The organism is Burkholderia sp. M6-3, from assembly GCF_050858985.1.
Taxonomy (GTDB): Bacteria; Pseudomonadota; Gammaproteobacteria; order Burkholderiales; family Burkholderiaceae; genus Paraburkholderia; species Paraburkholderia caledonica.
The window spans coordinates 1,553,709-1,784,394 of record NZ_CP110090.1 but is presented as its reverse complement, the minus strand read 5'-3'; the positions used below and the strand labels follow the sequence as shown (position 1 = coordinate 1,784,394).

The following is a 230,686-nucleotide window of genomic DNA, read 5'->3' as shown; positions in this document are numbered from 1 at the left end:
ACCGCGCCCGCCGTCGAGCAGACCGAAGAAGCGGCCTTGCTCGTTCGTACCGGCAATCATTGTGACGCGCTTGATGACTGCCGCCCAGAACGTGAGGCCGGTCGACAGGCCCCAGCCGCCGAAGATCAACATCAGCATGGGGAACGACGGTGCGCTCGAATACCACAGCCCGAGCACACCCGTTGCGATCAGCGAGAAACAGATCAGCATGCGTGGCGCGATGCGATCCGCGAGCCAGCCGCTCGGCAGATAGCTCAGCAAGAAGATGGTACCGAGCGACGAGTACAGATAGCCGAGCTGGCTATCGGTGATATGGAACACTTCCAGCATGGTCGGCTGATAGACCTGCCGCAGATACAGAATCGGATAGATCGCGCCGGCGGCGAGCACCAGCAACATCAGCTGCGTATAGCGGCGCCCCTTTGTTTGTTGCAACGCGGCTTGCGCGTCGGCTTTCATGCCGGCTTCCATCTCGCCTAATGCGAGCGCAGCCGGGGTCGAAGACGATTGAACGGGTTGAGATGACACGTGAGCCTCCTGACAGGCACAGCGCCGACTGAGCGGCCTGTGCGTCTCCAATATGTTTTGTTATGAGAGGCAGCGCTTCGCTGTCTCTGGACGAAGCAAGGCAAACGCACGCCGTGCCTTGCGGACTGCAATGCGCGGCGCGGCGCGCGCCGGTTCGGCCTTAGTACTTCATGACGACGAGACGGGTCTGCGTGAATTCGAGCATGCCGTGCTTGCCGTCGTCGCCGCCGAGCCCCGAGCGTTTCCAGCCAGCATGAAAGCCCTGATACGGATCGGCCGGCGTGCGGTTCACATAGAGTTCGCCGGCCTCGATACCGTTGGCGACTTTCATCGCGTTGCGGTAGTTCTCCGTGTAGAGCACTGAGGACAAGCCGAACTGGTGGTCGTTGGCCATGTCGAGCGCTTCATCGAGAGTCCGGTATTTGACGACCGGCATGACCGGACCGAAGGTCTCTTCCTGCACGATCTCCATGTCCTGACGGCAGTTCGACAGCAGCGTGGCCGGGTAGAAAAAGCCTTTGCGCCCGGCCGACGCAGGAAGCTTGCCGCCCGTCTCCAGCGTGGCGCCCGCCGCAACCGCCCGCTCGACCATCGCGTGGATCGACTGGCGCGACGCTTCATTGACGAGCGGACCCATCAGCGAAGGCTGCTCGCTGCGGTCGCCGAATTCGACGGCGCTCATGTGGCGCTTGAGCAGCGCGACGAAGCGGTCGTGCACGCTTTCGTGCACGTAGACGCGTTCGATCGCCGTGCAAAGCTGCCCGCAATGCGTGGTCTTCGAGGCGACCAGTTCACGCGCGGCCCTTTCGAGATCGGCGTCGGCCTCGATGATGGCGGGCGTCTTGCCGCCCAGTTCGAGCGACGGCTTGGCGATGTTCTCCTTGCAGTACTCGAGCACCTTGCGGCCCGCGCCGACGCTGCCCGTCAGCGTGATCATGCCGATCCTCGGATGCGTGCAAAGCGCCTCGGCAGTCGCGTGGTTCATGGCCAGGATATTGACGACGCCCGCGGGCAGGCCGGCCTTCTCGACTGCCTTCGCGATTTCGAATGCGGAGATCGGCGTGTTGTTGCTCGGGCGAACGACCACCGTGTTGCCAGCGATCAGCGCAGGCGCCACCTTGCGCATGAACGTATAGACCGGATAGTTGAACGGAATCAGGCACGCGACCACGCCGATCGGCTCCCGGTGCAGCACGAGGTTTTCATCGGGCGAATCGCTTGGAATCACCTCGCCTTCGATGCGGCGTGCCCACTCCGCGTGGTAACGCGTGATCTGACCGGCATAGACGGCTTCGCTGGTCGCATCGGCGACGCTCTTGCCCGACTCCAGCGCAAGCGCGGCGCCAATGTCCGGCGCGCATTCGGTCAACGCGTCGGCGAGCTTGTGCAGATATGCGCCCCGCTCCGTGGAAGGCAGCTTGCGCCACGCTTTCTGGGCGACCGCCGCGGCGTCGACTGCTGCAATGACGTCGGCGTGGCTCGCGGCCGTGACGTGCGCAATCAGCGCTTCGGTGGCGGGGTTGTAGACGGCGATCAATTCGTGATCGGCAGAACCGGCTGCTGCGGCGGGTTCGAGGAAACGGCCATTGGCAAAGTTTCGGTCGAGTCGCATGTTCGTCTCCTTCTTCTTGCTGTGCGGGAAGCGCATGGCCAGTCGTATCCGGCTACATGCGAAAGTGCATGGACGGAATTTTTGTCTGGGTCATGACCTGCCACAAGCGAATAATTCGCGGGACAAACATTCGAAAAAATCACGTTTATCCAGGGATGTGCCTCATTCGAGAACCGGCGCACGAATCGCAGAATCCGGGCTTCGCCAAAAAGCAGCGGCCGTGCCGAGCCTCGGCCACACGCCGCTCATTACCAACGTGGAGTTCTCGATGATAAAAATGACCTTGTCCGCCACCGCTACCCTCGGTGCGCTCGCAGCCCTTGCGTCACTGGCCGCTCCGTGCGCGTTCGCACAAAGCAGCGTGACGCTCTACGGCGTGCTCGACGAAGGGCTCGACTACACGAACAACGCCGGGCACGGCGCGGTGTGGGAGATGGCAAGCGGCTACGCGCAGGGCAGCCGTTGGGGCCTGAAGGGTTCGGAGGATCTGGGCGGCGGCATGAAAGCCGTGTTTCAGCTGGAAAACGGCTTCGACGTGAACTCCGGGCGGCTCGGCCAGGGTGGCCGCATGTTTGGCCGGCAGGCATATGTGGGATTGAGCGACAGCCGCTTCGGCACGCTCACGTTCGGCCGCCAGTACGATTCGGTGGTGGATTACCTCGCGCAAACCACGGCTAACGGCAACTGGGCCGGCTACCTGTTCGCACATCCGTACGACAACGACAACACCGACAACTCGTTCCGACTCGGCAACAGCGTGAAGTACACGAGCCCCGAAATAGCGGGCCTGCAGTTCGGGGGCGTCTACAGTTTCAGCAACGACACCAACTTCGCCAATAACCGCGCGTACAGCTTTGGCGCCCAGTATGCAACCGGTGGTCTGCTGATCGCGGCGGCCTATTTGCAGGCAAACAATCCCGGCATGGGCGCGGCAGGCGCGATCACCGCGAACGACGCGAGCTTTATCGCCGCACGCATGCGCGTTTTCGGCGGCGGCATCAACTACACGTTCGGCCCGGCTACCGTCGGCTTCGCTTATACGAACTCCACGTATAAGAGCCCGACCGGCAATGGCTATATCGGCATTCCGCTCGCCGCGCCGGGCGTCGAATTGAACACGCTCAAGTATCAGAACTTCGAAGTGAACGGGAAATATCAGTTCACGCCGGCATTCTTCGTCGGTGCTCAGTACGTGTACACCATCGAGAACTACGATGCATCGTCAGGCAGTGTGAAGCCGAAAATCCACTCGGTCGGACTGATGGCGGACTACAACGTCTCCAAACGCACCGACGTATATGTGCAGGGCGAGTACCAGAAGGTCACGGGAGAGTCGACCCATTCGATTCTCGACAATGCGTTTATTCCCGGTGTGCAGGCGCCTTCGTCGACGAGCACGCAGGTCGCCGTGCGCGTTGCGCTGAGGCACAAGTTCTAACGCACACATCGCTATTTGCCGCCGGGCATGTTGCCTTTTACGAGGCGCGCGCTCGACAGGATCAGCAACGCAATCACCACGCTGAGGATCGCCGTGGCCTCGCGTCCGAGGCCCGCGGCCACACCGACGCCGGCGCTGAGCCAGAGGCTTGCCGCCGTCGTCAGGCCGCGCACCTCGCGCTGCGCACTGAGCTTCATGATGGCGCCCGCGCCGAGAAAGCCGATGCCGGACACGAGCCCTTGCAGCACGCGGCTCATGTTGTCTTGTGAGAAGCCGGCTTGCAGCGGCACGACGACGAACAGGGCCGCGCCCACCGCCACCATCATGTGCGTTCGCATACCGGCGTCGCGCTGCGATATTTCCCGCTCGAAACCGAGCACGCCGCCCAGTATCAACGCGAGCCCGAGACGCATCAGCACCTGCGTTACATCGGATGGGTCTCCGAGATCGGAGAATTCTGCCTTGGCCGTTGCCCACACAGCCTGCCATCCGCTGTTCATGTAATTGCCCCGACGTTTGCGAAAACGCCAAGCATAGCCGGGATGAGCACGCGTGGGCAGGTGGGCCGAGGTCCGCGATCAGTGTTGAAGCGCTGCGCGTTGGGCGAACTACGTGTCACGCATGACGTATCAGGCGCCCGAGACTTTCTTCACGAATGCGCTGACCACTGCTTCAAGTTCCTTCGTGATGGAAGTCATGACGCCGGCCACGACTGCGAACTCGCGACCGGTCACGTTCGTGCGGCTTGCCACGATCTGACCGTTGAAGGACACGATATGCGCTTCTTTCGCGATCGCCTTGATGCGATCGATCAACTGCTGCTGCTCTTTCTTCTGGGCACGCGCGATACGGCGGCTTTCCTGTTCGTAGACCGCTGTGACGGCATGTAAGTCGCCGAGCAACGGGTCCGCCGACGCGATCAGGACTTCTAGCGCATTTTCGGCGTTCGAAGCCTCGCGCGCTATGGCGTCGAGCGCCGCGTGCGCCAGGGCAATGAAGTTCGTGATCCTCTTCTCCACGTGTCCGCTGCTGCTATCGCTGGCGTTCCCATGAAAAGCCTCCCGCAAAGCGGGCGAAAAGAGCCCCGGCAGACCATCGCGGCCTTGCACCAGTGCCGCGTGACTGTCCGCGAAAGTGCGCAACGTCTCCCGTGCGATGGCGAGCGCGCCGTCGCTACGACGCAGCGCGAGCATGGCCTTGAAGACGATGCGCTGCGAAAGCATTCGTTGACGCCCTGCCATGTTGATCAACGAGCTCAACACTTCGCTGGAGACGTCCACTTGCGCCGGGAGTCGTTCTATTGTTGAGAGCATATTTACTTCGGAAGATCCAGATCGGCGGGTTGCGTCGGCGCTGTTGGTTGCACGTCGACGCGCCCGTTGATGCGCTGAGTGAATGCTTTCCGTCAGCCAGTTGCGTTACTCGGTTGCATGAGCGTGCATCACGCCCGATTGCATCGACCACGCCATCCACGGCCGGCGCAGCGCGACGATTGCGACAAACGCACACGCGGCCAGCGCGCCGAAGGTGGCAAAGCCCATCTGATATGAACCGGTGCTTTCCTTCGCCATGCCCATCACGACAGGCAGATAGAAACCGCCGATGCCGCCCGCCGCGCCGACGATGCCCGACATCAGGCCGGTACGGCCGGCCCAGCGATGCGGCACGAGCTGGAACGTCGCGCCATTGCCGAGGCCAAAGGCCAGATACAGGCAGAGCAGCAGCGCAATGCCGCCCGCGAGCGTGGGCATGACCGCGGCAAACACGAAGTCGCACACCGAGATGATGGCGAGCAGCACGGTCAGTGCGCGCACGCCGGAGACCTTGTCGGCGATCAGGCCGCCAAGCGGACGCACGAGCGCGCCGGTCGCGGCGAGAAGCGCCATGAAAAGGCCCGCGTCGATCTTCGATAGTTGATAGAGATTGGTGAGCAGCAGCGACACATACGAGGACATACCCACGAAACCCCCGAACGTGATGCTATAGACGAGCATGATGACCCACGTGTCGCGCTCCGCCAGCACCGCACGATAGCGCTTGGGCAGCACTGCAATGGCAAGCAGCGCGCCGATCACCGGCAACAGCAGCACACCCGTTTTGCCCGAACCGAAGATGCCCGCTTCGACCAGCAGCACGAGCACGATCAGGCCGACAAGCGTCACCACGAAGCTGCCAAATGCGCGCAGCACGCTGCCGGTCTTCACGCCGGAGTCGTTTGCCCAGAAATACAGCGTGATGCCTGCGATAGCGAGCAGAGGCAACGCACCGCCCGTTGCTGTCTGCCAGCCGTAGTGAGTGGCGAGTTGCGGGAACAGGAAACCGTCGAGCACCGCGCCGATGTTGCCCGCGGCGGCGAGTCCCAGTACGAGACCCTGTACCTTCGGCGGATAGTTGCTGCCTGCCATCGGCAATGCAACAGCAAAGCTCGCACCGCCCACGCCGAGGAACACGCCTAGCACCAGCAGCAGCGTGTACGACGGAACGGACGGCAGCAACGGCAACACGATGGTCGGCACCGCCGACAGCAGCACGCCGAGCAACGCAATGCGCTTGCCATGCGCCGATTGATAGAGGTTGCCGAGCGTCACCCGCAAGATCGCTGCGGACAGCACGGGCACCGCGACGAGAAGACCTTGCTGCGCCGGGGTCATCGCAATGCTCTTGCTGATGAACGGCGCGAGCGGGCCATACAGAACCCAGACCGTGAAGCCGGTATCGAAATAGAGAAAACACGCTACCAGCGCGCGCCAGTCTCCACTCTTAAGGGAGCTCATCACGTTTTTCATCAGACATCCTCACTAAACTGATTTTCGACCTTCCGGCTGACTGCATGCTTCGCCACGCACCGGAATGATCACCATGTTGAAACCCGCGTTGTTCATGCAACGTCTATGCCATGCGGGCCTGCTTTTCGATGCAGAACTACGTGCTCCTTGAAGCTTGAATCTGATACGCGCCAGCCAGTACGCGAGCCATGACGCCAATGAATCAAACGGTTTCCACTACGACCGGAATGGCGGCAAGCTTCGATTGACGTTCATCGTGTGTCGCCGGGCGGATCTGCCCGCGTTCCTCGACGAAGCTCACTGTGCTGTCGGACTGGTCGCTATTGACGAAATGGCGGAAGCGCTTGCGCGTTTCGGGATCGGTCACCGCCTTCTTCCACTCGCATTCATAGGTGTCGATCACCCGCTGCATGTCCGCTTCGAGTTCTTCGGCCACGCCCAGGTGGTCGTCGACAACCACGTCGATCAGATACTGGAGCCCGCCTTCGAGGTTCTCGCGCCACACGCTGGTGCGTTGCAGACGGTCGGCGGTGCGCACGTAGAACATCAGAAAGCGGTCGATGTAGCGCACGAGCGTTTCGCGGTCGAGGTCGGAGGCAAGCAGTTCCGCGTGACGCGGCTTCATGCCGCCGTTGCCGCACACGTACAGGTTCCAGCCCTTGTCCGTCGCAATGATGCCGACGTCCTTGCCCTGCGCTTCCGCGCACTCGCGTGTGCAGCCCGAGACGCCGAACTTGATCTTGTGCGGGGTGCGCAGGCCCTTATAGCGGTTCTCGAGTTCGACCGCGAGGCCTACCGAATCGCCCACGCCATAACGGCACCATGTCGAGCCGACGCACGACTTCACGGTGCGCAGCGATTTGCCGTACGCATGGCCCGACTCGAAGCCCGCTGCGATAAGTTCTTCCCAGATGAACGGCAGTTGTTCGACGCGCGCGCCGAACAGGTCGACGCGCTGGCCGCCTGTGATCTTCGTATAGAGGCCGTATTTCTTCGCGACCTGCGCAACGGCGATCAGACCGTCGGGCGTGACTTCGCCGCCCGCCATGCGCGGCACGACCGAATATGTACCGTCGCGCTGAATGTTGGCGAGGTAGTAGTCGTTGGTGTCCTGCAACGACGCGTGCTCTTTCTTTAGCACGAATTCGTTCCAGCACGACGCAAGAATGCTGGCGACCACCGGCTTGCAGATATCGCAGCCGAGACCATGGCCATGTTTCGCGATCAGTTCGCCGAAGCTGCGAACGCCTTCCACGCGCACGATGTGATACAGCTCCTGGCGCGAATACGCGAAGTGCTCGCACACATGGTTGTTCACCGCGAGGCCCTGCTTCTTCATCTCGGCCTTCATCACCTGCGTGACGAGCGGCACACAACCGCCGCAGGAAGTGCCCGCGCTAGTCGCGCATTTGAGCGCGCCGATGTCAGTCGCGCCCGCGCAAACCGCGGCGCACAGGTCGCCTTTCGACACGTTGTTGCACGAGCAGATCTGCGCGGCGTCCGGCAGCGCGTCGACGCCGAGTCCCGGCTTCGCCTTGCCGTCGCTTTGCGGCAGGATCAAAAACTCGGGCGACTCCGGAAGCTCGATGCGGTTGAGCATCATCTGCAGCAGCGTGCCGTACTCGCTTGCGTCGCCAACCATCACGCCGCCCAGCAGATACTTGCCGCATTCCGAGATCACGAGCTTCTTGTAGATCTGCTTGCGTTCGTCGCTGAACTGATACGCGCGGCTGCCCGGCGTATTGCCATGCGCATCGCCGATGCTCGCGACGTCCACGCCCATCAGTTTGAGTTTGGTGCTCATGTCGGCGCCCGCGAATTCGGCGGGCTCGCCCAGCAGTTGCCTGGCGACCGTGCGCGCCATGTCGTAGCCGGGCGCGACGAGGCCGAACAACTGGCCGTTCCACAGCGCGCACTCGCCGATTGCATAGATGTGCGGATCGCTCGTGCGGCATGCGTTGTCAATCACGATGCCCCCGCGCGCGCCGAGCGTCAGGCCGGTGTCGCGCGCAAGGTCGTCGCGCGGACGAATGCCCGCGGAGAACACGATCATGTCGGTGTCGAGATAAGTGCCGTCCGCGAATTGCATGCGGTGCGTGCCCGCTTCGCCGTCGACGATCGCCGTGGTGTTCTTCTGCGTGTGCACCGTCACGCCGAGTTCTTCGATCTTCGTGCGCAGCACGCGGCCGCCGCCTTCATCGACCTGGACCGCCATCAGGCGCGGCGCGAATTCGACCACATGCGTTTGCAGACCCATGTCGCGCAGCGCCTTCGCGCATTCGAGACCCAGCAGTCCGCCTCCGACCACCGTGCCGGTCTTCGAGCGCGCGCCGCATTCCTGCATCGCCTCCAGATCGTCGATGGTTCGATAGACGAAGCAGTCGCTGCGCTCGCGTCCCTGCACCGGCGGCACGAACGGATAGGAGCCGGTCGCGAACACGAGCTTGTCGTACGGCAACGTCTCGCCAGTCGAGACAGTCACGGTGCGCGCGGCGCGGTCGATCGAGACAGCCTTCGCGTTGAGCTTGAGCAACACGTTCTGGCGTTCGAAGAAGCCCGGTTCCACGAGCGAGAGGTCGTCCGCAGTCTTGCCGGAGAAGAATTCGGAGAGGTGCACGCGGTCATACGCCGGACGCGATTCTTCGCACAGCACCGTGATGTCGAGGCCGTGCGCGGCGTCTTGCGCCAGACACTCGACCAGTTTGTGACCGACCATCCCGTGACCGATAACGATGATTTTCATGACCGCGGCTTCCTCAATGTGCTGGGCATCGGTCGCCGCCATGCCGTCATCGGCAATGCGGCGCCGGAAATAAAAACGGCGTCCCGCGAACCCAGTCGATGACTGAATTCGGGGGACGCCGTTGTCCTGACCTGGTACTGCGGCAAGTGCCTCGTGTGGCTCTCGCGGCGGATCCACGTTGATCCGATGGCGGGACTAAATGCAAGGGCTGTGCCAATTGCATGCGATGTGCGCGTGCGCCCCACCGCGCGGGGCTTCGCACGGCATTGCGTGAGTCGTCGACGAACTGCGTGCGCGACGCATTTCGATGCAGGCCAGCACAGCGATGGTGCGACGCAGCACTTTGCGCGTGCCAAAAGCGGGCGCATGACTGGTGCGAAACGGTCCCGCACGAGGAGCGCCATGACGGCGTCGCGCTCTTTTAATCAACGGCTGGCAGGGCGTAGAGGACGTGTTTTAACGCGCACCGCCGAAGCTTCGAATCGACCGAATGCTCCCCGCCACCGTCGCGTCTTCGCACGTTGGCCTGCTACTTGCATGGGCATTGGGCGTATGAATGCCGCTCCGGCGACGCAGCCGGCGCACATCGACCGCATCACCTGGCAAGACACAACGCAGTGCCTCGCCAGATTGCGAAGCTAGGAGCGGCAAATCAGCATCACCGGACAACGGCGTCCCCTCGTGATCATCACGGGCGGACGCCGTTTTTTGTTTGGCGCCGGCGGCACCCTACCCGCCGGCCACAGAGAGAAGCTAAGGACATCACGATGAACACGAACTCCGGCAAGGTCACGTTACTGAGCGCGGGTCCGGGAGAACTGGATCTACTCACCGTGCGAGCCGCGAAAGCCCTCGCCGCTGCGGACGTCGTCTTGCTCGACGACCTGGCGAATCCCGAGATCGTCACGCTCGCGCCGCAAGCGCGCGTGATCCGGGTCGGCAAGCGCGGTGGCTGCCGTTCGACGCCACAAGCGTTTATCGAGCGCCTGATGCGGCGTTATGCGCAAAAGGGGCTGCACGTGGTCCGCGTGAAAGGTGGCGAAGCGCTGCTATTCGGCCGCGCCGGTGAAGAGCTCGCGACCTTGCGCGACGCGGGGATTCCCGTCGAGATCGTCAATGGCATCTCGTCGGGCTTCGCTGCCGCGGCGGGGCTCGGCATTTCGCTCACGCATCGCCGTCATTGTCACGGCGTCACGTTCGTCACCGCGCACACGGAAGATCACGGCGAACCGGATTGGGCCGCGCTCGCGGCAACGCGAACGACGCTCGCGATCTATATGGGAATGCGGCGTATTGGCAGCCTCGCCAACGCGTTGCTCACGAGCCTGCCTGCCCAGACGCCGGCTGCGGTCGTTCAATGGGCTGGCGGCGCTAATGAGCGGCGCTTGCTGACGCGCCTCGATCGCCTCGCGGCCGACGCCACAGATGCGGGCTTCGGCAGTCCTGCGGTGATTCTGATCGGCAACGCGATCGGTGAGAGTATGGAGGCAGACTGGGCGCAACATGCGTCATCGCGCAGTGACGCGGCGCATACTCGCGCCGCGTGAATGTGATGCAAGCGGCCGCACGACTCACTAGTCGCCAAAGCCCAGCTCTGCCTCGACTGCCTGGCCGACACGCAGCCACGCGCCCGCCCCGCTCGCCACTAGCGCGTTGTTGCCGAACGTGACCGCGCCGTTTCGCTGCGGGTTTGCACGGTAAACGCTCATCGTGTCGGTCGGTTCGTTCGGCCAGTTGGGATCGCGCTCGCCCTTTGCCTGGTCGATGGTCGGCATCGGGCAACGTGCACACAGTTTGACGAGGCGCAGTTCGACGCCTTGCGCGCTATCCGAATTCGTGTCGTCCACCCTCAGCGCTTCCACATAGTCTTCCTCGTAAGCATCGAGCCCGCTTAACACCACGTTCGGACGGAATCGATCGATCGGGATGGACGGCGCGCCCTTCGCATTGAGGCGCATGTTCAGGTCGTCGAGCGACGCCTGGCCGATCACGAGAACCGGAAAGCCGTCGGCGAAATGCGTGGTAGCGCGACCCACACTCTCCGTATAAGCCGGATCGACAATGCGCTCGCGCTCGGGATCAAAACGTAACAGCCGCACCGGCATGCCGAGAAATTCGGAGAACCACTTCGCGCATTCCTCGCCAGTGTCGAGTCCATAAGCTGCGTCGCGCCATACCGTGGTCTCGACGCTCGCCGCCGTACCGAGTCGCGCGGCGTCGAGCGGCGTACGCAATTCGCTCATGCCGGGCGCGCGAATCACCAGGTCTTGCGCGGCGATCTCGACCCTGATCAGCGCCATGCGTGGATACGCGCGCTGCGTGAGCATTGCACCATTTGAATCGACGGCCATCCAGCCGCGATCGTATTCGAGACCCGTGGACAACACCCGCGCTTCGTTCAGCGCGATGCCCGCGCAGGATTTGATCGGATAGACAAAGAGCTCACTGATGGTCGGCATGATGTGGGGCGTGGACGTTGGATGCGCGAGCGCCGGATCACGCACTCGCTCGTTTTTTATGGCAACTCTTGTATCAAGGCTCGATTGTAAATCGGTTCGGCACTGTGACCGTGTTGCGACGGCGCTGCCGTGCGTCGGAATTGGGCCGTTTTGCGTCGGGTAATCCCGCATGGCGCTCTGCCGATGCGCTGCTCGACGCCGGCCATGAAAGGTGATCACCGCAGACGCCGCCAATGGCGCCGCTGAACGATGGCGTTTCTTCGCATCGCGCTTGGACGTAGAATCCCCAATCAAGCTGATTCGCGAGGGACCCGCCGCGAACGATCGCCTTTCACGGTCCCTGCACGTCGCACCCTACAATGAACGAGACAGGAAACTGATTATGCTGAGCAAATCCGTGTTGACCGTAGCCGAAACGACCCGAATCCTCGAAGCCGCGCGCGCGGAAGCGGAGAAAAACAAGTGGGCCGTCGCAATTGTCGTGGTCGACGACGGCGGCCACCCGCTCGGCATGCTGCGCCTCGACGGCAGCGCGCCCGCGAGCTCGTATATCGCCACTGAAAAAGCCCGCACTGCGGCGATTGGACGTCGCGAAACCAAGGTGTACGAGGACATGATCAACAACGGCCGCACCGCGTTTCTCAGCGCGCCGCTGCTCGGCACACTCGAAGGCGGCGTGCCGGTGATCGTCGAAGGCCAGGTGGTCGGCGCGGTCGGCGTATCGGGCGTGAAGTCCGACCAGGATGCGCAGATCGCCAAGGCCGGTATTCAGGCGCTCGGCGTCTGAGTCAGGCATGGCGATGGCTTCGCCCATCGCGAGCGCCAGCGCCGTCACGAATGCCGCCGTGATGGCTTGCCCTTTTTCCCTGAAGCGCAACAATCCGAAAGCAGGATCGTCCCAGCAGTAGCCCCAACGCGGGCCGATGTCCCCACGTCGGCCCCACTCAGACAGATGGAGCAGTCGATGACTCAGATGAACCCGCGCGGCGGATTGCAGGTCGCCGCCAATCTCGACCAGTTCGTCGAAACCGAAGCCCTGCCCGGCACCGGAATTGACAGCGCCGCATTCTGGTCAGGTTTCGACGCACTCGTGCACGAGTTGGCGCCTAAAAACCATGCGCTGCTCGCCGAGCGCGACCGCCTGCAAACGGAACTGGACAACTGGCATCGCGCCAATCCCGGGCCGGTGCGCGACTTACGAGCCTATCGTGCGTTTCTCGAAGGCATCGGCTATATCGTGCCGGCGCCTGCGAGCGTGAAAGCAACGACCGACCAGGTCGACACCGAAATCGCCGAGCAGGCGGGCCCGCAACTCGTGGTGCCTCTGTCGAATCAGCGCTATGCGCTGAATGCGGCGAACGCGCGCTGGGGCAGTCTGTACGACGCGCTCTACGGCACCGACGCGATTCCCGAGACCAACGGCGCCGACAGACAGAAGACTTTCAACCCGGTGCGCGGCGCTGCGGTGATCGCCTATGCCCGCAAGTTTCTCGACGAAGCGGCACCGCTCGCGAACGGCTCGCATGCCGATGCGACTCGCTACAGTGTGGAAGGCGGCAAGCTGGTCGTCGCGCTGAAAAACGGAACGAGCGAACTCAAAACGCCCGCGCAATTCATCGGCTATCAGGGCGACGCAAGCGCGCCGTCGGCGGTGCTGCTCAAACATCATGGGCTGCACTTCGAGATTCAGATCGACGCGAACGACTCGATCGGCAAGACCGACGCCGCGCATGTGAAGGACGTGGTGGTCGAAGCGGCGGTGAGCACGATCATCGACTGCGAAGACTCCGTTGCGGCCGTCGATGCAGATGACAAGGTTCAGCTCTATCGCAACTGGCTCGGTCTGATGAACGGCGATCTGACCGAAGAGGTCACGAAGAACGGCAAGACCTTCACGCGCAGGCTGAACGACGACCGCGTGTACGTCGCCGCGAACGGCACGGCGCCCGTCGTACTGCATGGTCGCTCGCTGCTGTTCATCCGCAACGTCGGTCATTTGATGACCAATCCGGCTGTGCTGACGAAGGACGGTGCCGAGATTCCCGAAGGCATACTCGACGCCGTGATGACGACGCTGTGCGCGCTGCACGACCGCAAACACAAGTTGAATTCGCGCACCGGCTCCATCTACATCGTGAAGCCGAAAATGCACGGCCCCGCCGAAGTCGCGTTTGCGAGCGAACTGTTCGCTCGCGTCGAAGATCTGCTCAAGCTGCCGCGTAACACGATCAAGATGGGCATTATGGACGAGGAGCGCCGCACCAGCGTGAATCTGCTCGCATGTATCGCCGAGGCGTCGGAACGCGTGGCGTTCATCAACACGGGCTTTCTCGACCGGACGGGCGACGAAATGCACAGTGCGATGGAAGCCGGCCCGATGATGCGCAAGGGCGACATGAAGTCGAGCACATGGATCGCCGCATACGAACGTAGCAACGTGCTCGTCGGTTTGCACGCGGGCCTGCGCGGCCGCTCGCAGATCGGCAAGGGCATGTGGGCCATGCCCGATCTGATGCACGCCATGCTCGAACAGAAGATCGCGCATCCGAAGGCGGGCGCAAACACCGCATGGGTGCCCTCGCCGACCGCGGCAACGCTGCATGCGCTGCACTATCACCAGATCGACGTGCAGGCGGTTCAGCAGCAACTGGAGCGCACCGACTATGCGAGCGTCCGCGACGAACTGCTGGACGGCCTGCTGACGATTCCCGTCGTCGAAACGGCCAGTTGGAGCGCCGACGAAATCCGCGCTGAACTCGACAACAACGCGCAAGGCATTCTGGGCTACGTGGTGCGCTGGATCGATCAGGGCGTGGGCTGTTCGAAAGTGCCCGATATTCACGACATCGGCCTGATGGAAGACCGCGCGACGCTGCGTATCTCGAGCCAGCACATTGCGAACTGGCTGTATCACGGCGTGGTGACGCGCGAACAGGTCGAGGAGACCTTCAAGCGCATGGCGCAAGTGGTCGATCAGCAGAACGCCGGCGATCCGAATTACAGGCCCATGGCGCCCTCGTTCGACACCATTGCATTCAAGGCCGCGCAAGCACTCGTGTTCGAAGGACGCCAGCAGCCGAGCGGCTACACGGAACCGTTGCTGCACAAGTTCCGTCTGCAAGTGAAGAACGGCTGAGCCTGATATCGCGCCGCGGCTCGAAGAAGTTTTAATTTCGAGAGCGGCAAAAAAGGACGGGCGCCCGCGTGGTTCGGGGCGCCCGTTTTCAATGCGCGCGATGTTTCGCGCGCTTCTGCGTGATGCTTCGACGTGATGCCTGAATGCGATCTCGCGCTAGATGCGCCGATGACACCGATCACACGAATTGCGCGATCAGGATGTCCCGGCCTGGATCAAGCCGCTTCGGCCGTGTACTGAGGCTCCAGGCTTTCCGGATTCGCCTGTCCATTTGCGCGCATGTATGCGTGCAGATACGCTTCGAATTCCTCTTTCACCTCCGGATGACGCAGCGCGAACTCCACCGTCGCCTTCAGGTAGCCGAGCTTGCTGCCGCAATCGAACCGTGTGCCGAAGTAGCGATATGCAAGCACCTGCTCCTCAGTGAGCAGCGACTGCACTGCGTCGGTCAATTGCAGTTCACCGCCCGCACCCGGCTTGAGCGCGCGAATATGCTTGAAGATGGTCGGCATCAGCACGTAGCGGCCTACTACGCCGAGGTTCGACGGCGCATTGTCCGGCGCCGGCTTTTCCACGATACCCGAGAGCTTGATCACGTTGTCTTCCCACTCACGGCCGTCCACGACACCGTACGAGCGGCTGTCTTCGCGCGCGATGGTTTCGACGCCGATCACCGAACTGTGATAGTGATTGAACGTATCGACCAACTGGCTCATGACGGGCTTCGAGCTGTGCAGCAGGTCGTCGGCGAGAATGACCGCGAACGGACTTTCGCCCACCAGCTTTTCGGCGCACAAGACCGCGTGGCCCAGGCCGAGTGCTTCGGCCTGGCGCACATAAAAGCAGTCGACGTTGGCGGGTTTGATGCTGCGCACGAGGTCGAGCAGCTTCTGCTTGTTGCGGGCCTCGAGTTCGGCTTCGATCTCATACGACTTGTCGAAATGATCTTCAATAGCGCGCTTGCTACGCCCCGTCACGAAGATCATTTCGGTGATGCCGGCGGCAATCGCTTCTTCAACCGCGTACTGAATCAGCGGCTTGTCGACGATAGGCAGCATTTCCTTTGGACTTGCCTTGGTAGCCGGCAGGAATCGTGTCCCGAGGCCCGCTACGGGAAACACGGCTTTAGTGACTTTCAGCATGGTAGGCATTCCCAGATCGGTTAGAAATTGGTGTTCGCGGGCCGCTTGGCCCATCGACGTCGCCAGAAAGGCTAACAAAAAATCTGCGCTAGATCACGCGTGAATTTCACACATAATGCTTAATGCGCCCGACTCACGACTATTTGCGCCATTTGTCAAAGGCATAGGCAACATTTACTTTCTGAAATCGAACTATTTGTGGACGATTCCGAAAAAATTACTCACGCCGCAGCCCTCCGCGCGCGCGCCATTAGCAAGCGCGCTGGCGTCTACTGGCGAGCTTCCTCGTTTTCGTCGAGTTGCGGTAGCTTGCCTGGACTGATGCGGAAACGTCGGATGGGCTCATTGCGCAGCGCCTCGCGATAAGCTGAAGCGGCGACGAGGATCAGTAGCACGGCAATGCCGGCAAGCAAATGCAGGTTCATGATTTCACCTCCATCAGGAGAATCCGTGCTGTAAATTAGCACGACAAAATCGATAAATAATTGATCGTCCGCATCTGCTTATGCGCAATTACATTTAGTCACAAAGGCCGCTCAAATAGACATTGGCTGTCATTTTTTATTCATTTTTTTATAGACGCGGTGAACTAGCATGTGATGCACCGCGTGCGGAAGTCGCGCGCGGATCCGCATTGCATTACTTCAAATAAAGGACCGCGCATGAGCGACCCAGCACTGGATGCCGCCGGCTCATCCCTGCCCCTCTCTCCACCTTTGAAGGCTGCCGCGCCGCGCGTGCAAAGCGACGCGCGTTCCGACAGTGCCGGCAAAGAACATGTGATCGACGCAATGCGAGGTTTTGCCGCGCTGCTCGTCGCGTATTTCCATTGCCGTCAGATCGAATGGGTCGGCATGCAGGCATTTCATCAGAGTGCCGGGCATTCATTGAGTTTGAAAACAATTGCGGCTTATCTGACTTTCCCGATTGCATGGGGATCGGCGGGCGTGCCGATTTTTTTCGTAATCAGCGGCTACTGCATTCACCGCAGCGGCGCCTTACGCCTTGCTAACAACCCGGCTTACCGGCTCGACGCAGGCAATTTCTGGGTGCGCCGCTTTACGCGCATCTATCCGGTGCTGCTCGCCGCGTTGCTGGTGACGCTCGCGCTCGACTGGTTCAGTCTTCAATTACCGCCTGTTAGCCACAAGATTCGCGAGATCGGCGTACAGGCGTTTCTCGTCAATCTGTTCTCGCTGCAAGGCGTGGCCGGCAAGACGTATGGATCGAACGGCGCGCTGTGGACCCTTTCGCTGGAAGTGCAGTTCTACGCGATCTATCCGTTGCTATTCGCGCTGCGTCGACGCATCGGCATGACCTCCGTGCTCGCAATCGTCGCCGTGGTCAACGTCGTTTCCGCGTATGTGCTCGAACGGCATGACATCCAGTTCTTCACGTCGTACTGGTTTTCGTGGACCCTCGGCGCATGGATTGCCGACGCGAAAGCCCGTACCTCCACGCAGACCGGTTCGCCGCGGTGGCTCTATGCGCTCGCCGCTGCATTCATCGCGCTTGGTTGCGCGGCGTTTCACTACGGTCAATACGGCGCGTTCCAGCTCTGGGCAATCGGCTTCGCGTTCTATCTGTATAAAGCGCTGGAGCGCGGCAATGTCAAGCAACGCGACGGTTGGGGCTTGCGGCTTCTGTCGCGCTTTGGCGACTTCAGCTTTTCGTTGTATCTGATTCATCTGCCGATCTTCGTGCTGCTTTCGTCGGTCCTCTTCCGCTCTTCGTTGCAGATGTCGATCTGGCCGTCGTTCGGCTACATGCTGGTCGCCGTGCCGGCCGCATACGTGTTCTACCGGCTGGTCGAATTACCGGCGATGAACTGGTCCGCCAGTTTCAAGCCGAAATCCGCTAAAGGCGCGTTCCTGAAGTCGTGATAAAAGAAGCGGGGCGAATGTCAGTGACGTTCGCCCCGTTGCGCCAAATGACAGGAACCGGCCAAGTCCCTGCCTACCCCGCGTCAATCGTTCCCGTAAGAGATGTTCCCGGCAGTGCTTCTGACTGCGTTGTCCGTCGCACGGCGGCGGTCTCGGGCGCGATTCATCGAGCCACGCCCTTTACCGCCTTCGTGCTTCATACAGATCGTGCGGGTGGTGCAGATCATGCGCCGGCAGCCCTACCCGGCTGTGCCACACGCCTCAGGATCCGCTCCACACTTTCGACATAGCTCGACGTACCAAAGCGGTTCAGCGCCGTCATGTAGCCGTTTTTGACGAGCTTGTCGCGCAGTTCGTCGTTCGCGCGCAGTTCTGCCAGCACGTCGGCCAATGCATGAGCATCGCCCGGTGTGCACAGCACGCCGTTCTCGTAGTCGTCGATAATTTCGAGTACCCCACCCGCACGCGCGGCCACGACCGGCCGTTGTGCGAGCATTCCTTCTACGATCACCCGGCCGAACGGCTCGGGCGTGATGGACGTGTGCACCACCGCATCCACCGCGCACATGCAGCCAGGAATATCGTGCTGGAAGCCGAGAAAATGCACGCGGCCGCCAAGATCGTGTGCGGCGACGAACGCACGCAATTCGATCTCGTACTGATCTTCGCCGAATAGCGGCGCGCCGACCAGCACCGCGTGCATGTGCGGATTGAGCACCAGTGCCTGGAGCAGTACATGCTGCCCTTTCCAGCGTGCAAGGCGGCTGAACGAACCCACCAGAAAGGCATCTTCCGGCAGGTTCAACTTCTCGCGCAGCGTGGCTTGGGGCACGTTGCGCAATGCGTCGAACGGTGCCGCAGAAATGCCGTTGAATACAACGTCGATGCGTTTGTCGTCGAAATGCGTGAGGTCGGCGAACGCGCGCGCCGACGCCGCCGAATTGGCGATCACATGCGTGAGGCCGAGGCGTGCGCACCATTTGATGATGGCGAGCTGCTTGGACCCGAAATGCTCCGGGCTCACGATGTCGCGCAGATGCCAGACCACCGGCCGCCTCGCGAGCTTGCCGGCGACCGCGCCGATCACCATCGCGCGCTGCGTATTCGCATAGATCACCTGTGCGCTGCGCGCGCGTTTGGCCGTCGCGCGAACGAGGGACATCAGGCCCATCAGCGCCTGCCCCTTCGGCAACGAGCCGCCCTGCTTGCGCACGTTGCGCAACGCGCCCGCATCGAGCACCTCGACACTGGCGCCCGCTTTATCGAGCGCGGTACGGAATGGGCCGTCGTCGAACAGCACCACTTGCATGCGCGAGCGCAGCGCCTTGACGATTTCGAGCAGCGACAACTCGGCGCCGCCGAGTACGCCGCTTTGATCGACCGCGAGAATACGCGGCGCGTTCGCGGCCGGCTCCGCGTGATACGGCACACACGGTGGCAGCGTCGCGTTGCGTAGCGCCGGCACGGAAGATCGCACGTGGGTGAAAAAGCGTTCGCGGAAGTTGGCTGCGGAGAAACGCTCGGCATTCGCGCGGCAGTCGGTTGGCGAGAAGCGCTTCACGTGTCCATCAAAACGCTCGACCGCGGCGATGATCGACTCCGCGCTCTGCTCGTCGAAGAACATGCCGGTCGGACGCGGCTCCGACAGATCGCGCACCGTTTCGAGCGCACCGCCCTTGCCATACGCGATGACAGGCGTGCCGCACGCCTGCGCCTCCACCACCGAAATGCCGAAGTCTTCCTCGGCAGCAAAGACGAAAGCCTTGGCGCGGCTCATCCGATCCTTCAGCACCTTGAACGGCTGGTAACCCATGATCTCGACATTGGGCCCCGCCTTCGCGCGGATCTTCTGCATGTCGGGACCGTCGCCGATGACGACGAGTTTTCTCTCTGGCATGCGCGCAAACGCCTCGACAATCAGGTCGATTTTCTTGTACGGCACCATCCGCGAGGCGGTCAGATAAAAGTCTTCCTTCTGCGTGCACAGCGTAAACGCTTCGACGTCGACAGGCGGAAAGATCACCTGCGCATCGCGCTGATAAACCTTTTTAATGCGCCGCGCGATGAAATCGGAGTTCGCAATAAAGCCGTCCACCGAGTTCGACGTGCGGATGTCCCAGTTGCGGATGTAATGCAAAATGAGCCGCGCCATTGCCGACTTCGGTCCGCTCGTCAGTTTCGACTGCTGCAGGTACTGGTGCTGCAAGTCCCACGCATAACGGATCGGCGAATGCACGTAGCTGATATGCACCTGATCCGGACCGGTCAGAATGCCCTTGGCCACCGCGTGACTGCTCGATATCACCACGTCGTAGGCGGATACATCGAGTTGCTCGATCGCGAGCGGCATCAACGGCAGATACGTGCGGTACTTGCTGCGCGCGAGCGGGAGCTTCTGAATAAACGATGTGGTAACCGGCTTGCCGCGCAAAAAGCTGCGGTCGTCGAGAAAGTCGACGAGGCTGAACAGGTCCGCATCCGGAAAGCACGCCACTATCTGCTCGAGCACCTTCTCCGCACCCGCATACGTAACGAGCCAGTCGTGCACGATCGCCACGCGCACGGCTTTATCGCCGCGCAATGTGGCACGCCGCGGCGGCGCGTCAGCCGTAGGAACGGTAGTGAGTTCGGCCAGCGCACTGCGCGTCGGAGCTTGCAGCACGGCTTCTTCAAGGACTTCGTGATTCATGCGCTTTTCCTCGGATTCAGTCGCAACAGCAGTGAACGCGCTAGATCGCGCAAGGCGGGTGTCATCGTGATGGACCAGGCGATGTTCGCGCCCACCATCAACAGGCCAGCGACGATCGCCATGGCGAGGCCCGGCAGGAAGCTGGAAAGCCAGAGGCTGGCCAGCAGGAAAGCGAGATGAGCAAGCATGTCGAGCGCGATTTGCCGCGCGCGGATCGCCGAAAGGCGCAACAGCACCGCGTAATCGAACAGCGCGCGGCCGGCCACCGCGATCGCCGCGCCAGTCAATCCGAAATGCGTGATGCCGAACCACAAAGCCCCTGCAAACAAGGGCAATTCGAACAGACCGACGCGCGCGGCCGTAGCCGGATTAACCTGCGACTGGATCAGGATCCGCGTCACGTTCGCCTGGCCCACGAGCCATACCGCAACGATCATGATGCGTCCCACGGGCGCCGCGACGCTTGCAATTTCATTGCCGACCCAAAGGTGCAGGAACGGTTCGAGCACCAGCATCGCGATCAAAGCGACAGGCGTGAACACGCCGTTGAGAAATTCGAGCGACTGCTGCGTGATGGTGTCGGCATCGGCGCGGCCCACCGCGGAAAGCCGTGGAAAGAGCGTGCGCACCATCGCGGTGGGCACGATGTTCAAGCGCGTCACGAGGTTTTGCGGCACCGTGTAATACGTGACGAAGCGCGCGCCGAGGCTCGTACCGAGCATCACGCGGTCGAGCGACTCGGCGATCATGTTGGTGACGCTCGCAATCAGCATCCAGCCGCCAAAGTTGAAAAGCCCCTTTGCCACACCAAGCTGCGGCGGCAGAACACTGCGTATTTCAAGCACTTTTAACGCGGACCGGCCGAGCAGGATCGCGGCGAGAATGCGTGCAAACACGGCGGCGGCGAGCACGTTCTGCAAGCTCGCACCGAGCCACAGCGCCGCGCCGAGCGGCAGCAACTGAAACAGGAACGTGCCAATGGTCTGATTCGTGTTGTAGATGCCGAAGCGTTCGGCGCCGTTGATCGCGCCGGCGAACACCCACGACACGTTCGCAATCGGAATCGCCACCGCGAGCCAGGGTAGCGCCATATACACCTCGTGCTGCAGTTCCGGCGACACCTTCGTGAAATACGCGGTGTAGAGGAACGCACCGAAATAGATGATCAACCCGCCGATCACGCCCGTCGCGAGATTGAGCCACGTCGCGCTCCAGAACACGCGCGCGCTCTCGTCCTTGTTGCCCGACGCGCGCGCCTTCGAAATGTGATTCTGCGCGGCCATGCTCATGCCCAGATCGAGAATCCCGAAGTAGCCGATCAGCGTCCACACGAGGCTGATTACGCCGTAGCGTTCGACGCCGAGCAGCCTGATATACGACGGCACGGTGACGAGCGAGACGAAAGTCGGCAGCACGAGACCGAAGAAATTGATCGCTACGTTCTTGAGAATGCCTTTGTCCATCGGGTGCCCTGGGGTTCGACTACGATTGCCTGTTTCTTTAGTCATGCGTGGGGTTGCGGACGCGTCGTCAAGGTTTCCATCGGTACATCAGCACCTTGCCGCGTGCGTCTTCCTCGACGAATACGAGGTACTCGCCGTCCGCTCGCTTCGCCGCGCTGATGCCGTTGGGTACGTCGACCCAGCCGGACGCCCGGCCCACTTCGGGGCCGGGCCGGATTACGCCGAGTTCACGGCCGCTGTCCTTGTCCCACACATGCACCGCACCCACCGGTTCGACGCCGAAGAGGTATTGCCCCTCGACCGTGAGGCCGATGATCGTCGCGATGGGCTTGCTTTGTGTCTGCCACGGCAGCGCGATCGAATAGCGTTGCACCGGCTTGCCGCTCGACCATTTGTCGTAGCGCACCAGCACGCGGCCCACCTCCTTCCAGAAACCGCGATCCACCGGCGTGTCGGGCGTATAGCCGCTCACGTACATCGTGTCGGTGTCGGGCTCGTAGATCGCGCGATGCAATTCCGTGAATGGTTGCGGCACCGGGTACTGCGTGAGGTCCGAATACGAATAGACGGGGTTGCCCTTCCCATCCAGACCGCCGAACCGAAAGCGATAAATGCCCTTCGTGTCACGCGTGCGCCAGATGTCGCCCGCGGTATCCACCCACCAGCCCCAACCGCCCGCGAGCTTCGTGCCGCTCGTGTTCGGGGCGAATTCGTCGCTGTTGAACTTGCCGTCGCCGTTCGCGTCGCGCCAGATCCAGTCGCCGCCCGGAGGCGCGTTCGGCACCTTGGCGACCGGGCGCTCGCGGCCAGCGATAAAGCCGGACGGAATCGCCGTTTCGCCATCGCGTTGCGGATCGAAGCGATAGATCTTCAGATGGTCCGCATACATGTCGGTCAGGTATAGAAAGGTGTGGCCCTTCAGCTTGCGGGCAATCGGCAGGCCCGGATATTGATCGGTGTGAAAGACCGGATCGTCCGGGTATTTGAATCTGTTAGACAGGAATCCAACATATTTCCAGTCTTGCCCAGCGGGCTTCGACAAATCGAGCTCGAAACGCTTGTTGCCCGTGTACACGCTATCTGGCCGCGACGGATCGATCCATGCACCATCGACAAAAAGCAGTCCCTGCACGAGCCAGTTCTGCTTGCCGTCAGGCGCGTAGCTTTCGAGGGTCGCGCCGAGGCCCGCGCCGATCGGCTCATAACGCGGGCCGATGCCGTTGGTCGATACATAGACGTTTCCGCTCGCATCCACGCCTACGCCTGTTAGTCCGTTGAAACGTCGGGGTCCTGGTCTTCCCGCGACGCCGCTAAAAATTCCGCCGCGCTCGCCTAGTAAGTCCGACTGCGTGTATTGGCCATTGCTCTTGCTGAAGAACAGCACCTGCTGTCGCGGGCCGTTGTCGGCGATCAGAACGCGGCCTTTCGCATCGACGGCGATATCGACGGCGAGCGTATCGGCGGGTAGTTCGAACGTCTCATCGATCCGCTTGCCGCCCGGCGTGTAATGCTCGACATGCGGCGCTCGATCGTTGCGCGTACCGCTCAGCACCCACAGCGTGCCGTCCGGCGCAAGCGCGATCCGGCCGGGCTCGTGGACGCTCCACGTGGTCTTCTGCTGCATCGACTCGGCGTCGTACACCTCGATGCGGTCTCGCGCCGTGTTAGCCGCATAGAGCGTAGTGTCGCTAGCCGCGAGTCCGCCGATCTCAGCGCTCGTGCCCGTCGGCACTTCGTTCATCATCAAAAAGCCCGCCGCGAGTTGCGCATGCGGGTCAGCGGCTTTCGCCGCAGGCTGAAACGGCGCGGCACGTTTTGGATCGGCAATCTGCCGGCGCGAAATGCCGAACCACTGCTTGCCTTTTCCCGGCCACACGCCCTGTTCGACCAACCGGCCTTTTTCGTTGCCGACCGCAATGGCGACAAATGCGTATTTGCGGTTGATCGCGATCGCGTTGCCACCGCTGTTACCCCACCCATGCGTTCCGCCCGCGAAGCCGAGCATCTTGCCGTTCTGATAGACGCTCGCTTCTGCGCCGCTTTCGTCCCATGGCGCATTTGTATAGACCTTGCCGTCGGGCGCAACCGCGATCGCCGTGATGTTGATCTGCGCCCATGTGCCATCGCCGAAACCAAATGTGTTGCCGATCCATGACGTCTTCGCGTTCAACGCAGTTTCCGCGCGAACCGTCGAAGTGGCCGATACAGCAGCCAGTCCGACAGCGCACGCAAATACCGCGAGCCAGCTTTTGAACGTGAAACGGGGCAAGGTATGTCCTCCAGTCGATGCAAACCGATGCTTTGACAGAACTGTGATCCGGGTACGCAATCAGGCGAGCGTGCCAACGCGAGCGCCATTGGCAACAGCGTTGCAGGAGTGATGGCAAGCGCCATTCATGAACGCGTGCGGCTATCGGCACATAGACGACTCAGTGAAAGATGAAGGCGCAGCGCGCAGCTTGCTGTCGCGCGCGGCGTCAGCACACGCACGCGCTCTTCGGCTTCGAAGATGCAGGCCGCGCCACGCTGCAGTACGCCACATCGAACTAACGCGGTGCGCGGTGCACGCGCAGTCCCAGGACGCCCAATGCGCAAGGCTCACATTACGCGTAAAAAACTCCGCGACGAAAATCGAAAATAATTCAAAAATATTCGCCACTTTAAAACGATGCGAAAGAAATCATTTTAAATATCGATTAAAAGAAAATATGTCCGTGCAGCGTGTGAATGAGGCATGCGCGCACCGCTGCTGTTCCTCTTTTGTTCCTCCTTTCGCCTAACAGGGCAGTGCGGACGGTCACTTCATCCCGCGATTTGCACCCAGCGTCATGAGCGCGACACAAGCATGGAAACGCCGCGCAAATGCTTAACGAAACAACCTGTTTCAATCTGGCTCATTTATCTATTTCATTCCCGTTTTTTCACGATTTTCTTTTGCCTAGAATCAATTGCACTGACATCGCGGCCGCAGCGGGCGCGACTGACTTTCTGCCTCGGCTCGCGGCTACTCGCGGCTCATCGGCCCCACACCATGGACGGTTCATGACTGTTAGCGCACTGCCCACAGCGCCTTCCCATTCACGCCGCATCGTGCAACTCGACGGCTTGCGCGCGATCGCCGTGCTCGCCGTGTTCGCGCAGCACGCGCTGAAAGCGCCGCTGTGGATGGGCGTCGATCTGTTCTTTGTTTTGAGCGGCTTTCTGATTACCGGCATCCTGCTCGAACGCAAGGCACGTGAGCAGTCGTACTTCGGCTACTTCTATGCACGCCGTGCGCGGCGCATTCTGCCGCCCTATCTACTGCTGATGGTGGTCTCCTCGATCCTGTTCGGCTTCGGCTGGGCGCAGCACTGGCAGTGGTACGCATTGTTCGCAACGAACATTGGCGATGCGCTGAACCAGAGCGGACACGACAGCTTGAATGTGTTGTGGTCGCTTGCGGTCGAAGAGCAGTTTTATATCGTCTGGCCGTTCGTGATTCTGCTGGTGCCCGAGCGTGCGCTCGCGTGGGTGGCCGCCGCGCTGGTCCTGCTCGTGCCGGTGCTTCGCGCGGTGGCCACGCCATGGTTCGATTCGTTCTGGCCGATCTATTACCTGACGCCCTTTCGCATGGATCTGCTCGCGGCCGGCGCGCTCCTCGCCGTCGCTGTGCGGCGCGATCGTCACGCACTCGAACCGTTCAAGGGCGTTGCGGTGCTGGGCGTGATCGCTGCCCTCGCCGCGCTCGCCTGGCTGCATCTGCACTTTCCGCGTTTTCGCGCGGCGAATACACCACTGTCCAACGCGGGCCTTTACAGCATTTCGTTGGTGCTTTGCACGTCCGTCGTGGTCATCGCCCTGCAAAGCAAGGGCATCGTCAAACGGCTGCTGTGCAATCCGGTGCTCGTGTATATCGGCACGATCAGCTACACGATCTATCTGATTCATCTGAGCGTGCTGTATGCGCTCTGGCCGCTGCAGATGAACCGCTATGTGGCCGCCGCGCTCGCGCTCGTCATCACGATTGCATATGCAAGTCTCACGTGGTTCGGGTTTGAGAAGCGCCTGATCTTCGGTTCTCGCGGCAACTCGCATGCGGCGGCGGGCACCAGTGCGGGCGTGGCGAACGCTGCGCCGCAAGTACCGCAAAGCCGCGCATGAGATGCCCGTCACGGCTTCGGGCCGCCGCGCTATGCGCGTCGCTTGCGGCACTGTCTCTGTGTTCGCCGGGCGCGAGTGCTCAAGCCGCGCAAGTGGAGCGCATGCAAGCGCACGCACAGGTCGTGATCGACGCATACGGCGATTCCACGACGCTCGGTATTTCATGCAGCGAAGGCCATTGTGCGCCGCAAGCGCAGAACGCCGTGGCTTATCTGCAGGACGAATTGCAGACGCATCACGGCGACCGCGTGCGCGTAGCCAACTACGGCGTGGGCGGCACGATGGCCATGCAATTGCTCGACGGCACGGGAAATCGGCGCGCCGGGCCGACCGCCGGTTTGCCATGGCGCGAGCGGCTCGCGGCGTCGCCCGCGCGAATCGTGTTGATCAACTACGGCATCAACGAAGTGATGCAGAACCAGACGCCCGAGCAGTTCTACACGGCGCAAACCGCGCTCGTCAAAACCGCTCGCGCGCTCGGCAAGGAGCCGGTGCTGGAGACAGCGAATCCGATGCCCGATAACCGGCTCAATGCGCGGCTCGCCTCGATGGTCGCGATAACGCGCCGTGTAGCCGACGAACAGCATGTGCCGCTAGTCGATCAGTTCGCGTACATCAGCAGTCTGCCGGACTGGAAGACGTTGATGTCCGACGGCGCGCATCCGAAGCCGGGTTTGTACAGGCTCAAGGCCGAGCAGGATTTTCAGGTCGTCGAACCGCTGGTGCGGCGGCTTCTCGATGGCACGCTCTGAGGTGCTCTTTTTTCTTTTACCAATATTGAAGGCAAGCTATGAGCCAACCACGCAAAGCGATCATCACCGGTGTGTCGGGACAAGACGGCGCCTACCTGACCCGATTGTTACTCGACAAGGGCTATCAGGTCACCGGCACCTATCGGCGCACGAGTTCCGTGAATTTCTGGCGCATGCGCGAGTTGGGCGTCCTCGACCATCCGAATCTGCGTCTCGTCGAACACGATCTGACCGACCTCGGCTCGACGCTGCGTCTGCTCGAAGGCGCGCAGGCCGACGAGTTGTATAACCTCGCCGCGCAGAGTTTCGTGGGCGTATCGTTCGACCAGCCGGTGACGACCGCCGAGGTAACCGGCATCGGCGCGCTGAATCTGCTCGAAGGCATCCGCATTCTCAACCCGAAGATGCGCTACTACCAGGCATCGACATCGGAAATGTTCGGGCTCGTGCAGGCGGTGCCGCAACGCGAGGACACGCCCTTCTATCCGCGCAGTCCGTATGGTGTCGCGAAACTGTTCGCGCATTGGTCGACGATCAACTATCGCGAGTCGTATGGTCTCTTTGCGAGCAGCGGCATTCTGTTCAATCACGAATCGCCGCTTCGTGGCCGCGAATTCGTGACGCGCAAGATCACCGACACGGTCGCAAAGATCAAGCTCGGCAAGCAGGATGTGCTGGAACTCGGCAACCTTGGCGCGAAACGCGACTGGGGTTTCGCGCTCGAATACGTGGAAGGCATGTGGCGCATGCTGCAAGCCGACGAGCCGGACACCTTCGTGCTCGCGACCGGCCGCACTGAGACGGTTCGCGACTTCGTGCGCATGGCGTTCGCCGCGGCGGATTATCAGATCGAGTGGTCAGGCAAGGAAGAGCGCGAAACGGGCATCGACGTGGCGACTGGCAAGACGCTCGTGCGCGTGAATCCGAAGTTCTACCGGCCGGCTGAAGTCGATCTGCTGATCGGCTGCGCGGACAAGGCGCGCGAGAAACTCGGCTGGCAGGCGCAGACCACGCTCGAACAACTGTGCCACATGATGGTTCATGCGGACATTGGGCGCAATCAGCAACACGAGACGTTTTAATCAGCGACCGCCGCATTGCGGCAATGCAGCGGCGGCCGCACAAAAGAATGCTGATGAAAAAGGCGCCGGCTCTCTTCTACAGGAGCCGGCGCCTTCTTTATTTCGTCCCGCGAATTTCAACGCTTGATCAATGCACCTCGCCCGAGGCAATAGCCTCGCTATACACCGACGCCACCCGTTTCGCGATCACCGAGTTATCGAAGTTTTCACGCGCATAGCGCCGGCACGCATCGGCATCGGGCAACTTCAGCGAGCCGCTTAGCGCGCCGGCAAGTCCCGCCGCAATCGCCTTCGCGCCGGTCTCCGGCAGCACCAGATCGGGCGAGAGCCCCGCCACCGCCTCGGGCAAGCCGCCAACCGGCGTGACCAGCACCGGCGTACCCGACGCGAGCGATTCGACCGTGATGAGACCGAAACCCTCGAGCGCGACTGTCGGCACGACACTGATATTCGCGGCGCGATACAGCGCCGCCAGATGCTGATCCGGCACGAAGCCAAGAAGCTTCACGTTGTCCTGCAAGCCGGCCTCGTCGATGCGCGCTTGCAATTCGTCCGCGAGACGCCCCTTGCCCGCGATCAGAAGCAGCACATCGGGGTGGCTCGGCTTGAGCAGCCTGATCGCATCGATCAGATCTTCGAGACCCATGCGCCGCACGAGACGCCGCACCGCGAGCACGATCGGTCTGTCCTGCGGCAATTGCAGCTTCAGACGCGCCTCGGCGGGCGTGATGGGCAGATTGAATTGTTCGACGTCGACGCAACCCGGCACCACGCGCACACGCTCCGGCGAGATGCGATAACGCGAAGTGAGAATCTTGCCGAACGCCTCGGACAACACGATGAGACGCGACGAGCGCGTATAGACCGATTGTTCGAGATAACGCTTCGCGCGTTGTCCGAGCGAATCCGCGCCTTCGACATGGCTTTCGTCGGCCCACGGCCCCTGAAAATGCGAGACCTGCGGGATACCGCGCGTTACATCGAGGCCCGGAAACGTATAAAGCGCGAAGTGCGAGGAGATCACATCGGGACGCGACGTACTGATTTCCTGGCGCAGCGCGCGACGCGCGGCCATCAGCCGCAAAGGCAGCGACTGGCCGGCGGAGCCGAAACCGTTGATCGCACCGCCTGTGTCGGCAGCAACCTTCGGCGAGCCTGCTACGACGCCGCGCACCGCGACGCCCGCGCCCGGCAGCGCGCCGACCAGCGAGTAATACATGCGGTCGAGGCCGCCCGCGCGCTCCGGGAACCAGTGCATGCCGATCTGCAGCGATTTGATTGAGCTTGTCGTCATTGTCGTTGCCTTTTGAGCCTTTTTGTATCCGGTGAGTAGTGTTGAACGCTAGCGCGTCGCGTCATTCGACGCGCTTGTGTCCGGCCAGCGTGTTCAGCGTGAGCGCGTCGGTCTTCGCGACCACCGCCGCCTCGGCTTCCTTGCGCCGGCGATTCTTCTGCTGCCCCTCGATCTGCCGATACAGCGCGATATATTGCGCGGCCATGCGCGCCCAGCCGAAACCGGTGGCAAGTTCGTTGGCAGCGATGCCCATCTTGCGACGCGCGTCGTCATCGGCGGCGAGGCGTGCGACCGCCCCTGCGAGCGCCTTCGGATCGTCCGGATCGTCGAGCACGATTCCGCATTCAGGCGTGATGATTTCAGCGCCGCCCGCGGTGCGCGCGGTCACGACCGGCAGGCCGGCGGCCATCGCTTCGAGCAGCGACAGGCTCATGGCCTCGTAACGCGACGGAAACACGAACGCATCGACCGAATGCATCAACACCGGCATCTCTTTGACGAGCCCGAGAAAATGCACACGATGCGCGATGCCGAGCGCCTTCGCCTCGTCCGGATACGGACTGCCCGGCAGAAAACCCGCCACCGCGATATGCACGTGTTCAGGCAAATGCTTGAGCGCGGCTAGCACCGTGCCGAGGTTCTTGCGCGGCGTACGCAGATCGCCGACGAACAGCAGCAAGAATGCGTCTTGCGGCAAGCCGAACTTCGCGCGATCGCCGGTGGCCGCAGCAAAGCCCTGCGTATCGACGCCGTTGTAGATCACGTCCACACGGTTATCCGGCGTGAGGCCGATCGCGCGGATTTCATCGGCGACCTTTTGCGAAACCGCCGTAATGACTTTCGAGCGCCGGTAGGCCCAGCGCTCGAGCAACGCATTGCAGCGCGTATACACCGACTGATACGCGGACCACGCTCCTTTCGTGAGACCGAACGGGTAGTACTTGCTGCCGAGCCACCCGCTATGCACGAAGTGCGACGTGTTGACGTCGGCAGGCATCCACGTGATGAAGCCGTTCACGTGGAGCACGTCGTATTCGCGGCGATGCGAGCGCAGCCACATTGCGCTCTTGAACGCGAACACCTGCTGGCGCAGCAGATTGGTCGGCCACCAGCGGCCGATTTTCATCGGCACCCAGCGGACGTTCGGATGAACGAGCAGATCGGGCGCGACGTGCGAGGCAATCAGCGTGACGCCGATATTCTCGTCGAGCGCCGCGCGCGCGATCTCGTGGTTGACGCGCCCCTGGCCGTCGTTATGGCGCACAACGTGCGTGACAATGGCGACTCTCAATCAGTGCCTCCGTGGAAAAGTTGCGTGCGGAATAACGTGCCGGCGCGGTTGATTTTTTCGTAATGCACCGCGGAAAGAATCGAAAAAACGCTCATGAAAAGCAGCAGCCCGCCAGTGCCGACCAGCGAATTGGTGAACACCAGCATCGCGAAAGTCGCAAGGCACAAGCTCAGACATGCGGACACGTACTTGTCGTTGCGCAGCCTGAACGACGCAAGCACGGCGCGCGTCAATAGCCACACGATGCCGGACATGTAAAGTAGCGTGCCGGGCCAGCCAAGCACGAACGGGATGTTCATCACGCCGCTGTCGAAGTTGCCGTACTGGCCGAGTTGGCCGCCGTCGTTCGAGAGCTTGGTCGAGGTGCCGGTCGCGCCCATGCCTTCGCCGGAGACATCGGTAAAAGCGGTTTTGGCGAAGGTTGCATAGAATTCGTTGCGGGCCGCGTAGCTCTGGTCGTCGTTAAGATTGACGATGGTGGACAAGCGCGCCTGCATCCGCTCGGCCACCGGGCCGACCGCGAGGAGCGGCACGCACAATCCCGCGAGCAACACCGCGCTCGCGACGATGCGCACCCGCACCTTGTTGTTGGACTTGATCAGCTGGATCAGCAACGCGATGATCCAGCCGCCCCATGTGGAGCGCACGAGGCTCAACGCGAACGAAAAGAAACCGAGCGCGGCGGCGACCCAGCGCACGCGATGCGTGGCCGCCATTACGTACACCATTGCACCCATCATTGCGAACGCGAACGGCCCTGACGAATTCATCGTGCTGAAGACGCGCACGCCCATCGGCACAGGGTCGCCTTGCGAGTTCATCTGCGAGCCGAGCATCCACAGCGCGTCCCACTGCGGCATGATGAAAAACTGGATCAGTCCGTAGCCGCCCATCACGAGCATGCCCCAGATGAACGTGTTCACGATGGTGTCGCGGTACTGCGGATACTGGCGCGTGTTCGCCATGATGTGAAGGCCGATCAGAATCGGATACAGCCAGTTCGCGAGGTCGTAAGTGGCCGCGAGCGGGCCGCTCGACACCACGCCGACAAGGTAGGCGTAGACGAGTCCGAGCAGAATCAGCAGCACCGGAAGGCCGCGCCGTTGTCCGAGCAGCCTGTAGTAGCGCACGAGCGACAACGCGCTGATCATCGTGACGGCGAGCGGCGCGACCTGGATCAGGCTCGTCGGCGTGAACGAGCCTTTGGACCAGTCGGCGAGGCGGCGCACTTCAGGGCTCAGGAACCATAACCACCACATGAAGCCGATATAGCGCGCCGGGCTCTTGAAGTAGAGCCAAAGGCCCGTCGCGATTGCGAGGACGGGAAACGCGAGCGTGAGCACCGTGCCCTGACGCGCGACGATCAGTACGGCCGTGACGAGCCACAGCATGGCTGCGGGCAGCCACTCGCGGCGTTTGCGCGACGCGGCGCGCGACGCACCAACGCTGCCCGGCAAGCCCGGCATGCCGGGTGTCGGCGGAAGTTCGGCTCGCGGAAGCGTCGACATCGCTTAAAGGCCTCCGCGCGATTCTTGCGCGGTGCTGCGTTGACCGGGAGCGCCCACCGCCTTGTCCGCGTCGGCAGAAGGCGCGGCGCGGCCGCGTGCCGCGGCGCCGCGCGCGCGCAGCATTTCCTGCGTGATCCGCACATGCTGCATCGCGTAGTGTTGCGTGGTCAGATCGCGTGACAGCAGGCCGGCAGCCGCTGCCTGCGCCTGGCGCAATGCTTCCACGGGCGCGGCGGCGAGCCCGTCGACCGCATCGCGCAATGCAGACGGATCGAATGGCGGAATGTACGCAGCCTCGCCGGCCGGAAAATAATCCTGCAAGGCGCCGACGTCGGTCACGACCATCGGCTTGCCGACTGCCGCCGCCTCCAGCATCACGGTGATACCCGACGCGTGCGTGTTCGGCCGCAACGGCACGACGATCACATCGGCCCAGTCATACAGTTCGTGCTGTTTTCGGATGCCGGAGAACAGCGCGATTTCCAAATTCGGCGCGCGCAGCGACGCGGGAATGCGACGGCGCGTGGCGAGCTTCACCGTGTAGCGCGGGTCGTTGCCCAACGCCCTGATGAGCGTATCCCAGTCGCGGTCGCGGTCGTTGCCGATCGCGGCGATGCGGATTGGCGAATGCGGCGTCCATTCGGTCGGCGCTTTAACCGGAAAGTCGCGCGTGTTCAGACCGTAGAGAAGCGGCTTCGCGTCGCGATTGAAATAGCGCTTGCACAACGCCGCGTTTTCGCTCGCGAGCGTGGTCAGCTGATCGGCGCGAGTCATCAGCTTGCGATACAGCCACTTACGCACGATTCCATACGAAGGCCATTTGTCGAGCAGCCACACGCTTTGCGCGAGCAGAAGCGGCGAGGAGTCCGCGCCGGCCTTGCGGCCGCTCAGCAGGAGCATCAACGCGGCTGACAGCCATTCCTGTTCGGTGTGCGTCCAGATCACATCGGAGCGCAACATCTCCGCGCGATTGCGCCACGTATGGATGAAGTCGAATCCAAGCACTGCCTTCAGCGCGCGTCGAACGAGCCGCATCGGCTTGCCTTCGCGAGCGTCCTGTGAATAGGTCAGCGCGAACGCGTTTGATTCGGCGTGGTGATAGCCGTACAGGCAACCGATGTTGTCGCCCGGTCGATAGAAACGCGGATCGGCGCCGTAAAACAGATGAACGTGGACCTTCGTACTCATGCAGACACTCCCTTTGCCGATGCTGCAGCGTGTGAGGCGCCGCTTGCTGCTCGCGCCCGTTGCATTGGCCGCCCCGCTCAGGCGGTGCGCGACAGCGCGCGCCGGGCTTCGTGCGCGCCGGTTCGCACCGCGCGCCAGCGCGACAGCTTCAGGCGCGCCTGTTTCGACACGAGCGCGAGCGCCGCATGCGTGAGCCCCGGATAGACGCGTGTGCCGACGAGCGTCCACCACCACCACGCGGTTTCGCGGCGCAACGGTGGCAACTGGTCGCGCAGGATCAGATGGAAATTGAACGCGGCATTGCGCAACGCGGCCATGGTTTGCGCGTCGCGGCGGTCGTCGTCGAAACGTTCGGCGGGGAAATGATCGACCGCGACGCGCGGGTCGTACATCAGCTTCCAGCCGGCGTTCTTCACCGCGAGGCTGAACGCCATGTCGTTGTGAACCTGCGCGCCCGCGCCGCGCAGCCGTGCGTCGAAGCGGATGTTGCGCACCGCGTCGCGCCGGTAGCTCATGTTGGCGCCCTTCAGAATGTCGACTTCGCGCGCGCTGCCCACGCCGAGGTGATGGTTGCCGATGATCTTGCCGTGCGCGGTGACCTTGCCGACCAATGGCCGCTCGCCGTCCAGCACGCGGCCTTTTTCGTGCACCCAGTCGCGCCCGCCGAGCGCGCCAAGCCGGGCGTCGCTTTCGAATGCGGCTGCAATGCGGTGCACCCAGTCGGGATGAGGCGCGGCGTCGTCGTCGGTGATCGCGATTACGTCGCCGTTGGCGGCGTCGAGTCCGCGATTGAGCGCCGCGACCTGGCCGGGTGCTTCGACGAGCGCGACCGAGAGCGGCAGCATGCCGGTCACCGCCGGATCGCGCAGACATAGATGGGTCGCCTCGTCGTCGGCGCGCGCCACCACCACGACTTCATCGGGCGCGCGCGACTGCCGTTGGAGCGCCGCGAGGCAGCGCGCGAGGTCGGCCGGGCGGCGGTAAGTCGGAACCAGTACCGTCACTTTCATTGCGATGTCCTTGTTGCGATGTCCTGTGTGATTCATCGTCGGTGTGCTCCTGCCCGGTCAGGTGCTCAGATATTCCTGAACGGCCGCGTAGCTGCGGTCGTAGCCGCCGCGAGCCCGCGCCGGCATGCCGTTGAAGATACCGCCCTGCACGTGCACGCCCGCTGCACGCAGACGCTTCAACGCGTCGGTGATCTCGCCCTCGCTATGCATGCCTGAACGCATCACGAAGAAGGTCGAACCGGCATACGCGCCAATGATCGACGCGTCGGTCACCGCGAGCACCGGCGGCGTGTCGACCAGGATCACGTCGTAGCGTTTCGCGAGACCGTCGAGGTATTGCGGCAGACGCGGCGACATCAGCAGCTCGGACGGATTGGGCGGACGGCGCCCGCACGAAATGAAGCTCAGATTCTCGATCTCCGACGCGCGGATCGCCTCCTCCAGCGAGATCTGGCCGCTCAGCAGCTCCGACAGCCCGTTGTCCTGCGTGCCGCCCAGGAAGCGCTCGAGGACGCCGCGGCGCATGTCGCCGTCGATCATCAGCACGCGCTTGCCCGAATGCGCGAGCAGCACCGCCAGGTTGACCGTGAGGAAGCTCTTGCCGACGCCGGCCATCGGGCCCGTGAGCATGACGATGCGGTTCTTCGCGTCCATCATCGTGAACTGCATCGACGTGCGCAGGCTGCGCAAGCTCTCGACCGTGACGTCCTTCGGCCGCGCATTGGCGAGCACCGAGCGCAGGCGCTCGCCGCCGCGCTGGAAGCCGTTTTCGAGGAGCGTCTGCTCGGCGCTCATCGGCACGAGCCCGAACACCGGAAGGTGGAACGCGCGCTCGATGTGCTCCGGGTCGTCGATGCCCTTGAACATATTGCGGCGCAGGAACACGAAACCGGTGCCCGCGATCAGCCCGAGGATCGTCGCCGCCGACAGGATCAGCGCCTTCTTCGGCTTGACCGGCGCGCCAGGGCGCAGCGCGGCGTCGACGATATGCACGTTGCCGCCCGTGCCGGCCTTCTGCACCGACAGCTCCTGCACGCGATTGAGCAGCAGCACGTAGATGTCTTCCGCCACTTTCGCGTCGCGTTGCAACTGCACGGCTTTCACTTCGGTAGCCGGCAGATCGCGAAAGCGGTCAGCGTATTTCGCGCGCTGCGCCTGCAACTCCGCCATTTGCTCGCGCGCCGCCTTGAGCATCGGATGGTCGTCGCCGTAACGCTCGATGAGTTGCGCCATCTGCAGACGCAAGCCGGCGATCTGCTGCTCGTACTGCACGCTGCCCTCGAGGTACACCTTCGCTTCTTCGCTCGCATTGATCGAGCCGGACTGGCGCTGATACGCGGTCAACGCCGCCTCGGCGCGTTCCAGATCCGACTTCAGGCGCGGTTCCTCGCTCTTCAGGAAGTCGAGCATCTTGCTCGCGTCGGCCTGCTTGTTGGAGACATGCTGGCGCACGTATGACTGCGCGAGCGCATTGGCGACGAGCGCGGCATGCTCGGGGTTCTTGTCCTCGAGCGAAATCTGGATCACGCCGGTTTGCTTGCCCTGCTCCTGCACGCTGATTGCCGACTGGAATGCGCTGATCGCGTCGAGATCGTTCGCGCGGACCACGGTGAATTCCTCGCCCGGACGCGCGACCAGCTTGTTCACCAGCATCGTCACGCCGCCGCCCTGCGCCTGTTGCCCGACTTGTCCGCGCAGCAAGAGCGCGCCGTTTTCCGCATGCAGTTCGTAACGGTCACCGCCGAGCGCCTTCATGGTGAGCTTCTGGCCTTCGAGCGCGGGCAGCACGTCGATCGAATCGATGTCGGCCACCTCACCACCCCACGCATACGACGACAGGCCGAGCCATGGCCGCGCCGGCTGGCCTGGCGTCGCCATGCGCGCGGCGATGCTGCCGAGAAGCGGCAGCGTCTTCGGCGTGACGCTGAAGTTCAGCTTCATCTGCTCGACCACGGGGCCGACGACTCCGCGGCTTTTGATGATTTCGATCTCGGCGTCCGTCGGCAGCGAGGTCGAGCCGCTCGTGATCGCGGCGCCGGTCTGCGTTTGCGTGAGCGCCTGCGACGTGTTGTCGGCCTGCTCGACGCGCACGTGCGCATCGGCCGAATAGATCGGCTTGGCGAGCACACAGTACGCACCGGCAATCGCGACGACCGCCGCCGCGATTGCGATCAGCCACCAGATGTCGTCGAGGATCACTTGCACCAGTTGCCCGAGAACAACGTCCTCTTCTTCGGTCCTGAGCGGTCCGGTCATGTGTGGAGAGATTTGATTGCTCACGATTCGATCCCGTATCGGTTGCTTCTGCGGTTGCTTCTGCGGTTGCTTTTGCGGTTGCTTGCGTGCATCTGCTTTGGCGTTGGCTTATCTGTTGTTTCGCGGGTGCTAGCTGCGTTTGCCCCAGTCCCGCGCTGCGGCCACCGGACGATGGCGCGGCGCGGGACCCCTGGCGACTCACGCGCCTAGCGTGTGAGCTGCTTCAGGTAGAACAGCGTCTGCACGCTCGGCAACACCTGCTGCAACACACGGTTGAACGTGGTCGATGCGGCGGTGCCCACATATACGACGTCCATCGGCTGCAACTGGAACTGCGCGGACAGCATGATCGCGTCGGGCTGCGTCATATCGAGGCGGTACACGTCCGGTGTGGTCGGATGCTCGCGCATGCCTCGCATAACGAAGATCTGGCGCGGATTGGCGTCCGTGTCGAGAATGCCGCCCGCTTGCGTGAGCGCGTCGGCAATCGTGAGACGGCCCTTGAGCATCGGCAACTGGATCGGCGTCTTCACCTCGCCCATCACGAAGATGCGGCTGTTGCTGCGGTCCGGCACGTTGATCACGTCGCCGTTTTGCAGCATCACGTTCTGCGTGGTGTCGCCTGCATCCAGCATGCGGTTCGCGTCGAGCACATAGAGCTTGTTGTTGCGCGTGAGGCGCACGCGCTGGATATCGGCGTCGGCAGTCGTGCCGCCCGAGCGCGTCAGCGCATCGACCAGCGTGAGCGGCACGTCGCTCACCGCGAGCGGGCCCGGCGTCTTCACCTCGCCCGTTACCTGCACTTTCTGGCCGCGGTACGACAGCACGCGCACGTCGACCTGTGGATTGCGGATATAGCGCACGAGTCCGCTCGCGAGCTGATCGCGCAGTTCGCCGACGGTTTTGCCCGCAGCCCGGATGCGGCCGACGAACGGGAAATAGATGGTGCCGTCGGCGGCGATGGTCTGGCCGTACGGATCGGCCTGGCCCGGCAGCGCGGCCGTGTACGGCTGCTGCAACGCGCCGGCGATGGTCTGCGTGCTGGTGCCGCCCGCCGACAGCGTGCTGCCCTGCGGCGTGGTCAGTTCAGGGTGATCCCACACGGTGATGCCGAGAATGTCCTGCGGCGAAAGCCGGTAGACGTATTGCGACGGATCGCTGAAGGTCGACGTGGGCAGCGGGCGCGGCGGCGTGCTGGCTTCGGCCTGCGCTTGCGCAGCGACAACGGTAGCGTCGATTACATGGACCGGATAGGTTTCCGCAGGCTGGCTCTCGTGCTGGCCGTCGTCTTTCAGACGCGACGTGTCGAGATAGTTGCCCGGTGCGGTGGCGCAGGCCGACAGAAAGGACGTCAGCAGCAGCGTGGCGGCGAACCTGGCTTTGAGGTTCGCTTTGAGGTTAGCGTTGCGGTTCGCGCATGCGTGTGTAGCTTGTGTAGCGTGTGTTTTCATCAGCATATTTTTTTCAACCATCCCATGACCAGGTGTTCGATGAGCACGAGACTCTCCCTGTAGGCGGATTCCTCGCCGCCGTGCGGATCGGCGACGTCGGGCACGTCTTCCCACTTGCCGAGCGGGAAGACCTTGCCGCGCGAAGCCGGATCGAGGGCTTCGACTTCGCTCGCCTGCGCGCGCTCGCTCACGAGCACGAGGTCGGCGGACCGCACGAGCTGCCGGTCAAGACGCCGCGAATAATGCGCTTCGGAGGCAACGCCGCGCTCGGCGAGCAGCCGCCGCATGACCGGGTCCATGCCGTGACCGTTCATCGCCCGCACGCCCGCCGAATGAAACGCAATCGCCCCCGCCGACGCATGCGAGCGCGCGGCTTGGCGTGCCTTGAACAGCATTTCGGCGGCGGGCGAACGGCACACGTTGGCGTGGCAGACGATCAGAACATTGGCGAACATGTCGGGCTCCGTGAAGATGCGTGGCGATACAGCTGCGAGCGGGATGCAAGCCGGCCTAGTGGCCCGCCTCCGCTGCCGCGAGCGCGTCCGCCGGCGTGAGCGGCAGGCCGTTTGCGCCGACTCTCGCGGGCGCATTGCGCAACGCATGCTGACGGCCGATTGCGTGATACTCGATGCCGAGTTCGAGCAGCGTGTCCGGTTCATACAAATTGCGGCCGTCGAAAATGAGCGGCGTCTTCAGGATCGTTTTCAGCGCGTCGAAATCCGGGCTCTTGAAGACCTTCCACTCGGTGAGAATCACGAGCGCGTCGGCGCCGTCGGCAGCTTCCATTTCTTCGTTCGCGAAGTGAAGGCGTGCATGCTGCTGCGGCACGTCCTTCAGATCGAGCGCGAACACGCGCTTCGATTCGTCGATTGCGACCGGGTCATACGCTTTCACGCGCGCGCCGCGGCGCAGCAGCTCCGCGATCAGCGGACGGCTGGGTGCTTCGCGCATGTCGTCGGTATTGGGCTTGAACGCGAGTCCCCACACGGCGAAGGTGCGGTCCGACAGATCCTCGCCGAGGCGCGCGACGATCTTCTGGGCAAGCACCTTCTTCTGCGTATCGTTGACGGCTTCGACCGCTTCGAGAATGCGCAGGTTGGCGTTGTGATCGGCGGCCGTGCGGATCAACGCCTGCACGTCTTTCGGAAAGCACGAACCACCGTAGCCGCAGCCCGCATACAGGAAGTCGTAACCGATGCGCGGGTCGGAGCCGATGCCGCGACGCACAGCCTCGATATCCGCGCCCACACGATCGGCCAGATTCGCGAGTTCGTTCATGTACGAGATACGCGTGGCGAGCATCGCGTTCGCCGCGTATTTGGTGAATTCCGCCGAGCGCACGTCCATGTAGAGCGTGCGTTCGCGGTTGCGGTTGAACGGCGCATAGAGGCGCTTCATCAGTTCGCGTGCCTTCTCGCCGGGCACGTCCTCATCGCAACCCAGCACGATGCGGTCGGGTCGCGTGAAGTCTTCGACCGCCGCGCCTTCCTTCAGGAACTCGGGGTTCGATACGACCGAGAACATGTGGTTCAGTCCACGCTTCTCGATCTCTTGCGCGATCGCTTCGCGCACGCGCGACGCCGTGCCGACAGGCACCGTCGACTTGTCGACGATCACCTTGAAGCCGGTCATATGGCGGCCGATGTTGCGCGCGGCGGCGAGTACGTATTGCAGATCGGCGGAGCCGTCTTCGTCGGACGGCGTGCCGACCGCGATGAACTGGATGTCGCCGTGCGCGACCGCCGCTTCGACATCGGTCGAAAACGTGAGGCGGCCCGCCTTGCGATTGCGCGCGATGATCTCCTGCAGACCCGGTTCATGGATCGGCACGCCGCCGTTGTTGAGCACGTCGATCTTGCGCTGATCGACGTCGAGACAGAAGACGTCGTGGCCGATGTCGGCCAGACATGCGCCCGTTACGAGGCCTACGTAGCCACTACCGATGATCGTCAGGTTCATGTGTTACCTCGCAGGAAATTGGAGTTGGTTCAATATGCGTTGTTGCCGACAAAGCCCTTCCACAGCGTCAGCACGACGATCTTGATGTCGAGCCAGAAGGTCCAGTGCTGCATGTAGTAGAGATCGAGCTTGACGCGGCCCATCATCTTTTCGATGCGGTCGGTTTCGCCGCGATAACCGTTGATCTGGGCCCAGCCAGTGATGCCCGGCTTGATCCGGTAGCGGTGCATGTAACCCTTCACCAGATCCTTGTAGATGTCGTCGTGTTCGAGCGCGTGCGGACGCGGCCCGACCACCGACATCTCGCCGCGCAGCACGTTGATGAACTGCGGCAGTTCGTCGAGGCTCGTGCGGCGCAGGAACGCGCCCACCACGGTGATACGCGGATCGCGCCGCGTCGCCTGAGTGATCCTGCCGGCCTCTTCCTTGTGCACTTTCATCGAACGGAATTTGTAAATCTCGAACTCGTGTCCGTCGATGCCCTTACGCTTCTGGCGGAAGAACACGGGGCCCGGCGAACTGAGCTTGACCATCGCCGCGATCACGAGCATGACCGGAGCGAGCGCGGTCAAGGCGGCAAGCGCAAAGAGCCGGTCGAAGACGCGCTTGGGCAGCACGCGCAAATCGGTGATCGGCGACGCCGCCAGGTTGATCGCCGGCACGCCGAGCAACTCGACCATCGGCTGATTGAAAAGAGTCAGGCTGCGCACATCGGGAATGAAGCGGATATTCACGAAGTCGTTGCGCAGATCCATCACGAAGCGATGGATCTCCTTCTCCTTCGAGATCGGCAGTGCGAGCCACAACTCGCGAATCGCGCGCTGCCGGACGAGCTCGATCATGCGCTGATAGTCCCGTTCCACGGGCACGCCTTCGATCGCGTCGGACGTATCCGGGTCTTCGTACGGGTTGATGGTGGCGTCTTCGTCGAACACGACGACCGGGCTGAAGCCCGCGTCCGGACGGCTGCGCATCTGCTGGATCAGGAAACGTCCATACGGCGCGCCGCCCACGATCGCCACCGCGCGCTGGTTGAAACCTTCCCGGCGCAGTCCGCGCAGAATCGAATAGACGATTACCTTCGTGACGATCAGCAGCACGATGGTGGCGATCGCCCAATACACGAGCCACAGCCGCGACAGACTGTCCGCGCGATGCAGCGTGAAGCTGATGAGCACGCCGGTGACTTCCACCATCGCCCAGCCGCCCGCGACGCGGCACAGCAGGTCGTACAACGGCTTGCCGCGCCATGACTGGTAGATGCCGAGCGCCGGAAAGAACACCACCACGAGCAGGACGTCGAAAGCGAGCGACACGCTTTGCATATCGTCCAGCCACACCACTTCCCCGTTGTGCACGGCCGCCGCGATCGCGGCGCCGAGCGCAACCATCGCGATGTCGATGATTCTCGATAGAACGCTCAGCATGTGCTGCCCCTCAGTTCGTCAGTCAAGTGCCATCCCGTCGGTTAGTCGGCTGGTGGATTCGAAAGGGTTCGAAATACGCGGCCTGGTCATTCCGGCAGCAGCACGCACAACGCCGGTCATCGCGTTGGCGAATAATTGCCCGACGCGAAACCAGTTGAAGCGGTGCTAATTGCAATTCCGTTTCCCGCATGACTAAACCGGATACGCGGCCGCAGCGAAAAACGTGTCTCGGAATGAGTGAATGTCCTTCTGCAGGTATAGATAAAGCGTTATTAAAATTCGCTTCGCAAGGCTGCAAAAATCTCAAAATGTATCGGTCGAAATTTCTGCATTTTTGATGCAATTTATTCGGCATTTTTTACCGACAAAGATGCGTTATGACGGTCCTTTGAGCTTCCCGTGCGTGTTCTCCGGCGTTCTGCAGCCGGATTTTTTCTTCGTGCCCTGCCGGCTCGTTAGATAGTCTTACTTATCCATCGGCGGTAAAAAATTAAGTCGCCAGTTTTTTGCGCTTAATTTTTATTTTTGGAACCGTGGCGGTGACATTCTTTTTTCACGAGACGCCGAATTTATAGCCTCGTATATATAGTTTTCATTTAACGCGCTTTTATTGATTTCGTCCTTCGTGATAAAACTCGATGCATTCACCCAGCCCCCGAGGAGTCCATCATGACAGCTCCGGTTACGGCCACGTCCGCCGACACCCGGTCCACGCAAGCGACGTCCACGCACGTCAAACTGAAGGTCCATCCCGTGATTCTGGCGGGCGGCTCCGGCACGAGGTTGTGGCCGATGTCGCGCGAACAGCACCCGAAGCAGTTGATCGGGCTGCTCGGCGAAGATTCGCTGCTGCAATCCACCACGCGCCGCCTCGACGGCCTTGAGGCCGGTTATCCGCTGACCGGCCAACTCGTCGTGGTGGCCAACGAGGAACAGCGCTTCACGACCGCCGAGCAACTGCGCACGAGCGGCAAACCAAGCAGGCTGATACTCGAACCCGTGGGCCGCGATACGGCGCCTGCATTGACCGTCGCCGCGCTTTCAATCGCCGCCCAGGACGAGGACGGCATCATGGTCGTGATGCCCGCTGATCATGCGGTCACCGACCTCGACGGATTTCACGCAGCGGTCGCCGCGGGTGTGCAACACGCGGCGGCAGGCAATATCGTTACGATGGGCATCGTGCCGACCCGCGCGGAAACGGGCTATGGCTATATCCGGATCGGCGCGCCTGTCGCTACGCCTGGCAATCCTGATGAAATGCGGGCAGACGATGCCGCGCAAGATGCCACCGACGCCAACGCTCCGATCGCCGCGCACAAGCTCGACCGCTTTGTCGAAAAGCCGCATCTCGAACTTGCGCAGCGCTATGTCGAATCGCGTGAATACTGGTGGAACAGCGGCATTTTCATCATGCGAGCGTCGACCTGGCTGAAGGCGATCCGCCACTTTCAGCCCGCCATCTACGAAGCGTGCGACGCGGCTTATGCGGGCGGCAAATCAGATGGCGATTTCTTCCGGCTGCAGCGCGACGCGTTCAGCGCGTCGCCGTCCAACTCGATCGACTATGCAGTCATGGAACAACTCGGCAACGATCAGACCGCAGCCGCTGGCGTTGTCATGCCTTTGCAGGCGGGTTGGTCCGACGTGGGTTCGTGGGACGCAATCTGGGACATCTCCGAGAAAGACGCCGAGCAGAACGTCGGCCGTGGGCGCGTGATGTTCGAAGGCGCATCTTCCACATTTGCCCATTCGGAAGGACGCCTGATCGCCTGCGTGGGCACGCAGGATCTGGTGGTAGTCGAAACGGCCGACGCCATTCTCGTCGCGGATAAATCGCGCGTGCAGGACGTCAAGAAGATCGTGGCGCGTATTCGCAGCGAGGGCGGCCTCGAAGCGGCCAATCATCGCAAGGTGCATCGCCCGTGGGGCAATTACGATTCCGTCGACTCCGGCGAGCGCTTCCAGGTCAAGCGCATCGTCGTGAAGCCGGGCGCTCGCCTCTCGCTGCAAATGCATCATCACCGCGCTGAACACTGGATTGTCGTGCGCGGCACCGCGCTCGTCACGCGAGGTGAAGAGCGCTTTATCGTCTCAGAAAACGAATCGGCTTATATCCCGCTAGGTGTCACACACCGTCTTGAGAATCCCGGCAAGATGCCGCTCGAAATGATCGAGGTGCAATCCGGTTCGTATCTCGGCGAAGACGATATCGTGCGCTTCGACGACACATACGGACGCCAGTGAAGTACTGAATCACGTACGCGAAGTCACTTGCAGGCACAGCCCTGAATCACAGCGAATGAAGCAGAAACCTGCGGCGGTTGCTCCGACAGCCGCGGGGTACTGCATGCTCATCCCGCGTGGGAGATGAGTTCTGTGTATGACGGATAACGTTCTGCTGCTTCGCGTTCGTTGACTACATGTGCTGCCGTGTCGGCGGCATTCACCGCATTCACCGCACTTGCGATGTTCGCCGTGCCTGACGCGGTCACGGCGGACGGTTCGCTCGCATAACGCCGCAGCGGTCCGCGAAATGCATTCAGAGGACCATGCAACGGCGCGCCATGATGCGCGGCGACCGGCTCCGGCACATGACGCAGTCCGGACAGCGGACGAGCCGGCGCCCCTGCATACGGCGCATGAGTGGTCGGTCCATTTGGCGCATAGCCAGGCTTGTGCGTTTGCATTGGCGTTGCATGCTGTTGCGGCGCGCGCGCTTGGGGCGCGGCTTGCGCTGCGGCCAGCGTACGGCACTCGCGATCCACCCACTGCGCCGCCCACTCGAACGCATACTGCTCGGCGGCCTGGGGATCGGCGAAACGCGGACCGACGAGACCGGAACGCTCGACGCGCCTGCCGTCCATCATGATCTCCGCCCATGCGCGATACATATCGTTAGGCACACGCTCGGCGGCGACGTAGATCAGATAGCCATGTCGCTCGGCAACTTGCCGGCCGCGCGGTGCGAGACTTGCCGGCAGTGCGCTGCGCTGCAACGCTGCTGCGGGCATTTTTCGCGCCGACGCAATTGCCGAATCCAGACTCTGCATGGCGGCGCCGACTGCACCGGCTTCGCCTATCGCGCCGAGGTCAACGCGCAGCGCAGGGCGCGGCGCATAGACGACCGAAGGCGTCGGAAAGGCCGGCGCTCGCGCTACTGCCGGCGGTGCATAAGGTGTCTGCGGTGCAGATGGTTCGGTTGGTGCGACATTGTCGACACCCGCCAGCTGACGTGTGATGTCGGCAAATGGATCGGCGCAACGCCAGTCGCGCGCGTGAGACGGAAGCGCCGCGTGCAGAGCGTTCGCGCCGTTGCCACTCGTGCCGGGCGCCTGCCAGGACTCGGGGCTCTTCCACGTCACACCACGCGGAGCATCGTCCCGCGATCTCGAGGTTTCCGCGACCTGCGCGGCCGGCTTGCCCGCAGGCTTGGCGGCACCCAGCGGCGCAGGTTGAGGCACGTACGCGAACGTGCGTCCAGTCCTGGACAGGAGCCGAACCATCTCGAGCAGCGTACCGTTCAACTGCCATTCTTCGAAACGGCGCCGGCAAGTGGGACCCGACGGATACCGTCCCGGCAGCTTCGACCACGGCTCACCGGTGGTGAGGATCCACAACACAGCATTCGCCACGACACGTGGGTCGGCACGAGGCCGCCCGCGTCGGTTCAGACGGACGGCCGGCTCATCTGAGACAAGCGCTGAGAGCAGCGCCCATTCGTCATTGCTTAGCTCATCGAAAAACATGGATTTTCTCCACGCAGCCTGGCCGGGCCGCGGCTTTGGGCTGACCACGAATTCAACTTTCACGATCCGTGTGTAGCCCTCGGTTGCACAAATATGTTTTGTACGTTCTGTCTGGTGATCAATACCGCCCTGTGTTAGTGCGGTTTGTCCCTATTGCGAAGCACAGAACGTGGTCTCACTCGTGCATGGGAGAATTGTGCACGAAGCATACCACCACCAGGGTTTGCGTGAATATCGTTGCGACAAGTGTTACGGATAGAAACAAACTTCTCTTGCGTATTCGATCATTTCACGTCAAGCCGTAACGGAAATGCTTGCTGCGATAGCACCGGTTTTTCTGTAGCGAGCCTGAGAATTCGAAAAAGCCGCGAATAAACCTATGTAATTTCTCAGGCACGGCGGCACTCCAGATTTTTCGAAATTTTGACGTGGCCGGCTGCGTCAGTTGGTTGCGAGCGCATCGAGTGCAAGGTGCCAAGGCTAGATGACATCGATGTGGCAAGAAGACCCGTTGCGCCTCCTGGCAACAGCGCAGGCAAGACACCTCGCCCGCGCGTTCGTCGGCGCGTTCTTCTAGCGGATCGGGGTGGCTGCGCCCTGGCCGACTACGGTCGTCCACTCGCGCACGCGCCAGCGTTTCACAAGGCCCGCTTGCACGTACGGATCCGCCTTGGCAAAGGCCTCGGTGGCTGCGGGCGACTCGCCGGTGAAAAGCAGCACGGCAGTGTCGACGGGTTCGTTCAGCGCCCCGGCGAGCAGCAGTTCGCCGCGCTCCGCCGCAGCCCACGCAAGTTTCAGATGCCGCTCGCGGTGCGCGCCGCGCTGTTCGAGATAGTCGGGCACAAGGTCATAGGTCAGCAGGTAGTGCATGGCATGCTCCTCTGGTTTGTCTGACGCGACAGCATCGGCGCCCCATGCACACCGCTGCGCGGCAGATAGATTTCTGAATTTCGGTTCGGATTTCCTTACCAATTGCTATTCGTGTGCGAGCGCAGCAAAAGAAAAATTCAGCGCGAATTTTTTTATTCCGCCACTCGCAGCGGCGACATTGCGATTTACGGGCCCGCTGCATTCGTCAATTAATCTGCAATGCATAACATAATGGCCTGTCCGCAATTGGGCCTTTTGAATGCCGCGAATGCCGCAGGCGCTGCTCTATCAGGGAAAACGCGCGGGTGCGCATGTCAACGCAAACGCGGTTTTGGCCGTTGATGCAGACAGCATTTGCCATAATGGATCTGCCGAGGGCCGGATGCGTCGACGCCCGCGTGCATGAAGACCAAAAATGTTTCTACACCGATGGGAGTGTCACATGAAATTCCAATCCACAATCGCTGCATTGGTACTCGGCGCCGTCCTCGCTTCGCCCGCGTTTGCAGAGAACAGCCAGCAAACCAAGATGGCGGACTGTAACAAGCAGGCCGCCGACAAGAAAGGCGACGAGCGCAAGGCGTTCATGAAAACCTGCCTTTCCGCGAAGCCGGCTGCCGCACCGATGAGCCAGCAGGACAAGATGAAGGCGTGCAACGTGCAAGCCACCGGCAAGCAGGGCGACGAACGCAAAGCGTTCATGAAGAGCTGCCTGTCTTCCGCGCCGGCCAACTGAGCCCGGGCATCGCCGGAAAAGCGCCGCGTGCCTCGCGGCGCTCGATCGTCGCATTATGCTGTTTGCGCTTTTCCCTCACCCGCTTTCCCCGCCCTTCTCCGAGCCGCCGCCCGAACGCGCCGTTTTTCTTCTATGATGGCTGCGGAGACGGCCCACCCCACACAATATCCATACGGGCCGCCATCTTGTCGTTGATGCCGAAAAGCATCGATTGGAGGCAAGGATGGTATCGAAGCATAAAAACCGCTGGTTGAGGCGGTGGCTGGTCGTCATCGTATTTTGGGCCGTGCCCGTGGCGATCGTTGCAGTCAGCGAAATTCGCGAGGAGATGGCCTACAACGCCGTCGACCTCGAGCGCGCGCTGACCACCTGGAATTTCACCGACGCACAGCGCGCCGCCGGCGCCCCCGCCCGCTGCCACGGCAAGCCTGACGAGGCGCAAGCCGCCGGTTGCCCGGCCGACGTGCTGGCGGCCAACGCGCCGCGCCAGCAGGAAGCCCGCAACGAATACAGCGTGCGCCGCTCTACCTTGATGGCTTACCTGTGGCATGCGTTCGTCGGTTACTGGATCGTGCCGGCGCTCACGCTGCTTCTCGTGGGTGTGCTGATCGGCGGGGTGCGGCGCGCACTCAGGCGGCCGCCCACGGTCAAGAGCCAGGCGAACCACGGCGGATAGCGTGCGCCGAAGTAGAGGGTGTGCGGCGCCGGGACAACACTTTTCGTTCGTTGACAGCGCAAATTGCAGCGCATCCGAATCGGTAAAAATGTGCATCTGCTTAGGTTTCTATGCGGCCGCCGCTCGACAAGCCACGAGCGAACCTGCGACGCCGTGAGCCCGTTCAATCGCGCTTTCTACGCGTGGCGAGCCCCGTCGCGGGAGCCGGTCAGATTTACAGCGTATCTATTGCGATCTCCCGCAAAGCCCCGTCACATAAGGCTTTTCGCCTATGCGTGTGAGGGCGCCTTTTGGCCTGCCGTGTGATATAACTCAGAAGACAGCCGCGTAACTTCCGCGGCTGCGCCAAGGAACCATACGGAGAAAAACGATGCAAAGACGACACTTCATGTTGAAGACTACCGCTGCGCTCGCTTTCGGAGGCCTTGCACTTGCCGGTTGTACCACCAACACCGGCGGCCACGACACACCGTCCACCGACGCGTCCAAACGTCAATCGATCGACGCCAGCGTCGACGGCACCTTGTCGCGCCTGTACACGACCGTTAAGGGTTCACACGAACTCGTCTCGAAGGCGCGCGGCGTGCTCGTGTTCCCGTCGGTGCTGCAGGCTGGCTTCATCGTCGGTGGGCAGTACGGCGAAGGCTCGCTGCGCGTAAGCGGCAGCACGGTGGGCTACTACAGCACGGTTTCCGGCTCGTTCGGCTTGCAGGCCGGCGCACAGTCGAAGGCCATCATCTTCCTGTTCATGACGCAGGACGCGCTCGACAAATTCCGCAATGCCGACGGCTGGTCGGTGGGCGGCGATGCTTCGGTCGCGCTCATCAAGATGGGCGCCAACGGCGTGATCGACACCACTACCGCCACGGCGCCGGTGCAAGTGTTCGTGCTGACCAATACTGGTTTGATGGGCGATCTGTCGCTGCAGGGCACGAAGGTTTCGCGCCTGAAGATCTAAGGATTTGACGGCGGACCAGCGGCCTCGCATCACGTCGCATCACGATAACCGCCCGGACGTATGCGGGCTGCGCGTCCTGTCCGCCTGATTCCCGCAACGGTGTCCGGGTTGGACACGGGGGTTGCGCAATAAGAACCGCGCGATACATCGCAGTGCGCGGAAACGTCAAACAGGCCGGCTCCGCCCGCGGAGGCCGGCCTGTCGACTTTTATGCGTTCAACTTAAGGTTCTGAAAACGGTGCGCGGAGCAGTCGACATGAGCCCTTGCAACGAGCAAGTGCACATGTCAACCCGGTGACCAGACCTCCAGTACCGTCCGCATGACCTGCTCGCAGCAATCAGCGTCCCGAGCTATCCACCACCTTGAACCGCGAACGCTTCTGCGCGCGGATCACCGACTGATACGCGTCCACGTACTGCTGCGCCATCCGGTGCGACGTGAAGCGCTCCTCGAAGCGTTGACGCACGCCGGCACGCGGCATCTTGTGCAGCCGGTTGACCGCGGCCACCGCACCGATCTCGTCTTCGACGATAAAGCCGGTCAACCCGTCTTCGAGCACCTCCGGCACCGAACCGCGATTGAACGCGATGACCGGCGTGCCGCAAGCCATGGCCTCGATCATGACGAGGCCGAACGGCTCCGGCCAATCGATCGGAAACAGCAGTGCATGAGCGCCTGACAGGAATTCGGCCTTCTGATGATCTGCGATCTCACCGATGAACTCGACGTGCGGCAAGTCCAGTAGCGGCCGGATATCGCGCTCGAAATATTCGCGGTCCGCGGTGTCGACCTTTGCCGCGATGCGGATCTGCATGCCACAACGCCCGGCGATACGGATCGCCGTGTCGACGCGCTTTTCGGGCGAAATACGGCCGAGGAACGCGAGGTACTTCTGCTCCACTGGCTGCGGCGTATAAAGCTTCTCCGGCAAGCCGTGATACACCGTGGTCAGCCAGCGCGCTTGCGGCAGCGGATGGCGCTGCGCATTGGAAATCGAAATGACCGGCGCAGTGTTGAACGTGTCGAACACAGGCTGTTGTTCGGGCAGATCGAGCCGGCCGTGCATGGTCGTGACGAACGGCGTCTCCTGCCGCTTGAACACCGAGAACGAGTAATAGTCGAGGTGAAAATGCAGGACATCGAACTCTTCGGCCTGCCGGCGCACGAGTTCCATCAGCAGCATGTGCGGCGCCACGCGATCGCGGATGCCGGGATCGAGGCGCAGCGCGCGCGGCCACACGGCCTCCAGCTTCGCGCTCGTCACCGAGTCGCCACTTGCGAACAGCGTCACGTCATGGCCGAGTTCCACGAGCGCCTCGGTAATGTACGACACGACGCGCTCCGTGCCGCCGTACAGCTTCGGCGGCACGGATTCGGTCAAGGGGGCGATCTGCGCAATCTTCATAGTTGTCTCCGTGAACTGACGGCTTGCGGCGCTGGATCGTGCACACCCTGGCACGGCCCGGTGCTGCCCGACCCGGCCAGGTTCACCCTGCGTAGATAGGCGCCGGGCTTGCAGGCAGGTCTTCCGTCTTTCGATTAATGGCGCCGAGAAAGGCGCGCGCGCCACAGGCATCGAAGCATTATTCCCTGGCAGGCGCTAAAAAGCGCCCGGTATTGCATTTATTGGGCGCTGTTACATTCAGCTTACATCGCAGGCGCCATCGAAATATTGGAGCCGCACACACGCGTCGAGCGTCAGCGCGACGGCCATTTCCACGGTGGGATGTCGCGCTCTTCGGCGTCGGCGAGACGTGTTGCACCGAAATGCTTCTCGAGGACGATCGACTCGCTCGCGTCTTCGAGTTCGAGTGACGCGATGAGCCGCGCCGCGTGCGAGACGACAAGCACCTGTGAGTGCGCGGCGACCCGCGTGATGAGCCGCGCAAGCGCGGGCAACAGGTCCGGATGCAGACTCGTTTCGGGCTCGTTCAATACGAGTAACGCGGGCGGACGCGGCGTCAACAGGGCGGCGACCAGCAATAAATACCGCAGGGTCCCGTCGGACAGTTCCGCGCCTTTTAGCGGACGCAGCAAACCATGCTGCTGCATCAGCACTTCGAAGCGGCCGTCCTGTGTGGCGACGTCGAGCCGAGAGCCGGGAAACGCATCGTCGATGGCGGCGTCGAGTGCAGCGGGGTCGCCGATCTCGCGAATGGTCTGCAAAGCCGCGGCGAGATCCGCGCCGTCGTCAGAGAGCACCGGCGTGTGCGTGCCGATTTGCGGGATGCGCGCGGGCGCGTCGACATCCGTGCGGAAATGGTCATAGAAGCGCCACGAGCGAATCTGTTCGCGCACTGCGATCATCTCCGGCGAACAGCGCGGGTCGGCGAACTCCGTCATCATGCTGTCAAAGCTCGCGACGGGTTGCGGTACCGTTTGCCAGTCGCCGTTTTCATCACGCGTGCGCGGCGCCGCTCCTTGTCGATCCACCAGCAACGCCGAGGGCCGCAGCACCGGTCCACTCCAGATGCACTCGCGCTTGATGACAGGATCGAGCACGAACCTGCTGGTACCCGGATGCGGCAAGCCAAGGTCGATCGCATAGCTAAACGTATCGCCCGCGAAGCCGAGCCGCAGACTGACCGGTGCGTTGCGGGTCGTGCCTTGAACCTCGAATTCGCCGCTCAGCATGCCCCGGGAGAAACGCTCCGGGCCGGCCCATAAGGTGGACGGCAAACCGCCCTCGCGCGCGAGCGACATGATCACGCCGCCGCGCGCTGTTTCGGCAAGCAGGCGCAGCGACCGATAGACGCTCGACTTCCCGCTGCCGTTGGCACCCGTGATGACGTTAAGCCGCCCAAGCGGCACGATCAATTCGCGCAACGACCGGTAACCGGCGATGGCGAGCGCGCTCAGCACGCGGCCATCCGTGAATATGATGTCCGGAGGCCCGCAGGCGCGCAGCGCCCTTGCGAGCCACGCCTGCATGCGCACACGACATGCCGTTTCGGACCGCTCACTACTTATGCCCGCCGCCCATGGCGGGCTTCTGCAGCGGCACGCTGCGCAGGTCACGCAGGAAACTGTCGCGCCACACGCCAAGATCGTTTTTGCGCAGCGCCGCCATGTTGATCTCGTGACGCCGCTGACGCGCGTCGAGCGGCATTTGCAGCGCGCGCTGCAACGCCTCGCACATGCCTATTGCATCGTGCGGATTCACGAGCAGCGCGCCTGTCAGTTCGGCTGCGGCGCCCGCGAAAATGGACAGCACGAGTACGCCCGGATCGTCGGGATTCTGCGCGGCGACATATTCCTTCGCGACGAGATTCATGCCGTCGTGCAACGGCGTGACGAAGCCGATCTGCGATTCGCGGAACAGCGACATCAGTTTCCAGCGGTCGTATTGCTGGTTCAGATAGCGGATCGGCGTGTAGTCGAGACCAGAATAGCGCCCGTTGATGCGCCCTGCTTCGTACTCCAGATCCTGACGGATCTTCTGGTACGTAGCGACGTCCGAACGCGTGGGCGGCGCAATCTGTACGAGCGTGACGTTGCCGCGCCATTCGGGCGAACGTTCCAGCAAATGCTCGAATGCGCGAAAGCGTTCGACGAGCCCCTTCGAATAATCGAGCCGGTCGACGCTCATGATCAGCTTGCGGCCTTCGAGACTCTGCTTCAGATCGAGCACGTGCTGACGGCTTTCGTAGCGCTTTGCCTGCTCGGCAATCTCGTCTGGAAACACGCCGATGCGGTAGACGCCCGTACGCAATTTGCGGCCGAACGCTTCGACGAGACCGTCGTTCGACACCGAGCCGCGCGCGTGGCGAGTGACGTAATCGTGGAACGCTTCCTGATCGGTCGCCGTCTGAAAGCCCAGCAAGTCGTAGCACGACAGCGATTTGACCAGCTCCTCGTGCGGCGGAATGTTGAGCAGAATCTGCGGCGCCGGAAACGGAATGTGCAGGAAGAAGCCAATGCGGTTCGTGATGCCTTCGCTGCGCAGCGCTTCGGCGAAAGGGATCAGGTGATAGTCGTGAATCCAGATCACGTCGTCTGGCTCGAGCAGCTTGATCAGCTTGTGCGCGAGCCACGCGTTGACGCGCCGGTAACCGGCATACTCCTCGCGCTCGTAGCGCGCGAGATCGTTGCGGTAGTGGAACACCGGCCACAGCGTCGCGTTCGAGAAGCCGCGGTAGTACTGGTCGTAGTCCTTGCGCGTAAGCCCCACCGTTGCGAAGGTGACCGCGCCGTCCTGTTCGAGCGTCGGCCCGGCGTTGGCGACGGTCTCGCTGACCACGTCGCCGCTCCAGCCGAACCACACGCCTCCGGCGTCCTTCAGCGCGCCGAACACGCCAACGGCGAGGCCGCCCGCCGATCCTTTGGTTTCCGTCGGCGTTGCGACGCGATTCGACACGACGATCAGTCGGCCCATGTTGCTAGTCCTCCTTGTTGCGCGCGGCATCTGCCAGGGTGCAGCCGGCGCTCGTCACGCAGCGAGCGCCTCGACAAACTTTCGCATGGTGCACGCCATGCCGCGCCGAGTTTATGTGTAAGTGGACGGTTCGACCCTTTAGCGATCGATCGGTTGCATCGCCGTGGGCGCCGGTCCGCGCGGAGAAGCTCCACGCGGACACCTGCGGCCGTTAGGCCATTTCCTTGACCTTGTGCGCCGGCGCTGCGGCGCCCGTCGCCTGAGCGGGCCGGCTCGCCACTGGGTCCGCCTCAGTATGCGCTGCCGTGCTGCCCGCCGGCGTGCCAGCGCCGCGCGGCAACCAGTCGAGCGGCTCGCCCTTGCCGTTTTCGAGTTCCGCCGACACCTCCGCACGCGCGCGCGGCAGATACTGCGGATAGTGCTTCTGGATGAAGTCGAGCAGCCCTTCGCGCACGCGGCAGCGCAGGTCCCAGTTGAGGCCCGAATCGAGCGAACTGACGAGCGCGCGCAATTGCATCGAGCGTTCGGTGCCCTCGGTGACTTGCAGAACCTGCACGCGCCCGTCCCACTCAGGCGCCGCCGCGACAATGCGCGCGAGCTCCTCGCGAAGCGGCGCGAGCGGCATCCGGTAATCGACGTAGAGAAACACCGTGCCGATAATTTGCGAACTGCTGCGCGTCCAGTTCGAAAACGGGTTTTCGATGAACCATTGCAGCGGCACGATGAGCCGCCGCTGGTCCCACAGGCGCACCGACACGTATGTTCCGGTGATTTCCTCGATGCGCCCCCATTCGCCCTGAATGACGACGACGTCGTCGAGCCGGATCGGTTGTGACAGCGCAATCTGCAAGCCGGCGATCAGATTGCCGAGCACCGGCCGCGCGGCGATACCGGCAACCAGACCTGCCACGCCCGCCGATGCAAGAAGGCTCGCGCCGATCTGCCGGACATTCGGAAACGTCATCAAGGCGCCGCCCACGCCGACGATCACAATCACGAGCATCACGGAGCGGGCCAGCACTCTCGCCTGCGTATGGATGCGCCGCGCTTGCAGATTGTCGGCGGTGTCGAGCGGATGCGCCTGGATGATTGCCTCGCCGATGGCTGCCGCCGAACGCACCGACAGCCAGGTCAACGCGCCGATCAGCGCGATAGCGGCGGCGTCGCGCAACGGCGATATGAACGTTAGCGTGTCAGGCGCCTCCCACCACACGGCTTCCAGCGCGAGAATGGTGAGCGCGAACAGCGAAGGCTTGTCGATGTAGCGAAGCACGACGCTGGTGAGCGGATAGGGCCGCGCGATTCGGGTCACGATACGTGCGCCCACGCGGTGCATGCCGATGCCGATCAGCACAACGACCACCGAGATCATCAACGCGCCCAGCCACGTGTGCAGCGGCGCTTCGGCGATACGGTCAAGGTGGTTGAGTTCGTCGAGAAAAGGCATGAAGGACAACCTCCTTTTCGATTGGATAGGGACAGGCCGGCGGCCATGAAACGCGGCGACGGCACAATGTGACACGCGCCGCGGGACGAACCCGCCGGACGCGCTCGTGAAAAGCGCTGAAAACACCGTGAAGCGCTTTCAAGGCGGGCGCGCTAATCCAAAGATGCGCTCCGCTTTTCGAGCAGGCCGCGCTTGTGCAGCGTGGCGTCGACTCATGGGAGAACATGTGCGTCGTGCGGCACACGTCCTTTCAACTCACACTAACTTCCGCTTTTGCAAGGAAATGCCTTGCCGAGTCCCAGCGAGATTGCCGTGCTAGCGTTGTAGCCCCCGACAATCGGATTTTCCGCGATGTACTTGCGTACGGCGTCGGTCAGCTGCGCCGAGCGCGCGTCCTGAGGCAAGCAGAAGTATTGCCCGACGCGCGGTCCCGTCGTGCCGCCAATCGCGTCGATGGTGTTGAAGATACCGTCGGCGGCGCCTTCGATGTATGCGGCGCACGCGCTGCGCGACGCGACGTCGGTCTTCGTACACAGTTTGTTGAGGTCGCCCCCCGTAAACGCGGCTGCCGACAACGGTACGGCAAACGCGCTGGCGAAAATCAAAGCCCGCAGCATGGTGTTCCTTTCCAGGGTCGTTTATCAGGCGGTCTGTTGCCGCATCCGGACGGCGCGCGAACGCGCCGCAACAAAGTCGTCATTCTGCACTGTTTTGCGATGCGGCAGCAGGCCGGCAGCCGCGATCTTCAGGCAGTAGGCGGTGCACCCCGGCGCATGCCGGCGCGCCGCGCGCCCTACTTTTGCTGCATCTGCTGCAACCGCGCGGTCAGACCTTCAACCACGTCCGGCTCCTTATAGGTCTTCGCGAAATCCAGTGCGGTGAGTCCGATCTGGTTCTTGACCGTCAGGTCCGCGCCGTTGTCGAGCAGCAGTTTCACCGTCGACACATGGCCGCCCCGCGCCGCCATCATGAGCGGCGTGGTGCCGTTCGGTGAGCCCGCGTCCACGTAGGCGGAATGGTCGAGCAGCAGCTTCACGATGTCGTCGTGGCCGTTTGCCGCCGCGTAGTGCAGCGGCGCCCAGCCCTTCTTGTTCACTTCGGCGTCCTTCGCGATCAACTGTTTGACGAAGTCGATATCGCCGTTCAGCGCGGCCATCATCATGGCGTTTTCGCCGGCTTTGTCTTCGATCTCGACGTTGGTTTTCGGATTGGCGAGCAGCGCGGCGCCGACCTTGTCGGACTTCTCGCGCGCGGCGAGCACCAGAAGCGGCATGCCCTGGTTATCGACGCTGTTCGGATCCATGCCCTTGGCGAGCAATTTCTTGACGCCGTCGACGTCGTCGAATTTGACTGATTTGATCAGCGAATCGATCGGCGCGGCCTGAGCGGGTGCCGCGATCAGCGAACTCAGCGCGGCACACGCCACCGTAGCCGCCAGCGCGGCGCGCGAGAAGCTGCGGCGCGCCGACGTGCATGCGGCGCGAGCCGTTTGGGCGGCTTGCCGCACGTCGGAAAAACTGGAACTGTTGATCATATTTTACTTTAGGGTTGGCCCCTATCCTCTTGATATGTATCCACTTTCACAATGCACCAACCGGCGCGGAAAGCTTGAATAGACGGAAGAAATTCTGCGTGGTTGCGGCCGCCAGCGCCTCGTCCGTCATGCCGCGCTGCTGCGCGATGAAACGTCCGACATAACTGACGTACGCTGGTTCATTAGGCTTGCCGCGGTACGGCACCGGCGCAAGGTAAGGCGAATCCGTTTCGATCAGCAGGCGCTCCAGAGGCACGCGGCGCGCGACGTCCTGCACATCCGTCGCGCTCTTGAACGTGACGATGCCCGACAGCGAGATGTAGAAGTTCTGCGCCAGTGCCTGTTCGGCCACGGCCCACGGCTCCGTAAAGCAGTGCATCACGCCGCCCGGCTCGCTCGCGCGCTCCTCGGCCATGATGCGCAGCGTGTCTTCCGACGAAGAGCGCGTATGGATGATGAGCGGCTTGCCAGTGGCATGCGCGGCGCGGATATGCGTGCGGAAACGCTCGCGCTGCCATTCCATATCGGCGATCGAGCGGCCTTCCAGGCGGTAGTAGTCGAGCCCCGTCTCGCCGATTGCGATCACTTTCGGATGCCCGGCCAGCTCCACCAGTTCCGCGACGCTTGGCTCGCGCATGTCCTCGTGGTCCGGATGCACGCCCACCGACGCGTACACGTTCTCATGCCGGCTCGCGATATCGAGCACGGACGGCAGCGTTTCCAGGTCCACCGACACGCACAGCGCGTGCGTGACCGAGTGGCTTCGCATATTCTCGAGCACCTGCGGCAGGCGGTCGGCGAGTCCTTCGAAATTGATGTGGCAGTGCGAATCGACAAACATGATGATGTCCTGCAAATGAATGGCCCGAGGAATGGCCCGAGGCGGTCAGGCTGCCGCGCCGTGCGCGTCGAGGCGCTTGCCGAGGATCACCAGATCGCGCTCCACGCCGTCCAGCACGGCCACGCGCGGCAGCGAGCCCCATGTGTCGAAACCGAAGCCGCGGAATAGACGCAGGCTCGCCTCATTGTGACCGAAGATAAATCCCAGCACGGTGTCGATGCCGAGCGCCGGCGCCGCCGCCAGCGAGGCCGCCAGCAACTGCTTACCGAGGCCCTTGCCGCGCGCGCGCTCGTCGAGATAGATACTGACTTCGGCGGTGCGCTGATAGGCGGGACGGCCATAAAAATCCGAAAAGCTCAGCCACGCGATCACACGTTGCGGCTGTTCGGCGTCTTCGACAACCCATAGTGGGCGTTTGTGCGGCCCATGCGCGTGAAACCATGCAACGCGGCTTTCCACGCTGACCGGTTCGAGATCGGCGGTCACCTGGCGCGAGGCCACCGTCGAGTTGTAAATGGCGACGATGGCAGGCAGATCGTCGAGCGTGGCATCGCGGTAAGACAGGCTCATGGTGCTTTCAGATTGAATTGAAGAACCGGCTAACGGGTAAAGCGCTATCGGATGCAAACGACGTTCGCCGCACGCGGGGAGCGCCGCCTTGCGTCATGCAAAAAGTTCGCGGTAACCGAGAAACAGTTCCTCGAACACGAGCCGCGCGTTCAGCGGATGATTTTCGACCGCGCGCTGGCGCGTTACGGCGCGCATGAAACGGGCGAACGCGCTCGCGTCGGCTTGCGACGCACAGCGCGTCAACGCCGCCGACGCCTGCGGAAAATAGCGCGGCGCGCCCGCGGTGCGCTGCGCGAGCAGATCGTACATCCATCGCTGAAGCCAGCCGAGCACGAGCGGCACGGGCAGCTTTTGCAGCGCCTCGCCGCACGCGAAGGCGTCGCACTCCGGGCCGGCGGCCAGTTGCTTGAGCGTCCAGTCGCGCAACGTGCGATTCTCGTCGCTAGCAAGCGCGAGTGCGGTCAGCGGCGCGCCGCCCGCTTCGGCGAGCAGCGCCGGCGCCCCCGCCACGCCTTGCGCGGCGAGCCATTGGGTCGCGGCCTGCGGCGCGGGCAGACTCATCGGCCATTGGCGGCAACGGCTAATGATGGTGGGCAAAAGCCGGTCGATCCGCGCGGACACCATCAGGAACACGACGCCCGCAGGCGGCTCTTCGAGTGTTTTCAGCAGTGCATTGGCCGCCGCGATGTTGAGCGCCTCCGCCGGAGCCAGCACGACCACGCGGGCGCCGCCGCGGTGCGAACCCACGCCGACGAAGTCGAGCAAGCCGCGAATCTGCTCGATCTTGATTTCCTTGCTGGGTGCACGCGTTTTTTTTCCTTCTTCGCCATCGGCTTTTTCGGCTTTCTCGTCCGCGCCATTACCGATGCCGATGCCGGCTTCGGCCGCCAGCGCCTCGGGCACGACGATACGGTAATCGGGATGGTTGCCTTGCGTGAACCAGTTGCACGCGACGCACGCGCCGCACGGTTCGCCGTTGTCCCGCGGGTCCTCGCACAGCAGACCTTGCGCGAGATGCTGCGCGAAGCGCAGCTTGCCGATGCCCGCCTGTCCATGCAGCAGTAAGGCGTGCGGCCAGTGGTCGCGCAGTTGCTGCAGGCGGTTCCAGTCATCGGATTGCCACGGATAAATCATCTTTTCTCTTTCTGATCAGTCAGTTGGACGCGATTTATGAGGTATTACACAAGCTTTTTGGACGGCAGAATAATTTCTTATATTGCTTGTATATCAAAGACTTGCAAGAAGCTCCTCAAGCTGTTTCTGAATGCGCGCAATGCTTTGCGAAGAGTCAATGATAGCGAATCGATAAGGCGCTTCTTCCGCGCGCCGCAGATATTCGGCTCGGGTGCGGTCGAAGAATGCCGTCGATTCGCTCTCGAAACGATCCGGATCGCGCGCCGCGCTGCGCCTCTCGTTAGCGATCTCGGGCGCGAGGTCGAACAGCACCGTGAGATCGGGCTGGAAGCCGCCTTGAACCCAGCGCTCCAGCGTTTCGAGCTTGTCGCGCGGCAGCCCGCGGCCGCCGCCCTGATAGGCAAAGGTGGCGTCGGTGAAGCGGTCCGAGAGCACCCAGTCGCCGCGCGCGAGCGCCGGTTCGATCACTTCGGCCAGATGCTGCCGGCGCAGCGCGAACATCAGCAGCGCCTCGGTTTCAAGATCCATCTTCTGATGCAGCACGATCTCGCGGATCTGCTCGCCAAGCGGCGTGCCGCCCGGCTCGCGGGTCATGACGACCGAGCGGCCGCTGGCCGCCACCTTCTGTTCCAGCCGCTCGCGGAACCAGGCCAGATGCGTCGTCTTGCCGGCGCCATCTATGCCCTCGAACGTAATGAATTTGCCGCGCGCCATTATTGCCCTCGAATGTATTTGTCCACGGCCTTGTTGTGATCGCCGAGGGTGTCGGAAAAGATGCTGCTGCCGTCGCCGCGCGAGACGAAGTACAACGCGCTGGTTTGCGCGGGGTTCATCGCCGCCTGCAGCGACGCCACGCCCGGCAGCGAGATAGGTGTCGGCGGCAGGCCCATCCGCGTATAGGTATTGTAGGGAGTGTCAGTCTGCAGGTCCTTCTTGCGGATGTGGCCGTTATAGCTCTCGCCCATACCGTAGATCACGGTCGGATCGGTTTGCAGCGGCATGCCCACGCGTAGACGGTTCGCGAAGACGGCGGCGACCATCGCCCGGTCGGATTTCTTGCCGGTTTCCTTCTCGATGATGGACGCCATGATCAGCGCATCATACGGTGTCTTGTACGGCAGGTTCGGCGAGCGCGCGACCCACGCTTCGTCGAGGCGCGCGCGCATCAGCCGATATGCGCGGCGGTAGACGTCGAGATCGCTCGTGTTCTTGTCGAACAGGTAGGTGTCCGGGAAAAACAGCCCTTCGCCGTTGCCGATCGACGCCTCAGGCGCACCGATTGCGGTCATCAGCTGCGCGTCGTTCATCCCGGCGCTGTCGTGCTTGAGCGCCGGATTGGCGTCCAGTTCCTGGCGCATGCGCCTGAACGTCCACCCTTCAATGACAGTCGCAACGTATTCGTTGACGTCGCCGCGAGCGATCTTTTGCAGCACTTCGTATGGCGTGACGCCGGTCTTGAACTCGTAATTGCCCGACTTGAGCTCGCTCTGAAGACCGAGTAGCCGCGTCATGACGATGAACAGTTCAGGCTCGACGGGCACGCCGCCGCGGTTCAGTTGCAGCGTGACGCTGCGCAGACTGCTGTGCGGTTTGACGGTGACGTCGAGTTGCGCGGGGTTCAGCTCGAGCGGGCTATTGGCCCAGTGGTATCCGCCAGCAATCGCGGCTGCGGCCAGCACGACGAGAATCGAGCCGGCGACGAAACATTTCTTGAACAGGGACATGAAAACGTGACTGGGTTGGACTGCATATAATACTTGTTTGCCTTAGCTAAAGTCAGAATTGACTGTTCCAGGAATCCATGAACACACCGCTCGCTACCGCTGCAGGCACACCATCAGGCACTCCTTCAGTTGCTGCTTCAGGCGCTGGTTCTAGCACCTCCGGCGGCTCGCCTTCGGGCCATTCCGCCACGGCGCTGCCGGCGCTGCCGCGTCCGTCCGCCGATGAGTTCGCCGCAGTGCTCGAACACGGCGCGTACATGGCGCTCACGCAGTTCGGCGTGATCGACGCCACCGGCGACGACGCCGCGAGCTTCCTGCACGGGCAGTTGACTAACGACACGCAGCACCTGGACGCCGCGAACGCGCGTCTCGCGGGTTATTGCTCGGCGAAGGGACGGTTACTGGCGTCGTTTCTGACGTGGCGCAGCGGCGACACGATCCGTCTGCTCGTCTCGAAAGACGTGCAGGCGGCGGTGCAAAAGCGGCTGTCCATGTTCGTTTTGCGCGCCAAGGCGAAGCTCGTGGATGCAAGCGGCGAACTCGCCGTGATCGGCCTCGCGGGCGATGTCCGCAAGGCGCTGTCCGGCGTGTTCGACGCGCTGCCCGACGGCGTTCATGTGAAGGTGGACGGCGCGGCCGGCTCGCTGATCCGCGTGCCCGACGCGTTCGAGCGTTTGCGCTATCTGTGGATCGGCCCGAAGGCGCAAGTCGAAGCGCACTTGCCGCAGCTTCGCGAGAAGTTGAAACAGGTTTCGCCCGCAGTCTGGGACTGGCTGGACATTCGCGCAGGCGAGCCGCGCATCACGCAGCCGGTGGTTGAGCAATTCGTGCCGCAAATGGTCAATTTCGACGTGCTCGGCGCGGTCAATTTCCGCAAGGGCTGCTATCCCGGTCAGGAAGTGGTGGCACGCAGCCAGTATCGCGGCACGATCAAGCGGCGCACGTCGCTCGCCAACGTGGCGAGCGACCTCGATACCGCGAAGGCCGGCGCCGAACTCTTCCACTCCGACGATCCAGGCCAGCCGTGTGGCATGGTGGTGAACGCGGCGTCGGCGCGCGACGGCGGCGTCGATCTGCTGGTGGAGATCAAGCTGGCGGCGCTCGAAAGCGGTTCGGTGCATCTAGGCGCGGCGCAAGGCCCGGCGCTGCAGTTCCTCGCGCTTCCGTACGGCCTGCCCACCGAGGTTTGAACGCCCTCGAAAATGCGACGCGGCGCAGCGGGACCAACATGCGCCGCCTCCTCGCTGCGCCCTCGCCTGAACCTGCTTGCCATGCCATTTCAGAAGTCCCCAATTGGGAGACGCCCCCGATGTGCCTGATTGTCTTCGACTGGCGGCCCGATGCGGTCGACGGCCCGATCTTCACGCTTGCCGCGAATCGCGACGAGTTCTTCCGGCGCACGGCCGAGCCGATCGCCTGGTGGCGCGACGCGCCGGGCGTGCTGGCCGGGCGGGACTTGCTCGGCGGCGGAACGTGGCTCGGCATGTCGCGCGACGGCCGTTTTGCCGCGCTGACCAACTACCGCGCGCCGCACGAGATGCGCGCCGATGCGCCGACTCGCGGCACGCTCGTCAGCGACTGGCTGGCTTCGGGCAGCGCCGGCAGGAATGGCAGTCAGAACGGCATGGAGAACGGCGGTGAGAACGGCGACCCGCACGAAACGCCGCTGGCCTATCTGCAACGCGTGGCGAAGACCGGCGACATGTACAACGGCTTTAACCTGCTGGTGGGTGACTGGACGCGCCGCGAACTCGCCTGGTACTGCAATCGCTCCAACGCCGCTCCCGCGCTGCTTACGCCCGGCACACACGGCATCTCGAACGCGGTGCTCGACACCGCGTGGCCGAAGCTCGTCAGAAAGCGGGCCGAATTGAGCGCGCTCCTCACGCGCAACTCGATGCCGCCGCTCGAGCGCCTGATCGACCTGATGCGCGACCCGCGCGTTGCCCCCGACGATGAGTTGCCTGCCACCGGCATTCCGCTCGAACGCGAGCGGGCGCTGTCGGCGGCATTCATCGAAACGCCGGAGTACGGCACGCGCGGCACGACGGCGCTGCGGGTAGTCGCGAACGCGGAGATGGTCAGCGTGGCGGTGGCCGAGCGAAGCGACGACAACGGCTCCCACCGGATCGCGCGCCCGGGCGACTTCGAGCGCAGCTTCGCGTTCAACGTCGAGCCGCAAATCGCGTAATCATTGCTCGCCGAATGCCCTGCGCAATGCCGCCGCGGCCTCCGCGTGCGCATGCGCAACATCGGGCACGAAGCCGCCCATCTTGTAGAACTCGTGGATCATGCCCGGGTAGCGTCTGAGCGTGACTTCGTTGCCGTGGTCGCGCAGCTTCCGCGCATAGGCATCCCCTTCGTCACTCAACGGATCGTATTGGCAGTCGCGATCCAGGCGGGCGCGAGTCCGCCGAAGTCGGGTGCGCCGCGTGTGCCGTCAAGCGGTGCAAAACGCCAGTCGTCACGATCGCTCGCGTCGCGTACGTAGTGATCGAAAAACCATTGAATCGTCTCGCCCGATAGCAGGAAGCCGTCGGCAAGGCGCGAGTGCGAATCGGTCTCCTGATAACCGGTCGTACCGGGATAGATCAGCAACTGCAGAGAAAGCGCGATGCTGGCGTCGCGCGCGAGCACCGCGCAAACCGTGGCGAGCGTGCCGCCCGCGCTGTCACCGCCTACCGCAAGCCGCCCGGCGTCGATGCCGAATTCCGCGGCGTGCACATGCAGCCAGAAGAGCGCGTCGAAAGCGTCGTTGACGGCGGTCGGGAACTTGTGTTCGGGCGCGAGCCGGTAATCGACCGACAGCATCGTGCATTTTCCGTCGCGCGCAAACATGCGGCACAGCGCATCGTGCGTATCGACGCTGCCGACCGTGAAGCCGCCACCGTGATAGTAGATCAATGCAGGAGCCGGCTCGGCCCAGCTCGGCTCGACGGCCTGATAAAGACGCGCGCGAATCGTTGCGCCGTCGCGCGTCGGTACGCGCAGGTCTTCGACGGCAAACATCGGGGCGCTCGCAATCTCGAGAATCGGCGCACTCTTCTCATAGGACGCGCGCGCCGCTTGCGCGGTCATCTCATGGAGCTTCGGACGCTTTGCGCGCGCGATCATGTCGAGCACCTGCTCGATCTTCGGGTTCAGCGGCATGTGACGCAGATAACGTTAGACGGCGCATACGCGCCGCAGGTTGGAAAGGCGCACGCGACACTGCGCGCAACGAGCGGCGCTAGTCGGAATCCGCCTGCCTGACTTCGGGTTTCAGCGACATCGGATCGGTGGGATCGCGCAACTGCTCGATGTCCTCGTGACGCAGTCTCACCGTTTCCATGATGGCTGGGTGCGTGATGATATAGAAACGGCGCTCGGCGATAGCCTCGAATGTGATGCCGGCGACATCAGCGGCACTGAGCTTGCCCGATTGCACCGCGCGCTGCAGTTGCTTGCCCGCAGCGATCTGCGAGCGCGTCGGGCGGCTCTCGTTGCGAAGTTCGGCGGGCCGCGAGCGCTCGGCATCGGCGATGCCCGTGGGCACGAACGCGGGGCACAGCAGCGAACAGCCGACGCGGTGGCTCGCCTCACGACCGGACTGCGCGATTTGCAGGTCGTGATACAGCGTCTCGGTGAGCGACACGACCGCATGTTTGGACGCGTTGTAGACGCCCATCGCGGGCGGCGACAGCAGCCCCGCGACTGATGCGGTGTTAACGATATGCGCTGGTTCGTTCTGCGCCAGCATGATCGGCGCAAACGCACGCACGCCGTGCGCGACGCCCATTACGTTGACCCCGAACACCCACGACCAGTCGTTGGCGGAACTCTCCCACAGCAAGCCGCCCGAGCCCACGCCCGCGTTGTTGAACAACAGATGCACCTTGCCGAACGCATCGAGCGCTGCTTGCGCGAGCGCCTCGACCTGCGTTGCGCTCGACACGTCGGTCGGCACGCCGATCGCTTCCGCACCGGCCGCACGCAACATATCGACGGCCTGCGCGAGCGCGTCGGGGTTCACGTCCGCGAGCACGAGCTTCATGCCGAGCGCCGCGCCTTTCTGCGCAAACGCGAGGCCGAAGCCGCTGGCCGCGCCGGTGATGACCGCCACCTTGCCTGCAAATTCGAACATCCGTGGACTCCTTTGTGTGCGGCTGCAAGTGCGGCTGCAAGTGCGGCTGCAAGTGCGGCTCCAGACGTTTCCAACCGCCTGCCGCCGCCATGACCTCACATCAGATCAATCGCACAAGCTGTTTGCCGAAATTCTTGCCTTTCAGCAAGCCGATGAACGCTTCGGGCGCCGCATCGAGCCCTTGCGCGATGCTCTCGCGATAGTGCAGTTTTTTCTGCGCGACCAGCGTGCCAAGCTGCTTGAGCGCTTCAGGCCAGACGTCCATATGCTCGCTGACAATAAAGCCCTGCACGAGCAGGCGCTGCGTCAATATCAGCGACGGGTGCTTGAGCGGCACCGGCTGGCCGTCGTAGCCCGCAATGTATCCGCAGAGGGCGATGCGGCCGAACGGGTTCATGCGTGCAAGCGTCGCGTCGAGCACTTCGCCACCGACGTTCTCGAAGCAACCATCGACGCCGTGCGGCGTCGCCGCCTTCAGGTCCTGATAGAGGTTGCCGGCCTTGTAGTCGATGCACGCGTCGAAACCAAGCGTCTCCACCACATAGCGGCACTTCTGCGGACCGCCCGCGATGCCCACTGCCCGAGCGCCGGCCTCTTTCGCCAGTTGGCCGACCACACTGCCCACTGCTCCGCTTGCCGCGCTGACCACGACCGTCTCGCCGGCCTTCGGCGCGATGATCCGGTTCAATCCGTACCACGCCGTCACGCCCGGCATGCCGACCGGTCCGAGATAAGCCGACAGCGGCACATGCGTGTCGTCGACTTTCTGAATGCCCGCACCGTTCGACGTGCCGTACTCCTGCCAGCCGAACATAGCGACGACCTTGTCGCCGACCGCAAACTTCTCATTCTTCGATTCGACCACCTCGCCGACCGTGCCGCCGATCATGACTTCGTCGAGCGGTTGAGGCGGCGCATACGACTTGCTGTCGTTCATGCGACCGCGCATGTATGGGTCGAGCGACAGATAGTGATTACGCACACGCACTTCTCCATCGGCGAGCGGTGCAAGCGGCGTTTCGACGAGGCGGAAGTTCTCGGGCGTAACGGCGCCTTGCGGCCGCGAAGCCAGCACGAACTGACGGTTGATCTGTGGCATGACATCGTCTCCTTGATTTGCTGCTTCTGCTGATGGTGAAGACCGGTTACAGGTTGCCGGGCGCATATCGCTACGGTTGCAGCGAGCCGTGCACCCGGCCTGCGCCCCGACAATGCGGATCGAAACGCCGCATGTGCTCAGCCGTCGCTAGGACCGGGTTTCGCCGATGGGTCGCTGCGCAAGCGTTGACGCGTCACGTCGCGGCCCACGGCGAGACGGCGCATATATTTGAACGTGCCGAGCGCCTTGGCGACGAAGTGCCCTTCGCTGTCGCGGATCTCGCCTTCGCAATACGCCATCGTCGTGGAGCGGTGCAGCACGCGGCCTGTCGCGCGCAACTCACCGCGGCCGGGCTGCATGAAGTTGACCTTCATTTCGACCGTGACCACGCCGACACCGTCGCCCGCGAGGCTGCGCGCGGCCATCGCGAGCGCAACGTCGGCAAGCGTCATGGTTACGCCGCCGTGTGCGACGTCCCACGTGTTCATATGCTCCGGCAGCAAAGGCAGCATCACTTCGCTGACGCCGTCCGCCGCCGACACCAGTTGAGCGCCGAGCCGGTCGACAAAGGGGCTCTCAGGCAGCGACGCGTCCGTCGCGGTGGATGAAGATGAATCGGTCATTGCGGCTTCAGTTGACTTGTCTTGACATGAGGGCGGCGCAACTCGCGATGATGTGCAAACAGCAGCATGCACGCGACGACGCACCGCGACAAAGGAGAGGAAATGATACCCGCTATGGCACTGTGCAGTGTCGAGCGACGCTTCGGCTCAACGGGCTTAACGGGCTAAACCGGTTCACCGGCCTCACCGTATTCAACGAGCGCGGTGCTCACGCCGCTTGTGTCGCCGCCCGAGCGGCCATCGCTGTCGCAAGCCGGCCGAGCTTGAGCACGGCTTCATCCGCGAGTTCGAGGTCCGTGCTCGGACAACTGAGCCTGATGAACCGATCGAAGCGGCCCGCGTTCGAAAACACAGTGCCCGGCATCACGCGGATGCGTTGCTTCAAAGCGGCATCGAACAACGCGACCGACGACACCGCGTGCGGCAACTCGATCCAGAAGAACATACCGCCAGCGGGTGGCGTAAAACGCGTTCCATCGGGAAAGGAGGCGCCGATTGCCGCCGACATCCGCTCCCGCTGCAGCCTCAAACGGTCGCGCAGACGCCGCAAATGCCGTTCATACGCGTTCGTTTCGAGAAACTCGGCAAGCACGACTTGCGACAGTTGTTCGTTGTGACGCGACTGCGCAAACTTCAGCATGCCGATACGCGGATGCCAGCGCCCGCCGTTGATCCAGCCGATCCGCATGCCGGGCGCGAGGGTCTTGTTGAACGACGTGCAGTGGATCACGGTGCCGTCGGTGTCCCACGCCTTCAGCGAGCGCAGCGGCTGCGCGCTATCGACAAGCTCGCGATACGGGTCGTCTTCGATCAGCGCGACGCGGGCTCGCGCGCACAGTTCGACCAGCCTTGCCTTGTGCGGATCGGGCATCACGCTACCAAGCGGATTCTGCAAATTCGGCACGACGACGACGGCCTTGATGTCGGGATGCGTTTGCAACGCGAATTCGAGTGCCTCAATGGCGAGCCCGCTCGTCGGGCTCGCTGGAATTTCGAGTGCGCGCAGCCCGAGGCTTTCCAGCGCCTGGAGCAAGCCGAAGAAACAAGGCGACTCGACGGCAACGGTGTCGCCCGGTTGCGTCACCGCTCGCAGCGCAAGATTGACGGCCTCGATGCCGCCGTGCGTCATGATGATGTCGTCCGCGCCAATCTGAATGCCCGCTTCCAGCGCGCGGCGCGCAATGATCGCGCGTAACGCCGGGTCGCCCTGGTCGGGCCCGACCGCGGTCAGCAATGTGGGCCGCCTGCGCAACGCGCGCAGCGCGGCTTTTTGCAACGCGTCAGTCGGATAAAGGTCAGCGGAAGCGGTTGCGCCGCCCAGATTGAATGCGTCCGGATGGCGCTGATATTGCGAGACGATCGCCGATATCGCCGAGTGAATACCGACGAACTGAGCGGCCTGCGGCAGAGCCGCGAGATCGGGCTCCGAAGCAGCCGGCAACGCAGCGCGTTGCGAAGCGCGCACGAAGTACCCGGCGCGCGGCCGCGCCTCGATTAGCGCTTCGCGTTCCAACACGCGATAGCTCTCGGTCGCCGTCGCGAGACTTACGCCGTGGCGCTGCATGAATGCGCGCATGGAAGGCATGCGCTCGCCGGGACGCAGCACGCCGTTGCGGATTGCGCGACGATAGTGGCCAGCCAGTTGACGATAAAGCGGCTCGCTCGCCGGCAAAACGTCCGCAGGCGCGAGGTCCGCGCGCTGCCCGGAATGCTCGGACTGCATAACGGTGTCCATGGTGGTGTCCGTGTGCATGTAGGTGGGTCGGCTCATCAACCGATGGTGCGCACTGCGGCGGCGCCGCGACAGATACACGTTCTTTGCATTTCGACCGATACAGCGCGCCAAACCGCCGTCTTGTAGCGGTTCAGATTGCCGATAACTGCGGCTGTCTTCAAAGTCACCTGCTCAATATGCTGGATGGCATGCAAACGGTCTTAAGGAAACGGTCATGTCAACTCGCCCCGACGCCAATCTGTCCCGCCTCGCTGCCGGTCAAGTCGCCCTGCAGGACGTGCGCGCAAGAAGCACCGTCGTTGCCGTTGAGGGCGATCTGCAACTGGCGTTTCGCGATCATTCGCTTGCCTGGCTCGGCGATGCCGTTCCGTTGACGTCCGTCACCTTGCACGAAGGCCAGTGCTTCGTGGCGCGGCAACACGGCATGATATCGATTAGTGCCGCGGATGCGCGGGCCGCTGCCTTCGTGGTGCAACTGTCGCTTGCCGAAAACAGAGGCAGCAGCGCGACGGGTCGAGCCCTGCTCTGGTTGACCGCATTCGTGAAAGCGACGCTGCGGCGCGCTGCTTGAGAGGAAGCATGAGACGAAGCATGAGACGAACAGAAGACTAAACACGAGCGGTACCTGAGCGACTCATCCAGGAAGCCGCATGAGAGGCGCCCGCGCGCCTGAGTTCGCCAGCTACAATGCATGACCCCATCGCTCTTCGAGGTGCCGGCCATGTCCTTCGTCCGCATGCTGTTCAGCGCGCGTTTGTGCCGCGTGACCGCGTTATGCGCTGTATTCGCGCTTACGGTGAGCGGCTGCGCCGGATTCTTCGGCGATCCGTTACGCGTGAGCGTCGCTGGCATCGAACCGATGGACAGCCAAGGCTTCGAGATGCGTTTCAACGTCAAACTGCGCGTGCAAAATCCGAACGATTCGGCGATCAGCTTCAACGGCGTGTCGCTCGATCTGGAACTGAACGGCAAGCCGTTCGCGAGCGGCGTCAGCGACCAGAGCGGCACCGTGCCGCGCTTCGGCGAAACTATTGTCAATGTGCCGTTGACGGTACCCGCGTTTTCCGCGGTTCGCCAGGCGTTCGCGTTCGCCGGTGTGATGCAGGGCAGCACCGCGCAGTCGGGCCAGATTCCGTACATTATGCGAGGCAAGCTCGCCGGCGGCCTGACCGGCACGACGCGCTTCGTCGAGCAGGGCGCGTTGAGCCTGCCCTCGACGGGCATGGCCCTGCCCTGATCACGCGCTCTGCCGACCACGCGGTCAAGCGACTTCGAACAGCCCCGCCGCGCCCTGCCCGCCGCCGATACACATCGTCACCACGACGAGCTTCGCGCCGCGCCGCTTGCCTTCGATCAGCGCATGTCCGGTGAGCCGCGCGCCCGACACGCCGTACGGATGGCCGACCGCAATCGCGCCACCGTCGACATTCAGACGGTCATGCGGAATGCCGAGCTTGTCGGCGCAATACAGCACCTGCACCGCAAACGCTTCGTTCAATTCCCACAGATCGATGTCCTCGACTTTCAGGCCTGCCTGCTTGAGCAGCTTCGGCACGGCGAAAACAGGGCCGATGCCCATCTCGTCCGGTTCGCAGCCGGCCACCGCGAAACCCCGGAAAATACCGAGCGGCTGCAGCCCTTCGCGCTCCGCGACTTTCGCGTTCATCACCACGCAAGCGGACGCACCGTCTGAGAACTGGCTCGCGTTGCCCGCCGTGATGACGCCGCCCGGCAGCGCGGTGCGGATCTTCGATACGCCTTCAAGCGTCGTGTCCGCGCGAATGCCCTCGTCGCCGCTGACCGTCACTTCTTTCGTGTACAAGCGGCCGGTCGCTTTGTCGGCGACACCCGCGAGCACCGTCAACGGCACGATCTCGTCCTTGAACTTGCCGGCTTCCAGCGCCGCTGCGGCGCGCTGCTGTGAGCGCACGCCGTACTCGTCCTGACGCTCTTTCGAAATCGAATAGCGTTTTGCGACGTTCTCGGCGGTCTGCAGCATCGACCAATAGATTTCCGGCTTGTTCTTGCTGAGCCAACCGTCGGTCAACATGTGCTGGTTCATCTCGTTCTGCACGCACGAGATCGATTCGACGCCGCCCGCGACGAACACGTCGCCCTCGCCGGCAATCACGCGCTGAGCGGCCAGCGCGATAGTTTGCAATCCCGACGAACAGAAACGGTTCACCGTCATGCCCGGCACGCTGACCGGCAAGCCGGCGCGCAGCGCGATCTGCCGTGCGATGTTCATGCCGGTCGCGCCTTCAGGATTGGCGCAACCCATGATCACGTCCTCGACGCGCGCCGGGTCCAGCTTCGCCCGTTCGACGGCGGCGTGCGTTACATGCCCGCCGAGCGTCGCGCCATGCGTCATGTTGAAACCGCCGCGCCATGATTTGGCGAGCCCCGTGCGGGCGGTCGATACGATTACGGCGTCAGTCATGCGAGTCTCCTGCGTATAGATGGCGAGGGTGGCGCGTGCGTTCCGTGCGGGCGATATCGCCGCCGCGCCGCAATAACGCGCGCCACCGCTGTGGTTCGATATGAGCGGCGTGTGCCGTGCGCGGCGTCAGCCGTTAAAGCCCCGGCCTTGGGCCGCAAGTTCGGCGATGCTGGGCGCCAACTGCCACGCGTCGCCATTCGGCTGCGATGCGTAGCGGCGAATTGCGCGCTCGACGTTGTAGAGGCCGACGGTGTCCGCGTACAGCATCGGGCCGCCGCGATAAAGCGGGAAGCCATAGCCGGTCAGATACACCATGTCGATGTCCGACGGCTTCGATGCAATCCCTTCTTCGAGAATCTTCGCGCCTTCATTGACGAGCGCGAATACGAGACGCTCGACGATCTCGTCGTCGCCGATCTTGCGGCGCTGCGTGTTCGTTTCGTTCGAGTAAGCGACGATCATCTCGTCGACCAGTTTTGATGGATGCGCGGTGCGGTCGCCCGCCTTGTAGTCGTACCAGCCGCCGCCGGTTTTCTGGCCGAAGCGCCCCGTCTCGCACAGGCGGTCGGCGATCTTCGAATAATGCATCTCCGGATGTTCGTCGTAGCGGCGCTTGCGGATCGCCCAGCCGATGTCATTGCCGGCCAGATCGCTCATGCGGAACGGTCCCATTGCGAAGCCGAACTTCTCGATCGCCCGATCGACTTGTGCAGGCAGCGCGCCCTCTTCGAGCATGAACAGCGCCTGGCGGATGTACTGCTCGATCATCCGGTTGCCGATGAAGCCGTCGCACACGCCCGACACCACCGCCGTCTTCTTGATCTTTTTCGCAAGTTTCATGACGGTGGCGAGCACGTCTTTCGCGGTTTGCTTGCCGCGCACCACTTCAAGGAGCTTCATGACGTTGGCCGGGCTGAAGAAATGCATGCCGACCACGTCTTGCGGCCGCCTGGTAAACGCGGCGATCTTGTCCACGTCGAGCGTCGACGTGTTCGACGCCAGGATCGCGCCGGACTTCGCCACTTCGTCGAGACGCTTGAACACCTGCTCCTTGACGCCGAGTTCCTCGAACACCGCTTCGATGATCAGGTCGGCGTTCTTCAGGTCGTCGTACGAAAGCGTGGGCGTAATCAGCGCCATCCGCTCTTCGAGCGCTTCGGGCTTGAGCTTGCCCTTCTTCACAGTCGCTTCGTAGTTCTTGCGGATCGTGGCGAGGCCGCGGTCAAGCGCATCCTGTTTCGTTTCGAGCAGCGTGACGGGAATGCCGGCGCTGATGAAGTTCATCGCGATGCCGCCGCCCATCGTGCCCGCACCGATGACCGCGACCTGGCGGATCTCGCGCACTGGCGTATCGGCAGGCACGTCGGGAATCTTGCTCGCGGCGCGCTCGCCGAAGAACGCGTGACGCAGCGCACGGCTCTCGGGCGTTTGCACGAGCGCGACGAAGCATTCGCGCTCGACCGCGAGGCCTTTGTCGAAGCCGTTCTTCACACCGGCTTCAACTGCGTCGATACATTTCAGCGGCGCGGGGAAATTCTTGGCGACGGTCGCGACACTATTGCGTGCAAACTGGATAAAGCCTTCGGCGTTCGGATGCTCGATCTTGCGCTCGCGCACTTTCGGATGCGGGCCTTCTTTTGCGCCGACCTTGCGCGCGAACGCGAGCGCCGCTTCAGCGAGATCGCCGTCCGCGAGTTCGTCGAAGAGACCGGATCGGGCGAGGTCCTGCGACATGACAGGCGCGCCGGAAACGATCATGTTGAGCGCGGCTTCGAGGCCGATTGCACGCGGCAGACGCTGAGTGCCTCCCGCGCCCGGCAAGATGCCGAGCTTGACTTCGGGTAACGCGATCTGCGCGCCGGGCGCGGCGATCCGGTAGTGCGCGCCCAGCGCGAGTTCGAGCCCGCCGCCCATCGCGACGCTGTGGATCGCCGCCACAACCGGTTTCGCGCTGCCTTCAACGGTCTTGATGACGGTGGCGAGCGTCGGCTCCTGGGTGGCTTTCGGCGTATTGAATTCGGTGATGTCGGCGCCGCCCGAGAAGGCTTTGCCCGCGCCCGTCAGCACGATGGCCTTGATGGCCGCATCGTTCTGCGCCCGCTCGACGCCCTCGACGATTCCCGCCCGGGTCGACAGGCCGAGGCCGTTGACGGGAGGATTGTTCAGCGTGATGACGGCCACGCCGTCATGGGTTGTGTAGTCCACTGCCATCTGCCTGCCTCCATGCGATGCATCGCATCCTTGAGATGAGGCGGCGCAGCGCGCCGCCCGACCGGGTCCACCTGACAACTGATGTCTGGCTTCAGTGCTCCAACCTTCGTCCCGAGTTCAGGTCGGCCGTTCCGGTGTCAGCAGGCAGAATACACAAAAAAGCACGCTCGTTCAATTTATCGTCAGCCGGGGTTTCCCCTGGCGAGCGGGCAGTCTCCCTCGAACATCTGGGCTTCCAGCGCCGACGGCAGCACGTGATCGCGGAAGATTTCGCGCAGCTTCAGCTTTTGCAGCTTGCCCGTGGCCGTATGCGGCAATTCGTCGACGAACACCACGTCGTCCGGGATCCACCATTTGGCGACCTTGCCGTCGTAGAACGCGAGCAGCTCTTCGCGCGTCACGTCGAAACCCGCGCGTTTGACCACGGCCAGCAGCGGACGCTCCGTCCATTTCGGATGCGCGCATGCGATGCACGCCGCCTCCGCTACCGCCGGATGGGCAATGGCGACGTTCTCGATGTCGATCGAACTGATCCACTCGCCTCCCGACTTGATGACGTCCTTCGAGCGGTCCGTGATCTGCAAAAAGCCATCCCGGTCGATGGTCGCGACGTCGCCGGTCGGAAACCAGCCGTCCACGAGCGGCGAGTCGTCCTTGCGGAAATACCGGTCGATCACCCAAGGCCCACGCACATACAGATCGCCGAACGCGACGCCGTCCCACGGCAACTCCGTACCGTCTTCGCCGACGATCTTCATATCGACGCCGTAAAGCGCATGTCCCTGCTTCTCAAGCAGTTTGCGCTGCTCAGCCAACGGGCGCTGCGATTGCTCCCACGTGAGCTTCGCCAACGTGCCGAGCGGCGACATTTCGGTCATGCCCCATGCGTGAATGACCTGTACGCCGTAGTCGTCCTCGAAAGTGCGCAGCATCGCGGGCGGACACGCGGAGCCGCCGATCACCGTGCGCTCGAGCGACGAAAAGCGCACGCCGGCTTCACGCAGATAGTTCAACAGGCCGAGCCAGACTGTCGGCACGCCAGCCGAATAAGTGACGCGCTCGCGCTCCATCAGTTCGAACAGCGACTTGCCGTCCAGGTCCTTGCCTGGAAACACGAGCTTTGCGCCGGTGAGCGGCGCGGCGTGCGGGATGCCCCACGCGTTGACATGGAACATAGGGACGACTGGCAGCACGGAATCGCGCGCGGACAGGCTCATTGCGTCAGGCAGCGACGCACCGAACGCATGCAGCACCGTCGACCGATGCGAGTACAGCGCGCCTTTCGGGTTGCCCGTGGTACCTGACGTATAGCAGAGATAGGACGCCTGACGCTCGTCGATTGGCGGCCATTCGAAATTGCCGTCCTGTGCGTTCATGAGCGTTTCGTAACTCAGCACGGGCGTTTGCATCGCCGGCAAATGTGCTTCGTCGGCGAGAGCGATCCAGCCGCGCACTTTCGGGCATTGCGGCGCCAGGCCGTCGACTAGCGGCGCGAAGGTCGTGTCGAACAGCACGTAGGCATCGTCGGCATGATTGATGATGTACGCAATCTGATCGGGAAAAAGGCGCGGGTTGATCGTGTGGCACACGGCGCCGAATCCGGTCGTGCCGTAATAGGTTTCGAGATGCCGGTAGCCGTTCCACGCCAGTGTCGCGACCCGCTCACCGGAATGAACGCCGAGCGCGATCAAAGCCTGCGCGAGCTGCTTTGCGCGCCGTTCGCAATCGCGATAGGTGTAGCGATGAATGTCGCCTTCGATACGCCGCGACACGATCTCGGTGCTGCCGAAATGCCGCGCGGCGTGGGCGAGCAGCGAGGACACGGTGAGAGGCACATCCATCATCTGACCGAGCAGCGGCATCGTCATAAAGGGTCGTCTCCTGGCCTTTTTCTTTTCAGGGTTTGGACATTGAAGCGCCGTTCGGGAGAAACCGGCGCGGCAGTGAAATTGCTGAAGCAAGCGACAGGCGAGTCACGCATCCGCCACCACTGGAATGTTCGTATCGGGCACGCGCGGACCATACACGGGACCATACATGGGCCAAATGCCGGGCCGCCAGCAGCGCCGCGGGTGCGGACTTACAATATCGGTTAATAGTGAGGCGCTCAACATGTCGTTTTCCCCAAGCATTGCAGGCCTATCCGGGCCTCTGGCGGCACTTTCCGAACTTCTTACCAACCCCACCGAAAGCGCGTTTGCGCGGCTTGGCAGCACGTTTCTCACGCGTCTGCCAGCCACGCCGCTGAGCGCGCCGTACCTGGTCGGTTTTTCCGCCGGCACCGCCGCGCTGCTCGGGTTAGAGCCGGGCCTCGAAAAAGATCCTGCGTTCGCCGAGCTGTTTTCGGGCAACAGCACCCGCGAATGGCCAGCCGAGGCGCTCCCGTATGCGTCGGTGTACTCGGGGCACCAGTTCGGCGTGTGGGCGGGACAGCTCGGCGACGGCCGCGCGCTCGGACTCGGCGAAGTCGAACATGCGGGTCAGCGGCTCGAGTTGCAGTTAAAAGGCGCCGGGCGCACGCCGTATTCGCGCATGGGCGACGGGCGCGCGGTGCTGCGCTCGTCGATTCGTGAGTTTCTCTGTTCGGAAGCCATGCATCACCTCGGCATTCCGACCACGCGCGCGCTGTGCGTGATCGGCTCGGACCAGCCGGTGCGGCGCGAGGAGGTCGAAACCGCCGCCGTCGTCACGCGCGTTGCGCCGAGCTTCGTGCGCTTCGGCCACTTCGAGCACTTCTATTCGAACGACCGCACCGACGCGCTGCGCGCGCTCGCGGATCATGTGATCGAGCGCTTCTATCCGCATTGCCGCGAAGCCGACGATCCGTATCTCGCGTTGCTGAACGAGGCGGTGTTGTCCACGGCGGATCTAATGGTCGAATGGCAGGCAGTGGGCTTCTGCCACGGCGTGATGAACACGGACAACATGTCGATCCTCGGCTTGACCATCGACTATGGTCCGTTCGGCTTCATGGACGGCTTCGACGCCGGCTACATCTGCAATCACTCCGACTCCCAGGGGCGTTATGCGTACCGGATGCAACCGCAGATCGCGTACTGGAATCTCTTCTGCCTTGCGCAAGGACTGCTGCCGCTGCTTGGCGAACGCTATGAACAAAGCGCGCGCAACGACAAAGCCATTGAAGACGCGCAACGCGTGCTCGGCGGTTTCAAGGAGCGTTTCGGCCCGGCGCTCGAGCGGCGCATGGCGGCGAAGCTCGGTCTCGAAACCGTGCACGACGGCGACGCGCAGCTGGTCAACCGGTTGTTCGACGTGATGCATGCGAACCGGGCGGATTTCACGCTGACTTTTCGCAACCTCGCCCGTATGTCGAAACACGACGCGAGCGGCGATGCGCCGGCGCGCGATCTGTTCCTCGACCGCGCTGCGTTCGACGCCTGGGCGAACGAGTATCGTGAGCGCCTGTCCCATGAAACACGCGACGACGCCGCGCGCGCCATTGCAATGAACCGTGTGAACCCCAAATTCATCCTTCGCAATCACCTGGCGGAAACGGCCATCCGCCACGCGAAAGAGAAAGATTTTTCCGAACTTGAGCGTCTGGCCGCGGTGCTGCGTCGTCCGTTCGACGAACAGCCCGAGCACGAAGCGTATGCCGGGTTGCCGCCCGACTGGGCAAGCTCGCTGGAAGTCAGCTGCTCGTCATGACCCGCAAGCTGCAAGCCGCTCTCATTACAAGCCCGAGACAGGAACCGATATGAACAATCCCGACGACCTCAAGCACGACACCCCGGCGGTGCAGAAAGACGACGCCGAGTGGCGCAAGCAGCTTTCCGACATCGAATATCAGGTGACGCGCCATGCGGCCACCGAGCGCCCGTTCACCGGCCGTTATCACGATCACTGGGAGCGCGGCATTTATGACTGTGTCTGTTGCGGCACACCGCTGTTCGAATCGGATACCAAGTTCGACGCCGGCTGCGGCTGGCCGAGCTACTTCAAACCGATCAACGGTGAAGTGATTGCCGAGAAAACCGACCGGTCGCACGGCATGCTCCGTATCGAGGTGCAATGCAAGAATTGCGGCGCGCATCTCGGCCACGTGTTCGAAGATGGACCGGCGCCAACGGGTCTGCGCTACTGCATCAATTCGGCTGCGTTACAATTCGACCCCAAGTAACGCAGCGTCCGGGTTTGTCGTGCTCTGTGCCTGTGCTGGCAAATTGCGGTTGCTGTCGGCGAATAGTCTGGCGTCCACCGACGCGGTAATGCGCCGAAGCAGCCGTGAGCAGCCAGGCCTAGGCCACAAGCAGGCATGGATGGCACAGTCCGCCCCGAACCGCAGGTAGGCGCAACTGGCAGCAACCTGCGGCATCGGAGAGCGAACGGACGCGGGGCATCGCGTCACGCTGGCACCACGGTTTCGCGTGGGCTGCGACGGAAATCAGTTCGCCTCCTCCGGCGCCGCGCCTGGTTGTGTGCTGCATGCCGCAGGGCGCCTCGTGCATGATGCCGCGCACTTTCCCTCCGACCCACTCTCCGAGTTCCCGTCAGATAAATGAAATTCCTGTTCGATCTGTTCCCGATCATCCTGTTCTTCGTCGCCTTCAAGGTGTGGGGCATCTTTACGGCGACCGCAGTAGCGATCGTTGCCACATTGGTGCAGATCGCGTGGGTGGCCTTCCGGCACCGCAAGGTGGACCCGATGCTGTGGGTGAGTCTCGGCGTCGTCACCGTGTTCGGCGGCGCGACGCTCGTTCTGCACAACGACACCTTCATCAAGTGGAAGCCGACTGTGCTGTATTGGGCCTTCTCCGTCGTGCTGATCGTGTCGCAACTCGCGTTCGACAAGAACCTGATCGAAGCGATGATGGGCAAGCAGATCACGCTGCCGCACGCGATCTGGGGCAAGCTGAGCGTGATCTGGGCGATCTTTTTCGTGCTGCTCGGACTGCTCAACCTGTTCGTCGCGTACAACTACACGACCGACCAGTGGGTCAATTTCAAACTGTTCGGCGCGACAGGCTGTCTGGTGGTGTTTATCGTCGGACAGAGCCTGTGGCTGTCCAAGTACATGAAGGAGGAATGACATGAGCGATATGTTCATGCACGCCACCACCGCCGAGCGTGCCGCGCTGATCGAAGCGCGCCTTACCGCCGCGCTCGCGCCCATCACATCGATCCAGATCACCGACGACAGCGCGCAGCACGCCGGCCACGCCGGCGCTGCCGCCGGCGGTCATTTCAGTGTCACGATCGTGGCTGCCGCGTTCGCCGGCAAGCCCCGCGTGGCGCGGCATCGCATGGTGTATGATGCGCTGGCCGATGCCATGCAGCGCGGCATTCATGCCCTTGCAATCACGGCTTACACGCCCGAAGAATTCGCTTTGTTGCCCCGCTAGGAAACTTCCGATGACCTTGAAGAAAACCCGTCTTTGGGTATTGCTGGCTGCGTTTGCGGCCGCACCTGCATTCGCACAGAACATCGCCGTGGTGAACGGCACGCCGATTCCGAAAGCGCGCGCCGACGCGCTGATCGACCAACTGGTTCATCAAGGCCAGCAAAACACGCCGCAACTTCAAATGGCCGTGCGTGAAGAACTCGTGAATCGCGAAATCCTGATGCAGGAAGCGCTGCGCCGCGGCCTGCCGAATCGTCCGGACATCAAGGCGCAAATTGCCGTCGCTCAGCAAACCGTCGTGCTGCGCGCATTGATCGAAGACTTCGTGAAGAAGAACACGCCGAGCGACGCGGAAGTCACCGCTCGCTACAACGCACTGATCAAGGACGCTGGCGGCAAGGAATATCACCTGCATCACATTCTCGTGGACAACGAGCAGCAGGCGAAGGACCTGATCGCGAAAATCAAGGGTGGCGCGAGCTTCGAAGATCTGGCCAAGCAATTCTCGAAGGACCCGGGATCGGGCAAGAACGGCGGCGACCTGGACTGGTCTGACCCGAAGGCTTACGTGCCGGAATTCGCGGAAGCGGCCACGCATTTGCAGAAGGGCCAGATGTCTGACACGCCGGTGCACACGCAATTCGGCTGGCACATCATTCGCGTTGACGACGTGCGCAGCATCACGCCGCCGCCGCTCGAACAGGTGCGCCCGCAGATCGTGCAGCAGATCCAGCAAGAAAAGCTGCAGGCATTTGAAGAAGGTTTGCGCAAGAACGCGAAGATTCAGTAAGCGCTAATTCGCAATCCTCGATCTGGTTCGAAAAAGCCCCGTTCAGTTGATGGCTGAACGGGGCTTTTTTATGTCGCGCTCCGGCGGGCTTAGCCGCCACTCGACTGTGCGATTTGGCCGAGTGCGCGCGAGTACGCGCACTCACTACCTCATTACCCCAGCCAGCGGCGTGCGTTCTGGAAGACGCGCATCCACGGGCTTGCGTCCGTGGCGCCCTCGCCCCAGCTTTCCGGATGCCAGCTCATTTGCACCGCGCGATGCACGCGCTCAGTGTGCGGCATCACAACGGTGAAGCGGCCGTCAGGCGTGGTAACGGACGTGATGCCGTTCGGCGAACCGTTCGGATTGAACGGATACTGCTCGGTCGCCTGACCACGGTGATCGACGTAACGCATCGCCACGGCGACCTTCGACGCATCGCCTTGCTGCGAGAAGTCCGCATAACCCTCGCCGTGCGCAACGGCGACCGGAATGCGCGAACCTTCCATGCCGGCGAAGAAGATCGACGGCGACGCCTCGACCTGCACGAGCGAAAAGCGCGCCTCGAATTTTTCCGACTTGTTGCGCGTGAACTTCGGCCATGCTTCGGCGCCGGGGATCATCGACGCGAGGCTGCTCATCATCTGGCAGCCGTTGCAGATGCCGAGCGCAAACGTGTCGGTCCGGCCGAAAAATGCCGCGAACATATCGGCCAGTTGCGAGTTGAAGCGGATCGCCTTCGCCCAGCCTTCGCCGGCGCCGAGCGTGTCGCCGTACGAGAACCCGCCACACGCCACCGCACCGGCGAAGTCCGCCAGGTCGGCGCGGCCCGCAAGCAGGTCGCTCATGTGCACGTCGTGCGCGTCGAAACCGGCGCGGTCGAACGCATACGCCGTTTCAAGGTGTGAGTTCACGCCCTGCTCGCGCAGAATCGCCACGCGCGGACGCGCGCTCTTGCCCACGTACGGCGCGGCCACGTCCTCAGTAGGGTCGAATGTCAGCGCCGGGGTGATGCCCGGATCAGCGGCGTCGAGCAGCGCGTCGTATTCCGCGTCGGCGCAAGCCGGGTTGTCGCGCAAACGCGAAATGCGCCAACTCACTTCGCTCCACGTGCGATGCAGTTCGACACGCGGCGCTTCGTAGACCTTCTTCGCGTCGCGATAAATTTCGATGGTATCGCGATCGTTGATTTTGCCGATCACATGCGAGCACGCCGACAGGCCATGCTCGCGCAACGCTGCCAGCACCGCGTCGCGGTCGACCGCGCGCACCTGAATCACGGCGCCGAGTTCTTCGGTAAAGAGCGCGCGGATCGTGCGGTCTTCGCGACGGCCGCTCGTCTGCTTCGCCCAGTCTTTCGCGTCGCCGTAATCCGACTCGTGATGCGGATCGAGCACGAGCATGTCCACATTCAACGACACGCCGACGTGACCCGCGAACGCCATTTCACAGACGGTCGCCCACAAGCCGCCGTCGGAGCGGTCGTGGTAAGCGAGCAGCTTGCCGTTCTGGTTCAACGACTGGATTGCGTTGAAGAAGCGCTTCAGGTCTTCCGGATCGTCCACGTCAGGCACTGTATCGCCGATCTGCTGCGCGACCTGCGCGAGAATGCTGCCGCCCAGACGATGCTTGCCGCGGCCGAGGTCAATTGCGATCAGCACGGAGTCGCCCACGCCGTCCGCACCGTTTGCCCGACGCAGTTGCGGCGTGAGATGACGGCGCACGTCTTCGACCGGCGCGAACGCCGAGATGATGAGCGAAACCGGTGCGACGACTTCTTTAGCCACGCCGCGATCTTCCCACTTGGTGCGCATGGACAGCGAATCTTTGCCGACCGGAATGCTGATGCCGAGTGCCGGGCACAGTTCCATACCGATCGCCTTGACCGTCTCATAGAGCGCCGCGTCTTCGCCCGGCGCGCCGCATGCAGCCATCCAGTTCGCCGACAGCTTGAGCTTGTCGAGCGACGCGATAGGCGCCGCTGCGATGTTCGTGATCGCCTCGCCGACCGCCATGCGGCCCGACGCCGGCGCGTTGATGACGGCGAGCGGCGTGCGCTCGGCCATTGTCATCGCTTCGCCTCGAAAGCCCGCGTAGTCCATGGTCGTGATCGCGACGTCCGCGACCGGAACCTGCCACGGGCCGACCATCTGGTCGCGCGCCGTGGTGCCGCCCACTGAGCGGTCGCCGATCGTAATGAGGAACGACTTGCTCGCTACCGTGGGATGGCGCAGCACGCTCACCGCGACTTCCGGGAGCGCGAGGCCGGTCACATCCACCGGCTGGACCTTCGGCTCGACGCGCTTCACGTCGCGATGCATGCGCGGCGCCTTGCCGAGCAGCACTTCCATTGGCATGTCGACCGGTTGGTGCGCGTTCTCGTCCTTCAGTTCCGGATCGATCAACTTCAGCTGACGTTCGGCCGTTGCCGTGCCGATCACGGCGAACGGGCAGCGTTCGCGCTCGCACATGGCCTGGAAAGCCGGGAGATCGGCGGGCGCGATGGCGAGCACGTAGCGCTCCTGCGCTTCGTTCGACCAGATCTCGCGCGGCGACAGGCCGCTTTCCTCGAGCTGGATTTTGCGCAGATTGAAAATCGCGCCCTTGCCCGCGCCGTCGACCACTTCAGGGAACGCGTTCGACAGGCCGCCCGCGCCCACGTCGTGAATGCTCAGGATCGGGTTTTTGTCGCCCAGTTGCCAGCACGCATTGATGACTTCCTGCGCGCGCCGCTCGATCTCCGGATTGCCGCGCTGGACGGAGTCGAAGTCGAGTTCGGCGGTATTCGTGCCGGTCGCCATCGAGCTTGCTGCGCCGCCGCCCATGCCGATGCGCATGCCCGGGCCACCGATCTGAATCAGAAGCGACCCTTCAGGCAGGTCGTGCTTGTGCGTGTGCTGATCCGAAATATTGCCGATGCCGCCCGCGATCATGATCGGCTTGTGATAGCCGCGCACGAGGCCCGCCACGTTCTGCTCATAGACGCGGAAATAGCCGCCGAGATTCGGCCGGCCGAATTCGTTGTTGAATGCGGCGCCGCCAAGCGGGCCGTCGATCATGATTTGCAGCGGCGAAGCGATACGGTCCGGGCGGCCATACGCCTCAAGCTTGTCGGCCGGATTGCGATGCGCGAGCGGCACGGCGACATCGCGTGCATTTTCCCAGGCTTCGACGCCGTCGGGCAATTCGAGGTTCGACACCGTGAAGCCCGCGAGCCCGGCCTTCGGCCGCGCGCCGCGGCCGGTCGCGCCTTCGTCGCGAATTTCACCGCCCGCGCCCGTCGCGGCGCCAGGGAATGGCGAGATCGCGGTTGGGTGATTGTGCGTCTCGACCTTCATCAAGGTATGCGTGAGTTCGACGCTGCGGCGATAGTGCTCGGGCAGTTCGTTCTCACCCAGCTGCTCCGGCGTGCGCGGGAACCAGCGCTCCGCCATGCCGCCCGCCATGATCGCCGAGTTGTCCGAGTAAGCGACGATCGTGCCTTGCGGATTGAGCTTCTCGGTATTGCGGATCATGTTGAAGAGCGAGATGTCCTGCTTCTCGCCGTCGATGGTCCATTCCGCGTTGAAAATCTTGTGACGGCAGTGCTCGCTGTTGGCCTGCGCGAACATCATCAGTTCGACGTCGGTCGGATTGCGGCCGAGTTTCGTGAATGCGTCGACGAGGTAGTCGATCTCGTCGTCGGCGAGCGCGAGGCCGAGTTCCGTATTCGCTGCTTCCAACGCGCGCCGGCTTTGACCCAGCACGTCGACGGTTTGCAGCGGCTTGGCCGGCAGTTCGTCGAACAGATGCAGCGCATGGTCGCGCGACGGCGCGACGCTCTCGGTCATACGGTCGTGCAACGCGGCGGCGACGGCCTCGCGCGCTTCGTCGGAAAGCGCCTTTTTGCCGCCCAGCAGGCCGCTTTTCAGCGTAACCGTGTACTCGACGCCGCGCTCGATCCGGCGCACCTGGGTGAGCCCGCACAGGTGCGCGATATCCGTTGCCTTGCTCGCCCACGGCGACACCGTACCGAAGCGCGGCACCACCAGAAACGTTTCGGCCGCGCCGCGCTCTCTGGTTTCTTCGAGCGGATGGCCGTAGTGCATCAGCGCCTCGATCTTCGCGTTGTCTTCAGCGGAAAGCGGGGTCTGGGCGTTGACGAAGTGCAGATATTGCCCGCGCACGCCCGTGATATTCGGGTCGATGCGCGTAAGCGTTTCGAGCAGGCGGGTTTGACGGAAATCGGAAAGGGCCGAAGCGCCGGGGAAACACGAGAAGTGGGCCATGGACTTGACGTTGCGTCGCTCAATGATGCCGAAGAGTCGCGCGTGATGGCGACATGAGGCGGAAAGGAAGTCCGGGATTATACCCCGGGAACGGCCATCCAGCGGGCCGCGCCATGGCCCCGGAATACGCTGCGCCGGTGTGTCGGGCGACGCCTGCGCAGCGCCGCGCGTGACCATGCGCGGGCGTTGACTGCTATCATTCGCCCTTTCATCAGATCGGCGCGAGCAAGGTTCTGGCCTTGCCGCCGGCAGTATGCCGCGAGTCCTGCCCGGATCGGATCCGGGGTCGTGTCTTCGCGTCATGTCCGGCCGCGCCGCATGTCACGCCTAGCGGGGCCCGCACAACGGCCCCCGCCCGGCAAATCGAATCAGAACAATGGATGTCATCGTCATTGGCGGCGGGATCGCGGGCGTCGCCACCGCTTATCAGCTACGCGCCGCGGGCCACCGTGTATGCGTCGTCGAGCGCCACGCCACCGTCGCGCAGGGCGCGACCTATGGACATGGCGGCACGGTCCTGCCCACCCCGCTCGACGTCTGGTTCGGCCCGACTTTCATGGCGAACCGGCAGAATGCGAAAAACGGCGTGCTCAGCAAGCCCGGATTCAACGGGCCGGCGCGCCAGTTCGTGAAGAAACTGGCCGAATTGCAGGAGCCGGACGAGTTCGGTCGTCAATACCGGCTGTTGCGCCCGCTTATCGAACTGTCGCGCGAGGCGATGGCCGACATGGAAGCGCGTTTCGGCTTCGAATTCGAACAGGCGAGCGGTCTGCTGTATCTGGTCCGTTCCGCTCAGGAGTGGCAGCAGTTGCAGCCCGCGCTCGGGCTGCTGGCGCTCTACGAAGTGCCGCATCATGTGCTGAGCCCCGCCGAATGTGCGGCGTACGAGCATTCGGTGCGCACCGAACCGGAATTCGCGGGCGGCGTTCTGTTCGAACACGAGCGAACCGCCAATTGCCCGCTTTTCACGAAGCTCATCAAGCAGACGCTCGACACCCAGGGCGGCGTGCAATTCATGCTCGGCTGCGAGGTGTCGGCGATCCGCCTCGACGGCCAGCGCGCCGCGGTCGAACTCGCGCCTCGGCCGGGCGCGGCGTCCCGGTCACGCGAAGTCGATGTAATCCACGCGGACACGATCGTGGTCGCCGGCGGTTACGGCAGCCTCGCGTTGCTCGAACGCCTCGGCCTTGCCTTGCCTCTGCATCCGCTGCGCGTGCACACGCTTGTCGCGCCCATCGCGCATGAGGAATGTGCGCCGCATGTCGCTATCGTCGACGCGATCAAGCGGATTGGGATCAGCCGGATGAATCACCGCTTGCGCATTGCCGGCGGTGCGGTCTTGCAAGGCGCCAATCTGATCGACAAGCCGCTCGGCGAAGCACTGACGAAAGAAGCGCTGGCGCTGCTGGGCCAGGCGACACACGACTGGATTCCGGGCGCGGCGCGTATCTCCGCGGCCTTGCCGTGGGAAGGCATCAAGCTGCTGTCGCCCGACGGCTTGCCGGTGGTCGGCAATGCGCTGCATCCGCGGCTTTTCGTCAATGTGGGCCACGGGCCCACGGGTTGGGGCCTCGCGTGCGGAGCGGGCAAGCTGATTGCCGATCTGGTCGCGGGCCAGGCGCCAGATCTGCCCGACGAAACGCTCGCCGCGCTGCGGGCGGACCGGTTCAGGTAACAGCAGGTGCGCCGGAATCGACGCATTGGGCGCACATCGGCACTACCATAGCGATTCCAGACGCTTTCGCACCCTGCGCAAGGGTGACCGCCCGCCTCGCCATGACAGAAACCGACCTCACGCCGCCGACACTGATTCGCCCGCATAACCGCGCCCTCCCGCTGCTGACGCTGACCGACCTGCGGATCGCGGAATCGCAAGCCGCCGCTTCGCTGCCGCAGCACACGCTGATGGACCGCGCCGGCAAGGCGGCAGCCAGCTTCCTGCTCGAACAGATCACCCGCGACACGTCGGTCGAAAAATCCAGGCAGCGCGTCTGGCTGATAGCCGGTCCCGGCAACAACGGCGGCGACGCGCTGATTCTGGCGGCGGAGCTGCACAAGGCCGGCATCGCCGTCGAATTATGCATGCCCGTGGAAGTGAAACCGGACGACGCCCGCTGGGCGCTCGCGACGGCACGCGCATCCGGCGTCGCGATCGCCACCGCGCCGCCCGCCTCGCTCGACGGCTACACTTGGCTCGTCGACGGCATGTTCGGCATTGGCCTCGCGCGGCCACTGGAAGGCGTGTTCGCCGCGACCGCGCGGCACCTCTCGCAACGCGCCCAAAGCCGGCCGCACACCGGCGGCGTGCTGGCGCTCGACGTGCCGAGCGGCCTCGACAGCGACACGGGCACCATCGTCGGTGACGGCGACGGCGACGCAGCCGTGCGCGCGACCCACACGGTTACCTTCATCGCCGGCAAGCCGGGCCTCTTCACGGCGCAAGGCCGCGATCTTGCCGGCTCGGTGACAGTCGCGCCGATCGGCGTCGACTGCAGCGCGCGCACGGCGGTGCAACTGAACGCGCCAGAACTCTTTGGCTCGTTCCTGCCGCCGCGCGATTTCGCGACCAACAAGGGCACGTTCGGCAGCCTCGCCGTGGTTGGCGGTGACACGGGCATGTGCGGCGCGCCGATTCTCGCGGCGCGCGCGGCGCTCTACACCGGGGCGGGCAAGGTCCACGTCGCGCTGCTCGGCGCCGGCGCCCCGCCCTACGACCCACCGCATCCCGAACTGATGTTGCATGCCGTCGACGAATTGCCGCTCGACAAGATGGATGCGCTGGCGCTCGGCTGCGGCATGGGCCACGGCGAGCGTGCCACGCGTGTGTTGCACGATGTGCTGCAACTCGATGTGCCGAAGCTCTTCGACGCTGACGCGCTCAATCTGATTTCGAAAGACTCCACGTTGGCCGTGGCGGTTACCGCGCGAGGCGTGCAGGGCGATCCCTGCGTGCTCACGCCGCACCCGCTCGAAGCCGCACGCCTTCTTGGCACCGAGGTGGTCCGCGTGCAGCGCGACCGCCTCGCCGCGGCGCGCGCTCTCGCCGCGCGCTTTGCGAGTGTGGTGGTGCTCAAGGGCACCGGCACGGTGATCGCGGCCCCCGACGGCCGTCTCACGATCAACCCGACCGGAAATGCCGCGCTCGCGACAGGCGGCACCGGCGACGTTCTCGGCGGCCTGATCGGCGCTTTGCTCGCGCAGCACTTGCCGGGCTACGAGGCGGCGTTGGCCGGCGTCTACCTGCACGGCCTCGCCGCCGACACGCTGAGCGCGCAAGGTGACGGTCCCGCCGGCCTCACGGCTGGCGAACTTGCGCCGATGGTGCGCAGCTTGTTGAACCGCATGTTTTATCCATCGGCGCAATCGTGATGTTGGGTATCGAGCGGTATGGTGCGATATTGGCCGAATCGGGTGGCCGGCTTCCGGCGCGGCTTGTGTCAAAGCGCTGCCGCCTGTGACGCAACGCCGTTATACTGAGTAATCGAGTGAGGAGTGCGTGAGCAACTGCGCTGACCGGTCGAAGCTGCGGCCGCGTTCGGACCGCACGCGAACTGAGCGCGCTTGCTGCGCGCATACTGCCTGTCGGCGTGGCGGTTCGTAGCGAGCCACTCGCAAAACGCGGCGGAATCAACCGGCGTTCACGACTGCGCGGGCGCTCAAGACTCACCGCGAACGCAGCCGTGCTGCCTTCGTGCTGCCTCGCTCTAACAGCATCGTTGCATCATTCTCGGCGGCGCCTCGCGCGCGCCTTTCTTTGTGCCCCTTGGTTAGACGGACGCTATGACCCAGAATTCGCTCCCCTCCTGGTCCTCTCTGCAAACGCACTACGAGCAGATCCGCGATGCACATCTGCGCGACTGGTTCGCTCCCGGGAACGACCCCGCGCCGACGCGTGCCGAGCGCTTTGCGTTCGCGGGCGGCGGCATCGCCGCCGACTTCTCGAAGAACCGCATCACCGACGAAACCCTGAAGCTGCTCGTGCAACTCGCGCGCGAAGCCGGTGTCGAAAAACGTCGCGACGCGATGTTCGCGGGCGAAGTCGTCAATCCCACTGAAGGCCGTGCCGCGTTGCACACCGCGCTGCGAGCGAGCAACCCCAATGCGCCGTTCCATCAGCAGGTGCAAGCCGAACGCGCGAAAATGGCCGCGTTCGCCGATCAGGTGCGGAGCGGCGCCTGGACCGGCTACACGGGCAAACGCATTCGCCATGTGGTGAACATCGGCATTGGCGGCTCGGACCTCGGGCCGAAGATGGTCGTGCACGCGCTGCATCATCTGGCCACGCCGGAAATCACCACGCACTTCGTGTCGAATGTCGATGGTGCCGATCTCTACAACGTGATGCAGCAGATCGACCCCGAAGAGACGCTCGCCATCATCGTTTCGAAGACGTTCACGACGCTCGAAACCATGACCAACGCGCGTTCGCTGCGTGACTGGTTCACGGAAAAGGGCTGCCCCGAAAATGCGCTGGCGAGGCATTTCGTCGGTGTGTCGGCGAATCCTTCGGAAGTCGTCAAGTTCGGCATTGCGAAAGAGAACGTGTTCGAGATGTGGGACTGGGTAGGCGGCCGATATTCGCTGTGGTCGGCGGTCGGTCTGTCGATCATGATCGCGGTCGGGCCGCAGCAGTTCGGCGAGTTGCTGGCCGGCGCGAACGAAATGGACGAGCATTTCCGCACCGCGCCACTCGAAAAGAATTTGCCGGTGCTGCTGGGCATGATCGGCATCTGGTATCGCAACTTCTTCGGCTCGCAAAGCTATCTCGTCGCGCCGTACTCGGAGGCGCTGCACTTCCTTCCGTCGTATCTGCAACAGCTGGAAATGGAGAGCAACGGCAAATCGGCGCGTCTCGACGGCGCAATGGTCGACTATCCGACCTCCGCGGTAACGTGGGGCGAGCCGGGTACGAACGGTCAGCATGCGTTTTTCCAGATGCTGCATCAAGGTCCGACCATTGTCCCGATCGACTTCATTGCGGTGCTGACGCCAGAGCATCCGCTCGTGAGCCATCATCCGAAGCTGCTCGCCAACTGCTTCGCGCAAAGCGAAGCATTGATGCTCGGCCGCACGCTCGAAGAAGCGAAAAAGGTCGCCGGTCCCGACAAGCCGGAACTGGCGCCGCACCTGGTGTTTCCGGGCAACCGGCCGACCACCACGCTGCTGGTCGAAGCACTCACGGCGCGTTCACTCGGCGCGCTGATCGCGCTCTACGAGCACAAGGTGCTTGTACAGGCGTCGGTATGGAACATCAATCCGTTCGATCAATGGGGCGTCGAACTAGGCAAGATTCTCGGCAAGGTGGTCGAGGCCGATCTGACGGCCGCCAGCGTCGACGAAAAGAAACACGATTCGTCGACCTCCGCGTTGATCGCAAGGGCGCGGGCCGCTTTGAAGCGTTGACACTTGAACGCCGGTTGGCTGTATAACCGGCGGCGTGCAGCGTTTGGCGCTGAGTGAAGCACAGGGCGAAGTGCTGGGCAAAGTACATGGCGGGCCACTTGTGGCCCGCTTTTTTGCGTCGGTGTATGTCTAACCCTGAGGAGCCTGTGCGTCAGGCGAGACGTCCCGCTTCTATCGTTACGGTCGTATCGCAGCGGCGCGCCAGTTCCACGTCGTGCGTGACCAGAATCAGCGTTGCACCGTTTGCGCGATTCATCTGGAACATCAGGTCGATTACTGCGTGGCCGGTCGCGGCGTCGAGACTACCCGTCGGTTCGTCGGCGAAGAGAATGGCCGGATGCGTCACGAACGCGCGCGCCAGTGCGACGCGTTGCTGCTCACCGCCCGACAGCAGCTTCGGATAATGGCTGGTGCGCTGGCCGAGGCCAACCTGTTCGAGCAGCCCGCGCGCGCGCAGTGCGGCTTCACGTGTACCGATACCGCCTTGCAGCTCGAGCGGCAACGTGACGTTTTCGAGCGCCGTCAAATGCGGCATTAACTGGAACGACTGGAAAACGAACCCGACCGAGCCGCTGCGCAATGCCGCGCGCTCGTCTTCGTTCAATGTGGTGAGCTCGCGGCCAAGTAGCCGAACCGAGCCCGAACTCGCGCTGTCCAATCCTGCGAGCAGTCCAAGCAGCGTAGACTTGCCCGACCCGGATGCGCCGACTATCGCGACACTGCTGCCTGCTTCGATAGCCAGATCGATGTTGTCGAGAATGGTCAGTTCGCCCGTCGCATCCTTAACCTTCTTGCACAAACCCCGCACTTCAATGACTGGATCAGTTTTGTTTAGCATAGTGAAGCGTAGGTTGAAAGTGCGCGCCATGAAGCTTCGCGCGAATGCACTGACTTCGGCAACGAGCTCGGTGGCAAGGGGCTCGGTTATAGTGACGGCCGCCCTTTTTTCGACGACCTTCGCGGTTCGCGCAGCCAATGCGCCCGAAGCGGCCAAACCGGTGATCGTCGTACTTGGCGACAGCATCTCTGCTGAATACGGCTTGCCCCGCGACACCGGCTGGGTCGCGTTGATGCGCCAGCGACTCACCCAGGAGCGAATCGATTATAGCGTCGCCAATGCAAGCATTAGCGGCGATACGACGAGCGGCGGGCGGGCCCGATTGCCGGCGCTGATGCAACGCCTGAAGCCGAGCATCGTGATTGTCGAACTGGGTGCCAACGATGCATTGCGTGGCGTGCCGCTTTCGACAACTGAAGATAATCTGCGCACGATCATCGAGCAGGCTCAGCAGGCCCACGCGAAGGTCGTGCTCGTGGGCATGTACGTACCGCCTAACTACGGCCCGGACTATACGCAAAAGTTCCATGGCCTATACGGCCAGCTCGCCAGGCAACTGAATGTGCCGCTAGTGCCGTTCCTGCTTGCCGGCATTGCCGATAAGCCGGACATGTTCCAGGCAGATCAGATTCATCCGACGCAGCAGGCACAGCCAGTGCTACTTAACAACGTGTGGCCCGCTGTCAAGCCACTCCTTCGTACAAGTTCGTCGCACTGAAAGGCTGCGGTCGGCTTGTTTCCGGAACTAGGGGGAACACGGATCCGCGAGCTTGATCTCATGCTTGCGCAATCCCGTGGACCCGGCTCGATACCGAGCGACTTATGAGGAGATAACGTGAAATACTTACCGTTAATCGCTTTGACCGTGGCAATTTCCGCCTGCGCTGCTCAACCGCCGGCTGGCGTTCAGTCCGTCGGACAAAGCCAGCAACCGCCGAAGGCCGTTGCGACCTGCATCGCACAAAAATGGGCAGACGGCTCCCAGCAACAAGTCGTGTCGCAAGACACCTTGGCCAACGATCAGGCTGTAGACGTGTATGTGCCGGGCCAGCAGCCGCCCAACGGCGCGGCCGCCGTGGTGCGTCCTTCGTACTCCGGCAAGGGCTCGTGGGTCGGCTTCCGCGCGAACGGAGCAGCGGGCAGCGACGCCACCAGCGCGATCAGTTCATGCCTCTGAGCATGACCACCCTCTGATCGACCCAATCGTTCGGTGAGCTTCAAGCTCGCCGAATGACAGATCGAGACAGATTAGAAAATGAAAAAGCCCCGCATTTGCGGGGCTTTTTTGTGTTTGCGCGTTCAGCGCGGCTTGTGTGAATTCGCTGCGAGTCGAGAGGTGCAAGCTAGGCGCGCCGCGAACAACGACGCGCAAACGAGCGTTCCCCGGAAAGCTTACTCGTCGCTTGCCTGCGCGTTGCTGCTCTCGAGCGAGCCGTACAGTTTTACTTTCGACCGGGCACGCAACGCCTGAACGTAGGCCTCCACTTCGGACTGCGACTCCACCTGCGCGATCTGCTGCTGCGCCGCCGCGAGACGCTGCGGTTCCACCGCCGTGCCTGCGACGACGGCGTTCACACGATAGATGGCATAACCGTCATCACCGAGATCAACGCCCACGTATGCCGGCAGTTTTTGCGCATCGGCCTTGTAGATTGCGCTGAGCGCAGCGGGAGGCACGCCTTGCGCGTCGTTGCGCGATACTTTCAACGGCGACGAGAAACCCGTGGCCGCCTTCGACTTCTCGAACTCTGCGAGCTTCGCGATGCCGTCTTTGTGCGCGGCTTCGTTCGACTGAGCCGCAATGACCTTCTGACGCACCAGGTCTTTGATCGCGTCGAGCGCCGGCACCGCTGCAGCCTTATAGTCGGTGACGCGTGCCGCGATCAGCGTGTTTGAGCCCACGTCGATTGCCTGTGTGTTGTTGCGTGCCACGGCTGCGTCGTTCGCGAAAACAGCGGCGAGGAATTTCGCGTTATTCAGCGGACTGTCGGGCGGCAGCTTCGGATCGGGCTGCGGAGTGACCGTGGCCGTCTGCAACTGCAGCTTGTACTTGTCGGCGGCAGGCTGCAGGCTCTTCGCCTTCTCATAGACGATCGACGTGAAACCTTCGGAGTCGTCGCTGAATGCCTTGCTCGCCAGTTGCGTTTTCAGGTCTCTCGAAATCTGGTCTTTCACTTCGTCAAAAGGCTTGGTCACGGCCGGCTTCACGTCGGTGACCTTGACAATGTGATAGCCGAAGTCCGTTTGTACGATGCCGCTGACTTCGTCCTTCTTCAGAGCAAAAACAGCGTCGTCGAACGCCTGTCCGCCCGCGATCATGCCGCGCCCGAAGTAACCGAGATCGCCGCCCTTTGACGCCGAGCCGGGATCCTGCGAGTTCTGTTGCGCGATCTGAGCGAATTGTTCAGGATGCGCCTTGACCTGTGCGAGCAACTCTTCAGCCTTCTGCTTCGCCTTGGCCTTATCGGCCGCGCTCGCGTCTTTCGGCGCGGTGATCAGAATGTGGCTGGCGCGTACCTGACCTTCGGTGCGGTAGTGCGCGATGTTGTCGTCGTAATACTTCTTCAGGTCGGCGTCGCTCGGCTGCACCGACGCGGCGAGCGTGGCCGGCGACATCACCAGATACTGGATGGTCGCCGTGGCCGGCGTGGCGGAGTCGTTACGGTGTGCGTCGTAGTAGGCCTGCAATTGCGCGTCGGTGGGCTGCACCTTCGCGGCATAGTCGCGCGGGTGGAAGGCAATGCCCTGCACTTCACGCTGCTGCTCGGCGAGTTCGGTCAGATGCTGAGCGAGCGTTTTAGACGTAAACGCGCTGCCCTGAATGCTGGCAGGCAACTGTTGTGTAGCGATGCTGTAACGCACGCGCTCGTCGTACTGGTCGGGCGTCATGCCCTGCATGGCAAGCAATTGCTTGTACCGGTCGACGTCGATCGAGCCGTCTGGGTTCTTCAGCGACGAGATCACCGGATCGTTGAGCAGCGTGCGGCGCACGGCGTCGTCGGATGCGGTCAAGTGCAGGCGCTGCGTTTCATCGGCGAGCACGCGTTGTTCAATCAGGCCGTCCAGCATCTCGCTGCGGCGTTGCGGCGTATCGAACGCCTTCATGTCGAATTGCGCACCGAGCATTTGACGGGCGCGGTCAAGCTGTTGACGCATCGCATTATCGTATTCTGCGCGCGTGATCTTGTGACCGTTGACGCTTGCGACGTTTGCACTTTCGTCAAAGAAGCCGCGAAAGCCCTGAATACCCACAAAACCCAGCCCCGGCACAATGACGAGGATGAGCATAAACATCATCAGGCGTTTGTGATTGCGGAAAAAATCGAGCATGCGTGAGTGCCAAAAACAGAACGCCCGATCTTACAACAGCGGGCAATAAAAAAGGCGAACCGGAGTTCGCCTTTCGAGGATACTGGCGGAGTGGACGGGACTCGAACCCGCGACCCCCGGCGTGACAGGCCGGTATTCTAACCGACTGAACTACCACTCCTTATACTGCGCTTTTACTGCGTCACTGCACAGAAACACTTTAAGAGAATCTGAAACTGGTGGGTGCTGAGAGGCTCGAACTCCCGACCTACGCCTTGTAAGGGCGCCGCTCTACCAACTGAGCTAAGCACCCGGCTTCATGATTCTTGTGCTTCCGTTATTACTGCCTGAATGGTCCGCCTCGCGCCCGATTGCACAACCATCGAACCGAGCAACCGTTAATTCAGATTCGCCGCCCTTCTTTCTGACGAACCTGCAATTTCTCAAGCAGCAAGCCCATTAGTTTAGCGCATCCTTTAGCGCTTTGCCAGGCCTAAATTTAGGTACCTTTGCAGCCTTGATTTTGATCGCATCGCCCGTTCGCGGATTGCGCCCCGTGCGGGCCGTGCGCTTGCCGACGGCAAACGTGCCGAAACCAACCAACGTCACCGAACCGCCTTTCTTCAACGTGCCTTTCACACCACCGATCACTGCGTCGAGCGCGCGTCCTGCCGCAGCCTTCGAAATCTCCGCTTGCTGCGCAATGTGATCGATCAATTCCGTCTTGTTCATCCCTACCCCCGAGAATGTTTTTACAACCGAAACGGCGCTCTGCAGCGCCTGACACCGTCTAGCCGGCGGTAATGCCGGGCCGAGTCATTAGAATTGGCCGAAACCCACGTGTCAACCGGGATTGAGCCTGATTTTGGCGGATTCCGATGATCTCTTTGTCATGCGACGTAAATGCCGATAACGGATGCATTAGATGCGCGCGCAACGAGTACTGTGTCCGCAGTTCACATAAATTTTTCTGCAATCACCAGGCGCATTGTTGCAAGTGTCTACCGAAGCGTGCGGCAATAAAAAACCCGCGGCCGTTCAGGCCGCGGGTTTTTTCTTGCACAGCAAGTATCTTGCTGAAAGCTTAGTGCTTCACGACATCCGTAGCGCCGGAGTCTTTGCCCGGCTCAGCCGCGACGGGCGAGGCAGGCTTCGGTTCTTCTTCCGGCAACGGCGACGGCACACGTTCGAGCGCAAGTTCGAGCACCTTGTCGATCCAGCGGACCGGCACGATTTCGATCGCGTTCTTAACGTTGTCCGGAATCTCCGTCAAGTCCTTGACGTTTTCTTCCGGGATCAGCACCAGCTTGATGCCGCCGCGATGCGCCGCCAGCAGCTTCTCTTTCAGACCGCCGATCGGCAGCACTTCGCCACGCAATGTGATTTCGCCTGTCATCGCGACGTCAGCCCGCACCGGAATACCCGTCAGCACCGATACCAGCGCAGTCGTCATTGCGATACCAGCCGAAGGACCGTCTTTCGGCGTTGCGCCTTCAGGCACGTGGATGTGAATGTCCTGCTTTTCGAACGCTTCGTCCTTGACGCCAAGACGACGCGACCGCGAGCGGACCACCGAGCGCGCTGCTTCGACGGATTCCTTCATCACGTCGCCAAGCGAACCCGTGCGGATCACATTGCCCTTACCCGGCATCACGGCGGCTTCGATGGTCAGCAGATCGCCGCCCACTTCCGTCCACGCGAGACCCGTGACCTGGCCCACCTGATTTTCCTTAGCGGCCAGACCGAAGTCGTACTTGCGCACGCCGAGGAACGTATCGAGGTTGCTGCCGTCGACCTTCACCGCGCCTTCCGCCTTCTTCAGCAGAAGCATCTTCACGACCTTGCGGCAGATCTTCGACACTTCACGCTCGAGCGAACGCACGCCCGCTTCACGCGTGTAGTAACGAATGATGTCGCGGATCGCGGTTTCCGTCACATCGACCTCGCCATCCTTGAGGCCGTTGTTCTTCTTCTGCTTCGGCAAAAGATAACGTTGCGCGATGCTGACCTTTTCGTCTTCCGTGTAACCCGACAAACGGATCACTTCCATCCGGTCGAGCAGCGGCGGCGGAATGTTCAGCGAGTTCGACGTCGCCACGAACATCACGTCCGACAGATCAAAGTCCACTTCGACGTAGTGATCGGCGAACGTATGGTTCTGTTCCGGATCGAGCACTTCGAGCAGCGCCGACGACGGATCGCCGCGGAAATCCTGACCCATCTTGTCGACTTCGTCGAGCAGGAAGAGCGGGTTGCGCACGCCGACCTTGGTCAGGCTTTGCAGAATTTTGCCCGGCATGGAACCGATATACGTACGACGGTGACCGCGAATCTCGGCTTCGTCGCGCACGCCACCGAGCGCCATACGCACGAACTTGCGGTTCGTAGCGCGAGCGATCGACTGGCCCAGCGACGTCTTACCGACACCCGGAGGCCCAACGAGGCACAGAATCGGCGCTTTCACCTTGTCGACACGTTGCTGGACCGCGAGATACTCGAGAATGCGTTCCTTCACTTTCTCGAGACCGAAGTGGTCTTCGTCGAGCACGCGTTCCGCATTCGAGAGGTCGTTATTGACCTTGCTCTTCTTGCGCCACGGCAAGCCGATCAGCGTATCGATATAGTTGCGCACGACCGTCGCTTCAGCCGACATCGGCGACATCAGCTTGAGCTTCTTCAGTTCGGCGTCGGCCTTCTTCTTGGCTTCCTTCGGCATGCGGGCAGCCGTGATGCGCTTCTCGAGTTCTTCGAGGTCCGCACCTTCTTCGCCTTCGCCGAGTTCCTTCTGGATCGCCTTGACCTGCTCGTTCAGGTAGTACTCGCGCTGGCTCTTTTCCATCTGGCGTTTCACACGCCCACGGATGCGCTTTTCAACCTGCAGGATGTCGATCTCGGCTTCGAGTTGCGCGAGCAGATGCTCGAGTCGCTCGATAACCGGGAACATTTCCAGGATGTGCTGCTTCTGGTCGAGCTTGAGCGGCAGATGCGCCGCGATCGTGTCAGCCAGGCGACCTGCTTCGTCGATACCCGACAGCGACGTCAGGATCTCAGGCGGGATCTTCTTGTTCAGCTTCACGTACTGATCGAATTGCGACACGATCGCGCGGCGCAGCGCTTCGGTTTCAGCGCTGTCGGCGTGGTCGGGTTCGAGCGGCATGACTTCGCACGAGAACTGCGTTTCCTGTTCTTCGATGGAAAGCGTTTTCGCGCGCTGCAAGCCCTCGACGAGCACCTTTACGGTGCCATCCGGCAGCTTCAGCATTTGCAAGATGTTGGCAACACACCCTACTTCGTACATGTCCTTTTCGGTCGGCTCATCTTTCGCAGCCGTTTTCTGGGCGACGAGCATGATGTGCTTGCCGCCTTCCATCGCTGCTTCGAGAGCCTTGATCGACTTCGGGCGGCCTACGAAGAGCGGAATCACCATGTGCGGGAAAACGACTACGTCGCGCAGCGGGAGCAGCGGGAGCGTAATGCGTTCCTGCGGGAGGAGTTGGGTTCCTGACATTTCATTTCCCCATGAGTGGAATCAGTTCGTTCGATAGGTGAGGCCAGCAGAAACTATTGCAAGGCCTCCGCGTGTGGGAAAAGTTCAGTGACTCCGAAGGTTCAGTGACTCCATTGTGAAAACAACCATTCTGACCACACGATAAACGAAAAAGCCGTTCACGTCGCCATGAACGGCTTTTTGCAGTACCCGAAAGCCGATCAGTTCGAACCCGCGACTTTAGGCGCGTCTTCGTAGATCAGTAAGGGTTTGCCGTCGCCGTCAATCACATTGTCGTCGATGATGACCTTGCTCACGCCTTTCATTTGCGGCAGGTCGTACATCACGTCAAGCAATGCCTGTTCCAGGATGGAGCGCAGCCCGCGCGCACCCGTCTTGCGACGAATCGCCTTCCGCGCCACAGCCTGTAGCGCCGCCGGGCGAATTTCGAGCTCGACGCGTTCCATGTTGAACAGCTTGTGGTACTGCTTCACGAGCGCGTTCTTCGGTTCGACGAGAATTTTCATCAGCGCGGCTTCGTCGAGCTTGCCGAGCGTGGCCACGACCGGCAGACGGCCGATCAGTTCCGGGATCAAACCGAACTTGATCAGATCTTCCGGTTCGACTTCGCGCAGCACTTCGCCGGCGTCGCGGTCCTGCTTGCTCTTCACGCTTGCGCCAAAGCCGATGCCGGTCTTTTCAGTACGATCGACGATGACTTTTTCGAGGCCGTCGAACGCACCACCGCAAATGAACAGAATGTTCGTGGTGTCGACCTGAATGAAGTCCTGATTCGGATGCTTGCGGCCTCCTTGCGGGGGCACCGACGCCATCGTGCCTTCAACCAGCTTGAGCAGCGCCTGCTGCACGCCCTCGCCCGACACGTCGCGAGTGATGGACGGGTTGTCCGATTTCCGGCTGATCTTGTCGATTTCGTCGATATAGACAATGCCGCGCTGGGCCTTGTCCACTTCGTAGTTGCAGTTCTGCAGCAGTTTCTGAATGATGTTCTCAACATCTTCGCCCACATAACCCGCCTCAGTCAGCGTGGTTGCGTCTGCAATGACAAAGGGAACGTTCAGAAGCCGTGCGAGCGTTTGCGCAAGCAAGGTCTTGCCCGAACCGGTCGGGCCGATCAGCAGGATATTGCTCTTGGACAGCTCGATCTCGTCTTTCTTGTCGAGATGCTTCAGGCGCTTGTAGTGGTTGTACACAGCAACCGCGAGAATTTTCTTCGCACGTTCCTGACCAATCACATACTGGTCAAGGATTTCACGGATTTCCTGCGGACTCGGCAGATCGGACTTGGACAAGCCCGCCTCGATACCCGCGCCTGCTGCTTCATCGCGAATGATTTCGTTGCACAGGTCGATACATTCATCACAGATGAACACCGACGGGCCGGCAATCAGTTTTTTGACCTCATGCTGGCTCTTGCCGCAAAACGAGCAATACAACAGCTTTTCGCTGTTAGAACCTTTCTTGTCCGCCATAGATGTGTGAGCCTCCGGACACTCGATTACATGATACGCCGTTTGCCCCAGCCTCGCAGTTAGGCGCGGCCGGGTTGAGCAATGTGACGGCGTTTGCCGCAGGCGCTCGGACGAGTCTTAATTATTTCACAACCGATCAGACGCGGGATTTGCCCCGAATTGGCGCAAATCCCACCCGATCAAGGACGTTTGTGGGCTACCTGATCGACCAGACCGTAGGCTTGCGCGTCGTCGCCGGACATGAAATTGTCACGGTCGGTGTCGCGTGCAATGCGCTCGACGGGTTGGCCGGTGTGGTGCGCCAGCAGGTGATTGAGCCGCTCCTTCAGGTACAGGATTTCGCGCGCCTGAATTTCGATGTCCGACGCCTGACCGCGGGCGCCGCCCAACGGCTGGTGAATCATCACGCGCGAATTCGGCAGCGCGAAGCGCTTGCCCTTTGCACCTGCTGCAAGCAGGAACGCGCCCATGCTCGCCGCCAGTCCCATGCACAGCGTGGAAACGTCCGGCTTGATGAACTGCATCGTATCGTAAATTGCCATACCGGCCGACACCGAGCCGCCCGGGCTGTTGATATAGAAATAGATGTCCTTGTCGGGATTCTCGCTTTCCAGAAACAGCATTTGCGCGACCACCAGGTTGGCCGTCTGGTCGTTCACCTCGCCCACCAGGAACACAATGCGTTCCTTCAGCAGACGCGAGTAGATGTCATACGAGCGCTCGCCCCGGCCGCTCGTTTCCACGACGATCGGCACCAGTCCGAGCGCCTGCGCTTCGAGATCCCGGGACGACTGGGAGGTCAACGTGTCCAGCATTTGGGCGCGAAAGGTCATGCAATGGATCCTTGTCTGGAAATATTCTAAATATTTGATGCTAGACAGGTGTGGTCGACCAGCTCGTATTCAAGTGCACACAAACCGCACAAAAACAGCACAAAAAAACGGCGTGCGGGCCGTCGCTCCGACAGCCGGCACGCCGTTGCAGCGACGCTTACGCTTGCGCCGTTGCGCTTGCCAGTTCTTCGAAGCTCACTTCCTTGTCCGTCACCTTGGCCTTGCTCAGCACGAATTCGACGACGTTCGCTTCAACGACGTACGCTTCCATTTCAGCAAGACGTTGCTGGTTCGAATAATACCAGCGGACGACTTCCTTCGGGTCTTCGTAGCTTTTCGCGAATTCGTCTACTTCTGCGCGGATCTGCTCCGGCTTTGCCTGCAGGTCGTTAGCCTTCACCAGCTCAGCCAGCACGAGACCCAACTTGACGCGGCGCTCGGCCTGTTCCTTAAACATAGCGGCAGGAATCGGCGCATCTTTAGCGTTCGGCACGCCGCGCTGCTCCAGATCCTGACGCGCCATTGCGACGAGACGCTCCTGGTCTTGCTCGATCAGTGCGTTCGGCACGTCGAGTTCCGAAATCTTCAGGAGCGCGTCCATGACCTGATTCTTGACGATGGCTTGCGTGCGGCGCTTCGCTTCACGCTCCAGATTGTCTTTGATCTCGGCGCGCATCTTGGTCAGGTCGCCGTCTTCAATGCCGAGCGACTTCGCGAATTCTGCGTCGATTTCCGGCAGGTGCGGCCACTCGATCTTCTTCATGGTGATCGTGAATTGCGCCGTCTTGCCGGCTACGTCCTTGCCGTGATAATCGGCCGGGAACGCCAGATCGAATTCCTTCGTTTCGCCGACCTTCAGGCCCGTAGCCGCCTTTTCGAATTCAGGCAACATGCGGCCTTCGCCCAGCACGAATGCGAAGTCTTCGGCGCTGCCGCCCTGGAACACTTCACCGTCGATCTTGCCGACGAAGTCGACCGACACGCGATCGCCTTCCTTGGCCGCCGTGTCACCGCCGCCGTCGCCATGCTCGCCGGCTTCGCCGCGAGCGTGAAAATGCACGCGCTGCTTGCGCAGGATTTCGAGCGTGCGGTCGATTTCCGCTTCGCTGATGGTCGTCGTGGTGCGCTCGATTTCAGCCGTGGCGACGTCGCCCAGCTTCACTTCCGGATAGACCTCGAAGGTCGCGTCGAAAGCGTAATCGCCCTCGGTAGCGTCGGCCTTCGGTGCGAAGCTCGGCTGGCCTGCAACGCGCAGGTTTTCGGCGCGGCTGATGTCGAAGAATTCCTTGCCGACCTTGTCGCTCAGCACTTCAGCTTCCACCTGGCCCGAATACTGTTGCGTCACCATCTTGAGCGGCACCTTGCCCGGGCGGAAACCCGGCATGCGCACGTTCTTCGCGAGTTGACGGATACGCGAGTCCACTTCCTTCTGCACGGCGTCCTTCGGCAGGGAAATCGTTACGCGGCGTTCGAGCTTGCCGAGGTTTTCAACAACGTTAGCCATGGCTTCAATCGTCCTAAAATTATTCGAGCGAATTCAGTTATCTTCTCCGTGCCGCATTTGCGCGCCTGCGCCGCGGGCTTGCAGGCCACCGGCAGCACGGTTGAGTCCAAAGAGCCGAATATTTTAGCAAACTATTTGCGCGGCTAACCGGGATTCGACGGTTGCGCCTATTTTTATCGGCATCCAGAGCCGTTTCAGGCGCTTTTTTCAGCGGTTTTGCGCTTCTCCCAAGACGCAGCCCGCCCGACGAGCCCGCACTGCTGCACCACGCCTCACGACGCACGACAATGCCGGCTATGCCGTTCGGCATATTCAGTCGAAGCGACCATGCTGCTAAGCTAGCGAACGCGCCTCGGGGGCTGCGCTGCATGCGCTGAACAGCCCGCCTCGCCAGCGGCATTCCCCGCCCGGTACTACGGTACTACTCCAACCATTCAGAGACACCATGCCTAATTCGCCGTCCTCGCCTGTCGTCGTCGTTGCCCCGGATTCGTTCAAAGGCTCGCTTGGTGCCGAACAGGTCGCGCAGGCGATCGCGTCGGGCGTGCAGCGCGCGCGCCCGGACGCCGAGGTACGCATCTGTCCGATGGCGGACGGCGGCGAAGGTACGCTCGACGCGATGCTGACGAGCGGCGGCGAGCGCCGCAAGCTGACTGTGCGCGGCGCGGCAGGCCCAGTGCGCGAAGCACTGACGGGCGTCCTCGCCGACGGCAGCGCAATCGTGGAAACCGCGGAGATCGTCGGCATCACAGACTCGATTGGTATGGGCGTACCGGTTCAGGCGCGCAATACACGTGGGATGGGCGAAGCAATCAGCGCGCTGCTCGACGCAGGAGTGCGGCGGTTTTTCATTGCACTTGGCGGCAGCAGCACCAATGACGGCGGTGCGGGTCTGCTGGCGGGTCTCGGCCTGAAACTATTCGACGCGCAAGATCGGGAGCTGGAGCCGACGCCCGAGCAACTGGCGCGCGTTGCACGGATCGACGTTTCACAACTCGACGCGCGGCTCGAGCACACACAGTTCATCGGCATGTCCGATGTGGACAATCCATTGACCGGTGAGCATGGGGCGACTGCGGTCTTCGGCCCGCAAAAAGGCGTCGCCCCGGAGCAGGTCGCCACGATCGACGCGGCCCTCGCCCGCTTCGCCGATCTGCTGGAACCAGCGCTCGGGCGCACGGCTCGCGACCTTCCCGGCGCGGGCGCCGCAGGTGGACTCGGCTTTGCGTTGCACATGCTTGGCGCGCAGTTCGAGCCAGGCGCGGAAACGGTCGCGCGGCAGATCGGCCTCGACGCGGCACTACAAGGTGCGAACTGGTTGATCACCGGCGAAGGACGCTCCGACGTGCAAACGCTGCACGGCAAGGCGCCTTTCATCGCATGCCGTCATGCGCAGTCTGCAGGTGTGCCGGCCACGCTGCTATCGGGCGCCGTGGACTCCGCAGCACTGCCGCGTCTAGCCGAATATTTCAGTGGTTGCTTCTCGCCGGCCCCTGGACCAATCACGCTTGAATTCGCGATTCGCGACGCTGCACGTCTCCTGGCGGATGAGGCCGAACAACTGACGCGTTTGAAGTACGGCGCGCGTTGACCCGGTGGCATGGTTGCGGCAACAATCACAGCGCCACAACCGCGTCACTCATCACGGGAAGACCATGAAGGACTCCGCCAAAGCCGGCTTGGAACAGCTCCTCACATATCGTCTGCATGTACTCAACAAGCTCGCGGAGCGTGGTATCAGCGAGCGTTACCAGGACAAGCTCGGCGTGACGCTGCCGGAGGCTCGCGTGATCGCGTCGGTGGGATCGTTTGGACCGTTCTCGATCATGGAACTCGCGAGGCATGCCAATCTCGACAAGAGCCAGGCAAGTCGCGCCGCCGAGGCTTTGATCAGACAGGGGATCGTCAAACGCGAAGCGAGTGTGGAAGACGGCCGCGTCGTACTCGTGTCGCTCACGCCCGAGGGCCGCGCGTTGTATCGCAGGGTCATGCCGATTGCGCGCAAATGGAACGGCGATCTGTTCAACTGCCTTGACGAGAAACAGAAGCTCGCTCTTGGCGAAGCGCTCGATAAAGTCATCGAAACGATGACTGCGCCTGACACGTGAGCCACGAATAAAAAGCGCTGCCAGCACTGCGCGGGATGCGCCGCGCAGACCTGTCGCACGCGGCGGCTTTAAACCCCGTTACGCCGCGCGCATGGAAACAGCCGTGAGTTGTTTGCACACACTGCGCTATTCAATGCGACGCATGAGTTGCGTACGCTCCGCGCTTCGAACTGACCAATGAGTTGCACGCACTCCTGGGTAACGAACCATGTCTTCGACACGCTCGTGTTTGCCAACCACACCATGACTGCGTGCACGTCCCGCCCTTCCAACCCAGCCGTAACCCGCGCGTCGCAGACTATTGAAAAGCGTGCAATTCAGGTGCTGCCATCACGCTGATGCCCGCCTTGCGTCGTGCCCGACACACCACCGGTCAATGAATTGGTCGCGTTCTGAGCAGGAGCGCTGGCCGCTTGAGCAGTGTCCGCCGAAGCGGCTGGCGTACTCGCGAAACCACTCGCCGTACCACCCGGCACGGCCGCCGCGGCATCACTCGCCGGCATCCTGGACGATACGCTGCGAGCAATGCGCCAGGCTATGGCCGCAAGCGCTCCGACGGCAAGAACCAGAGCGGCCCACACCATATAACGGCGGTGTGCATCCGCACTCGCCGACGATGGCGCATTTGCATTCTGCTCGAGCGCCACAGGTTCGCCAACGCGCGCCGTGACCACCGCCGACGAAGCTCCATTCAGCAGTTCGTCACGTCCGACGGCCGTCGATACGGCCGCGGCATTGCCCACACCGAGCGTAAAAGGCGCCGCGCCATGCGCGGCAAAAGTCAGCGTCGCGGGGCGCCAACCCGCTGCGATGCTCAACGCTCCATTTCCGAGCCCGCCGTTGCGCGTATCGACGACGACGCGCCAGTGACGGTCCGTGTCGGGCGCGAGTTGCAGCGAAGGACTGTTCTGTTCGACATCGCCGTTATGCAAACGGAAGAGCGTCGCACTCGACACCTCGTGCCACGCCGCGCCGAGTGCGCCGCGTGAATAGACGACGGCAGGCGCCACCGTATTCGGCTGCGGCAAATGGAGGCGCAAACGGTCGATGGGATACGGTCCGCCAGTCGAGAAAAAATATTCGCCGGCCTTGGGTCCCGCCTGCGCCACGATGTTCTCCCGCCATTCGCGCTGCTTGTCCGCGAGTTGCGCGCCACCCGAGCCGGTCGCCTGCACTTCGACATTCATCGATTCGAGATACGGCGCGCCGTCGAGCCAATGCAAGCGCAGATAACGAGCGCGCGCACCGCTCAGCTCTACGCGGTCCTGGCTCAGCGTGCTGCCGTTGTAGCTGACCTTGAGCAATTGCGCGTCGCCGGCGGGCTGCCAGTTCCGCAAGTCGTCGCTCGATTCAACCGACACCCGCCCCTGGTAGTTATCGTCACGAAGACGAATCACCAGCGCGCTCACGCGGCCCTCGCGCGAGGCCTCTCCCGCGTCGATCAGATCCGTGTCGTGCTGAGCGCGACCCGGCGGCGCTGCGGTGGCGTGCAGCGAACCGTCGGCCGCGATCGTCACACCGAGCGGCGCACCGGTGTGGCCCGCCGGCACCGGGCGCAGCGGAAACCATCGCGCCGGGCGCAAAGTCGGCGGCGTGCGTGGCAGCTCGCGCGGTCCCTCGAGCGAATACGGCACGGGCTCGCCCGCGCCGTTGAATACGCGCACGTCGCCGAGATCGTTGCGCTGACTGGCGCTATAGACAGCGGCCGGCAGCGCGACGCTGTAATAGGCGGCACCCTCTTCGAGTTGCAGCGTAAAGTGCCGCGCGAAATCTTCAGCGCAGGCGGGCGCCGCGGCCCAAGCGGCTCCGATCGCGACACACCAGGCCGTTACCTTCAGAAATTGCTTCATTGTTCAGTTTCCCCGACCACTAGCGTGGGCGGCAACGACGCGAAGTAGCCGATCAGCAGCAACGTCGCGCCCAGCCGATAAACGATACGATCACGATACGATCCGCCCGACACCGCTCACGTGCGACAGGTCGAACAGGAACAGTTTGACGACGGTCGCGGCGAGCAATGCGCCGCCAACGAACCAGACGACACGGTGTGCGCAACGGGTGGCCCAGATCATCGCCGCGAGTTCGCATAGCGCCCAGAATACCGAAACAGACGCCTGCACGAGTATTGACTGCGACATGTCGACGAGCTGGTATGGCGCCACGGTCAAATGATGCAGCGTGCGCCGCGGCGTCGCGTTCAAGCAGAAAACGCCGATTGCCCCAGTCAACACTTGCAAAAGGTAACCGATGGTCGCCAGGCGGCGCACCGATACGACGAATCCGTGCGAGCCACAGCGCGGCCAGCGCGGCCAGCGCGGCCAGCGCGAACAGCTTGCACAAGATTCGAGCGAATCGAGCGACGGCGGACTCGCCCACGATCCGCCGTCCAGCGTCAGACTCGCGTAGAACGATTACACCCACATCACGAGCACGAGCGGCGTAGAAACAATCGCGCACAGCTGCACGATGCTGTCACGCCTCGTGAGGTGCAAACTCGCGAAGGCGAATGCGCTCCCGCCGACCAGAAACCCTTGCTGCGACGCAATCGACGCGCACACCGCGGCATTATCGTACGCCGCGTCGAAATGATGATGCAATGTACGCAGCAGCAATGCATTGAGCGACAGGAACAATGTCGCGTACACGGCGTAATCGAAACACACGGATTCCACTGCACGCCCAGTACGAGTAGCCGGCGCAACGAATTGCACAGGCGACGCGGCCATCATGGGATTCAAAAGCTCAGATAAAAAGGCGTAGTCAACTGACAATCAAAGTCGGCAGCAACGCTCATCGAGCGACGCGGTCTTCGCGGCAATCTACCAACCGTGTCAAAATTCGGGATCTGCCGCCGCGTCCGGCTATCGAATGCATTCGCTCAACGACCCGCGCGGCGTGCAAGTCGATCGTTCAATCTAATCAGGAAAGTTTTAGTGGATCTCAACAAACAGATCGCGGCGCTCACCGCGTCGGAACTCCAGACGGCCGGCGCGAGCCAGGCGACGGCCATCGCAGTCAGTGTGCTGCTGCGTCATCTGCGCTCGCCCGAACTGGCGAAGCTGTTGTCGTCGGCATTTGAAAACCATCAGGCGGTCATGCTGCAAACGCCTTGGCCCGATCAGATGCTGCAAGCGTTCGAATCGACTCGACGCTTTCTCGAAGGCGCTGCGCAAGCCGACCTGCCCGGCACTCAGGCGCCACCGGAAACGCCGGTCGCCTGAGCGCGCGCTAACAAGCGGCCCGAAAACGAAAAACCCCGCCAGTCCAACGACTTGACGGGGTTTTGCGTTACAGAAAAGTGGTGCGAGGGAGGGGACTCGAACCCCTACACCCTTGCGGGCGTCAGGACCTAAACCTGGTGCGTCTACCAATTTCGCCACCCTCGCAGCCGGACAAGCGTTGTGCGTCTTGCCCGATGTCCTTCACGCTTTGTGCGGCACCCAAGGTGCATGCCCAAAAGCGTAAGCGCGAGATTCTAACGCATTGATTCGCGCTTGTCTGCAACCGCCGCGCATCTGTCCTTACCCCGCCGATGCTACAATTTTCGGCTTCGTGCACGCTTGCCGTGCCCTGTTCGCCTGCCCTTCTCCACATTCCAACCCGTGAATTTCGACGAATATTGCCAGCAAAAAGCGGCGCCTCCAGGATCGAGCACTTACTACGCGCTTCGGCAGGCTCCCGCGGCCAGTCAGCCGCGCTTGACCGCGCTGTTCGCACTGCGGCGCGAGTTCGAGGAAACGGTCAAGGAAGTCAGCGATCCGGCCATTGGCCGCACCAAGCTTGCCTGGTGGCAGAACGAACTGGCCGCGCTTGCTGCGGGCACGCCCACGCACCCGGTTTCGAAAGCGCTCGCGGCCTCGCTGCCCGACGTGAAGGCCGAATACCCGGCGCTGCAAGCGCTCTTGAGCGGCTTTGAGATGGATCTCGACCAGGCGCGCTATCTCGACTATCCGAATTTGCGGCGCTATGTGCAGGCGGTCGGCGGGACCTTTACCTCGTTAGTGGCGCGCAGCGCGAGGACTGAAACGCCTGCCGATGGGTCACAAGCGCCGGGTTGGTCGGCGCCGTTAGGCGAAGCGCTGCTGCTCGCACAGCTCGTGGTCGAAACGGGCAACGATGCGCGCCACGGCCGCATCTACATCCCTATTGACGAAATGCAGCGCTTCAATGTAACAGCCGCGGACCTGATCAATCGAAAATATAGCGACGCATTCACCGAGCTCATGCGTTTTCAGACGAAGCGTGCTCGCGATGCCGTGCGAACGGCGCTCGCCGCCGTCCCGGCCAATGAGCGCCGTTCGCAGCGCGCGTTGCTCGCGCAAGGCGCGCTCGCGTCCGCGCTACTGGACGAGATCGAGCGCGACGGCTACCACGTGTTGCATCAAAGGATCGCGTTGACGCCGATCCGCAAGCTGTGGATCGCCTGGCGCGCAAAGTGAGCGCCGCCGCGCGCCATTTACGCGGCGCGTCGTCCGGCGTCCGGCTCAGCGCGGAGCGCGCCGGCCGTCAGACGCGCAGCAAAGGCAGCGGCGCAAACTGCTGGCGCAGAATCGCCGCGGCATCGAGGCCCCACCATCTTGCAAGTACGGTGGCGTAGAGTCGGCGGAAGTCGACGGCGACCGCTAAGTTGCCATGGCCATCGAGCCGTCCAAGCTCCGGCGGCGCACCGTGCAAGCCCCCGAGCACACGTCCGCCCATCATGAAATGCGGCGCCGACGTGCCGTGATCAGTACCGTTGCTGTCGTTCTCTCGTGGATGCCGCCCGAACTCGCTATAAGTCATGACGAGCGTGTCGTTCCAACGGCCCAGTTCGATCAGCGCCGCTCTCATCGCTGTCAGGCCTTCGGCGAGTTGCTTCAACAATGTGCGGTGCCTGTACGGCTGGTTGCGATGCGTGTCGAAGCCGTTTACCGTCAGGCGAATCGCCGCAACGCCGCCGCGTTTGCCCGCTGCCGCGCGCGGCATGTCGTCGGCTTGAAGCATCCGCATTGCAATTTCAATCGACGCGCCAAACGCGCTGCAAGGAAACCCCGTCGTCAGCTGCGGCGCGCGTAGCATTGGCTTCGGCCTCGCGCCATCGTACGTCCTGGCTTTTGCGGCGCCAGGACCTTGTATTGGAGTTAGAAGAGTCCGCACACGAGCGCAGTTCGCGAGCGGTCCCATTTCAGCATTGCCAATGACCACGCCGTCTGCAGCGAAATCTGCGGGCAACGGTGCGCTTCTGAATGCTCGAGTGAGCCAGCCGTCGCGCAGATACTCGTCGGCGTGCGAAGCGGTGTCCCATATCTCTACCGAGCGGAAATGCGAGAGATTGGGCTGCGCGTAGCCGACGCCCTGGATAATCGCCAGTTGCCGGCTGTGCCAAAGCGGCATCAATGGTTCCAGTGACGGATGCAATGCCGTGCGGCCATCCAGTTGGATAACCTGCTCGCGCTTGATCCCGATCTTCTTGCGAAGCCGATAGTACGCAGCATCGGCGAATGGAATGACGGTGTTCAGGCCGTCGTTGCCGCCCTTCAACTCGACGAGGATCAGCAAGTTGCCGTATCCGGGACGCAGCGCGGGGAGCTCACTTGCGCTATGCGCGGCGGGCTGCGCGCGAACCGCACGAGGCAGCCACAGAGTCGCGCTGGCGGCGGCGCTCATCGAGAGAAAGCTGCGTCGTTTCATGTCGTACTCGCGTCGGTGACTTCTTGCGGTGCGGGCTCGGTTTTTCAGGCGATAAGCTGGGCCGGCCGGCAATGCGAAACTATGCGCTTTGCGGTCGAAATCTATGCGTGTACGAAGCCTACGCTCGTTGCTGCCGTGACGCATCTTGCGTGATTCGGCCACGCATCCACGTACCGTGTTGCTTCCCGCATTCGAAGCACGATGAGCACGATCAATGACATGAATGGACGACGGCTGCCTACGCCTGCTAGTCACGTAACATCTGAACGCAGCGGGCAAAACGCGAAGTGCCGGATGGAAACAGCGATACAAACAAACGAGAAGCGCGCGGGAAGCGCAGAACGAAAGCGCAAAAGAATCAGGACAGCGACAACGCCCAAACGCACATAAAGCGGCACATGAGGCAACGCGAGATCGAGGACAACCCCGCGCCCACAACGCAAGCCAAGCGCCTACCGTTTGTAAAGCTCGCGGACAGCGTCTTCGATGTGCTGTCTCAACAAACGACGTTCGTCTGGCGTCATATGTCCGTCACGCCGACGTTGATCGAGATCGGGGGGAACTGCCGTACGCAACATGGCGTCTGATGCAGGGCGCTCGACGATAGAACTGTGACGGCTTGCCTTTGAGTTGCCTGCCCTGGACGCGCGCTCGCTCGCAGCTCTGTCGGCCGAAGGCTGGGCGTGGGCGAGCGTCGGTCCCAATGTGCCTGCGAGTGTACCGGCAACCGCCAGTGCAATCACGCTCAGGCGCACATTCGGCCAGACCCCTCCCTTCATGTTGTTCCCTTCGTGGCGCGGCAACCGGCTACCTCAAATGCGTATGACAAACCCGGTAACGAGCCGGGCGCGTGGGTTTTAGTCGAGTGAAGTATCCACCGAACAGCCGCATTCAGTAAAGGAGTCTAACTGCCACCGCTTTACGTCGTGCCACAGTGCGGGTAAATTTTGTAACTGACTGTAACTCGATAAATGATGCGAACGCGCACCACTTTCTAATCGCGCTAAGATGCCGACCATGGAAACTAAAAACCCTTCGAAAATCCTCGTCGTCGACGACGATCCGCGACTGCGCGATCTGCTGCGCCGTTACCTCGGCGAGCAAGGCTTCAACGTGTACGTAGCCGAGAACGCGCCATCCATGAACAAGCTCTGGGTGCGTGAGCGGTTCGATCTGCTGGTGCTCGACCTCATGCTGCCGGGCGAGGACGGCCTTTCCATCTGCCGGCGCCTGCGCGGCAGCAACGACCGTACGCCGATCATCATGTTGACGGCCAAGGGCGAAGACGTCGACCGTATCGTCGGCCTTGAAATGGGTGCGGACGACTACTTGCCGAAGCCCTTCAATCCGCGTGAACTCGTCGCGCGCATTCACGCGGTGTTGCGCCGTCAGTCGCCGTCCGAACTGCCGGGCGCGCCGTCGGAAACTACCGAAGTCTTCGAGTTCGGCGAGTTCGCGCTGAATCTCGCCACCCGCACGCTCACCAAGGCCGGCCAGGAAATTCCGCTGACCACGGGCGAGTTCTCCGTGCTCAAGGTGTTCGCGCGTCATCCGCGCCAGCCGCTGTCGCGTGAAAAGCTGATGGAACTGGCTCGCGGCCGCGAGTACGAAGTGTTCGACCGCAGCCTCGACGTGCAGATTTCCCGTCTGCGCAAGCTGATTGAACCCGACCCGGGCAGCCCGCGCTTCATCCAGACCGTTTGGGGTCTGGGCTACGTGTTCATTCCCGACGGCGCAGCCTGAGTTTGATCACACCTCCTGCTTTTGCTTTCAGATAAGAAGAAGGGCCCATGCGGATCGACCGGCGCCTCCTGACGCTCGCGTTCGGCGGCCTTTTCTGGCGGACCTTTCTGTTGATCGCGCTGTTGATCGCAGTGAGTCTCGCCGCGTGGTTCCAGAGCTTCCGGGTGATCGAACGCGAGCCGCGCGCGCAGCGCGTGGCCTTGCAGCTCGTCGCGATCGTGAAGCTCACGCGCACCGCACTCCTCTATTCCGATCCCGATCTGCGGCGCGCTTTGCTGCAAGATCTGGAAAGCAATGAAGGGGTGCGCGTGTACCCGCGCGAAACAACCGACAAGTACAAGCTCCAGCCCGACGAGTCGCTGAACCGGCTGATCGAACACGACATTCGCGGCCGGCTCGGCGACGACACGGTGATCGCGCAAAGCGTCAACGACATTCCCGGCGTCTGGATCAGCTTCAAGATCGACGACGACGATTACTGGGTCGCGCTCGACCGCGATCAGCTCGACAACGCGACGGGCCTGCAATGGGCTGGCTGGGGCGTGTTCGCGCTGGCGCTGTCACTCTTTGGCGCAGCCTTCATCACGAGTCTCGTGAATCGCCCGTTCGCCCGTCTCGCGATGGCCGCGCGCAAGGTCGGCTCCGGGCAGTCGCCCGAACCGCTGCCCGAGCGCGGCATGGGCGTGGCCGCTGAAACCAATCGCAGTTTCAACCAGATGGTTCAGGACCTCGAACAGCTCGAAGCCGACCGCGCGCTGATGCTCGCCGGTATTTCGCACGACCTGCGCACGCCGCTCGCGCGGCTGCGGCTCGAAACGGAAATGAGTCCGTCGGACCAAAGCACGAAAGACGCAATGGTTGACGACATCGAGCAGATGGACATGATCATCGGCCGCTTTCTCGACTACGCGCGCCCCGTGCAACGTGTCCCGGAACCCGTCGATCTGTCCGTGATCGCGAGCGAGCTTGCGGCGCGCATGCAAAGCGAGGACAGCATGCGGCTGATCACGCGGCTCGCCCCGTCGGCGGTGATCGAAGCCGACGAGACGGATATGCGGCGCGTCGTCGGCAATCTGCTGGAAAACGCGCGCAAGTATGGTTTGAGCGATGGCGACGGCATCCCGCATGTGATCCTGGAAACGCGTGTGTCGCATTCACGCGTGGAACTGTCGGTGGTGGACGAAGGCCCCGGCATTCCGGAAGATCAGTTGGCGCTCGTCACACGTCCCTTCTATCGCGTGAATTCGGCGCGCACTCAGGCGAACGGCACGGGTCTCGGCATGGCGATCGTGCAGCGGCTCGTCGGCCGTTATCGGGGCGCCTTGCGGTTGCGTAATCGCACGCCCGGCCCGGGCCTGGAAGTCACGATCGAGTTCCCACTCGCCAAGGGCGCCTAAGAGAGAGTTGCGGCCGGCGCTCGCATCACAACGCACGTCGGGCACGCGCGACCCACGCACTCTCGATGCCCGCTCCGTTGAATAATAACTATCCGAGTCGTTAGGAAAAAACTATTGAGGTGATAGTTCAATAGAGCTATAGTGAAAAGCCTGTCACGCGCTCGTGATGACGCGCTGGTAGCCTCAGCATGCTTTTTTTCCAACACACGAAGGAGCACTCGCATGAAAACCGTTGGCGACAAACTCGAAGCGTTCACCGTCACCGCTGCCAAGCCTGGCTTCAACAATCACGAGGAAAACGGCGCCTCGGCGTTCGACGAAATCACGGAGCAGTCGTTCCCGGGCAAGTGGAAAATCATCTACTTCTACCCGAAGGATTTCACGTTCGTGTGCCCCACAGAAATCGTCGAGTTCGGCAAGCTGGCGAAAGACTTCGAAGAGCGTGACGCCGTGCTGCTAGGCGGCAGCGTCGACAATGAATTCGTGAAACTCGCGTGGCGCCGCGAGCATAAGGATCTGAGCAAGCTGAACCACTATTCGTTCGGCGACGTGAAGGGCGAGCTGATCGACCAGCTCGGCGTGCGCGACAAGGAAGCGGGCGTGGCGCTCCGCGCAACGTTCATCGTCGATCCGGACAACACGATCCAGCACGTGTCGGTCAACAACCTGAACGTCGGCCGCAATCCGGAAGAAGTGCTACGTATTCTCGACGGCTTGCAGACGGACGAACTCTGTCCGTGCAACCGGGCAGTCGGCGGCGCAACGCTGTAAGCCGTGCCGACCCGAGCCCGCCACGCTTGAAAAAGCCGCGGGCTTTTTTATCGACAACCCGATAGGAGATGACAATGGAGTTCTTGTCTTCCATTAAGGCGCTCATACCCGACTACGCGAAAGACATCCGCCTGAACCTGGACGGCACGATTGCGCGTTCGTCGCTCGAGGGCAACGACGCCGTCGGCGTCGCGCTGGCCGCCGCCTTCGCCGCCAAAAGCAACGTCATCGTCAACGCAATTCGCAACGCGGGCGTGCTCTCTCCTGAAGAGACGAACGGCGCGCTGACCGCCGCCGCGGTGATGGGCATGAATAACGTCTGGTATCCGTATGTCGAGATGGCGGAGAACGCGGATCTGAAATCGCAACCGGCGCAGTTACGCATGAACGCCTATGCGTCTCACGGCGGCGTGGACAAGCGGCGCTTCGAGATGTACGCGCTGGCCGCTTCGATCATCGGCAAGTGTCACTTCTGCGTGAAGTCGCACTTCGACACGTTGATCGCCGAAGGCATGAGCTCGACGCAGTTGCGCGACGTAGGTCGCATCGCGGCAGTGGTCAATGCGGCTGCGCAGTGCATTGCCGCCGAATAAGCTAGCGGCTTGCGGGTTTGCCTCGCCTTGACTTGGGCAGCGGGGCAGCGGCGAGCTTGGCCGCCGCGCGCCCGCCGCCTGATGTGTCAATGTCAACGGGCGCATCAGCCCTTGATCAGCAACACCACGGCTTGCGCTTCTATGCCCTCGCCTCGGCCGAGATAGCCGAGCTTCTCATTGGTCTTGGCTTTGACATTGACCTTGTCCGTCGGGAGGCCGAGGTCGGCGGCAATGTTCGCGCGCATGCCTTCGATATGCGGTGCGAGCTTGGGCGCCTGCGCCACCACGCTGCTGTCCACGTTCGCAATCGCGAAGCCTGCTGCCTTCACGCGAGCCACGCACTCGCGCAGCAAAACGCGGCTATCGGCGCCGGCGAACTTCGCATCCGTATCGGAGAAGTGACGGCCGATATCGCCCATCGCGGCGGCGCCGAACAAAGCGTCGGTGATCGCGTGCAACAGCACGTCGGCATCCGAATGGCCGAGCAAGCCCCGCTCGTACGGAATCGTCACGCCGCCAATAATCAACGGACGCCCCGGCACCAGCGCATGCACGTCATACCCTTGCCCAATTCTGAAATCCATCTGCGTCAAGCCCTCAAGTCCGTTCAGTAAAAATGAAATCACTCATCACGATGCCGAAGTGCGCAGCAGGATCGCTTCGGCGAGATCGAAGTCTTCTGGATAGGTCACCTTGAAGTTTCGCAAGCTGCCTTGCACCAGCTTCGGCGCATGCCCGGCCCATTCGATTGCGCTTGCTTCGTCGGTCAGGTCGTGCCCGTCGGCCTGCGCGCGCAAGATCGCTTCGCGCAACATGCCGATGCGGAACATCTGCGGCGTTTGCGCCTGCCACAAGCCGTCGCGCGATTCGGTGCGGGCAATGCGTCCGTCCGCCGATGCCTTGTCGATCCGCTTTAACGTGTCCGCAACCGGCAACGCCATGATGCCGCCTACCGCATCGTCCCTGAGCGCGCCCGTCAGCGTTCGGATCAGGTGAGGCGTGATGCCCGGTCGGGCCGCGTCGTGCACGAGCACCCAGTCGTCGTCGCGCGCGTTGAATTCGGTGAGCGCATGCAGGCCGTTGAGCACCGACGCCTGGCGCGATGCCCCGCCGCACCGGCGCACAGCAAAACGCAAGCCGCCGAAGCGGCGCGCGTCGAAGTGCTGGTCGTCAGGCGCGATGACGACGAGCGTCTGTGCGAACTCACTGCAGGCGTCGAACGCGGCGAGCGAATAATGCAACATGTCGCGGCCGGCCACAGTGCGATATTGTTTGGGCATCGCGGCGCCAGAACGGCTGCCGGTGCCTGCGCACGGAATCAGGGCAAATAGACGGGAAGTCACGAGTGCGGATGCCGCGAGGTCAAAGTAAAGGACGGATTTTATAATAGGTCCTTCGCATCCACGCCCCGACACGCGTAAACTTGGCCGTTCGTGTGAGCCCGAGGCCGCCTTTTCTCTTCTATGCCAGACATCGCCGCATCATCGCAGTACTCCCCGCCCGTCGCGCTCGTCAAAGCCGGCCAGCGTTTCGCCTTCGACGGCACGCACGGCTCGTCCGACGCGCTGCTGATCGCCCGCTACCATCTCGCCTACCGTGAGAAGGTGCCGCTGCTCGCCGTCGTGTGCGAAAGCGCCGTGGACGCGCAGCGCCTGTCGCAGGAAATCGGCTTTTTCGCGCCGCAGGCGCGCGTGCGTCTGTTGCCCGACTGGGAAACGCTGCCTTACGACACTTTTTCGCCGCACCAGGACCTGGTATCCGAGCGCCTCGCCACGCTGCACGATCTCGGCGAAGGCCGTTGCGACATCCTGCTCGTGCCCGCCACCACGGCGTTGTACCGGATGCCGCCGGCGTCGTTTCTCGCGGCCTACACGTTCTCGTTCTCGCAGGGCGAACGCCTCGACGAGGCGAAGCTGAAGGCCCAACTGACACTGGCCGGCTACGAACACGTGAGCCAGGTGGTGCGTCCGGGCGAGTACTGCGTGCGCGGCTCACTGCTCGACCTTTATCCAATGGGTTCGCCGTTGCCGTACCGGATCGACCTGTTCGACGACCAGGTCGACTCGATCCGTGCGTTCGACCCCGACACACAGCGCAGCCTGTATCCGGTGAAAGACGTGCGTCTGCTGCCCGGCCGCGAGTTTCCGTTCGACGAAGCCGCGCGCACCGCGTTTCGCAGCCGCTGGCGCGAGACCTTCGAAGGTGATCCGAGCCGCGCGTCGATCTATAAGGACATCGGTAACGGCGTGCCGTCGGCGGGCATCGAATATTATTTGCCGCTTTTCTTCGACGACACCGCCACGCTGTTCCACTATTTGCCGCAAGGCGCGCAGCTGGCGTTCATCGGCGATCTGGACGCGGCGATCCGGCGCTTTGGCAACGACACCAAGCAGCGCTACAACTTCCTGTCGCACGACCGCGACCGGCCCATTCTCGAACCGCAGCGGCTGTTCCTGACGGACGAAGACTTCTTCACGCTCGCGAAACCGTTCGCGCGGCTCGTGCTGCCGGCCAACGCGGGTGGCGGCTGGTCGACGCCGCTGCCGAATCTGGCGATCGACCGTCACGCGGAAGACCCCGTATCGGCGTTGCGGACCTACCTCGACACCACGCCGAACCGCGTCCTGTTCGCCGCCGAATCGGCGGGTCGACGCGAAACGCTATTGCAACTGCTCGCGGACAACCATCTGAAGCCCGCGTCGAGCGACAGCTTCCAGGACTGGCTGACGGGCGACGCGCCTTTTTCGCTCGGCGTCGCGCCGCTCGCGAACGGCTTTGCGGTGCCCGTTGACGGCATTGCGATCATCACCGAGACCGAGCTTTATGGGCCGCTCGCGCGGCGCGCCGGTCGGCGCCGCCAGGAACAGGCGAGCAACGTCGATTCGATGGTGCGCGATCTGTCGGAGCTCAAGGTCGGCGATCCGGTCGTGCATTCGCAGCACGGCATAGGCCGTTACATGGGCCTCGTCACCATGGACCTCGGCGAAGGCGAGACCGAATTTCTGCATCTCGAATACGCGGGCGACAGCAAGCTCTACGTGCCGGTCGCGCAGTTGCACGTGATCTCGCGCTACAGCGGTGCCGATCCCGAAAGCGCGCCGTTGCATTCGCTCGGCTCGGGTCAATGGGAAAAGGCCAAACGCAAGGCAGCCCAGCAGATTCGCGACACCGCCGCTGAACTGCTCAATCTGTACGCGCGCCGCGCCGCCCGTTCCGGCCACGCGTTCGCGCTCGAACCGAAAGACTACGTGAAGTTCGCCGAGAGCTTTGGCTTCGAGGAAACGCCCGACCAGGCCGCGGCGATCGCAGCCGTGATCGGCGACATGACGAGCGGCAAGCCAATGGACCGCCTCGTTTGTGGCGACGTGGGCTTCGGCAAGACCGAAGTTGCGCTGCGCGCGGCGTTTATTGCTGTCATGGGCGGCAAGCAGGTCGCGCTGCTCTCGCCCACTACGCTCCTCGCCGAACAGCACACGCAGACCTTCACGGACCGCTTCTCCGACTGGCCGGTGCGAATCGCCGAACTGTCGCGCTTCAAGTCGACCAAGGAAGTCAACGCGGCGATCCAGCAGATCAACGAAGGCAGCGTCGACATTGTGATCGGCACGCACAAACTGCTGTCGTCGGACGTGCAGTTCAAGCGGCTCGGGCTCGTGATCATCGACGAGGAACATCGCTTCGGCGTGCGGCAGAAAGAGGCGCTCAAAGCGTTGCGCGCCGAAGTGGATGTTCTCACGCTCACCGCCACGCCGATCCCGCGTACGCTCGGCATGGCGCTCGAAGGCCTGCGCGACTTTTCTGTTATCGCGACTGCGCCGCAAAAGCGTCTGGCGATCAAAACGTTCGTGCGTCGCGAGGAAGAAAGCGTGATTCGCGAAGCGATGTTGCGCGAACTTAAGCGCGGCGGCCAGGTGTACTTCCTGCACAACGAAGTCGAGACGATCGAGAATCGCCGGCAAATGCTCGAAGCGCTCGTCCCCGAGGCACGCATCGCGGTCGCACACGGGCAGATGCACGAGCGTGAACTCGAACGCGTGATGCGTGACTTCGTCGCGCAACGCGCGAACGTGTTGCTGTGCACGACGATTATCGAAACCGGCATCGACGTGCCGAGTGCGAACACGATCCTGATTCATCGCTCGGACAAGTTCGGCCTCGCGCAACTGCATCAGCTGCGCGGGCGCGTGGGACGCTCGCATCACCAGGCGTACGCGTATCTGCTCGTGCACGATCCGCAAGGGCTGACCAAGCAGGCGCAACGCCGTCTGGAAGCGATCCAGCAGATGGAAGAACTCGGCTCGGGTTTCTATCTGGCCATGCACGATCTGGAGATTCGCGGCACGGGCGAAGTGCTCGGCGACAAGCAATCGGGTGAGATTCACGAGATCGGCTTTCAGCTTTACACCGACATGCTCAACGACGCAGTGAAGGCGCTCAAGGACGGCAAGGAACCCGACCTCACCGCGCCGCTCGCCGCCACGACAGAGATCAACCTGCACGCGCCGGCGATTCTTCCTGCCGACTATTGCGGCGACGTGCAGGAGCGTCTGTCGCTATACAAGCGCCTCGCGAATTGCGAGCACAGCGATGCAATCGACGGCATTCAGGAAGAACTGATCGATCGCTTCGGCAAATTGCCGCCGCAAGCGCATGCACTCGTGGAGACGCATCGTCTGAGACTGGCGGCCAAGCCGTTGGGCATCTCGAAGATCGACGCGGGCGAAGCAGTGATCGGTCTGCAATTCATTCCGAATCCGCCAATCGACGCGATGCGTATCATCGAGATGGTGCAGAAGCACAAGCACATCAAACTGGCCGGTCAGGACAAGCTGCGTATCGAAACACGCAGTCCCGATCTTGCAGTGCGAGTGGCTACCGTCAAGGAAACCTTGCGGGCGTTGGGATCGCCAAGCCGGGGCACCGCAACGGCGGCCGCGGCGCGTTAGAAAAACTCGGTAAGTCTAGCGTTTTCCGGCAATGCTGCGGCGCGCAAAACGCGCGCCGCAGCATACGGGGCGGCTTTTTTTGGGTATGATCGAAAGACTCAAATGCCGGAGTCTTGTCATGTCTCACGTCGCTGATTCAGCGCAGTCCTCGCAAACAGCCGCAACTGCTTCGTCCGATTCCGCCTCTGGCACCACGCCTGTCTCGCTTCCCTGGGTCACCCGTCTCGTGTCGATGGACACGGTAAGCCGCAATCCGAATCTCGGTCTGATCGAAACCGTGCGCGACGAATTGCGCGCGCTCGGCATTGAAGGCACGCTCACGCACGACGCCAGCGGCAAATGGGCCAACCTGTTCGCCACGATCCCCGCACACGACGGCGAAACGAATGGCGGCGTGGTGTTGTCGGGCCATACCGACGTGGTGCCCGTCGACGGTCAGCAGTGGGACAGCGATCCGTTCAAGCCGGAAATTCGTGGTGACAAGCTTTATGGCCGCGGCACTTGCGACATGAAGGGCTTTATCGGCGCGGCGCTTGCGCTCGTGCCCGACATGCAGCGCGCAAAGCTCGCCAAGCCGATTCACTTCGCACTTTCATTCGACGAAGAAGTGGGCTGCGCGGGCGCGCCGCTCCTGATCGCCGACCTGATGAAACGCGGCGTGAAGCCGGACGGCTGCATCGTGGGCGAGCCGACGAGCATGCGGCCCATCGTGGCGCACAAGGGCATCAACGCATACCAGTGCTGCGTGCGTGGCCAGGCGGCCCACTCGTCGCTGACGCCGAAAGGCTTGAATGCGATCGAATACGCGGCGCGACTCATCTGTTATATCCGCGACATGGCCGATCAGTTCCGCGAGCAAGGCCCGTTCGACGAACTGTACGACGTGCCGTTCACCACCGCGCAAACCAGCACGATTGTCGGCGGCAACGCAATCAATACAGTGCCGGCCGAGTGCAAGTTCCAGTTCGAATTCCGCAATCTGCCCACGCTCGACCCCGAGCCGATCTTCGCGCGTATCGCCCAGTACGCACGCGAAACACTGTTGCCGAAAATGTTGCGCGAGCATCCATTGGCGGCAATCGAGATTACGAAGATCGCCGCGGCGCCCGGACTTGATTCGTCGGAGCAGGCAGCCATCACGCAACTCGTGCGCGCGCTGACCGCGGACCAGGACAAGCGCAAGGTCGCTTACGGCACAGAAGCCGGGCTCTTTTCGCTAGCGGGTATTCCGAGCATCGTGTGCGGGCCCGGCGACATTCAGCAGGCGCACAAGGCGAATGAATTCGTCGCTCTGGATCAACTCGTGCAGTGTGAACGCTTCTTGCACAAGTTCATTCGCAGCATGTCCGTCGAAGCGCATGCGCACTGAAACCGCCGCTTGAGCAACGAGAAGCCACACTTTCACTATCGCCCGCCTCTCTCATCTCGCCCACGCTTATGTCAACCGCCACGCCGCAGCACACCGACCATACGATCGACGGCGAGCCGATCCCCACTCTCGACGACATCGCCGCGCAGCACTTCGCGCTGACGCCGTGGGTGGCTCGAACGCCGGTGTTCGACAGGCTCGACTTCGCGTCGCTCGAAGGCACGGTGGTGAACTTCAAGTTCGAACTGCTGCAAGCGGGCGGTAGCTTCAAGGCGCGGGGCGCGTTCACGAACCTGCTCGCACTCGATGAAGCACAACGCAGCGCGGGCGTGACGTGCGTGTCGGGCGGCAATCATGCCGTGGCCGTCGCGTATGCGGCCATGCGGCTCGGCATCAGCGCGAAAGTGGTGCTGTTTCGTGCGGCGAATCCGGCGCGCGTCGCCCTGTGCCGGCAATACCGCGCGGAAATCGTGTTCGCCGAAGATCTTGCGGAAGCTTTCGAGCTCGTGCGCCGCATCGAGGCCGAAGAAGGCCGCTATTTCGTGCACCCGTTCAACGGTTATCGCACGGTGCTCGGCTCCGCCACACTCGGCTACGAATGGAGCACGCAAACGCCCGACCTGGAAGCCGTGATCGTGCCTATCGGCGGCGGCGGTCTCGCGGCCGGAGTGGCCACGGCTATGCGGCTCGCGAATCCGGGCGTGCACGTGTTCGGTGTCGAGCCGGAAGGCGCCGATGCAATGGGAAAAAGCTTCGCCGCCAATCACACGGTCAAGATGGGCCACATGCACAGCATTGCGGATTCATTGATGGCGCCGCATACCGAGCAATACAGCTATGAGTTGTGCCGCCGCCATATCGACGAACTCGTGACGGTTTCAGACGATCAACTCTGCGCGGCCATGCTCACGTTGTTCGGACAACTGAAGCTCGCCGTCGAGCCCGCCTGCGCCGCCGCCACGGCAGCGCTGTTAGGACCGCTGCGCGAGAAGCTGCAAGGCAAACGCGTGGGCGTCCTGCTGTGTGGCACGAACACGGACCCGGTCACTTTTTCTGCGCATATCGAACGCGCTCGCCAAGGCATGTCACAGTTTCCGACGTAAGAAACAGTCCTCGTCTTTCTGGGTTTTCCTGGCCGAAGGGCTGGCCTATCTGTCTGAGATTGGTATGATTTGGTCATCGATATCCAGGAGGAAACCCTATGAGCATGGTCAAGGAATTCAAGGAATTTGCCCTTAAAGGCAACGTGATGGATCTCGCGGTGGGTGTCATCATCGGCGGCGCGTTCTCCACCATCGTCAATTCAGTTGTGAAAGACCTGATCATGCCGGTGGTCGGCGTCGCTACGGGCGGCCTCGACTTTTCAAACAAATTCATTCGGCTCGGCGCCATTCCGGCGAGCTTCAAAGGCAGCCCCGAGTCGTATAAAGACCTGCAGACGGCGGGCGTTGCGGTCTTCGGTTACGGCTCGTTCATTACCGTGGCCATTAACTTCGTCATTCTGGCGTTCATCATTTTCCTGATGGTGAAGTTCATCAACAATCTGCGCAAGCCGGCCGATGCCGCGCCGTCCGAACCGCCGCCGCCGCCCGAAGACGTGCTGCTGTTGCGTGAGATTCGCGACTCGCTGAAGAACTCGCCGCGCTAAGACGGCGGTAAGGCGAAGCGCCACCGCACTATTCACCCAGTAAAAAGGCCTGTTGCGATGCACTCGCAACAGGCCTTTGCTTTCGATAGCCGCTCACAGCAGTTGTTCTGCGATTTCGCGACTTCACAATTCGCGTCGCGCCTTACGCCCGCTTTTGTGCCTTCAGATTGATCGCGCTCTCGATCATCGCTTCGAGCTGCGCGAAATTGACCGGCTTCGTCAAATGCGAGGTGAAACCGGCGGCGAGGCAGCGGCGTACATCCTCGTCGGTACCAAAACCGGTCAGCGCAACCGCGGGCGCATCCCAATGCTCGCGATACGCCATGATGAAGTCGAGGCCAGTGCCGTCGGGCAAGCCGACGTCGCTGATAACCAGATCGAACTCCTGCAACTGCGTGGCAGCCAGTGCGTCGTCCACACGGCCCACCGTCGTGACGTCGTGGCCGAGTGTGCGAATCAGTTGCGCCATGACCTCGGCCGTATCCACGTGATCCTCGATCAGCAGAATGTTCAGCACGCCCGCAGGATGCACATGCTCGGGCAATACCGCCTGCAACCTTTGCGCAGGCGCCGCCGCTGTCGGCAGCGTGATCGTGAACGTCGCGCCGCAATGCGGGCCTGGGCTTTGGGCCGTGACCGTGCCGCCATGCACGTCCGTTAGCGCCTTCGTGATCGCGAGGCCCAGACCTAGCCCGCCGAACTGCCGCGTCATGTTTTGATCGCCCTGCTCGAACGCGTTGAACAGCTTGCCAATCTGTTCCGGCTCGATGCCGATGCCCGTGTCTTCGACGCAGATCTGCACATGCATGCGCTCATCGCGCGTGCGCACGTAGATGTGTCCACCGTCAGGCGTGAACTTCGCGGCGTTGCGAATCAGGTTCCATAGCATCTGCTGCAGGCGCGCGCGATCGGCAAGCACGTAGTGATGCTGCGCGTCCTTGTGCACATGCACGTCCTGCTGCTTGACCTGGATCTCGCTGCGAAAAAGCTCGAGCACGCTGTCTATCACCTCGTGCACGTCGACCGTTTCGAGCGACAGGCGCAGCTTGCCGTTGGCCACGCGCGTAAGGTCGAGCAGATCGTCGATCAGACGCGCCTCCAGTTCGACATTGCGGCGGATCATGCGCACGCTCGAGCGCGCCTGATCCGGCAGGTCGGGAATCATCTCGAGCACGCTTGCACCGGCCAGCACAGGTGTGAGCGGCGTGCGCAACTCGTGCGAGAGCATCGCGAGGAAGCGGTCTTTCGCGCGATTCGCTTCTTCGGCGATCTGCCGCGCCGCCTGTTCAGAAGCGAGAAGCCGTTCGCGTTCCTGCATGGCTTCGCGCTCCGAATGAACATCTGTGCAACTGCCGAACCATTTGCTGAAGTTGCCTTCAGTGTTGCGCGTCGCGACCATGCGCGCATCGAACCAGCGGTACTCGCCGTCGTGGCGGCGTATGCGCAGCTCGTGCCGATAAGTGCCCGCATTGCTCGCCACCGCTTTTAGCCAGCTGCGGCGAACTTCTTCGCGATCGTCCGGATGCACGGCGTCGAGCCAGGCCAAACCATGCGAACTGTTCTCACCAAGGCCGGTGTAGTCGTACCACTGCTTTGACAGGAAATCGCAGTCGCCGGACGCATTGCAGGTGAGCACGAGGTGTGGCAGCGCTTCCGACAGGTTGCGGTAATGCTGCTCTCGGTCACGCAGTAGCAATGCTTCTTCCGACGCACGCTGCAAGCGCACTTGCGACAGAACCCGCTCCACTGCTTCGGGCAGGTAATCGAGGTAATCGCCCGACTTGGGCACCACGTCGGACACGCCTGCGCGCAATGCCTCGATTACGCGTGACTCGTCTGTAAAACCTGTCACGAGGATGGCGGGAATCCGCACGCCTTCCGAGCGCAACCGGCGGAAAAAGTCGAGGCCCGTTTGCGGCCCGCTCAGTTGATAGTCGAGCACGAGCAGGTCCAGGCCGCCGTCGGCGAGCCGCTCGCGAGCCGCCTCGACGCTTGCGCAGACCGCAACCCGGCAGCCGGCGCGTTCGAGCGACTTGCGCGCGAGCCGCAAGATGCCCTCGTCGTCATCGACGACGAGAACACATGCTGCGGGCGGCGGGGACACTTCTTCGGTCATGCGCGAGTCGCGGTCAGTAGGTCTGGAGAGTATGTGGCAATGCTGTCAAGTCATGACGACGCAGTGAAGCGATGCCCGGACGGCAGCTTGACCACCTGCAGGAAGAAGCCGAGGCGACGTACCGCTTCAATAAACGCATCGTACTCGACCGGCTTCGTAATATAGACATTGCAGCCGAGTTCATAGCATCGCGCGATTTCGCGCGGGTCGTCTGTGGTGGTTAGCACAATCACGGGCACGGGCGCCGTGTGTGGCGACTCCTTCAGACGCCGCAACACCTCGAAGCCATCGACGCGCGGCATCTTCAGGTCCAGCAGCACGACAGAATTCCTCAGATCTTCGGCATTGGCATGACGGCTTGTGACGCTCCCGCCCGCTGCAGAGGCGCAGTCGGCCGCGTCCGTGCCGAAAAAATAATCGAGCGCCTGCTGACCGTCCCGAAAGCGCACGAAGCCGTTCGAGATGCCGGCACGGCGCAGATTTCGCTCGACGAGCGTGGCATGGCCGTCGTCGTCTTCGATCAGAATGATGCTCACCGTCTCCCCGTGACTCATATGCCCTCCATTCTGTCGGTTCACGCCGGTTGCAGTTCAGGGGCGCGCGGGCTGCTCCGGCAACACCACGAAAAACGTCGATCCAGCGCCTTGCGCGGACTCCACCCACACGCGCCCGCCATGGCGCTCCACGGTGCGCCGCACGACCGCCAGACCGACTCCGTCGCCGTTCGCAACGTCGCCGTGCAGACGCTGAAATGCTCGAAACACCTTCGACATATAGGCGGCCGGAATGCCCAGGCCGTTGTCGCGCACATAGTACGTGCGCATGCGAATCGCGCGCGGACCGTTTTCGTCGACGGGCTCCGGTTCGAGCGCACCGATCTCAATGCGTCCGTTGCGCGCGGGGTCCAGATAATTCAACGCATTGCCGATCAGGTTGCTGAAGATCTGTTCGATCGCGGCCGGGTCGCCCCATGCCGGCGGCAGCTCGCGTACGGTAACAACCGCACCGCGCTCCTCGATGGCGCGTTGCAAGGTCTCGGCGACGCGCGCCACCACGCGCGCGACGCTGACCCGTTGCCATTGATATTCGAGCCGGCCGGCACGCGAGATCCGCAACAGCGCTTCGATGATCGCCGCAGCCCGCGTGACCGCACTACGCAAGTATTGCAAGGATTCGCGCACATCGCCGTCGAGAATATGCGCCATACGTTTTTGTTCCGCTTCCGGCAACCGCCCTTCGACGACGATGCTGTCCAGCTCATCGCACGAGACCTGCAACTCCTTCGAAAAACCTTGCAGGTTCACGAGCGGCGAGCGCAAGTCATGCGATACGCTGTAGATAAACATTTCGTTGTCTTGCGTCTCCTGGCGCAGTTCCTCATTGACGCCAGCCAGTTCCTGCGCCCGCGCTTCCAGACGCTTCTTGAGCGACGCCTGCTCGGCCTCCGCCTCACGCAGTCGCGCACCCGTCTGATGCAGCACGGCGTCGAGCGCCGCGATTTCGTCGTTGCCGGACAGGCGCGCGGCAAGCGGTCGCCCGTTGCCGAGGCGCTCCGCGTTATCGGTCAGCACTTCGAGGCGCCGCCCGATGCTGCGCGCAAACACGACTGCAGTACCGGCCCAGATCAGCATGGAGCCGATCACTGCGGCGATCAGCGCATATTGCTGATGCTCGCGACGCCTCACCAGAGCCGCCGAGCGCTCAGCATCGAGACGCGAAGCCTCTTCGCCGAAGGCCGCGAGTTCGTCACGAAATGCGGCGACTGGCTGCGGCAACGCACCACTCTCGAGCGTAGCGAGCGATTGCAGATTGCGCCCATCACGCAACGCCTGCGAAATCATTACGGTCTGCGCGCGATATGCGTCGATTGCGCGCTTCATCTTATGAACCCGCTCGACCTGCTGCGGCGTATCGGCAACCAGGGCGTCGAGCTTCGACAAACGGTCGCTCACGTCGATCCACACCGTATGCCGCTCGAGCAACGACGGATCGCCGATCACAATGCCGGTGCGAACCCGAGCCGCCTCGCGCAGCAGCGGATCAACAATTGCCGATGACTGGTAGAGAATCTGCTTGCTATTGGTGACCCATTGCGCGGCCTGGGCTGTCTGCTCCTGAGTATCGAAGACGACGCCAAGAAGCGCCAGCTCCACCAGGCTGGGCACTGCGATCAGCAGCAGGCCCTTGGTGAATAATTTCATGTTCGCCCGAAGGTCGTTCACGCAGCGGCAGCTTGCGGGAACCCGCCAGCCAGACGGGCCATTATCGACGTGAATCGGCAATATTTCAATGTGAGCGCAAGATGCCCGCGCCCACATAAAAATGACTTTTTTATTGGTGCAAGATGTTTTTTCAGCGCGTCGTGCGTCTATGATGGAGTCAGATGTGCTGGAATGCGAAGGCGCGCGGCGAGGCGGTTCGGCATGATTCGTGCGGGAGTCGGTGAGGCGGCGGAGTCGTCGAATCATCGTGAATCCGGCCTTGTCGTATGCTATAAAAGATCGACGTGCGGCGCGCGAAGCCGGGAGTTGTCGCATGAGGACGCTGCGTTTCTTGCAATTCTTTTTCAGGCGAATTTTTATGTCCTTCCCGAAAAAGCGTAGACGCGCGAAGGTGGACGGCGATGAGTCGTTCCTCGCGGTACTACGGCATTTCAAGCCCTTCGGTCAACTCGACACCAAAATTGCGCGCGCTCGCGCGCAAGACGAGCCGGTTCTTTATGCACATGTGTTGCCCGGACTCGACGTACTTTTGTGCAGCGTGCGCGGCGCACACCCTCCTTACCCGGCCGCGGCCGAATTACGGCGGCGCTGTATCGAATCCATCACGAATGCACTGGAACAGCCGCTCGACGGTCTTGAGAACGGCGGTTACTGGTATGAAGCGGATGGCTTCGGATTCCTCGTATTTGCGAGCCGCGCTCGCGGCAAGATCCTGACCGAGTTCGGCGCGACACGCGTCGGTGCGCGTCGCGGAGTTCGCCGGCAAGATGCGGCGGGCGACGCAACACCGCGGTCGTTGCGCTAGGCGGAACCTCTCACCTCTCTTACACGGCGCGATCATTCGGCGACCACGTTGCGGTAACGCTGTGGTCACCGTATGTTCGCGCGGCGAGCTTCGCTCCCGCGAACCGGTCACGCCAGTGCTACATCATTGTCATTGCGCTTACGCCGACCCTGCGCTCTCCGTGCTATGTAGACGGCACGCTGATCAGCCATAGAAATACGAACGAAAAGCCGCCGCGACGGGTCCAGTCGAGCCAGCCCGCAGGTAAAAGGAAGTGAATCAGCTTCCCTTGTACTCGGCTGCGCTCGCGGGCGAAACCGTCGCGGGCTTGCGTCCGGTCGGCGCGGGAGCCGAAGCTGCGGAAGCATCCGAAGCCGCGGTCGATGAACGCTTGTTGACCGGCACCCCTTCGAGCGAAATCGCGGGCTTCGGCTTCTGTTTGGTGCCCGGCGGCGGCGCCGTCGGCGCCTGCCGCACTTGCGACAGCAGTTGGGCGCAAGGCAACGGCTTGTTGTTGCTCGGCGCCAGCAGCGGCAGCAGCGCCGCGAAGGGATTGATGAGGCCGAGGCCCACAGCCGCACCGCCGCGCAACGCGAGCGCGCCCACGTTCACACCGACGTGCGGGTCCTTGAACGTGCCCTTCGCATACAGCGGCGAGCGCAACGAGAATACGCGGAAGCCCTTCGTATGCGGATGCACGCCGAGGTCCATGGTTTCGTCACGCAGATTGACGTTGCCGTCGATGTCGATCACGGCGTCGTCGGTATCGAGTGCGAACACGCGCGAATCGAGCACGCCGTTGGTCGCGACAAAGTCCGCGGCGGCACAGTTGATCTTCACGTCCCGATTGCCGAACAGCTTTTCATACACTACGTTCGCGACGTTCAGGCCCGCGGCTTCCATCAGCAAGCGGCTCACCGTCCCTTCGTTGACGAGTGCCTTCACTTCGCCGTTCGAAGTGCCCGCGAGCGCCGCGGGCGAGTTGCCCGTCGCGGTCAGCGCGGCGTCGCCATTGATCTCGCCCAGCGCGTTTTGCATCGTCTTGAAGTTCGGGAACAACTGCTTTAATTTCAGATGCCGCGCGGAGGTCGCGAAACGTGCCTTCAGCGGCGTGCTGCTGCCGTCCAGACGAATGTTGGAAGCGAGCGTGCCGCCGGCTACGCCGAACTTCAACGGCTCGAGCGACAGCACGCCGTCTGTCATCACGACGTGCGTGTAGAGATCCGTAATCGGCAGATCGGCGTTCTTGACGATGCGTCGACCGGTGAACTTCACGTCGGCGTCGATCGCCTTCCAGCGGTCGGTGCGGAATTCCTCGACCGGCAAGGCCTTATCGGAGGGCTGCTTTGCCGCATCCCCGCGCTTGGCCTTGCTCGCGTTGGAGTCCGCGCCGATCACCGGCGCGAGATCGGAAAACTGCAGCAGGTGCGACACGAGTTCGCCCTGCAACAGCGGCCGTGGCCGGCGCGCCGTATAAGTCAGCGAGCCGTTCAGGTCGCTGCCGCCTACGCGGCCTGTAAAGTTTTCATACTTGAAGACGTTGCCGGTGCGCTTGAACTGACCGACGAGGCGCCCTTCCGTTGCGTAGGGCGGCGTGTCGGGAAGCGTCACGCCGGTTAGCGAATAGAGTTTCGCCATGCTGCTGCCCTGCACCCACAGGCGCATATCGACCGCGGAAAGATGCGCCGGGTCCGTGATGGTGCCCACGAGGCCGACATGCAGATCGCCCGCCTTCACATCGGCCTGAACGGGGAAAGGCCGGTTGGCGTCCTGCAGGGCCAGGACACCGCCCACTTTGCCGCTCCCCGAGACCGGGGTCTTGTTGTAGGTGCCTTTCAAGGTCCAGCCGATTGCATACGGCGGCACCTCGCGCTGCGCGCCCCGCGCCGCATTCGTGCTATCAGCGCTAGCGCCGCTTGCGCTCGATGCCGCTGGTACTTGTGCACCGCTCGCGCCAGATCCAGCTGCGACCGTTGCGACCGCTGTGGACGCCGCGCCGCTTGCGCCCTTCGAACCGCCCGCGGTGAGCCCGCCTGCGGCACCTGTCGCCGCCGTTGTGCCGGATGCGTGGATGTCCGTTGCAGAAGCGCCTGAAGCCGCCGCCGCGGAAGCGGCCGAAGCCGCCGACGCCGCCTGCGCATCAGCCTGGGCGCTCAGCTTTTTCGCGCCGTCTTTGCCGACCGCTTCCGCCGATGCCTTGCGCGACGCCTCCTCCTGCTGCTTCATCGCCTCGCCGATCGGAATCGGCTGACCGAGCGTATCGACGACCATCTGCACGTCGACCTTCTTCTGCTCGTCGGAGAGCGCGATATTGCCTTTCGCAAACACGATGTCGTGCAACTGCAGCTTCCACTGCGACGGCGTCTTCGACGACGGCAGCTGGAACGTCCAGTTGTTGCGACCATCGAGCATGCGTTCGAGATCGACAGAAGGATTCACGAGGTTGATCGCCGGGATCACGATGTTGTGCGCGATGAGCGGCAGGACCTTCACCTGGAAGTCGATCTCGTCGAGCGTCGCGAATTGCGGGCGCTTCGCCCAGTCGGGGTTCGCTATCGTGATGTTGGCCGCCGAGAAGCGCGGCCAGGGCACCCAGCTCTTCCAGCCGATTTCGCCGGCCGGGTGTCGAAAGCCTACTTTCAGATCTCCATTGATGGTGAACTGCCGACCGATAGCCTGCGAGACCTTGTCATTGACATACGGCCGCGCGCGGTTCCAGTCGAACGTGAGAATAAAAACGGTGAGCGCAACCACGAGGATGACGATAATCGCGACTATCCATGCAACGATTTTGCCGATCCGTCTTCCCATTGTGCTCGACCGTGCCATCAAAAGGCTCCATGGTTTCTTGTTGGTTGTCGATCGCGCAGCAGATATTGTGCCCGCGGGCCGCAATGTTCCGGCGCAACGCTGCCCGCTTTGTGCGCACGTTGCGGCCTGGCGTCTCGGCCGCTCGCCGCAGGCCTCAGTCCACTTTATGATGCTGCATCGCGCACTCCGCCCTCTCCACACCACTTGCTTTCATGACCGATGTCCCCTTCGTTTTCGCCGACGGCATTGTGCGGCGCGATGCATTGCGCGGCCAGACGTTGCTCCAGTCCACCACGTTCGCGCTGCATGCCGGCGACCGCGTCGCCATCTCAGGAGCGTCGGGCTCAGGCAAGAGCGTGTTCCTGCGAGCACTCGCGCTGCTCGATCCGCTCGACGCCGGACGCATCGTCTGGCATGGCGAGCCCGTCGCGCGAGCCGCGATTCCGCGTTACCGGCGCAGCGTCGCCTATATCCGGCAGCGGCCCGCGCTGCTCGACGGCACAGTGGAAGACAATCTGCGTTACCCGTTCGAACTGCGCGCGTATCGTGACACGCGCTTCGACCGCGAAAAGGCTGCCGATCTGATCGCGCAGGCTGGCCGTGCGGGAGATTTTCTCGGCAAACGCGCAAGCGAACTGTCAGGCGGCGAAGCGCAAATCACCGCGCTGATTCGCGTACTGCAACTCGCGCCCGAAGTGCTCCTTCTCGACGAACCGACTGCGTCGCTCGACCCTGAGTCGTCGCACGCAATTGAAGGACTCGTGCGGGCATGGTTCGACGCCGATCGCCGCGCGCACGCTTCGATCTGGGTCTCGCACGATCCGGCACAAGCTGCTCGCATGAGCGAGCGCCATCTGACGATGCATGCTGGCGTCCTCGACGAGCCCGCCGTCACGTCCGAGCAAGGAGCGCCGAGCCGATGACATTGCAAAACCTGAGTCTTTGGGACGTCGCGATCGCCGCGTTGCTGATCGTCGTGAACGGCGCGGTGTCGGTGGCGCTCAAGCTCGATCTTGAACGCAAGCTCGCGTGGGCCGCCGTGCGCACCGTCGTGCAGTTGCTCGCAATCGGCTATGTGCTGGGTTGGGTGTTTCGCTACGACCACTGGTTCGTGGTGTTGCCGTTGATGACCGTGATGACCCTGATCGCCGGCTTTGCCGGTGCGCAGCGCGGCAGCCGCACCTACGCGGGACAGCGTGCGGACAGTGTGCTGTCGATCTGGGTCAGTTCGTGGCTGGTGGCAGCGGTCGGGCTGTTCGTCGTGATCCGCATTCACCCTTGGTACGAACCGCAATATGCGATTCCGATTCTCGGCATGATCCTCGGCAATACGCTCACTGGCGTCTCCCTTGGCATCGAACGAATGACCGAGGAGCTGACCGCCCGGCGCGACCGCGTGGAGATGGCGTTAGCGCTCGGCGCTACGCGCTGGGAAGCGGCGCAAGCGCCCGCTCGTCAGGCGGTGCGCGCGGGCATGATGCCGACGCTCAACCAGATGGCCGTGGTCGGCGTAGTCAGCCTGCCCGGCATGATGACCGGCCAGGTGCTGGCCGGCCAGTCGCCGTTGCAGGCGGTGCGTTATCAGATCGTGATCATGTTTCTGATCGCGGCATCGTCGGCGCTCGGCACGGTGGGTGCGGTGCTGCTCACCTATCGGCGCCTCTTTTCAGCGGAGCACCGGTTTCTGTCGGCGCGGCTGGTCGAACGGGCCGGCGCGCGGCGCTGAACGGTTCGGACCAGCTCTCGCCATAAAGCGATACGGTGGTCTGGCGCTCCGCCACCACGGTCAGCGTTTTGCGCTGATCGCGACAGTCGTGCCATCGCTGAGCGTCAGCGTCTTCGTGCTGCCGTTCACCGGCATCGTGAAACGCAGCACCTGGCTCATGCTGACATCGTTCGGACACTTGAGCGATTTCCCATTGGCCGTGACAGTCTTCACGCCATCCGGCTTGTGCGCCTGAAAACTCAATTGCACGGTGGCCGTGCCGTCGTCGGCGACGACCGGCGCAAGGCGAATTTGCGTCTGGCGAATCATCGCGCCATTTGAGTCGAGCGGTAGCGACGCATAGTTCGGACATCCCTCCGCCGCGGGAATTGCGCCGCCGGGCGGCACCGTCTTCCACGTGAAGTCGTCCGACTGACCGGAGCGGATGGTGCGCGTTTCCTGCGAGTTGCCGAATTGTTTGGATGTGACGCGCACCGTGTAGCGAATCGGACCGTCGAGGGCGGATTGCGACGTCACCGTGATCGGCGTGGCCGCCCGAGCCGCAGGCGCAAGTACGCCGCAAGAAAGCACGCAAGCGAGAGAAGCGACAACTGGAACGGCGGAGAGTTTGAAGCTGGAGCTCATACTGTCACCTCGTTGTTGTGCCGCTGCATGCCCGCGTCAGTGCGCTGCCCCCGCATGGTCCAGGTAAAGCGCGCGGAAGCCGGCAGCAGACGCGAGACACGCAACCGTTTTAGCATGATGCGTCACCAGTCTACCGCCAAGCGATGCCGCGCGCGCTCCCTGAGCATCGGGTGTTACCCCGCTTGCGTGGACGCGTTTTATCAGAAGCCGGTCAGGACCAGCTTGCCGATCGCGCGCCCCTCTTCGAGCAGAGCATGCGCGCGCCGAAGGTTCGCCGCGTTGATCGCGCCGAGGTGTTGCCCGACGGTCGTGCGCAATGTGCCGGCATCGACGAGACGCGCAACTTCGGTCAGCAGCTTGTGCTGTTCGATCATGTCGGGCGTGCCGAACATGGAACGCGTGAACATGAACTCCCAGTGAAACGCGGCGCTCTTCGCCTTCAGCAACTCAACCGGCACCGGCTTGCTGTTTTCGACGATCGTACAGATGCCGCCCTGCGGTTTGATAAGCTCGGCCGCGACCGGAAAATTCTTGTCCGTGTCGTTGAACATCAGCACGTAGTCGACTTGTTCGATGCCGAGTTTCTTCAATTGAGCGGGCATATCGCCGAAGTGATCCACTACATGGTCCGCGCCCAGCTCGGTCGCCCATTTCGCCGACTCGGGACGCGACGCAGTCGCGATCACTGTCAGCTTCGCGAGCTGTTTGGCCAGCTGGATGCCGATTGAGCCGACGCCGCCCGCGCCGCCGAAAATCAGCACCGTGCGCCCCTCGTGCGCGCCTTGCGGCGACACGCCAAGGCGATCGAACAACGCTTCCCATGCGGTGATGGCCGTCAGCGGCAACGCGGCCGCATGCGTGAAATCGAGCGACGCGGGCTTGCGTCCGACGATCCGCTCGTCAACGAGGTGAAACTCGCTATTTGCGCCCGGTCGCGTGATGCTGCCCGCATAGAACACCGGATCGCCGACCTTGAACAGCGTCACGTCCGGACCTGCTGCGACCACCGTGCCTGCGGCGTCCCAGCCGAGCACGCGCGGCGCTTTTTCGACGGTATCTTTCGGCGCGCGCACCTTGGTGTCGACTGGATTGACCGAGATGGCCTCGACTTTCACGAGCAGATCGCGCCCCGTCGCTTCAGGTTTGGGGATATCGACGTCGATCAAGGCTTCGTCCTGGTCGATGGGCAAATAGCGGTAAAGGCCAACGGCTTTCATAAGTGCTCCCGTGTTTGTTCGGATGAGGTTGAAGAACCGGTGAGGTCCGCGCGGGTTTTGATGCTGCCCGCGCCGTTTCACAGAGACCGCCGATCCATGGACATGATCGTAAGCCGCCTTTTACTTTGATAAAAGCGGCATAATCGCTGAAACATCTTTTTGATTTTCCAAAGAATGGACGTTCCGGCATCTACTGTCCGCGATACGCGGCCGGCTGGCAGCGAACGTGAACGGCTCGACTTGCTCGACGTCGCCCTATTCGTGCGAGCCGCGCTGCTGGCAAACGTGTCGGCGGCGGGACGCGAGTTCGGCCTGTCAGCCGCGGTGGCGAGCTCGCGAATCGCGCAACTGGAAAAGCTGCTCGGCACCCGGCTGCTGCATCGGACCACACGCCGCATCAATCTCACGCAGGACGGCGAAGTCTTCATGGCGCGCGCCGAAGCGCTGCTCGACGCGGCCGCCGCAGCACGCGCGTCGGTGGGCCGAGGGCAAGCAGAACCGCAAGGCCGCCTGCGCGTGTCGATGCCGTCGTCGTTCGGGCGGCAGCACGTGTCGCCCGTCATCACCGAGTTCCTGCGCCGTTATCCTGGCGTGAGCGTCGATTTGCGGCTGACCGATCAGCTTGTCGATCTCGTCGATGCGGGTATCGACGTGGCTATCCGTATCGGCGTGCTGAAAGATTCTTCTCTGGTCGCGCGCCGCCTCGCGGTCAACCGGCGTGTTTTGTGTGCGGCCCCGTCCTACCTGGCGCAGCGCGGCACGCCGCACCATCCGTCGGATCTCGTACAGCACGAGTGCATGATTCTGTCGGATCAACGCGACTGGGCGTTCGAAACGCCGGCGGGAACGCTCGATGTGCGCGTAAGCGGGCGCATGGTCACCGACAACGGCGAAGTGATTCGCGACGCGCTCCTCGCGGGTTTCGGCATCGCGCTCAAATCGACATGGGACGTCGCGCCGTTTTTACGCACCGGCGAACTGGTGAGCGTGCTCGAAAACTATCCGCTCGCCGAGAAGGTGGCGATCTGGGCTGTGTATCCGAGCCGCGCGTTCGTACCGCCAAAGACACTCGCGTTCATCGACTTTCTTGCCGGGCATTTCGGCGATCCACCTTTCTGGGACGTGGAGCCGGAGTGAGATCGGTGACGTTGAGCATCGATGATCTCAGTGTCGACGCGGACCGTACGAAGGACAGCAGGCTGACCAGGTTGTCATGAACCATGCGTCCGTTAGTCTCGGTTCGGCACAACTTGGAGATCATAGATCCGCAGCTAGCGCCAAGCAGACTTCCCGTCAGCAGCATGCGGCCCTACGATTCCCCAAGTCAGCTTGCAATGCCTCACGAGCCAGCCTTGCCGGCTGCCGTACCTGGCGATTTGCCATCGGTGTTCACGTCGGCCTGCGCGTCGTTCTGCGTCTTTTCCTGATACTCGCCGCCACCGCGGCGATCCGTGTCCTGCAGCCCACGTTCGACGTCGCTGTGCGCCTGTTTGCCGACACGCCGTGGCTCTTCGTCGTGCTGCGAGCCGGCGCTCTGGTCGTTCTCATGGGGCAACGGCGCGGCTGCATCCTGCAATGACTCCGGATGCTTCTCGGCATGCGGATCGGCCTGCTTGTCGCCGTCCGACGATTGCGGTGTGCTTTTCATAACCCGCTCCTTATGCGTTCAGTATTGCAGCCGACGCGAACGCGCCGGCTACGCTCCGTTCAGGCGTTTTCTCATTGCCGCGGTGATGCGCTGGCGCGTCTTCGAGTAGTCGGCCCACGGGTCGCTCTTCAGATTTGCAAGACGCTCATGCAGGTTCCCGATATTCCACTGATCGCCGCCAGTGGTCGACGCGACCTCGTCCCAGGCGAGCGGCACCGAAACGCCTAGCCCCGGCCGCGCCCGCGCGGAAAACGCGGCGACCGTGCTCGAGCCACGGTTATTGCGCAAATAGTCGACGAAAATCTTCTGCTTGCGATTTTGCGCGCCCATTTTCGCGCTGAAATATTTGGGCAGCGTGCTAGCCATGTGCTGAGCGACCGCCTGCGAAAACTCCTTTACCTCGTCCCAACCCGCGTGTTTCGACAGCGGCACTACGACATGGAAGCCCTTGCCGCCGCTTGTCTTGCAAAAAGACGTGAGGCCGAGTTCGTCCAGCAGCGAGCGCGTCAGTTGAGCCGCCTCGATCATCCGGTCCCAGCCGAGCGATGGATCCGGATCCAGGTCGAACACCACGCGATCCGGCTTTTCAATGTTCGATGCCACGCCATTCCACGTGTGGAATTCGATGGTGCCCATTTGCGCGGCGCCGACCAGCGCCTTCACAGTCTCCACCGTGATGAGCGGAGGATGACCGGGGTCGAGCCCGGGGTGCTGCGTGATGTTCGGGATCGACAGCTTCTGGCTGTGCTTCTGGAAAAACAGCTCACCGCCAATGTCTTCGGGCGCGCGCACGAGCGACACGGGCCGGTCCGCCAGATGCGGCAACATCCATCGCGCAACCGATTCGTAGTACTGCACGAGGTCGATCTTGCGCGCGCCGGTGCTCTTGTCGATCACGCGGTCCGGGTGCGATACGCGCACGCCGGCGACTTCGGCGGGTGACGCGGATTTTTTAGATCGCGATGCGACAGTTTCAGTGTCCGCGGCTTCGTCTTTTGGTTTGGTGGTTCTGCCTGCTGTTTTGCTCGCTGTCTTTGCGGCCGGTGTGGTTGTTGTTGCTTCGTCAGCGGTTTTGGCGGTCGTTTTAGCCGACACCTTCGCGGTGGTTTTTACGCCCTTTTCCGTGTCCTTGCCCCCTGCTTCTCCCGCCGCCGTTTTGCCGGCAGAGCGCTTCTTACTCGCACTTGAAATCTGCACATCGTCATCCGCTTCAGCCGCCGCGCGCCGTCCTGAACGTTTCTTCGGCATCGTGTCGGATTGGGCCTCGATATCCGTTTGCTGTTGCACGTCATCCCCCTTGCGTGGTGCTTCCTTGACGATCTGGCGCGCCGGCTTGTCGCTGCGCAAACTGACGAACGACGCCTGGCGCACGATACCGTCGCTCGTCCATTCGGCGAAATTGCATTCCGCGACGAGCACGGGCTCGACCCAATGCACCGGCGTGCGACTGCGCTCGCGCGGCGGACTCGCGAACGGCATGCGTTTGGTTTCGTGTGCGTCGAGTTCTTTCTTCACCGAGCGCAGCAAGGCGGCGTCGAAACCGGTGCCGACGCGCCCGGCATATTGCAACTTGCCCTTGCTGTCGTACACGCCGAGAAGCAGTGCGCCGAACGCCGCGCGGCTGCCCGACGGTTCCGAATAGCCGCCGATCACGAACTCCTGGCGTCGGCGGCATTTGAGCTTGATCCAGGTGGCCGAGCGGCCGGAGCTATAGCCGCTGTCGCGCCGCTTACCGATGATCCCTTCGAGCGCCATATCGCACGCGCTTTTCAGCAGATCGTCGGCGCTGAACTCGAAGTCGTTCGAAAAACGCAGCACGCTGTCGTCAACCGGTTCGAGCAGCGCGCGCAGGATCGCGCGTCTTTGCTGCAGCGGCACGCCGCGCAAGTCGTAGCCGTTCAGAAACGGCACGTCGAACAGATAGACGACGATGTCTTGTGGCCGGTTCGAATCGAACGCGTTTTGCAACGCCTGAAAGTTGGGCACGCCGTTCTCGTCGAGCACCACGGCTTCACCGTCGAGCCACGCGCTTTCCACCCCGAGTTGCTCGAACGCTTTCACCTGCTTGCTGAACTTCGCGGTCCAGTCGTTGCCTGCGCGCGTGAACATCTGCACGTCGCGGCCCTTCGCGCTCGCGTCGATGCGAGCGAGCACGCGATATCCGTCGAACTTGATTTCGTACGACCAGTCGTCCCCGGGCGGCGTAGCGTCGACGAGCGTCGCCAACTGTGGCTTGAGCGTAGCGGGCAGTTTCGCTGCGACCGCACCTTCTATTGCCGGCGACGCGGCGAGTTCGCGCAGCGATTCGCTGCTGCGCGTCGCCACGATGTCCGGACGCTTCGGATCGCCGCGGACGGAAGCCGCCGCAGTTCGCTTCGCCGCAACCTGCTTGTCTTTTGGTTTGCTCGTCTGCTTGCTTGTCCGCTTGCCGCCTTTTCCATTAGAAGCCGGCGCGGCGCCGAGCACACTGCCGGGCTGTTCTGCGAGAACATCGTATTCGCTCTCGGGACGCGCCTCGTCGTCGCGCTCCTTGATGAGCAACCATTGCTCCTTGTCGGCGTTGCCGCGCATGTGGCTGCGCACGAGCGTCCAGCCGCCGTGCAGTTTTTCGCCGTGCAGATGGAACTTGAGCTTGCCGGCCCGATAAGCACGCGCCGCTTCGGCCGCGCCGCCGACCGGCTCCCACGTGCCGCGATCCCAGACAATCACCGTGCCCGCGCCGTAGTTGCCCGGCGGAATTTCGCCTTCGAACGAACCGTACTCGACCGGATGATCCTCGACGTGAACGGCGAGACGCTTGACCGATGGATCCAGGCACGGCCCTTTCGGCACCGCCCACGAAAGCAATGCGCCGTTCAATTCAAGACGGAAGTCGTAGTGCAGGCGCCGCGCGTGGTGCTCCTGAATCACGTACGACAGGCCTTCGTCCGGTCCTGGCCGCGCCGCATTGCGCGCGCCGCGTTTTTTGGCCGCCTTGTTGCCGGCGGGCTCGGGCGTTTCGTCGAAACGGCGCTTGCGGTTGTAGAGGTCGAGTCGGTCGTTCATCGCGCGAACTCCATCGGGGTCGAGGTAGCAATGGCTTGCGGCTCTTGAACCGAGCCAACGCAGCCAACCGAGGGAACGGAGCGAATGGAGCCGTTGGATCGGCGCACGAGCGGACTCATGCCGCGGTTCGCGCCGCTATCTCTGCCCCGTTGCGCCCGCCGTTCCATCATGCCGCCGCGCGGCGCTTGCGCGCGGTCGTAGTCGACTTGGCCGTGGCGCGTCCGCCTCCACTGCCGCTGCTACTGCCGCTTGCACTCGATCGAGGCGCACGTGTGGAGCGCGTCGCGCGTGGCTTTTTACGCGATGCCGTCGAGCCACTCTCTTCTTGCGAATCGCTGTCTTCGTCGGCAGTCTCGTCGGCGGCAGCGCGCTTGCGCGTGCCCGAAGCGGGCTTGCTCTTACCGCGCCCGAGGCTGCGCTTTAGCAGGTCGGACAGATCCAGGATGTCGGCCGATTGACGCGACTCGCGCGGCGCTTCGATATCGGTGATCTCCTCGGTCTTGCCCTCGCGGACTTTCCGGTCGACGAGCGCCATGATGTCGTCGCGGAACGTGTCGTGGTACTTCGACGGGTCCCAGGTGTCGCTCATGTCGTCGATTAGCTTCTGCGCCATGTCGAGCTCGCGCGCGCTGACACCGGCCGCCTTGGCGCCTTCGGCCGGCAGCTTGAATTCGTCGAAGTCGCGGACTTCCTCAGCCCAGCGCAGCGTGTTCAGGGCGAGCACCGGGCCGACCGGGATCAGTGCGGCAAGATGCTGCTTGTTATGCAAGACGACACTCGCCACGCCGACCTTGCCCGACGATTTCATCGCCTCGCGCAACAGCGCATAGACCTTTTCGCCTTTGCGGTCGGGCGTCAGAAAGTACGGTGTGTCGAGGTAGAGAAAGGAGATGTCGGGTGCGTCGACGAAAGCGAGAATATCCACCGTCTGCGTGGATTCGGGATTCGCGGCGCGAATCTCGTCATCCGTCAGCACCACGTACTTGTCCTTCTCGTATTCGAAGCCGCGCACGATGTTATCGCGCGTCACGTCCTTGCCGGTGCGCTTGTTGATCTGCTTATAGCCGACCGGATCGATCGTGCGCTTGTCGAGCAGGTTGAAGCCGACCTTCTCCGACTTCGTGGCCGGATACAACTGCACCGGTACGTGGACAAGGCCGAAGCTAATCGCGCCTTTCCAGATCATATGTGCCATCGTGCGCTCCCCTGGGCCTAAGACCCATGAAGAAGCACCAAGCGTGCCACGGCTTTTTGCCGACGCCCGGCGCAGGGCCGTTGGCCGGTGCGCACGCAGCGCTGTAAGTCTTGCATGTTGGCGGCAAAAACTACGGAGTCCCGTACATTGCCGCCCTTACCTCTATCGGCAAAGCAGCGGTACCGAACCGAACCCGCGAAACCGTACGCGCCCGCCGCGCGTCGGCTCGCCGTCCAGTCGATAAGCAGGAAACCGCTGGACGAAACGGCCGATAGCAATGCGTGCCTCGAGCCGCGCGAGGGACAGGCCTGCGCACTGATGGATGCCGAAACCGAATGCGAGGTGGCGGTTGGGCGCGCGGCGGATATCGAAGTGGTCGGGCTCCGCAAACTGCTCCGGATCGCGATTGGCCGCGCCGATGCACAGCGTAATCGGCGTGCCGCTAGCTACCGGCAGGCCGCCGATCTCCGTATCGCTGGTCGTCATGCGGTTGCCGAGCTGGTTGGAGCTCTCGAAGCGCAAACATTCTTCGACGGCCGATTCGATCAACGATGGATCTTCCAGCAGCGCGGCGCGCTGATCAGGCCATTCGGTCAGCGTGACAAGCCCGTTGCCGATCAGGTTCGTGGTCGTTTCGTGGCCGGCATTCAGAATGAAGATGCAGTTCTGCAGCAACTCTTCTTCCGACAATTGCTCGCCGTCGCCGCTTTCGCCGCGCTCGCCTTGAATGAGGCGCGTGAGGACATCGTGTTGAGGATCGCCCGGTTCGCGCCGGCGCCGCGCGACCAGATCGCGCAGATAATCGACGAACTCGGTCACCGCGCGATTACCCCGCTCGAACTGCTCGCTGGTGAGCGAAGGTTCGAGCGCGCCAAGAATAGCGAGCGACCAGTCGCGCAACGGCTCGCGTTCTGCATGCGGCACATCGAGCAGGTTGCCGATGATCTCCACCGGAATCGCCGACGCGAACTCGGCGATCAGATCGATGCGCCCGCGTTCGGCCGCGGCATCGAGCAGCCCGTCGACGAGGCGCACCAGACCGGGTTCCATCGCCGCTATCGCGCGCGCGGTCAGCGCGCCGGCGATCAGCTTGCGCACGCGCGTATGGCGCGGCGGATCGTTGAACACGAGGCTCGTGGTGTGATGCGTGTAGAGCGGCGAGTCGCCGTACTTGGGCTTGAATTCGACGGTCTTGTCCGAACTGAAGGTCTTCGGGTCGCGATATACGGCCTGCACGTCGCGAAAGCGCGTGAGGAAAAGCGAGCCATCCGGCATGCGCTTCACTGGCTCATGCGTGCGCAATGCGCTGTAAACCGGGTATGGATTCGCGTAGAACTCGGGGCTCAGATGGCGCAGATCGAAGTCGCGCGCGAGGATGGCTGTGTCGCCGGCGGTCGCCGTGGGCATGCGTTGTCTCCGAATAGTGTGCGTTGTTGCTCCTGCATCGCAATGACCGTGCTCCGCGCTTTCGCTGTGTTCGGGATGTGCTTTGCGGGCGGTGGTCAAAAGCCTTTCTCGTTGACGGCGTTCTCGCGTCGACTCGAAGGCGGGGATACAGTGAGCGTGCCGCATCGTTTGACTCGTCAGTATGAACGAGGCACGCAAGGATTGCATTGCCGCTAACCCGCGTTTTGGCGCCCGCGACGGCGCTTGCCGTCGAGCCGTTACAATAAGCGGATTTCCTGCGAGCCCCGCGCCCGCCTTCTTCTCGTCAATGCGTCGTTCATGAACCTCGTCATTCAAAGCCCCGCACCGATTTCCGCCGATCATCACAAAACGCTCGTTGCGCTCTCGCGCGGTTCGCACGCCACCGTCGTCGACGCAAACGCTATCCGCATCTCCGACGCCGATATTGCGCAGCGTCCGGACCTGGACGTTTATTGCGGCACGCATCGGCTGGACTACGCGTTTGTCGAGGCGGACCGTCAGTTGCGCGACTTCGGACTCGTCGCCATGGACATGGATTCGACGCTGATCACGATCGAATGTATCGACGAAATCGCCGACTTCTGCGGTCTGAAAGCGGAAGTCGCCGCGATCACCGAAGCCTCGATGCGCGGCGAGATCAAAGACTTCAACGAAAGCCTGACGCGCCGCGTCGCGCTTCTCAAGGGACTCGACGCGAGCGCGCTCGAACGTGTCTATGAAGAACGCCTGCAGCTTTCGCCCGGCGCCGAGCAGATGCTGGCGGGCGCAAAAGAAGCCGGACTGAAAACGCTCCTGGTGTCCGGCGGATTCAATTTCTTCACCGAGAAGCTGAAGGCACGGCTCGGCCTCGACTTCACGCGCGCCAATACGCTCGACATCGTGGACGGCAAGCTGACGGGCAAAGTGATCGGCGAAATAGTCAATGCCGATGTGAAAGCGCGCACGCTGCGCGAGACCTGCGCGCAGCTCGGCATCGAGCCGTCGCGCGCAATCGCAATGGGCGATGGCTCCAACGATCTCAAGATGATGGCCGAAGCGGGACTTTCCGTTGCGTTCCGCGCGAAGCCGGTCGTACGTGAAGCCGCCAGCGTGGCGTTCAACTACGTGGGACTGGATGGGCTGTTGCGGTTGTTTTGAGGTCTGCTGCGACGCGGGCGTGGTTGCGTCTTCGTTGCGTCGTCGTTGTACCTGATGGCCGCGACTCGTTGAGCGCAGCACAATAAAAAAGCCCACCGCGAACGCGCCGCGGTGGGCTTATTTCACTGCGCCGACGCAGCGTCAGTTCACGCGAGTGCCGCGAGACACTGCTCGATATCCGCGCGCAAATCGGCTTCTTCTTCGAGGCCGATATAGAACCGCACCAGCGTGCCGCGATGCGGCCACTCGCCCTCGGTACGCATCGATGCGATGTCGTACGGCATCACGAGGCTATGCGCGCCGCCCCAACTCCAACCGATGGCAAACAGCTCCAGCGACTCGCAGAAAGTGTCGATCTGCGCGGCGCTATACCGCCCGTCGAACACGACGGAAAATAATCCACCAGCACCCGTGAAGTCGCGCTTGAAGAACTCGTGCCCCGGACAGTCTTCAATCGCCGGATGCAACACCGCGGCGATCTCCGGCCGCGTCTTCAGCCACTGCGCGAGCGCAAGCGCCGACCGGTCGTGCTGCTGGAAACGCACCTGCATCGTTGGCAGGCTGCGCAGGATCAACGAGCAGTCATCCGACGACACGCCGATGCCCATGCGCATGCGCGCCGCCTTGAGCTTCAGATGCAGTTCGCGATCGATGGTAATGGTGGCGCCCATTAGCACGTCGCCGCCACCCGACTGGTACTTCGTGAGCGCCTGCACCGAGATGTCGACGCCGTGATCGAACGGACGGAAACCGAGGCCGGCGGACCAGGTGTTGTCGATTGCCGTCACCACGTTGCGGGCGCGGGCCGCCGCGGTGATTGCAGGTACGTCGGCCACTTCCATCGTCACGGAACCGGGTGCTTCCAGCCAGATGAGCCGCGTGTTCGGCTGGATCAGTTCGGCGATACCCGCACCGATCATCGGGTCGTAATAACGAACGGTCACGCCGAAGTCGCGTGCGAGCCAGTCGCCGTGATCGCGATTCGGCGAGTAGACGTTGTCGGGAATCAGCACGTCGTCGCCCGCCTTGACGAGCCCGAAGTACACATTCGAAATAGACGACAGGCCCGAAGGCTGCAACAGCGCGTGATTGCCGCCCTCGATCGTGGCAAGGCGCTGCGCGAGAGCGAGCGACGTGGGCGTTGCGTGCAGGCCATAGCGCCATTGCGCATCGTTTTTCCAGTCGAGCGCGCGCATGGTCGCGAGGTCCGGGAAAACGACGGTCGACGCGCGCGTGACCGGCATGGAGAAAGACTCGAAGCCCGGCGTGAGCTTGTCTTCTGCGTGCACGATGCGAGTTTGCAAAGACCGTTTGAGTTTGGATTGGGTCATGATGAATTCGATGAAGAAAGACGATGCGAAAAGCGGCGAACGCCGCGCCGCTCACGCAAGAGTAGACGAGTCGGCGGAATTTCGCCGCGCCGGGTGTGGGTGCTGCGAACCCGCGAAGAGCGCCGGGCGCAGAATCACTCGCCGGTTTGCAGGTTGCTGACGCCGCCGACCGGCCGGCCCGCACCCGTTGGGGCTGCTGGCGGAGCCGCGACTGCGGGCGCCGCCGCATCGGAGCGAGTCGCGGAAGCCGCGCCGCCCGCAGCGGTTTTGCCGTCTTTCGGAGCAGCAGCCGCGGCCGGCACCGCTTGCCCGGCTGCCAGCGGCTTGAGATCGAACGGCTGGGGATTCGAATCGTCGACGTTCATCCGGTCGCCGGCCACGGAACCGTCCGCCGCGAACTTGCCGACCCAGTTGCCGGTAATGTGCGTGCCGTCGTTCGACTCCTCGACTTCGAGCGTGTCGCCATCGCGGTCGCCGGCGATCAGAATCACTTCACCAGTATCCGTGAACTGATACTCGCCATGAACGCCGGACGGATCGTCCGTCTTCGGGCCAAGGCGCAGCACGATCTGGCGTGAGCCCAGCGTGCCGCTATAGCGCGGAAATCTGGCGAACTCGGGGCTCGGCTTGAGCGGCAACTGGATCGGCGGGGGCGCGGCGAGTTGCTTTACTGCATCGCTTTGCGCCCGCGCCGTTTCCGGCGACAACGCTACCGCGCTCATGGACAGCAATGCGGCAACGCTCATAGCCGTCCAGCCGCGCCGACGCATCGCGCCTTTAACCAGTTTCGATTCCTGCATCCGTTCTTTCCTCAATTACCTGGCTACTGCTTGCCGCGCTTCAGGCCACTCAGATCCGTTCGAAGATCGCGGCGATGCCCTGCCCGCCGCCGATGCACATCGTGACGAGTGCGTAGCGGCCGCCAATGCGTTGCAGTTCGTACAACGCCTTCACAGTGATCAACGCGCCAGTGGCGCCAATCGGATGGCCGAGCGAAATGCCCGAGCCATTCGGGTTGACCTTGGCCGGATCGAAGCCCAGTTCCTTGCTGACCGCGCAGGCTTGCGCGGCGAACGCTTCATTGGCCTCGATTACGTCGAGGTCGGCAACCGTCAGTCCGGCACGCTCGAGCGCCTTGCGGCTCGCGGGCACGGGACCGATGCCCATATAGGCGGGATCGACGCCCGCATGCGCGTACGAAACGAGCCGCGCCAACGGTTTGATGCCGCGCTGCTCGGCAACGCCGCGCTCCATCAGAACGACGGCAGCGGCCGCGTCGTTGATGCCCGAAGCGTTGCCCGCCGTGACCGTGCCGTTTTCTTTCGCGAACACGGGCTTGAGCTTGGAGAAATCTTCCGCCGATGCGTTCATGCGCGCGTGTTCGTCGGTATCGAACACGGTGTCGCCTTTCTTTGACGGAATCGTGATGGGCAGGATCTGTTCCCTGAAGTAACCGCTCGTGATCGCGTTGGCTGCGCGGCGATGCGATTCGAGCGCGAGCGCGTCTTGCGCTTCGCGCGAAATGTCGTATTTGCGCGCAACGTTCTCGGCGGTCACGCCCATGTGAATCGACTGGAACGGATCGTTCAGCGCGCCGACCATCATGTCGACGAGGCGCGCGTCACCCATGCGCTGACCGAAGCGCGCAGCGGGCATCGAGTAAGGTGCGCGGCTCATGTTCTCCGCGCCGCCGCCGATCGCGATGTCCGCGTCGCCGAGCAGCACGCTTTGTGCGGCCGACACGATCGCCTGCAAGCCCGAGCCGCACAGACGGTTCACGGTCAGCGCGGGCGTGTGCTGCGCCACGCCGCCGTTAATCGCGGCCACGCGGGCCAGATACATGTCTTTCGGTTCGGTATGCACGACGTTGCCGAACACCACGTGGCCGACTTCGTCGCCGGACACGTTTGCGCGCGCGAGGGCCTCGCGCACGACGCGCGCGCCGAGGTCTGTCGGCGGGAAGTCTTTCAGACTGCCGCCGAAACCGCCGATTGCCGTACGTACACCGCTCACTACCACTACGTCCCGTTGCATTGCTCGCTCCTCGTTTAGTCTCTCAAGATGGTTCGCTTTGGCTCGCCCCGTATTGCGGCGCTTGATGCAGCTCGTAATGCGGGCGCGTAAGGCGCGACGCTCAGCCCGCGAGAATCCGTTCGACCGCCGCCCGCGAAGGAATCGGCGCGACAGCGCCGTAGCCTTGCGTGGATAGCGCCGCGGCGACGTTCGCATAACGCGCCGCTTCAAACGGATCGTCGCCTTCTACTAGCCGTGCGATGAACGCGCCGCCGAAGCAGTCGCCCGCGCCGGTTGCATCGACCGCATTCACAACGTGACCAGGCACAACGCGCCGCTCGTCGGGCGTCGCGATGTATGAACCTTCCTTGCCCAGCTTCAGCGCAACCACGTGCGGGCCGTGCGCCAGAAGGAAATCGACGATCTCGTCGCGACCGGTCAAACCGGTGAGTTCGGTGACATCGTCCCAGCTTGGCAGGCAGATGTCGGTCTGGCGGATGGCTTCGAGCATCACCGCGCGGGCCCGGTTCAACGGCCACAGCTTCAGGCGCAAATTCGTGTCGAAACTTATCCGCACGCCATTGGCGCGCGCATGCGCAATGGCTTCGAGCGCTGCGTCGCACGCGCTCAGACTGATCGCGAGACTGATACCCGACAGGTGAATGACTTTGGCAGCGGCGATTGCGTCGAGCGGCAGGTCGCGTGGCGCATAACGGCTCGCCGCGGAACCTGCGCGCAGATAGTCGAACGCGTGGCCGTCCGGGCCATGCGAGACGAAGTAAACGCCAGTGGACGCATGCGGGTCGACTCGTACGAGCGCGGTATCCACTTGCTCGCGTTCCCACAGATCGATCAGCAGGCGCCCAAAATGGTCGGCGCCGACCGCGGACACGAAGCCGGTACGCGCGCCTTGCCGCGCTGCCGCGACGCAGAAGTTCGACGTGTCGCCGCCGAAGCCCTGCAGATAGTTCGGCTCGTCTTTCGCCGACTGGTTGAACTCGATCATCGCCTCGCCGAGCGCGAGGATTTCCGGTTTAGCCGACGTGTTCACCGACATCGTTCAGACCTCGCCCCACAGGTCGTGACCGTCTGCGCCGGTGATCTTCACCGACACGAAATCGCCGACCTTGTAACGTTTCGATGCCTTCACGGCGGGCGCGATATACACGACGCCGTCGATCTCCGGCGCATCTGCCGCGGTGCGGCCAATACCGCCGTCGGCATTGATCTCGTCGACCAGTACTTTCAGCGTCTTGCCGACCTTCTTGGCAATGCGTTTCGCCGACACCTCTTCGGCCACTTCCATGAAACGCGCACGGCGCTCCTCGCGCACTTCATCGGGCAACGCGCCGTCGAGCTCGTTCGCCGTGGCGCCTTCAACCGGCGAGTAGGCGAAGCAGCCGACACGATCCAGTTCGGCCTCGCGGATGAAGTCGAGCAGCGTCTGAAACTGTTCTTCGGTTTCGCCCGGAAAGCCCGCGATAAACGTGCTGCGGATCGTCAGATCCGGACACATTTCGCGCCACGCCTTCACGCGCTCCATCACTTTCTCGGCGTTGGCCGGGCGCTTCATGCGCTTCAACACTTCAGGATGCGCGTGCTGGAACGGCACGTCGAGATACGGCAACACATGCCCCTTGTACGGACCTGCCGCCATCATCGGGATGACTTCGTCCACGCTCGGGTACGGATATACGTAGTGCAGGCGCACCCAGGCACCGTACTGGGCCGCCAGTTCGCCGAGCGCGCCGACCAGATCGGTCATACGCGTCTTGATCGGCTTGCCGTTCCAGAAGCCGGTGCGATATTTGACGTCGACGCCGTAAGCGCTCGTGTCCTGCGAAATAACGAGCAGTTCCTTCACGCCGGACTTGAACAGATTTTCCGCTTCGAGCATCACGTCCGCGACCGGGCGCGATACGAGATCGCCGCGCATGGAAGGGATGATGCAGAACGTGCAGCGGTGATTGCAGCCTTCGGAAATTTTCAGATACGCGTAGTGACGCGGCGTGAGCTTCACGCCCGCGGCCGGCACGAGATCGACGAACGGATCGTGCGGCTTCGGCAGATGCGTGTGCACATGCTGCATCACTTCGCCCAACGCGTGCGGACCGGTGACGGCCAGCACCTTCGGATGCACTTCTTCGATGAGCCCCGAACCGCTCGCGCTCTTCTTCGCGCCAAGGCAGCCGGTGACGATCACCTTGCCGTTTTCATTGAGTGCCTCGCCGATCGCGTCGAGGCTTTCCTGCACTGCTTCGTCGATGAAGCCGCAGGTATTGACGACCACGAGGTCCGCGCCGTCATACGTGCCGGAAATCTCATAGCCTTCGGCGCGCAGCTGCGTGATGATCTGCTCGGAGTCGACGAGAGCTTTCGGGCAGCCGAGGCTGACGAAGCCGACCTTCGGACTGGAAGGCGTCGGCGAGGTGGAGGAAATGGTCTGCGGCATAGGTGAATCCGGCGTATAGCGGTGACGTGGCGACAATGGGGACGATCGGGACAGCGCGGCAAGGACGGAGAACGGGTCGTTCACAACGCCCAGATCCGGAGAACGAGCGTCCCGCGCACGCAACCCGCTATTGTACCGCGCTCGCGGCGCTCAGCCTGTCGCGTGCCGCACCAGCCATGCCGCAAGTCCGCGCCGCTATGCGCTGCACGGCTAGACGCCGCGCCAGGCGGGCTCGGACGGCTACTTCTTTTCCGGTTCGGGATTGGCCTGCGGGCTAGCGGGCGCCGCGGTGTTGGCGCCGCCCGGCACGTTGACCGCGCCGCCCGGCGTGAACGGGAATGTGGCGAACATGGACTTCGCCTGGTTCTGCATCTGCTCCTGCATCTGCACGAACATGTTCTTCGACTGCTCGATGTAGCTCGTCATCATGCCTTGCATCATCGGCGCCTGCATGTTCATGAACTGCGACCACACCTCGGGGTTCATCGCCTTGCCTTCATACAGGTTCTTCGACTGGTCGGCGAGCTTTGCCTGAATGTCGATGAAAGCCTGGATGTTCTTCTCCAGATACGTGCCCATCATGCCCTGCATCGCGTGGCCGTAGAAACGGATGATCTGCGACAACATCGACGACGAGAACATCGGCAAGCCACCGCTCTCCTCCTCGAGAATGATCTGCAGCAGGATCGCACGCGTCAGGTCTTCGTTGCTCTTGGCATCGATGACCTTGAAATCCTCCTGGTCCAGCACGAGTTGCTTGACGTCCGTCAGCGTGATGTACGTGCTTGTCTCGGTATCGTACAGCCGACGATTCGGATATTTCTTGATCAGTCGTTCGGCTGCTTTCTTTGTAGTAGTAGTCATGTAACGCCTTTGAGCGCAAGTAGAGCGCGGACGGCGTGCCGGCTGCGCAATCGGGCATTTGCGCAACCGGGACGCCGCCGGAACCATCCGAGCCAGACCGCGCTGCCTTGTGAGCGGCGCGCCTGTAACTCAGCCCATATGCAAACCGCCGTTCAGCGAAAAATCCGCGCCCGTCGAAAAACCCGATTCTTCCGACGCGAGCCACGCCACGATCGAGCCGATTTCGTCCGGCTGTCCGAGGCGGCGTACCGGAATCGTCGCAACGATCTTCTCCAGCACGTCGGGGCGGATCGACTTGACCATGTCCGTGCCGATGTAGCCCGGCGACACGGTATTGACCGTCACGCCCTTGGTGGCCACTTCCTGCGCGAGCGACATCGTGAAGCCGTGAATGCCGGCCTTCGCGGTCGAGTAGTTGGTCTGGCCGAACTGCCCCTTCTGCCCATTCACCGACGAAATGTTGATGATGCGGCCCCAGCCGCGCTCCACCATGCCGTCGATCACCTGCTTGGTGACATTGAAGAGACTCGTCAGGTTGGTATCGATCACCGCGGTCCAGTCTTCGTGGGTCATCTTGCGAAACACCACGTCGCGTGTGATGCCCGCATTGTTCACCAGCACGTCGATCTCGCCGACTTCGGCCTTGACCTTGTCGAACGCGGCTTTGGTCGACTCCCAATCGCCGACGTTCCCTTCGGACGCGACGAAATCGAAGCCCAGCGCCTTCTGCTCTTCGAGCCACTTCACGCGGCGCGGCGAATTCGGACCGCAGCCCGCGATGACCTTGTAGCCTTCCTTGTGCAGCCGCTGGCAGATGCTCGTGCCGATGCCGCCCATGCCGCCCGTTACATACGCAATTCGCTGTGTCATGACCTTGACTCCATTATCGTTTTCGAGGCGCCGACCGGCTGCTCCGACCGGCTACCCCTGCCCTCGCCTGATGCTTGATCGCGCCGCCCTCTCGCGAACGGCTGTGAGGCAGCTACTGCGCTCGCGCGCCGCGTGCGGCGCGCCTGAACACCTAATCCGTCACCTGCTCGTGCTTCGCGCGCAGGCGAGGCGCGCGTTCGTTCAAACCCGCTCGAGCGCCAGTGCGACGCCCATGCCGCCGCCGATACACAGCGAAGCGAGACCCTTCTTCGCATCGCGCTTCTGCATTTCATACAGCAGCGTGACGAGAATCCGGCAGCCGGACGCACCGATCGGGTGGCCGATCGCAATCGCCCCGCCGTTCACGTTGATCTTCGACGTGTCCCAGCCCATCTGCTTGTGTACCGCGAGCGCCTGAGCGGCGAACGCTTCGTTGATTTCCATCAGATCGAGATCGTTCACGCTCCAGCCTGCCCGCTCGAGACAGCGGCGCGAAGCCGGCACCGGGCCCATGCCCATGACCTTCGGATCGACACCCGCGTTCGCGTACGCCTTGATGCGCGCAAGCGGCGTGAGGCCGAGCGCTTCCGCTTTCTTCGCGGACATCACGAGCACCGCCGCCGCGCCGTCGTTCAGACCTGACGCGTTGGCCGCCGTGACCGTGCCTTCTTTCGAGAAAGCCGGCTTGAGTCCTGCAAGCGATTCAGCCGTCACGCCGTGGCGCACGAACTCGTCGGTGGCGAAACGCACCGGGTCGCCCTTGCGTTGCGGGATTTCGACCGGCACGATTTCGTCGTCGAAACGGCCCGACTTCTGCGCGGCTTCGGCCTTGTTCTGCGACAACGCCGCAAACGCGTCCTGCTGTTCGCGCGTGATGTCGAATTCCTTCGCGACGTTCTCCGCGGTCACGCCCATGTGGTACTGGTTGTACACGTCCCACAGGCCGTCGACGATCATCGAGTCGATCAGCTTTGCGTCGCCCATACGGAAGCCGTCGCGCGAGCCAGGCAGCACGTGCGGTGCGGCGCTCATGTTTTCCTGACCGCCGGCGATCACGATGTCCGCATCGCCCGCAATGATCGCGTTGGCGGCCAGCATGACCGCTTTCAGGCCTGAACCGCAGACTTTGTTGATCGTCATGCCGGGCACTGCCGCAGGCAGACCGGCCTTGATCAGCGACTGGCGCGCCGGATTCTGCCCCGAGCCCGCCGTCAGCACCTGACCCAAGATTACTTCACTCACCTGCTCGGGCTTCATGCCCGCGCGTTCCAGCACCGCGCGGATCACCGTCGCGCCGAGCTCGGGCGCCGCGATCTTCGCGAGCGACCCACCGAATTTGCCTACTGCCGTACGGGCGGCCGATACGATCACAACATCAGTCATTTCGATATCCTCCGGGCACATCGGCTGATTACGCCGCAGCCCGTCACGTTAAAAAATCTTGTTGCTCGTAAAAAACGCTCACTCGTCCCGTTGCCTGCGTACGGTCGAACCGCACGCCACAGCGCCTCACTCGCGTTGCCGCACGTAGCGCCCCGGCGCGGGTTCGATTACCGGGAACTCCTGGGAGCCCGCCGCCGCGCGCGGCTTCACCTTTTTGCCGCCGTACTGATCGAGCCATGTGGTCCACTCGGGCCACCAGCTGCCGGGCACTTCTTTCGCCGCGTCGAGCCATTCGTCGGGCGTTTCCGGCAACTCCGCGGTTTCACCGTCGAGGGTCCAGTAGCTGCGTTTCTTTTTCGCGGGCGGATTGATCACGCCGGCTATATGACCGGACGCGCCCAGTACGAACTTCAACGGTCCGGTGAGGAGCGGCACCGACGCATAAGCCGTTTGCCACGGCACGATATGGTCTTCGCGCGAACCGTAGATGAAGGTGGGCACGTCGACCTTCGACAGGTCCACCGGCTCGCCGCAAGTAGTCAGCGCGCCTGGCTCGCGCAGACGGTTTTCGAGGTACGTATTGCGCAGATACCAAACATACATGGGGCCCGGCAGGCTTGTCGAGTCGCTGTTCCAGTACAGCAGGTCGAACGGCACCGGCGTGCGTCCCTTCAGATAATTGTCGACCACGTAGTTCCACACGAGGTCGTTCGGCCGCAGGAACGAAAACGCATTGGCGAATTCAACCCCGCGCATCAGTCCGGGCGGCGTACCGTTCTTGCCGCCGATGGTCTGCTCGCGCATCTGCACATGCGCTTCGTCGACGAAGATATCGAGCACGCCCGTATCGGAGAAGTCGAGCATCGCGGTGAGCAGCGTCATCGACGCAGCCGGATGTTCGCCGCGCGCCGCGGCGACCGCGAGCGCCGTGGCGAGCAGCGTGCCGCCTACGCAGAAGCCAAGCGTGTTGATCTGCTCGCGCCCGCTGATCCGGCTCACCGTTTGCAATGCCGTGAGAACGCCTTCACCGACGTAGTCGTCCCACGTTTTATGGGCGATCGACGCATCCGCGTTACGCCAGGAGATCAGAAACACCTGGTGTCCCGAATCGAGCACATGCCCGACCAGCGAGTTCTCCGGCTGCAGATCGAGAATGTAGTACTTGTTGATGCAAGGCGGCACGATCAGCAACGGACGCTCGCGCACGGTCGCCGTGCGCGGCTTGTACTGGATCAGCTGCATCAACTCGTTTTCAAAAACGACCGAGCCTTCGGTGGTCGCAAGATTTTCGCCGACCACGAAGCGCGATTCGTCTGTTTGCGAAATCTTGCCGCGCTGCATGTCCGTAAGCAGATTCATCACGCCTTGACGCAAGCTCTCGCCATGGCTTTCGAGCAAGGTTTTTTGCGCCTCGGGATTCAACGCGAGGAAGTTGCTCGGCGATGCGGCGGCCGTCCATTGCTGAACCGCGAAACGGATGCGCTCGCGCACTTTCGGCTCGGCTTCCAGCGCGTCGACCATTTCCTGCAGATAGCGCGCGTTCAGCAGATACCAGGCAGCGGTGAATGCGAAGGCTGGTGTGGAACTCCATGCATCCGAACTGAAGCGGCGGTCCTTGAGTTCGGGCGCCTTAGGTGCCGCGCCGTTGCCGCTCGCCTGCTGGAGCAGGACCATTGCTTCGCGCGTGTAGTCGGCTTGCAGTTTCTGCAGACGCTCGGGCGGGATCGCCGCGGCTGGCATGTTCAAGCCTGCCAGCGACGGCATGGCTGGCATCGCGCCCGCTGCCAGCTTGCTGAAGTCAGGCATGCCAGGGAAGCCGGGGAAAGACCCGAGTCCAGGAAACGTCGCTGGAAATGCACCTGGAAACGACGGCATTTGCGGCAAGCTCCAAGGTACCGCGCCTTGCGCTGGGGCAACCTGCGGCATGGCGAACGGCGTGCCGTTGCCAGCGGGCGCCGCGCCGAGCGCGCGCCACGCATTTAACCAGGCGTCGAAAAATTGCTGCATGCCCGCGGCCGGTGTAGCTCCGCTCGTGTCGGCCTGCTGCGTTTGCTCCTTCGAGGAGTCGGTGCTAGGGGAAGCTGAGGAATGAGAAGCTGCCATACCTGCTTTTGACCGGTAAGTCCTTGCGGACGGTTGAGAGGCAGGTTCTTGCGCACGTGGGCGATCGCTCGCGCCCCCGTCACGCCCTGTCCCATGTACGAGGAGCTGTGAGAAACATTCTTGCTCCCCATCGCAAGGCATGTCAATGCTTGTTCCCGATTTTGCCGCAGTGCGATAGTTTTTTAATTATCGTTTTCCCTGTATCGCCTGTCGTGATTTTCGGCCATATGTCAAACGCATGGCCGATCTGCAAAAAAGCTCGCGTTATAAGGCGCTTTAATCACATTTATGAACTGCAGCACAACGCTGAATCGCTGCTCGTTTATCGACTCGCTCAGGTTCCGGCAGCGCAGCAAAAAGCGTAGTGCCCCGCGCTTCAGGACACGAGCAGACGCATGCTCGTAGAATGCCCGATATGCGACGCGTGCGAACGATCGCCTCATGCCGAGGCCGCACGTTAGTCGTCATATCTTTAGGTCCAGGGATCACACCGCGCGTCAGTCGCTGAACGTCAGTCACCGAGTGTTTGAGCCTGATCGTCGAGCCAGATCAAGGCGGCCATCCGGCCGGTCTCCCGATCGCGACGATACGAATAGAACCGTTCACGTTGCGTGACCGTGCACAGATCGCCGCCGACAATGCGCGTCACGCCAAGCCGCTGCAAGCGCAAGCGCGCCAGTGCAGGAAGGTCCGCAAGGTATTTGCCGGCGTTTCGCGGATGTTCGACGAAAGCGCTCGCCGTGGCCTCGCGCCCGCTTTCATCCGTGCCGTTCATGAAGGCGTCGCGCACATCGGCACCCACTTCGAACGACTCTGGTCCGATGCACGGTCCGAGGTACGCGTGCAACTCGCCCGTTTGCACACCGGCGAGCTCCGCGACGCGCTGCGCCGTTTGCTCCACGATGCCCGCCGCGAGTCCGCGCCATCCCGCATGCGCCGCGCCGACTGCGCGCCCCGCTTCGTCGCACAGCAGCACCGGCATGCAGTCGGCGATCATCACGACGCACGCGATGCCCGCGCGATCGGTGACGCTCGCGTCAGCCTGCGCCGGCGCACCGCTCGCGCGCGCTTCGCGAAGCGCGTCTTCTGCGCGCACGATGCGCGCTCCGTGAACCTGATCGAGCCACGCTGCCTCGGTCAAGCCGGTCAGTGCGAGGAGCCGCGCGCGATTGGCGGCGACGGCCGCCGGATCGTCACCGGACTTCATCCCGAGATTCAGGCCGCCGGGCTGGTCCGCGCCGTCGCGCCAACGCCCGAACGGCGGCTCGCTCACGCCGCCGTCGCGCGTGGTGACGAGCGCACGCACGCGCGGCGCCACGTTCCAGGCGGGTTGCACGACATCGGCAAAGCTCAGTTGCGGCAGGCTCGTCATGCGCGATCGTCCTCGTCTTGCTCTGAATGGTCCGCGGCTGCGTCGTCTTCATCGTGCTCATCGAGGTCGTCCATCTCCTCGCCGGGCGTTGCTTCGTAGCCGTCTTCCTCATAGTACGTCTCGTCGAACTCGCCCGCATCGTCGCGGCCGAGACCGAGCGCCGCCGACAGCGCCGCGATGTCCTCGGGCACGTCGGCGCGCCATTGCATCGTGCGGCCGGTTTTCGGGTGAATCAGACCGAGGCGCCATGCATGCAGCGCCTGACGCGCGAACTCGCCCGGCAGCGGCGTAACCGAGCGCTTGCCGCGGGCGCGCCCATAGACAGGATCGCCCAGCAGCGGGTGGCCGATGTGCGCGCAGTGCACGCGAATCTGATGCGTACGGCCGGTTTCCAGATCGCAGTGGATCGCGGTGACCGGCTGACGCTGCCAGATCGCCGTATCGACGCGCCGGAAATGCGTGCGTGCCGGTTTGCCCGATGCGCCCGTGACCACCGCCATGCGGGTACGCTCGCGCGGATCGCGGCCGATCGGCGCGTCGATCGTGCCTTCTTCGGGCATGTTGCCCCAGACAAGCGCGAGATACCGGCGCTTCACCGTGCGCGCCTGCAACTGGCGCACGAGGTCGGTCTGCGCTTCGAGCGTACGCGCAACCACCATCAGCCCTGACGTTTCCTTGTCCAGCCGATGCACGATGCCCGCGCGCGGCAAGCCCGCCGCCGCGTCTCCATAACGGTAGAGCAGACCGTTCAGCACCGTGCCGCTCCAGTTGCCGGCCGCTGGATGCACGACCATGCCGGCCGGTTTGTTGATGACCACGAGTGTGTCGTCTTCGTAGACGATTTCCAGCGGCACCGGTTCGGGCGTGAACGCGAGCTGTTCGGGCAGCAGATCCGGCACGAGTTCGATCGTCGCGCCGAGCGGAACCGGCTGGCGGATTTTCGCGGGCTTGCCGTCGATGCGCACGCGCTCCGCCTCGATCCAGCTTTGAAGCCGGTTACGCGAAAACTCGGGGAACACGCGCGCGAGCACCTTGTCGAGGCGCTCGCCTGCCAGTTCGTCGGGCACCACGACATGGCGCGGCGTTTCGTCGGTGACACGGTTCGCCACGGTGGGTACCGTGCTGGCCGCACGGGCCTCGCCGAGCGCGTCGACGCCGAGATCGTCGTCGAGCGAATCGGCGCCCAACGCGTCGGAGGGGTCGGCGCTTACGTTATAATCTTCGTTGCTATTCCCGGCACCGGTTGCAGCGCCTGGAGTATTTGAGCGGGTCATTGAGTCTGGGTCACCTGGACGTAAAGCTAGACTGGAAAATGCGAGCCTTGAACACCATCACTAAAGCGGCGATCAATTTGAAGGCCATAAAGAACGCGGCCCGGAAAGTGGCCGGATACATTGCGTGTGCCGCAGCCGTCGCGGTTGTTGCGGCTTGCCACGGCCTGCCGGAAAAGACCGACGAAACGGCAACGTGGAACAACAACAAATTATATACGGAGGCGAACGACGCCTTGAGCGGCGGCGATTTCGGCAAGTGCGCGAAATACTTCGAGATGCTCGAAGGCCGCGACCCGTTCGGCCACTTCGCACAGCAGGCGCAGATCAACGTCGCGTATTGCAACTGGAAAGACAATGAAGCCGCGGCCGCCGATCAGGCTATCGACCGCTTCATCCAGCTGCACCCGGATCACCCGGACATCGCGTATGCGTACTACCTGAAGGGCATGATCCACTTCAACGACGACCTCGGGCTCTTCGGCCGCTTCTCCGGTCAGGACATGAGCGAGCGCGATCCGAAGTCGCTGCGTGAGTCGTACGACGCGTTCAAGGTCGTCGTCGACCGTTACCCGAACAGCAAATACGCGCCCGACGCTGCACAACGCATGCGCTACATCGTGAACGCGCTTGCGTCTCACGAAGTCCACGCGGCAGACTACTACTACCGCCGCGGCGCCTATGTGGCTGCAATCAACCGCGCGCAACTCGCGTTGAAGGAATACAAGAACGCACCGGCTATCGAAGACGCACTGCACATCATGATGCTGTCGTACGAGAAGCTGAATCAGCCGCAACTGGCCGACGACACGAAGCGCGTCCTCGCCGGCACCTTCCCCGACAGCCCGTACATCACCGGCCACGCAAGGCCGGGTAAGGAAAAGTCGTGGTGGCAGTTCTAAGCCGCGCGGCACGCTAAAACATCGGCTGCAAGTGAAAAACGCCACGACCCAGGTCGTGGCGTTTTGCTTTGCGCGGTCGGTCTACGGTCGGCCTATGCCGTCGCTAGTGGGTTCGTGCGTTCGCGCTTCGTCAATCGCGCTCGAACAACGCAATCGACTCCACATGCGACGTGTGCGGGAACATGTTGACGACACCGGCACCCACCAGCCGGTAGCCCGCCTCGTGCACGAGCAGACCCGAGTCGCGCGCAAGCGTCGACGGGTTGCAGGACACGTAGACGATTCGCTGCGGCAGCGGCCCGTCGCCGTTCTGAGCGATCTCCGCCAAAGCTTTCGCGACGGCGAGCGCGCCTTCGCGCGGCGGGTCGATCAGGAACTTGTCGAAGTGGCCGAGCGCGCGAATGTCGTCGGCGGTGACTTCGAAAAGGTTGCGGCACGCGAACAACGTGTGCGCCGCCACGCCGTTCAGCTCGGCGTTGGCGAGCGCGCGCGAGGTCAGTACTTCGCTGCCTTCGATACCCACTACTTCCTTCGCGACACGCGCGAGCGGCAGCGTGAAGTTGCCGATGCCGCAGAACAGGTCGAGCACGCGGTCGGTGCGCGCCGGCGCCAGCAGACGTAGCGCCCGGCTCACGAGCACGCGGTTGATCGCGTGATTGACCTGCGTGAAGTCGGTCGGCTTGAACGGCATCCGGATGTCGTATTCGGGCAGCGTGTAGTCGAGCTGGACGTCGAGCGGATAAAGAGGCTTGACGGTATCGGGCCCGCCCGGCTGAATCCAGAACTGGACCTTGTGCTCGTCGGCGAACTCGCGCAGCACCTGCTCGTCGGCAGGAGTCAATGGCTCCAGGTTGCGCACGACGAGCGCCGTCACCGACGAGCCGACCGCCAGTTCGAGTTGCGGCATGCGGTCGTAAATGGACAGCTTGCGCACCATGAAGCGCAGCGGCATGAGCATGGCTGATACATGCGGCGGCAGAACCTCACAGGTTTTCATATCCGCGATGTAGCTGCTTTTCTTCTCGTGAAAGCCGATGCGCATGCCGCCTTTTTCCGGCAGGAAGCGCACCGCGAGACGCGCGCGGTAGCGGTATCCCCAGGCCGGTCCGTGAATCGGGCGGAACACCGTTTCAGGGCGCAGCTTCGCCAGATGCTGAAGGTTGTCCTCGAGCACGCGTTGCTTGACCGCGACTTGCGCGCGAATATCCAGATGCTGCATCGAACAGCCGCCGCAAATGTCGAAGTGCACACACTTCGGCTTGGTGCGCATCACGCTTTCGCGGAACACCTGAACGACTTCGGCCTGCTCGAATTTCGGCTTGCTGCGATGTGTCGAGTAGCTCACGCGCTCACCGGGCAACGCGCCTTCGACGAACACCACCTTGCCGGGCGTGCCGTCCTCGCTCTCCATGCGGCCAACGCCGCGGGCTTCCATATCGAGCGAAACGATTTCAATGACCGGTTCATTGCCGGTAATGACGAGCGCTGGCGCCGGAGCGGGCGTCTTATGATATTTCGACGGGCGCTTCGGCGAGCGACGGTGGGGGGCAGTTCGGGACACCTGCGACTTCCTGGCAAACTTTGGGGAAAGGCGAGATTGTAGACGAAGCGCCGGGCGACGCCCTCACCCCACGCGCATCGCCGGCCCCGCCTGCAGCGCTACTGATCGAACGCGGCAAGATACTCCGCCCATTGTGGCGCCGTTTCGAGCGCCAGTGCGTTCTTGACCAGATTGATCTCGTCGGCGTATTCCGCGGCGGAAAATGCGCCGCGAATGAGCTGAAAGCGGCAATAGAGCAGATACGTATTTACGACGTCGGTCTCGCAGTAATTGCGGATTTCCTCAATCCGCCCTTCCTGATAAGCATGCCACACCTGGCTGCCGTCCATGCCCATCTTGCCGGGAAAGCCGCACATTTTCGCCAGCGCGTCGAGCGGCGCGTTGGCACGCGCCTGGTACATCGCGAGCACATCCATCAGATCGGTGTGGCGCGCATGATAACGGCTGATGTAGTTGTTCCACTTGAACTCGCGGTCGTCCTCGCCGAGATCCCAGAACCGGTAGGCGGGTATCCCGTTGACGAGCGCGCGATAGTTCAGCACCGGCAAGTCGAAGCCGCCGCCGTTCCACGACACGAGCTGCGGCGTGTACTTCTCGATCACGCGATAAAACGACTGCACGAGCGCCGCTTCGCCGTCTTCCAGCGTGCCGAGCGAGCGCACGCGAAAACCGTTGTTGTCGCGGAACACGCAGGAAATCGCGGCGATCCGTTGCAGATGATGCGGCAGAAAATCGCTACCTGTCTTGTCGCGGCGGGCGGCAAACGCATGCTCGGCGACTTCGGCGTCGCTCATTGTGGCGGGCAAATCTTCGAGGCGGCGGATGCCGGCGACATCGGGAATCGTCTCGATGTCGAAAACAAGAATCGGTGTCATCAGGTTAGAGAACGGCGTCTTTCCGAACGCCGTTAGAGGCGAAAAAGCGCTTTAAGCGCACGAGCGCTTCTTGTTGGATCTGGCGCACCCGCTCGCGCGTGAGGCCCATTTCATCGGCGAGTTCTTCGAGCGTGGCGGGCTCGATGTGGTTCAAGCCGAACCGGCGTTCGATCACATGACGGTGCTTGTCCGACAAGCGTGCAAGCCACGCGCGCGTAAGCGTTTCCAGTTCCCGATGCTGGACCTCCGCGTCCGGCGACTGGCTCTGGTCGTCGGACAACAGATCGAGCAGACTGCTGGCGGGATCGAGATCGAGCGGTGCATCGAGCGAAGCCGTGTGCTCGTTCAGCGCGAGAATGTCGGTGACCTCGTCAGTGGTCTTACCAGTCAGATACGCAATGTCGTCGATGCTGGCGTCGCGGCGCTCGGCTGCTTCGCCGGAATTCATCGAATTTTTTTCCAGATGGCGCTTTGCGCGCAGCACCTGATTGAGCTCGCGAATCACGTGCACCGGTAAGCGCACCGTGCGAGCCTGGTTCATAATCGCGCGCTCGATGCTCTGTCGTATCCACCAGGTCGCGTAAGTAGAAAACCGGAAGCCGCGCGTGGGATCGAATTTTTCAATCGCATGCATGAGGCCGAGGTTGCCCTCTTCGATCAGATCGAGCAGCGGCACGCCGCGGTTCAGATAACCCTTAGCGATGCTGACGACAAGCCGCAGATTGCGCTCGATCATTACCTGCCGTGCTTCGAATTCGCCCGCCTTCGCAAGACGGGAGTACTTCTGCTCCTCTTCGACAGTGAGGAGCGGCTTCACGCTGATGCGGTTCAGATAATGCTGGATCGTGTCGGCCGTCAGTTCGGCCTGCAGCAGCGCGCGGAAGTCGTCGGCGTCGGGCACGACCTCGGCCGCGCCTTCGCGCGCGTCGCCGCCTTCTTCCGCGCTTTGACGCTCGTCGAGCTCGCGTTCTTCAACAGTCTCTTCTTCCGCTTCGGAAGCGCCGCTTTCGTCCACCGAAGCGGACGTGGCATCGCTGATCGTTTCAGATTCGGCTTGCGGCAGGCGGCGCTTCGATTTCGGCATGGTCGTATCGCTTATTGCGGCGGCAAATACTTCAATGGGTCGACAGGTTTACCCTGTCGGCGAACTTCGAAATGCAACATGACGCGGTCTGAATCGCTGTTACCCATCTCGGCGATTTTCTGCCCTTTCGTTACCGCGTCCCCCTCTTTTACCATCAAAGAGCGGTTGTGTGCATATGCGGTGAGATAAGTTGCATCATGCTTGATGATAATGAGATTGCCGTAACCACGCAGCCCATTTCCGGCATAAACCACGCGGCCGTCGGCGGAGGCCTTTACTGTATCGCCCGCCGCGCCGCCAATGTTGACACCTTTGTTTGTCGAATCGTTAAACGTACCGAGCAACGGACCACGCACCGGCCACGCGAAGTTCACGTTGCCGGATGCGCCGGCGCTCGAATCGCTCGCCGCACCTGTACTGGACGGCGGCGTGAGCGCAGCGTTGTTCGCAGTCGTACCGTAGATGGGCGGCGCGGCGACGCCCGCCGCCGCACCCGCGGACGGCGACGTGCCGTTCAGCGGCGCGCCCTGCACTGTGCCGGTGCTGCCGATGGGCGCGGTCGTCACGCCCGGCGTCAACGCGGCGGTATTGGCGCCCGGCGGTACCACGCGCAGCAGTTGATCCACCTCGATCTGATTCGGGTTCGTGAGATTGTTCCACGCAGAAATGTCACGGTAGTTCTGGCCGTTCTCGAGTGCGATCCGATACAGCGTGTCACCGGGCTTCACGCGGTAGTAGCCCGGCGGCGGCGGCCCGAGCGGCACCGGCGGCTGCTGCGCAGCCTGCGTGCTGAGCACATTGCCGCCGGAGCGGTCGACGACCGGCGCCTGGTCGAGCCGGGATGCACAGGCTGTCATCAACAGGGACAAGGCGAGCACGCACACGCTGCGCTGGGTTACGGACATAGGGATATTCAGACTGGTTCTTTGCATCGCGCGCAACATACTCATCGGTGTCAAATCACTCCGGATTTTAAGGGTACAAAGAAAACGCGATCAAGCCGCGACTCCCGCCACTGCGCCGGTCCGAGACGCTCGACGAGCGTCAGTACCTGGCTCTGACCTTCCTGGGAGCCGACCGGCGCGATCAGACGGCCGCCGATCGCGAGTTGTTCAAGTAATGCTTGCGGTACGTCGAGGCCCGCGGCGGCGATCAGAATGGCGTCGAACGGCGCCGCCGACGGCAGACCCAAACGCCCGTCACCATAGTGCAGCCGGATGTTCGGAATTCGCAGCGGACGCAAGTTTGTCTTCGCGCGCTCGGACAACGGCTTGATCCGTTCGATCGAATACACCTCGCGCGCAACCTGGCTCAGCACCGCCGCCTGATAACCGCAACCCGTGCCGATTTCGAGCACGTTGGTCAGCGTGCGGCCCGCCGCCGCGAGTTCGATCATTCGCGCGACCACCGACGGCTTCGAGATAGTCTGGTGATGCCCGATCGGCAGCGCCGCATCTTCGTAGGCCTGAACCGCGAGACCCGGATCGACGAACATGTGGCGCGGCACGACCGACATCGCATTCAACACGCGCTGGTCGGTAACGCCGTTTGCACGCAGGCGTTCGACCATGCGTTCGCGAACCCGTTCCGAGGTCAACGCCATGGCGCCGTTCAAAGCGACGTTCGGCGCTGCGCTGCGCTCTGCCGGCCGGCTTGCGGATTTTGCCGTCGGCGCCAATTGTGCAGCCGGTTTGGCTGGCGCTCGCGCGGGCGCTGGTGCCGGCGCAGCGATTCTGCCCGATGACGACGGCCGCACACTCGCAGTTTGCACGACAGGCCTTGCCGACGTTTTCGGTGCAGGCGCGGGCGCGGCGAGCGGCTTTGGCGGCGTCATGACTTGTGGCCTCGTCTGCGCACCGACCGGCGACTTTGCCGCGACCGGCGCCTGCGCTCGACCTTGCTTCGACTGCGCTTTGCCCGCCCCACCGGGCTGCAGATTGCGGGCGGGCTGTTGCCGCGCATTGAGCGCAGCACTCGCGGCGAGTGCTGCGGCGCGCACCTCGCCCGGTCGGCCTTCCGGCCGGCGCGGCTCGCGCACCAGATCCTCGAGACCGAGCGGGAAGCGCTTCGCGCGCTCGCTCGTCATGAAGCGCCGCTACCCGCGCGCGCCCAGTCGCGCGCCGCCGGCAGCATCTGCGTGTGGGTCAGATCCAGTTGCAGCGGCGTGATCGACACATGGCCGTTGGCGACTGCGTGGAAATCGGTCCCTTCGCTAGCGTCGCGGGCGCTGCCCGACGGCCCGATCCAGTAGATCGGCTCGCCGCGCGGATTAGTCTGGCGGATGACCGGCTGGGACGGGTGCCGCTTGCCAAGACGCGTGATATGCCAGGTGCGCAATTGCTCGTACGGCAGGTTCGGAATATTGACGTTCAGGAGCGGATGCCCCGGCAGCGGATGTGCAAGATAGTGCGCGACGATCTCTGCGGCAACGCGCACCGCGTCTTCGAGATGCACCCAGTCCTTGTCGACCAGCGAGAAGGCGATGGCCGGCACACCGAACATGATGCCTTCCGTAGCGGCCGCGACGGTGCCCGAATAGAGCGTGTCTTCGCCCATGTTCTGACCGTTGTTGATACCCGACACGACGAGATCGGGCGTGTGGTCGAACATGCCCGTCAGCGCGATGTGCACGGAGTCGGTGGGCGTACCGTTCACGTAGTAGAAACCATTGGCCGAGCGCAGCACCGAAAGCGGCCGCGACAACGTCAGAGAATTGGACGCGCCGCTGCAGTTCTGTTCGGGTGCCATCACGGTCACGTCCGCGAGCGGCTTGAGCGCTTCGTAAAGCGCGGCAAGGCCGGGCGCCAGATAGCCGTCGTCGTTGCTGAGTAGAATTCGCATGCGGCGATTGTAACCGAGGAAAGAAGGCGCGCGAACGACACGACCGGGGTGTTGCGCGCACCACGCAAAGCGCAGGCGCCGGGCTCGCGATAAGGTGCACGAGGCTTGCAGCAACGCGACCTGCGCGCTCAGCTAAAGGAGATAAACGTACGGTCGTACGGATGCTTTACACTCGGAGCGACTGTGAACCACGACCGAATGGAGACACGATGCGCGCGATTCGCTGCAATCAATATGGGCCGCCCGAGAGCCTCACCGTAGAGAACCTGCCGGACCTTCTGCCCGAGACAGGTCAGGTCGTGATCGACGTGAAGGCCGCGTCCGTCAACTTTCCCGATGTGCTGATCATCGAGAACAAGTATCAGTTCAAACCGCCGTTGCCCTTTACACCCGGCTCCGAGGTCGCGGGAATCGTGCGCGCGGTCGGTGCGGGCGTCACGCAGTTCACGCCGGGCTCGCGCGTGGTCGCGTTCACCGGTTCGGGCGGCTTCGCGGAGCAGGCTGTCGCGAGCGCGTCGGCATGCGTTCCGCTCGCGGACGGCGTCGACTTGGAACTGGCTGCGGCCTTCACGCTGGCGTATGGCACGTCGCACCATGCGGTCGTGGATCGCGCCGCGTTGCAAGCGGGCGAGACGATGCTCGTGCTAGGGGCGGCAGGCGGTGTGGGGCTCGCGGCTGTCGAAATCGGCAAGGCGCTCGGCGCTCGCGTGATCGCGGCCGCTTCGAGCGACGAAAAGCTGGCCATATGCAAAAAGCATGGCGCGGACGCGACGATCAACTACAGCACCGAAGACTTGCGGGAGCGCATCAAAGCACTCACCGACGGCCGCGGACCGGACGTGATCTACGACCCGGTCGGCGGCGTGTATACCGAGCCGGCGTTTCGCAGCATCGGATGGCGCGGGCGCTATCTGGTGGTGGGGTTTGCGAACGGCGAGATCCCGAAGCTGCCGCTCAATCTGACGCTGCTTAAAGGCGCAAGCGTTGTCGGCGTGTTCTGGGGAGATTTCGCCAAGCGCGAGCCCGAGCGCAATCATGCCGCGTTCGAACAGATGGTCGGCTGGATAGGCGAAGGCAAGCTCAAACCTTACGTGTCGGCGCGTTACCCGCTCGAAGAAACGGGGCGCGCGCTTCGCGATATGGCCGAGCGCCGGGTAATCGGCAAGGTGGTGATTACCCCATGACTGGAAGCGCCCCGCGGCTACGGTAGGGTTGCAGCCGCACAGCAGACCATTGGCGTTCGGCAAAATAAAACAGCGTGTGGCTCTTCAGCTCACACGCTGTTTTTCTTGTCTGCGGCGTTTGCGATTCCTAGAGCTTTTCGGTATCGCCGGTTTTCGGCTGCCACTTCATCAGATGCCTTTCCCCGACGCCGACAATCGCGTCGAGAACCAGCGCGAACGCGGTCAGCACCAGAATGCCCGCGAACACCGTGTTGATGTCAAAGGTGCCTTCGGCTTGCAGAATCAGGTAGCCGACGCCGCGCGCCGAGCCGAGATACTCGCCCACCACCGAGCCGACGAACGCCAGGCCCACCGACGTATGCAAGCTCGAAAACACCCAGCTCATCGCGCTCGGCAAATAGACGAAACGCAGCAACTGCTTGCCGTTCGCACCGAGCATGCGCGCGTTGGCGAGCACGACCGGGCTCACTTCCTTCACGCCCTGATACACGTTGAAGAACACGATAAAGAACACCAACGTGACGCCCAACGCGACCTTCGACCAGATGCCGAGACCGAACCACACGCCGAAAATCGGCGCGAGAATCACGCGCGGCATCGAGTTCGCGGCCTTGATATACGGATCGAATAGCGCACTCGCGAGCGGCGACAGCGCAAGCCACAAACCGACGCCAAGACCCAGCGTCGTGCCGAGCGCAAACGCGAGTACGGTCTCGAGCAGCGTGATCCACAGGTGCAGATAAATCTCGCCGGTCGTGAACCACTCCCAGATCCGCAGCAGCACTTTTTGCGGTTCGCCGAAGAAGAACGCTGCCTTGTTCGGGTCGTCGAAATAAAACGCCGGCAAGAGCGTCGGGCTCGTCAGCACGTACCAGAGCACGAAGCACAGCACGAGCAGCAGCCATTGCCAGATCACCAGATTCGCCCGGTTAGGGCGCAACGTCTTCCACATGACTCGGTTTGCCTTAGACGATTGATAGACGTAAAACGTGACGCGCGCCAACGGTCATTAGACGGCGCTCAGTTGTTGCTGATAGCCCTTGAGCACCTCGTCGCGCAGCACGCTCCAGATCTGCGCGTGCAATTCGACGAAGCGCGGATGCGAGCGGATTTCCGCGACGTCGCGCGGACGCGGCAAGTCGATCGTGAATTCACCGATGGGATGCGTGCCTGGCCCCGCCGACAGAACGACCACGCGGTCGGACATCGCGATCGCCTCGTCGAGATCGTGCGTGATGAAGAGCACTGCCTTGCGTTTGGCCGCCCACAGCTCGAGCAACTCGTTTTCCATCAGCTGACGCGTCTGGATATCGAGCGCCGAAAACGGTTCGTCCATCAGGATGATGTCCGGGTCGAGAATCAGCGTCTGCGCCATCGCCACGCGCTTGCGCATGCCGCCCGACAACTGGTGCGGATAACGGTCGCCGAAGCCGCCGAGGCCCACGCGCTTGAGCCACTCGTCCGCCTTCTCACGCGCCTCGGCTTGCGGCACGCCGTGAAATGCGAGGCCCGCGAGCACGTTGTCGATCGCCGAGCGCCACGGCATCAATGCATCGGCCTGGAACATGTAACCCGCGCGCCGGTTGATGCCCTTCAACGGCTCGCCGAACACGCTGACCGTGCCCGACGACGGCCCAAGCAAACCGGCGCCGACGTTCAGCAACGTGGATTTACCGCAGCCGGTCGGGCCCACCACGGAGACGAACTCGCCCGGCGCGATTCTCAACGTGGTGTCCTTGACCGCCGTGTAGCGTTGCGCGCGGCTGTCGCGCGCAGCGAACGTGCAAGTGATGTTTTCGAGCGCCAGGGCTGCAACGGTCATCGTTCGACTCTGTTCGTGGATCGGTTCGGAATGGGGCGTCACGCGCCGAGCGCGACGTGACGTAGTGCCAGGAGGACGACCTTAGGCCTTCACCGTAGTCAGCGCTTTCTTGACAAAGTCGTTCGTCCACGTCTTCGATACGTCGATCGGCTTGCCCTGCACCGCCGGATCGAACGCCTGCAAGGTCTTGAGCGACGTCGCAGGGCCATCGGCCGGCATCAGGCCATCGGGCGACATCGCTTCCTTCACGTGCTGCCACGCGTCCAGATAGACCGCGCGATCTCCGAGCAGATACCCTTCGGGCACCGTGTTGATGAGTTCTGTGCCGGTCGCGGTCTGCAGCCACTTGAGCGCGCGCACCATCGCGTTGGTCAGCGCCTGCGTAGTGTTCGGATTCTTCGTGATGAAACTCTGCGATGCGTACAGGCACCCTGCCGGCATGTCGCCACCGAACACGCTGCGCGTGTCGGCGAGCGTGCGCGTATCCGAGACGATGCGGATTTCGCCGGTACGTTCGAGTTTGGTCATGACGGGGTCGAGATTGGCGAGCGCGTCGATCTGCCCGGACTGCAGCGCCGCGATTGCGCCGGCGCCCGCGCCGACGCCGATGAATGCAACGTCTTTCGCGGTCAGCCCACCCTTGGCCAGCACGAAGCTCGCCATGATCGAAGTCGACGAGCCCGGTGCCGTCACGCCGATCTTCTTGCCCTTCAGATCGGCGATCGACTTGTAGTTCGGCATGGTCTTCTTCGACACCGCGAGCACGATCTGCGGCGCGCGTCCCTGCAATACGAACTCGCGAAACGACTGCTTCTGCGCCTGCAGCAGCAACGTGTGTTCGAACGCGCCGGAGACGACATCCGCGCTGCCGCCCACCGCCGCCTTCAACGCTTGCGAGCCGCCGGCGAAGTCGGAAATCTCGACGTCGAGTCCTTCGTCCTTGAAGTAATTGCGGCGCTCGGCGATCGTGAGCGGCAAATAGTAGAAGAGGTTTTTTCCGCCGACAGCAATGGCCACTTTCGTGGTTTCCAGTTTGCTCTGTGCGAAAGCGAGCGGCGTAGCCGTCAGTGTGGCGCCGGCAAGTGCGGCAGTACCGGCGAGGAAGCTTCTGCGATGCATGTTTGTTGTCTCCAAGGCTCTTGCAAAATCTGGTCTTGCGATTTTATTTGTTCGGCCGCAGCGGGCGTGGCTCACACAATTTGTTGCGCGTGCAACCTTGCGATGTGGTCTGCATCATAACCTAGCGATTGCAGGACTTCATCGGTATGTTCACCCAGTTCGGGCCCGAGCCAGCGCGTCTCGCCGGGCGTCTCCGAGAGCTTCGGCGTGACTGCCGGCAGCGTGATCTCGCGGCCGTCCTGCCACTTGAAGCGCTGGATCATCTGGCGCGCCATGTACTGCGGATCGGTGAACATGTCAGCCACGCTATAGATGCGGCCCACCGGCACGTCTGCTGCGTTGAGCACCGCGAGCGCTTCGTCGATGGTGCGTGTGGCGAGCCACGCGGCAATCGCAGCGTCGATTTCCTGCGTGCGCGGCACGCGGCCGTCGTTATGCGCGAGAGCGGGATCGTTCGCGAGGTCTTCGCGTTCGATCGCGATCATCAGGCGCCTGAAGATCGGATCGCTATTGCCGCCGATCACGATGCTGCCGTCGCGGCAAGGATAGGTATTAGACGGCACGATGCCCGGCAGCGACGCGCCGGTGCGCTCACGCACCATGCCGTAGACGCCGTATTCGGGCACGACGCTTTCCATCATGTTGAAGACGGCCTCGTACAGCGCGACGTCGACGACCTGCCCCTTGCCGCCGTTCACCTGCTTGTGATGCAGCGCCATCAGCGCGCCGATCACACCGTGCAGCGCCGCAATCGAATCGCCGATCGAGATGCCGATGCGCGGCGGCGGCAAATCCGGATAGCCGGTGATATGTCGCAAGCCGCCCATCGACTCCGCGATCGCGCCGAAGCCGGGCCGGTCGCGATACGGTCCGCTCTGGCCGTAGCCGGACAGGCGCACCATCACGAGCCCGGGGTTTTCCGCCGACAGCACGTCATAACCGAGCCCAAGTTTCTCGAGCAGGCCAGGCCGGAAATTTTCGACGACGATATCCGCTTCGCGCGCGAGACGGCGCACGATCTCCTTGCCCTCCTCGGCCTTCAGATTGATCGTCACGGATTTCTTGTTGCGCGCCTGCACGGCCCACCACAACGACGTGCCGCCGACTTCCGGATACAGCTTGCGCCATTTGCGCAGCGGATCGCCGCCCTTGGGGTCTTCGATCTTGATCACGTCCGCGCCGAACTCGCCGAGAAAGCGGGCGGCAAACGGCCCCGCGATCAGCGTGCCGAGCTCCAGCACCTTCACGCCGGCAAGCGGACCGGGTTGGCCTTGCGGCGCCTCTTTCGCCTCGCTGGCGCCTGACTCGGGAGTTGCGCTCATAGTCTCCTTCTTTCTGTTCTGTATTTGTGGCGGCGACGCCGCTCGCGCAATTGCGGCGCGGTGTCGCTACATCGACCGGCGATCGAGCATCGCGCGGGCAATCGTGCCGGCGTCGACGTATTCGAGTTCGCCGCCTACCGGCACGCCGCGCGCGAGGCGCGTGACGGAAAGGCCGCGCGCCTTGAGCGTCTGCCCGAGGTAATGCGCGGTCGCCTCGCCTTCGTTAGTGAAATTGGTCGCCAGCACGACTTCTTTGACGACGCCGTCCGACGCTCGCCTGACCAGTCGGTCGAAATGTATCTCCTTCGGGCCGATACCGTCGAGCGGACTCAGACGGCCCATCAGCACGAAGTACAGACCGCGGTACGTCATGGTCTGTTCGAGCATGATCTGGTCGGCAGGCGTTTCGACGACGCACAGCAGCGTCGGATCGCGCTCCGGGTCCAGACACACTTCGCAGATCTGCGCTTCGGTGAAGGTGTTGCACTTCTCGCAGTGCTGCAGATGCTCGGTCGCGAACAGCAACGCGCGACCCAGCTTTTCCGCGCCGTCGCGATCGTGCTGCATCAGGTGATACGCCATGCGTTGCGCGGACTTTGGCCCGACGCCGGGCAGCGCGCGCAGCGCTTCGACGAGCGCCGACAAGGCGGAAGGTTGTTTCATGCGAATCGGCGTCGAGGTGGTTTGCCAGGGCAGACGGGTTTGTCATGCGGTTCGGCGTGTAGCGGTTCTTCAGATGCTGTCATGCTTTGCCGGCCTGCGGATGGATCGCGCAAGCGGGGTTGAGTCTCATAGCCGGCGCTGGTCCAGGCGGCCTCCAGAGGGCGCGCCCGAGCGGTGCGCAACGGCCGGCTCGATCGGAGGCGAAGCGGGTGATTGCGACGCGCAGCCGTCAAATGCGGCGCCCGTCGCTCACACGCGGCGTTCGCTCACCGTTCGCGCCCGCTCCGTCTTGCAGCGTCGCTTTTAGAACGGCAGCTTGAAGCCCGGCGGCAGCGGCAGGCCCGAGGTCATGCCGCCCATTTTTTCCTGAGCGGTGGCTTCGGCCTTGCGCACGGCGTCGTTGAACGCAGCGGCGACGAGGTCTTCCAACATGTCCTTGTCGTCAGCGAGCAGGCTCGGATCGATCGACACGCGGCGCACGTCGTTCTTGCAGGTCATCGTGATCTTCACGAGACCGGCGCCCGACTGCCCCTCGACTTCGATCTGAGCGAGCTGCTCCTGCATCTTCTTCATGTTTTCCTGCATCTGCTGGGCTTGTTTCATCAGCCCTGCGAGTTGACCTTTCATCATGGAAATGCTCCTTCTTGATAGCGTGAAATTCGAAAATCGCGCGCGCCCCAGTGTGTTCCGGCGTGATCGCGCAGCGAATCAGTGAACCGAGGAAGCGCCGTTCGGGCCGGCGTCCGGATTAATCGAACTAATCGGGCGGATCGAGCCCGGCACGATGCTCGCGCCGAACTCGCGGATCAGCGACTGCACGAACGGATCGGCGCCGATTTCGCGCTCCGCTTCCTGCTGACGTTGCGCCCGCATGGCGGCGTCGTGAGCGGCTGCCGTGCGGCGCGCCGGGCCGACTTCGACCTGCACGTCGACATGCTGGCCCAGTTTTTCGGCCAGCGCGCTCTTCAGTTTCGCAACCTGCGAAGCTTCCGCGTACTGGGGCACGGGCACGTTCAGTTTCAGGGTATTGCCTTCGAGCGCCATCAGTTCGCTGTTAAACGCGAGCTGATACGAAATGCCCTTGAGCGGCAGGTCGACGGCGAGCGCAGGCCAGTCGCCTTTGAACCCGAGCGGATCGAGCGGCACGGCGGGAGGCAGCGGACGCTTATCGACGACCGGCGTCGACGCGGGCGCCGGCGCGCTCACGCGGACGTCGTCAGGCCCGCTGTCGAACACGGGCATGTAGTTGTCGTCGGGCGGCCCGTAGTAGCCGTCGTCCGATGCCGACAGCGGCACATAGTCGTCGGGCGGCACGTCGTCCCACGGAGGCACCGCCGAGCCGTTCGGCTGCGACTCTTTGCGCGCCGCCGATTGCGCCGGCGCCGCCGCTGCTGCTGACGCGCGGGCGCCCGACGCGGACTCCGGCTGTGCCGCGCCACGCGGCGCGCCGGGCGTTGGCACGGGAACCACCACGCGCGGCGCGGCCGGCTTCGGCGCGGCCGGCTTCGGCGCGGCCGGACTCGCGTTGGCGGACGCCGCAGGCTTCGGGGTCGACGCAGCGTTCGCGCGGCCACGGTCGGATGACACCTTCAGGCCAGCGCTGCGCAAAACGTCGAGCGCGGCGCTCGCGCCGCCCGCACGGCGCGGCGGTGCGTCGGGCAGCGTCGCAGGCGCGGGTTGGGCCGCTTCATTCGAATCCGCCGCGGTCGCGGCTTCGCTCGCGCGCGCGAAGGCGGCAGCAGCCGGTGCGCTGACCGTGACGGGCGGCGTGTTTTCCAAAGACGCTGTTTCCGCCGACGTGGATTCCGATGCGTGCGCAGCGGGCGTATTCGCTGATGCGGGCGTCGGCGCGGGTTCGGCGGGCACTGAAGCGGACGCGGACGCTGCGTCGACAGCACTCGGGGCGGTCGCCTGGTTCGCGGCAGACGCAGCGGGCTCATCGTCCCATGGAGCCAGCGCACGCGCTGTCGTACGTTCCGAAGCGGCGGACGTTCCCGCGGCCGGCGCGGGCACATCGACGCGCGCAGACGTAGGGGGAGTATTCGCTTCGTTCGGGATCGGGACCGGCTCTTGAGCCGTGTGTTGAGCGACGTCGCGGGAGGCTGACACAGCTTGTGTGCTTCTCGCGACGTCCTGCCTCTGACCGGCGCTTGCAGGCGCACCTCCGGCAGCCCCGGCAACGGGTCCCGGCTCACGAGCCGGCTCAGCCGGGGAAACCGCGCCGCGCGGGCCCGTCGCCAGCCGCACGGGCGGCGCAGCATCAGCCGCCGACAAACCCGCCGCCGCTACCGCGGGCGTCCCCACCCGCTTTCCTCCGCTCGCGCCTGTCTGACCAGCCTGCCGACCAGGTCCAGCAGCTCCGCCGCCGCCCGTTGGAGCAGGCTCGAACGCGAGCATGCGCAGCAGAGTCATCGTGAAACCGGCGTATTCGTCGGGCGCGAGACCGAGCTCGCTCCGGCCGATCGTCGCAATCTGATAGAACAGCTGCACCTGTTCGGCGCTGAGCGTCTCGGCAAAGCGGCGCAGGTCGGCCGCCTCCGGCCACTCGTCCAGTACCGACGACGGTGCAAACTGAGCCCAAGCGATGCGATGCAACAGGCTCGCGAGATCCTGCAACGCGCTCGAGAACGACAGACTGCGCAGCGCCATTTCGTCGGCAACCGACAGCACAGCCGCGCCGTCACCTTCGGCGAGCGCATCGAGCAGCCGGATCAGGTAGCTTTGATCGAGCGCGCCGAGCATGCCTCGCACGGCCTCTTCATTCACCTGATTAGCCGAATACGCGATAGCCTGGTCGGTCAGCGAAAGCGCGTCGCGCATCGAACCGTCGGCAGCGCGCGCGAGCAGGCGCAACGCCTGGGCCTCGTACGGCACATTTTCTTCGCCCAGAATGTGTTCGAGGTGCGAGACGATGTGGCCGGCCGGCATCTGCTTCAGATTGAATTGCAGACAACGCGATAGCACCGTGACCGGAATTTTCTGCGGATCGGTGGTAGCGAGAATGAACTTCACGTGCGGCGGCGGCTCTTCCAGCGTCTTCAACATTGCGTTGAAGGCGTGGTTCGTGAGCATGTGCACTTCGTCGATCATGTAGACCTTGAAACGTGCATCGACCGGCGCGTACACCGCGCGCTCCAGCAACGCCGCCATTTCGTCGACGCCGCGATTACTCGCCGCGTCCATCTCGACGTAATCGACAAAGCGCCCTTCGTCGATTTCACGGCAGGCCCGGCAGACTCCGCACGGCGTGGAAGTCACGCCCGTTTCGCAGTTCAGCGCTTTGGCGAAGATACGTGACAGCGTCGTCTTGCCGACGCCACGCGTGCCGGTAAAAAGATACGCGTGATGTAGACGGCCGCCGTCGAGCGCGTGCGTGAGCGCGCGCACCACGTGCTCCTGTCCGACGAGCGACGCGAAATCTTTCGGCCGCCATTTGCGTGCGAGAACTTGATAGGTCATCGGGAAATTGTATCAGTAACAATGCCGTGCAAAACCGATTCGCGACCCGGCGCCAACGCGCGTGGCCGCCAGATTGAACTGCGCGATTGAAAGCGGCTAATGGAGCGATAGAAAAATATATTGGCGACAGCGCCGAGCGTCGTTGCACATCGTCCGCGCGACGTGCACAGCCGTATGGTTGAAGGCGCGGAGCGAATGGGCATACGTGCAGCGCGAAAAACAGCACATAAGTAACCGGCATCTGGAACAGACGCGGTCAAAGCGAGCGCAAGGGGAGAAAAACAGAACGAACAGAAAGAGGAAGGTGACGAGCCTGACCCTCGGCACTGGTGGAAAACGGCTGTGGCTGCTTCGTTCCCGACCTGACCAGGTTGACCATCCCTCCATGCGAGGAGGCCCGTCACGAAACATTCTATCACCGCCTGGCTCTTCGCGCGACTGTTAATGCAATCAAAGCGACGATCAAAGCGCAAATCGCGCATCGAGCCGCCGCCGTTCCCGTCTCGCCACACGGCTTGCGCCGCGTACTTGAGTTTCATCGCCGGACCTCCACATAGGCTACGTATTGGTTGATGAAACACGATGGCACTTCATCGGCAGCCGTCGGCCCCACTGCCCCTGATGAGTACTATCGCCCCCGGCAACGCATAGCGAATTAAGCTAAACTGCCGTACGGATGACCCGCAAGCGCGAGCCTTCCGCCCACGCCGACCGGTCTCCGACTTTTCGCGCGCAGGCGGTGGGGTTCGGAGTGCGGCTAAGCGAACGGAAGTTTCCCTAGGTTTTGACGTATCGTGGCGAGCAATTCAGGCGGGCCTCGAACCGATAGAGGTATTCATACAATGAGCGAACAAATCAAGCATATTAGCGACGCATCGTTCGAACAGGACGTCGTGAAATCCGATAAACCCGTGCTGCTCGACTTCTGGGCTGAATGGTGCGGTCCGTGCAAGATGATCGCGCCGATCCTCGACGAAGTCGCGAAGGATTACGCCGATCGCCTGCAAATCGCGAAGATCAACGTCGACGAACATCAGTCGACGCCGGTCAAGTTCGGCGTGCGCGGCATCCCCACGCTGATCCTGTTCAAGAACGGCGCTGTCGCTGCACAGAAGGTCGGCGCATTGTCGAAGTCGCAACTCACCGCGTTCCTCGACGGTAACCTGTAAAACGGTCGCGCGGGCGCGCCGCGAGGTCTACCGGACCCGCGCGCGCCTCGTCTGTCCTGTTGTGGGGCGGCAACGTTTCCTACAAGAAAGATGCCGTAGCGCCCCACTGGCGGAAACTGGCGTGTGCTATGCTAGAATCCGCAAAACGTCGAAAAGACGTGTAAGTCCTTGAGCGGTTCCGCTCACTTCTCCTCCCAGATTCCATTTCGTCGCACCTTCTCCTGCGGGTTCTCCGTATGCATTTATCCGAGCTTAAGACTCTGCACGTGTCCGAATTGATCGAGATGGCCAATGGCCTCGAGATCGAAAGTGCGAACCGCCTGCGCAAGCAGGAATTGATGTTCGCCATTCTAAAAAAACGAGCCAAAACTGGCGACACGATCTTCGGCGACGGCACGCTTGAAGTGCTGCCGGACGGCTTCGGCTTCCTGCGGTCGCCGGAAACGTCCTATCTCGCCAGCACGGATGACATTTACATCAGCCCGTCGCAAATCCGCCGCTTCAACCTGCATACGGGCGACACGATCGAAGGTGAAGTGCGTACGCCGAAAGACGGCGAGCGCTATTTCGCGCTGGTGAAGGTCGACAAGGTCAACGGCCAGCCGCCGGAGGCGTCGAAGCACAAGATCATGTTCGAAAACCTGACGCCGCTGCACCCGAACAAGGTGCTGCTGCTCGAACGTGAAATGCGCGGTGAAGAGAACGTCACCGGCCGCATCATCGACATGATCGCGCCGATCGGCAAAGGCCAGCGCGGCTTACTGGTTGCGTCGCCCAAGTCCGGCAAGACCGTGATGCTTCAGCACATCGCGCACGCCATCAAGCAGAACCATCCCGACGTCGTACTGTTCGTGCTGCTGATCGACGAGCGTCCTGAAGAAGTGACGGAAATGCAGCGTTCGGTGGCCGGCGAAGTGATCGCCTCCACGTTCGACGAACCCGCCGCGCGTCACGTGCAGGTCGCCGAAATGGTGATCGAAAAAGCCAAGCGCCTCGTCGAAATGAAGAACGACGTGGTCATTCTGCTCGACTCGATTACGCGTCTCGCGCGTGCGTACAACACGGTCGTGCCGGCTTCGGGCAAGGTGCTCACAGGCGGCGTGGATGCCAACGCATTGCAACGCCCGAAGCGCTTCTTCGGCGCGGCGCGCAATATCGAAGAAGGCGGCTCGCTCACCATCATCGGCACGGCGCTGATCGAAACCGGCAGCCGCATGGACGATGTGATTTACGAAGAATTCAAGGGCACCGGCAACATGGAAGTGCACCTCGAGCGCCGTCTTGCAGAAAAGCGCGTGTACCCGTCGATCAATTTGAACAAGTCCGGCACGCGTCGCGAAGAATTGCTGATCAAGCCCGAAGTGCTGCAAAAAATCTGGGTGTTGCGCAAGTTCATTCACGACATGGACGAAGTCGAGTCCATGGAATTCCTGCTCGACAAAATTCGCCAGACGAAGAGCAACTCCGAGTTCTTCGACATGATGCGCCGTGGCGGCGGCAGTTAAAAGCTGCGCCTGCGCACCGCATGAGAAAACCGCTCGTCACCGACGAGCGGTTTTTTTTCGCCCAGCAACTCTGCAATAGCGCGGCTTCGACTCGAGCAATTCAGCCCTACGCTCCAACCTATACGTGAACGTACACGTTGGAGTAAAATCTGACGACGTTTCTGTCAGGCCATGCTCATGTCGAACGACTCACCCGCCCTGCTTACCGTCCGTGACGCGGCCGAGCGCCTCGGCGTCACGCCTCGCACGTTGAAATACTATGAGGAGCGTGGGCTTGTATCGCCCGCACGCAGCGAAGGCCGCTACCGTCTTTACGACGACAACGACTTACAGCGATTCGGGCGCATCCTGCGTTTGCGTTCGTTGGGTTTCTCGCTGCACGGCATTACTGAAATGCTCAAACGGCCGCTCGAACCGGTCGGGGGCGGACACCGGTTCTCAACGGAATCCCTGCAACAGATTCACGGCGCGATCGCTGGACAGGTGGACGCACTCGACGCACGCATTCAAGCCATGCGCCGGGAGCTCAGGGAAGCGCAGAAGCTGCGCGACGAATTGAGTCCGGACCTCGATTATCTGAAGCGCCGTCTAGCGGGCGAAAACGCGGACGCCCTGCTCGAACAACGCCGCAACGCGCTGTCGAAAGGCGCAGAAGCTTCGAAGACCGCCAAAGGCCGTGAAGACCCTCAAGCGCTTAAGACCGTCAAACGCAAGGAAGCCGGCACAAGACCCGCTGCGAAGCGCGGGAACAAAACGCGTGCGTCGACTGCGCGCGAGCGGTCATGAGCACAGCATGGCCTCGCACCCGGTGGCCCGGCGTGGACAAACTGCGTGGCGATGTGTTCCCTTGGGTGCTCGCGGTCGTCACGGGTCTCGACTATTTCGACAACTCGATTTTTTCGTTTTTCGCGAGTTATATCGCCGGCGGCGTGAACGCGTCGCCGGACGAACTCGTGTGGGCTTCGAGCGCCTACGCGGTGGCTGCAGTACTGGGCATCCTGCAGCAGGAATGGTGGGTCGAGCGCTTCGGATACCGGCGCTATGTCGCCGGTTGCATGCTCTTCTACGCGGTGGGTGCCGTAGCGGCCGCGCTGTGCGAATCGTCGGTCGAACTGGCGTTCGCGCGCGGCTTTCAGGGCTACTTCATCGGCCCGATGATGGGCACATGCCGCATTCTGATCCAGATGAGTTTCACGCCCAAACAACGCCCCGCTGCAACCCGGGCGTTCCTGATCCTGATCGTGCTGAGCAGCGCGCTCGCGTCGTTGATCGGTGGCCAGCTGGTTTCGTACTTCGGCTGGCGCGCACTCTTCGCCTGCACCGCGCCCGTCGGCGTGCTGTTCATGGTTCTCGCCGTGCTAGCACTGCCCGACGCGGGCAACTGTCTGCCCGAGGAGCGCGGTTCAGCACACTTCTGGCCTTACATCGTGTTTGCCTTTGCGCAAGGCGCACTGCAAATCGTCATGCAGCAAGTGCGCTTCCAGTTGTTCAGCGCATCGCCCGGTCTGATCCTGCTCACACTCGCCGGCATCGTCGCGCTCGGCTGGTTCGCATATCACCAATGGCATCACCCCGCGCCGCTCATGCGCCTGCACGCATTGCGCGAGAAGGTGTTCCAGGTCGGTCTCGTGTACATGTTCTATTACTATCTGTCGACCGCGTTTAGCTATCTGATTTCGCGTTTGCTCGAAAGCGGTCTCGGCTACCCGATAGAGAACGCCGGGCAACTCGTCGGCGTCACGTCGCTGATTCCGCGAGCGCGCTCTTCATCTACCTGCGCTTCGCAAAACTTCTGACGCGCAAGAAGTGGATCATCGTGCCGGGCTTCGCCATCGCCGCGCTCACGGCCGCGTGGATGACCCGCATGTCGCCGTCCGTCGGCGAAGCGGCGCTGGTGGGGCCGCTTCTGTTGCGCGGCCTGCTGTTGCTGTTCATCGTGCTGCCGGTCGCGAATCTGACCTTCAGGATCTTCGCGATCGAGGAATTCACGCACGGTTACCGGTTGAAAAACATCGTGCGGCAACTCACGATCTCCTTCGCCACCGCGTCGGTGATCATCGTCGAGCAGCATCGGCAGGCGATACATCAGGCCCGACTCGTGGAGTTCGTGAATCCGTACAATCCATTGTTTCAGGACTCGCTTGCCGCGCTCACGCGCACTTTGTCCGCCGCCGGACGTTCGTCGTCGGACGCGCATTCCCTTGCGCTCGTGGAGATCAGCCGGTCGGTGGCGCGGCAGGCCAGTTTTCTGACCTCGCTCGACGGCTTTTACTTTCTGATCGGCATCGCGATTTGCGGCGGTATTTTTGCCGCGTGGCAAAAACAGATCGACTAACGGTTTCATCGGCCCATGCTTTCGAAACTCACCCAATGGCTCGGCGCCCGCCGGCGCGAGCGCGCGCTGCGCGACTACGCAATCGGCGATGCCCTGTGGCAGGCCACGCTCGACGGTTTGCCGTTCCTCGCGCATCTGGATGCCCCGGATCTCGCGCGCCTGCGCGAGATGAGCAGCCTTTTCATCGCACAAAAGGAGTTCTCGACCGCGCATGAGCTCGAGTTGACCGACGCAATGACCGTCGCCATTGCAGCCCAGGCGTGCTTGCCTGTGCTGAATCTGAGCCTCGATCTTTATCGCGGATGGGTCGGCGTGATCGTGTATCCGGGCGAATTCGTGATCCGCAAGACCGTCGAGGACGAAGACGGCGTCGTTCACGAGGTCGAGCACGACGCGAGCGGCGAAGCGTGGGAAGGCGGCCCCGTCGTCCTGTCGTGGGAAGACGCGCAGATGACGGACGGCGCGGATGCATACAACGTGGTGATTCACGAGTTCGCGCACAAGATCGACATGCTCAACGGCGAAGCGGACGGCCATCCGCCGCTCGTGCGCCGTTGGCACGCGCCACTCGACTCCCAAGCCTGGGCGGACGTGTTCGACGCCGCCTACGATCAGTTCTGCGCCCGCGTCGACGCCGTGCCGCAGCGCCGCTGGACGCGCTTCGAGCGCGAATCGCTGATCGATCCCTACGCCGCGGATCATCCATCGGAATTTTTCGCGGTGTGCAGCGAGGCGCTTTTCGTCAAGCCACAAGCTTTCGAAGCGGAGTATCCGGAGCTATATCGGCTTCTCGCCCGATATTATCGTCAGGACCCGGCGCGAATCGGCCTGACGTTCGCGCCGCCGCAATAGTCGATTTACTGGCAAAACGCCGCAAAACACCTGATGGAATTCGTCAAGCGACTGATTTTCTGGCATAATCGCCATTTTTCGACCACAGGCAAGTGGCTCGCGCCTAGATGCAGTCCGCGCACAAGCGGCCGCACGCGGGTTGGCTACCGCCAGATTAAAGGAAAGATCATGAAAGAAGGCATTCACCCGAATTACCGCGAAGTCCTGTTCGTCGACATGTCGAACGACTTCAAGTTTGTGACGCGCTCGACCATCCAGACGCGTGAAACCGCCGAATTCAACGGCCAGACCTACCCGCTCGCCAAGATCGAAGTGTCGTCGGAATCGCATCCGTTCTACACCGGTCAGCAAAAGATCATGGACACGGCAGGCCGCGTCGAGAAGTTCAACAAGAAGTTCGGTTCGCGCGCTACCGGCAAGGCAGCAGCGAAGTAATACCCGCCGCTTTGGCTGGCTGGGCAGAATCAGGCCGATTTGGCCACTTTCTCCCGGCAGCGAAGCAGCAAAAAGAAGGGCAGCGCGAGCTGCCCTTTTTTGTCGCCTGCGCGCAACTTGAGAGCCGGTGCCAACGTGGCCAAGCGGTCGAGCCGCCGTACACGTGGACAGCCGGCTCGGTGTAACGGCACGCTCGAAGCCGTTGCAGCCCATTACCGGCCGTGACGCGCACAGTGGCTCCCGACTACAATGCCGGATGCTCCAATAAGGCCATGCCAGCCGGACCGGCCGTCCAGTGGCGGCTTTCGCTTATTAAATATCCCAAACCGCATGAGACCTGTCGTTCGCCTCACTGCTTCCGCGACCAGTGCGCTCCCGCGCTGGCTGCTGTTGACTATCTGTATCGTCTACGCGTCGTTCGGGCTTTTCGGCCGCGATCCGTGGAAGAACGAGGACGCAGCCGGCTTCGGCGTGATGTGGACCATGGCGAACGGCAGTGCGCATGACTGGCTCCTGCCGAATCTGGTCGGCAAGTACCTGACCGAAGACGGGCCGCTTGGCTACTGGCTCGGCGCCAGTGCCATCCGCGTGTTCGCGCCGTGGGTCGACGCGAGCAATGCGTCCCGAGTCGTTACCGGGTTGCTTTTTTGCGCGGGCTGCGCTTTTGTCTGGTACGCCGCCTACCTGCTCGGCCGGCGCGCCGAAGTCCAGCCGTTCAAGTACGCGTTCGGCGGCGAGCCGGAACCTCGCGACTACGGTCGCACGCTCGCCGACGGCGCACTACTGATCCTGCTCGCCTGCTTCGGCCTCGCCGAGCGCGGCCACGAAACCACGCCGCAGTTGGTGCAGTTCGTGTGTATCGCGATGCTCGTCTACGGCCTCGTGCGAATGATCGACAAGCCGATTCAGGGCGCGGCGATCTGGGGCCTGGCGATCGGCTTGGTCACGCTCGCGAGCAGCCCAGTGCTGGTCGGCGCGCTTCTGCTGGGCACGCTCGCCATGACGTTGATCGTCCGCGAGACGCGCTCGCGCTGGCTGCTGCTCGCGGGTCTGCCGATCGCGCTGGCGCTCTCGGTCGCGTGGCCGATCGCCGCGCTCTGGGCCTTTCCCGTCGACGCCGTCTGGTATCTGAACCAGTGGGTGCACGTCAGCCTGAGTTCGTTCGCCGGCCCGCCCGGCTCGGTCGCGGCTTACGCGCTGAAAAATCTGCCGCTCTTCACATGGCCCGCATGGCCTCTCGCGCTATGGGCATGGTTCAGCTGGTCGGGTCTGCGCCGCGCGCCGCACGTCGCGATCCCGCTTTCGGTGATCGGGCCGCTGCTCGTGCTCGTCGTATTGCAGAGCCATCAGTCGAACCGGCTTTATATGTTGCTGCTGCCCGCGCTCGCAGTGCTGGCCACCTTTGCGCTGCCGACGCTCAAACGCGGCGCCATCAACGCCATCGACTGGTTCGCATTGCTCAGTTTCACGATCCTCGGCAGCTTCGTCTGGCTCGTGTACGTGGCCGGGCTGACCGGCTTCCCGCATCCGCTCGCGCGCAACCTCGCGCGTCTCGCGCCGGGCTTCGCGCCGCAGTTCAAAATACTCTCGTTCGTCTGCGCGGTTGCGGTGACGATTTGCTGGTTCGTGCTCGTGCAATGGCGTCTCGCGCGCCATCCGAAGGTGCTATGGCGCAGCGTCGTGCTCTCGAGCGCCGGCACGACGCTCATGTGGGTACTACTGATGACCTTGTGGCTGCCGGTCGTCAACTACAGCCGGACTTACAAGGACGTCGCCGAACAGATCGCGAGTCACTTGCCTGAGGACTACACCTGCATATCGCCGGTGCGCCTCGGCAATGCGCAAATTGCGACCTTCGCGTATTTCGGCGACATGCACTTCTCGTTCAATCAGGATTGCGACGTCATTCTGCGCCAGGACACGCAAGACTTCGGCGAGCCTAGCGCGATGTCCGACTTCGTGTGGAAGCTGGTGTGGGAAGGCCGCCGCGTGGCCGACCGCGACGAACGTTTTCGCTTGTATGTGCGCATCGACCGTCCGAAGCCGCCAGTCGTGAAACGGCGCAGCTGGCACAAGAAGCCTGGCTGACCATGCTCGCCGACGTACGGAAAATCGCCGGGCTCGCGTGGCCGGTGCTGATCGGTCAACTCGCTATCATCGCTTTCGGCGTGATCGACACGGCCATGGTGGGCCGTTACTCGGCTGTCGATCTCGCGGCGCTAGGCCTCGGCTCGTCGATTTACATCTCCGTCTACATCGGCTTGACCGGTATTCTCACCGCGCTGCAACCGATCACCGCGCAACTGTTCGGCGCACGCCGCTACCAGGAGATCGGCGAGGAAGTCCGGCAATCGCTGTGGCTCGCACTGGCGCTCACGGTCATCGGCTTCCTGATTTTGTTCTTTCCCGGCCATCTGCTGCATCTCGCGCGCGTGCCCGATGCGCTGCACGGGCGCACGGTGTCGTATCTGCGAATACTCGCATTTGGCCTGCCTGCCGGCCTCGTGTTTCGCGTCTACGGTTCGATCAGCAATGCAGTGGGCAAGCCGCGACTCGTGATGATCCTGCAGATCGGCGCGCTGTTGCTGAAGGTGCCGCTCAATACGTGGTTCATTTTCGGCGGCCTCGGCGTGCCGGCACTCGGCGGCCCCGGTTGCGCGCTTGCCAGCACGTTGATCAACTGGGGGCTCGCGCTCGTCGGCATGTTGCTGCTCACCCGTGTCGACGTCTTCACGCCGTTCGCGATCTTCAAGCGCTTCTGCTGGCCCGTCTGGCGGCGCCAGGCTGCGCAACTGCGACTGGGCATTCCGATGGGACTGTCGTATCTGATCGAGGTCACGTCGTACACCTTCATGGCGCTCTTCATTGCGCGCTTCGGCACGACGACGCTCGCAGGGCACCAGATCGCCGGCAACATCGGCGCGGTGTTGTATATGACGCCGCTGTCGATCGGCATTGCTTCGTCGACGCTGGTGGCTCAGGCGCTCGGCGCGCACCGCCCGGAGGCCGCCCGCACGTTGTCGCGCCACGGAATCATGATGGCGGTCGCCCTCGCCTGCTGTTACGGCGCAGTGCTGCTCGTGCTGCGACCCTACGTGATCAAAGGCTATACGCCAAACGCGCAAGTCGTGGCGGCGGCGCTGCCGCTCGTGCTGATCGTCGTTTGCTATCACCTGTTCGACGCGCTGCAGATCACCACCGCTTTCGTGTTGCGCGCGTACAAGGTCGCCGTCGTGCCGACCGCGATCTACGCTGTCGCGCTGTGGGGCGTGGGTCTCGGCGGCGGTTACCTGCTCGGCTTCAATGTGACCGGCGCGATCCCGCCCTGGCTGACGGGAGCGCGCGGCTTCTGGGTCGCGAATACGGCGAGTCTTGCGATCGCGGGCATCGGCTTGCTGCTTTACTGGCGCGTGGTCAGCAAGCGGCATGTGCGCGCAGGCACGACGCTGCCGCCCCAAGCGGCACATTGAGGGCGACGTTGGCGGCATCGACACTTGCCCCCCCAACAGCCATCCACAACCAACCCGCTCAATTCCTGTCTGCGCAAACCGCGCGCTTCAGCGGCGCGCGTCGCTTCTCTACCCGTTCCGTATGCTCACCCCGCATGCGTCAGGTTCTCTCCCCGCTCCGGCCGCACCTCTGACAACCCCTGATCGTGGCGCTCGAAAACCTCGCGCGCGGCGAACAGCGCGTTCAATGCCGCCGGGAACCCCGCGTACAAGGCCATCTGCATGAACACCTCGACGATTTCCTCGCGCGTGCAGCCGACGTTCAGCGCCGCCTCGATATGCACCTTCAGCTGCGGTTGCGCACAGCCGAGCGTCGCAAGCGACGCGATGGTGGCAATCTCCCGCGCGCGCAGATCGAGTTGCGGACGGCTGTAGATATCGCCGAAACCGAATTCGATCAACAGACGCCCGAAGTCCGGCGCAATCGGTGCGAGCGCGGCGATCACCTGCTCGCCAGCAGAACCGTCGATTTCCCTCAGTTTGTTCCAGCCTTGCGTGTAGCGCTCGTTTTGCGCGTAGTCCATGGTGAGTCCTTTTCCTTTTCCGAGTGTGAAAACGATGACGTGTCGTCGATCCGTCGTGACTGACTATCCGCTGCGAACGTCTGGCCAGCCGCCTCGCCTTCGTAATACGCGATTTTGTCGACGATGGCGCCAAGGTTGGCCTGCAAGTCGGCAATCCGCGCCAGAACCGCATCGCGATGCGCTACTAGAAGATCGCGGCGCGCACCGAACGTCTGCTGACCCTCGGCACGCAACGCCGCGAAGGCCTGCATGCCGGCGATCGGCATGCCAGTGGCTTTGAGGCGCATTAAAAACCGCAACCAGTCGAGGTCGGCCGGCGAATACAGGCGATGCCCCGCCTGCGTGCGGCCAACCGCGCGGATCAGCCCGGCCTGCTCGTAATAGCGCAGCGTATGGGTTGAGACGCCGATGGTGTCGGCGACCTGCCCGATGGTGAGTGCGTTCGACGTGTTCGACATGACAGGACTCAGGTTAGAACTTCGAGTGCACTCTAAGTCAAGTGCGTCGCGCTGTCATTCTCACGCGACCTCGGAGCTACGCTGGCGATGCAATGCGGTTCGATGCGAGCAATCCGGCTCACAACCGCCTTCTTGCGAGGCAAAAGGTTTAAAGATTGTTCACGACGATTTACTTGCCGTTGATCGGCCGGTATAAATCGTCGGCGGTCGCCAATAAGCGCGCGCGTTTGTCCTATGCTTAAGCGCAGCGCCTGCTGACACATCGCGTCGTCCGTTCCCGGCTAACTTTTGCCCTCAATGGAGTGCTTGCCATGCTGAAAAAGCTCGTGATGCTGTGCGTTGCCTTGATGTTCTCGCTGTCAGCGGGATTCGCGTCCGCTGTCGAAGTGAATTCCGCCGACCAGGCCGCACTCGAATCGGTGAAGGGCATTGGGCCCGTGCATGCGAAAGCGATCATCGAAGAACGCACGAAGAACGGGCCGTTCAAGGACGCCGACGATCTGGCCATGCGCGTCAAAGGCATTGGCAGCAAATCGGTAGTGAATCTGGAAGCGGCGGGGTTGACGATCAACGGCTCCTCTGCGCCGCCAACGGGTGCGAAGCCCGCGGCAAAGTCCACGGCGACGAAGACCGCGCCTGCGGCCAACACCGCTGCAACCGCGGCCACTACTGCTACGACCGCAACCCCGGCCGCCCCTGCCGACGCTTCAGGCGCAAAAGCTTCGAAGTCGTCGAAAAAAAAGGCTAAAGCCGCAGCCTCGGACGCGACAGCGGCATCCGCGCCGCCGGCCACTGCCACTGCACCCGCCGCACCCGCCGCGGCAGCCAGTTCACCTGCCGACGCATCTGGCGCAAAGGCGTCGAAGAAGAAAGCGAAGAAGAGCAAGGCCGCGTCGGCAACGGCAGCTTCGGGCGGCGCATAGAGAACCGACGCGCAGAAATCGGATCAGAGACTGACTAGACCAGCAAGGCAGAGCGCCAGCAGCGAAGTTTGGGTGCAATCCGCGCGATCCGCGTGTGACGAGCATGCCGCGCCTGCCGGCAACGCGCCTGCCTGCCCCCGACGCCGCGCAGCCGCGCGGCGCGTCACCCGCCGACCCGTCATCGACGTGTCGGCATTCAAGAGAGACCGTCATGAGCCTACTCGACACCCTCGGTTCCCTGGTTGGCAAATCGCCCGAAGGCGGCGGCCAGCAAGCGCTGATCGCCGCCGCACTCGAATTCGTCAATAGCCAGCCGGGCGGCCTGAACGGCCTGATCCAGCGCTTCCAGGAAAAGGGCCTCGGCGACGTCGTATCGTCGTGGGTCAGCAACGGCGAGAACCAGCCGATTGCAGCCGACGCTTTGCACAGCGTGCTCGGATCCGAGGCCGTCACCGGACTTGCCGCCAAAGCCGGCGTGCAACCGGATCAGGTCACCGGCCTGCTCTCGCAGATCCTGCCCCACGTGGTCAACGCGGCAACGCCAGACGGCGAAGTGCCGGCCGAAGGCAAGCTGAACGCGACCACCGTGCTTGGCGCGCTCGGCGGCCTGTCCGCGCTGTTCGGCAAGGGCACCGCGTAAAGGCACTGCGTTAGCGCGCTGATCGAGGCAAGCACTACCTTGCCTGTCCATTGAGCAGGCGAAAAAAAGCGGCAACGAAGGTAACTTCGTTGCCGCTTTGTCATGTGTGCAGATAGCGTGACACGTCGCTCGGCGTAGCGGGCTTCAAATCACATAGTACGTGGGCGAACGCGCCGCATTGATACGACGCGCCGCCACACGACATCTATTAGTGCACCACTCGCTCGAACACCAGGTTGCCATCTTCCAGTTCGACCGGAATGACGTCCTTCGGACCGAACTTGCCAGCCAGAATCAGCTTGGCGACCGGGTTCTCGATCTCCTGCTGGATTGCGCGCTTCAACGGCCGCGCGCCAAACAGCGGATCGTAGCCCACCTTGCCGACATGCTCCAACGCCTCGTCCGACACCACAAGTTGCATGTCGAGCTTCGCGAGCCGCTCGTGCAGACGCTGCAGCTGGATTCGCGCGATGGACTGCACGTTCGAGCGATCGAGCGCATGGAACACCACGACGTCGTCGATACGATTCAGGAACTCGGGGCGGAAGTGCAGCTTCACCTCTTCCCACACCGCGTCTTTCACCGCTTCCTGCGGTTCGCCGACCATTGCCTGAATGACCTGTGAACCGAGGTTCGACGTCATCACGATCACCGTGTTCTTGAAGTCCACGGTACGGCCCTGGCCATCGGTCATGCGGCCGTCGTCGAGCACTTGCAGCAGCACGTTGAACACGTCCGGATGCGCTTTCTCGATTTCGTCGAGCAGAATCACGCTATACGGCTTGCGGCGCACGGCTTCCGTCAGATAACCGCCCTCTTCGTAGCCCACATATCCGGGCGGCGCGCCGATCAAACGCGCGACGCTGTGCTTCTCCATGAATTCACTCATGTCGATGCGGATCAAGTGATCTTCCGAATCGAACAGGAACGCCGCCAGCGCCTTGCACAACTCGGTCTTACCTACGCCGGTCGGCCCGAGGAACAGGAACGAACCGTACGGACGGTTCGGATCCGACAGACCCGCGCGCGAGCGGCGGATCGCATCGGCCACCGCGCTGATCGCCTCGTCCTGACCGATTACGCGCTCATGCAGCTTGTCTTCGATCTGCAGCAGCTTTTCACGCTCGCCCTGCATCATCCGCGAAACAGGAATACCGGTAGAGCGCGACACGACTTCCGCGATTTCCTCTGCACCGACCTGCGTGCGCAACAGACGCGGACGCGTCGGGTTGTTCTGCTCCTTCGCTTCGGCCTGGGTGACTTCCTTCAACTGCGCCTCGAGGCCCGGGAGTTTGCCGTATTGCAATTCCGCGACCTTTTCCAGCTTGCCTTCGCGCTGCAAGCGCGTGATCTCGGCGCGCGTCTTGTCGATCTCTTCCTTCAGTTGCGCGCTGCCCTGCACCGCTGCCTTTTCCGCGGTCCAGATTTCTTCGAGGTCCGAATATTCGCGGTCGAGCCGCTCGATTTCTTCTTCGATCAGTTGCAGACGCTTTTGCGATGCTTCGTCCTTTTCCTTCTTGACGGCTTCGCGTTCGATCTTCAACTGGATCAAGCGACGGTCGAGCCGGTCCATCTCTTCGGGCTTCGAGTCGATTTCCATCTTGATCTTCGACGCCGCTTCGTCGATCAGGTCGATTGCCTTGTCCGGCAAGAAACGATCGGTGATGTAGCGATGCGACAGTTCCGCCGCCGCGACAATGGCCGGGTCGGTGATGTCCACGCCGTGGTGCAGCTCGTACTTCTCCTGCAAGCCGCGCAGAATCGCGATCGTGGCTTCGACCGTCGGCTCGTCGACGAGCACCTTCTGGAAGCGGCGTTCGAGCGCAGCATCCTTTTCGATGTACTTGCGATATTCGTCTAGCGTGGTCGCGCCGACGCAATGCAGCTCGCCGCGCGAGAGCGCCGGCTTCAGCATGTTGCCCGCGTCCATCGCGCCTTCGGCCTTGCCCGCGCCGACCATCGTGTGAATTTCGTCGATAAATACGATGGTTTGCCCTTCGTCTTTCGCGATGTCGTTCAGCACCGCCTTCAGGCGCTCTTCGAATTCGCCGCGATATTTCGCCCCCGCCAGCAACGCAGCCATGTCGAGCGACAGCACGCGCTTGCCCTTTAGCGTTTCGGGCACTTCGCCGTTGACGATCCGCTGCGCGAGCCCTTCGACGATCGCCGTCTTACCCACGCCCGGCTCGCCGATCAGCACCGGATTGTTCTTCGTGCGGCGTTGCAGAATCTGAATGGAACGGCGGATCTCGTCGTCACGCCCGATCACGGGGTCGAGCTTGCCGGCTCGCGCGCGCTCGGTCAGGTCGACCGTGTACTTCTTCAACGCCCCGCGCTGGCTTTCGGCGTCCTGGCTATGCACTTGTGAGCCGCCACGCACAGCGGCAATCGCGCTTTCGAGCGACTTGCGCGACAAGCCATGCTGGCGCGCGAGGCGGCCTGCCTCGCCCTTGTCGTCCGCGATCGCGAGCAGGAACATTTCGCTTGCGATGAACGTGTCGTTGAGCTTTTGCGCTTCCTTGTCCGCCTGATTCAGCAGACCCGTGAGTTCGCGGCCGATCTGCACGTTGCCGTCCGTGCCTTGCACCTGCGGCAAACGCGTGATGGCGTCGTCGAGCGCGGTTTGCAGCGCCTGAACATGCACGCCGGCGCGCGAAAGCAGCGAGCGCGCGGACCCGTCCTGCTGCGCGACCAACGCCGCGAGAACATGAACGGGTTCGATGTATTGATTGTCATGGCCGACCGCGAGACTCTGCGCGTCCGCCAGCGCTTCTTGGAATTTAGTGGTGAGTTTGTCGATTCTCATGCGAGACCTCCAATTTCGATTACCACCAAAATGAGGCGTTTTATTTAGGTTTCAAGCGCTTTTTTAACGTCGCGACAGAGTTTTTAACATCTCCCGCGAAGAAAATGCGCGGCCATGTGTCACCGCCGCGCTCAGGAAATCGATACGGGCTTGTCGCTCGCCGCCGTGACAGGCGCCAACGGCACAACCGGAATGACGTTGCGTATGCCCAGCAGCGCCGCCAGCGGACCTTGGGGACCCGCCACTTCGTCGATCGTATGGCGATCGAGTTCCGCGAGGAAAGCATGACGCGCCGCCTCGAGCGCGCCGCGCAGCCGGCACTGGGGCGTAATGACGCACGGTCGACGTTCGCCGTTCTGATCCGGCAGGCAGGCCACCAGCGCGAAGTCGCTTTCCGTTGCGCGCACGACCTCGCCGACCGTCAGCGAACGAGTTCGTCCGGCAAGCCGTAAGCCGCCGTTGCGGCCGCGCACGGTTTCCACCCAGCCGAGTTCGCTCAGCTGCTGCACCACTTTCATCAGGTGATTCTTGGAAATGCCGTACGCCTGCGATATGTCCTGAATGGTCGATAAGCCCTCGCCCCGAACCGCGAGGTATAACAGGACGCGCAGCGAATAGTCGGTGTAGTCGGTCAGTCTCATAGGTGCAGTATCACAATGAGCGCAAGCCGCGATCCGTGGGATAACCGCGTCGATGCAAGGGTTGCCGGAGGCCGCAGCTTCGCCATAAGATGCAGATGGCGCATTTTTATTATGCTGCTTGAGTAAAAGTTGGGCGTTCGCGCCCATGGTAACGTCTTCCGCCGCGCCCATTCGCAGGAAAAGCGCGCTTTTTTCAGTCCACTTCGGCGGAACGCGCCCTATTCCGGCCGTTCGTGCCGGTGCGTGGCGCGCTGTGGCGAGCGACGAGCCAATCGTCGCACACTTCCGGAACTTGCATGAAGCCTTCTTTTCCCGCCGCGCCGGTTGTCGAGCGCGCCGCCGAGCCTGACGAGGCCAATATCCGCGAGCTTGTGTACGGCTTCTACGATCGTGTACGGGCAGATCCGCTGCTCGGGCCGGTTTTCGATGCAAAGCTGGCTGGCCGGTGGGACGATCATCTGCCGAAAATGTGCACGTTCTGGGCGAGTCTGGTGCTGGGCGCAAAGCAATACCGCGGCAATGTGCAGCAGGCGCATCAGCCGCTCGAAGGGATTGAGCCGCAGCATTTCAGCCGCTGGCTATATCTGTTCCTCGACACTGTGGAGTCGCGTTATGAGCCGGCCGCCGCGGTCCGCTTCATGGAACCGGCGCTGCGTATCGCGCAGAGTTTGCAATTGAGCCGTTTCGGTTGGGACTACAAGATTCCGGCGGAACAACAGGCGTTGCTCGAACGCGTGGCGCCAAAACGCTCTGCCCGTGGCGATGAGCCGCAGCTCCCCGAGCGGCCGGCTGGGGAGCCGTTTCCGACGCGCATTATCGGGCGGGCACGTGACGAGTGACGACGAGCGGCGGTGAGTGAGGGTTAGTAGCGGCGCGAGCGGCACCCCTCATCACGCTGTCTCGCAACCCGCCGCTCATGCGACGAGCGCAGCAAACGCCTACTCCAGAGAGCCGTTCCCGGATTCAATGCCCCATCGCGCGAGCGCTGTATCGTCGGTCACACGGGCGTCCACCCAGCGCTCGCCCGCTTCGGTTTTCTCCTTCTTCCAGAACGGCGCCTGGGTTTTGAGATAGTCCATCACGAACTCACACGACGCAAACGCATCCCCGCGATGCGCGGCCGTGGTCGCCACCAGCACGATCTGGTCGAGCGGATAGAGTTTTCCCACGCGATGCACGATCAGCACCTCGATGCCCGGCCAGCGCCGGCGTGCGCTTTCCACAATTGCTTCGAGCGACTTCTCAGTCATGCCCGGATAATGCTCGAGCTCCATTGTCTCGACGGTGCTGCCCTCGTTCAGATCGCGCACGGTGCCGACAAAGCATGCCACGGCGCCTATCTTCGGATTTCGAGCGCGCAGCGCGGCAACTTCGGCGCTGAGGTCGAAATCTTCGGTCTGGACACGTACGGGCATAGCGGGCTCCTCGCGGTTCAACCGCCGGTGACGGGTGGGAAAAACGCGACCTCGCAACCGTCGGTGATGCGCGTGCCGGCGTTCGTCATGACGTGATTACAGGCCATGCGCAGCGCGCGGCCTTCGGCGAGCGTGTCGGCCCAGATGCCGCCACGCACACGCAGCCAGGCGCGCACGTCGCCGACGGTTGCGACGCCCTCGGGCACGTCGACGGTTTCGTCAGCCAGATCGAGCGCTTCACGTACGCTCGCAAAATATCGCAGTTGAATCTTCATGGGATGCCGCCGGCGTTGCCGGCCTCAATTCAGCAATTCGGAAAAAGGAATGAAACGCACGGTTTCGCCAGCGCTGATCGCATGATTGGGCGGATTGTCGATCAGACCGTCGCCCCATACCGTCGACGTCAGCACGGCCGAGCTCTGGTTGGGAAACAGATCGAGGCCACCAGCGCTGTTAATACGCGCACGCAAGAATTCGTTGCGGCGATCGGCCTTGTTCTGGGTGAAGTCCGCCCGCAACGACAGCGCGCGCGGTGCGACGGCCTGTACGCCCGCAAGCCGCAAAATGAACGGACGCACGAACAACAGAAAGGTCACGAAGCTCGACACAGGGTTGCCGGGCAGACCAATGAAAAACGTTTCGGCCGACGACGGCAAAGCGGCCGACGCCGCGGCATGCTTCGCATCAGAAGCGTGATTAGCGCTGGTCTCGCCGCTGCCCGCGCCGCGGCGCACGGCGCCGAACGCGAGCGGCTTGCCGGGTTTCATCGCGATCTGCCACATCGCGAGGCGTCCTTCCGCCTCGACGGCCGGCTTCACGTGATCTTCCTCGCCGACGGACACGCCCCCGCACGTCAGGATGAGATCGTGCGCGTGCGCGGCTTCGCGCAGCAGGTGGCGCGTCGCATCGAGACAGTCGGCGACGATGCCGAGGTCGCTCACCTCGCAGCCGAGCTTCTCGAGCAGTCCACGTAACGTAAAGCGATTCGAGTTGTAAATCGCGCCGGGCTTCAGCGGCTCGCCGGGCATGGTCAACTCGTCGCCGGTGAAGAAAACGGCAACCCGCACCCGGCGACGAACTTCCAGTTCGGCGCAACCGACCGACGCGGCAAGCCCCAACGCCTGCGGCGTGAGCCGCGTGCCGGCCGGCAGGATGACCGAGCCGCTTTGAATGTCGGCGCCTTGCGCGGTGATCCATTCGCCGGGCCGGGGGCTGTGCAAAATAGTGACCTCATCGCCGTCGGCTTCCGTTTGCTCCTGCATCACGACGGCGTCGGCACCCGGAGGCACGGTGGCTCCGGTGAAAATGCGGGCTGCCGTACCGGGCTTCAGCGGCTCGGGCGCGTGGCCGGCCGGGATGCGTTGCGACACCGAGAGACGGCGGTTGCCGTGCGTCGTCACGTCGGCGGCATGGATCGCGTAGCCGTCCATTGAACTGGTGTTCATTGGCGGGACGTCGAGCGGCGAGACGACATCCGCCGCGAGCACGCGGCCTGATGCTTCGAGCGTCGGAATGAATTCGCTGCCGATGACCGGGCTCGCAGCGCTGAGCAGGGTCGCCAATGCGTCGGCGGTGGCGAGCATCGGAGCGCGGGGCGTGGGTGTGGACATCTGGGGTTCGAAGCCGCAGGTTAAAAGAACATTGTAGCGGCCGAAGGCAGGGCCTTGTCACGCCCGCTCTTATCAGAGGGTTTCGCAGCACGCGGCGGAGTTCTGAGGCGCTCGCCGCAGCGAGTGCGGCAAGCGCGACCCGACCGGCGGCCCGGCTTCATTACTACCGGCGCGGGATGTCACGTGGGCCGCTGGCCCGCGTGACAGTCTCACTTACGCGCTGGTGTTCGCCACGATGAAGTCCTTCACGCGCTGTGCGTCGGCAGGCAGCACTTCAAAACGCTGCGGCAGCGACTCGAGCCCTGTGAACGCGGCCGGACGCTCCGGCTCGCGCAACAGCGCTTCGCGAATCGTCTCGCCGAACTTGATCGGCTGCGCCGTCTCCAGCACGATCATCGGCACGCCGGGTTGCAGATGTTCGCGCGCCACCTTCAGGCCGTCTGCCGTATGCGTGTCGATCATCGTGTCATAGCGCTGGAAGACGTCGCGAATCGCTTCAACGCGGTCGTCGTGGCTGCTGCGGCCCGACACGAAGCCGAACTCCTTCACACGAGCGAAATCGCCGCTCGCCGCGAGGTCGAAACCGCCCTTTTCCTCGACGTCGCGGAACAATTGCAGCACTCGCGCCGGATCACGGCCGAGCAGATCGAACACGAAACGTTCGAAGTTCGACGCCTTCGAAATGTCCATGCTCGGGCTGCTCGTGTGATACGTCTCCGCGGCTTTGCGCACGCGGTAGATGCCGGTGCGGAAAAATTCGTCGAGCACGTCGTTTTCGTTCGTGGCGACCACGAGTTTTTCGATCGGCAGCCCCATCATGCGCGCGATGTGCCCCGCGCACACGTTGCCGAAATTGCCCGACGGCACCGTGAACGACACGCGCTCGTCGTTGCTCTTCGTCGCGGCGAAATAGCCCTTGAAGTAATAAACGACCTGCGCAACGACGCGCGCCCAGTTGATCGAATTGACCGTGCCGATCTTGTACTTCGACTTGAACGCGTGGTCGTTCGAAACGGCTTTGACGATGTCCTGGCAATCGTCGAACACACCTTCGACCGCGAGGTTGAAAATGTTCGGGTCTTGCAGGCTGTACATCTGAGCGGTCTGGAACGCGCTCATTTTCTTGTGCGGCGACAGCATGAAGACGCGAATGCCCTGCTTGCCGCGCATCGCGTATTCGGCGGCGCTGCCTGTGTCGCCCGACGTCGCGCCGAGAATGTTCAGCGTTTCGCCGTGTTTTGCAAGCGCATATTCGAACAGGTTGCCGATCAACTGCATCGCCATGTCTTTGAACGCGAGCGTGGGACCGTTCGACAGCTCCAGCAGCGACAGCGGCGCGCCGTTCTCCACGCCGAGTGTTTTCAGCGGCGTGATCTGCTCCGCGCCTTCGTCGTCGCGCACGTTGCAATACGTTTGCGCCGTGTAGGTCTTCCGGGTCAGCGCGCGCAGGTCTTCAGCCGGAATGTCGTCGCTGAACTTCGACAATATTTCAAAGGCGAGGTCCGCATACGGCAGCGTGCGCCAACGCGCGAGTTCGTCGGCGCTGACGCGCGGGTATTCGGCCGGCAGATACAGCCCGCCGTCTTTTGCGAGACCGCCGAGCAAAATGTCGGAAAAAGTGTGGCGCTCGCCGGCTCCGGCGCCGCGCGTGGAGAGGTAGTTCATAGTTCGGCCTAGTTCAGCGCTTCCATGCGCAGCTTCGTGACTTGCGAGACGACGGTCTGCAACGCTTCGATCGACCTGATCGCCGCATTGACATTTTTTTCAACCGTTTCGTGCGTGATCAAAATGATGTCGGTCTCGCCCTTGCCGTTTGCATCGACGTGCTCCGATTCCTTTTGCAGGAGCGCGTCGATCGAAATGCCGGTGTCGGCCAGAATGCGCGTGATGTCGGCCAGCACGCCCGTCACGTCCGCGACCCGCAAACGCAGGTAGTAGCCGCTCGTCACTTCGTCGATCGGCAGAATCGGGGTGCTCGACAGGCGATCCGGCTGAAAAGCCAGATGCGGCACGCGATGCTCCGGGTCGGCCGTATGCAGGCGCGTCACGTCGACCAGATCGGCGACCACGGCGGACGCCGTCGGCTCCGCGCCCGCGCCCTTGCCGTAGTAAAGCGTGGTGCCGACTGCGTCGCCGTGCACGACGACCGCGTTCATCGCGCCTTCCACATTGGCGAGCAGGCGCTTTTCCGGAATCAGCGTGGGGTGCACGCGCAATTCAATGCCCTTGTCGGTGCGCCGCGCGATACCGAGCAGCTTGATCCGATACCCGAGTTCCTCGGCATATTTGATGTCGATTGCGGCGAGCTTGCTGATGCCCTCGACGTACGCGCGGTCGAACTGCACCGGCACGCCGAACGCGATCGCGCTCATGATCGTCGCCTTGTGCGCGGCGTCCACGCCTTCGATGTCGAAGGTCGGATCGGCTTCGGCGTAACCCAGTTCCTGCGCGGCCTTCAGCGCGGTCGCGAAGTCGAGCCCGCGGTCGCGCATTTCCGAAAGAATGTAGTTCGTCGTGCCGTTGATGATGCCCGCGATGTACTGGATGCGATTGGCCGTGAGCCCTTCGCGCAGCGCCTTGATGATCGGGATGCCGCCCGCCACCGCCGCCTCGAACGCGACCATCACGCCATTGGCATGCGCCGCTTCGAAGATTTCCGTGCCGTGCACCGCGAGCAGCGCCTTGTTGGCCGTGACCACGTGCTTGCGGTTCTTGATTGCGCGCAAAACCAGGTCTCGCGCCACGCCCGTGCCGCCGATCATTTCGGCGACGATGTCGATCGAAGGATCGTCGACCACCGCGTTGAAGTCGTCGGTGAGCGCCACGCTCGCCGCGTCAGCGCCCAGCGCCGCGGTCGCCTTCGCCGGATTGCGCACTGCAATGCGCGACACCTCGATGCCGCGGCCGGCCCGGCGTTTGATTTCTTCCTGATTGCGGCGCAGTACCGTGAAGGTGCCGCTGCCTACCGTGCCGAAGCCCAGCAGTCCAACTTTGATCGGTTCCATGCAGCGTGTTTTCGAGTAAATGTTTAAAAAGTGCCCCCAACCCTGGCGCTTCGCGCCAGGCCCCGAGGGGGTGAGAAAGCTCGGGCGGCCCGGCGCTTCTCACGAGGAAACGGGTGTCGGATGCAATGCGCCGCCGAAGCGCGAGTCGCCTATTGTGCGCTATGCCGTGTGACGTTTGCGATAACCGTCCAGAAAACGCGCGATCCGGTTGATGGAATCCGCGAGGTCGTCGACATTCGGCAGGAACACGACGCGGAAATGATCCGGCGTTTTCCAGTTGAAGCCGGTGCCCTGCACCAGCAGCACGCGCTCTTCCAGCAACAGATCGAGGATGAACTGCTGGTCGTTCTGGATCGGATAAACCTTGGGGTCGAGGCGCGGGAACATGTAGAGCGCCGCTTCCGGCTTCACGCAACTCACGCCGGGGATCGACGTGAGCATGTCGTACGCGAGCTCGCGCTGTTTGTAGAGGCGCCCGCTCGGCACGATCAGGTCGTTGATGCTCTGATAGCCGCCGAGTGCGGTCTGGATCGCGTACTGGCCGGGCACGTTCGGGCACAGGCGCATGGACGCGAGAATGCCGAGTCCTTCGAAGTAGTCTTTCGCGCTGCGGCGGTTCTCGCCGGTCAGGCCCGAAATGAACATCCAGCCCGCGCGGTAGCCGCAGGAGCGGTAGCTCTTCGACAGGCTGTTGAACGTGACCGTCAGCACGTCTTCGGAGAGCGCCGCCATCGACGTATGCTTCTTGCCGTCGTAGACGATCTTGTCGTAGACCTCGTCGGCGAAGATCACGAGGCCGTGCTGACGCGCTATCTCGATCAGGCCCAGCAGCAGTTCGTCCGAGTACAGCGCACCCGTCGGATTGTTCGGGTTGATGACGACGAGCGCGCGCGTGTTCGGCGTGATTTTCGCGCGGATGTCGTCGAGGTCGGGCATCCAGCGGTTCCCTTCATCGCAGATGTAGTGCACCGGCGTGCCGCCCGCGAGGCTCACGCCGGCCGTCCACAGCGGATAGTCGGGCGCGGGCAGCAGCACTTCGTCGCCGTCGTTCAGGAGCCCCTGCAACGCCATCACGATCAGCTCCGAGGCGCCGTTGCCGATGTAGATGTCATCCAGCTCGACGCCGTGTACGCCCTTTTGCTGCGTGTAATGCATGATCGCCTTGCGCGCGGCAAACACACCCTTGGAGTCGGAGTAGCCGGACGAGCCCGGCAGATTCAGGATCATGTCCTGAATGATTTCGTCGGGCGCCTCGAAACCGAACGGCGCGAGATTGCCGATGTTCAGCTTGATGATGCGGTGACCTTCTTCTTCGAGCCGCTTTGCGTGTTCGAGGACGGGCCCGCGAATGTCATAGCAGACATTCAACAACTTGTTGGATTTGAGAATCGGTTTCACGGCGGGCACTTCATCCTGGTTAATTGGCTTGGAGCCTCGGGCCTGCAGCTTCGGGCAAACGGGCACGGGCACCGGTAAACAACTGAACGCCCCGGGCCGGGTTCGCGGATAGGGGCAAACGGGCGCGGCCGGCGCGGGTCGGGCCGCCCTGCGCGGCCACTTCCGGCGGTTCTGTGCAGAGTCCGGTCGGAGCCCTTTGCGGCGGATTGCGCCGATGCACCAGCGAGACCGGCTAAAGCAGGCTAAAGCGCAGGCTTAAGCGGAACAAAAGCGGACGAAAGCGGGCAAAACCAGGGGGCGTGGCCGATAGACCCACCCCGGATCGTCAGCGCGGCTTGTGGCAGCGCTTGGCGAGAGGCGCCGCTGGGCGGCTGTAGGGTAGCCCCCTTTCCTCTTGGAAAAGGGGCCCCCTTGGAACTGTACGTGCGGCTTTCACCGCATACAGCTCGAGCCTACAAACAATGCTTCGTTCAAAACGGAGCCGGCTTCGTTACGACGAGTTTACCAGCGTGCACCTGCTGATGGCAGTGCGGGTGAAGCAATACACGATTGGACAATGCGTCCGACCCGCCATGCATCCGATACTCCAGATGATGATCGTGCCAGCCGGTGTCATCCGTCAGTGCACAGCCACAGTGCGCACACAACCCGCGCTGTGACATGTATAGCGTCGCCCATTGCTTCCGGTAACGCACCGACTCCCACATGCGTTCCTGACGCAACTGCTCGCCATACTGCTCCCATATCGGATCAAAGGGATGGTAGTCCCCCTTCACCTTCTTGTGCCGTTTGATAACCGTACCGTTGATCTGATACAGCTCGAACAGTCCCTTGCTACCGTCTTTCCAGACCACGGGAGCGGCAAAGACCCACTGTCGTTCACCAACGGAGCGGAAGTACTTCTGTCCCACCCAGCGGGCGTTCTTCTGCGGGTGCCGCCTCTTCGACCACCACCAGAGTCTCCGGAAAACCAGATACTCCATGCGGTTGTACGTCTGCTTGGCTACTACGGGGCTGTGATACTGCGCCCAGCCCCGCAGCATTGGGTTCAGCAGCCGGATCAGATCCTCCTGCCTAACCGTCTTGTTGCCGCTGATCGTTTCCGACACCTTGCGATAGAACGTCTGCACGTTCTTCTTGCTCGGCTTGATGAGCAGCTTCCCCGAATACTTCCGGAAATTCCACCCAAGGAAATCGAAACCTTCGTCAATGTGGACGATCCGCGTTTTCTCCTCCGACAGTCGCAGCCCCCGAACAGCAAGGAACGCTTCCACCCAAGGCTTGATCTCGCTCTCCAGCAGCTCTTTCGAGTCACCTGTGATCACGAAATCATCCGCGTATCGCACCACATTCACTTTCAGCTTCTTGGCTTTTGCGATTCCCAACTTCGCACCGAGGTACGAAACCAGTTCCCGTTCCAGCCCGTTCAGCGTCACGTTAGCCAGCGTCGGGGAGATAATCCCTCCCTGCGGCGTACCGGCCTCAGTCGCCTGTAGCTGCCCCTTGTAAATCAGGCCAGCCTTCAACCACTTCCGGAGGATCGCTCTGTCCATCGGGACATTTGCGATCAGCCAGTCGTGATTGATCCAGTCAAAACAGCCTTTGATATCCGCTTCCAGCACCCATCGGGCAGAGCCCTTCTGAGACATGGCGACGAATATCTGCGACATGGCGTCGGCTGTCGAACGATTGAGCCGGAACCCATAGGAGTTCGGATCACTCGTCGATTCCGATACCGGCTCCAGTGCCAGCAGATACAGGGCCTGCATCGCCCTGTCCCGCATGGTCGGAATGCCCAGAGGGCGCTCCTTCCCATTAGCCTTGGGGATAAAGACTCTCCTTAATGGCAGAGGCTTGTATCCACGCCGCTTCAACCGGCCGATGGCTGCCCATCGGCTCTCAGGCGAGTCCCATAGTTCACGATCGACTCCAGCCGTTCGCGCACCCTGGTTCTGCGTAACACGTCGTACCGCGTACAGCTTTGCGGACAACGTGCGGGTCAGCATCCGTTGCAAGGATTTCACCCTGCGCCAGTCACCTTCCCGCGTCGCCTTCGCAATTCGAATCTGCATCCCTCTCACGTTCCGTTCGACTCGACGCCAATCTACGGCGTACCAGTTGTCAGGCACGTGGGAAAGCGCAGATCCATCCTTTCGGACAGATACTTTCATGCTGCTCTCCTACCTTGGGTTGATCATTCCCGCAGAAGAAGGCGCATCTCCCCCAGCGGGGCAGATACACCCCGCTGGGGAACAACAGTTGAACAAGTATGGGCGCATGCGCCCATACGTCATCCATTTACTACGCACGGACGAAAACGCCCGTGTCTCACCAAGTCATAAGGTCTGTCAGCCATCTTGCGACGGTAGACCAGACGGAAGTCTGCCCGCTTTCGCGTGGGGTAATGTCTCAACCCCTATCCGGACCATTACAGCCCAGCATTCGCTTTTTCCGTCCTCCCATACCCGCACCGTCAACAGCGTTCCTTGCGGTCCGCCTGCCTGCAATACTCCGCAGGCAACGATACGGGCTTACCGCGTTCCCGGCATGTCACACGACTGACGTAGGTTCTGCCTATTCCCCGACGGTCCAACGACGACGCAATCCGACCTTCTAGCGGATTGACCGACCGCTCACCTTTTGGTTAGTGCCTATCAGCAGCTTTGGCACTGCATTATTAACGAGGTTTATCAGCAGTTCACTTACATTAACCTTATCAGTCAGCCTAGCTCCTCGACCCCATTGCTGCTAGGAGTCTCCGGATGACCACCTCACGGCAATCATCCGCCCAAAACCATCGGGGGCTACATTGTCAGAGAAGCTTCACACCCCACCGTCACCAGTGACGCATGTCCTCCTAGGCTACTGCTGGTCGCACAGCAGGTTCTCTACCTCGCAGGGGTACCCTCCTGAGAGGTTGAACAATGACAAACCGAGCTTGCGCTCGACCGACCCTGAAATCACATACTCCAATCCGCTTTGTTAGCGGAGTCGAAGCCGCTAACAGGCGGAACCTGACGGTAATCAGGTCAATGCAATTACGCACAAGAGTCCGAGGACTCCAGCGCGTCTAAGGCTACGATTCCAAGCCAGACAAGCACCCAGTTTCGTTTGCTACACAAGGGGTGGCCACAAGGTGCCACCAATGGGACGGCTTTCGCCGTCCAGTCGATGCGACTCGCGTCGCACAAAAAGTTATAATTTAGCGGATTTTGGCCGACTTCCGCAATGCACCAACCGTAACGGGACCACAACGCACCGGGACGGAACCGCAACGGGAGCTTTTTCGGCCCTTTCGTGTCCCACCGCGTCTGACCGCCCCGCTCGTGCTTGCCGCGACCAGGCCGCCAACACGCATGATGTCTCGCGACGACTTCGGAAAACGAATTTGAAATTACATCAGGATTCCAGCGGCGCCCTCAATACCGTGACCGGTTACGGCGACGGCTATGTCGAAATCAATCTGGTGCGTCATTCCGGCAGCCTCCTCGTGCTTCCGGAAGCGCCTGTCATTCCCTGGCCTGTCTCGTCCTTCGAGCAACTGAGCCCCGAGCTTTTCTCGATGCTGGTCGAGCCCGCGCCCGAAGTGGTGATCTTCGGCAGCGGCGAGCGGCTGCGGTTTCCGCACCCGCGCCTGACTGCCGCGCTTACCGCCAAACGCATCGGCGTCGAAACGATGGACTTCAAGGCCGCCTGCCGCACGTACAACATCTTGATGGCCGAGGGCCGCAAGGTCGCGGCCGCGCTGCTGATCGAGGGCTAGCGGGTCTGGCAATCGGTGCGCCGACGCCGTATCTGTTGCGTCGGCGGCCTTGGTCCACCGCTGCGGCCCGAATTGGTCGGATGCGTTCAGCCAGCGTTGCTGTCGTGGCCCGGAGTGCTGTGGCGACAGCGCTGCTCCAACCGCGCTGGCAGAGCATCTGACGCCAAATGCAGCAGCCCCGCCCTCGCCGGGTCACGGACGATCACGTACACTGCGCGCCATCTATGCGAAGCCGGCGGTCCGGAGATCAGCGATTTTGGCTCCCGTCACTGCCGCTGCGCGGGCCGCTCAGTTCGCCGTGGCAGCGGCCAAGGCCTGTTCGTCGCGCGCGCCGGGTGCCGGGTGCCGGACGGCGCACGCAGCAGCGCGCGAAATGCGCCGGCACGTTGACGGGCCATAAGGCCTGGCGCGAGCCAAGGCACAGCAGCACAGCAGCAGGCCGCGAAGTCCGGGCCTGCCGCCCATTCCGAATAACAACGCAGCGCCGCGCATGCGGCGTCGCCAGAAAGGTTTAAATCGATGAACGATACGCCGTCGAGGCTACCGCTCAACCGCACCGCGATTCTGCTGCTGGTGCTGGCCCTTGCAGTGATCTGGTTCGTGCCGCTCGGGTGGCGCCATCTGCTGCCAAGCGATGAAGGCCGCTACGCCGAAATGGCGCGGGAAATGTTCGTGACCGGCGACTGGATCACGCCGCGCTACAACGGCTACAAGTACTTCGAGAAGCCGCCGCTGCAAACGTGGGCGAACGCGCTCACATTCGCGTGGTTCGGCATCGGCGAATGGCAGGCGCGGCTCTACACGGCGCTCACCGGATTTGCCGGCGTGCTGCTGATCGGCTTCACGGGCGCGCGCGTGTTCAATGCGGCGACCGGCGTGTTCGCAGCGCTGGTGCTCGCGACGTCGCCCTACTGGAATCTGATGGGCCACTTCAACACGCTCGACATGGGCCTGTCGTTCTGGATGGAACTCACGCTGTGCGCATTGCTGCTCGCTCAGCGCCCGAATCTCGAGACCGCCCGTGTGCGCGGCTGGATGTGGCTGTGCTGGGGTTCGATGGCGTTTGCCGTATTGTCGAAGGGCCTCGTCGGCGTCATTCTGCCGGGCGCCGTGCTGGTGATCTACACGCTGGTCGCGCGCGACTGGGCGGTGTGGAAGCGCCTGCATCTGATCGGCGGCCTCATCGTCTTCTTCGCGATCGTCACGCCGTGGTTCGTGCTGGTGCAGCAGCGCAATCCCGAGTTCCTCAACTTCTTTTTCATCGTTCAGCAGTTCAAGCGCTATCTGACGCCCGAGCAGAACCGCCCGGGGCCGTTCTACTATTTCGTGCCGGTGCTGATCGTCGGCTTCCTGCCCTGGCTCTCGGTGGTACTGCAGAGTGTGCGTCACGCGTGGCGCCTGCCGCGCCAGCCGAATGGCTTCGCGCCTGTCACGATGATGCTGGTCTGGACCGGCTTCATCTTCCTCTTCTTCAGCGCGTCGCATTCCAAGCTGCTCTCGTACACGCTGCCGATCGCGCCGCCCATCGCGCTGCTGATCGGAATGTACCTGCCGCTCGTCACGCGGGACCAGTGGCGCCGTCATCTCGCCGGCTACGCACTATTTCTCGTAGTCGCTGCATTCGCCGCACTGTTTCTGCCGCGCTTCGGCAGTCAGCGCAATCCCGCCGAACTGTACGCGCAGTACCGCACGTGGGTACTGGCCGCGCTTGCCGTCGCGTTCGTGCTGACGCTCGCCGCACTGTGGTTCAATCGCCGCAGCCGCGCTGGCAGCCTCGGCACGATCGCGAGTTTTGGCGCGGCGTGGCTGTTGCTCGGCACGATCGCCGGCATCGGTCACGACGTGTTCGGCCGCCTCAGTTCCGGCGCACCGCTCGCGCCCGCGATCAAGGCGCAGATGGCGAAGTTGCCGGCCGACACGCCGTTCTACTCGGTCGGCGTGCTCGACCACACGCTGCCGTTCTACATCGGCCATACGATGACGATGGTCGAACATCCCGACGAACTGGCGTTCGGCGTGTCGGTGGAACCGCAGAAATGGCTGCCGTCCGTCGACGCATGGGTCGAGCGCTGGAAGGCCGACCGCTACGCACTCGCATTGATTCCGCCGTCCACTTACGAGCGGCTCCTAAAAGAAGGCCTGCCGATGCAGGTCGTTGCGCAGGACTCGCGGCGCGTCGTCGTAATGAAGCCGCTCGCAGCGGACGCGGTGGCCGCGCCGGTGGAAAAAACCCAGCAGTGACCCCATATCAGGACCTGAACGACCGATGAACCCCATTTCCCTCTTTTGCATTCTCGCCGGCGTCGCGTTGAACGCCGGTGCGCAGTTGCTGCTCAAAGCCGGAACGAATGCGGTTGGACACTTCGAATTCACCCGTGCGAACATCGTGCCGATCGCCTTTCGCATTGCGACGCAGCCGCCGATCATCGGCGGTGTGGCCTGCTATGTGATCAGCCTGGCCGTCTGGATTGTCGGGCTGTCGCGCGTGGATGTGTCGATTGCCTATCCGATGCTGTCGCTCGGCTATGTCGTCAACGCTTTCGCCGCGTGGTATCTGTTCGGCGAGGTGCTGTCGGTGCAGAAACTGGTCGGCATCGGCGTCATTCTGGTGGGCGTGGTAATAGTCGCGCGCAGCTAGCGCACCACGAACCAGGCGCAACAAAGCTGCCGCAAAGATAGCGTAAGCCGGCATCCGAACCGGCTAAGCAAAACGTAAGGTTGATCGCGGTATGCTCCGCGGTTTGCACCCTTTTTAGCCTTGGCCCGGATTTGCGCGTAGTGTGTCTTCACCGCGCCTCTTCAGGCCGCGGCCCTTTCGATCGAGCGAAGTATTCATGACCCAGTCAACCGTTCCGCCTCTGCCGTTCTTGCCGTTCGTCAAGCCGGAGATCGATGAAGAAACGATCCGCGGGGTAGCCGACGTTCTACGCTCGGGCTGGATCACCACCGGCCCGCAGAACCAGAAGTTCGAGGCGGCGCTCTCTGAATTCTGCGGCGGCCGTCCCGTGCGCACGTTCAACTCCGGTACGGCGACGCTCGAGATCGGACTGCGCATTGCCGGCGTGGGCGAAGGCGACGAAGTGATCACGACGCCCGCCTCGTGGGTGTCGACCAGCAACGTCATCTACGAAGTCGGCGCGACGCCGGTGTTCGCCGACATCGATCCGGTCACGCGCAACATCGACCTCGACAAGCTCGAGAAGGCCATCACGCCGCGCACCAAGGCGCTGATTCCGGTGTATCTGTCCGGCCTGCCCGTCGACATGGACCGCCTGTATGCGATTGCGCGCGAGCACAAACTGCGTGTGGTGGAAGACGCCGCGCAGGCGTTCGGCTCGACGTGGAACGGCAAGCGCATCGGCGCGATCGGCGACATGGTCTCGTTCAGCTTCCACGCGAACAAGAACCTCACGTCGATAGAAGGCGGCGCACTGGTACTGAACAACGAGGACGAAGCCGTCCTCGCACAAAAATACCGGCTGCAGGGCATCACCCGCACGGGCTTCGACGGCATGGACTGCGACGTGCTCGGCGGCAAATACAACCTGACGGACGTCGCCGCGCGCGTGGGCCTCGGTCAGTTGCCGCATCTCGAACGCTTCCTCGCGCAACGAAGGAAACTGGCGCGCGCATACTTCGCCGGCTTTGAGGGCGGCGCGGCACTGAAGCTGGGCGTTGGATTGCCTTTCGCCGACTTCGAGAACAGCAACTGGCACATGTTCCAGATCACATTGCCGCTGGACAAGCTTTCGATCGACCGCGCCGGTTTCATGGGCCAGTTAAAGGAACGGGGCATCGGTTCCGGCGTGCACTATCCGGCCATTCATCTGTTCTCCCTGTACCGCGCGCGCGGCTTCAAGGAAGGCATGTTCCCGCACGCCGAGCGTTTCGGCGCGACGAACGTCACGTTGCCGCTCTTCACACTGATGAACGAAGGCGACGTAGAGCGCGTGTGCCGCGCGGTCAATGAAATTTGCGAACAATACGGAAAATAAGCGGAAATGATTTATACGGAACAACGTGCCGTCGCACCGGAAGTGTCGATCATCATTCCGGTGTACAACGAGGAAGCCGGGCTTGCGGCGCTATTCGCGCGGCTTTATCCGGCGCTCGACGCGCTCGGCACGTCTTATGAAGTGATCTTCATCAACGACGGCAGCCGCGACAAATCCGCCGCGCTGCTCGCCGAGCAGTTCCGCGCGCGCCCCGACACGACCCGCGTCATCCTGCTGAACGGCAACTACGGGCAGCACATGGCGATTCTCGCGGGCTTCGAACAGTCGCGCGGCGAGATCGTCATTACGCTCGACGCCGACCTGCAAAACCCGCCGGAAGAAATCGGCAAGCTGGTCAACAAGATGCGCGAAGGTTTCGACTACGTCGGCACGATTCGCCTGCAACGTCAGGACAGCTTGTGGCGCCGCAAGGCTTCGCGCGTGATGAACCGGCTGCGCGAGCGCATCACGCGCATCAAGATGACCGATCAGGGCTGCATGCTGCGCGCGTACAGCCGCCACATCATCGACACGATCAATCGCTGCGGCGAAATCAACACGTTCATTCCGGCGCTTGCGTACACCTTCGCGCAGAATCCCGTCGAGATCGAAGTCGCGCACGAGGAGCGCTTTGCCGGCGAATCGAAGTACTCGCTCTATTCGCTGATCCGCCTGAATTTCGACCTCGTGACCGGCTTCTCGGTCGTGCCGCTGCAGTGGCTGTCATTCATCGGCGTGATCCTGTCGCTCGGCTCCGCGGCATTGTTCGTGCTGCTGCTAATCCGGCGATTCATCATCGGGGCGGAAGTTCAGGGTGTGTTCACGCTCTTCGCCATTACGTTCTTCCTGCTCGGCGTGATCATCTTCGCGCTCGGCCTGCTCGGCGAATATATCGGCCGGATCTATCAACAGGTGCGCGCGCGTCCGCGCTATCTGGTGCAGACCATTCTCGAACAGCGCGACGGCGCGGCCGTGGTTGACATGCCGCGTCAAACCGTCGTGCAGGCAATTCAACCGGCGCCGCTCGCCGACCATCAAGGCGAGGGCCCGAACCGATGAAACCGCGCGCCGTCGTATTCGCGTATCACAACGTCGGCGTGCGCTGCCTGCAGGTACTGCTCGCGCGCGGCGTCGACGTGGCGCTCGTCGTCACACACGAAGACAGCCCTACGGAAAACATCTGGTTCGGCAGCGTGGCGACGGTCGCGGCCGAGCACGGCATTCCTGTGGTCACGCCCGCAGACCCGAAGAGTCCCGAATTGCGAGCGGCCGTCAGCGCGGCACATCCCGACTTCATCTTCTCGTTCTACTACCGCCACATGCTGCCGGTCGACCTGCTCGCGCTCGCCGCGCGCGGGGCTTACAACATGCATGGCTCGCTACTGCCGAAGTACCGCGGCCGCGTGCCCACCAACTGGGCGGTGCTGCACGGTGAAACCGAAACCGGCGCGACGCTGCACGAAATGGCCGCGAAGCCTGACGCCGGCGCAATCATCGCGCAAACGCCGGTGCCGATTCTGCCCGACGACACCGCGGCGCAAGTGTTCGACAAAGTCACGGTGGCCGCGGAACAGACGCTGTGGCGCGTCCTGCCCGCGTTGCTCGCCGGCGAAGCGCCGCATCTGCCGAACGATCTCTCGCACGGCAGCTACTACGGCGGGCGCAAGCCGGAGGACGGCCGCATCGACTGGACACAGCCGGCTCAACAGGTCTACAACCTGATCCGCGCAGTCGCGCCACCCTATCCCGGCGCGTTCACCGACATCGACGGCCGGCGTTTCGTCGTCGCGCGCGCGCGGCTCGCGGCGCCGGGCGCGCTTCGCCCGGATTTGCCGCCGGGCCTGCACGTAGGCGATAATGGCGTTTTCGCGATATGCGGCGACGGTCGCGCGATCGCCATCCACGAATTGCGGCATCAGCACGACGGCACTGAAACCGTCGTCACTCCGGCCACATTCGCCCAGCTCATTCAAACTCCCCGACATTTATGAAGAAAGTCCTGATCCTGGGTGTGAACGGCTTCATCGGCCATCACCTGTCCAAACGCATTCTCGAAACGACCGATTGGGAAGTCTTCGGAATGGACATGCAGACCGAACGTCTGGGCGATCTCATCAATCATGAGCGGATGCACTTTTTCGAAGGCGACATCACGATCAACAAGGAGTGGGTCGAGTATCACGTCAAGAAGTGCGATGTGATTCTGCCGCTGGTCGCGATCGCCACGCCGGCCACCTACGTGAAGCAGCCGCTGCGCGTGTTCGAACTCGACTTCGAAGCGAACCTGCCGATCGTGCGTTCGGCGGTCAAGTACGGCAAGCATCTGGTATTTCCGTCAACCTCCGAGGTCTACGGCATGTGCACGGACGAGCAATTCGATCCGGAAGAATCGCAACTGTCGTACGGCCCCATCAACAAGCCGCGCTGGATCTACGCGTGCTCGAAGCAGTTGATGGACCGCGTGATCTGGGGCTACGGCATGGAAGGTTTGAACTTCACGCTGTTCCGTCCGTTCAACTGGATCGGCCCGGGCCTCGACTCGATCTACACGCCGAAGGAAGGCAGCTCGCGCGTGGTCACGCAGTTCCTCGGCCACATCGTGCGGGGCGAGAACATCAGCCTCGTCGACGGCGGCGCACAAAAGCGCGCGTTCACGGATATCGACGACGGCATCGGCGCGCTGATGAAGATCATCGAGAACAAAGACGGCGTCGCAACGGGCAAGATCTACAACATCGGCAACCCGACCAATAACTTCTCGGTGCGTGAACTCGCGCACAAGATGCTGACGCTCGCCGCGGAATTTCCGGAATACGCGGACACCGCGAAAAAAGTCCAGCTGGTCGAAACGTCGTCGGGCGCGTATTACGGCGCCGGCTATCAGGACGTACAGAATCGCGTGCCGAAGATCGACAATACGATGCAGGAACTCGGCTGGGCGCCGAAGTCCACCTTCGACGAAGCGCTGCGCAAGATTTTCGAAGCGTATCGCGGCCACGTCGGCGAAGCACGCGCGCTCGTCGAACAGCAGTAAGGGCTGATCCTTGGCCCGAATCGTCCTGAAGATCGACGTCGACACGCTGCGCGGCACACGCGAAGGCGTGCCGAATCTCGCGCGTATTTTCGACCGCTTCAAGGCGCGCGCCACTTTCCTCTTCAGCCTCGGCCCCGACCACACAGGTTGGGCGATGCGCCGCGTGCTGCGGCCGGGCTTTTTGCAGAAGGTGTCGCGCACGTCGGTGGTCGAGCACTACGGGCTCAAGCAGTTGATGTACGGCGTGCTACTGCCGGGGCCGGACATTGGCGCCAAGGCGGCGGCGGAAATGCGGGCGATCCACGAAGCCGGATTCGAGTGCGGCATTCACACTTGGGATCACGTGTACTGGCAGGACAACGTGCGCTCGAAAGATCGCGCGTGGACGTCGGCGCAAATGCAGAAAAGCCACGACCGTTTCATCGAAATCTTCGGTGCGCCGCCCGTCACGCACGGCGCGGCCGGCTGGCAGATGAACGGCCATGCATTCGAGCAGATCGACGCGTGGGGCATGCACTACGCGTCCGACGGCCGGGGTCATTCGCCGTATTTCCCTGTGGTCGACGGAAGAACGCTCGCACATGTGCAGATGCCGACCACGCTGCCCACGCTGGACGAAGTACTCGGCGTGGACGGCGTGGACGAACACAACGTCGCGGCCTTCATGCTGAAGCACACGGAAACGAACCCGCACGATCAGGTGTTCACGCTGCACGCGGAACTCGAGGGTCAGAAGCTCGCGCCGATCTTTGAACAGCTGCTGGAAGGCTGGCGTGCACAAGGCCACACGTTTGCGACCATGGGCGACTACTACGCCACGCTGGACCGCGGCGCGCTGCCATCGTACCCTGTTACGTGGGGCGAAATTCCAGGGCGCTCCGGCGAGCTGATCGTCCAGCCGTGACTGGCCGCCCGGCATGCTGAATTCACGCAGCCATTGAGTGGCTGTCCGGCAGCCCGTCCTGACGACCCAACCGCCACGCGAGAACATGCGCGCACCGGTAGCCCCTTCCCCCAACTCGATGCCAGGCCGACGCCGCCTTGTCGGATTCACACCGCGCCGCCGCCTATAACAACCGGAGAACCTCGTGTCCATCGCAGTCGACCAACCCATCCCCGACTTCACCGCTCCCGCCACCGGAGGCGAGATCACGCTGTCCAAACTGCGGGGCAAGAAGGTGGTGCTGTATTTCTATCCGAAGGACAACACGCCCGGCTGCACGACCGAGGGTCTGCAGTTCCGCGATCTCTATCCGAAGTTCAAGAAGGCCGGCGCGGAAATCATCGGCGTGTCGCGCGACAGCCTGCGCTCGCATGACAACTTCAAGGCAAAGCTCGAATTGCCCTTCCCGCTAATCTCGGACCCGGAAGAAAAGCTGTGCGCGCTCTTCAACGTCATCAAAATGAAGAAAATGTATGGCAAAGAAGTACGGGGAATCGAGCGCTCCACGTTTCTCATCGATAGTGACGGAGTGCTGCGCAAGGAGTGGCGCGGCGTGAAAGTGCCCGGGCATGTCGACGAGATTCTGGAGGCTGTACAAGCGCTTTGAGGCGCGTTATATTGGGTTGCAATGAGTGCCTGTCCACCCCAAAATTTTCGTCGCTGCGCCACATTCGACGGCTGCTTTGCCGGATTCATCGGGTCCGTCGGAGTCGTCAGGCGCAATGCGAACACCGTAGGCGAGCCGCTTGCCCCGTACGCCGGGGCGGCGGCTTTTTTATTGCGCGCAGCCGTTCGTTCACTCGGCCGCGCGTTCATCGTTAAGGAGCCGATCGAAGACCAGGCGAACCGGCATCTCTAGACCGAATGCGCGCCTCCGGGCGCAAACTGCGTGCGCAACATCGGCACGGGCAGAATGCGACAGGCGGCGCACGATATGTGACCCGATTATTTCGAGGGAAACCATGCCTTTGCCTACCCCCCCCAGCAAGCTCGGCAATCTCCTGCCGCCTGACGAATACAAAGCCAAAGCCGCCACACCGGCGCGCTCCGCTTCGAAGAAACAGGCCGAAGGCGAATCCGCGGAGCCGGCCGATTACGGCCGCGCAAACGTCGCCACGCCCATGGCGCACGCTGCCAATGCCGCGACCACGTTGCGACCGGTGCCGGCATCGTCGGCGGCCGTAACGGGGACCGCAGCCGACGAGGCCGTTCAGGCACGCGGTGCGTCGGGCTCCGGGCGCAAGACGAGGCAAACCGCCGCGCTGCTGCAACCGGTTCCCGCTGCCCGTCCGCAAGCCGAACCCGCCGCGGAGCCTCAGCCGGCCGTCGCACGCACGCCGAGCGCCAAGCAGCCCACGGCGAGTACGCCGGCCGCCGCGCCTACCGCGCGCGGCACGAGTAAGAAACGCGGCACCGCCGCCGAGCCGGTCGAAGTCCAGAAGCTCTTCGTGCTGGATACGAACGTGCTGATGCACGACCCGAGCTGCCTGTTCCGTTTCGAGGAACACGACGTCTATCTGCCGATGATGACGTTGGAAGAACTCGACAACCATAAGAAAGGCATGTCGGAAGTCGCGCGCAATGCTCGCCAGGTGAGCCGCACGCTGGACGCACTGGTCGCGAACGCGGGCAACATGTCCGAGGGCATTTCGCTCGCGCGTCTGGGCAGCCGCGAGGCGTCCGGGCGTCTGTACTTCCAGACCAAGCTGACCGCGATCGAACCGGTTGAAGGTCTGCCGGAAGGCAAAGCTGATAACCAGATTCTCGGCGTCGTGCGGGCGTTGCAGCGCGACCGGATGGATCGCCAGGTCGTGCTGGTGTCGAAAGACATCAACATGCGCATCAAGGCGCATGCGCTCGGCCTGCCCGCCGAAGATTACTTCAACGACCAGGTGCTCGAGGACAGCGACCTGCTGTATTCGGGCATCCGCGCACTGCCGCAGGATTTCTGGACCAAGCACGCGAAGGGCATGGAGAGCTGGCAGGACACCAAGACGGGTACCACGTATTACCGTGTGACCGGTCCGCTGTGCCCGTCGATGCTCGTCAACGAATTCGTTTATCTCGAGCCGCAAAACGGCGAGCCGGCGTTCCACGCGCTGGTGCGCGAGTTGAACGGCAAGACAGCGCTGCTGCAAACGCTGCGTGACTATGGCCACCACAAAAACAACGTGTGGGGCATTACGGCGCGCAACCGCGAGCAGAACTTCGCGCTGAATCTGTTGATGAACCCCGAGATCGACTTCGTGACGCTGCTCGGCCAGGCCGGCACCGGCAAGACACTCGTTGCGCTCGCGGCGGGTCTCGCACAGGTGCTGGACGACAAGCGCTACAACGAGATCATCGTGACCCGCGCCACGGTGCCGGTTGGCGAAGACATCGGCTTTCTGCCCGGCACGGAAGAGGAAAAAATGCAGCCGTGGATGGGCGCATTCGACGACAACCTCGAAGTGCTGCAGAAAACCGACGACGCGGCCGGCGAATGGGGCCGTGCCGCGACTCAGGAACTGATCCGCTCGCGCCTGAAGATCAAGAGCATGAACTTCATGCGCGGACGGACGTTCGTCGACAAGTACCTCATCATCGACGAGGCGCAAAACCTGACGCCGAAGCAGATGAAAACGCTGGTCACCCGCGCGGGTCCCGGCACGAAGATCATCTGCCTCGGCAATATCGCGCAGATCGACACACCGTATCTGACGGAAGGCAGTTCGGGCCTGACGTACGTGGTCGACCGTTTCAAGGGTTGGGCGCACAGCGGCCATGTGACGCTCGCCCGCGGCGAACGCTCGCGCCTTGCCGATTACGCGTCCGAAATCCTTTAAGAATCAACTAGCTGGCTGGACTTCGGAGCCGCGCCCGGAACATTCCGGGCGCGGCTTTTTTATTGCCGCGGCGTCTTTGGTCAGCAACACTTAGCGCATTAACTTCAAGTAATTTGTCAAGACTTCTTGCCGCTTCCGCATTTCACCGGCTACCATCCGGACATCGTCCGTCTTTAAACGAGCGTTTACCGCTTTACTCTTTCATGCGCCGACTTGCGTTCTCGCTGCTGACCGTGTTGCTGCTCGCCGCCTGTGCCGGCGCGCCGCAGAAGACGTCGTCGCGCGGTTCGTCAGGTGCCAGTACCGTCGCAAACGGGGCGTACCGCGCGCCGCCACCGGGTTTCCCCAACTTCGTCGATCACAGCATTGGCCGCGAGGAAATTTCTATTCAGGCAATGAGCCTTGTCGGCGTACCCTACCGTTGGGGCGGCAACACGCCGGATAGCGGCTTTGATTGCAGCGGCCTGGTTCGCTATGTGGTGTCGCGCGCGGCGTCGGTGAATTTGCCCCGCACGACCGCCGATATGAGCGGACGCGGCGAATCGGTCGAACCGGACGAGATCGCGCCCGGCGATCTGATTTTTTTCAACACGACCGGTCGCGCGCACTCGCACGTGGGCATTTATGTGGGCAAGCTGCGCTTTGTCAACGCGCCGTCGACGGGCGGCACTGTGCGGCTCGATTATTTAACCAATCCCTATTGGGCGAAGCGCTTCGACGGCATTCGCCGCGTGGCTGGACCGGCCGCGAAGCCGGTGCCGTTCGACGCGCCTAGCTACCAGGCGGCAGCGCCGCAGACGGAGCGTGCGATAACACCAGCGGCCAGCACGGCAGATCGCAGTGGCGAGGCGCTGGCGGTGAACGCACCGTTGGCTGCGACTCGAGCAGTTTCCGCCTATTCGACCGGTTCATCGCCTTCCCAAGTAACGGCTCGTGCAGGCGCCGAGCCGCGCGCGTCATCGAATGCTGCGGCCGAGCCGGCCCTTGCGACTACCGCGGCAACGCGCGCGCCGCAGGCCGATCCCTTCGAACCCCCGCCGCCTGCTATGAGCGCGGCGCAGATTCAGGCGCGCGCAGCAGGCGCAGTGTCGCCGACGCCTGCTCTGTCGGCTCAGGCCAATGGGTATGACGGAGGCGCGAGCGCACCGGCTCAACGACAAGCCGATGCAGGTGCCCCGCCCGTTTCCCAAACGGCCACCGCGCGGGGAGCCGATGCAATCGACGCAGCCGCCGATGCGTTCGAGCCGCCACCGGCCTCTTCAGTCGCAGCACGTCAGGCACGCCAGGCGCGGCAGGCGGATGCGGCAGAACGCGCATCGGCCGATAACGGCAGCGTGCAGATCATGCGAGCCTCGACGGCCTCACGAGGCGTCGCTGCCCCATCGCAAACAAACGACGACCCGATCGCCAGGTTTGCCAACGGAAACTTCTAGCTAGCCGACCTACCTGGCGCGTGCGCTGTCACGCGTGCGCACGGTTGAGATGGCTATGGACCATTGGCATTGCGACGGGTCGCAAAGTGGCCGCAGTTTCTTCAAGACCGAGCAGTCGCTCGACTTACGCGCTCCCTCTTCCTCGACGTCGGCGAATACATGATCGCAGCCAGCGGCCCGCAGATAGTTCAGACGCGCCTCGGTGAAACACTGATACTTGCCGTGACGCGGGCTGGAACTCGACGTATTCAATCAGCCGCTCGGCACCATGCGATCCAGCGCCAATGCGTCCCGCTTCTATGACGCTAGTCGAATGACTCCCCAATCGGCTTCTCCATAATTCGTTATCCTGAATTAATAATCGCGGTCGACGAACAAGTCGCGTGGGCGAGGCGCGCGGACATTCTCATACATGAGATGGCGAGCCAAAGCCGCCCGAAGTTTTCACACCACACATCACGGCAATTTGACTCGTCCGATTTCCGCACTCACAAGCGCCGTCCGCAATCGCGGCTCGGCCAGCACAAGTTGGCCGCCGATCTGCTATCGTCATCGGTATTCTTCCGAACGGGTGGCGACAATGGATCTCGGGCTGAAAGACAAAGTGGTGCTGGTCACGGGCGGCAGCAAAGGAATCGGCTTTGCGTGTGCCCGGGCTTTCGCGCTGGAAGGTGCGAAGGTGGCAATCGTTTCGCGTGACCCAGCCAATCTGGCGCGCGCCTACGAACAGCTGAAGCAGGAAGGCTTGCATGTACATCGCACGCGCGCCGATCTGCATGAACCGCATAGCGCCGCCGACATCGTCGAGGAAGTGAGCACGGCCGTCGGCCCGATCGACGTGCTCGTCAACAGCGCCGGCGCGGCGCGGCGCTACGACCCCGAAACGCTCGATGCAGACGCGTTTCGCGCCACGATGGAAGCGAAGTATTTCCCTTACATCTACCCGCAGCAGGAAGTGCTGCGCCGCATGGCCGAGCGCGCGAAAAGCGGCGATCGTGCTGAACCCGGCACGATCGTCAATATCATCGGCATGGGCGGGAAGATCGCGAGCGATATCCATATCGCCGGCGGCGCCGCCAACGCCGCATTGATGCTGGCCACGGTCGGCCTAGCCCACTACTACGCGCGCTACGGCATTCGTATCAACGCAATCAATCCGGGAGCAACGCTCACCGAGCGCGTCGAAGAAGCAGTCCAGCTCGAAGCAACGCAACAAGGCATTCAGAGCGCCGAGGCGCTAGCGCGTGGCCAAGCCCGAGTGCCGCTGGGGCGTTACGCAAAACCAGAGGAAATTGCAGATGTCGCGCTGTTTCTGGCGAGCCGCCGTGCGAGCTATGTGACGGGCGCGATCGTCCCGATGGATGGAGGCAGCGCGCCGCTAATTTGAGCAACGTGCGCCGTGCGTCAATCCAGTAACACAGCGCTGCGGCTGCGGGGCGAACGTCCTGCCGTCCGCCCGCAGCCTGCCAGTTACAGGAAGTGGTGGCCGAGCCACCAGGCGGCGCCGGCGAGCGCCGCTGACGCCGGAATCGTCAGAATCCATGCCCAAACGATGTTGCCGGCCACGCCCCAGCGAACCGCGCTCAGCTTCTGCGTCGCGCCCACGCCGACGATCGCGCCAGTGATCGTGTGCGTGGTGGATACCGGAATACCAAGCCAGGACGCGGTGAACAACGTGATCGCCCCGCCCGATTCGGCACAAAAACCGCCTACCGGCTTGAGCTTGGTGATTTTCTGACCCATGGTCCGGACAATTCGCCAGCCGCCGAACAATGTGCCAACCCCCATCGACAGATAGCAGCCGCCGATCACCCACAGCGGCGGCGCCTCCGCGATCGACGACGCATAGCCGGTTGCGATCAGCAGCATCCAGATAATGCCGATGGTTTTCTGCGCGTCGTTACCGCCGTGGCCAAGGCTGTACAGACCAGCCGACACGAGTTGCAGACGCCGGAAGCGCCGGTCGACCTTGCTCGGCGGCGTACGGAAATAGATCCACGACACGGCCAGCATGAAAAACGAACCGAGCACAAACCCGAGCAGCGGCGAAATGAAAATAAACGCCACCGTCTTGAGCAGTCCGTCGAAGTTGAGCGAGCCCCAGCCAGACTTGGCAAGCGCCGAACCGACCAGCCCGCCGATCAGTGCGTGCGAGGAACTCGACGGAATGCCATAGTGCCACGTGATCACGTTCCAGCCGATCGCGCCCACCAAGGCGCCGAAAATCACGTAATGATCGACGATGCCGGGGTCTATCGTGCCTTTGCCGACAGTCGCCGCCACTTTGAGGTGAAACACGAAATACGCGACGACGTTGAATGCCGCGGCGAAAGCCACTGCCTGCTGCGGCTTCAGAACGCCGGTCGAGACGACGGTGGCGATTGAGTTGGCCGCATCGTGAAAGCCGTTCATGAAGTCGAAAATCAGCGCGACGGCAACCAAGCCGGCCACGACCCAGATAGCGAGTTGTATCGATTGCATTATGCGTTTTCCAGCACGATGCCTTCGATGATGTTTGCTACGTCTTCACACTTGTCCGTGATCGTTTCAAGCAATTCGTAAATGGCTTTGAGCTTGATCAGGGTTTTGACGTTGTCTTCTTCGCGGAACAGCTTGGACATGGCCGAGCGCAGCACCCGGTCGGCCTCGGACTCCAGCCGGTCAATCTCCTCGCACGCTTTCAGAATCTGGCTTGCCTGCTTCATGTCGGACAACAGGCTGACGGCGAATTGCACCCGCTCGGAAGTCGCCGTGCAGATGTGCGCAAGCTGGCTTGCCTCGGAGGTGACCGACTGGACGTCGTAAAGGGAAATAGCGGTGGCGACGTCCTCCATCAGGTCGAGGATGTCGTCCATCGTGGTGATGAGCTTATGGATCTCATCGCGGTCAAGCGGCGTGATGAAGGTCTTGTGCAGCAGGTCGATGGTTTCGTGCGTGAGTTTGTCTGCAGCCTTCTCGGCTTTTTGCACGTTTTGCTTATGAGTTTCGGCGTCTTGCAGATTGTCGATCAGGAGCTCGAGTTCGCGGCTCGCCGAGACGATGCACTGTGCGTGCGCATTGAAAATATCAAAGAACTTGCCCTCGGTGGGCATGAATCGACCGAACATTGGGATCCCGAAAATTGGTCACTTAATGGCTGACATAAAACCGCCATATTGTACCGTTGCGGGCCCGATGTAGCACTTTGCAAAGCGCGGTTACAACAGCGCCTATTGCGTTTGCGCGATTTTCCAGTCGCGCCGCCGCTATTCGCGATTAGTCGCCGTAGAAATTCTGCGCGCCCGCAAAGTTGTCGAACTTCGTGTATTGGCCGTGGAACGTGAGCCGAACCGGTCCAATCGGACCATTCCGCTGCTTGCCGATAATGATTTCGGCCGTGCCTTTATCCTGGCTGTCGGGGTTATACACTTCGTCGCGGTAGATGAACAGGATCACGTCGGCGTCCTGCTCGATAGCGCCCGATTCACGCAGATCCGACATGATCGGCCGCTTGTTCGGACGTTGCTCCAGACCGCGATTGAGCTGCGACAAAGCGATGACTGGCACGTCCAGTTCTTTCGCGAGGCTCTTGAGCGATCGGGAGATTTCCGAGATTTCGGTGGCGCGGTTTTCACCGGACGACGATCCGCTCATCAACTGTAAGTAGTCGATGATAATGAGCCCGAGCTTTCCGCACTGACGCGACAGACGCCGCGCGCGCGAGCGCAATTCCATCGGATTCAGACCGCCGGTCTCGTCGATGAAAATTTGCGCCTCGCTCATTTTCTGCACGGCGTGCGTGAGCTTCGGCCAATCCTCGTCGGTCAGACGGCCGGTTCGCATGCGGTGCTGATCGAGGCGGCCGACCGAGCCGAGCATACGCATGGTGAGCTGAGAGCCCGGCATTTCCATTGAGAACACAGCGACCGGCAAGCCGTATTCGACAGCGACGTACTCGCCGATGTTCATCGAAAACGCCGTCTTACCCATCGACGGACGTCCCGCAACAATGATCAGCTCGCCGCCGTGCATGCCCGAGGTCATGCGGTCAAGGTCGACAAAACCGGTCGGCGTGCCCGTCACGTCGCTCGGATTCGCCGTGTGATACAGCGTGTCGATCCGCTCGACGACCTGAGTCAGCAGCGGCCCGATTTCAAGAAAGCCTTGCGTGCCACGCGCGCCGTCTTCGGCGATCGAAAACACCTTCGATTCCGCTTCGTCCAGCAATTGCCGAACTTCTTTGCCTTGCGGATTGAAAGCGTCGGCCGAGATTTCGTCGGCAACGGAAACCAGCCGGCGCAGCACCGCGCGGTCGCGCACGATTTCCGCATACCGCCGGATATTCGCCGCGCTCGGCGTGTTCTGCGCGAGTGCGTTCAGATACGCAAGGCCACCAACCTCTTCCGCCTTGCCCGATGTTCCGAGCGCTTCGTAAACGGTAATGACGTCGGCCGGACGCGTCGCTGCGATGAGCTTGCCGATGTGCTCGTAGATGATGCGGTGATCGTAGCGATAGAAATCGCTTTGCGACAGGAAATCGGCAATCCGGTCCCATGCCGCGTTGTCCAACAGCAAACCGCCCAGCACCGATTGCTCGGCCTCGATCGAATGCGGCGGGACTTTCAGCGACTCGAGTTGGGGATCTTTGGACGGTGCGTTCATGGAGAGGAATTATCGTGGAAATCAGGCGACCGCGGCCAGCGGAACGAGCAAAAAATAACGCGCACAAAAAAGGCAGGGGCCGGTTGCCCGGCCCCTGCCCTCAGCCAGCAACAACCTGGCCACCACTATCTGATGCTTGATGCGGTATCAGACGCGCTCTTAAACGTGCTCGCCGAGTACCGACACCGTCACGTCGACAACCACGTCGGTGTGCAGCGAAACCTGAATCGGGTGGTCGCCCACCGTCTTCAGCGGGCCTTCCGGCAGGCGAACTTGCGCCTTTTCAACCGCGAAGCCTTGCTTGCCCAGTGCTTCGGCGATGTCAGCGTTCGTCACCGAGCCGAACAGACGGCCGTCCACACCGGCCTTCTGGCCGATCTGAACCGTCGAACCGGCCAGCTTTTCGCCTTGAGCTTGAGCAGCAGCCAGCTTTTCAGCGGCGGTCTTTTCGAGTTCAGCGCGGCGGACTTCGAATTCGGCCAGCGCTTCCTTCGTTGCACGGCGAGCTTGCTTGTTCGGGATCAGGAAGTTACGTGCGTAACCGTCCTTGACCTTCACGATATCGCCCAGGTTGCCCAGATTGACGACTTTTTCCAGAAGAATGATTTGCATTCGGATGCTCCTTATCGCGTCGTCGGGTTAGGCCTTGTGCTGGTCGGTGTACGGCACGAGCGCGAGGAAACGTGCGCGCTTGATTGCCGTGTCCAGCTGGCGTTGATAGTGCGACTTCGTACCCGTAAGACGCGCCGGCGTGATCTTGCCGTTTTCGCCGATGAAGTCTTTCAGCGTTTCGATGTCTTTGTAGTCGATGTATTCGACGCCAGCAGCCGTGAAACGGCAAAACTTCTTACGCTTGAAGAGCGGATTTTGTTGCTGACGACGCTTGTCGAATTTCTTACCAGTCGGGCGGGGCATGTTCAGTCCTTTCCAATGTCCTGCAATGCTGTGATGTGAAATACCAGAGTTCTTGCGTTGCGGTGCTTTTTTGCCAGGAAGCCTATGAAGAGCGTTTCCACGCCCATCGGACAGCTTTCCAGCTTACCGCTCGCCTCGCCTGCGGCTACCGCCTGCATGGTCAGTTCGACTTGCCGGGCAATACCGGCTTCGACGACTTCCGTGCGGTGGTGCAACGTGCAGCTGGCAATCGGAACGCCGGCGGGGGTGTACCGCACCGGTTCGCGTTCGACGACGCTGGCTGTGAGCTGCAGCCGGTTCATGAAGCCTTTGGCAAGGGCGACGCTTGATCTGGTAGCTTAAATAGTGTGTCTTAAGCCTGCGCTTCGGACGGTTGCGTAGCAGCCGACTTCTTGGCTTCTTCGCGCTGCACTTCCTTCATCATCGGCGAAGGGCCGGTTTCGGCTTTCTTCATCTTGACGATGAGGTGACGCAGAACGGCGTCGTTGAACTTGAACGCGTGTTCCAGCTCGTCGAGCGTGGTCTGGTCGCATTCGATGTTCATGCAGACGTAGTGAGCCTTCGCGAGTTTCTCGATCATGTAGGCCAGTTGGCGACGGCCCCAGTCTTCGATACGGTGGATCTGGCCACCGTGCGACGTGATCGTGCTCTTGTAACGCTCGATCATGGCGGGCACCTGCTCGCTCTGATCGGGATGCACGATAAAGACGATTTCATAATGACGCATACACACTCCTTGTGCTGACTTTTGGATAGAAGCCACCCGGGCGTCGAACCGGTGTGGCAAGTGAGAAGCCGAAGATTGTAGCCCGATTGGGGACGGACTGCAAGACATTGCACCGTCCCGAGCTGCGATTGAGGCGTGTTTTCAACGATTTAGCATCCGCCTCGCATGCGCCGTATGAACCAACGCCGTTCAATTTTAGCTTCCATGCGCTGCGGACCGCTGCGGGCGCTTCCTCATGCAACTTCGCGGCCCGCGCCTGCAGAGGCCGCTCCAAGCCCCGGCCATGCCCGACACCGCGCCGCAGCGCCCCCGAGCACACCATTCGCATATGCTTTGAGCCTGTGTCAGCGCTAATACCCCGGCCGGTTCCAATAATCCTCGCTCGCGTAGATCTCTTTCAGATAATCGATGAAATAGCGCACCTTGGCCGGCACGTAGCGCTGCTGCGGGTAGACCGCGAGAATGTCGTAGTCGGGTAGCGCGAATTCGTCGAGCACCGTTTCCAGTTCACCGCGCGCGAGCTGCTGCTGGATTTCCCATGTGGACCGCCATCCGAGTCCGAGACCTTCGGATACCCAGCGGTGCAATAGTTCGCCGTCGTTGCAATCGAGCGTGCCGCCTACCCGCACCGTGACGAGCTTGCCGTTGCGGCGAAAATACCAGCCGCGGTTCTGGCCGCCTTGCAGATTGAATGCGAGACAGTTGTGCCGCGGCAGGTCTTCGAGCGTTTTGGGCTTGCCGTGCTGGCGAAAGTAATCGGGCGTGCCGCACACCACGCGCCGGTTCGAAGCGAGTTTCACCGCCACGAAGTTCGGATCGACCGCGCCGCCGATGCGTATGGACAGGTCATAACCCTCCCGCACCAGATCCACGACGCGGTCGGTCAGGTTGAACGACACCTGCAATTCCGGTTTGTCGGCGACAAACGCCGGCGCGAGCGGGGCGACGTGCTTGCGGCCAAACGCAGCCGGCGCCGACACGATCAGATGCCCGTTCACCGCGCGGCGTCCGGCGCTCAGTTCGTTCTCGGCCTGGTCCCATTCGGTCAACAGTCCGCGGCAACGCTCGAGAAAGGCCGCGCCGTCTTCGCTCACGACAAGCCGCCGCGTCGAGCGATACATCAGCTTCACACCGAGGCGCTTTTCGAGCGCGTCGATGCGCCGCCCGAGGATCACCGGCGACACGCCCTCCTCCAGAGCCGCGGCCGCGAGGCTACCCGCGTCCGCGACGCGCACGAAGGTTTCAATCTGCTTGAATCGATCCATGGCGGTCTCCTTGCGGACGCACGCTGCGTGTGCCCGCATTCCATACTTTTTGTTTCGAAATAAGCGACGCGGACTGATCTTATCAAACCTTTAGGTCGAGCCTAAAGTGCGTTCAAGAGCCTTATTCGCCCATTTCCAAACATTGAGGAGACATTCATGGCCAAGATGAGAGCCGTCGACGCCGCCGTGCTGGTGCTCGAAAAAGAAGGTATCGACACCGCGTTCGGCGTGCCGGGCGCAGCGATCAACCCGTTTTACTCGGCCATGCGTCGCGCGGGCAACATCAGCCACGTTCTCGCGCGCCACGTCGAGGGCGCTTCGCACATGGCCGAAGGCTATACGCGCGCGCAGCCCGGCAATATCGGCGTGTGCATCGGTACCTCAGGTCCTGCCGGCACCGACATGATCACCGGTTTGTACTCCGCTCAGGCCGACTCGATCCCTATTCTGGCTATCACCGGACAAGCGCCCCGCGCGCGCCTGTACAAAGAAGACTTCCAGGCCGTCGACATCGAATCGATTGCGAAGCCGGTCACCAAGTGGGCCGTGACCGTGCGCGAGCCGGCGCTCGTGCCGCGCGTGTTCCAGCAGGCTTTCCATCTGATGCGCTCGGGGCGTCCGGGACCCGTGCTGGTCGATTTGCCCATTGACGTGCAGCTCGCTGAAATCGAATTCGACATTGACACGTACGAACCGCTGCCGGTCTACAAGCCGAAGGCGACGCGCAAGCAGATCGAAGCCGCCCTCACCTTGCTCAACGATTCCGAGAAGCCGCTGATCGTGTCAGGCGGCGGTGTGCTGAACGCAGCCGCTGAAGATCTGCTTGTGCGCTTCGCCGAAACCGTCGGCGTGCCGGTGATCCCGACGCTGATGTCGTGGGGCGCGATTCCCGACGACCATCCGCTGATGGCCGGCATGGTCGGCCTGCAAACCTCGCACCGTTACGGCAACGCGACGATGCTCGCGTCCGACTTCGTGCTCGGTATCGGCAACCGCTGGGCGAACCGTCACACGGGCAGCATCGACGTTTATACGAAGGGCCGCAAGTTCGTGCACGTGGACATCGAGCCGACGCAAATCGGCCGCGTGTTCGGTCCGGACCTCGGCATCGTGTCGGACGCGAAGGCCGCGCTGGAACTGTTCGTCGAAGTCGCAAGCGAATGGAAAGCTGCAGGCAAGCTGAAGGATCGCAGCGCATGGGTCGCCGATTGCCAGCAACGCAAGCAGACCATGCATCGCAAGACTCACTTCGACAACGTGCCGATGAAGCCGCAGCGCGTCTACGAAGAGATGAACCAGGTGTTTGGCCGCGACACGTGCTACGTGAGCACGATCGGCCTTTCGCAGATCGCCGGCGCACAGTTTCTGCATGTCTACAAGGCACGCAACTGGATCAACTGCGGCCAGGCCGGCCCACTCGGCTGGACGATTCCGGCTGCGCTCGGCGTGCGCGCAGCAGATCCGCAACGGCCGATCGTCGCGCTCTCAGGCGACTACGACTTCCAGTTCATGATCGAAGAACTCGCCGCCGGCGCGCAATTCAAGCTGCCGTACGTGCATGTGGTCGTGAACAACTCGTACCTCGGCCTGATCCGCCAGGCGCAGCGCGCATTCGACATGGACTTCTGCGTGCAGCTCGGCTTCGAGAACATCAACTCGCCGGAAACCAACGGCTATGGCGTAGATCACGTCGCGGTAGCCGAGGGCCTCGGCTGCAAGGCGATTCGCGTGTTCAAGCCGGAGGAACTCAAGCCGGCGCTGCAAAAAGCGCAGTCGATGCTCTCCGAGTTCAACGTGCCGGTGGTCGTCGAAGTGATTCTCGAGCGCGTGACCAACATCTCGATGGGCACGGAGATCGACGCGATCAACGAGTTCGAGGAACTGGCCGTAACGCGCGAAGACGCGCCGACTGCAATCAGCATTCTCGACTGAGCTTGACAGCCGAATCGCGGGGGCGCGATTGCACGACTGCACTGCAATCGCGCTATGAAGTTTTTCAATGACCGACCAGAGAGACCTGAGCACTATGCCCAAATTCGCAGCGAATCTCACGATGCTTTTCAACGAAGTTCCGTTCCTCGACCGCTTCGCGGCCGCAGCGGACGCGGGCTTTAACGCCGTCGAATTCCTGTTTCCGTATCCGTACCGGATCGCCGAGTTGAGCGAGCGTCTTCAGCAGAACCGGTTGAAGCTCGTGCTGCACAACCTGCCCGCGGGCAACTGGGAAGCTGGCGAGCGTGGCATTGCCTGCCTGCCAGATCGCGTAACCGAGTTCCAGGAAGGCGTGGGCCGTGCGATCGAATACGCGAGCGCGCTGAAGGTGCCGCAATTGAATTGCCTCGTCGGCATTCCAACTGCGGGCGTCGATGCCGACAAGGCGCGCGCGACCATCGTCGATAACCTGCGTTTTGCATCGGGTGAATTGAAGAAGGCCGGTATCAGACTGCTAGTCGAGCCGTGCAACTCCTACGACATTCCGGGCTTCGCGTTGAATCGCTCAAGCGAAGGTCTCGACGTGATTCGCGCCGTGGGCTCGGACAATCTATTCCTGCAATACGACATCTATCACATGCAACGGATGGAAGGCGAACTCGCGGCAACGATCAAAAAGAATCTGCCGCAAATCGCGCATATCCAGCTCGCCGACAACCCGGGGCGCAACGAACCCGGCACCGGCGAAATCAACTACCCGTTCCTCTTCGACCTGCTCGACTCGATTGGCTACGACGGCTACGTCGGCTGCGAATACAAGCCGCGCACGAACACCACTGCCGGCTTGTGCTGGGTGCAGAGCGTGGCCGGGCAAAGGCGCGGCGCCGCGCACGTCGCAGCCTGAACGATGCGCTGAACACCGCATCGTGCAGACCGGGCGCGTGACGCCTCGAAAGAAGTCCCGTCAAGGGGCCGCAAACAACACTGGAAACACTGGAGATTCAGACACATGGCAAAGATCGGTTTCATCGGGCTCGGCATCATGGGCGCGCACATGGCGCGCAACCTCCTCAAGGGCGGTCACACGCTGTTCGTGAACGGCGCGTACCCGGTGCCCGACGATCTGGGCAAGAGCACAAACGTGGTGTCCAACTCGACCGCTGTCGCGCAAGCCGCCGACATCGTGATCATCATGGTGCCCGACACGCCTGACGTGGCCAACGTTCTTTTCGCCGACGACGGCGTCGCCGCCGGCCTCACGGCAGGCAAGCTCGTGATCGACATGAGTTCGATCTCGCCGCTCGATACTCAGGCGTTCGCGAAGAAGATCAATGCGCTTGGCGTCGACTATCTCGATGCGCCGGTGTCCGGCGGCGAAGTCGGTGCACGCGAGGCAACGCTCACGATCATGGTCGGCGGCCCGGAGAAAGCCTTTGCGCAGGCAAAGCCGCTCTTCGAACTGATGGGCAAGAATATCTCGCTGATCGGCGACAACGGCGCGGGACAGACGTGCAAGGTCGCAAACCAGATCATCGTGGCGCTGAACATCGAGGCGGTAGCCGAAGCGCTGCTGTTCGCATCGCGCTCGGGCGCCGACCCGGAACGTGTACGCAAGGCGTTGATGGGCGGCTTCGCTTCATCGCGCATTCTCGAAGTGCACGGCGAGCGCATGACGAAGCGCACGTTCAATCCGGGCTTCCGGATCGAACTGCATCAGAAGGATCTGAACCTCGCACTCGACGGCGCGCGCAAACTCGGCATCGCGCTGCCGCATACCGCGAGCGCACAGCAACTGTTCAGCGTATGCGCGGCGAACGGCGGCAAGGCATGGGATCACTCGGCGATGGTTCGCGCACTCGAAATCATGGCGAATTACGAAGTCGCACAAGCGCCGGATAGCGAAGCGAAAGCAGCTTGATCTTGCAGCGTTTCTTCGCGGCTTGCGAATCAGCAACAGCCACGGCCGCATGCATGGAGAAGCGTAAATAGCCCGGTAATACCGGTTGCCGCAGATGTTGCCTCGTCAACGCTACGGCAATCGCAAGTGGGGCGCCCGGTTCGTCGCGCGGCATCGCGACGGAACGGGCAAATCGTGCCGCTCTGGGCTGAGAGCGGCAAAGTGGGGTCCGCAGCGGCACCCGGCGGCGCCGGGGAAGCCTTGGTCGGTCAGACGTCGTCGTCGGGTGTCCGGCTGTCGGATTCATTCTCAGGTTTTCTCCGCCACTCACTCGCGTAGCGCGCCCTCATGCGGCGCCGGGATGCACGCACGTTTGCATTTGCTTGCAACTTCGTGCCCGCTTCCTTACCTTTCTTGACACTCCGTCACCCGCTATCTCCTACACTCGTGAGTCGTTGCATGCATCCGGGCGCGCCTGCCGCCTGACCAACGCATTCGCGTTGTGCGGCGTGTCCCGCATCGCAACGAGTGCTTAACCCGTACGCGAAGCATGCTTGCGTACCAACATGAGGAGTGTGATCGATGGGTATTCTCAGTTTTATCAAGGAAGCCGGCGAAAAATTGTTCAGCGCCGCGTCCACGACGGCCAAGGCCGAGTCCGCGCCCGCCGCACCGGACCTCGCCGCGCTGAACAAGACCGCAGGCGACGCGATCGCCACTTACATCCGCAGCCAGGGTCTGAACGCAACGAATCTGCAGGTGACCTACGACGGCACGAGCCATACGGTCACCGTATCGGGAGAAGCCGCCGACCAGCCGACCAAGGACAAGATCCTCGTGGCAGCCGGCAATGTGCAGAACGTCGACAAGGTCGACGACCAGTTGAGCGTGACTGCGCCCGCCGCGGCGCCTACGCAATTCCACACGGTGGTGCCGGGCGACAACCTGTGGAAGATCGCGGAGAAGTACTACGGCAGCGGCGCTAAAAACGACGTGATCTTCCAGGCCAATACGCCGATGCTGAAAAGTCCGGACAAGATCTATCCCGGCCAGGTGCTGGTGATTCCGGCTGCGTAATAGTTGATCGCAAATGCCCACCTTGGGCGGGCAAAAACACTGTGGTCAAACACAACGCGGCGCTCGAGGTCATTGCTCGAGCGCCGCGTTTTTCTTTGGACAACTTCCGTTGAACGCCGCGATTCGTCAATACGTATCGAACGCTTTTTGCAAAGCGACCGGTCCGGCGGCGCCTGCGGCCAACGCCACCATCAGCAACACGCGCGCCTTGTACGGATTGAGCGAGCCGGAGCTGACAAAGCCAAGTGCATCGTCGGCGGCCGCGCCGTTGCGCATCACATGCCCTGAGCCTACGCGCGACGAACGCACTACCGCGACGCCCTGCGAAGCCGCATCGGCCAGGGCCTGCGTCAGCGACGCGTGAATCGAACCATTGCCCGTGCCCGCGACGACGATGCCGCGCACGCCGGCTGTCACGAGCGCATCGACGGCAATGCGTGACACGCCGGCATAGCTTGCGACGATTTCCACATGCGGCCAGTTCGCACCGATCACGAATTCAGTGGACAACGTATGCGGACGTACGACGCTGCGCTGAAATTCGACGCGCCCGTCCTGCACCCAGCCAAGCGCCCCGACTTCGGGCGACTGGAATGCATCGACCGCATAGGTGCTCGTCTTGACCACGTCACGCGCACTGTGAATCTTGTTGTTGAATGCAACGAGAACGCCCTGTCCGCGCGCGCCGGCATTTGCCGCGACGGTCACGGCGTTCAGCAGATTCAGCGGTCCATCGGCGGACAGCGCGGACGCGGGGCGCATCGCGGCTGTCAGCACGACCGGTTTGTCGGACTTGACAGTCAGATGCAGCAGATACGCCGTTTCTTCGAGCGTATCGGTGCCATGCGTGACCACTACGCCGTCGATGTCGTCGTCAGCAAGCAGCGCGTTGATACGTTGCGCGAGCGCGGTCCACAGCGGCATCGCCATGTCCTTGCTGTCGACGCTCGCGATCTGCTCCGGCACGATGCGGGCCACCGTCGACAACGCCGGCACCACGGCCAGCAATTGCTCGACGCCTACCACGCCGGCCTGGTAGCCCGACGTATTGGTGGCGTCCGCGGCCGCGCCGGCAATCGTGCCGCCGGTGGCGAGCACGGCGATGCGCGGCAGCAACGCGGCGGCGCTGGGAGAGGAAGAAGAAGTCTGTGCGTTCATGGCGGCGATTGTAAGCGATGACGCGCCGCCGTCGCGCGCCTTTGAAGCAGCCAGAGCCGCTTTCCCCGTTAGCGCTTCACACTGCCTCGCGCAACTGCGCGGCGATTTCCGCCTCGGTCAGTTGCGGTGCGAACATCTCGATCAACCGGTATGCATATGCGCGCAAAAACGCGCCCTTGCGCAAGCCGACCCGCGTCGTGCTCGCCTCGAACAGGTGCTGCGTGTCGAGCGCGACCAGTTCGCTGTCGCGCTTCGGGTCGTAGGCCATTGCCGCGACCACGCCGATACCCATGCCGAGCTCCACATACGTCTTGATCACGTCGGCGTCGATCGCGGTCAGCACCACGTCGGGCAGCGCGCCCGCTTTCGCGAACGCCTGATCGATATGCGAGCGGCCCGTGAAGTCCTGGTCATACGTGACGATCGGGAATTCGGCGATTTCGTCCAGCGTCAGATTGGGGCGGCCAACGAGCGGATGATCCTTCGGCACGACCACGACGTGATGCCACGAATAGCATGGAAACGTGACGATGTCGGGGAAACGGTCGAGCGCTTCCGTCGAGATGCCGATATCCGCCTCGCCGTTGATGATCATCTGCGCAATCTGTTGCGGGCTGCCCTGGCGCAGCGCCAGATGCACCTTCGGGAAGACCTCGGTGAATTGACGAATCACCTTCGGCAGCGCGTAGCGTGCCTGCGTGTGCGTGGTCGCGACCACCAGATGGCCACTGTCCTGGTCCGCGTACTGACGCGCGACGCGGCGCAAATTCTCCGCGTCCAGCAGCATCCGCTCGATCAGTTGGTGCACCGCCTTGCCCGGCTCCGTGAGACCCGTGAGTCGCTTTCCGCGTCGAATGAAAATGTCGACGCCGAGTTCGTCCTCGAGATCCTTGATCTGTTTCGATACGCCCGACTGCGACGTGTAGAGCACGTTCGCCACTTCCGTCAGGTTCATGTTCTGACGCACGGCCTCGCGCACGAAGCGCAATTGCTGGAAGTTCATCTTGAAGAGTCCGGTTCAGCGAGAGTTGAGTTGTTCGAGTTATTTCAGTTCATTCGCGTTGGGTCGCATGGGTCCATGCGCTCATTGCGCCGGGAAGACCCGCAGCGCGCGCGGCACTGCCGTCACGCCGTCGCCGATCGAGAGCCGCAGCTCGCGCCATGCTTCCCGATCGAGTTCGGCTTCGAGCAGATTACCCTCGCGGCCCGCAAGCTCGACCCGCACGGAGCCGCCCAGTGTCACGACGCGCCGCACATCGACGACGATACCCTCGCGGTGCCCCGCCGCCTGCGGATACAACTGCAAATCGTGCGGACGTACATAAGCGAAAGCCGGACCGCTGAAGTCGGTGCTGATGGCGACCGGCAACGCAGCGCCGTCCACCACGAATCCGCTCGCGTCGACGTTGCCGTGCAGCCGGTTTGCCGCGCCGAGAAACTCATACACAAACGACGTTTGCGGATGGTCGTACACATCCTGCGGACTGCCGACCTGCTCCACGTGTCCACGATTGAGCACGACGATACGGTCCGCCACTTCGAGCGCCTCTTCCTGATCGTGCGTGACGAAAATCGTCGAGATATGCAGATCGTCGTGCAGACGCCGCAGCCAGCTGCGCAATTCCTTGCGGACCTTCGCATCGAGCGCGCCGAACGGTTCGTCGAGCAGCAGCACTTTCGGCTCGACGGCAAGCGCCCGAGCGAGCGCGATACGCTGCCGCTGCCCGCCCGACAGTTCCGACGGATAGCGCTGCGCGAGCCAGTCGAGTTGCACGAGCTTGAGCAACTCATGCACTTTCTCGCGGATCACCGCTTCCGACGGACGCTCCTTCCGAGGCTTCACTCGCAGCCCGAACGCTACGTTCTCGAACACCGTCATATGACGGAACAGCGCGTAATGCTGGAACACGAATCCCACTTCGCGTTCACGCGCGCCGACGGTCGCGACGTCCTGGCCCTGCAGAACGACCTGGCCGCCGTCCGCGTATTCGAGGCCTGCGATCACACGCAGCAACGTGGTCTTGCCGCACCCCGAGGGCCCGAGCAGCGCAACCAGTTCGCCCGGCGGAAAATCGAGCGAGACGTTATCGAGCGCGACGAAATCGCCGAAGCGCTTCTGCAGGTTACGTACGGTGATACCCATTACAGCTCTCCTTGCTTGAGCGGGTGTTGCTGCGAAGATTGCATGTTCAGCGACTGCGCGGTCGACGGCAAAGCGGACGGCAACGTGACGGGTCCGGCGTGCGCGGGCACGTCGCGGGCGTCCGACAGTTCCGCCGACATATGACGCTCGGCGAGCAGTTTCAGTGCGAGCGTCACGAGTGCGAGCAAGGCCAGCACCGACGCCACGGCGAACGCCGCCGAGAAGTTGTATTCGTTGTAGAGAATTTCGACGTGCAGCGGCATGGTGTCCGTCTGGCCGCGAATATGGCCCGACACGACCGACACCGCGCCGAACTCGCCCATCGCGCGGGCGTTGCACAGAATCACGCCATACAGCAGGCCCCATTTCACATTCGGCAGCGTGACGCGGCGGAAGATCTGCCAGCCGGACGCGCCGAGCACATGCGCGGCTTCCTCTTCGTCGTTGCCTTGCGCCTGCATCAGCGGGATCAGTTCGCGCGCGACGAACGGGAATGTCACGAAGATCGTTGCGAGCACAATGCCGGGTACGGCGAAGATGATCTGCACGTTATGCGCTTGCAGCCACGGACCGAACCATCCTTGCGCGCCGAACATCAACACGTAGATGAGGCCCGAGATGACGGGCGAAACCGAGAACGGCAGATCGATCAACGTGGTGAGGAGCGCCTTGCCGCGAAACTCGAACTTCGCGATGCACCACGAAGCCGCAAGGCCGAACACCAGATTGAGCGGCACGGCGATTCCCGCTGTAATCGCCGTCAGCTTGATGGCCGCCAGCGCGTCCGGATCGGCGAGCGACTCCAGATAAAAGCCAAGTCCCTTGTTCAACGCCTGATAAAACACGGCGACGAGCGGCACGACGAGAAACAGCCCGAGAAACAGCAGCGCGATGCCGGTCAGAACCCAGCGTACGAGCGGCGGTTCAGTGACCGGGTCGGGCCGGCGCGCAATGTTCAGTGGCGCACGCGGAGCCACGGCGTGCGCCTTGACGCCGTCGGCGTTATCGACGTGACCTGCTGAGTGGCGGCTCATTGCGCACCTCCGCCAATGCTTGCAACGCTCGCTGCGCCGGGCGCCGGACCTGCGTTGCCGCGGCTCGTGCGGCGCTGCAAATACCACTGCAGCGTATTGATGAAAAGCAGCATCAGGAACGAGACGACGAGCATCACGACGGCAAGCGCCGTCGCGCCGGCGTAGTCATACTGCTCGAGCTTCGTGATGATGAGGAGCGATGTGATTTCCGACTTCATCGGCACATTGCCCGCAATGAAAATGACCGAGCCGTATTCGCCCAGTGCGCGCGCGAACGCGAGCGCGAAGCCCGTGAGCAGTGCCGGCAACACCGCCGGCAACACTACGCGGCGAAACGTCAGCCAGCGCGATGCGCCGAGGCAAGCAGCAGCCTCTTCCTGCTCGCGCTCGAACTCTTCGAGCACCGGCTGCACCGTGCGCACGACGAACGGCAAACCGATAAAGGTCAGCGCGACGAGCACGCCCACCGGCGTAAAAGCGACCTTCAGACCGAGCGGCTCCAGGAACTGTCCAATCCAGCCGTTGCCCGCGTAAACGGCCGCGAGCGAAATGCCGGCCACCGACGTGGGCAGTGCGAACGGCAGATCGACCACGGCGTCGACGATGCGCTTGAACGGAAACCTGTACCGCACCAGCACCCATGCGACCAGAAAGCCGAACACCGCGTTGATCAGTGCGCCGCCGAGCGCGGAGAAGAACGTCAGCCGGTACGAGGCCAGCACGCGCGGCGAGCTGACGGCGCGCACGAATTGACTCCAGTCGAGGGTGGCTGTCTTCAGAAAAGTCGCCGCGAGCGGAATCAGCACCACGAGGCTCAGATAAGCCACCGTGATGCCGAGTGTCAGGCCGAAACCGGGCAAGGCGCTTGGTTTGCGGAAGGTCAACGTGGTCATGCTCGATACTCTTTCGGTTGATGCTCGTGTTGCCGGCCGCCTGGTCCTGATCGGCCAAAAGCGCGCCAGTGGCGCGCTCGGGAAAGTGACGCGCCCTGGCGCGTCGCGTTGCCTCGGTCTGCGCCTGCCGCGGCGCGAACCTGGGCGGTGTTACTGAGGCTGGTAGATCGAATCGAACACGCCGCCGTCGGCAAAGTGCGTCTTCTGCGCGTTGGCCCAGCCGCCGAACGAATCGTCGACCGTGTACAGCTTCAGCTTCGGAAACTTGGACGTCAGTTCGGCCGGAACCTTGTTCGAACGCGGACGGTAGAAGTTCTTCGCGGCGATTTCCTGGCCCTGCTCGCTGTACAGGAAATTCAGATACGCTTCGGCCAGCTTGCGCGTGCCATGCTTGTCGACGACCTTATCCACCACCGCCACCGGCGGCTCGGCCAGAATGCTCACGGACGGCACGACGATTTCGAACTTGTCCGGACCGAATTCCTTCAGCGACAGGAACGCCTCGTTTTCCCACGCAATCAGCACGTCGCCGATGCCGCGTTGCACGAAGCTGGTGGTCGCGCCGCGCGCTCCGGAATCGAGCACGCCGGCATTCTTGTACAGCTTGCCGACGAATTCCTTGGCCTTCTGGTCATTGCCGCCCGGCTGATGCACTGCATACGCCCATGCCGCGAGATAGTTCCAGCGCGCGCCGCCCGAGGTCTTCGGATTCGGCGTCACGATCGACACACCGGGTTTGGTCAGATCGTCCCAATCCTTGATGTGCTTTGGATTGCCCTTGCGCACCAGAAACACGATCGTCGACGTGTACGGCGACGCGTTGTCGGGCAAGCGCTTCTGCCAGCCTTTATCGATCAAACCCTTGTTCGCGATGGCGTCGATGTCATAAGCGAGCGCGAGCGTCACGACGTCGGCTTGCAAGCCGTCGAGCACCGAACGCGCCTGCGCGCCCGAGCCGCCGTGCGACTGTTTGAACGTGACGGTCTCACCGGTCTTCGCCTTCCAGTCTTTGGCGAAAGCCTGATTCACGTCCTGGTAGAGCTCGCGAGTCGGGTCGTAGGAAACATTCAGCAGCGTTGTGTCCGCGGCTTGCGCCTGGCCCGCCGCGCCGAGGACGCCGAGCGCGGCTGCCGCGCCGAACGCAAGCGCTGCGATAAGTTTTCGGCTCCTGCCTGCCCGGCCCGCTTCGTGATGGTTCATGCCAAGTTCTCCGCGTGTTGGTGCGCTGAAACAGCGTGTGTGTTGTTTTGCGTCGGGTCACGTGCACATGAGCGACTGGAGGCCAGTCTATCCAAGGGCTTTCATCATTAAAAATAATGTTTCCTCATTTTTTAATACGCAAAAGTGGTAATGACAGCCAGATAAGGCGTTGCGGCATGAAAACGGATGTCTTGACGTCGTTTTACGACGTTGTAGCGAGGGGTCGGCTCCCAAACTTAAAGTAAAGCTTGAATTGCGCCGGATACTGTATAAAAATACAGTCACCTGTTCATCCATACAGTGGCGCCATGACCAAACTCACCGCACGACAGCAGCAGGTTTTCGATCTGATCCGCCGGGCCATAGAGCGCACCGGTTTTCCGCCCACGCGTGCGGAAATCGCCGCCGAACTGGGTTTCAGTTCGGCCAACTCGGCTGAAGAGCATCTGCGGGCGCTTGCACGCAAGGGCGTGATCGAACTCGCGGCCGGCGCATCGCGCGGCATTCGCCTGCTTGCTGGCCCGGACGAGGCGCCGCATCAGTTCACGTTGCCGCACGCGAGCATCATGCAACTGTCGCTGCCGCTCATCGGCCGGGTTGCCGCCGGTAGCCCGATCCTCGCCCAGGAACATATCGCCCAACACTATGCGTGCGACCCGGCGCTCTTCTCGAGCAAGCCCGATTACCTGCTCAAGGTTCGCGGGCTGTCCATGCGCGACGCGGGTATCTTCGACGGCGATCTGCTCGCGGTGCAGAAAAGAAGCGAGGCCAAAGACGGCCAGATCATCATTGCGCGGCTTGGCGACGACGTCACGGTCAAGCGCCTGAAGCGCCGCGCGAACGGTATCGAGTTGATTGCCGAGAACCCCGATTACGAGAACATCTTCGTTGAGACAGGCAGCGCGGATTTCGCGCTGGAAGGCATCGCTGTCGGGCTGATCCGCCCGGGCGAATTCTGATAGCACGGGGTTGGCTTAGTGAGCGCCAAGCTCAGCGTCATTAGCCAACCGCTCGCCCGCTCACCGACTAAAGCAGTACTCATGTTGAACCGCCCGGAGAGACTCATGGAACGCCTTGCCCGCCTGTTGCCGTTTCGCCAGTTCGGCCGTCTGCGCCATCTGCGCAAGCTGGTGCCTTGCTCACTGATCGAAGCGTCCACGGCCGCTACCGCGTCGCTGTTCGACTCGCCCGCTCGCGGGTCCGACCTGCGGGCCGCGTTGCCGTCGTCACTGCCCGCGTTCGCCCGCGTGTCGCTGAATTCGGGGCTCAATACTGCCGAGCCCGAGCGCCGTGCGCCGGTGCGCGTGTACCACGGGCCGTCGCGGCTCATCATGGTCGGCACCGTAGACGCGGTGTGCCGCATGATTGACCGTTGCATCGCCGAGGAAACCAATGTCCACGGTGCGGTGTTCGAGTCCTGATGAGTTGTGAGGTGTGGGGCGCGTCGCTCACATGGTTTGTGTCAGCGCACGGATCGTTTCAGCGCGGTTGCGGTCCACGTTAGATCACACCTGATGGAGATTTCCGCTCGATGGCAGTTTCAACACCCAGGAAGCGCAGCGCACGTCCGCTTGCAGTCACGCTGATCGTCACGCTGATCGTGATCGCACTGATCGCGGCGTTGGGCTTCACTTATGCATCCCCGTATATCGCGCTTAATAGCCTCAAACGCGCCGCCGACGCACGTGACGCGCAGACTGTGAATCGGTACGTCGATTTTCCCGCGTTGCGCGAGAGCCTGAAGCAGCAAGTCACGGGCTTGCTGACGCGGCGGCTGGACTCACACGGAAACGGCAATCCATTGGCTGCGATCGGCGCGATGATTGGCGTCGCATTGATCGGCCCGCTCGTCGACGCGTATGCGACACCCGACGGCGTGGCTGCGCTGTTGAACGGCATGCCGCCGCGCGGCGAGCCGGGTGAGCGGCCCAACGCCGCGCCGGTTACCGGCAATCCGCCCTCTGCCAATGCGCCCGCCCCCGCATCGTCTGATGCGGACGGCAGCGCTACGGGCAATCCAAACGGCAACGCGGTTAGCAGGGCTACCCCGCCCCAACCGCCGCAAACCACGGCCGGCTATCGCGGCCTCAACGAGTTCGCCGTCACATACCAGCACGGCGCTGGGGACGCGCGTTACTCTGCCATCTTCATGCGCGAGGGCCTTTTCACGTGGAAGCTGGCGGCGGTCAATCTGAACGAGTGAGCGCCAGGCGCGGCTTGTCAGACTGAGCGCTCACACGGCCGATCAAACTGAATGCACACGCCGCCCGCTACTCCGTCCTCCGCGTTCATCCGGCCCAAAGCTCACGAGCACCCACCCGCACGAAGGCTGCATGCCTGGCGCGGGTGGCCGTGCACCCGAACCGCATTGTCACGCCGCTTCTTGCTGCTGCTCATGCGCAGAAGAGCACGCGACCAGAATGCTGCATGACACCCGGTCGAGCAGCGGTGTATTGCCAGCACCCATCCACCATCGGGACAAGCCCGTGCGGCAGCGGTGGCCCACTACCACGAGGTCGACGTGCAACTCGTTGGCAAGATTGGCGA

The 230,686-nt window shown here is 62.6% G+C and carries 192 protein-coding genes, 3 tRNA genes, 1 other RNA gene and 2 pseudogenes (2 of these 198 only partly in view); 76 read left to right on the top strand and 122 right to left on the bottom strand.

Features of this window, described 5'->3' with window-relative positions:
* Nucleotides 1-471 carry the beginning of an MFS transporter gene (locus OH764_RS07735; RefSeq protein ID WP_498848776.1) on the bottom strand. 837 nt of this gene lie to the left of the window's left edge, so 471 of the gene's 1,308 nt are visible here — the first part of the coding sequence; its start codon is at nucleotides 469-471; the stop codon falls past the left edge of the window.
* Nucleotides 472-688: 217 nt separating this feature from the next.
* Entirely contained in the window at nucleotides 689-2,140 is a 1,452-nt protein-coding gene (gene aldA / locus OH764_RS07730) for an aldehyde dehydrogenase (protein WP_498848614.1), read from the bottom strand.
* Nucleotides 2,141-2,408: 268 nt separating this feature from the next.
* On the opposite strand from aldA, the gene OH764_RS07725 reads away from it, so the two are divergent.
* Complete coding sequence (locus OH764_RS07725; RefSeq protein ID WP_498848613.1) at nucleotides 2,409-3,578, top strand: porin; 1,170 nt, start codon at nucleotides 2,409-2,411, stop codon at nucleotides 3,576-3,578.
* Between the two features lie 11 nt (nucleotides 3,579-3,589).
* Here OH764_RS07725 and OH764_RS07720 read toward each other — a convergent pair whose 3' ends face one another.
* The 4 genes from OH764_RS07720 to nirB all read right to left on the bottom strand — a co-directional run bounded on the left by OH764_RS07720 (nucleotide 3,590) and on the right by nirB (nucleotide 9,107).
* Nucleotides 3,590-4,078, bottom strand: coding sequence for an MgtC/SapB family protein (locus OH764_RS07720; RefSeq protein WP_498848612.1), 489 nt, complete (start codon nucleotides 4,076-4,078; stop codon nucleotides 3,590-3,592).
* Between the two features lie 129 nt (nucleotides 4,079-4,207).
* Nucleotides 4,208-4,801, bottom strand: coding sequence for a type IV pili methyl-accepting chemotaxis transducer N-terminal domain-containing protein (locus tag OH764_RS07715; protein ID WP_498848611.1), 594 nt, complete (start codon nucleotides 4,799-4,801; stop codon nucleotides 4,208-4,210).
* A gap of 195 nt (nucleotides 4,802-4,996) precedes the next feature.
* Nucleotides 4,997-6,364, bottom strand: a complete 1,368-nt coding sequence (locus tag OH764_RS07710; protein WP_020065980.1) for an MFS transporter — start codon at nucleotides 6,362-6,364, stop codon at nucleotides 4,997-4,999.
* Between the two features lie 202 nt (nucleotides 6,365-6,566).
* The gene (gene nirB / locus OH764_RS07705; RefSeq protein ID WP_498848610.1) at nucleotides 6,567-9,107 is read right to left on the bottom strand and encodes a nitrite reductase large subunit NirB family protein; all 2,541 of its coding nucleotides are present in this window, start codon (nucleotides 9,105-9,107) and stop codon (nucleotides 6,567-6,569) included.
* Between the two features lie 767 nt (nucleotides 9,108-9,874).
* Here nirB and cobA point away from each other — a divergent pair.
* The gene (gene cobA / locus OH764_RS07700) at nucleotides 9,875-10,654 is read left to right on the top strand and encodes a uroporphyrinogen-III C-methyltransferase (protein WP_498848609.1); all 780 of its coding nucleotides are present in this window, start codon (nucleotides 9,875-9,877) and stop codon (nucleotides 10,652-10,654) included.
* 27 nt (nucleotides 10,655-10,681) lie between these two features.
* On the opposite strand, the gene OH764_RS07695 is transcribed toward cobA, so the two are convergent.
* Entirely contained in the window at nucleotides 10,682-11,566 is an 885-nt protein-coding gene (locus OH764_RS07695; RefSeq protein WP_498848608.1) for an MOSC domain-containing protein, read from the bottom strand.
* A 382-nt stretch (nucleotides 11,567-11,948) separates the two neighbouring features.
* Between OH764_RS07695 and OH764_RS07690 the strand changes: the two genes are divergently transcribed.
* Both OH764_RS07690 and OH764_RS07685 read left to right on the top strand, forming a co-directional pair.
* Nucleotides 11,949-12,353 carry a heme-degrading domain-containing protein gene (locus OH764_RS07690; RefSeq protein WP_498848607.1) on the top strand — a complete coding sequence of 135 codons (405 nt, stop codon included), beginning with the start codon at nucleotides 11,949-11,951 and terminating at the stop codon, nucleotides 12,351-12,353.
* Nucleotides 12,354-12,530: 177 nt separating this feature from the next.
* Nucleotides 12,531-14,702, top strand: coding sequence for a malate synthase G (locus OH764_RS07685; RefSeq protein ID WP_498848606.1), 2,172 nt, complete (start codon nucleotides 12,531-12,533; stop codon nucleotides 14,700-14,702).
* Nucleotides 14,703-14,917: 215 nt separating this feature from the next.
* On the opposite strand, the gene galU is transcribed toward OH764_RS07685, so the two are convergent.
* Nucleotides 14,918-15,844 (bottom strand): UTP--glucose-1-phosphate uridylyltransferase GalU, encoded by a 927-nt coding sequence (gene galU, locus OH764_RS07680; protein ID WP_084690031.1) that lies wholly within the window; start codon nucleotides 15,842-15,844, stop codon nucleotides 14,918-14,920.
* A gap of 269 nt (nucleotides 15,845-16,113) precedes the next feature.
* Entirely contained in the window at nucleotides 16,114-16,269 is a 156-nt protein-coding gene (locus tag OH764_RS07675; protein WP_167455730.1) for a hypothetical protein, read from the bottom strand.
* A gap of 237 nt (nucleotides 16,270-16,506) precedes the next feature.
* On the opposite strand from OH764_RS07675, the gene OH764_RS07670 reads away from it, so the two are divergent.
* Complete coding sequence (locus OH764_RS07670) at nucleotides 16,507-17,727, top strand: acyltransferase family protein (RefSeq protein WP_498848605.1); 1,221 nt, start codon at nucleotides 16,507-16,509, stop codon at nucleotides 17,725-17,727.
* Between the two features lie 223 nt (nucleotides 17,728-17,950).
* On the opposite strand, the gene OH764_RS07665 is transcribed toward OH764_RS07670, so the two are convergent.
* The 3 genes from OH764_RS07665 to OH764_RS07655 all read right to left on the bottom strand — a co-directional run bounded on the left by OH764_RS07665 (nucleotide 17,951) and on the right by OH764_RS07655 (nucleotide 24,148).
* Complete coding sequence (locus tag OH764_RS07665) at nucleotides 17,951-20,416, bottom strand: glycosyltransferase family 4 protein (RefSeq protein ID WP_498848604.1); 2,466 nt, start codon at nucleotides 20,414-20,416, stop codon at nucleotides 17,951-17,953.
* The gene (locus tag OH764_RS07660; protein ID WP_288829246.1) at nucleotides 20,413-21,879 is read right to left on the bottom strand and encodes a flippase; all 1,467 of its coding nucleotides are present in this window, start codon (nucleotides 21,877-21,879) and stop codon (nucleotides 20,413-20,415) included. The genes OH764_RS07665 and OH764_RS07660 overlap by 4 nt, the downstream gene beginning before the upstream one ends.
* Nucleotides 21,880-21,946: 67 nt before the next feature.
* Complete coding sequence (locus OH764_RS07655) at nucleotides 21,947-24,148, bottom strand: NHL repeat-containing protein (protein ID WP_498848603.1); 2,202 nt, start codon at nucleotides 24,146-24,148, stop codon at nucleotides 21,947-21,949.
* Between the two features lie 773 nt (nucleotides 24,149-24,921).
* Between OH764_RS07655 and OH764_RS07650 the strand changes: the two genes are divergently transcribed.
* The 3 genes from OH764_RS07650 (at nucleotide 24,922) to gmd (ending at nucleotide 27,853) form a co-directional block, all read left to right on the top strand.
* A complete protein-coding gene (locus tag OH764_RS07650; RefSeq protein WP_498848602.1) occupies nucleotides 24,922-26,019 on the top strand; it encodes an acyltransferase family protein in 1,098 nt (365 codons plus the stop codon).
* Between the two features lie 101 nt (nucleotides 26,020-26,120).
* Nucleotides 26,121-26,771, top strand: coding sequence for an SGNH/GDSL hydrolase family protein (locus tag OH764_RS07645; RefSeq protein ID WP_498848601.1), 651 nt, complete (start codon nucleotides 26,121-26,123; stop codon nucleotides 26,769-26,771).
* Nucleotides 26,772-26,809: 38 nt separating this feature from the next.
* Complete coding sequence (gene gmd / locus OH764_RS07640; RefSeq protein ID WP_027778326.1) at nucleotides 26,810-27,853, top strand: GDP-mannose 4,6-dehydratase; 1,044 nt, start codon at nucleotides 26,810-26,812, stop codon at nucleotides 27,851-27,853.
* 127 nt (nucleotides 27,854-27,980) lie between these two features.
* Here gmd and OH764_RS07635 read toward each other — a convergent pair whose 3' ends face one another.
* The 10 genes from OH764_RS07635 to OH764_RS07590 all read right to left on the bottom strand — a co-directional run bounded on the left by OH764_RS07635 (nucleotide 27,981) and on the right by OH764_RS07590 (nucleotide 41,237).
* Nucleotides 27,981-29,147, bottom strand: coding sequence for a glycosyltransferase family 4 protein (locus OH764_RS07635; protein ID WP_027778327.1), 1,167 nt, complete (start codon nucleotides 29,145-29,147; stop codon nucleotides 27,981-27,983).
* A gap of 61 nt (nucleotides 29,148-29,208) precedes the next feature.
* Nucleotides 29,209-30,438, bottom strand: a complete 1,230-nt coding sequence (locus tag OH764_RS07630) for a glycosyltransferase family 4 protein (RefSeq protein WP_498848600.1) — start codon at nucleotides 30,436-30,438, stop codon at nucleotides 29,209-29,211.
* Complete coding sequence (locus OH764_RS07625) at nucleotides 30,435-31,946, bottom strand: glucose-6-phosphate isomerase (protein ID WP_498848599.1); 1,512 nt, start codon at nucleotides 31,944-31,946, stop codon at nucleotides 30,435-30,437. Before OH764_RS07625 ends, OH764_RS07630 begins: the two co-directional genes overlap by 4 nt.
* A 3-nt stretch (nucleotides 31,947-31,949) precedes the next feature.
* The gene (locus OH764_RS07620) at nucleotides 31,950-33,134 is read right to left on the bottom strand and encodes a glycosyltransferase family protein (RefSeq protein ID WP_498848598.1); all 1,185 of its coding nucleotides are present in this window, start codon (nucleotides 33,132-33,134) and stop codon (nucleotides 31,950-31,952) included.
* 77 nt (nucleotides 33,135-33,211) lie between these two features.
* Nucleotides 33,212-34,144, bottom strand: coding sequence for a glycosyltransferase family 2 protein (locus OH764_RS07615; protein ID WP_498848775.1), 933 nt, complete (start codon nucleotides 34,142-34,144; stop codon nucleotides 33,212-33,214).
* 57 nt (nucleotides 34,145-34,201) lie between these two features.
* Nucleotides 34,202-36,400, bottom strand: a complete 2,199-nt coding sequence (locus OH764_RS07610; RefSeq protein WP_020065956.1) for a polysaccharide biosynthesis tyrosine autokinase — start codon at nucleotides 36,398-36,400, stop codon at nucleotides 34,202-34,204.
* Between the two features lie 206 nt (nucleotides 36,401-36,606).
* The gene (locus OH764_RS07605; protein ID WP_498848597.1) at nucleotides 36,607-37,857 is read right to left on the bottom strand and encodes a polysaccharide biosynthesis/export family protein; all 1,251 of its coding nucleotides are present in this window, start codon (nucleotides 37,855-37,857) and stop codon (nucleotides 36,607-36,609) included.
* On the bottom strand, nucleotides 37,851-38,306 hold the full coding sequence (locus tag OH764_RS07600) for an arsenate reductase/protein-tyrosine-phosphatase family protein (protein ID WP_027778334.1): 456 nt from the start codon (nucleotides 38,304-38,306) through the stop codon (nucleotides 37,851-37,853). The genes OH764_RS07605 and OH764_RS07600 overlap by 7 nt, the downstream gene beginning before the upstream one ends.
* A 55-nt stretch (nucleotides 38,307-38,361) precedes the next feature.
* Entirely contained in the window at nucleotides 38,362-39,810 is a 1,449-nt protein-coding gene (locus OH764_RS07595; RefSeq protein ID WP_498848596.1) for a UDP-glucose dehydrogenase family protein, read from the bottom strand.
* A gap of 29 nt (nucleotides 39,811-39,839) precedes the next feature.
* Nucleotides 39,840-41,237, bottom strand: a complete 1,398-nt coding sequence (locus OH764_RS07590; protein WP_498848595.1) for a sugar transferase — start codon at nucleotides 41,235-41,237, stop codon at nucleotides 39,840-39,842.
* A gap of 669 nt (nucleotides 41,238-41,906) precedes the next feature.
* Here OH764_RS07590 and OH764_RS07585 point away from each other — a divergent pair.
* Nucleotides 41,907-43,484: a glycosyltransferase family protein gene (locus tag OH764_RS07585; RefSeq protein ID WP_498848594.1), complete on the top strand. Its 1,578-nt coding sequence runs from the start codon at nucleotides 41,907-41,909 to the stop codon at nucleotides 43,482-43,484.
* Between the two features lie 107 nt (nucleotides 43,485-43,591).
* On the opposite strand, the gene OH764_RS07580 is transcribed toward OH764_RS07585, so the two are convergent.
* On the bottom strand, nucleotides 43,592-44,986 hold the full coding sequence (locus OH764_RS07580; RefSeq protein WP_498848593.1) for a transposase: 1,395 nt from the start codon (nucleotides 44,984-44,986) through the stop codon (nucleotides 43,592-43,594).
* Between the two features lie 573 nt (nucleotides 44,987-45,559).
* Nucleotides 45,560-45,856 (bottom strand): YciI family protein, encoded by a 297-nt coding sequence (locus OH764_RS07575; protein ID WP_498848592.1) that lies wholly within the window; start codon nucleotides 45,854-45,856, stop codon nucleotides 45,560-45,562.
* 442 nt (nucleotides 45,857-46,298) lie between these two features.
* On the opposite strand from OH764_RS07575, the gene OH764_RS07570 reads away from it, so the two are divergent.
* The 3 genes from OH764_RS07570 to OH764_RS07560 all read left to right on the top strand — a co-directional run bounded on the left by OH764_RS07570 (nucleotide 46,299) and on the right by OH764_RS07560 (nucleotide 48,226).
* Nucleotides 46,299-46,592: a PsiF family protein gene (locus OH764_RS07570; protein ID WP_498848591.1), complete on the top strand. Its 294-nt coding sequence runs from the start codon at nucleotides 46,299-46,301 to the stop codon at nucleotides 46,590-46,592.
* A gap of 223 nt (nucleotides 46,593-46,815) precedes the next feature.
* Nucleotides 46,816-47,268, top strand: a complete 453-nt coding sequence (locus OH764_RS07565) for a hypothetical protein (protein ID WP_498848590.1) — start codon at nucleotides 46,816-46,818, stop codon at nucleotides 47,266-47,268.
* 370 nt (nucleotides 47,269-47,638) lie between these two features.
* Entirely contained in the window at nucleotides 47,639-48,226 is a 588-nt protein-coding gene (locus tag OH764_RS07560) for a lipid-binding SYLF domain-containing protein (RefSeq protein WP_498848589.1), read from the top strand.
* Nucleotides 48,227-48,564: 338 nt separating this feature from the next.
* Here the strand turns inward: OH764_RS07560 and OH764_RS07555 are convergent, their stop codons facing one another.
* From OH764_RS07555 to mltG, 11 genes are all read right to left on the bottom strand, one after another.
* Complete coding sequence (locus OH764_RS07555; protein ID WP_498848588.1) at nucleotides 48,565-49,632, bottom strand: glycosyltransferase family 4 protein; 1,068 nt, start codon at nucleotides 49,630-49,632, stop codon at nucleotides 48,565-48,567.
* Nucleotides 49,633-49,925: 293 nt separating this feature from the next.
* The gene (locus tag OH764_RS07550) at nucleotides 49,926-51,089 is read right to left on the bottom strand and encodes an AAA family ATPase (protein WP_498848774.1); all 1,164 of its coding nucleotides are present in this window, start codon (nucleotides 51,087-51,089) and stop codon (nucleotides 49,926-49,928) included.
* A gap of 100 nt (nucleotides 51,090-51,189) precedes the next feature.
* Nucleotides 51,190-52,602, bottom strand: a complete 1,413-nt coding sequence (gene otsA / locus OH764_RS07545) for an alpha,alpha-trehalose-phosphate synthase (UDP-forming) (RefSeq protein WP_087754713.1) — start codon at nucleotides 52,600-52,602, stop codon at nucleotides 51,190-51,192.
* A 211-nt stretch (nucleotides 52,603-52,813) separates the two neighbouring features.
* On the bottom strand, nucleotides 52,814-54,049 hold the full coding sequence (locus OH764_RS07540; protein WP_498848587.1) for a mechanosensitive ion channel family protein: 1,236 nt from the start codon (nucleotides 54,047-54,049) through the stop codon (nucleotides 52,814-52,816).
* 260 nt (nucleotides 54,050-54,309) lie between these two features.
* Nucleotides 54,310-54,666, bottom strand: a complete 357-nt coding sequence (locus OH764_RS07535; RefSeq protein WP_317022000.1) for a Rap1a/Tai family immunity protein — start codon at nucleotides 54,664-54,666, stop codon at nucleotides 54,310-54,312.
* A 176-nt stretch (nucleotides 54,667-54,842) separates the two neighbouring features.
* Nucleotides 54,843-55,583: an ankyrin repeat domain-containing protein gene (locus OH764_RS07530; RefSeq protein WP_498848586.1), complete on the bottom strand. Its 741-nt coding sequence runs from the start codon at nucleotides 55,581-55,583 to the stop codon at nucleotides 54,843-54,845.
* Between the two features lie 46 nt (nucleotides 55,584-55,629).
* The gene (locus tag OH764_RS07525; RefSeq protein WP_498848585.1) at nucleotides 55,630-56,424 is read right to left on the bottom strand and encodes a TatD family hydrolase; all 795 of its coding nucleotides are present in this window, start codon (nucleotides 56,422-56,424) and stop codon (nucleotides 55,630-55,632) included.
* A gap of 45 nt (nucleotides 56,425-56,469) precedes the next feature.
* Nucleotides 56,470-56,994 carry a GNAT family N-acetyltransferase gene (locus tag OH764_RS07520; protein WP_498848584.1) on the bottom strand — a complete coding sequence of 175 codons (525 nt, stop codon included), beginning with the start codon at nucleotides 56,992-56,994 and terminating at the stop codon, nucleotides 56,470-56,472.
* A gap of 93 nt (nucleotides 56,995-57,087) precedes the next feature.
* Nucleotides 57,088-58,128: a DNA polymerase III subunit delta' gene (locus OH764_RS07515; RefSeq protein ID WP_498848583.1), complete on the bottom strand. Its 1,041-nt coding sequence runs from the start codon at nucleotides 58,126-58,128 to the stop codon at nucleotides 57,088-57,090.
* Between the two features lie 93 nt (nucleotides 58,129-58,221).
* Nucleotides 58,222-58,842: a dTMP kinase gene (gene tmk / locus OH764_RS07510; RefSeq protein WP_498848582.1), complete on the bottom strand. Its 621-nt coding sequence runs from the start codon at nucleotides 58,840-58,842 to the stop codon at nucleotides 58,222-58,224.
* A complete protein-coding gene (gene mltG / locus OH764_RS07505; RefSeq protein WP_498848581.1) occupies nucleotides 58,842-59,852 on the bottom strand; it encodes an endolytic transglycosylase MltG in 1,011 nt (336 codons plus the stop codon). The genes tmk and mltG overlap by 1 nt, the downstream gene beginning before the upstream one ends.
* Before the next feature lie 77 nt (nucleotides 59,853-59,929).
* Between mltG and ygfZ the strand changes: the two genes are divergently transcribed.
* Both ygfZ and OH764_RS07495 read left to right on the top strand, forming a co-directional pair.
* Nucleotides 59,930-61,042: a YgfZ/GcvT domain-containing protein gene (gene ygfZ, locus OH764_RS07500; protein ID WP_498848580.1), complete on the top strand. Its 1,113-nt coding sequence runs from the start codon at nucleotides 59,930-59,932 to the stop codon at nucleotides 61,040-61,042.
* A 119-nt stretch (nucleotides 61,043-61,161) separates the two neighbouring features.
* Nucleotides 61,162-62,043, top strand: coding sequence for an NRDE family protein (locus OH764_RS07495; protein ID WP_498848579.1), 882 nt, complete (start codon nucleotides 61,162-61,164; stop codon nucleotides 62,041-62,043).
* On the opposite strand, the pseudogene OH764_RS07490 reads toward OH764_RS07495, so the two are convergent.
* The 5 genes and pseudogenes from OH764_RS07490 to OH764_RS07470 form a co-directional block, all read right to left on the bottom strand.
* Nucleotides 62,044-63,002: pseudogene (locus tag OH764_RS07490) on the bottom strand (alpha/beta hydrolase).
* Nucleotides 63,003-63,081: 79 nt separating this feature from the next.
* On the bottom strand, nucleotides 63,082-63,975 hold the full coding sequence (locus tag OH764_RS07485) for an SDR family oxidoreductase (RefSeq protein WP_498848578.1): 894 nt from the start codon (nucleotides 63,973-63,975) through the stop codon (nucleotides 63,082-63,084).
* Between the two features lie 100 nt (nucleotides 63,976-64,075).
* Nucleotides 64,076-65,074 (bottom strand): NADP-dependent oxidoreductase, encoded by a 999-nt coding sequence (locus tag OH764_RS07480; RefSeq protein WP_498848577.1) that lies wholly within the window; start codon nucleotides 65,072-65,074, stop codon nucleotides 64,076-64,078.
* Nucleotides 65,075-65,211: 137 nt separating this feature from the next.
* Nucleotides 65,212-65,697, bottom strand: a complete 486-nt coding sequence (locus tag OH764_RS07475) for a PaaI family thioesterase (protein WP_498848576.1) — start codon at nucleotides 65,695-65,697, stop codon at nucleotides 65,212-65,214.
* Nucleotides 65,698-65,905: 208 nt separating this feature from the next.
* The gene (locus OH764_RS07470) at nucleotides 65,906-67,432 is read right to left on the bottom strand and encodes an aminotransferase-like domain-containing protein (RefSeq protein ID WP_498848575.1); all 1,527 of its coding nucleotides are present in this window, start codon (nucleotides 67,430-67,432) and stop codon (nucleotides 65,906-65,908) included.
* Between the two features lie 214 nt (nucleotides 67,433-67,646).
* Here OH764_RS07470 and OH764_RS07465 point away from each other — a divergent pair, with 214 nt between their 5' ends.
* The gene (locus OH764_RS07465; protein WP_498848574.1) at nucleotides 67,647-68,003 is read left to right on the top strand and encodes a hypothetical protein; all 357 of its coding nucleotides are present in this window, start codon (nucleotides 67,647-67,649) and stop codon (nucleotides 68,001-68,003) included.
* A gap of 150 nt (nucleotides 68,004-68,153) precedes the next feature.
* Nucleotides 68,154-68,669, top strand: a complete 516-nt coding sequence (locus OH764_RS07460; RefSeq protein ID WP_498848573.1) for an LEA/WHy family protein — start codon at nucleotides 68,154-68,156, stop codon at nucleotides 68,667-68,669.
* 24 nt (nucleotides 68,670-68,693) lie between these two features.
* Here the strand turns inward: OH764_RS07460 and OH764_RS07455 are convergent, their stop codons facing one another.
* The 3 genes from OH764_RS07455 to OH764_RS07445 all read right to left on the bottom strand — a co-directional run bounded on the left by OH764_RS07455 (nucleotide 68,694) and on the right by OH764_RS07445 (nucleotide 73,951).
* Nucleotides 68,694-69,872, bottom strand: coding sequence for a thiolase family protein (locus OH764_RS07455; RefSeq protein WP_498848572.1), 1,179 nt, complete (start codon nucleotides 69,870-69,872; stop codon nucleotides 68,694-68,696).
* Between the two features lie 126 nt (nucleotides 69,873-69,998).
* Nucleotides 69,999-72,083: a fatty acid oxidation complex subunit alpha FadB gene (locus OH764_RS07450; RefSeq protein WP_498848571.1), complete on the bottom strand. Its 2,085-nt coding sequence runs from the start codon at nucleotides 72,081-72,083 to the stop codon at nucleotides 69,999-70,001.
* A gap of 182 nt (nucleotides 72,084-72,265) precedes the next feature.
* The gene (locus OH764_RS07445; RefSeq protein WP_498848570.1) at nucleotides 72,266-73,951 is read right to left on the bottom strand and encodes a fatty-acid--CoA ligase; all 1,686 of its coding nucleotides are present in this window, start codon (nucleotides 73,949-73,951) and stop codon (nucleotides 72,266-72,268) included.
* Nucleotides 73,952-74,195: 244 nt separating this feature from the next.
* On the opposite strand from OH764_RS07445, the gene OH764_RS07440 reads away from it, so the two are divergent.
* From OH764_RS07440 to OH764_RS07420, 5 genes are all read left to right on the top strand, one after another.
* Nucleotides 74,196-75,752 (top strand): protein adenylyltransferase SelO, encoded by a 1,557-nt coding sequence (locus OH764_RS07440; RefSeq protein ID WP_498848569.1) that lies wholly within the window; start codon nucleotides 74,196-74,198, stop codon nucleotides 75,750-75,752.
* Between the two features lie 49 nt (nucleotides 75,753-75,801).
* A complete protein-coding gene (gene msrB / locus OH764_RS07435; RefSeq protein WP_498848568.1) occupies nucleotides 75,802-76,224 on the top strand; it encodes a peptide-methionine (R)-S-oxide reductase in 423 nt (140 codons plus the stop codon).
* A gap of 378 nt (nucleotides 76,225-76,602) precedes the next feature.
* Nucleotides 76,603-77,133 carry an inner membrane-spanning protein YciB gene (locus OH764_RS07430; protein WP_498848567.1) on the top strand — a complete coding sequence of 177 codons (531 nt, stop codon included), beginning with the start codon at nucleotides 76,603-76,605 and terminating at the stop codon, nucleotides 77,131-77,133.
* Between the two features lies 1 nt (nucleotide 77,134).
* Nucleotides 77,135-77,446, top strand: a complete 312-nt coding sequence (locus tag OH764_RS07425) for a BolA family protein (protein ID WP_498848566.1) — start codon at nucleotides 77,135-77,137, stop codon at nucleotides 77,444-77,446.
* Nucleotides 77,447-77,456: 10 nt separating this feature from the next.
* Complete coding sequence (locus OH764_RS07420; protein ID WP_020065916.1) at nucleotides 77,457-78,236, top strand: peptidylprolyl isomerase; 780 nt, start codon at nucleotides 77,457-77,459, stop codon at nucleotides 78,234-78,236.
* A gap of 152 nt (nucleotides 78,237-78,388) precedes the next feature.
* Here the strand turns inward: OH764_RS07420 and purL are convergent, their stop codons facing one another.
* Nucleotides 78,389-82,483 carry a phosphoribosylformylglycinamidine synthase gene (gene purL, locus OH764_RS07415; RefSeq protein WP_498848565.1) on the bottom strand — a complete coding sequence of 1,365 codons (4,095 nt, stop codon included), beginning with the start codon at nucleotides 82,481-82,483 and terminating at the stop codon, nucleotides 78,389-78,391.
* 376 nt (nucleotides 82,484-82,859) lie between these two features.
* Between purL and OH764_RS07410 the strand changes: the two genes are divergently transcribed.
* The 3 genes from OH764_RS07410 (at nucleotide 82,860) to pgi (ending at nucleotide 87,886) form a co-directional block, all read left to right on the top strand.
* A complete protein-coding gene (locus tag OH764_RS07410; protein ID WP_498848564.1) occupies nucleotides 82,860-84,158 on the top strand; it encodes an FAD dependent oxidoreductase family protein in 1,299 nt (432 codons plus the stop codon).
* A gap of 101 nt (nucleotides 84,159-84,259) precedes the next feature.
* Nucleotides 84,260-85,852 carry a carbohydrate kinase family protein gene (locus OH764_RS07405; RefSeq protein ID WP_498848563.1) on the top strand — a complete coding sequence of 531 codons (1,593 nt, stop codon included), beginning with the start codon at nucleotides 84,260-84,262 and terminating at the stop codon, nucleotides 85,850-85,852.
* Nucleotides 85,853-86,263: 411 nt separating this feature from the next.
* Nucleotides 86,264-87,886 (top strand): glucose-6-phosphate isomerase, encoded by a 1,623-nt coding sequence (pgi, locus tag OH764_RS07400; protein WP_498848562.1) that lies wholly within the window; start codon nucleotides 86,264-86,266, stop codon nucleotides 87,884-87,886.
* 151 nt (nucleotides 87,887-88,037) lie between these two features.
* Here the strand turns inward: pgi and OH764_RS07395 are convergent, their stop codons facing one another.
* Complete coding sequence (locus tag OH764_RS07395) at nucleotides 88,038-88,724, bottom strand: ABC transporter ATP-binding protein (protein ID WP_027804288.1); 687 nt, start codon at nucleotides 88,722-88,724, stop codon at nucleotides 88,038-88,040.
* Nucleotides 88,725-88,752: 28 nt separating this feature from the next.
* On the opposite strand from OH764_RS07395, the gene OH764_RS07390 reads away from it, so the two are divergent.
* Both OH764_RS07390 and OH764_RS07385 read left to right on the top strand, forming a co-directional pair.
* Nucleotides 88,753-89,442 (top strand): arylesterase, encoded by a 690-nt coding sequence (locus OH764_RS07390; protein WP_498848561.1) that lies wholly within the window; start codon nucleotides 88,753-88,755, stop codon nucleotides 89,440-89,442.
* Nucleotides 89,443-89,559: 117 nt separating this feature from the next.
* Nucleotides 89,560-89,901, top strand: a complete 342-nt coding sequence (locus OH764_RS07385; protein ID WP_027804287.1) for a hypothetical protein — start codon at nucleotides 89,560-89,562, stop codon at nucleotides 89,899-89,901.
* Nucleotides 89,902-90,116: 215 nt separating this feature from the next.
* Here OH764_RS07385 and OH764_RS07380 read toward each other — a convergent pair whose 3' ends face one another.
* The 8 genes from OH764_RS07380 to tig form a co-directional block, all read right to left on the bottom strand.
* Nucleotides 90,117-92,054: a peptidyl-prolyl isomerase family protein gene (locus OH764_RS07380; protein WP_498848560.1), complete on the bottom strand. Its 1,938-nt coding sequence runs from the start codon at nucleotides 92,052-92,054 to the stop codon at nucleotides 90,117-90,119.
* 83 nt (nucleotides 92,055-92,137) lie between these two features.
* A tRNA-Asp gene (locus OH764_RS07375) sits at nucleotides 92,138-92,214 on the bottom strand.
* A gap of 56 nt (nucleotides 92,215-92,270) precedes the next feature.
* Nucleotides 92,271-92,346: transfer RNA gene (locus OH764_RS07370), tRNA-Val, on the bottom strand.
* 146 nt (nucleotides 92,347-92,492) lie between these two features.
* Nucleotides 92,493-92,765 carry an HU family DNA-binding protein gene (locus OH764_RS07365; protein WP_006048930.1) on the bottom strand — a complete coding sequence of 91 codons (273 nt, stop codon included), beginning with the start codon at nucleotides 92,763-92,765 and terminating at the stop codon, nucleotides 92,493-92,495.
* Between the two features lie 352 nt (nucleotides 92,766-93,117).
* Nucleotides 93,118-95,541 (bottom strand): endopeptidase La, encoded by a 2,424-nt coding sequence (gene lon / locus OH764_RS07360; protein ID WP_498848559.1) that lies wholly within the window; start codon nucleotides 95,539-95,541, stop codon nucleotides 93,118-93,120.
* Between the two features lie 200 nt (nucleotides 95,542-95,741).
* Nucleotides 95,742-97,013, bottom strand: a complete 1,272-nt coding sequence (gene clpX, locus OH764_RS07355) for an ATP-dependent Clp protease ATP-binding subunit ClpX (protein WP_006048928.1) — start codon at nucleotides 97,011-97,013, stop codon at nucleotides 95,742-95,744.
* Between the two features lie 179 nt (nucleotides 97,014-97,192).
* Nucleotides 97,193-97,846, bottom strand: coding sequence for an ATP-dependent Clp endopeptidase proteolytic subunit ClpP (clpP, locus tag OH764_RS07350; RefSeq protein WP_006048927.1), 654 nt, complete (start codon nucleotides 97,844-97,846; stop codon nucleotides 97,193-97,195).
* A 157-nt stretch (nucleotides 97,847-98,003) separates the two neighbouring features.
* Nucleotides 98,004-99,350: a trigger factor gene (gene tig, locus OH764_RS07345; protein WP_020065905.1), complete on the bottom strand. Its 1,347-nt coding sequence runs from the start codon at nucleotides 99,348-99,350 to the stop codon at nucleotides 98,004-98,006.
* A gap of 445 nt (nucleotides 99,351-99,795) precedes the next feature.
* Between tig and OH764_RS07340 the strand changes: the two genes are divergently transcribed.
* Nucleotides 99,796-100,941: a glycerate kinase gene (locus OH764_RS07340; protein WP_498848558.1), complete on the top strand. Its 1,146-nt coding sequence runs from the start codon at nucleotides 99,796-99,798 to the stop codon at nucleotides 100,939-100,941.
* A 64-nt stretch (nucleotides 100,942-101,005) separates the two neighbouring features.
* A complete protein-coding gene (locus OH764_RS07335; protein WP_020065903.1) occupies nucleotides 101,006-101,458 on the top strand; it encodes a MarR family winged helix-turn-helix transcriptional regulator in 453 nt (150 codons plus the stop codon).
* A 317-nt stretch (nucleotides 101,459-101,775) separates the two neighbouring features.
* Here OH764_RS07335 and OH764_RS07330 read toward each other — a convergent pair whose 3' ends face one another.
* From OH764_RS07330 to OH764_RS07320, 3 genes are all read right to left on the bottom strand, one after another.
* Complete coding sequence (locus OH764_RS07330) at nucleotides 101,776-103,308, bottom strand: DUF3999 domain-containing protein (protein ID WP_498848557.1); 1,533 nt, start codon at nucleotides 103,306-103,308, stop codon at nucleotides 101,776-101,778.
* Nucleotides 103,309-103,398: 90 nt separating this feature from the next.
* Complete coding sequence (locus OH764_RS07325; protein ID WP_498848556.1) at nucleotides 103,399-103,659, bottom strand: DUF2339 domain-containing protein; 261 nt, start codon at nucleotides 103,657-103,659, stop codon at nucleotides 103,399-103,401.
* A gap of 210 nt (nucleotides 103,660-103,869) precedes the next feature.
* Complete coding sequence (locus OH764_RS07320) at nucleotides 103,870-104,103, bottom strand: hypothetical protein (RefSeq protein WP_498848555.1); 234 nt, start codon at nucleotides 104,101-104,103, stop codon at nucleotides 103,870-103,872.
* 288 nt (nucleotides 104,104-104,391) lie between these two features.
* On the opposite strand from OH764_RS07320, the gene OH764_RS07315 reads away from it, so the two are divergent.
* Nucleotides 104,392-104,679 carry a hypothetical protein gene (locus OH764_RS07315; protein WP_020065898.1) on the top strand — a complete coding sequence of 96 codons (288 nt, stop codon included), beginning with the start codon at nucleotides 104,392-104,394 and terminating at the stop codon, nucleotides 104,677-104,679.
* A 78-nt stretch (nucleotides 104,680-104,757) separates the two neighbouring features.
* Here the strand turns inward: OH764_RS07315 and OH764_RS07310 are convergent.
* A tRNA-Leu gene (locus OH764_RS07310) sits at nucleotides 104,758-104,844 on the bottom strand.
* A gap of 216 nt (nucleotides 104,845-105,060) precedes the next feature.
* Between OH764_RS07310 and OH764_RS07305 the strand changes: the two genes are divergently transcribed.
* On the top strand, nucleotides 105,061-105,897 hold the full coding sequence (locus OH764_RS07305) for an isoprenoid biosynthesis enzyme family protein (RefSeq protein WP_498848554.1): 837 nt from the start codon (nucleotides 105,061-105,063) through the stop codon (nucleotides 105,895-105,897).
* A gap of 67 nt (nucleotides 105,898-105,964) precedes the next feature.
* Here the strand turns inward: OH764_RS07305 and OH764_RS07300 are convergent, their stop codons facing one another.
* Both OH764_RS07300 and OH764_RS07295 read right to left on the bottom strand, forming a co-directional pair.
* Nucleotides 105,965-107,128, bottom strand: a complete 1,164-nt coding sequence (locus OH764_RS07300) for a DUF1501 domain-containing protein (protein WP_498848553.1) — start codon at nucleotides 107,126-107,128, stop codon at nucleotides 105,965-105,967.
* 452 nt (nucleotides 107,129-107,580) lie between these two features.
* On the bottom strand, nucleotides 107,581-107,907 hold the full coding sequence (locus OH764_RS07295) for a hypothetical protein (RefSeq protein WP_498848552.1): 327 nt from the start codon (nucleotides 107,905-107,907) through the stop codon (nucleotides 107,581-107,583).
* 229 nt (nucleotides 107,908-108,136) lie between these two features.
* Here OH764_RS07295 and ompR point away from each other — a divergent pair, with 229 nt between their 5' ends.
* The 4 genes from ompR (at nucleotide 108,137) to OH764_RS07275 (ending at nucleotide 111,632) form a co-directional block, all read left to right on the top strand.
* Nucleotides 108,137-108,871, top strand: a complete 735-nt coding sequence (gene ompR / locus OH764_RS07290; RefSeq protein WP_006048917.1) for an osmolarity response regulator transcription factor OmpR — start codon at nucleotides 108,137-108,139, stop codon at nucleotides 108,869-108,871.
* A 47-nt stretch (nucleotides 108,872-108,918) separates the two neighbouring features.
* Complete coding sequence (locus OH764_RS07285; protein ID WP_020065895.1) at nucleotides 108,919-110,268, top strand: ATP-binding protein; 1,350 nt, start codon at nucleotides 108,919-108,921, stop codon at nucleotides 110,266-110,268.
* 222 nt (nucleotides 110,269-110,490) lie between these two features.
* Nucleotides 110,491-111,039 carry a peroxiredoxin gene (locus OH764_RS07280; protein WP_498848551.1) on the top strand — a complete coding sequence of 183 codons (549 nt, stop codon included), beginning with the start codon at nucleotides 110,491-110,493 and terminating at the stop codon, nucleotides 111,037-111,039.
* A gap of 74 nt (nucleotides 111,040-111,113) precedes the next feature.
* The gene (locus OH764_RS07275) at nucleotides 111,114-111,632 is read left to right on the top strand and encodes a carboxymuconolactone decarboxylase family protein (protein WP_498848550.1); all 519 of its coding nucleotides are present in this window, start codon (nucleotides 111,114-111,116) and stop codon (nucleotides 111,630-111,632) included.
* A gap of 104 nt (nucleotides 111,633-111,736) precedes the next feature.
* Here the strand turns inward: OH764_RS07275 and ispF are convergent, their stop codons facing one another.
* On the bottom strand, nucleotides 111,737-112,216 hold the full coding sequence (ispF, locus tag OH764_RS07270; protein WP_128594985.1) for a 2-C-methyl-D-erythritol 2,4-cyclodiphosphate synthase: 480 nt from the start codon (nucleotides 112,214-112,216) through the stop codon (nucleotides 111,737-111,739).
* 45 nt (nucleotides 112,217-112,261) lie between these two features.
* Entirely contained in the window at nucleotides 112,262-112,975 is a 714-nt protein-coding gene (ispD, locus tag OH764_RS07265) for a 2-C-methyl-D-erythritol 4-phosphate cytidylyltransferase (RefSeq protein ID WP_087753283.1), read from the bottom strand.
* A gap of 120 nt (nucleotides 112,976-113,095) precedes the next feature.
* Between ispD and mfd the strand changes: the two genes are divergently transcribed.
* The 4 genes from mfd (at nucleotide 113,096) to mscL (ending at nucleotide 119,595) form a co-directional block, all read left to right on the top strand.
* Nucleotides 113,096-116,578, top strand: a complete 3,483-nt coding sequence (mfd, locus tag OH764_RS07260) for a transcription-repair coupling factor (protein WP_498848549.1) — start codon at nucleotides 113,096-113,098, stop codon at nucleotides 116,576-116,578.
* A 118-nt stretch (nucleotides 116,579-116,696) separates the two neighbouring features.
* Complete coding sequence (argE, locus tag OH764_RS07255) at nucleotides 116,697-117,947, top strand: acetylornithine deacetylase (protein WP_498848548.1); 1,251 nt, start codon at nucleotides 116,697-116,699, stop codon at nucleotides 117,945-117,947.
* A 68-nt stretch (nucleotides 117,948-118,015) separates the two neighbouring features.
* Nucleotides 118,016-119,050, top strand: a complete 1,035-nt coding sequence (locus tag OH764_RS07250) for a threonine/serine dehydratase family protein (protein WP_498848547.1) — start codon at nucleotides 118,016-118,018, stop codon at nucleotides 119,048-119,050.
* Between the two features lie 98 nt (nucleotides 119,051-119,148).
* Nucleotides 119,149-119,595, top strand: a complete 447-nt coding sequence (gene mscL / locus OH764_RS07245; RefSeq protein WP_498848546.1) for a large-conductance mechanosensitive channel protein MscL — start codon at nucleotides 119,149-119,151, stop codon at nucleotides 119,593-119,595.
* A gap of 142 nt (nucleotides 119,596-119,737) precedes the next feature.
* Here the strand turns inward: mscL and OH764_RS07240 are convergent, their stop codons facing one another.
* The 3 genes from OH764_RS07240 to OH764_RS07230 are packed head-to-tail and all read right to left on the bottom strand — an operon-like array spanning nucleotide 119,738 to nucleotide 123,912.
* Nucleotides 119,738-121,711, bottom strand: a complete 1,974-nt coding sequence (locus OH764_RS07240; RefSeq protein WP_498848545.1) for a hybrid sensor histidine kinase/response regulator — start codon at nucleotides 121,709-121,711, stop codon at nucleotides 119,738-119,740.
* 50 nt (nucleotides 121,712-121,761) lie between these two features.
* Nucleotides 121,762-122,265 carry a response regulator gene (locus OH764_RS07235; protein ID WP_498848544.1) on the bottom strand — a complete coding sequence of 168 codons (504 nt, stop codon included), beginning with the start codon at nucleotides 122,263-122,265 and terminating at the stop codon, nucleotides 121,762-121,764.
* A gap of 36 nt (nucleotides 122,266-122,301) precedes the next feature.
* Nucleotides 122,302-123,912 carry a sensor histidine kinase gene (locus OH764_RS07230; protein WP_498848543.1) on the bottom strand — a complete coding sequence of 537 codons (1,611 nt, stop codon included), beginning with the start codon at nucleotides 123,910-123,912 and terminating at the stop codon, nucleotides 122,302-122,304.
* Between the two features lie 334 nt (nucleotides 123,913-124,246).
* Here OH764_RS07230 and OH764_RS07225 point away from each other — a divergent pair, with 334 nt between their 5' ends.
* Nucleotides 124,247-124,738, top strand: coding sequence for a hypothetical protein (locus OH764_RS07225; RefSeq protein WP_006048904.1), 492 nt, complete (start codon nucleotides 124,247-124,249; stop codon nucleotides 124,736-124,738).
* 258 nt (nucleotides 124,739-124,996) lie between these two features.
* On the opposite strand, the gene OH764_RS07220 is transcribed toward OH764_RS07225, so the two are convergent.
* Nucleotides 124,997-127,546: an AsmA family protein gene (locus OH764_RS07220; RefSeq protein WP_498848542.1), complete on the bottom strand. Its 2,550-nt coding sequence runs from the start codon at nucleotides 127,544-127,546 to the stop codon at nucleotides 124,997-124,999.
* A gap of 194 nt (nucleotides 127,547-127,740) precedes the next feature.
* Here OH764_RS07220 and OH764_RS07215 point away from each other — a divergent pair, with 194 nt between their 5' ends.
* Nucleotides 127,741-128,451, top strand: coding sequence for an ABC transporter ATP-binding protein (locus OH764_RS07215; protein WP_498848541.1), 711 nt, complete (start codon nucleotides 127,741-127,743; stop codon nucleotides 128,449-128,451).
* Nucleotides 128,448-129,254, top strand: a complete 807-nt coding sequence (locus tag OH764_RS07210; protein ID WP_498848540.1) for an ABC transporter permease — start codon at nucleotides 128,448-128,450, stop codon at nucleotides 129,252-129,254. The genes OH764_RS07215 and OH764_RS07210 overlap by 4 nt, the downstream gene beginning before the upstream one ends.
* Nucleotides 129,255-129,314: 60 nt before the next feature.
* Here the strand turns inward: OH764_RS07210 and OH764_RS07205 are convergent, their stop codons facing one another.
* Together OH764_RS07205 and OH764_RS07200 are read right to left on the bottom strand one after the other, a co-directional pair.
* Entirely contained in the window at nucleotides 129,315-129,878 is a 564-nt protein-coding gene (locus tag OH764_RS07205) for a DUF6013 family protein (protein WP_498848539.1), read from the bottom strand.
* A 200-nt stretch (nucleotides 129,879-130,078) separates the two neighbouring features.
* Nucleotides 130,079-131,095 (bottom strand): zinc-binding alcohol dehydrogenase family protein, encoded by a 1,017-nt coding sequence (locus OH764_RS07200; protein WP_110403201.1) that lies wholly within the window; start codon nucleotides 131,093-131,095, stop codon nucleotides 130,079-130,081.
* A 174-nt stretch (nucleotides 131,096-131,269) separates the two neighbouring features.
* On the opposite strand from OH764_RS07200, the gene OH764_RS07195 reads away from it, so the two are divergent.
* A complete protein-coding gene (locus OH764_RS07195) occupies nucleotides 131,270-132,232 on the top strand; it encodes a LysR family transcriptional regulator (protein WP_498848538.1) in 963 nt (320 codons plus the stop codon).
* Nucleotides 132,233-132,434: 202 nt separating this feature from the next.
* Here the strand turns inward: OH764_RS07195 and OH764_RS07190 are convergent, their stop codons facing one another.
* The 4 genes from OH764_RS07190 to OH764_RS07175 all read right to left on the bottom strand — a co-directional run bounded on the left by OH764_RS07190 (nucleotide 132,435) and on the right by OH764_RS07175 (nucleotide 138,390).
* Nucleotides 132,435-132,743, bottom strand: a complete 309-nt coding sequence (locus OH764_RS07190) for a hypothetical protein (protein ID WP_498848537.1) — start codon at nucleotides 132,741-132,743, stop codon at nucleotides 132,435-132,437.
* A 48-nt stretch (nucleotides 132,744-132,791) separates the two neighbouring features.
* A complete protein-coding gene (gene ligD / locus OH764_RS07185; RefSeq protein ID WP_498848536.1) occupies nucleotides 132,792-135,788 on the bottom strand; it encodes a DNA ligase D in 2,997 nt (998 codons plus the stop codon).
* A 166-nt stretch (nucleotides 135,789-135,954) separates the two neighbouring features.
* Nucleotides 135,955-136,983: a Ku protein gene (gene ku, locus OH764_RS07180; protein WP_498848535.1), complete on the bottom strand. Its 1,029-nt coding sequence runs from the start codon at nucleotides 136,981-136,983 to the stop codon at nucleotides 135,955-135,957.
* Between the two features lie 162 nt (nucleotides 136,984-137,145).
* Nucleotides 137,146-138,390, bottom strand: coding sequence for a cytochrome P450 (locus tag OH764_RS07175; RefSeq protein ID WP_498848534.1), 1,245 nt, complete (start codon nucleotides 138,388-138,390; stop codon nucleotides 137,146-137,148).
* A gap of 318 nt (nucleotides 138,391-138,708) precedes the next feature.
* On the opposite strand from OH764_RS07175, the gene serB reads away from it, so the two are divergent.
* Entirely contained in the window at nucleotides 138,709-139,548 is an 840-nt protein-coding gene (serB, locus tag OH764_RS07170) for a phosphoserine phosphatase SerB (protein ID WP_498848533.1), read from the top strand.
* Nucleotides 139,549-139,694: 146 nt separating this feature from the next.
* On the opposite strand, the gene OH764_RS07165 is transcribed toward serB, so the two are convergent.
* The 11 genes from OH764_RS07165 to OH764_RS07115 all read right to left on the bottom strand — a co-directional run bounded on the left by OH764_RS07165 (nucleotide 139,695) and on the right by OH764_RS07115 (nucleotide 153,210).
* Complete coding sequence (locus OH764_RS07165) at nucleotides 139,695-140,879, bottom strand: cystathionine beta-lyase (protein WP_498848532.1); 1,185 nt, start codon at nucleotides 140,877-140,879, stop codon at nucleotides 139,695-139,697.
* A 134-nt stretch (nucleotides 140,880-141,013) separates the two neighbouring features.
* Complete coding sequence (locus tag OH764_RS07160; RefSeq protein ID WP_498848531.1) at nucleotides 141,014-141,679, bottom strand: hypothetical protein; 666 nt, start codon at nucleotides 141,677-141,679, stop codon at nucleotides 141,014-141,016.
* Between the two features lie 49 nt (nucleotides 141,680-141,728).
* A complete protein-coding gene (gene bktB, locus OH764_RS07155) occupies nucleotides 141,729-142,913 on the bottom strand; it encodes an acetyl-CoA C-acyltransferase family protein (RefSeq protein ID WP_498848530.1) in 1,185 nt (394 codons plus the stop codon).
* A 100-nt stretch (nucleotides 142,914-143,013) separates the two neighbouring features.
* Nucleotides 143,014-143,949, bottom strand: coding sequence for a sugar kinase (locus tag OH764_RS07150; protein ID WP_498848529.1), 936 nt, complete (start codon nucleotides 143,947-143,949; stop codon nucleotides 143,014-143,016).
* Between the two features lie 3 nt (nucleotides 143,950-143,952).
* The gene (gene rimO / locus OH764_RS07145; RefSeq protein WP_042318966.1) at nucleotides 143,953-145,344 is read right to left on the bottom strand and encodes a 30S ribosomal protein S12 methylthiotransferase RimO; all 1,392 of its coding nucleotides are present in this window, start codon (nucleotides 145,342-145,344) and stop codon (nucleotides 143,953-143,955) included.
* 240 nt (nucleotides 145,345-145,584) lie between these two features.
* A complete protein-coding gene (gene phaR / locus OH764_RS07140) occupies nucleotides 145,585-146,208 on the bottom strand; it encodes a polyhydroxyalkanoate synthesis repressor PhaR (protein WP_020065866.1) in 624 nt (207 codons plus the stop codon).
* 129 nt (nucleotides 146,209-146,337) lie between these two features.
* Nucleotides 146,338-147,078 (bottom strand): 3-ketoacyl-ACP reductase, encoded by a 741-nt coding sequence (locus OH764_RS07135; protein ID WP_020065865.1) that lies wholly within the window; start codon nucleotides 147,076-147,078, stop codon nucleotides 146,338-146,340.
* A gap of 201 nt (nucleotides 147,079-147,279) precedes the next feature.
* Nucleotides 147,280-148,461, bottom strand: a complete 1,182-nt coding sequence (locus OH764_RS07130; RefSeq protein WP_020065864.1) for an acetyl-CoA C-acetyltransferase — start codon at nucleotides 148,459-148,461, stop codon at nucleotides 147,280-147,282.
* A gap of 126 nt (nucleotides 148,462-148,587) precedes the next feature.
* Nucleotides 148,588-150,468: a class I poly(R)-hydroxyalkanoic acid synthase gene (gene phaC / locus OH764_RS07125; protein ID WP_498848528.1), complete on the bottom strand. Its 1,881-nt coding sequence runs from the start codon at nucleotides 150,466-150,468 to the stop codon at nucleotides 148,588-148,590.
* Between the two features lie 607 nt (nucleotides 150,469-151,075).
* Entirely contained in the window at nucleotides 151,076-151,936 is an 861-nt protein-coding gene (gene pgeF, locus OH764_RS07120) for a purine nucleoside phosphorylase YfiH/LACC1 family protein (protein ID WP_498848527.1), read from the bottom strand.
* A complete protein-coding gene (locus OH764_RS07115; RefSeq protein WP_498848526.1) occupies nucleotides 151,933-153,210 on the bottom strand; it encodes an RluD family protein in 1,278 nt (425 codons plus the stop codon). The genes pgeF and OH764_RS07115 overlap by 4 nt, the downstream gene beginning before the upstream one ends.
* 38 nt (nucleotides 153,211-153,248) lie before the next feature.
* Here OH764_RS07115 and OH764_RS07110 point away from each other — a divergent pair, with 38 nt between their 5' ends.
* Complete coding sequence (locus OH764_RS07110) at nucleotides 153,249-154,109, top strand: outer membrane protein assembly factor BamD (protein WP_498848525.1); 861 nt, start codon at nucleotides 153,249-153,251, stop codon at nucleotides 154,107-154,109.
* 130 nt (nucleotides 154,110-154,239) lie between these two features.
* Here the strand turns inward: OH764_RS07110 and rlmD are convergent, their stop codons facing one another.
* The 6 genes from rlmD to surE form a co-directional block, all read right to left on the bottom strand.
* The gene (rlmD, locus tag OH764_RS07105; protein WP_498848524.1) at nucleotides 154,240-155,670 is read right to left on the bottom strand and encodes a 23S rRNA (uracil(1939)-C(5))-methyltransferase RlmD; all 1,431 of its coding nucleotides are present in this window, start codon (nucleotides 155,668-155,670) and stop codon (nucleotides 154,240-154,242) included.
* Nucleotides 155,671-155,768: 98 nt separating this feature from the next.
* The gene (locus OH764_RS07100) at nucleotides 155,769-156,545 is read right to left on the bottom strand and encodes a 3'-5' exonuclease (RefSeq protein WP_027778413.1); all 777 of its coding nucleotides are present in this window, start codon (nucleotides 156,543-156,545) and stop codon (nucleotides 155,769-155,771) included.
* Between the two features lie 4 nt (nucleotides 156,546-156,549).
* Complete coding sequence (gene rpoS / locus OH764_RS07095; RefSeq protein ID WP_020065857.1) at nucleotides 156,550-157,629, bottom strand: RNA polymerase sigma factor RpoS; 1,080 nt, start codon at nucleotides 157,627-157,629, stop codon at nucleotides 156,550-156,552.
* 11 nt (nucleotides 157,630-157,640) lie between these two features.
* Entirely contained in the window at nucleotides 157,641-158,579 is a 939-nt protein-coding gene (locus OH764_RS07090) for a M23 peptidase family protein (protein WP_498848773.1), read from the bottom strand.
* Nucleotides 158,580-158,584: 5 nt separating this feature from the next.
* Nucleotides 158,585-159,715, bottom strand: a complete 1,131-nt coding sequence (locus tag OH764_RS07085) for a protein-L-isoaspartate O-methyltransferase family protein (protein ID WP_498848523.1) — start codon at nucleotides 159,713-159,715, stop codon at nucleotides 158,585-158,587.
* Nucleotides 159,712-160,470: a 5'/3'-nucleotidase SurE gene (gene surE, locus OH764_RS07080; RefSeq protein WP_110403186.1), complete on the bottom strand. Its 759-nt coding sequence runs from the start codon at nucleotides 160,468-160,470 to the stop codon at nucleotides 159,712-159,714. Before surE ends, OH764_RS07085 begins: the two co-directional genes overlap by 4 nt.
* A 209-nt stretch (nucleotides 160,471-160,679) precedes the next feature.
* Here surE and OH764_RS07075 point away from each other — a divergent pair, with 209 nt between their 5' ends.
* The gene (locus OH764_RS07075; RefSeq protein WP_498848522.1) at nucleotides 160,680-161,654 is read left to right on the top strand and encodes an NADPH:quinone oxidoreductase family protein; all 975 of its coding nucleotides are present in this window, start codon (nucleotides 160,680-160,682) and stop codon (nucleotides 161,652-161,654) included.
* 127 nt (nucleotides 161,655-161,781) lie between these two features.
* Here the strand turns inward: OH764_RS07075 and OH764_RS07070 are convergent, their stop codons facing one another.
* The 8 genes from OH764_RS07070 to ffs form a co-directional block, all read right to left on the bottom strand.
* Entirely contained in the window at nucleotides 161,782-162,606 is an 825-nt protein-coding gene (locus OH764_RS07070; RefSeq protein ID WP_498848521.1) for an ABC transporter permease, read from the bottom strand.
* Between the two features lie 57 nt (nucleotides 162,607-162,663).
* Nucleotides 162,664-163,476 carry an ABC transporter ATP-binding protein gene (locus OH764_RS07065; protein WP_498848520.1) on the bottom strand — a complete coding sequence of 271 codons (813 nt, stop codon included), beginning with the start codon at nucleotides 163,474-163,476 and terminating at the stop codon, nucleotides 162,664-162,666.
* An 81-nt stretch (nucleotides 163,477-163,557) separates the two neighbouring features.
* A complete protein-coding gene (locus tag OH764_RS07060; RefSeq protein ID WP_027778420.1) occupies nucleotides 163,558-164,595 on the bottom strand; it encodes an ABC transporter substrate-binding protein in 1,038 nt (345 codons plus the stop codon).
* Nucleotides 164,596-164,666: 71 nt separating this feature from the next.
* A complete protein-coding gene (locus tag OH764_RS07055; protein ID WP_498848519.1) occupies nucleotides 164,667-165,917 on the bottom strand; it encodes a CaiB/BaiF CoA transferase family protein in 1,251 nt (416 codons plus the stop codon).
* 66 nt (nucleotides 165,918-165,983) lie between these two features.
* Nucleotides 165,984-166,580 (bottom strand): recombination mediator RecR, encoded by a 597-nt coding sequence (gene recR / locus OH764_RS07050; protein WP_020065848.1) that lies wholly within the window; start codon nucleotides 166,578-166,580, stop codon nucleotides 165,984-165,986.
* Between the two features lie 303 nt (nucleotides 166,581-166,883).
* Nucleotides 166,884-167,210: a YbaB/EbfC family nucleoid-associated protein gene (locus tag OH764_RS07045; protein ID WP_013588467.1), complete on the bottom strand. Its 327-nt coding sequence runs from the start codon at nucleotides 167,208-167,210 to the stop codon at nucleotides 166,884-166,886.
* Nucleotides 167,211-167,288: 78 nt separating this feature from the next.
* A complete protein-coding gene (gene dnaX / locus OH764_RS07040) occupies nucleotides 167,289-170,039 on the bottom strand; it encodes a DNA polymerase III subunit gamma/tau (protein ID WP_498848518.1) in 2,751 nt (916 codons plus the stop codon).
* Nucleotides 170,040-170,342: 303 nt separating this feature from the next.
* Nucleotides 170,343-170,441, bottom strand: an RNA gene (gene ffs, locus OH764_RS07035) — signal recognition particle sRNA small type.
* Nucleotides 170,442-170,881: 440 nt separating this feature from the next.
* Between ffs and trxA the strand changes: the two genes are divergently transcribed.
* The 8 genes and pseudogenes from trxA (at nucleotide 170,882) to OH764_RS06995 (ending at nucleotide 179,805) form a co-directional block, all read left to right on the top strand.
* A complete protein-coding gene (gene trxA, locus OH764_RS07030; RefSeq protein WP_006048864.1) occupies nucleotides 170,882-171,208 on the top strand; it encodes a thioredoxin TrxA in 327 nt (108 codons plus the stop codon).
* Between the two features lie 236 nt (nucleotides 171,209-171,444).
* On the top strand, nucleotides 171,445-172,713 hold the full coding sequence (rho, locus tag OH764_RS07025) for a transcription termination factor Rho (RefSeq protein WP_006048863.1): 1,269 nt from the start codon (nucleotides 171,445-171,447) through the stop codon (nucleotides 172,711-172,713).
* A 177-nt stretch (nucleotides 172,714-172,890) separates the two neighbouring features.
* The gene (locus OH764_RS07020) at nucleotides 172,891-173,499 is read left to right on the top strand and encodes a MerR family transcriptional regulator (RefSeq protein WP_498848517.1); all 609 of its coding nucleotides are present in this window, start codon (nucleotides 172,891-172,893) and stop codon (nucleotides 173,497-173,499) included.
* Nucleotides 173,496-175,048 (top strand): annotated as a pseudogene (locus tag OH764_RS07015) (MFS transporter). Before OH764_RS07020 ends, OH764_RS07015 begins: the two are co-directional and overlap by 4 nt.
* Before the next feature lie 15 nt (nucleotides 175,049-175,063).
* Nucleotides 175,064-175,900 carry a M90 family metallopeptidase gene (locus OH764_RS07010; protein WP_498848516.1) on the top strand — a complete coding sequence of 279 codons (837 nt, stop codon included), beginning with the start codon at nucleotides 175,064-175,066 and terminating at the stop codon, nucleotides 175,898-175,900.
* 168 nt (nucleotides 175,901-176,068) lie between these two features.
* A complete protein-coding gene (locus OH764_RS07005) occupies nucleotides 176,069-176,335 on the top strand; it encodes a 50S ribosomal protein L31 (protein WP_498848515.1) in 267 nt (88 codons plus the stop codon).
* Nucleotides 176,336-176,665: 330 nt separating this feature from the next.
* On the top strand, nucleotides 176,666-178,423 hold the full coding sequence (locus OH764_RS07000; protein ID WP_498848514.1) for an ArnT family glycosyltransferase: 1,758 nt from the start codon (nucleotides 176,666-176,668) through the stop codon (nucleotides 178,421-178,423).
* Between the two features lie 2 nt (nucleotides 178,424-178,425).
* Entirely contained in the window at nucleotides 178,426-179,805 is a 1,380-nt protein-coding gene (locus tag OH764_RS06995; RefSeq protein WP_498848513.1) for an MATE family efflux transporter, read from the top strand.
* 125 nt (nucleotides 179,806-179,930) lie between these two features.
* Here the strand turns inward: OH764_RS06995 and OH764_RS06990 are convergent, their stop codons facing one another.
* Together OH764_RS06990 and OH764_RS06985 are read right to left on the bottom strand one after the other, a co-directional pair.
* The gene (locus OH764_RS06990; protein ID WP_498848512.1) at nucleotides 179,931-180,368 is read right to left on the bottom strand and encodes a carboxymuconolactone decarboxylase family protein; all 438 of its coding nucleotides are present in this window, start codon (nucleotides 180,366-180,368) and stop codon (nucleotides 179,931-179,933) included.
* A complete protein-coding gene (locus OH764_RS06985) occupies nucleotides 180,320-180,826 on the bottom strand; it encodes a MerR family transcriptional regulator (protein WP_498848511.1) in 507 nt (168 codons plus the stop codon). Before OH764_RS06985 ends, OH764_RS06990 begins: the two co-directional genes overlap by 49 nt.
* Nucleotides 180,827-181,137: 311 nt before the next feature.
* Between OH764_RS06985 and OH764_RS06980 the strand changes: the two genes are divergently transcribed.
* The gene (locus OH764_RS06980) at nucleotides 181,138-181,749 is read left to right on the top strand and encodes a ComEA family DNA-binding protein (RefSeq protein WP_498848510.1); all 612 of its coding nucleotides are present in this window, start codon (nucleotides 181,138-181,140) and stop codon (nucleotides 181,747-181,749) included.
* Nucleotides 181,750-181,960: 211 nt separating this feature from the next.
* Nucleotides 181,961-182,389 (top strand): YidB family protein, encoded by a 429-nt coding sequence (locus OH764_RS06975; protein ID WP_027778431.1) that lies wholly within the window; start codon nucleotides 181,961-181,963, stop codon nucleotides 182,387-182,389.
* Nucleotides 182,390-182,597: 208 nt separating this feature from the next.
* Here OH764_RS06975 and clpB read toward each other — a convergent pair whose 3' ends face one another.
* Together clpB and OH764_RS06965 are read right to left on the bottom strand one after the other, a co-directional pair.
* The gene (clpB, locus tag OH764_RS06970; protein WP_498848509.1) at nucleotides 182,598-185,195 is read right to left on the bottom strand and encodes an ATP-dependent Clp protease ATP-binding subunit; all 2,598 of its coding nucleotides are present in this window, start codon (nucleotides 185,193-185,195) and stop codon (nucleotides 182,598-182,600) included.
* Nucleotides 185,196-185,326: 131 nt separating this feature from the next.
* Nucleotides 185,327-185,836 carry an Rrf2 family transcriptional regulator gene (locus OH764_RS06965; RefSeq protein WP_498848772.1) on the bottom strand — a complete coding sequence of 170 codons (510 nt, stop codon included), beginning with the start codon at nucleotides 185,834-185,836 and terminating at the stop codon, nucleotides 185,327-185,329.
* 296 nt (nucleotides 185,837-186,132) lie between these two features.
* On the opposite strand from OH764_RS06965, the gene OH764_RS06960 reads away from it, so the two are divergent.
* Nucleotides 186,133-186,675, top strand: a complete 543-nt coding sequence (locus OH764_RS06960; RefSeq protein WP_498848508.1) for a group III truncated hemoglobin — start codon at nucleotides 186,133-186,135, stop codon at nucleotides 186,673-186,675.
* A 99-nt stretch (nucleotides 186,676-186,774) separates the two neighbouring features.
* On the opposite strand, the gene moaE is transcribed toward OH764_RS06960, so the two are convergent.
* From moaE to ltrA, 7 genes are all read right to left on the bottom strand, one after another.
* Nucleotides 186,775-187,251 carry a molybdopterin synthase catalytic subunit MoaE gene (gene moaE, locus OH764_RS06955; RefSeq protein WP_458035988.1) on the bottom strand — a complete coding sequence of 159 codons (477 nt, stop codon included), beginning with the start codon at nucleotides 187,249-187,251 and terminating at the stop codon, nucleotides 186,775-186,777.
* Nucleotides 187,252-187,268: 17 nt separating this feature from the next.
* Entirely contained in the window at nucleotides 187,269-187,526 is a 258-nt protein-coding gene (gene moaD, locus OH764_RS06950) for a molybdopterin converting factor subunit 1 (RefSeq protein ID WP_214883610.1), read from the bottom strand.
* Nucleotides 187,527-187,550: 24 nt separating this feature from the next.
* On the bottom strand, nucleotides 187,551-188,861 hold the full coding sequence (locus tag OH764_RS06945; RefSeq protein WP_498848507.1) for a molybdopterin molybdotransferase MoeA: 1,311 nt from the start codon (nucleotides 188,859-188,861) through the stop codon (nucleotides 187,551-187,553).
* Nucleotides 188,862-189,074: 213 nt separating this feature from the next.
* The gene (gene thrC, locus OH764_RS06940) at nucleotides 189,075-190,526 is read right to left on the bottom strand and encodes a threonine synthase (RefSeq protein ID WP_498848506.1); all 1,452 of its coding nucleotides are present in this window, start codon (nucleotides 190,524-190,526) and stop codon (nucleotides 189,075-189,077) included.
* Between the two features lie 8 nt (nucleotides 190,527-190,534).
* Complete coding sequence (locus OH764_RS06935; RefSeq protein WP_498848505.1) at nucleotides 190,535-191,866, bottom strand: homoserine dehydrogenase; 1,332 nt, start codon at nucleotides 191,864-191,866, stop codon at nucleotides 190,535-190,537.
* 159 nt (nucleotides 191,867-192,025) lie between these two features.
* Entirely contained in the window at nucleotides 192,026-193,273 is a 1,248-nt protein-coding gene (locus tag OH764_RS06930) for a pyridoxal phosphate-dependent aminotransferase (protein WP_087750974.1), read from the bottom strand.
* Between the two features lie 461 nt (nucleotides 193,274-193,734).
* Nucleotides 193,735-195,435 (bottom strand): group II intron reverse transcriptase/maturase, encoded by a 1,701-nt coding sequence (ltrA, locus tag OH764_RS06925; protein ID WP_498848504.1) that lies wholly within the window; start codon nucleotides 195,433-195,435, stop codon nucleotides 193,735-193,737.
* Between the two features lie 1,217 nt (nucleotides 195,436-196,652).
* Between ltrA and OH764_RS06920 the strand changes: the two genes are divergently transcribed.
* From OH764_RS06920 to OH764_RS06865, 12 genes are all read left to right on the top strand, one after another.
* Entirely contained in the window at nucleotides 196,653-197,027 is a 375-nt protein-coding gene (locus tag OH764_RS06920) for an Mth938-like domain-containing protein (protein ID WP_027778440.1), read from the top strand.
* Between the two features lie 519 nt (nucleotides 197,028-197,546).
* Complete coding sequence (locus OH764_RS06915; RefSeq protein ID WP_498848503.1) at nucleotides 197,547-199,268, top strand: glycosyltransferase family 39 protein; 1,722 nt, start codon at nucleotides 197,547-197,549, stop codon at nucleotides 199,266-199,268.
* Nucleotides 199,269-199,293: 25 nt separating this feature from the next.
* Nucleotides 199,294-199,665: an SMR family transporter gene (locus tag OH764_RS06910; protein ID WP_020065824.1), complete on the top strand. Its 372-nt coding sequence runs from the start codon at nucleotides 199,294-199,296 to the stop codon at nucleotides 199,663-199,665.
* A 196-nt stretch (nucleotides 199,666-199,861) separates the two neighbouring features.
* Entirely contained in the window at nucleotides 199,862-201,022 is a 1,161-nt protein-coding gene (locus OH764_RS06905; protein WP_498848502.1) for a DegT/DnrJ/EryC1/StrS family aminotransferase, read from the top strand.
* 6 nt (nucleotides 201,023-201,028) lie between these two features.
* Entirely contained in the window at nucleotides 201,029-202,081 is a 1,053-nt protein-coding gene (locus OH764_RS06900) for a glycosyltransferase (protein WP_498848501.1), read from the top strand.
* The gene (locus tag OH764_RS06895) at nucleotides 202,078-203,013 is read left to right on the top strand and encodes a formyltransferase (protein ID WP_087750970.1); all 936 of its coding nucleotides are present in this window, start codon (nucleotides 202,078-202,080) and stop codon (nucleotides 203,011-203,013) included. The genes OH764_RS06900 and OH764_RS06895 overlap by 4 nt, the downstream gene beginning before the upstream one ends.
* Nucleotides 203,010-204,056, top strand: coding sequence for a bifunctional UDP-4-keto-pentose/UDP-xylose synthase (locus tag OH764_RS06890; RefSeq protein WP_020065820.1), 1,047 nt, complete (start codon nucleotides 203,010-203,012; stop codon nucleotides 204,054-204,056). Before OH764_RS06895 ends, OH764_RS06890 begins: the two co-directional genes overlap by 4 nt.
* A 10-nt stretch (nucleotides 204,057-204,066) precedes the next feature.
* Nucleotides 204,067-204,960 carry a polysaccharide deacetylase family protein gene (locus tag OH764_RS06885; protein WP_498848500.1) on the top strand — a complete coding sequence of 298 codons (894 nt, stop codon included), beginning with the start codon at nucleotides 204,067-204,069 and terminating at the stop codon, nucleotides 204,958-204,960.
* Nucleotides 204,961-205,144: 184 nt separating this feature from the next.
* Nucleotides 205,145-205,606: a peroxiredoxin gene (locus tag OH764_RS06880; protein ID WP_498848499.1), complete on the top strand. Its 462-nt coding sequence runs from the start codon at nucleotides 205,145-205,147 to the stop codon at nucleotides 205,604-205,606.
* Nucleotides 205,607-205,961: 355 nt separating this feature from the next.
* Nucleotides 205,962-207,824, top strand: coding sequence for a PhoH family protein (locus OH764_RS06875; protein WP_087750968.1), 1,863 nt, complete (start codon nucleotides 205,962-205,964; stop codon nucleotides 207,822-207,824).
* 203 nt (nucleotides 207,825-208,027) lie between these two features.
* A complete protein-coding gene (locus OH764_RS06870; RefSeq protein ID WP_498848498.1) occupies nucleotides 208,028-209,257 on the top strand; it encodes a C40 family peptidase in 1,230 nt (409 codons plus the stop codon).
* A gap of 580 nt (nucleotides 209,258-209,837) precedes the next feature.
* The gene (locus tag OH764_RS06865) at nucleotides 209,838-210,644 is read left to right on the top strand and encodes a Rossmann-fold NAD(P)-binding domain-containing protein (protein WP_498848497.1); all 807 of its coding nucleotides are present in this window, start codon (nucleotides 209,838-209,840) and stop codon (nucleotides 210,642-210,644) included.
* Between the two features lie 83 nt (nucleotides 210,645-210,727).
* On the opposite strand, the gene OH764_RS06860 is transcribed toward OH764_RS06865, so the two are convergent.
* Together OH764_RS06860 and OH764_RS06855 are read right to left on the bottom strand one after the other, a co-directional pair.
* Nucleotides 210,728-211,738: an inorganic phosphate transporter gene (locus OH764_RS06860; RefSeq protein ID WP_498848496.1), complete on the bottom strand. Its 1,011-nt coding sequence runs from the start codon at nucleotides 211,736-211,738 to the stop codon at nucleotides 210,728-210,730.
* A complete protein-coding gene (locus tag OH764_RS06855) occupies nucleotides 211,738-212,298 on the bottom strand; it encodes a DUF47 domain-containing protein (protein ID WP_498848771.1) in 561 nt (186 codons plus the stop codon). The genes OH764_RS06860 and OH764_RS06855 overlap by 1 nt, the downstream gene beginning before the upstream one ends.
* Between OH764_RS06855 and OH764_RS06850 the strand changes: the two genes are divergently transcribed.
* Nucleotides 212,236-212,397, top strand: coding sequence for a hypothetical protein (locus OH764_RS06850; RefSeq protein WP_498848859.1), 162 nt, complete (start codon nucleotides 212,236-212,238; stop codon nucleotides 212,395-212,397). The genes OH764_RS06855 and OH764_RS06850 overlap by 63 nt on opposite strands.
* A gap of 115 nt (nucleotides 212,398-212,512) precedes the next feature.
* Here the strand turns inward: OH764_RS06850 and OH764_RS06845 are convergent, their stop codons facing one another.
* The 6 genes from OH764_RS06845 to OH764_RS06820 all read right to left on the bottom strand — a co-directional run bounded on the left by OH764_RS06845 (nucleotide 212,513) and on the right by OH764_RS06820 (nucleotide 216,805).
* Nucleotides 212,513-213,898 (bottom strand): replicative DNA helicase, encoded by a 1,386-nt coding sequence (locus OH764_RS06845; protein WP_020065810.1) that lies wholly within the window; start codon nucleotides 213,896-213,898, stop codon nucleotides 212,513-212,515.
* A gap of 159 nt (nucleotides 213,899-214,057) precedes the next feature.
* Entirely contained in the window at nucleotides 214,058-214,510 is a 453-nt protein-coding gene (gene rplI / locus OH764_RS06840; RefSeq protein ID WP_020065809.1) for a 50S ribosomal protein L9, read from the bottom strand.
* A 27-nt stretch (nucleotides 214,511-214,537) separates the two neighbouring features.
* Nucleotides 214,538-214,813, bottom strand: coding sequence for a 30S ribosomal protein S18 (gene rpsR, locus OH764_RS06835; RefSeq protein WP_006048825.1), 276 nt, complete (start codon nucleotides 214,811-214,813; stop codon nucleotides 214,538-214,540).
* A 2-nt stretch (nucleotides 214,814-214,815) separates the two neighbouring features.
* Complete coding sequence (gene priB / locus OH764_RS06830) at nucleotides 214,816-215,115, bottom strand: primosomal replication protein N (protein WP_498848495.1); 300 nt, start codon at nucleotides 215,113-215,115, stop codon at nucleotides 214,816-214,818.
* A gap of 50 nt (nucleotides 215,116-215,165) precedes the next feature.
* Nucleotides 215,166-215,540 (bottom strand): 30S ribosomal protein S6, encoded by a 375-nt coding sequence (gene rpsF, locus OH764_RS06825; RefSeq protein ID WP_006048823.1) that lies wholly within the window; start codon nucleotides 215,538-215,540, stop codon nucleotides 215,166-215,168.
* A 350-nt stretch (nucleotides 215,541-215,890) separates the two neighbouring features.
* A complete protein-coding gene (locus tag OH764_RS06820) occupies nucleotides 215,891-216,805 on the bottom strand; it encodes a LysR family transcriptional regulator (protein ID WP_020065807.1) in 915 nt (304 codons plus the stop codon).
* 156 nt (nucleotides 216,806-216,961) lie between these two features.
* Here OH764_RS06820 and gcl point away from each other — a divergent pair, with 156 nt between their 5' ends.
* From gcl to lysM, 4 genes are all read left to right on the top strand, one after another.
* The gene (gene gcl / locus OH764_RS06815; RefSeq protein ID WP_087750964.1) at nucleotides 216,962-218,737 is read left to right on the top strand and encodes a glyoxylate carboligase; all 1,776 of its coding nucleotides are present in this window, start codon (nucleotides 216,962-216,964) and stop codon (nucleotides 218,735-218,737) included.
* A 94-nt stretch (nucleotides 218,738-218,831) separates the two neighbouring features.
* Nucleotides 218,832-219,641 carry a hydroxypyruvate isomerase family protein gene (hyi, locus tag OH764_RS06810; RefSeq protein WP_498848770.1) on the top strand — a complete coding sequence of 270 codons (810 nt, stop codon included), beginning with the start codon at nucleotides 218,832-218,834 and terminating at the stop codon, nucleotides 219,639-219,641.
* A 105-nt stretch (nucleotides 219,642-219,746) separates the two neighbouring features.
* Nucleotides 219,747-220,655 carry an HIBADH family dehydrogenase gene (locus OH764_RS06805; RefSeq protein ID WP_498848494.1) on the top strand — a complete coding sequence of 303 codons (909 nt, stop codon included), beginning with the start codon at nucleotides 219,747-219,749 and terminating at the stop codon, nucleotides 220,653-220,655.
* 561 nt (nucleotides 220,656-221,216) lie between these two features.
* On the top strand, nucleotides 221,217-221,711 hold the full coding sequence (gene lysM, locus OH764_RS06800; RefSeq protein WP_088174593.1) for a peptidoglycan-binding protein LysM: 495 nt from the start codon (nucleotides 221,217-221,219) through the stop codon (nucleotides 221,709-221,711).
* A gap of 126 nt (nucleotides 221,712-221,837) precedes the next feature.
* Here the strand turns inward: lysM and OH764_RS06795 are convergent, their stop codons facing one another.
* From OH764_RS06795 to OH764_RS06770, 6 genes are all read right to left on the bottom strand, one after another.
* Entirely contained in the window at nucleotides 221,838-222,869 is a 1,032-nt protein-coding gene (locus tag OH764_RS06795; protein ID WP_498848493.1) for an asparaginase, read from the bottom strand.
* A gap of 76 nt (nucleotides 222,870-222,945) precedes the next feature.
* Nucleotides 222,946-223,872, bottom strand: a complete 927-nt coding sequence (locus OH764_RS06790; protein WP_020065801.1) for a CysB family HTH-type transcriptional regulator — start codon at nucleotides 223,870-223,872, stop codon at nucleotides 222,946-222,948.
* Between the two features lie 81 nt (nucleotides 223,873-223,953).
* Complete coding sequence (locus tag OH764_RS06785) at nucleotides 223,954-225,012, bottom strand: sulfate/molybdate ABC transporter ATP-binding protein (protein WP_498848492.1); 1,059 nt, start codon at nucleotides 225,010-225,012, stop codon at nucleotides 223,954-223,956.
* A complete protein-coding gene (cysW, locus tag OH764_RS06780) occupies nucleotides 225,012-226,046 on the bottom strand; it encodes a sulfate ABC transporter permease (RefSeq protein WP_498848491.1) in 1,035 nt (344 codons plus the stop codon). Before cysW ends, OH764_RS06785 begins: the two co-directional genes overlap by 1 nt.
* Entirely contained in the window at nucleotides 226,043-226,939 is an 897-nt protein-coding gene (gene cysT, locus OH764_RS06775; RefSeq protein ID WP_020065798.1) for a sulfate ABC transporter permease subunit CysT, read from the bottom strand. The genes cysW and cysT overlap by 4 nt, the downstream gene beginning before the upstream one ends.
* A 150-nt stretch (nucleotides 226,940-227,089) precedes the next feature.
* A complete protein-coding gene (locus OH764_RS06770) occupies nucleotides 227,090-228,139 on the bottom strand; it encodes a sulfate ABC transporter substrate-binding protein (protein WP_498848490.1) in 1,050 nt (349 codons plus the stop codon).
* Between the two features lie 308 nt (nucleotides 228,140-228,447).
* Between OH764_RS06770 and lexA the strand changes: the two genes are divergently transcribed.
* The 3 genes from lexA to OH764_RS06755 all read left to right on the top strand — a co-directional run bounded on the left by lexA (nucleotide 228,448) and on the right by OH764_RS06755 (nucleotide 230,342).
* A complete protein-coding gene (gene lexA, locus OH764_RS06765; protein ID WP_027775193.1) occupies nucleotides 228,448-229,098 on the top strand; it encodes a transcriptional repressor LexA in 651 nt (216 codons plus the stop codon).
* Between the two features lie 105 nt (nucleotides 229,099-229,203).
* Nucleotides 229,204-229,560 carry a hypothetical protein gene (locus OH764_RS06760; RefSeq protein WP_498848489.1) on the top strand — a complete coding sequence of 119 codons (357 nt, stop codon included), beginning with the start codon at nucleotides 229,204-229,206 and terminating at the stop codon, nucleotides 229,558-229,560.
* 110 nt (nucleotides 229,561-229,670) lie between these two features.
* On the top strand, nucleotides 229,671-230,342 hold the full coding sequence (locus tag OH764_RS06755; protein ID WP_498848488.1) for a DUF2939 domain-containing protein: 672 nt from the start codon (nucleotides 229,671-229,673) through the stop codon (nucleotides 230,340-230,342).
* 168 nt (nucleotides 230,343-230,510) lie between these two features.
* On the opposite strand, the gene OH764_RS06750 is transcribed toward OH764_RS06755, so the two are convergent.
* Nucleotides 230,511-230,686, bottom strand: the end of a protein-coding gene (locus OH764_RS06750) for a universal stress protein (RefSeq protein WP_498848487.1). Its footprint extends 289 nt past the window's final position; the window shows 176 of its 465 coding nt (coding positions 290-465); the start codon falls outside the window, past its right edge; its stop codon occupies nucleotides 230,511-230,513.

What these genes read in the sequence shown, in the direction of transcription:
- OH764_RS07530 (WP_498848586.1), bottom strand. Translation starts at nt 55,583, where the DNA reads ATGATCAACAGTTCCAGTTTTTCCGACGTGCGGCAAGCCGCCCAAACG.
- OH764_RS07720 (WP_498848612.1), bottom strand. Translation starts at nt 4,078, where the DNA reads ATGAACAGCGGATGGCAGGCTGTGTGGGCAACGGCCAAGGCAGAATTC.
- OH764_RS07220 (WP_498848542.1), bottom strand. Translation starts at nt 127,546, where the DNA reads ATGGCACGGTCGAGCACAATGGGAAGACGGATCGGCAAAATCGTTGCA.
- OH764_RS07390 (WP_498848561.1), top strand. Translation starts at nt 88,753, where the DNA reads ATGAAGCTTCGCGCGAATGCACTGACTTCGGCAACGAGCTCGGTGGCA.
- rplI (WP_020065809.1), bottom strand. Translation starts at nt 214,510, where the DNA reads ATGCAAATCATTCTTCTGGAAAAAGTCGTCAATCTGGGCAACCTGGGC.
- OH764_RS07115 (WP_498848526.1), bottom strand. Translation starts at nt 153,210, where the DNA reads ATGACCCGCTCAAATACTCCAGGCGCTGCAACCGGTGCCGGGAATAGC.
- OH764_RS07710 (WP_020065980.1), bottom strand. Translation starts at nt 6,364, where the DNA reads ATGAAAAACGTGATGAGCTCCCTTAAGAGTGGAGACTGGCGCGCGCTG.
- OH764_RS07100 (WP_027778413.1), bottom strand. Translation starts at nt 156,545, where the DNA reads ATGACACCGATTCTTGTTTTCGACATCGAGACGATTCCCGATGTCGCC.
- OH764_RS07150 (WP_498848529.1), bottom strand. Translation starts at nt 143,949, where the DNA reads ATGTCGGTGAACACGTCGGCTAAACCGGAAATCCTCGCGCTCGGCGAG.
- OH764_RS07645 (WP_498848601.1), top strand. Translation starts at nt 26,121, where the DNA reads ATGCAAGCGCACGCACAGGTCGTGATCGACGCATACGGCGATTCCACG.
- OH764_RS07600 (WP_027778334.1), bottom strand. Translation starts at nt 38,306, where the DNA reads ATGTTCGCCAATGTTCTGATCGTCTGCCACGCCAACGTGTGCCGTTCG.
- OH764_RS06965 (WP_498848772.1), bottom strand. Translation starts at nt 185,836, where the DNA reads ATGAGACTGACCGACTACACCGACTATTCGCTGCGCGTCCTGTTATAC.
- OH764_RS06850 (WP_498848859.1), top strand. Translation starts at nt 212,236, where the DNA reads ATGAGTTTCGGCGTCTTGCAGATTGTCGATCAGGAGCTCGAGTTCGCG.
- OH764_RS07380 (WP_498848560.1), bottom strand. Translation starts at nt 92,054, where the DNA reads ATGCTCGATTTTTTCCGCAATCACAAACGCCTGATGATGTTTATGCTC.
- priB (WP_498848495.1), bottom strand. Translation starts at nt 215,115, where the DNA reads ATGAACCGGCTGCAGCTCACAGCCAGCGTCGTCGAACGCGAACCGGTG.
- OH764_RS07615 (WP_498848775.1), bottom strand. Translation starts at nt 34,144, where the DNA reads ATGAAAGTGACGGTACTGGTTCCGACTTACCGCCGCCCGGCCGACCTC.
- OH764_RS07215 (WP_498848541.1), top strand. Translation starts at nt 127,741, where the DNA reads ATGACCGATGTCCCCTTCGTTTTCGCCGACGGCATTGTGCGGCGCGAT.
- OH764_RS06980 (WP_498848510.1), top strand. Translation starts at nt 181,138, where the DNA reads ATGCTGAAAAAGCTCGTGATGCTGTGCGTTGCCTTGATGTTCTCGCTG.
- OH764_RS06865 (WP_498848497.1), top strand. Translation starts at nt 209,838, where the DNA reads ATGGATCTCGGGCTGAAAGACAAAGTGGTGCTGGTCACGGGCGGCAGC.
- OH764_RS06960 (WP_498848508.1), top strand. Translation starts at nt 186,133, where the DNA reads ATGAAGCCTTCTTTTCCCGCCGCGCCGGTTGTCGAGCGCGCCGCCGAG.
- OH764_RS07195 (WP_498848538.1), top strand. Translation starts at nt 131,270, where the DNA reads ATGGACGTTCCGGCATCTACTGTCCGCGATACGCGGCCGGCTGGCAGC.
- OH764_RS07535 (WP_317022000.1), bottom strand. Translation starts at nt 54,666, where the DNA reads ATGCTGCGGGCTTTGATTTTCGCCAGCGCGTTTGCCGTACCGTTGTCG.
- OH764_RS07695 (WP_498848608.1), bottom strand. Translation starts at nt 11,566, where the DNA reads ATGCCGACCATCAGTGAGCTCTTTGTCTATCCGATCAAATCCTGCGCG.
- ku (WP_498848535.1), bottom strand. Translation starts at nt 136,983, where the DNA reads ATGGCACATATGATCTGGAAAGGCGCGATTAGCTTCGGCCTTGTCCAC.
- moaD (WP_214883610.1), bottom strand. Translation starts at nt 187,526, where the DNA reads ATGAAGATTCAACTGCGATATTTTGCGAGCGTACGTGAAGCGCTCGAT.
- OH764_RS06915 (WP_498848503.1), top strand. Translation starts at nt 197,547, where the DNA reads ATGAACGATACGCCGTCGAGGCTACCGCTCAACCGCACCGCGATTCTG.
- OH764_RS06805 (WP_498848494.1), top strand. Translation starts at nt 219,747, where the DNA reads ATGGCAAAGATCGGTTTCATCGGGCTCGGCATCATGGGCGCGCACATG.
- OH764_RS07670 (WP_498848605.1), top strand. Translation starts at nt 16,507, where the DNA reads ATGAGCGACCCAGCACTGGATGCCGCCGGCTCATCCCTGCCCCTCTCT.
- OH764_RS07725 (WP_498848613.1), top strand. Translation starts at nt 2,409, where the DNA reads ATGATAAAAATGACCTTGTCCGCCACCGCTACCCTCGGTGCGCTCGCA.
- cysT (WP_020065798.1), bottom strand. Translation starts at nt 226,939, where the DNA reads ATGACCACGTTGACCTTCCGCAAACCAAGCGCCTTGCCCGGTTTCGGC.
- OH764_RS06845 (WP_020065810.1), bottom strand. Translation starts at nt 213,898, where the DNA reads ATGAACGCACCGTCCAAAGATCCCCAACTCGAGTCGCTGAAAGTCCCG.
- OH764_RS06860 (WP_498848496.1), bottom strand. Translation starts at nt 211,738, where the DNA reads ATGCAATCGATACAACTCGCTATCTGGGTCGTGGCCGGCTTGGTTGCC.
- OH764_RS07135 (WP_020065865.1), bottom strand. Translation starts at nt 147,078, where the DNA reads ATGACACAGCGAATTGCGTATGTAACGGGCGGCATGGGCGGCATCGGC.
- OH764_RS07020 (WP_498848517.1), top strand. Translation starts at nt 172,891, where the DNA reads ATGTCGAACGACTCACCCGCCCTGCTTACCGTCCGTGACGCGGCCGAG.
- serB (WP_498848533.1), top strand. Translation starts at nt 138,709, where the DNA reads ATGAACCTCGTCATTCAAAGCCCCGCACCGATTTCCGCCGATCATCAC.
- OH764_RS06795 (WP_498848493.1), bottom strand. Translation starts at nt 222,869, where the DNA reads ATGAACGCACAGACTTCTTCTTCCTCTCCCAGCGCCGCCGCGTTGCTG.
- OH764_RS07070 (WP_498848521.1), bottom strand. Translation starts at nt 162,606, where the DNA reads ATGTGGAAGACGTTGCGCCCTAACCGGGCGAATCTGGTGATCTGGCAA.
- clpB (WP_498848509.1), bottom strand. Translation starts at nt 185,195, where the DNA reads ATGAGAATCGACAAACTCACCACTAAATTCCAAGAAGCGCTGGCGGAC.
- OH764_RS07605 (WP_498848597.1), bottom strand. Translation starts at nt 37,857, where the DNA reads ATGCTGATGAAAACACACGCTACACAAGCTACACACGCATGCGCGAAC.
- OH764_RS07595 (WP_498848596.1), bottom strand. Translation starts at nt 39,810, where the DNA reads ATGAACCTGACGATCATCGGTAGTGGCTACGTAGGCCTCGTAACGGGC.
- OH764_RS07565 (WP_498848590.1), top strand. Translation starts at nt 46,816, where the DNA reads ATGGTATCGAAGCATAAAAACCGCTGGTTGAGGCGGTGGCTGGTCGTC.
- gmd (WP_027778326.1), top strand. Translation starts at nt 26,810, where the DNA reads ATGAGCCAACCACGCAAAGCGATCATCACCGGTGTGTCGGGACAAGAC.
- OH764_RS07540 (WP_498848587.1), bottom strand. Translation starts at nt 54,049, where the DNA reads ATGCCTTTTCTCGACGAACTCAACCACCTTGACCGTATCGCCGAAGCG.
- OH764_RS07480 (WP_498848577.1), bottom strand. Translation starts at nt 65,074, where the DNA reads ATGCCACAGATCAACCGTCAGTTCGTGCTGGCTTCGCGGCCGCAAGGC.
- OH764_RS07445 (WP_498848570.1), bottom strand. Translation starts at nt 73,951, where the DNA reads ATGACGATGCCGCTGCTCGGTCAGATGATGGATGTGCCTCTCACCGTG.
- OH764_RS07430 (WP_498848567.1), top strand. Translation starts at nt 76,603, where the DNA reads ATGAAATTCCTGTTCGATCTGTTCCCGATCATCCTGTTCTTCGTCGCC.
- mfd (WP_498848549.1), top strand. Translation starts at nt 113,096, where the DNA reads ATGCCAGACATCGCCGCATCATCGCAGTACTCCCCGCCCGTCGCGCTC.
- purL (WP_498848565.1), bottom strand. Translation starts at nt 82,483, where the DNA reads ATGGCCCACTTCTCGTGTTTCCCCGGCGCTTCGGCCCTTTCCGATTTC.
- OH764_RS07690 (WP_498848607.1), top strand. Translation starts at nt 11,949, where the DNA reads ATGCTGAGCAAATCCGTGTTGACCGTAGCCGAAACGACCCGAATCCTC.
- nirB (WP_498848610.1), bottom strand. Translation starts at nt 9,107, where the DNA reads ATGAAAATCATCGTTATCGGTCACGGGATGGTCGGTCACAAACTGGTC.
- lexA (WP_027775193.1), top strand. Translation starts at nt 228,448, where the DNA reads ATGACCAAACTCACCGCACGACAGCAGCAGGTTTTCGATCTGATCCGC.
- ispF (WP_128594985.1), bottom strand. Translation starts at nt 112,216, where the DNA reads ATGGATTTCAGAATTGGGCAAGGGTATGACGTGCATGCGCTGGTGCCG.
- OH764_RS07010 (WP_498848516.1), top strand. Translation starts at nt 175,064, where the DNA reads ATGCTTTCGAAACTCACCCAATGGCTCGGCGCCCGCCGGCGCGAGCGC.
- OH764_RS06990 (WP_498848512.1), bottom strand. Translation starts at nt 180,368, where the DNA reads ATGGACTACGCGCAAAACGAGCGCTACACGCAAGGCTGGAACAAACTG.
- OH764_RS07240 (WP_498848545.1), bottom strand. Translation starts at nt 121,711, where the DNA reads ATGACCGAAGAAGTGTCCCCGCCGCCCGCAGCATGTGTTCTCGTCGTC.
- rimO (WP_042318966.1), bottom strand. Translation starts at nt 145,344, where the DNA reads ATGCCGCAGACCATTTCCTCCACCTCGCCGACGCCTTCCAGTCCGAAG.
- clpX (WP_006048928.1), bottom strand. Translation starts at nt 97,013, where the DNA reads ATGGCGGACAAGAAAGGTTCTAACAGCGAAAAGCTGTTGTATTGCTCG.
- OH764_RS07295 (WP_498848552.1), bottom strand. Translation starts at nt 107,907, where the DNA reads ATGAAGGGAGGGGTCTGGCCGAATGTGCGCCTGAGCGTGATTGCACTG.
- OH764_RS07235 (WP_498848544.1), bottom strand. Translation starts at nt 122,265, where the DNA reads ATGAGTCACGGGGAGACGGTGAGCATCATTCTGATCGAAGACGACGAC.
- OH764_RS07340 (WP_498848558.1), top strand. Translation starts at nt 99,796, where the DNA reads ATGCCTAATTCGCCGTCCTCGCCTGTCGTCGTCGTTGCCCCGGATTCG.
- moaE (WP_458035988.1), bottom strand. Translation starts at nt 187,251, where the DNA reads ATGCCCGTACGTGTCCAGACCGAAGATTTCGACCTCAGCGCCGAAGTT.
- OH764_RS07520 (WP_498848584.1), bottom strand. Translation starts at nt 56,994, where the DNA reads ATGAGCCTGTCTTACCGCGATGCCACGCTCGACGATCTGCCTGCCATC.
- OH764_RS06870 (WP_498848498.1), top strand. Translation starts at nt 208,028, where the DNA reads ATGCGCCGACTTGCGTTCTCGCTGCTGACCGTGTTGCTGCTCGCCGCC.
- OH764_RS07395 (WP_027804288.1), bottom strand. Translation starts at nt 88,724, where the DNA reads ATGCTAAACAAAACTGATCCAGTCATTGAAGTGCGGGGTTTGTGCAAG.
- OH764_RS07635 (WP_027778327.1), bottom strand. Translation starts at nt 29,147, where the DNA reads ATGACGACAAGCTCAATCAAATCGCTGCAGATCGGCATGCACTGGTTC.
- recR (WP_020065848.1), bottom strand. Translation starts at nt 166,580, where the DNA reads ATGAAACAACCTTCCGCCTTGTCGGCGCTCGTCGAAGCGCTGCGCGCG.
- OH764_RS07130 (WP_020065864.1), bottom strand. Translation starts at nt 148,461, where the DNA reads ATGACTGATGTTGTGATCGTATCGGCCGCCCGTACGGCAGTAGGCAAA.
- OH764_RS07515 (WP_498848583.1), bottom strand. Translation starts at nt 58,128, where the DNA reads ATGATTTATCCGTGGCAATCCGATGACTGGAACCGCCTGCAGCAACTG.
- rho (WP_006048863.1), top strand. Translation starts at nt 171,445, where the DNA reads ATGCATTTATCCGAGCTTAAGACTCTGCACGTGTCCGAATTGATCGAG.
- rpsR (WP_006048825.1), bottom strand. Translation starts at nt 214,813, where the DNA reads ATGCCCCGCCCGACTGGTAAGAAATTCGACAAGCGTCGTCAGCAACAA.
- tig (WP_020065905.1), bottom strand. Translation starts at nt 99,350, where the DNA reads ATGGCTAACGTTGTTGAAAACCTCGGCAAGCTCGAACGCCGCGTAACG.
- OH764_RS07065 (WP_498848520.1), bottom strand. Translation starts at nt 163,476, where the DNA reads ATGACCGTTGCAGCCCTGGCGCTCGAAAACATCACTTGCACGTTCGCT.
- galU (WP_084690031.1), bottom strand. Translation starts at nt 15,844, where the DNA reads ATGCTGAAAGTCACTAAAGCCGTGTTTCCCGTAGCGGGCCTCGGGACA.
- OH764_RS07470 (WP_498848575.1), bottom strand. Translation starts at nt 67,432, where the DNA reads ATGGACACCGTTATGCAGTCCGAGCATTCCGGGCAGCGCGCGGACCTC.
- ompR (WP_006048917.1), top strand. Translation starts at nt 108,137, where the DNA reads ATGCCGACCATGGAAACTAAAAACCCTTCGAAAATCCTCGTCGTCGAC.
- tmk (WP_498848582.1), bottom strand. Translation starts at nt 58,842, where the DNA reads ATGGCGCGCGGCAAATTCATTACGTTCGAGGGCATAGATGGCGCCGGC.
- OH764_RS07075 (WP_498848522.1), top strand. Translation starts at nt 160,680, where the DNA reads ATGCGCGCGATTCGCTGCAATCAATATGGGCCGCCCGAGAGCCTCACC.
- OH764_RS06995 (WP_498848513.1), top strand. Translation starts at nt 178,426, where the DNA reads ATGCTCGCCGACGTACGGAAAATCGCCGGGCTCGCGTGGCCGGTGCTG.
- OH764_RS07225 (WP_006048904.1), top strand. Translation starts at nt 124,247, where the DNA reads ATGAGGACGCTGCGTTTCTTGCAATTCTTTTTCAGGCGAATTTTTATG.
- OH764_RS07440 (WP_498848569.1), top strand. Translation starts at nt 74,196, where the DNA reads ATGTCGTTTTCCCCAAGCATTGCAGGCCTATCCGGGCCTCTGGCGGCA.
- OH764_RS06875 (WP_087750968.1), top strand. Translation starts at nt 205,962, where the DNA reads ATGCCTTTGCCTACCCCCCCCAGCAAGCTCGGCAATCTCCTGCCGCCT.
- OH764_RS06945 (WP_498848507.1), bottom strand. Translation starts at nt 188,861, where the DNA reads ATGTCCACACCCACGCCCCGCGCTCCGATGCTCGCCACCGCCGACGCA.
- msrB (WP_498848568.1), top strand. Translation starts at nt 75,802, where the DNA reads ATGAACAATCCCGACGACCTCAAGCACGACACCCCGGCGGTGCAGAAA.
- OH764_RS07450 (WP_498848571.1), bottom strand. Translation starts at nt 72,083, where the DNA reads ATGGCAGTGGACTACACAACCCATGACGGCGTGGCCGTCATCACGCTG.
- ligD (WP_498848536.1), bottom strand. Translation starts at nt 135,788, where the DNA reads ATGAACGACCGACTCGACCTCTACAACCGCAAGCGCCGTTTCGACGAA.
- OH764_RS07275 (WP_498848550.1), top strand. Translation starts at nt 111,114, where the DNA reads ATGGAGTTCTTGTCTTCCATTAAGGCGCTCATACCCGACTACGCGAAA.
- OH764_RS06890 (WP_020065820.1), top strand. Translation starts at nt 203,010, where the DNA reads ATGAAGAAAGTCCTGATCCTGGGTGTGAACGGCTTCATCGGCCATCAC.
- OH764_RS07365 (WP_006048930.1), bottom strand. Translation starts at nt 92,765, where the DNA reads ATGAACAAGACGGAATTGATCGATCACATTGCGCAGCAAGCGGAGATT.
- OH764_RS07660 (WP_288829246.1), bottom strand. Translation starts at nt 21,879, where the DNA reads ATGGACAAAGGCATTCTCAAGAACGTAGCGATCAATTTCTTCGGTCTC.
- OH764_RS07570 (WP_498848591.1), top strand. Translation starts at nt 46,299, where the DNA reads ATGAAATTCCAATCCACAATCGCTGCATTGGTACTCGGCGCCGTCCTC.
- OH764_RS07000 (WP_498848514.1), top strand. Translation starts at nt 176,666, where the DNA reads ATGAGACCTGTCGTTCGCCTCACTGCTTCCGCGACCAGTGCGCTCCCG.
- OH764_RS07460 (WP_498848573.1), top strand. Translation starts at nt 68,154, where the DNA reads ATGTCCTTCGTCCGCATGCTGTTCAGCGCGCGTTTGTGCCGCGTGACC.
- OH764_RS07465 (WP_498848574.1), top strand. Translation starts at nt 67,647, where the DNA reads ATGTCAACTCGCCCCGACGCCAATCTGTCCCGCCTCGCTGCCGGTCAA.
- OH764_RS07335 (WP_020065903.1), top strand. Translation starts at nt 101,006, where the DNA reads ATGAAGGACTCCGCCAAAGCCGGCTTGGAACAGCTCCTCACATATCGT.
- OH764_RS07230 (WP_498848543.1), bottom strand. Translation starts at nt 123,912, where the DNA reads ATGAAATTATTCACCAAGGGCCTGCTGCTGATCGCAGTGCCCAGCCTG.
- OH764_RS07055 (WP_498848519.1), bottom strand. Translation starts at nt 165,917, where the DNA reads ATGAGCGCAACTCCCGAGTCAGGCGCCAGCGAGGCGAAAGAGGCGCCG.
- OH764_RS07665 (WP_498848604.1), bottom strand. Translation starts at nt 20,416, where the DNA reads ATGAATCACGAAGTCCTTGAAGAAGCCGTGCTGCAAGCTCCGACGCGC.
- OH764_RS07675 (WP_167455730.1), bottom strand. Translation starts at nt 16,269, where the DNA reads ATGAACCTGCATTTGCTTGCCGGCATTGCCGTGCTACTGATCCTCGTC.
- OH764_RS07285 (WP_020065895.1), top strand. Translation starts at nt 108,919, where the DNA reads ATGCGGATCGACCGGCGCCTCCTGACGCTCGCGTTCGGCGGCCTTTTC.
- OH764_RS07205 (WP_498848539.1), bottom strand. Translation starts at nt 129,878, where the DNA reads ATGAGCTCCAGCTTCAAACTCTCCGCCGTTCCAGTTGTCGCTTCTCTC.
- cobA (WP_498848609.1), top strand. Translation starts at nt 9,875, where the DNA reads ATGAACACGAACTCCGGCAAGGTCACGTTACTGAGCGCGGGTCCGGGA.
- gcl (WP_087750964.1), top strand. Translation starts at nt 216,962, where the DNA reads ATGGCCAAGATGAGAGCCGTCGACGCCGCCGTGCTGGTGCTCGAAAAA.
- OH764_RS07580 (WP_498848593.1), bottom strand. Translation starts at nt 44,986, where the DNA reads ATGTTTTTCGATGAGCTAAGCAATGACGAATGGGCGCTGCTCTCAGCG.
- OH764_RS06985 (WP_498848511.1), bottom strand. Translation starts at nt 180,826, where the DNA reads ATGTCGAACACGTCGAACGCACTCACCATCGGGCAGGTCGCCGACACC.
- mltG (WP_498848581.1), bottom strand. Translation starts at nt 59,852, where the DNA reads ATGTCCCTGTTCAAGAAATGTTTCGTCGCCGGCTCGATTCTCGTCGTG.
- OH764_RS06770 (WP_498848490.1), bottom strand. Translation starts at nt 228,139, where the DNA reads ATGAACCATCACGAAGCGGGCCGGGCAGGCAGGAGCCGAAAACTTATC.
- OH764_RS07485 (WP_498848578.1), bottom strand. Translation starts at nt 63,975, where the DNA reads ATGTTCGAATTTGCAGGCAAGGTGGCGGTCATCACCGGCGCGGCCAGC.
- ygfZ (WP_498848580.1), top strand. Translation starts at nt 59,930, where the DNA reads ATGAACACACCGCTCGCTACCGCTGCAGGCACACCATCAGGCACTCCT.
- hyi (WP_498848770.1), top strand. Translation starts at nt 218,832, where the DNA reads ATGCCCAAATTCGCAGCGAATCTCACGATGCTTTTCAACGAAGTTCCG.
- lysM (WP_088174593.1), top strand. Translation starts at nt 221,217, where the DNA reads ATGGGTATTCTCAGTTTTATCAAGGAAGCCGGCGAAAAATTGTTCAGC.
- OH764_RS07165 (WP_498848532.1), bottom strand. Translation starts at nt 140,879, where the DNA reads ATGACCCAATCCAAACTCAAACGGTCTTTGCAAACTCGCATCGTGCAC.
- trxA (WP_006048864.1), top strand. Translation starts at nt 170,882, where the DNA reads ATGAGCGAACAAATCAAGCATATTAGCGACGCATCGTTCGAACAGGAC.
- OH764_RS06785 (WP_498848492.1), bottom strand. Translation starts at nt 225,012, where the DNA reads ATGGGTATCACCGTACGTAACCTGCAGAAGCGCTTCGGCGATTTCGTC.
- clpP (WP_006048927.1), bottom strand. Translation starts at nt 97,846, where the DNA reads ATGACCTTTCGCGCCCAAATGCTGGACACGTTGACCTCCCAGTCGTCC.
- ltrA (WP_498848504.1), bottom strand. Translation starts at nt 195,435, where the DNA reads ATGAAAGTATCTGTCCGAAAGGATGGATCTGCGCTTTCCCACGTGCCT.
- surE (WP_110403186.1), bottom strand. Translation starts at nt 160,470, where the DNA reads ATGCGAATTCTACTCAGCAACGACGACGGCTATCTGGCGCCCGGCCTT.
- OH764_RS06935 (WP_498848505.1), bottom strand. Translation starts at nt 191,866, where the DNA reads ATGGAACCGATCAAAGTTGGACTGCTGGGCTTCGGCACGGTAGGCAGC.
- OH764_RS07250 (WP_498848547.1), top strand. Translation starts at nt 118,016, where the DNA reads ATGTCAACCGCCACGCCGCAGCACACCGACCATACGATCGACGGCGAG.
- OH764_RS06910 (WP_020065824.1), top strand. Translation starts at nt 199,294, where the DNA reads ATGAACCCCATTTCCCTCTTTTGCATTCTCGCCGGCGTCGCGTTGAAC.
- bktB (WP_498848530.1), bottom strand. Translation starts at nt 142,913, where the DNA reads ATGCAACGGGACGTAGTGGTAGTGAGCGGTGTACGTACGGCAATCGGC.
- OH764_RS07005 (WP_498848515.1), top strand. Translation starts at nt 176,069, where the DNA reads ATGAAAGAAGGCATTCACCCGAATTACCGCGAAGTCCTGTTCGTCGAC.
- OH764_RS07620 (WP_498848598.1), bottom strand. Translation starts at nt 33,134, where the DNA reads ATGAGTACGAAGGTCCACGTTCATCTGTTTTACGGCGCCGATCCGCGT.
- OH764_RS07495 (WP_498848579.1), top strand. Translation starts at nt 61,162, where the DNA reads ATGTGCCTGATTGTCTTCGACTGGCGGCCCGATGCGGTCGACGGCCCG.
- OH764_RS07475 (WP_498848576.1), bottom strand. Translation starts at nt 65,697, where the DNA reads ATGACCGATTCATCTTCATCCACCGCGACGGACGCGTCGCTGCCTGAG.
- OH764_RS06905 (WP_498848502.1), top strand. Translation starts at nt 199,862, where the DNA reads ATGACCCAGTCAACCGTTCCGCCTCTGCCGTTCTTGCCGTTCGTCAAG.
- OH764_RS07555 (WP_498848588.1), bottom strand. Translation starts at nt 49,632, where the DNA reads ATGAAGATTGCGCAGATCGCCCCCTTGACCGAATCCGTGCCGCCGAAG.
- phaR (WP_020065866.1), bottom strand. Translation starts at nt 146,208, where the DNA reads ATGACTACTACTACAAAGAAAGCAGCCGAACGACTGATCAAGAAATAT.
- OH764_RS07060 (WP_027778420.1), bottom strand. Translation starts at nt 164,595, where the DNA reads ATGCATCGCAGAAGCTTCCTCGCCGGTACTGCCGCACTTGCCGGCGCC.
- OH764_RS07590 (WP_498848595.1), bottom strand. Translation starts at nt 41,237, where the DNA reads ATGCTGAGCGTTCTATCGAGAATCATCGACATCGCGATGGTTGCGCTC.
- OH764_RS06820 (WP_020065807.1), bottom strand. Translation starts at nt 216,805, where the DNA reads ATGGATCGATTCAAGCAGATTGAAACCTTCGTGCGCGTCGCGGACGCG.
- pgi (WP_498848562.1), top strand. Translation starts at nt 86,264, where the DNA reads ATGACCCAGAATTCGCTCCCCTCCTGGTCCTCTCTGCAAACGCACTAC.
- OH764_RS06895 (WP_087750970.1), top strand. Translation starts at nt 202,078, where the DNA reads ATGAAACCGCGCGCCGTCGTATTCGCGTATCACAACGTCGGCGTGCGC.
- OH764_RS07585 (WP_498848594.1), top strand. Translation starts at nt 41,907, where the DNA reads ATGACAGCTCCGGTTACGGCCACGTCCGCCGACACCCGGTCCACGCAA.
- OH764_RS07160 (WP_498848531.1), bottom strand. Translation starts at nt 141,679, where the DNA reads ATGCAGGAATCGAAACTGGTTAAAGGCGCGATGCGTCGGCGCGGCTGG.
- OH764_RS06790 (WP_020065801.1), bottom strand. Translation starts at nt 223,872, where the DNA reads ATGAACTTCCAGCAATTGCGCTTCGTGCGCGAGGCCGTGCGTCAGAAC.
- OH764_RS07525 (WP_498848585.1), bottom strand. Translation starts at nt 56,424, where the DNA reads ATGTTTGTCGATTCGCACTGCCACATCAATTTCGAAGGACTCGCCGAC.
- OH764_RS07175 (WP_498848534.1), bottom strand. Translation starts at nt 138,390, where the DNA reads ATGCCCACGGCGACCGCCGGCGACACAGCCATCCTCGCGCGCGACTTC.
- OH764_RS07625 (WP_498848599.1), bottom strand. Translation starts at nt 31,946, where the DNA reads ATGTCGACGCTTCCGCGAGCCGAACTTCCGCCGACACCCGGCATGCCG.
- OH764_RS07610 (WP_020065956.1), bottom strand. Translation starts at nt 36,400, where the DNA reads ATGACCGGACCGCTCAGGACCGAAGAAGAGGACGTTGTTCTCGGGCAA.
- lon (WP_498848559.1), bottom strand. Translation starts at nt 95,541, where the DNA reads ATGTCAGGAACCCAACTCCTCCCGCAGGAACGCATTACGCTCCCGCTG.
- thrC (WP_498848506.1), bottom strand. Translation starts at nt 190,526, where the DNA reads ATGAACTACCTCTCCACGCGCGGCGCCGGAGCCGGCGAGCGCCACACT.
- OH764_RS07090 (WP_498848773.1), bottom strand. Translation starts at nt 158,579, where the DNA reads ATGAGTATGTTGCGCGCGATGCAAAGAACCAGTCTGAATATCCCTATG.
- OH764_RS07085 (WP_498848523.1), bottom strand. Translation starts at nt 159,715, where the DNA reads ATGACGAGCGAGCGCGCGAAGCGCTTCCCGCTCGGTCTCGAGGATCTG.
- OH764_RS07280 (WP_498848551.1), top strand. Translation starts at nt 110,491, where the DNA reads ATGAAAACCGTTGGCGACAAACTCGAAGCGTTCACCGTCACCGCTGCC.
- OH764_RS07425 (WP_498848566.1), top strand. Translation starts at nt 77,135, where the DNA reads ATGAGCGATATGTTCATGCACGCCACCACCGCCGAGCGTGCCGCGCTG.
- rpoS (WP_020065857.1), bottom strand. Translation starts at nt 157,629, where the DNA reads ATGCCGAAATCGAAGCGCCGCCTGCCGCAAGCCGAATCTGAAACGATC.
- OH764_RS06975 (WP_027778431.1), top strand. Translation starts at nt 181,961, where the DNA reads ATGAGCCTACTCGACACCCTCGGTTCCCTGGTTGGCAAATCGCCCGAA.
- OH764_RS06755 (WP_498848488.1), top strand. Translation starts at nt 229,671, where the DNA reads ATGGCAGTTTCAACACCCAGGAAGCGCAGCGCACGTCCGCTTGCAGTC.
- mscL (WP_498848546.1), top strand. Translation starts at nt 119,149, where the DNA reads ATGAGCATGGTCAAGGAATTCAAGGAATTTGCCCTTAAAGGCAACGTG.
- OH764_RS07110 (WP_498848525.1), top strand. Translation starts at nt 153,249, where the DNA reads ATGCGAGCCTTGAACACCATCACTAAAGCGGCGATCAATTTGAAGGCC.
- OH764_RS07715 (WP_498848611.1), bottom strand. Translation starts at nt 4,801, where the DNA reads ATGCTTTCGCAGCGCATCGTCTTCAAGGCCATGCTCGCGCTGCGTCGT.
- OH764_RS07210 (WP_498848540.1), top strand. Translation starts at nt 128,448, where the DNA reads ATGACATTGCAAAACCTGAGTCTTTGGGACGTCGCGATCGCCGCGTTG.
- aldA (WP_498848614.1), bottom strand. Translation starts at nt 2,140, where the DNA reads ATGCGACTCGACCGAAACTTTGCCAATGGCCGTTTCCTCGAACCCGCC.
- otsA (WP_087754713.1), bottom strand. Translation starts at nt 52,602, where the DNA reads ATGGGCCGACTGATCGTCGTGTCGAATCGCGTCGCAACGCCGACGGAA.
- OH764_RS07410 (WP_498848564.1), top strand. Translation starts at nt 82,860, where the DNA reads ATGGATGTCATCGTCATTGGCGGCGGGATCGCGGGCGTCGCCACCGCT.
- rpsF (WP_006048823.1), bottom strand. Translation starts at nt 215,540, where the DNA reads ATGCGTCATTATGAAATCGTCTTTATCGTGCATCCCGATCAGAGCGAG.
- OH764_RS07190 (WP_498848537.1), bottom strand. Translation starts at nt 132,743, where the DNA reads ATGAAAAGCACACCGCAATCGTCGGACGGCGACAAGCAGGCCGATCCG.
- OH764_RS07200 (WP_110403201.1), bottom strand. Translation starts at nt 131,095, where the DNA reads ATGAAAGCCGTTGGCCTTTACCGCTATTTGCCCATCGACCAGGACGAA.
- dnaX (WP_498848518.1), bottom strand. Translation starts at nt 170,039, where the DNA reads ATGACCTATCAAGTTCTCGCACGCAAATGGCGGCCGAAAGATTTCGCG.
- OH764_RS06900 (WP_498848501.1), top strand. Translation starts at nt 201,029, where the DNA reads ATGATTTATACGGAACAACGTGCCGTCGCACCGGAAGTGTCGATCATC.
- phaC (WP_498848528.1), bottom strand. Translation starts at nt 150,468, where the DNA reads ATGCAGCAATTTTTCGACGCCTGGTTAAATGCGTGGCGCGCGCTCGGC.
- pgeF (WP_498848527.1), bottom strand. Translation starts at nt 151,936, where the DNA reads ATGACGAGCCTGCCGCAACTGAGCTTTGCCGATGTCGTGCAACCCGCC.
- argE (WP_498848548.1), top strand. Translation starts at nt 116,697, where the DNA reads ATGTCTCACGTCGCTGATTCAGCGCAGTCCTCGCAAACAGCCGCAACT.
- OH764_RS07560 (WP_498848589.1), top strand. Translation starts at nt 47,639, where the DNA reads ATGCAAAGACGACACTTCATGTTGAAGACTACCGCTGCGCTCGCTTTC.
- OH764_RS07685 (WP_498848606.1), top strand. Translation starts at nt 12,531, where the DNA reads ATGACTCAGATGAACCCGCGCGGCGGATTGCAGGTCGCCGCCAATCTC.
- OH764_RS07575 (WP_498848592.1), bottom strand. Translation starts at nt 45,856, where the DNA reads ATGCACTACCTGCTGACCTATGACCTTGTGCCCGACTATCTCGAACAG.
- OH764_RS07455 (WP_498848572.1), bottom strand. Translation starts at nt 69,872, where the DNA reads ATGACTGACGCCGTAATCGTATCGACCGCCCGCACGGGGCTCGCCAAA.
- OH764_RS07045 (WP_013588467.1), bottom strand. Translation starts at nt 167,210, where the DNA reads ATGATGAAAGGTCAACTCGCAGGGCTGATGAAACAAGCCCAGCAGATG.
- OH764_RS07420 (WP_020065916.1), top strand. Translation starts at nt 77,457, where the DNA reads ATGACCTTGAAGAAAACCCGTCTTTGGGTATTGCTGGCTGCGTTTGCG.
- OH764_RS07300 (WP_498848553.1), bottom strand. Translation starts at nt 107,128, where the DNA reads ATGAAACGACGCAGCTTTCTCTCGATGAGCGCCGCCGCCAGCGCGACT.
- OH764_RS07330 (WP_498848557.1), bottom strand. Translation starts at nt 103,308, where the DNA reads ATGAAGCAATTTCTGAAGGTAACGGCCTGGTGTGTCGCGATCGGAGCC.
- OH764_RS07650 (WP_498848602.1), top strand. Translation starts at nt 24,922, where the DNA reads ATGACTGTTAGCGCACTGCCCACAGCGCCTTCCCATTCACGCCGCATC.
- OH764_RS06760 (WP_498848489.1), top strand. Translation starts at nt 229,204, where the DNA reads ATGGAACGCCTTGCCCGCCTGTTGCCGTTTCGCCAGTTCGGCCGTCTG.
- cysW (WP_498848491.1), bottom strand. Translation starts at nt 226,046, where the DNA reads ATGAGCCGCCACTCAGCAGGTCACGTCGATAACGCCGACGGCGTCAAG.
- OH764_RS07405 (WP_498848563.1), top strand. Translation starts at nt 84,260, where the DNA reads ATGACAGAAACCGACCTCACGCCGCCGACACTGATTCGCCCGCATAAC.